Below are 230686 nucleotides of genomic sequence, written 5' to 3' on the forward strand. Positions count from 1 at the left end.
TGTTCTGCCGCACCGACATGCTCGGAAAGAGCGCGTAGTTCTGGAACACCATGCCGACGCGGCGCTTCTCGCTGGGCAGCCTGGTCGCGACCTGCCCGTCGATGACGATGTCGCCACGGCTCGGGTCCACGAATCCGGCGAGCGTGCGGAGCGCGGTGGTCTTGCCGCAGCCGGAGGGCCCGAGGAGCGTGAAGAACTCGCCCTCGTGGATCTCCAGGTCGAGGCCCGGGATCGCCACCTGGTCGCCGAAGCGCACCTCGACGTCGTCGAAGCGGATCATCAGGGCAGGTACTCCAGCTCGGTCTTCTCGACCCAGTCGGCGATGTGCTCGCGCACGAAGCCGTAGTCGACGTCCTGCTTGTCGAGCGACTCGATGAGCTCCTTCACGGCCGGCAGCGCCTTCTCGCGCGCGGTCGTGTTGACGGGGTAGCTGGAGAACCGCTCGGCGAACGCGCCCTGGACGTCGGCGCTGCCGAACCAGTCGATGAAGGCGCGGGCGCGCTCCTCCTTCTTCGTGCCCGCGATCTCGGCGATCTGCTCGGTGACGAACGGGACGCCGGCCTTCGCGGGGACGATCTCGGTGGTCGTGCCGTACTGCGCGTCGCGGGCCGCGATCCCGCTCGACGGGAGCGTGCCGAAGGAGACCTCGCCGCGGGAGAGGCGGGCGTAGAGGTCCGTGCCCTCGACCGCGGGGGATCCGTTCGCGAAGTAGTCGTGCACGACCTGCCATCCGGCGTCGCTGATGCCGAGGTCGCCGTCGGGGTCCGCGTACGGCGCGAGGAGGCCCGCGAGGATGAGCTGCGGGGTCGCCTCGCCGAGCCGCGTGTTCACCTCGTACTTCCCCTCGTACTCCGACGTGGGGAGGTCCGTGACGTCCTCCGGCACGTCGCCGCCGGAGGTCTGCTTCGCGTCGTGCACGGTGACGATCGCCTGCTCCACGAGCGGCCAGTAGGCGCCGTCCGCCGGGTCGCCGGCGGCCCGGTCGACCTCGCCGGACCACGCGGGCGTGTACGCGGTGATGGCGTCCTCGGCCTTGAGGTCCTCGAAGTACATGGTGTTGAGGCCGAACACCACGTCCCCGACGGGGTTGTTCCTCTCGGCGACGATGCGGTTCGCGAGGTCGGCGCCGCCGAGGCCCACGATCTGGATGTCGAAGCCCGCCTTCGCGGCCTCCGCCGTGACCCAGTCGCCGCGGCCGTCCCCGTTCGAGTTCGTGTAGACGATGAGCGTGTCGCCCGAGGCGGGGGAGGCCGCGGGATCCGCGGTGCCGCCGCCCGCCGACCCGCATCCGGTGAGCGCGAGCCCGGCCGCCACGGCGGCGGCGAGGGAGGCGGTGAGACGGCGGGCGCGGTTCTTCATGGTGTCCTCTCGGAGGGAGCACGTCGGCGTGCTCGCGGGCGGCCGCGCCGGATCGGCACGGAAGTCCCCACCCTATGAGCGGGGTCCCCGGCCTCCCGATCGGGCGGTCGCTGTTGGCCCGCTGTTCAGCACGGGGACACCCGCGACGTTTCCCCAGGTGAGGAGCAAACTGGAGGCGGGCACGTCGCCCGCGCCCACGGGGGCGGGAATGCATAGCCCGTGTATGGGATTCGATACCTCATGACCGAACGCACCACGACGGGCACGACCCCGACCGCCGACCAGGAGCGCACGCGATGGCAGGCCTTCTGGGTCTGCGTCGGCGTCGCGGCCCTCACCATCCTCGACCTCTCCAAGGTGAACGTCGGCCTGCCGTCGATCGAGGAGTCCCTCGGCGCCGGGTCCACCGACCTGCAGCTGATCGTCGCGGGCTACGCGCTCGCGTTCGGCCTGGCCCTCGTGCCCGCCGGGCGCCTTGGGGACATCCGCAGCCGCCGCCTCATGTTCGTCATCGGCCTCAGCTCCTTCACCGTCGCGAGCCTCCTCTGCGCCATCGCGCCGGACGTGAAGACCCTCGTGGTCGCGCGGATCCTGCAGGGCGTGGCCGCCGGCATCCAGATGCCGCAGGTGCTCGGCCTCATCCAGCAGCTGTTCCAGGGGGAGGAGCGGGCGCGCGCGTTCGGCCTGTTCGGCGCCGTGGTCGGCATCTCGACGGCGTTCGGGCCGACGCTCGGCGGCCTCCTCATCCAGCTCGGCGGCCCCGAGGACGGCTGGCGGCTGCTGTTCTGGATGAACATCCCGCTCGGCATCGTCGCCATCGCCTTCGCGCTCAAGCTGCTGCCGCGGAGGCAGGCGAGGCCCACGGGGAAGGTGGGGCTCGACCCGGTCGGCGTGCTGCTGCTCGCCGTCGCGACCTTCTCGCTCATGCTGCCGTTCGTGCTCACCACCGGCGGCCCCGACGACGACGCGCGCCGCTGGATCTGGCTGGCCGGCGCCGTCGTGGCGGCCGCGCTCTTCGTCGCGTGGGAGCGGCGCTACGAGCGATCGGGCAAGTCGCCCGTCGTGCACTTCGCCCTCTTCCGGCTCTCCTCGTACCGCAACGGGATCCTGATCGCCACGGCCTACTTCGCCGCCATCCCCGCCGTGTTCCTGCTCACGACGCTGTACCTCCAGCAGGGGCTCGGCCTCGCGCCCGTCTTCGCCGGGATGGTCAGCATCCCGTTCGCGCTGTCGTCGGCGGTCACGGCCTGGATCGGGGGACGGCTGGTGTCCCGCCTCGGCCGGCAGCTCGTGGTGATCGGCCTCGCGGTCGTCGCAGGCGGGATCACCCTGCTTCTCCTCGCCGCCGTCCTGACGCCCGCGGAGGTGACGCCGTGGGCGATGGCCGCGGCCATGCTGGTGGCGGGCGTCGGCGCGGGCTTCGTCATCTCGCCGAACCAGACGCTCACGCTCGCCGAGATCCCCGTCACGGAGGGCGGCGTGGCCGGGTCCATGGCGCAGGTCGGCCAGCGCGTGGGCACGGCGGTGGGAGTCGCGGCCGCGTCGGCCACGTTCTTCAGCACCCTCTACGCGGAGGCCACCGGCGGCGGCGACGCGAGCCTCGCGGTGTACCACGACGGGTTCCGGAACGGCTTCCTCGTGACCATCGGGCTGCTGGCGGTGGCGCTCGCGCTCGGCCTCGTGGACCTCGGCCAGCGGCGGCGTCGGCGCCAGCGCGCCGCGACGGCCTGAGCGGTCGGTCCCCCGGGCGGGCTCAGCGCGCGACGACCGCCAGCACCGCGTCGTGGAGGCGCCCGTTGGTGGCGAGCGCGGATCCGTGCCAGGGGCCGGCCTCGCCGTCGATCGACGTGAAGCGCCCGCCTGCCTCCTCGATCACCGGGATGAGCGCGGCCATGTCGTAGGGCTTCAGGTCGTGCTCGCCCGCGATGTCGAGGAGTCCCTCGGCGAGGAGCATGTAGGCCCACATGTCGCCGAAGTCGCGGGAGCGCTTCACCCGGCCGGAGAGGTCGAGGAGCTCGTCCAGGCGGTCGGCATCGCGCCAGCGCTGCACGCCCGCGACGCTCATCGAGGCGTCCTCGAGCCGGGCGACGTCGGAGACCCGGATCCGCCGCTCCTGCGACGTGGTGGCCTGGCCCAGCGTGTCGTCGACGTAGGCGCCGAGGCCCGTCGCGCCCCACCAGCGGCGGCCGAGCGCGGGCGCGCTCACGACGCCGACCACGGGCACGCCGTCCACCGCCAGCGCGATGAGGGTGCCCCACACGGGCACGCCGCGCGCGTAGTTCGAGGTGCCGTCGATCGGGTCGACGATCCACTGCCGTGACGACGACCCGCTCGTGCCGTACTCCTCGCCCAGCACGCTGTCGTGCGGGCGGCTCTCGGCGATGCCCGCGCGGATCGCCCGCTCGACCGACGTGTCGGCGTCGGTGACCCAGCTGGAGTCGGCCTTCGTCTCCACGGCGAGGTCGGCGGAGCGGAAGCGGTCGAGCGAGATCGCGTCGGCCATGTCGGCCAGCTCCCGCGCGAGCCGCAGGTCGGACGACAGGGAGTGCAGGGGTTCGGAGGCCACGGGGACGAGCCTAGCGATCGGCCTGGTCGCCCTTCGCCGCGTCGGAGCGGTTCGCGACCAGGTGCTGGAGCGAGTGCAGCCGCTCGCGCCCGGCGTCGCCCAGCTCGCCCGCCTCGACCCGGTCGACGATCTCCCAGTCGTGCGCCTCGGTCAGCGGGATCCCGCCGGGCGGCTCGCCCTCCGGCAGGTGCGCGTAGCTGGCGAACGAGCGGAGGATGTTGGCCGGATCCACGTGCCCGAGGCCGAACGAGCGGACGCCCGGGGTGTCGATGATCCAGCCGTGCCCGCCGTCGCCCGTCTCGACGCGCATCGAGACCGTGGAGCTCGAGGTGTGGCGTCCGCGACCGGTGACCTGGTTGACGACGCCGGTGGCGCGCTTGGCGTCCGGCACGAGCGCGTTGACGAGCGTGGACTTGCCGACGCCCGAGTGCCCGACGGCGACGGTCGTCCGGTCGGCCAGCAGCGCGCGCAGCTCCTCGAGCGGCACGTCGTCCGAGCGGCTGAGCACGATCGGCACGTCGAGCACCCGGAAGTGCGCCGCGAAGGGCGCGGGGTCCGCGACGTCGGACTTCGTGATGCAGAGGATCGGCTGGATCCCCGCGTCGAACGCGGCGACCAGGTAGCGGTCCACGAGGCGCGCCCGGGGCTCGGGCTCCGCGGCCGCGACCACGATGAGCATCTGGTCGGCGTTCGCCACGATGACGCGCTCGACGGCGTCGGAGTCGTCCGCGCTCCGGCGCAGCAGCGTGCGACGCGGGGCGATGCGGACGATGCGCGACAGGCTGCCCTCGTCGCCCGAGGTGTCGCCCACGATGTCGACGCGGTCGTTCGTGACCACGGCCTTCTTGCCGAGCTCGCGCGCGCGGGTGGCGGTGAGCGTGTGCTCGTCCGGGGTGTCCTCGCCGACGAGCACGCCGAAGCGGCCGCGGTCGACCGTGAGCACGCGGCCCTCGACGGCGTCGGTGTGCCCGGGTCGCTGCTTGCTGCGCGGCTTGTTGCCCTTGGGGTTCGGCCGCACCCGCACGGACGACTCGTCGTAGGCGTCCCAGACGCCGTCGTCCTCCTCGGGATCCGCGAGCCAGCTCACAGGAGCCCGCCGACGCCGCCCGGCGCGCCCGGCCCGGTGATGCCGCCGAGGGCGAGCGGGTCGACCGCGGCGCGGGGCGCGCGTCCGAGGAGCGCGCCGATCCACAGCTCCGGGAACTCGGGCAGCGTCTTGGCGGTGGTGCCGATGTCGTCGATCTCGACGCCGGGGACCGCGAGGCCGATGATCGCGCCCGCCGTGGCCATCCGGTGGTCCTCGTAGGCCCGCCAGGGGCCGCCGTGCAGCGGCGCGGGCTCGATCGCGAGCCCGTCCTCGAGCTCGGTGACGGATCCGCCGAGGCCGGTGATCTCCGCCGCCAGCGCGGCGAGGCGGTCGGTCTCGTGCCCGCGCAGGTGCCCGATGCCCGTGATGCGGCTGGGCCCGTCGGCGAGGGCCGCCAGGGCCACGAGAGCGGGCGCGAGCTCGCCGCCGGTGCTGAGGTCGAGGTCGACTCCCGGGATCCGGCCGCCCGCGGCGAGCCCCGGCCCGCCGTCCACGACGAGCGCGTCGCCCTCGCGGGTGACCGTGGCGCCGAAGCGCGGGAGGAGGTGCGCGAGGTCGGCGCCGACCTGGGTGGTCTCCTCCGGCCAGCCGGGCACGGCGACGCGCCCGCCCGCGACGATCGCGGCGCAGAGGAACGGCGCCGCGTTGGAGAGGTCCGGCTCGACGGCGACCTCGCGGCCGGCGATGGGGGAGGAGGGCACGATCCAGAGGCCGGGCTCCGGGCTCTCGACGACGACGCCGCGCTCCGCGAGCGTGCGGATCGTCATCTCGATGTGCGGCATGCTCGGCAGAGTGGCGCCCGTGTGCCGGAGCCGGAGCCCCTGGACGAAGCGCGGCGCCGCGAGCAGCAGGCCCGAGACGAACTGGCTGGAGGCGGACGCGTCGATGGCGATCTCGCCGCCCGGCACCTCGCCCGTGCCGTAGAGGCTGAACGGGAGGGCGCGACGGCCGTCGTCGTTGACGTCCACGCCGAGCGCGCGGAGGGCCTCGATCGTGCCGGACATGGGACGGCGGCGGGCGCTCGGGTCGCCGTCGAAGGAGACCGGGCCGAGGGCGAGCGCGGCGACCGGCGGCAGGAAGCGCATGACCGTGCCGGCGAGGCCGCACTCGACGGTGACGCCGCCTGCGAGCTCCGCCGGGGTGATCCGCAGGTCGGGACCGAAGGCGCCGTCGCCGTCGACCTCCTCGATCACCGTGCCGAGGGAGCGCAGCGCCTCGACCATGAGCCGCGTGTCCCGCGAGCGGAGCGGGGAGCGCAGCGTCGAGGGGGAGTCGGCGAGGGCGGACAGCACCAGCTCGCGGTTGGTCAGGCTCTTGGATCCCGGCAGCGGCACGCTCGCGTCGAGCGGCCCCTCGGCGACCGGCGCGGCCCACGGCCCGTCGTCGTCGGGCACCGGCGCATGGGTCCGGTCGTCGTCGTACGGGCTGAAGGTCGGACCGGAATACCTGAAGATCTCCATGGGTTCACCAGAGTACCGGGCACGCGTCCGGCAGGCCCGGATCCCGGGCCGGGAAGGAAGACCCGTGATCACGAGGACAGCACCGGCGGCCCCGTCCGCCGAGCTCGTGCGCGCCGTAGAATCTGCCTTGATGGCCAATTCGAGGAACACCAGTCACGACGCGCCGGCCGACACCACCGGGGGAGACGCGAAGCCCGCGTCGGAGGCGCCCGCGGAGCTCGTGGAGGCCGTCGTGCAGTCCACGGAGGACGCCGCGGACCAGCAGGAGGCCGAGCGGGCCGAGGTCGAGGAGTCGCGCGCGGCCCAGCCCGGCGACAACCGCGAGCTCTTCGAGGAGCAGGCGCTCCCCTTCATCGACCAGCTCTACGCCGCGGGCCTGCGCATGACGCGCAACCCCGCCGACGCGCAGGACCTGGTGCAGGAGACGTTCGTGAAGGCCTACACGGCCTTCCACCAGTTCAAGCAGGGCACGAACCTCAAGGCCTGGCTGTACCGGATCCTCACGAACACCTTCATCAACAACTACCGCAAGAAGCAGCGGGACCCGTACAACGGCACCATCGACGAGCTCGAGGACTGGCAGCTCGGCGGAGCCACCTCCGCCACCGCCACCACCACGCGCTCCGCCGAGGCGGAGGCCATCGACCACCTGCCGGACAGCACCGTCAAGGACGCGCTGCAGTCCATCCCGGAGGACTTCCGGATGGCCGTCTACTTCGCGGACGTCGAGGGCTTCTCCTACCAGGAGATCGCCGACATCATGAAGACCCCCGTGGGCACCGTCATGAGCCGCCTGCACCGCGGCCGCCGGATGCTGCGGGGCCTCCTTTCCGACTACGCGCGCGAGCGGGGCATCTCCACCGCGCACCTCACTGGAGCGACCAAATGAGCGACTGCGGCTGCGACAAGGCCAAGAAGGATCTCGAGGAGTACCTGCACCACGAGCTCGACAAGGCGGACGCCGCCGACATCCGCGAGCACATGGCGAACTGCCCGGACTGCGCGCGCGAGCACCGCGTCGGCGTGGTCCTCCGCGACACCGTGCGCCGCGCCTGCACGGAGGCGGCTCCCGAGGACCTGCGCACGCAGGTGATGGAGAAGCTGCGCGCCATCCAGGCCACCCACTGAGCCGAGGGGCCGCGGGCTCCCGGTAATCTCGGGACGTGACCAACGCCATCGAGTCCCTCGGGACGCCGTCCGGATCCGATCTGACCGTCATCGTCGAGCTGCTCCGCCTGCTCGACTACGAGGTGGACGAGGGGCGCGTCGCCGCGCGTCTCTCCCGCATGACGGCCGCGGCCGGCCACGAGACGTGGGTGGTCCGCGACGACGCGGGCGAGATCGCCGGGCTCGCGGGCGGGCACCTCATGTGGGGCCTCGCCGACGACGAGCCGATCGCGCAGCTCATCATCCTGGTCGTCCGCGAGGGACGGCAGGCCGGGGGCATCGGCTCCGACCTCATCCGCCACTACGAGGCGTGGGCGCGCGAGCACGGCGCCACGCGGTTCCTCGCCACCTCGGCGGCGGCACGCGACAACGTCACACGCTTCTACGCCCGCCGCGGCTACCACGCGTCCGGCATCCGCTACTCGAAGCTCGGCTGACCCGCAGCATGACGAGAGGCCCGGTCCTAGGGGACCGGGCCTCTCGTCGTGCCGGGCGGGTGCGCCCTACCGCATCACTCCGCGGTGGCGCGCGCGATCAGGTCGGTCTGCTCCGTGGCGTGGCGCTTGCTGGATCCCGCGGCGGGCGACGCCGCCGCCGGACGCGAGACGACGCGCACCGGGCGGTCGGGCAGGACCCGGCCGAGCTCCACGTGCACGAACGGCCAGGCGCCCTGGTTCTCGGGCTCGTCCTGCACCCAGACCACCTCGGCGTCCGGGTACGACTCGACGACGCGGCGCACCTGCTCCTCCGGGAACGGGTAGAACTGCTCGACCCGCACGAGGGCGATGGACGTGTCCTGGCGCTTCTCCAGCTCGCCGAGCAGGTCGTAGTGCACCTTGCCCGAGTGGAGGAGCACGCGGCGGACGGCGCCGCGGTCCTGGATGCGGACGTCGTCGATCACCGGCTCGAAGCGGCCCGAGGTGAAGGCCTCGATGTCGCTCGTCGCGCCGCGCAGCCGCAGCATGGCCTTCGGCGTGAAGACCACGAGCGGGCGGCGGGGCCGCGAGTACGCCTGGCGGCGCAGCAGGTGGAAGTACGACGCGGGCGTCGAGGGCCGCGCGACCGTCATGTTCTGCTCCGCGCACAGCTGCAGGAAGCGCTCGATGCGCGCCGACGAGTGGTCGGGGCCCTGGCCCTCGTAGCCGTGCGGCAGCAGCAGCACGACGCTCGAGCGCTGGCCCCACTTCTGCTCGGCCGAGGAGATGAACTCGTCGATGATGGTCTGCGCGCCGTTGGCGAAGTCGCCGAACTGGGCCTCCCAGAGGACCAGCGCGTCGGGCCGCTCCACGGAGTAGCCGTACTCGAAGCCCATCGCGGCGTACTCGCTCAGCAGCGTGTCGTAGATCCAGAACCGCGCCTGGCGGTCGCTGAGGTTCGCGAGGGGCAGCCACTCCTGGCCGTTGTCGCGGTCGTGCAGCACCGCGTGGCGCTGGACGAACGTGCCGCGGCGCGAGTCCTGGCCGGCGAGGCGGACGGGCGTGTTCTCCAGCAGCAGCGAGCCGATGGCGAGGAGCTCGCCGAAGGCCCAGTCGATGGATCCGCTCCGGCTCATCTCGAGCCGCTTGCGCATGAGCGCCTGCAGCTTCGGGTGCACGGAGAAGCCCTGCGGCGGGTTGTCGTGCGCGTCGCCGACCGCCTGGATGACGGACTCGGACACGCCCGTGGTCTCGGGCTCCCCGTGGCCGTCGTCCTGCTGGGAGTCGGGGCGCTCGAGGTCGGACACCGCGCCCGCGTCGTCCGTCTGGACGGGGATGGACGAGGTCTGCGCCGCGTGCGTCTCGGCGAAGGCGCGCTCCAGGCGGTCCTGGAAGTCCTTCTGCGCCGCGTCGTACTCCTCCTGCGTGATGTCGCCGCGGCCGACCAGCGCCTCCGTGTACAGCTTCCGCACCGAGCGCTTGGCCTCGATGAGGTTGTACATGAGCGGCTGCGTCATCGACGGGTCGTCGCCCTCGTTGTGGCCGCGTCGGCGGTAGCAGACGAGGTCGATGACGACGTCCTTCTTGAACTGCTGGCGGAACTCGAAGGCGAGGTGCGCCACGCGGGCCACGGCCTCCGGGTCGTCGCCGTTCACGTGGAAGATCGGCGCCTGGATGCTCTTCGCGACGTCGGTCGAGTAGACCGACGAGCGGGACTCCGACGGCGGCGTGGTGAAGCCGACCTGGTTGTTGATCACGATGTGCACCGTGCCGCCCGTGCGGTACGCGCGCAGCTGCGAGAGCTGGAGGGTCTCGAAGACCACGCCCTGGCCGGCCATCGAGGCGTCGCCGTGGACGAGGATCGGCAGCACCGAGAACGAGCCGATGGGCTTCCGGTCCTGCTTCGCGCGGACGATGCCCTCGAGCACGCCGTTGACGGCCTCGAGGTGCGACGGGTTGGCCGCGAGGTACACGGGCATCTCCTCGCCGTGGACGCCCCGGAAGGTGCCCTCGGTGCCGAGGTGGTACTTCACGTCGCCGGATCCCTGGACCGTGCGGGGGTCCTGCGTGCCCTCGAACTCGCGGAAGATCTGGCCGTAGCTCTTCCCCGCGATGTTGGTGAGGACGTTGAGGCGGCCGCGGTGCGCCATGCCGATGGCGACCTCGTCGAGGCCGTGGTCGGCCGCCCCCTGGAGGAGCGTGTCCAGCAGGGAGATGGTGGACTCGCCGCCCTCGAGGCTGAAGCGCTTCTGCCCGACGTACTTCGTCTGCAGGAACGTCTCGAAGGCCTCCGACTCGTTGAGCTTCGAGAGGATGCGCATCTGCTCGTCGTGCGTGGGCTTCGCGTAGGGCTGCTCGACCTTGCCCTGGATCCACTCGCGCTCGTCCGGCTGCTGGATGTGCATGTACTCGATGCCGATGGTGCGGCAGTAGGAGTCGCGCAGGATCCCGAGCACGTCGCGGAGGAGCGCCTGGCGGCGGCCGCCGAAGCCGCCGGTGACGAACTCGCGGTCGAGGTCCCAGAAGGTGAGCCCGTGGTTCGTGATCTCGAGGTCCGGGTGCGTGCGCTGCTGGTACTCGAGCGGGTCGATGTCCGCCATGAGGTGCCCGCGGACGCGGTACGCGTTGATGAGCTCCTGCACGCGGCTGGTCTTGGAGACCCGCTCCGAGAGGTCGACGTTGATGTCGGTGGCCCACTGGATGGGGTCGTACGGGATGCGCAGCGCCGCGAAGATGTCCTCGTAGAAGCCGTGCTGGCCGATGAGGCGCTCGTGCACGATCTTGAGGAACTCGCCGGAGCCCGCGCCCTGGATGACGCGGTGGTCGTACGTGCTCGTGAGCGTGATGGTCTTGCCGATGCCGAGCTCGACGAGCGTCTTGGGGGAGGAGCCCTGGAACTCGGCCGGGTACTCGAGGGCGCCGGCGCCGATGATGGCGCCCTGGCCCTTCATGAGGCGCGGCACCGAGTGCACGGTGCCGATGCCGCCGGGGTTCGTGAGCGAGATGGTGGTGCCGGCGAAGTCGCCCGCGGCGAGCTTGTTGGATCGCGCCTTCTTCACCAGGTCCTCGTACGCGGAGAGGAACTCGCCGAAGGTCATGGCCTCGGCGCCCTTGATGCTCGGGACGAGGAGGGCGCGCGTGCCGTCCGGCTTCGGCATGTCGATGGCGATGCCGAGGTTGATGTGCGCGGGGGAGACGACGCTGGGCTTGCCGTCCACCTCGTCGTAGTGCACGTTCTGGCTCGGGAACTCCTTGAGCGCCTGGATGAGCGCCCAGCCGATGAGGTGCGTGAACGAGACCTTGCCGCCGCGGGCGCGCTTCAGGTGGTTGTTGATGACGATGCGGTTGTCGATCATCAGCTTCGCCGGGATCGTGCGGACGCTCGTCGCGGTGGGGATGGTGAGCGAGGCGTCCATGTTGGTCGCGAGGCTCTTGGCCATGCCGCGGAGCGGGGTCACGTCGTCCTCGCCGGGCGGGGTGGGCTCCGCGCCCTTCTTGGCGGGCGCCTTCGCGGGGGCCTGCGCGGGGATCGGCTGCTGCTTGGGGGCGATGCTCGTCGTGCGCGCCGCCGGCTGCGAGCCGGTCGCGGGCTGCTGCGCCTGCGCGTCGGGCTGTCCGGGGGCGTCGGGCGCGGGGGTCGCGGCCGGGGCGCCGGTGTTCGTCGCGGCGGGGGCGGAGGTGCTCCCCGCATCCGGGATCTGCGCCTCGGCGGTCTCGTCGCCGGTGGCCGGCGTCGCCTCGCGGCCCTCGATCACGGTCGTGTGGTAGTTCTCCAGGATCGGCCACCAGCTGCGGTCGACGGAGTCCTTGTCGACCACGAACCTCTCGTACATCTCGTCGACGAGCCACTCGTTGGCTCCGAAGTCGCCCGTGGAACCGTCATCGGTCCCCGTACCAGTCACCTGGCTCGACACAGTTGATCGCCCGCTCTCTTGCTGTTGGTCGTCTGCCTCGCGCGGCCCGTTCGCGTGCCGCGCGTCCACGATCACCCAGCCTAAACCTTCCCCCGGTCGGGCCGACGGGAGCGGCGCGCGGAGGGGCGCGCCGACCGCGCCCTGGCGCGGGCCGGGACGCCGGGGATACCGTCGGGGCATGAGGTTCACCGGAGAGGCTCCCGCCCACGACCTGACCTACTCGGACGTGTTCCTGAGCCCGGGCCGGTCGGACGTCGCCAGCCGCATGGACGTCGACCTCGCCCCGGGCGACGGCACGCCGTGCACGGTGCCCGTGGTCGCGAGCAACATGGGGTCCGTCACCGGGCCCCGGCTCGCCGCGGTGCTCGCCCGGCGCGGCGGCATCGGGATCCTCCCGCAGGACCTCCGCCCGCAGGAGCTGGACGCCGCGATCCACCGGGTGAAGGACCAGCCGGTCGCCTACGACTCCCCGCTCGAGCTGCCGCCGGACGCGACCGCGGGCCAGGCGCGCGAGCTGCTCCCGCCGATCGCCGGGCACGGCATCGTGCTGCGCGACGCCGACGGGGAGATGGTCGGCTGCCTCGAGGGCACGCAGCTCGCCGGGGTGCCCGACGGCACCCGCCTCGGCGACCTGCCGCACGGCGCCCTCGCCTCCCTCGACGCCGACGACGTCCCCACCGGCCGCGCGGCCTTCGACCTGATGCACGCCGCGGGCATCGACTTCGCGCCCGTGCTCGCGCACGGCCGGCTCGTCGGCACGCTCAGCCGCCGCAGCGCGCTGCGCTCCACCGTCTACGCGCCCGCCCTGGACGGGCACGGGCGCCTCGCGGTCGGCGCCGCCGTCGGGGTGAACGGCGATCCCGTCGGACGCGCCCGCGCGCTGCTGGCCGCGGGCGTCGACGTGCTGGTCCTCGACACGGCGCACGGGCACCAGGAGGCGATGCTCCGGGCGATCCGCGACGTCCGCGCGCTCGACCCGCGCGTGCCGCTCGTCGCCGGCAACGTCGTGACCGCCGAGGGCGCGCGGGACCTCGTGGAGGCGGGCGCCGACATCGTCAAGGTCGGCGTCGGACCCGGTGCCATGTGCACCACGCGCATGATGACCGCCGTCGGGCGCCCGCAGTTCTCCGCCGTGCTCGACACGGCCGGGGCCGCCCGCGCCGCCGGCGCCCACGTCTGGGCGGACGGGGGAGTGCGCTACCCGCGGGACGTCGCGCTCGCGCTGGCGGCGGGCGCGGCGAGCGTCATGATCGGATCCTGGTTCGCGGGCACCGTCGAGTCGCCCGGCCGGCTGCTCGTCGACGACGACGGCGGGCTCGCCAAGGAGAGCTGGGGCATGGCGTCCACGCGCGCGGTGCAGGAGCGCTTCGGCCGGCGCGAGGCCTTCGAGCTCGCGCGCCGGACCCTCTTCGCCGAGGGGATCTCGACGAGCCGGATCCGGATCGACCCGCTGCGTCCCGGCATCGAGGACCTGCTCGACACCATCACGTCCGGCGTCCGCAGCGCCTTCACGTACGCCGGGGCGCGCACCCGTGCCGAGTTCGCCGAGCGCGCCGCGGTCGGGATCCAGTCCGCGGCCGGCTACGAGGAGGGCAAGCCCCTGCCGGTCGGCTGGTGAGCCCCGGTATGCTCGACGGACGATGGACGACCCCCCTCCTGCTCATAGACCCCCGCCCCGCGCCGCCCTCGACCTGAAGCCGGCCGCGCGCCCGGCGCCCGGGAGCCGCTCCGGTGAGTGAATGGCTCCTCCTCGCCGTCGGCCTCGTCCTGACCCTCGGCACCGGCCTCTTCGTGGCCAGCGAGTTCGCCCTCGTCAACCTCGACCGCTCCGACCTCGAGAAGCGCCAGGAGCGCGGCGAGAAGCGGCTCGGCCCGCCCATCCGCGCCCTGCGCATCACCTCGACGCACCTCTCGAGCGCCCAGCTCGGCATCACGCTGACGACGCTCCTCACCGGCTACACGATGGAGCCGGCGATCAGCCTCCTGCTCGAGGGCCCCGTCACGTCCACGGGCCTGCCCGAGGGGCTCGTGTCGCCGGTGTCGACCGTGGTGGCGCTCGTCGTCGCGACGCTCCTGTCGATGATCGTCGGCGAGCTCGTGCCGAAGAACTTCGCGCTGGCCCTGCCCCGCGAGACGGCCAAGCTCGTGATCCCCTTCCAGGCGCTGTTCACGACCGTGTTCAAGCCCGCGGTGCTGCTGCTGAACAACAGCGCCAACGGGATCCTCCGGCTCGTCGGCATCGAGCCGAAGGAGGAGCTGTCGGGCGCCCGCTCCGCGGAGGAGCTGTCCTCGCTGGTGCGGCGCTCCGCGCTCGCCGGCCTCCTCGAGGACGACACGGCGATGCTCCTCAGCCGCACGCTCCGCTTCGCCGACCTCACCGCGTCCGACGTGATGACGCCGCGCCTCCGGGTGAAGTCCGTCGAGCGCACAGACAGCGCGCAGACGGTGATCGAGCTGGCCATGACCACCGGCTACTCGCGCTTCCCCGTCACGGACGACGGCGTCGACGACGTGATCGGTCTCGTGCACGTGAAGCAGGCCGTCGCCGTGCCGCGCGAGAAGCGGGCGCAGGTGCCGGTCACCGCGCTCCAGTCCGAGGCCATCAGCGTGCCCGAGACGATGAAGCTCGACGACCTGCTCGGCGAGCTCCGGGGCCGCGGCTTCCAGATGGCCGTCGTGGTCGACGAGTACGGCGGCACCGCCGGCGTCGCGACCCTCGAGGACCTCGTGGAGGAGCTGGTCGGCGAGCTCGCCGACGAGCACGACCGCACGCGTGCCGGCGTCGTCCGATCGCGCGACTCCCTCACCTTCCCCGGCATGCTGCGGCCCGACGAGCTCCTCGAGCGCACGGGCCTCAAGATCCCCGAGGAGGGCCCGTACGAGACGGCCGCCGGCTTCGTCATGAGCGAGCTCGGCCGCCTGCCCGTCGTGGGCGACGAGCTGGAGCTCGAGACGGGCACGCTGCGGGTCGAGCGGCTCGACGGCCGGCGCATCGACCGGATCCGGTTCACGCCGTTCCCCGAGCCCGTCGCCACCGCCGTGGGCACCACGCGCGCCGAGCGGCAGGCCGACCGGCAGGCGGAGCGCCAGGCCGGCCGCGAGGCCGGGAGGCAGGCGGACGCGGACCGCGCCGCGAGCAGGAAGGAGCCGTCCCGTGGGTGAGTACGCCGGGGGGATCATCGCGCTCGTCGTGCTGCTCGCCGTCAACGCCTTCTTCGTCGGCGCCGAGTTCGCGGTCATCTCCGCGAAGCGGTCGCAGATCGAGCCGCGTGCGGAGGAGGGCAGCCGCGCCGCGCGCGTCACGCTCTACGCCATGGAGCACGCGACGCTCATGCTCGCGACCACGCAGCTCGGCATCACGGTGTGCTCGCTGCTGATCCTCAACGTGTCCGAGCCGGCGATCCACCACCTGCTGGAGATCCCGCTGCACGCCACCGGACTGCCCGAGGAGGCGATCTCCACGATCGCGTTCGTCATCGCGCTGCTCCTGGTGTCGTTCCTGCACGTCGTGCTCGGCGAGATGGTGCCGAAGAACATCTCGTTCTCCGTGCCTGACCGCGCGGCGCTGCTGCTGGCGCCGCCCCTCGTGGGCATCGCCCGGGTGGTGAAGCCGCTCATCGTGGCGCTGAACGCGATCTCGAACGCCGTGCTGCGCCTCGCCAAGGTGGAGCCGAAGGACGAGGCCGCGAGCGCGTTCACCCTCGACGAGGTGCAGGGCATCGTCGACCAGTCGACGCGCGAGGGCGTCCTCGAGGACCGGACGGGCGCCCTGACGGCCGCGTTCGAGTTCACGGGCAAGAAGGTGCAGGACATCGCGATCCCGCTCCGCGCCCTCGTCAGCCTGCCCGAGACCGCGTCGCCCTCCGACGTCGAGCGCGCCGTCGCCCGGCACGGGTTCTCGCGCTACGTGCTGGTGGACGAGGCGGGGGAGCCGTCGGGCTACCTCCACCTCAAGGACGTCATCGACCTCGACGAGGCCGACGAGTTCGTGCGGCCCGTGCCGGCCAAGCGGATCCGCCAGCTCGTCTCGGTCTTCGAGGGCACCGAGCTCGAGGACGCCCTCGCGATGATGCGCCGCTCGGGCGCCCACCTCGCGCGCGCCTTCACGGAGGCGGGCGAGACGACGGGCGTGCTGTTCCTCGAGGACATCATCGAGGAGCTCGTCGGCGAGGTGCAGGACGCCACCCGGCGCATCTGACCCGTACGCGACGACGGCCCGGCACCCGCGCGGGGTGGGGGGCCGTCGTGGGCCGTGCGGGGTGGTCAGGCCGCCCAGCGCGCCCGGTCGTACTGCTTGGGCCAGTAGTCGATCTCGACGCTCAGCTCGTGCGCGGCCCGGAGCGCGAAGTGCGGGTCCCGCAGCATCTCGCGACCGAGCATCACGGCGTCAGCCCGGCCCTCGGCGACGACGGCCTCGGCCTGCGCGGGCTCGGTGATGAGGCCGACGGCGTTGAGCGCCACCTTCGCGTGCTCCTTCACGTACTCGGCGAAGGGCACCTGGTAGCCGGGTGCGACGGGGATCGTGACGCCCGTCGTGTTGCCGCCCGTGGAGATGTCGAAGAAGTCGGCGCCGTGCTCGGCCGCCCAGCCGGCCACGGTCGCGGTCTGCTGCTCGTCCCAACCGGCGTCGCCGGCCCAGTCGGTCGCGGAGAAGCGCACGAGGAGCGGCACGTCGGGGACCTCGGCGCGCACCGCGTCGATCACCTGGAGCAGGAGGCGCGCCCGGTCCTCCAGGCTGCCGCCGAACTCGTCGTCGCGGTGGTTGCTGAGCGGCGAGAGGAACTGGTGCAGGAGGTAGCCGTGCGCGGCGTGGAGCTCGAGCACGTCGAAGCCGGCGTCCACCGAGCGGCGGGCGGCCCGGGCGAAGTCGTCGACGACCTTCCGGATCCCGTCGGCGTCGAGCGCGGTGGGCGTGCCGTAGCCGGGGAACGGCTCGGCCGACGGGGCGACGGTCTCCCAGCCGCCCTCCTCGGCGGGCATGGTGCCGCGGCCGGAGAACGAGTAGGTGGAGGCCTTGCGGCCGGCGTGCGCCAGCTGGATCGCGGCGACCGCGCCCATCTCGTGGATGAAGTCGACGATCGGCTTCCACGCGTCCCGCTGCGCGTCGTCCCAGATGCCGGTGTCCTCGGGCGTGATGCGCGCCTCGGGGCTGACGCCCGTGGCCTCCGCCATCACGAGGCCGGCGCCGCCGCGCGCGAACGAGCCGAGGTGCGCGAGGTGCCAGGCGCCGGGGACGCCGTCGCGCGCGTCGATGCTGTACTGGCACATGGGCGCGACCCAGATGCGGTTGCGCGCGGTGACGCCGCGGACGGTGATCGGCTCGAAGAGCGGGGACGTGGTCATGGGGATCCTTCCAGGCGGGCGGCGGCGCGGATCCGGGTGGGAGGCGCGGCGCACGGGGACGGGCGGAGGGCGACGGCGGCCTCATGGTCCCAAGGCCCGGCGCGGCCGTCGCATTCCCTCCCGCCTATCGTGAGGGGATGAGCGACGCGCGCGACGACCAGGTGCCCGAGGGCTGGATCCGGCAGGACGAGGAGCGGACGCGGCAGGCGATCCGGCTCCCGCGCGACGACGACGACAAGTACACGCGCGGCGTGCTCGGCGTCCGCACGGGCTCCGACCGCTACCCGGGCGCGGCCGTGCTCGGCGTGGAGGCCGCGGCGCGCACGGGCGTCGGCATGATCCGCTACCTCGGCCCCGCGGGCGCCTCCGCGTCGGTGCTCGCGCGGCGGCCGGAGGCGGTCACGGCCGACGGGCGCGTGCAGGCGTGGCTCGTCGGATCCGGCATGGACCAGGCGCACCGCGACGACGCCGCGACCGACGCGATCGCGGACGCGCTGGGGCAGGGCCTGCCGTCGGTCGTCGACGCGGGCGCGCTCGACCTCGTGGGACGCGCGACCGGGCCGGTCGTCGTCACGCCGCACTTCCGCGAGCTGTCGCGGCTGCTGGACGGCGCGGGGATCCACGTCCCGGCGGAGGGCATCGCCGCGGATGCGCCGGAGTGGGCGGAGCGCGCGGCACGGGAGCTCGGCGTGTGCGTGCTGCTCAAGGGCGCGACGACGCTGGTCGTCGGCGGCGGGACGCGCATCGCGGTGCGCGCCGGGACGCCGTGGCTCGCGACGGCGGGGTCGGGCGACGTGCTGGGCGGCGTGCTCGGCGCGCTGCTCGCCGGGGCGTCCGCCCGGGTGGCCGACGCGGCGGATCCGCTCGCCGAGGTCGCGCGCGTCGCGGCCGCCGCGGCCTGGCTGCACGGCCGCGCGGGCGGCCTCGCGTCCGGCGGCGGACCGATCACGGCCCTCGACGTCGCTGAGGCGATGCCGAGGGCCGTGCGGGAGACGCTGGAAGGTGGCCTGGAAGGCTAGGCCTTCGCCACGTCGAGCGAGAACTCGACCGAGCCGTGGTCCTCCACGGTCACGAAGCCGAGGCTCGGCGCCTGCACGCCGAAGTCCTGGAACGTGATCGGGATGGAGCCCACGATCTGGCCGCCGTCGGACGTGAAGGACGCCTGCATCGTCGCGGTCACGCTCTTCGTCACGCCGTGCAGCGTGAGGTCGCCGGTCACCTCGTAGGTCGCCGGCACACCGGCCTCGACGCCGTCGGCCGCGATCGGCTGCGTGAGCGTGAAGGTCGCGGTCGGGAAGTCGGCCGTCTTCATCGCCTCGCCCTGGAAGTAGGCGTCGCGGGGCGGCTGGTCGGTGTGGATCTTCGTCACGTCGACCGTCATCGTGCCCTTCGTGACCTGCGACCCCTCGACCGTGATGCCGCCCGTGACGGCGTCCGTGCGACCGTCCACCGTGACGGGCGTGCCGTTCAGGACCTCGTCGACGCGGTAGCCCGCGTACGAGGACCCGCCGACCGTCCAGTCGCCGGACAGGTCGCCGAGCGAGCCGCCCGCCGCGGCCGCCGCGAGGGTGGGCGCCGCGTCCGGCGTGCCGGCCAGCTGCTTGTAGATCGGGCCGCCGAACACGGCGAACGCGCCCACGAGCACGACCACGCCGGTCGCGATCCCGATGGTGATCTTGGTCTTCTTGTCCATGGTGCTGCTCCTCCGATGCGCTGGATGCGGTGGGCGGCCGCGCCACGGCCCGCCCGTCCTTTGAACTCTCAAGTACCCGAGGAGTCTCGCCGCATCGCGGAGCCGGCGAGGGCGGCCGTCCACAGGGTCGGTGCCGTGGGTACCCTGGTCGCACAGCCGGCACCGGCCGGGCACCCGCCCGGAGCACCGCCGCCGTCGATCCCCGGGGGTCCCCATGCTCGTCGCCTTCTCCGTCGCCCCCAGCGGGGGCGACGCGCCCGACGCCTCCGTGCACGACGCCGTCGCGGCGGCCGTCGCCGTCGTCCGCGCGTCCGGCCTGCCGAACCGCACGGACGCGATGTTCACCACGATCGAGGGCGACTGGGACGAGGTCTTCGACGTCGTCCGGCGGGCGACCGAGGCGGTCGCGCCCTTCGGCACGCGCGTCTCGCTGGTGCTCAAGGCCGACATCCGCCCGGGCTACCAGGGCGAGCTGACGGGCAAGCTCGAGCGCCTCGAGTCCGCGCTCGAGGCGCGCGACGCGGGGGAGTGACGCCGGGGGATCCCGACCCGGCCCCGTTCCCGACCGCCGGTAGGCTCGTCGGGTGAATCCCCCCTCCTCCGGGCGGGCGACCCTGTCGCCGGCCCGCGTCCGCATCGCCCTGCTCGCCCTCGCGATGGGCGGGTTCGCCATCGGCACGACCGAGTTCGTCGCCATGGGCCTGCTCCCGCAGCTCGCGGCCGACCTCCTGCCCGAGGTCGCCGCGCGGTCGACGGAGGCCGCCAACGCGCAGGCGGGCACGCTGATCAGCGCCTACGCCCTCGGGGTCGTGGTCGGCGCGCCGACCATCGCGGCCGCGTCCGCCCGCGCGCCCCGCCGGAAGCTCCTCCTCTGGCTGCTGCTCGCCTTCACGCTCGGCACCGTGCTCAGCGCGATCCTGCCGAGCTTCGGCCTCGTGGTGGTCGCGCGCTTCGTCGCGGGCCTGCCGCACGGCGCCTACTTCGGCATCGCGTCGCTGGTCGCCGCGCAGCTCATGGGGGAGGGCAAGCGCGCCCGCGGCGTGGCGTTCGTCCTCGCCGGGCTCACGATCGCCAACGTCATCGGCGTGCCCATCGTCACGTGGATCGGCCAGAACGCCGGCTGGCGCGTCGCGTACCTCGTGGTCGCCGCGATCTTCGCCGCCACCTTCGTGGCCGTGGCCCTCGCGGTGCCCGCCCAGGACGGGAACCCCGAGGCGACCCTCCGGCGGGAGCTCCGGGCGTTCACGCGGGTGCAGGTGTGGCTCGCGCTCCTCATCGGCGCGATCGGGTTCGGCGGCTTCTTCGCGGTCTACACGTACGTCGCCCCCATGGTCACGGACGTGACGGGTCTGCCCGAGTGGTCGGTGCCGCTCGCGCTCGTCGTCGTGGGGCTCGGCATGACCGTCGGCAACCTCGCGGGCGGCTGGTGGGCGGACCGGGACGTCAGGACCGCGCTCCTGTCGCTCTTCGTGCTCCTCATCGCCTCGCTCGTGGGCCTCGTGCTCACGGCGTCGAACCCGGTGGGGCTCTTCGGGTTCCTGTTCCTCATCGGCGGGTCGGCGGCCGCGCTGTCGCCCGGGATCCAGATCCGCCTCATGGACGTCGCGCACGACTCGCAGTCGATCGCCGCGGCGCTCAACCACTCCGCGCTCAACACCGGGAACGCGGTCGGCGCGGCGCTCGGCGGCGTCACCGTCGCCGCGGGCCTCGGCTACACGTCGCCCGCTCTCGTCGGGGTCGGGCTGAGCATCGCCGGCCTGCTGATCGCGCTGGCGAGCTTCGGGCTCGACCGGCACCGGCGTGGAACCCGCCGACCGGTCGACGGCACGCGGCCCACCACCCAGCCCATCGGCATCGGCGGCTGAGGCGGGCCGAGTCCTGGACGGACGGCCTGCGCCCGGGCTACTCGCCCTGGAGCAGGATGCCGTCCTGGATCGCGCGCTTGCGCAGCGCCACCTTGGTGCCCACGTCGAAGCCCGCGACGCGGTACTTCTCCCGGATCCGCTTGAGGTACGACTTCGCCGTCTCCTCCGAGATGCCGAGGCTGTAGGCGACCGACTTCACGGGCTCGCCGCCGCCGTACAGCGCCATGACCCGGCGCTCCTGCGCGCTGAGCTTCGGCACGCCGCCGACGTCGGTGCTGTTGATGGCGAGGTCGAGCTCGCTCGAGATGTACGACTGGCCGTCGGCCGCGAGGCGGATGGCGTCGACGATCATGCTCGCGTCCTCGCTCTTCACCAGGTAGCCGAGCGCGCCGGACGCGAGCGCCTCGCGCACCACGTTCGGCTCCGAGTAGGTGCTCATCAGCACGGTCTTCACGCCCGTGGTCTTGAGCGTGGCGATCTTGAGCGAGATCGGGAGGTTGTCCTTGAGGTCGAGGTCGAGGAGCACCACGTCGACGGGGAAGCGCGGGTGCGTCAGGAGCTCGGGCCAGGTCGACACGGCGGCGACCATCTCGATGTCGGACGCGGCGTTGCGGATCCACTCGGTCAGGGCCCCGAGCAGCATCCGGTGGTCGTCCACGATGGCGAGGGTGATCGGTCGGTTCTCAGCTGACACGTGCTCTCCGGTCCTAGTGCGGGCCCTCACCGGTCGGCGAGGTTGTCCACGACGCAGTCGATGGTGATGAGGAGGGTGGCGCCCCGGGTGCTCTCCGTGTGCGTGCCGACCTTGTCGATAGCATCCCACGTCGAGGGATCCAGGCGCGTGCGGGGCAGGCCCGACGTCGTGATCGCGATGGGCACGATGGCGCGGCGCAGGGGCACGGGCTGCTCCCCGGCGCCGCGGCCGCGGAGGGGCCCGAGGGAGACCTGCACCGAGACCCCGGGCACGCCGTTGCGCCGCTCCGCGGAGGTGAGCAGGAGCCAGACCGCGGAGAGCAGGCCGTCGCGCTGCCGGCGGTCGAGCAGGCCCGCGAGGGCGGCGGGATCGCTGAGCGTCACGTCGGGGCCGAGGAACTCGGACTCCGTGACGGCGTGGTGCAGCCAGGTCTCGCGGCGGCCCTCGATGAGGTGCAGGCGCAGCTCCGTGGCGAGCGAGGCCGCCGTGGACGCCGCCAGGGGCGACAGCGGCAGCGGCTCCCGGCCGCTCGCCACGTCGTCGAGGAGCTGCTCCGCCGCGAGGTCGAGGCGGGCGAGCTCCTCGGAGGCGAGCATGCCGACCGCGTAGCGCGGCGCGGAGACGGTGCTCTGCACGAGGACGCGGTCCAGCTCCATCTCCGTCACGCGTCGGAAGCCGCGGACGACGGCGACGCCGAAGGCCGCGGGTACGACGGCGCGCGCGATCGCGGAGATCTCGGGGGCGAGGTCGGCGGGACGCACCGGATCCGAGAGGAGGAACACCAGCAGGAGCACGACGCCCAGCGCCGCGTCCACGGCGAGGACCTCCCTCGCCGGTCGGTAGGTGACCGTCGTCAGGAGCGCGGCGCCGGCGGCCACGCCCGCGGTCGAGTGCTGCATGACGTCGCCGAGGGGCCACACGGCGACGAGGTCGAGGGCGACGACGACGCCGAGGCCCGCGACGAACACGGCCATGAGCGGTCCCGGCATGCGGTCGCGCAGCGCCCGGACCGCGACGACCGTGACGACGAGGAGGGCGAGCAGGAGGATCCACGCGGTCACGATCAGGCCGGGCGACGGCATGGTCCGGTGGTCGAGCGCGAAGCGGACGAGTCCGTAGCCCATGGCGATGGCGCAGACGACCGCCGATCCGGCCCCGAGGTAGCCGAGGCCGATGGAGGTGGGCTGCGCGGGCGTGCCCTCGGGGAGCCGGACGCGTCGGCTGGTGCGGGGCGGCGCGTCGACGTCGCGGCGGATCACCGCGGCACCTCGAGGACGACCGTCGTGCCGGACCCGGGGGAGGAGAACAGGCGCGCGTTGCCGCCCACGTCCGCCAGGCGAGCGACCACCGACTCCTTGAAGCCGAGCTTGGCCTGGTCGACGTGAGCGAGGTCGAAGCCGACGCCGGCGTCGGTGACCATGGCGCGCACCGTGGTGTCGTCGTCGGTGATGGTGACGTGCGCCTCCGTGACGCCCGCGTGCCGCCGCACGTTCTCCAGGCACTCCGCGAGGGAGAGGAGGAACGCGTCGAGGATGTCGCTCGGCAGGAGCACCTGACCGGTGCCGTGCCAGCTGACCTCGAGCCCCATCCGCCCGAAGCGCTGCTTCACCGACTCGAGCGTGTTGCCCAGCACCGACTGCTCGACGGGCTCGAGCGTGTAGCCGCCGGACGCCTGGGGCGTCGGGTTCGCGCCGAGGCGCAGCTGCCGGAGGAGGCGCGCGTCGTCGGTCGCCTGCTCCCGCATGGCCTCGGGCGTGACGCCGACGCCGGAGTGGGCGAGGAGGGTGAGGGTCGCGAGCACGGTGTCGTGCAGCAGCCGCGCGCCCTGACGGCGCTGGGCCTCGAGCTCGCTCGCCATGCGCTCGGCCCGGTGGGCCCGCCCGATGTCGGTGATGCGGCGGCCGACGCGGCGCACGGCCACGCTCAGCCAGTAGCCGAGGATCACGGCGAGCAGCCAGCCGAACACGTGCACGAGCACGACGTAGGGGAACGCCGCGGTGCCCCACGACGCGCCGACGGCGACGACGCTCGTGAGGAGGAAGGCGGCCACGACGATGCGGAGCCGGCCGGGCCGCACCGTCTCGAGCAGCGCCAGCGACCCGACGGCGCCCGCCGAGAGGTGCGTGAGCGCCGTGAGCGACGACGCGCTGCGACCGCCGAGCTGGGCGAGGACCATCGCGGCGATGCCGGTGACGACCACCACGACCATCCAGGCCAGGCGCGCGTCGGTGCCGATGCGCCACTGCGCGACGGCGAGCACCACCAGCAGCAGGACGCTCCCCGCGGCGAAGGGCAGCGGGACCTCGCCCGGCAGCAGGAGGCAGGCGGCCGCCACGGCCGTGAAGCTCAGGCCGTAGACGCGGGCCGTGCGCTGCAGCAGGCGCTCGCGCTCGCGCTTCATGCGATCCATCGGGTCCCCGCTCGGAGTGCGCCGACGCCGGTGGCGTGCGCTCGGTGTGCTTCCGATCCTAGGCGCGCCGTCGACGGACGATGCACGTCGGCGCGTCCGCCGCTGCGATCATCCACATGCGCTAGGGGAGCCGACCGCGGGCGGACGGCGGGACCTCCTACTCGGGCGCGATCCAGCCGTGGCGGATGGCGTGGCGGCGGAGCAGGAGCTTGGTGCCGAGGTCCGTCCCGGCGTGCAGGTACTTCCGACGCGCGCGCTTGATGTAGGACTTCACCGTCTCCTCGGTGGTGCTCATGGCCTCGGCCACGTCGCGGATCGAGCGGCCGCCCGCGTACAGCACGAGCGCGCGCTGCTCCTGCTGGCCGAGCCGCGGGTCCTCCTCCGCGTGGAAGCCCTGCATGGCCTGCTGCACGAGCGCCGTCTGCCGCGGCGTGCCGTCGGCCGCGGCGTGGATGGTCGCGATCAGCTCCTCCGACGACTCCGCCTTCGGCACGACGGCGGCCGCGCCCGCGCGCATGACGCCGTGGATGGTGGAGGCGTCCGCGTGCGTGCTCAGCAGGACGGAGGTGAGGCCGGCGCCCGCGAGGGTCCGGATCTTCTGCGCGACGGGCACGTCGTCGCGGAGCGCCAGGTCGAGGACCACCACGTCGAACGCGTCCGGGAAGCGGTCGTCGCGCACGAGCCCGCTCCAGGTGGGCGAGGTCGCCACGACCTCGACGCCCGTGCGGGGACGCGACAGACGGGCGCTCAGCCCGTCGAGGAGGAGGACGTGGTCGTCGACGAGGGCCACGCGGACCCGTTGGCCCTGGCCCGTCGCGTGCAGCGGACGTCGGCTCATCGGTGCTCCCCTCGTACGCCGGTGCCCGGAGGCGGCGGCGTGCTCCCAGGGGAAGCATAGGAACGCATGATGACGCGGGGCGATGCCGCGCGCCGAACTCACCCCCGGACTGGGGCGCTCCTCCTACGCGTCGACGTCGAGCAGCCGCGCGAGCTCGCGTCCGACCGCCTCGCCCTCGATGAGGAAGCCGTCATGGCCGTAGTCGGAGGAGATCACGACGACCTCGCCGCCGTCGATCGACCCGGGCACGGCCCTGGCGATGCGGCGCTGGTCGGCGACGGGGAAGAGCCGGTCGCTGTCGATCCCGACCACGAGCGTGGCGGCCCGCACCCGGCCGAGCGCCGCCTCCACGCCCCCGCGGTCACGGCCCACGTCGTGCGAGCTCATCGCGTCGATGAGGCGGATGTAGCTGGTCGCGTCGAACCGGCGCGTGAACTTGTTGCCGTGGAAGTCGAGGTACGACTCCACGGCGTACCGTCCCTCGTCGCCCATGGGGCTGATGCCGCTCTGCCACGAGCGGGAGAACCTGTGGTTGAGCTCGTCGGGGCTGCGGTAGTTGAGGAGGGCCATGCGGCGCGCCAGGGCGAGGCCGCGGTGGGGGCCGTCGCCGTCGGCCGCGTCGAAGTAGTCGCCGTCGCGGTACGCGGGATCCATGCGGATCGCCTCCGCCTGTACGGAGTTGAGGGCGATCTGGTCGGCGCTGGAGATGGCGGGGGCCGCCAGGATCGCGAGCCGGCGCATCCGGGCGGGGTGGCCGACGCCCCACTCGAGCGCCTGCATGCCGCCCATCGAGCCGCCCACGACGGCCGCCCACTCGTCGATCCCGAGCGCGTCGGCGAGGGCGACCTGCACGGCGACCTGGTCGCGGATGGTGATGTACGGGAAGCGCGCCGCCCACTCCGCGCCGTCGGGGGCGAGGGACGCGGGGCCCGTCGTGCCCTGGCAGCCGCCGAGCATGTTCGGCGCCACCACGAACCACCTGTCGGTGTCGATCGCGAGGCCGGGACCCACGATCCCCGACCACCAGCCGCCCGTCGGCTGGCCGGGGCCGGCAGGACCGCGGAGGTGGCTGTCGCCCGTGAGCGCGTGCAGCACGAGCACGGCGTTCCGGCCGTCGGCGGCGCGCTCGCCGAAGGTCTCGTACGCGACGCGCACGGACGGGATCCGCCCGCCCGCCTCCAGGTCGACGCCGCCGACCTGCGCGAAGAGCCGGGCGGCGACGGGGTCGCCCTCGCGCCACGCCCCGGACGCCGGGGGGCGCCCGATCAGGGAGCGGATCTGCGCGTCCGTCACGAGGCTCGACGGGACGGTGTCCTCGGGTGTCTGCCAGTCCATCGCGATCAGTGAAGCACCCGTGACGGACGCGCGCCCGAGTGTTACGCCCCGCCCGCCAGCGCGCCCTGCGGTGACGCGTCGTTCGCGGCGTCCTTCACGGCCCGCGCGGCACGGAGCCCCACCTCGAGGTCCTCGATGATGTCGTCGATGCTCTCGAGGCCGACCGACAGGCGCACGAGCCCGGGCGTGACGCCCGCCGTCAGCTGCTGCTCGGGCGTGAGCTGCGCGTGCGTGGTCGACGCCGGGTGGATCACGAGGCTCCGCACGTCGCCGATGTTCGCCAGGTGGCTGAACAGCTGGAGCGAGTCGACGAGCGCGCGTCCGGCGTCCACGCCGCCCTTCAGCTCGAAGGAGAGCACGGCGCCCACCCCGCGCGGGGCGTACCGGTTCGCGGCGGCGTACGAGGGGCTCGTCGGCAGGCCCGCGTAGTGGACGTTCGCGATGTCCTCGTGGGAGTCGAGCCACTCGGCGACCGCCTGCGCGTTCTGCACGTGGCGCTCGATCCGGAGGCTCAGCGTCTCGATGCCCTGGATGAGCTGCCAGGCGCTCGCCGGGGCGATGGACGCGCCGAGGTCGCGCAGCAGCTGCACGCGCGCCTTGGTGATGTACGCGACGCCGTCGCCGAGCGCCTCGGTGAAGGTGACGCCGTGGTACGACGGGTCGGGGGTGGTGAGGCCCGGGAAGCGGTCGCCGTGCTCGGACCACGGGAACCGGCCCCCGTCGACGACCAGGCCGCCGATGACCGTGCCGTGGCCGCCGAGGAACTTGGTGGCGGAGTGCACGACGACGTCGGCGCCGTGCTCGAACGGGCGGATGAGGTACGGCGTCGCGATCGTGTTGTCCACGATCAGCGGGACGCCCGCCGCGTGCGCCCGGTCGGCGACGGCGCGGATGTCGAGGATGTTGATGCGCGGGTTGCCGATCGTCTCCGCGAAGAAGAGCTTCGTGTTCGGCCGCACGGCCCGGGCCCACGCCTCGGGGTCGTCCTGGTCCTCGACGAAGGTCGTCTCGATGCCGAGCTTCGCGAGCGTGTACTTGAAGAGGTTGTAGGTGCCGCCGTAGATCGACGAGCTGGAGACGATGTGGTCGCCGGCCTCGGCGATGTTGAGCACGGCGAACGTCGACGCCGACTGGCCGGACGCCACCAGGAGCGCCGCCGTGCCGCCCTCGAGCGCCGCGATGCGCTCCTCGACCACGGCCTGCGTCGGGTTCATGATGCGCGTGTAGATGTTGCCCGGCTGCGCCAGCGCGAAGAGGTCCTGCGCGTGCTGGGAGTCGTCGAACACGTACGACGTGGTCTGGTAGATGGGGGTGGCGCGCGCGTGCGTGACCGGATCCGGCGCCGCTCCCGCGTGGATCTGCTGCGTCTCGAAGCGCCAGCCGGCCGTTCGGTCCTCGTCGTGGTCGCTCATGTCGCGCCCTTCCTTCCGCTGTCGGTGCGCGCCGCCGTCGGGCGCACGCCGACACTAGGAAGCGCGCCGCGAGCCGGTCAACGCGACCCGTCTCGGGACGTAACCCGCGGGCGTCCGGCTTCCCTACGCTGGGGTCATGTCCACCACCAAGAGGGTCGTCGTCACGGGTGCGAGCTCGGGGATCGGCGCCGCCACCGTCCGCCTGTTCCGGAGCCGAGGATGGGACGTCGTCGCCGTCGCCCGTCGTGAGGAGCGCCTGCGGGCGCTCGCCGAGGAGACCGGCGCGACCTACGCGGTCGCCGACCTCACGGTGCAGGCCGACGTCGACGCGCTCCGCGACCGGCTCCGCGAGACGGGCCACGTGCACGCGCTCGTGAACAACGCCGGGGGAGCGGTCGGCACCGACACGGTCGAGGGCGGATCCGCCGCCGACTGGGCCTGGATGTACGAGATCAACGTGCTCGCCGTGCAGCGCGTGACGAGCGCGCTGCTCCCGCTCCTGCGCGCCGGCGTCCCCGCGGGCGGCAGCGCCGACGTCGTCACCGTCAGCTCCATCGCCGCGCACGTGCCCTACGAGGGCGGCGGCGGGTACAACGCGGCGAAGGCGGCCGTGCACGCGATGCTCGGCGTGCTGCGCCTGGAGCTCGCGGGGGAGCCGATCCGCGTCATCGAGATCGCCCCCGGCCAGGTGCGGACCGACGAGTTCTCGCTCGTGCGCTTCGGCGGCGACCGTGCGAAGGCCGACGCCGTCTACGCCGGGGTGCCCGGCCCGCTGACGGCGGAGGACGTGGCCGAGGCGATCGTGCACGCGGTGGAGCTGCCGCCGCACGTGAACGTCGACCTGCTGACCCTCAAGCCCGTGGCGCAGGCCGCGCCGCACAAGCTGATCCGCCAGCCGCTCGCGGTGCGCGAGGAGCTCACCGACCGGGGCTGAGCGCCGACGGCCGCCCGGCCCGGCGGGACCCGTCAGGCCGCGGGGGCCGCCGCGACGGCGGGGGCGTCGGGCAGGGGCCCGGTGAGGAAGCCCTGGACGACGGGCCCGTGCAGGGCGACGACCGCCTCGCGCGACATGCTCGCGATGGGCTCCATCCGCCAGATGTACCGCGTGATGGCGATGCCGCCGAGGGCGGCGCCGACGAGCGAGTTGCGGATGTCGACCTCGTCGGCCGGGGTGCCCTCGGGCAGCGCGCCCATCCAGTGCTGCGGGGCCGCCTCCGCGAAGCGCTTGTACGCGCCGCTGTCGTGGTCCGAGGTGACGGTGACCCAGCGCATGATGGTCGACCCGACCGGGTGCTCCCAGGTGTGGAGGGCCGCGTCGACGAGGGCGGCGCCGCGCTCCTCGACGGGCAGCTCGCGCATCCGGACGTAGGGGGCGATGAGGTCCTCGGAGGGCCGCAGCGCCTCCTCGAGCAGGGCCTCGAGCGAGCCGAAGTAGTAGCGCACGAGGCTGGGGTCCACGCCCGCGGCGGCGGCGATGCGCCGGGCGCTCACGCGGTCGGCGCCGGACTCGATGAACAGCATGCGCGCCGCCTCGATGATGCTGGCGCGCGCGTCGCCCGAGGTGCGGGGCCCGCGACGCCTCGGGGAGGAGTCGGCGCCGTCACGGTCGGATGCATCGAGCTCGTTCGCCAGTACGGCCATGGGGCGTCCCTCTCGTGTCATGAGCGACCACCGTAATGGCGGGCCGCGGCGCGGATGCCCCGGATGGGGGAATTGTGAACAACCCGTCGGGCGCCATGTAGTTTCGTCGAGGCATGTCCGTGCCGCTCCCGTGCTGCAGAAAGCCTCCGCGTGCCCTTGGTCCTCCCCCTCCCGTTCGAGATCGTCTCCCTGACGGTCCTCGTCCTCGTCCTCGTCGCCGACCTGCTGATCGTGTACCGGCGCCCGCACGTCCCCTCGACGAAGGAGTCGGCCCTCTGGGTCGCCTTCTACGTGGGGCTGGCGCTGGTGTTCGCGGTCATCATGCTGTTCGTCGCGGGCGGCGAGCACGCCGGCCAGTTCCTGGCGGGGTGGTTGACGGAGTACAGCCTCAGCATCGACAACCTGTTCGTGTTCGTCATCATCATGAGCCGGTTCAGCGTGCCCCGGAAGTACCAGCAGGAGGTGCTCATGGTGGGCATCATCATCGCGCTGGTGCTGCGCGGCATCTTCATCCTGCTGGGCGCCGAGCTCATCGAGAGCTACAGCTGGATCTTCTACATCTTCGGCGCGTTCCTGCTCTACACGGCGATCAAGCAGGCCGTGGGAGACGAGGACGAGGAGAGCGAGGACTCGCTCTTCATCAAGTTCCTCCGCCGGCGCCTGAAGATCGCGCCGGACTTCGACGGCTCCAAGGTGCGCACCGTCATCGACGGCCGCAAGGTGCTGACGCCCATGGTCATCGTGTTCGTCTCGATCGGCACGACCGACCTGATCTTCGCCCTCGACTCGATCCCCGCGATCTTCGGCATCACGCAGTCGCCGTTCATCGTCTTCACCGCGAACATCTTCGCCCTGATGGGCCTCCGCCAGCTCTACTTCCTGCTCGGCGGGCTGCTGGACCGGCTCGTGTACCTCAAGTACGGGATCGCGTTCATCCTCTTCTTCATCGGCGTGAAGCTGGTCCTGCACGCGATGCACGAGAACACGCTGCCCTTCGTCAACGGCGGCGAGGGCATCGAGTGGGCGCCCGAGATCCCGACGATCGTGAGCCTCGTGGTGATCCTCGCCTCGATGCTGGTCGCCACGGTCGCGAGCCTCATCAAGATGAAGGCGGACGGCACGCCCGTCACGGGTGCGGCCGCCGAGCCCACGCCGGTCGAGCGCGGCGACGACGACCGGACCGGCCGGTGACCGAGGCTCGCACCATCTCGCTCGGCGGGCGCCGGATCCACGTCACCTGGTCGGCCCGCACGGACGTCGGCAGCGTGCGCGCCGTCAACGAGGACGGGCTCCTCGCGGACCCGCCGGTGTGGCTCGTGGCCGACGGCATGGGCGGGCACGCGTTCGGCGACCGCGCCAGCGCGACGCTCGTCGAGACCTTCGGCGGGCTGTCCGGCGACGCGCCCGTCACGCGCGACCTCATCGTCGAGGCCGTCGACGCGTCGAACGACGCCATCGGCGACCTCATCACGGGCGACGACCCTCCCGGGACGGTGGCGGGGACCACGCTCGCGGGCGTCGCGCTCGTGCTCGCCGACGACGGCGATCCGCTCTGGATGGTCTTCAACGTCGGCGACTCCCGCGTCTACGCGTGGGCCGACGGACGGATGCAGCAGGTGACGGTCGACCACTCGGCCGTCCAGGAGCTCGTCGACCAGGGCCGCATGACGCGCGCGGAGGCCGAGCGGAGCCCGGTGCGGAACCTCATCACGCGCGCCGTCGGATCCCACGACGAGGTCGCGGCCGACGAGTGGCTCCTGCCCGTGACCGAGCACCAGGTCTTCCTCATCTGCTCGGACGGGCTCACCAAGGAGCTCGACGACGACGCGATCTCCGCCGTGCTGCAGCTCGCGCACGCGGACGGCGGCGGCGTGGACCGCGCCGCCGACGCGCTCGTCGCGCAGGCGCTGGCGTCGGGCGGGCGCGACAACGTGACCGTCGTGGTGATCGAGGCGCGGGCCGAGCACGCGGGCGCGCCCACCACCTGAGGAATAGCGGCGGGCGCCCGGCGTTAGACTCCCATGATGCGCGAGGGGTCCCTCGCGCCACTGCCATGAGGAGAGCCGCGTGCACCCTGCGAAGACCCTGGCCGAGAAGGTGTGGGCCGACCACCTGGTCGCCGAGGGGGAGGACGGCACCCCCGACCTCCTCTACATCGACCTCCACCTCGTGCACGAGGTCACCAGCCCGCAGGCGTTCGACGGCCTCCGGCTCGCCGGCCGCCCCGTGCGTCGCCCAGACCTCACCATCGCCACCGAGGACCACAACACGCCGACCGTCGGCATCGACCGGCCCATCGCGGACCTGACCAGCCGCACCCAGATCCACACCCTCCGCAGGAACGCCGAGGAGTTCGGGATCCGCCTGCACTCGCTCGGCGACATCGAGCAGGGCATCGTGCACGTCGTCGGGCCGCAGCTCGGCCTCACGATGCCGGGCATCACGGTCGTCTGCGGCGACTCGCACACCTCCACGCACGGCGCGTTCGGGGCCATGGCCTTCGGCATCGGCACGAGCGAGGTCGAGCACGTCATGGCGACGCAGACGCTGCCGCTCCAGCCGTTCAAGACCATGGCGGTCACGGTCGAGGGCACGCTGCGCCCCGGCGTCACGGCGAAGGACATCATCCTCGCGGTCATCGCGCAGATCGGCACGGGCGGCGGGCAGGGCTACGTGCTCGAGTACCGCGGCAGCGCCATCCGCTCGCTCTCCATGGAGGGCCGCATGACCATCTGCAACATGTCGATCGAGGCGGGCGCGCGCGCCGGCATGGTCGCCCCCGACCAGACCACGTACGACTACCTGAAGGGGCGCCCGCACGCCCCGTCCGGCGCCGACTGGGACGAGGCCGTGGCCTACTGGGACACCCTCGCGTCCGACGACGACGCGGTCTTCGACGCCGAGGTGCTCCTCGACGCCGACACCCTGGAGCCCTTCGTCACCTGGGGCACCAACCCGGGTCAGGGCGTCTCGCTCAGCGACCCCGTGCCGGATCCCGCCGCCGTCGCCGACCCGAACGAGCGCGCCGCCGCCGAGCGCGCGCTCGCCTACATGGACCTCGCCCCCGGCACGCCCATGAAGGAGATCGCGGTCGACACGGTCTTCATCGGCTCCTGCACCAACAGCCGGGTCGAGGACCTGCGGGCCGCCGCCGAGATCGTGCGCGGCCGCACCAAGGCCGAGGGCGTCCGCGTCATGGTCGTCCCCGGCAGCGCGCGCGTGCGGCTCGAGGCGGAGGCCGAGGGGATCGACAAGGTCTTCACCGACTTCGGCGCCGAGTGGCGCTTCGCCGGCTGCTCCATGTGCCTCGGCATGAACCCCGACCAGCTCGCGCCGGGGGAGCGCTGCGCCTCCACCAGCAACCGCAACTTCGAGGGCCGGCAGGGCAAGGGCGGGCGCACGCACCTCGTGTCGCCGCTCGTGGCCGCGGCGACCGCGATCCGCGGCACGCTCTCGAGCCCGTGGGACCTGCAGGAGGACGGCGTGGTGGATGCCGACGTCATCCGGCAGGCCGCCGCCGTCGGACAGGAGGCCTGATCGTGGAGCCCATCAGCCGGGTGACCGGGACCGCCGTGCCGCTCAAGCGGTCGAACGTCGACACCGACCAGATCATCCCCGCGCAGTTCCTCAAGCGCGTCACCAAGACCGGGTTCGAGGACGCGCTGTTCTTCCAGTGGCGCCAGGACCCCGCGTTCTTCATCAACCAGCCGGTCTACGAGGGCGCGACCGTCCTCGTCGCCGGTCCGGACTTCGGCACGGGCTCGTCCCGCGAGCACGCCGTGTGGGCGCTGCGCGACTACGGCTTCCGGGCCGTGCTCAGCCCGAGGTTCGGCGACATCTTCCGGGGCAACTCCGGGAAGCAGGGCCTCCTCACGGGCATCGTGACGGAGGACGACGTCGAGAGGCTGTGGTCCGCGATGGACGCGGAGCCCGGCCTCGACCTCACCGTCGACCTCGTCGAGCGGGTCGCCACGGCACCCGGCCTGACGGTCCCGTTCGAGATCGACGAATACACTCGGTGGCGGCTCCTCGAGGGGCTCGACGACATCGCCCTCACCCTCCGGGACGAGGACGCCATCACCACCTTCGAACACAACCGGGCCTCATGGCGCCCGCGCACATTGCCGGCCCGGCCGGCAGCTCTGGAGAACTGAATGAACTCACTAGTCAGCGACGCCAAGAACGCGGGGGAGCGGGTGGGCCTCATGTCCGACTCCATCGTCATCAACGGCGGCATCCCGCTGCGCGGCCGCATCGAGGTCCGCGGGGCCAAGAACCTGGCGACGAAGGCCATGGTCGCCTCCCTGCTCGGTGAGACCCCCAGCCTCCTGCGCTCGGTGCCCGACATCAGCGACGTGCGCGTCGTGTCCGGCCTCCTCGAGGTGCACGGCGTCACCCTCCGCAAGGGCGAGCAGGAGGGCGACCTCATCCTCGACCCGAAGGACGTCGAGAGTGCCCACATGGCGGACATCGACGCCCACGCGGGCAGCTCGCGCATCCCGATACTCTTCTGCGGCCCGCTGCTCCACCGCCTCGGCGAGGCGTTCATACCCGACCTCGGCGGCTGCCGCATCGGCGACCGCCCCATCGACTTCCACCTCGACGCGCTGCGGGCCTTCGGCGCGGTCGTCGAGAAGCTCCCGAGCGGCATCCGCCTCACGGCGCCGAACGGCCTGAAGGGCGCGAACGTCGAGCTGCCCTACCCGAGCGTCGGCGCGACCGAGCAGGTGCTGCTCACGGGCGTCCGCGCGAAGGGCATCACGGAGCTGAAGAACGCGGCCATCGAGCCGGAGATCATGGACCTCATCGCGATCCTGCAGAAGATGGGCGCGATCATCTCCGTGGAGCCCAACCGCGTGATCCTCATCGAGGGCGTCGACCGCCTCGAGGGCTACACGCACCGCGCGCTCTTCGACCGCAACGAGGCCGCGAGCTGGGCCTCCGCGGCCCTCGCCACGCACGGCGACATCTTCGTCGGCGGCGTGCGCCAGGCCGAGATGATGACGTTCCTCAACGTGTTCCGGAAGGTCGGCGGCGCGTTCGACATCGAGGAGGACGGCATCCGGTTCTACCACCCGGGCGGCGACCTCAAGCCCGTGGTCATCGAGACCGACGTGCACCCCGGCTTCATGACGGACTGGCAGCAGCCGCTCGTCGTGGCGCTCACGCAGGCGCCCGGCGTCTCGATCATCCACGAGACCGTGTACGAGAACCGCTTCGGCTTCACCGACGCGCTCAACGAGATGGGCGCCGACATCGTCGTGCACAAGGAGGGCCTCGAGGGCCACGAGCGCCGCGTGGCGCGTCGCGACTTCGAGCAGGCCGCGGTCATCACCGGGCCGACGCACCTGCACGGCGCCGACATCACCGTGCCCGACCTCCGCGGCGGGTTCAGCCACCTCATCGCCGCGCTCACGGCCGAGGGCCGGTCCACCGTCAGCAACGTCGGGATCATCTCCCGCGGCTACGAGGACTTCATCGGGAAGCTGCGCCAGCTGGGCGCGGACTTCTCCTACGAGGGATAGCCTCGCCGGCGGCGCCCGCGCCGCCCACGCCGACCGGGCGCGTCCGTCGAGGACGCGCCCGGTCCTCCGCCGGGTGGTCCCCGCACGGCGGGCGACCGACGACGACCGCGACCCGACCGGAGGATCCATGGCGAACGAGAAGGCCCGACCGTCGATCTTCTGGGTGCTGGCCGCGCTCGTGCTGCCGGTGCTGAACACGGCCGTGCGGTTCGAGATCCACCACCCCGAGCGGATGCCCCGCACGGGGTCCTATGTGCTCGCGCCGAACCACCACAGCGAGATCGACCCCGTGGTCATGGGCGCCGTGGCGTGGAAGCTCGGGCGCCTGCCCCGCTTCCTCGCGAAGGCGTCGCTGTTCGACGTTCCCGTCGTGGGCTGGTTCCTCCGCCGCTCCGGCCAGATCCCCGTGCAGCGCGACGGCGGGGTGCGCGGCGGCCAGGCGCTCACCGCGGCATCCGACCTGGCGCGCGACGGCCGCATCGTCGTCGTCTACCCCGAGGGGACCCTCACGCGCGACCCCGACCTCTGGCCCATGCGCGGCAAGACCGGCGCCGTGCGGCTCGCCCTGCAGGCCGGCATCCCCGTGATCCCGGCCGCGCACTGGGGGACGCAGAAGCTGATGGGCCGGTACTCGAAGCGCGTGCGGCTCTTCCCGCGCACCACCATCCACGTCGCCATCGGCGAGCCCGTCGACCTCTCGCGCTTCCGCGACCGCAGCCTCGACTCCGCCACCCTGACCGAGGCGACCGCCGTCGTCATGGCCGCCATCACGGAGCTCGTGGAGGAGCTGCGCGGCGAGACCGCCCCGACCGAGCGGTGGGATCCCCGCTCCCAGAACCAGAAGGAGACCGGCCGCTTTGAGTGACGCGAGCGCGAGCCCCGCACCCGACCCCCGCCCCGCGACCGGCGACGCCGCCGACGGGGAGCGGCGCCGCGTCGTCGTCCTCGGCGCCGGCAGCTGGGGCACCACCTTCGCCAAGGTCATGGCCGACGGCGGGAACGACGTCGTCATGTGGGCCCGTCGCCCGGAGCTCGCCCGGGAGATCACCGAGGCCAAGCGCAACAGCGACTACCTGCCCGGGGTGAACCTGCCGCGGCGGCTCACCGCCGACTTCTCGCTCGAGCGCGTGCTCGCGGGCGCCACCGACGTGTTCGTCGGCGTGCCCAGCCAGTCGCTCCGGGCGAACCTCGAGGCCGCGCGCGACCTCGTCCCCTCCGACGCCGTGGTCGTCAGCCTCATGAAGGGCGTGGAGAAGGGCACGGGCCTCCGGATGAGCGAGGTGATGCAGGAGGTGCTCCGCATCGCGCCGGAGCGCATCGCCGTCGCGTCCGGCCCGAACCTGGCGCTCGAGATCGCGCGGGAGCAGCCGACCGCCGTCGTGGTGTCGTCGTCCGACCAGGCCACCGCGGAGCGCGTGGCGAAGATCGCCCGCAGCCCCTACTTCCGCTCGTTCGTGAACACCGACGTGATCGGCACCGAGTTCGGCGGCGTGCTCAAGAACCTCATCGCGGTCGCGGTCGGCATCGTCGACGGCGTGGGCTACGGCGAGAACACGAAGGCCTCGATCATCACGCGCGGCCTCGCGGAGATGACCGCCTTCTCCGTCGCGTACGGCGCCCGCGCCGAGACGCTCGCGGGGCTCGCGGGCCTCGGCGACCTCATCGCCACGTGCGAGTCGTCGCTGTCCCGCAACAACACGGCCGGGCGGCTGCTCGGCCAGGGCTACAGCTTCACCGACGTGGTCACGAGCATGCAGCAGACGGCCGAGGGACTCTCCTCCGTCGCGCCCGTGCTCGAGCTCGCCCGCCAGCGCGGCGTCGACATGCCCATCGTGGAGCAGGTGTCGCAGGTGCTCGCGGGCACGCTGTCGCCGCGGGACATCGCGCCGCACCTCACCACCGACGACGACACGCCCCAGGGGGAATGAGCATGACCGAACGCATCCGGGTCGTCCTCCTCTTCGGCGGCACCTCCAGCGAGCACTCCATCAGCTGCGCCACGGCGAGCGGCGTCCTCGGCGCCATCGACCGCGAGCGCTTCGAGGTGATCCCCGTGGGGATCACGCCGCGCGGCGCCTTCACGCTCCAGGACGACGACGCGGCGGCCTTCGCGCTCGACGCGGACGCCCTGCCCGAGGTGGCGGACAACGGCACGCGCGTGCGCTGGCCGGAGGACGCGTCCTCCCGCGAGCTCCGGGTCCGGGACGCGGACGGCTCCGAGCGCTCGCTCGGCCGCGTCGACCTCGTCTTCCCGATCCTGCACGGCACCCAGGGCGAGGACGGCACCGTGCAGGGCATGCTCGAGCTCGCCGGGCTGCCGTACGTCGGCTCGGGCGTGCTCGCCTCGGCGCTCGGCATGGACAAGCACTACGCGAAGACCGTGCTGCGCGCGGCGGGCATCCAGGTGGCGCCGTGGATCACGGTGTCCCGGCACGAGTGGGCGGCCGACCCCGCGGGCGTCCGCGCCCGGGCGGCCGAGCTCGCGCTCCCGGCGTTCGTGAAGCCCGCGCGCGCCGGATCCAGCGTGGGCGTCAGCCGCGTGGCGGAGGCCGCCGCGCTCGACGCCGCCCTCGAGACCGCGTTCCGCGAGGACGACCGCGTGCTCGTCGAGGCGGGCCTCGTCGGCCGCGAGGTCGAGTGCGCCATCCTCGACGACGGGCCGGGCCGGGAGCCGCGCGCGTCCGTCGCGGGCGAGATCGTCGTCTCGGGCCGCGACTTCTACGACTTCGAGGCCAAGTACCTGGGCGCGGACGGCATCGACCTGGTCTGCCCGGCCGACGTCACCGACGCGGAGCTCGCCGAGATGCGCGAGCTCTCGATCCGGGCGTTCCGCGCGGTCGACGGCCGCGGCCTCGCGCGCGTCGACTTCTTCCTCACGGCGGACGGCTTCGTGCTCAACGAGGTCAACACGATGCCGGGCTTCACGCCCATCTCCATGTTCCCGGCCTGCTGGCAGGCGTCCGGCATCGCGTACCCGGAGCTCATCTCGCGGCTCCTCGACGTGGCGCTCGCGTGGGAGGCGGATGGCGCCCGGGGCTGAGGCCGGTCGCCGGGCGGCGACGAGCCTAGGCTCGAGCGCATGCTCGTAGGACGATCCGTCGCCCGGCCCCGTCTCCATCCGGACGGCCGTCCCGTGCCCCTCGTCCGCGGCGGCGGCGGTCGCGGCGGGCTCGCGGCGCCGCGACCGACCGTCTCCGTCGTGATCCCCGTGCGCGACGACGCCGGGCACCTGCGCGCGTGCCTCCGGGCGCTCGCGGGCCAGACGGTCGCGCCCGACGAGGTCGTCGTGGTCGACAACGCCTCGACCGATGACAGCGCCGAGGTCGCCCGGGCCGCCGGCGCGCGCGTCGTGCGCGAGCCGGTCGTCGGGATCCCCGCGGCCGCGTGCACGGGCTACGACGCCGCGCGCTCCGAGGTCATCGCGCGGCTCGACGCCGACTGCGTGCCGCCCGCCGACTGGATCGAGCGGCTCGGCGACGTGCTCGCCGCGCGCCCCGACGTCGCGGCGGTGACGGGCGCGGCGCGCTTCCTCGACGGCCCGCGGGCGCTCCGCGGGGTCGCGGCGGTCGCCTACCTCGGCGCGTACTTCGCCTCGGTCACGCTCGCGCTCGGACACCCGCCGCTGTTCGGATCCAACCTCGCCCTGCGCCGCGACGCCTGGCGCGAGGTGCGCATGGAGGTGCACCGCGAGGGCACGCACCTGCACGACGACATCGACCTGTCGGTGCACCTGGGCCCCGAGCGCCGCATCGTGCTCGACCCGCACCTCGGCATGGGCATCAGCATGCGGCCGCTCACCCGGCCCTCGACCCTGCCGCTGCGCATGAGCCGCGGCATGACCTCGCTGACGATGCACTGGCCGCACGAGCTGCCGTGGCTGCGCTGGCGGCGGGCGGCGCAGCTCGCGCGCGACGCCCGGCGCTCACCCGAGGGGATCACGACGGGACGGCCGCCGGTCAGCTCCCCGGAGGAGGCGCGTCGCCCAGGTCCTGCGCGCTGACGCACTTCGCGGTCTGCGGGATGACGGCGACGACGCCGCTGAGGTCGGTGAGCGCCGTGTAGCTCGCCTGCGTGGAGTCGATGACGACCTCGACGGCGGGCGTGCGCCCGTAGGTCGTGTAGCGGATGTCGGGGGAGCGCGAGTCGTCCTCGACCCAGTCGACGTCGTCGTAGCTGATGCACGCGTCCGTGGTGGGGCCGGGGGTCGCGACGCCGCAGCGGAGGATGACGGTGCTCTGGGGATCGCCCCACGCGCCCGTGCCCTGCGCGTCGGTCTCCCGCAGCGGCGCGGTGCCGAGCTGGGCGGGGAGGTGCACGACCACGTCGGCGCAGAGCGGATCCGTGGCGCCCGGGGCCGCCTCCAGCGAGACGGTGGGGGCGCATCCGGCGACGGCGAGGGCGATGCCGCACGCGGCGGCGGCGACGGCGGCGGTGCGCGCGATCGCGCGGGCGGGGCGGCGGGGAGTCATCGCGGTCAGGCTACCGTGGCAGTCGTGACGACTCCTGGGACGCCCTCCGCCGCGGATCCGACCGACGGGGGCGCGGCCGACGCGGCGACCCTCGGGAGCGCGGGCGAGCTCGCGACGCTGGCCCGGATCCTGCCGCACCTGCCCGCCGCCGACGCCGCGGACGTGGGCCCGGGCGACGACAGCGCGGTCGTGCGGGCGCCCGACGGCCGCTTCGTGATCACGACCGACATGATGATCGAGGGGCCGGACTTCCGCCTCGCCTGGTCGTCGTTCCACGACCTCGGGCGCCGCGCCGCGACGTCGAACCTGGCCGACGTGGCCGCCATGGGCGCGCGGCCCTCGGCGCTCCTCGTGGCCATCGCGGCGCCCGCCGCCACGCGCGTGGCCGACCTCGAGGCCCTCGCGGACGGCCTGCGCGAGGGCTGCGCACTGCAGGCGCCCGGCTGCGGCGTCGTGGGCGGCGACCTGTCCGTCTCGGACGCGCTGGCGATCACCGTCACGGCGACGGGCGACCTCGAGGGGCGCGACCCCGTGCTGCGCTCGGGCGCCCGTCCCGGCGACGTGATCGCGGTGGCCGGCACCCTCGGGATGGCCGCCGCGGGCGTCGCCCTCCTGTTCGCCCATGCGCGCAGCGGCGCGGCGGGCCAGGGTCCCGTCCCCGACGCCGACCTCGCGCGAGCCCTCCGCGCCGCCCACCCCGTCGCCGTGGAGGCGCAGCTGTCGCCCGTCGCCCCGCTCGGGGCGGGCGCCGACGCCGCCCGGGCCGGCGCGACGGCCATGCTCGACGTCTCCGACGGACTGCTCCTCGACCTCGCCCGGATGGCGCGCGCGAGCGGGGCCGGGATCGACCTGCGGTCCGCGGCACTCGCGGACGACGCGCGGCGGGTCGCCGCCGCCCACCCGTCGCTCCCGCCGCGCGCGCTCGACCTCGTGCTCACCGGGGGAGAGGACCACGCGCTGGTCGCGGCGTTCCCGCCCGACGCGGCGCTGCCGGCGCCCTTCCGCGCGATCGGCGCGGTCGTCGCCGCCGGCGCCGACGGTCCCGCCGTCACGGTCGACGGCGCGCCGTACGCCGGCCCGCGCACCGCGCTCGGCGGCTGGGACCCGTACTCCGACTGGGACGGCGCGCGCTAGGGGGCGGGGGTCGTCGCGTCGTCGTCGGCGTCAGCGGCCTCGGCGGACGCCCACCACACGACCGTGTCGCCGTACGACTTGCGGCGGTCGAGCACGAGCCCCGCGGGCCACGCGGGCTCCGCCGAGCGGGAGCTGCGCTCCACCATCACGACGGCGCCGTCGACGAGCCGCGGGACGAGCGCGGCCAGCTCCTCGGCGAGCTCCGCGTCGCCCACCTCGTAGGGCGGGTCGAGGAACGCCACGTCGTAGGAGCCGCGGTCGCCCGCGAGGAAGGCGCGCACGCTCTGCGCGGCCACGCGGATCCGCGGCGCGGCACCTCGGGCGCCGCCCGCTCGACGAGGGCCGCGTTCGACCGGCACACGGCGGCGGCGGGCACGGCGCGCTCCACGAGCACCACCTCGCGCGCGCCGCGGCTGGCGGCCTCGAGGCCGAGGGCGCCGGATCCCGCGTAGAGGTCGAGCACGCGCGCGCCGTCGAGCGCGTCCCGGGCCTCGAGCCCGGAGAAGAGGGCCTCGCGCACGCGGTCGCTCGTGGGTCTCGTGCCGCTCTTCGGCACGCGGAGGACGAGGGACCCGGCGTACCCGGCGACGATGCGGGTCATGCGGGGTACCCGGCCGCGCGCGGGCCGGCGATGATCGGAGCGGGGTGCACGACCGACCACGCTACCCGCCCTGTCCATCGCGGGCGGCGCGCCGGACGCTCCCGGATCCCTGACGTATGCTGCGACGACGCCCACGACGCTGGAGGACCTCCGTGACGAGCCCCGAGTCCGAGTCCGTTCCCCTGCACGCCGGATCGGGCCCGCACCCCGCCCGCGTCCGCTCCGCCACGCGCCAGGCGGCCCACGCGCCCGCCGGGCACGTCGCCCCCGCGATGCCGCTGGAGGAGGTGCGCCGGCTCGCCGACCTCATCCTCGGCAACGTCGACGCGGTCCTCTCCGGCAAGCACGAGGCCACGCGCATGGCGCTCACGGTCTTCCTCTCCGGCGGCCACCTCCTCATCGAGGACGTGCCGGGCGTCGGCAAGACGATGCTCGCCAAGGCGCTCGCCCGGAGCGTCGACTGCACGGTGAACCGGATCCAGTTCACCCCCGACCTCCTGCCCTCCGACGTCACGGGCGTCTCCGTCTACAGCCAGGCCGACCACCGGTTCGAGTTCCAGCCGGGCGCGGTCTTCGCGAACATCGTCATCGGCGACGAGATCAACCGCGCGAGCCCCAAGACCCAGTCGGCGCTCCTGGAGTGCATGGAGGAGGGCCAGGTCACGGTCGACGGCGTCACCCACGGCCTCCAGCAGCCGTTCACGGTGGTCGCGACGCAGAACCCGGTCGAGATGGAGGGCACCTACTCCCTGCCCGAGGCGCAGCGCGACCGCTTCATGGCGCGGATCTCCATGGGCTACCCGGACGCGTCCGCCGAGCTCGCGATGCTCCGCGACCGGGACACCGTCAGCCCGCTCGACGAGCTGCGGCCCGTGGTCGACGCCGACGAGCTCGACGCGATGATGCGCGCGGCCCGCGGCGTCTACGTCTCCGACCCCGTATCGCGCTACACGGTGGCCATCGTGCAGGCCACTCGCGGTCACGAGGACATCCGCCTCGGCGCGAGCCCGCGCGCCACCCTCCAGCTCATCCGCGCCGCGAAGACCCGCGCGGCCCTCGACGGGCGCGACTTCGTGCTCCCGGACGACGTCGACGCCCTCGCGGCGCCGGTGCTCGCCCACCGGCTCGTGGCCACCGGCCGCGCGCTCGGCCAGGGCGGACGCGGCCAGGCCGCGGTCGTCGAGATCCTCGAGCGCATCGTCGCCTCGACCTCCGTGCCGCTGAGCGCCGCGGGGCGGACGCGCTGAGCCCGTGCCGCCCCTCGCGCGCCTGATGCGCCGGATCGGCATCGAGGCCGTCCCGCATCCGACCCTCCGCGGCATCGCCCTGCTCGCCGCCGGGGTCGCCGCCTTCGCGGGCGCCTTCATCGCGGGTCGGCGGGAGTTCGTCTTCATCGGCGTGGCCGTCCTCGCCCTGCCGCTCCTGGCGGCGGCCTGGCTCGTGATCGCGCGGGTGCGGCTGCACGTCGAGCGGGCCTTCACGACGACCGTGGTCGAGGCCGGCACGCAGACGACCGTGACGGTGGCGGTCGCCAACGCCGGGCCCCTGCCCACGCCGCGCTCGTGGGCGCTCGACCTGGTGCCGGGCGCCGAGGGGGCGACGCCGCCCGCGGAGCTGCCGTCGATGCGGGGCCTCGCGCGCGGATCCCGCCGCGCGTCCGCCCGACCCGTCCTCCGCTACGACCTCACGCCCGAGCGCCGCGGGATCCACGAGGTGGGCCCGCTGGCCGTCGAGGAGCACGACCCCTTCCGCCTGATGGGCCTGCGGCACGTCGCGGGCGGCACCTCGCGCCTCGTCGTCACGCCGCGCCTGGCCGACCTCGCGGCCGAGTCCGGCGGGCCGGTCACCTCCGAGGGCGAGTCCGAGCGCGTGCAGCGCCGGGCCGACGGCGGCGAGGACGACCTCGGCACGCGCGAGTACCGCGCGGGCGACCCGCTGCGCCGCGTGCACTGGCGCGCGACCGCCCGCCACGGCGAGCTCATGGTGCGGCAGGAGGAGCAGCGCTCCAGCCCCCGCTCCCTCGTCCTGCTCGACACGCGCGCGGAGGGCTTCCCCCTCCACGCGGACGACGACGGCGACTCCGACCGCGCGTTCGAGCGCGCGGTGGCGTTCGCGGCGTCGATCGGCGTCCACCTGCAGCGCGGCGGATACGCGGTGCAGCTCGTCGAGACGGCGGGCGCGTCCGACGCCCCGGCCGCTCGACCGGGCGACGGCGCCGCGGCCGAGGCCGAGCTGCTCCTGCACCTCGCCGAGGTGCGCCCGACCGCGCCCGACCCCGACCGCGACGCCGTGCAGGAGGCCCTCGCGGATCTCCGGCGGAGCCGTCGCGCCGTCCCGGTCCACGCCGTCCTCGGCCACCTCGACGCGCGCGAGGCGCACCGTCTCGCGGGCTTCGGCGCCGCCTGCCGGCCGGCGGTCGCGTTCCTCGCGCACCCGGGCCGGGTCGAGGGCCGCGACGACCGCGAGGCCGTGCGGATCCTCCGCGAGGCGGGCTGGCACACGGTCGCCTTCGACGACGGCACGGCGCCCGCCGACGCCTGGCGCGCCGCCCGCGCCGAGGAGATGGCCCGATGAGCGACCTGGACGCCGTCGGCCTCGGCGGCCGCGACCACTGGACCGTGGAGCCGCGCTCCCTGCCCGGGGAGCGGACCGGCGGCCCGGGCGGCCGGTCGCGGGACGGCGGCGCCGGGCCGGGCCGCAGCGGTCGCCGACCGGGATCCAGCCGCGCCGCCGCCCGCTGGCCGCTCACCGCCGCGCTCGGGGTCGCCCTGCTCGCGGGCACGGCGAGCCTGCACCTCCTCGTCGAGCCCGGCGCCTGGTACGCCCTCTGCGTCCTCGTGGTCGCCGCGGTGCTCGGCTCCGCCGCGCTCCTCCGAGCGGCGGGCGCCCCGCGCCTCCTGGCGTCGCTCGGCGGCCTCGTCGTGCTCGTGCTCCTCGTGACGCTCGTCTTCGCGGCGCGCACCGCGGTGCTCGGCGTGATCCCCACCCCCGAGACCCTGCGCACGCTCGTCGCGGTCGGGGAGCAGGCAGGCGAGGAGATCTACCGCAGGTCCGCCCCCGTGCCGCCGCTCGCGTCCATCGTCTTCGTGATCGTCGCCTCGGTCGGCGCCCTCGCCGTCGTGCTCGACGTGCTCGCGAACGCGCTCCGGATGCCCGCGGTCACGGGCCTGCCGCTCCTCGTCCTGGTGTCCGTCCCCGGCGCGGTCCTGGTGGGGGAGTTCTCGGTGGCGTCCTTCGCCGTCACGGTCCTCGCGTGGTTCGCGGTGCTCGCGGCCGACGCCCGGGACGCGGACGGGGAGGGCGGCTGGCGGGGATCCGGCCTCCTCGGCGGACCGCGTGCCGACCCGGGCCGCTCCCCGTCGGGCGGCCGCTCGCCGGGATCGGCCCGCACGGCGCTCGTCTCCGCGGGCGCGCTCGCGGGCGGCGCGGTCGTCATCTCGCTGGTCGCGCCCGCGATCGTCCCCGGGCTCACGACGGCCACGTTCCCCTCGGCCTCCGGCTCCGGGCAGGGCGGGTCGCGCGTCGTGAACCCCATCCTCGACCTCGGCGACGACCTCCGCCGCCCCGTCGACGTCGAGGCGCTGCGGTACTCGACGGCGTCCCCGACGCCCCTCTACTTCAAGGTCACGACCCTCTCGCGCTTCGAGGGCGACGAGTGGGCGCCGTCGTCCCTGCGCCCGCCGGACGGCAACACGGTCGACGCCATCGGGCCCGACCTCGGCGCCGGATCCGACGTGCCGGTCGAGGAGGTCGAGTCGCGCGTCGAGGTCGAGGGCTCCTCCAGCGCCTGGCTCCCGGCGCCCTACGCACCGCGGAGCGTCGACGGGCTGGAGGGCACCTGGCGCTGGTCCGAGCAGGGCCTCGCGATCCGGTCGACCGACTCCGACAGCCGCGAGCAGAGCTACACGGTGCGCTCCGAGCTGCCGCGGCCCACGCGCGAGCAGCTGGAGGCCGTGGCGCCCGCGACCGACGACGACCTGCGGCCGTTCCTCCAGATCCCCTCCGGCACCCCGGACATCGTCGCCTCGACGACGGCCGACGTCCTCGCGGGCATCGACTCGCCGTACGACCGGGCGCTCGCGCTCCAGGAGTTCTTCACCGGGGGCGCGTTCCGCTACTCCGAGGACGCGCCCGTCCAGCAGGGCTACGACGGCAGCGGCGTGGACGTCGTGGGGGAGTTCCTGCGGGTGCGCTCGGGCTATTGCGTGCACTTCGCCTCGGCCATGGCGATCATGGCGCGCGAGGCGGGCATCCCGTCGCGCGTCGCGGTCGGCTACCTGCCGGGGGACCAGGTGGGGCGCGACGGCGACCTCATCACCTACCGCGTCGGATCCCACGACCTGCACTCGTGGCCGGAGCTGTACTTCGCGGGCGTGGGCTGGATCGCGTTCGAGCCGACCCCGGGACGCGGCCAGGCCGCACCGTACGCGCAGCCGTCGGCCGCGCCGACCACCGCGCCCACGCCGTCCGCGTCGCCCACGCCCACGGCGGCGCCGACCGCGACCGCCACGCCGGCGCCCACCGCGTCGACCGCGCCCGGCGCGGACGGCGCGTCCGCCGTCCGGATCCCGTGGGCCGCCCTCGGCACCGCGGCCCTCGCCCTCCTCGTGCTCGCGCTCCTCGCGGCCCCCGCCCTCCTCCGCCGCGCCCGGCGCCGCGGCCGCCTCCTGGCCCTCGAGGCCGGGGACGCGCCCGCGGGCACGGCCTGGCGCGAGGCGGAGGACCAGGCGGTGGACCTCGGCATGCGCGTCCCCGACACCGAGTCGCCGCGCGAGCTGGGCCGCCGCCTCGCCGGCGACGACCCGGCGCTCGCGGATCCCGTCGCGCTGCTGGTCGGCGTCCGGGAGCGGGAGCGGTTCGCCCGCGCCGACGTGCCCGTCGACGCCGCGGCGGGCGCCGCCCAGGCCGCCGCGCTCGTCGCGCTGCGGGACGGCCTGGCGGCCCGCGCCGGACGGCTCGACCGCGCCCTGGCGCTCGTCGCCCCGCGCTCGCTCGTCCGTCGCCGGCCCCGCGACGACGACGGGACGGCGGCCGGCCCGGACGACGGGCGGCCGGCGTCGGACGCCCCTCGTAGACTCGGAGGATGACCGGATCCGACGCCGCGCTCGCGGGCGTCGTGGGCGGCCGCACCGCGGGCGTGCTGCAGAAGGCCTTCGGGCTGCGCACGGTCGCCGACCTCCTCGAGCACCTGCCGCGCCGCTACGCCCGCCGCGGCGAGCTCACCGCCCTCGCCGAGCTGCCGGTCGACCAGCAGGCCACCATCGTCGCCGAGGTGCGCGAGGTGCGGGAGCGGCCCATGCGGGCCCGGCGCGGCAGCATCCTCGAGGTGCGGATCACCGACGGCCGCGGCTTCCTCACCCTCACCTTCTTCAACCAGGCGTGGCGAGCCAAGGACCTCGTGCCGGGCGTCCGCGGGATCTTCGCGGGCAAGGTCAGCGACTACCGCGGCGCGCTCCAGCTCGCGCACCCCGACTACGAGCTGTTCGACGCGCACGAGGGTCCGGCGCTCTCCGGCGGTGAGCCCGACGCGGCCGCCCGCCGCTGGGCCGAGATGCCCATCCCCATCTACCCGGCCACCGCGTCCATGGCGAGCTGGCAGGTCGCGAAGGCCGTGGAGCTCGCGCTCGACGCGGTCGACGACCTGGAGGATCCCGTCCCCGCCGACGTGCGCGCCGAGCGCGGCCTCCTCCCGTACCGCGAGGCGCTCGAGGGCGTGCACCGCCCCGAGAAGGACGTCGACTGGCGCCGCGGCCGCGACGCCCTCCGCTTCCAGGAGGCGTTCGTCCTCCAGACCGCGCTGCTGCAGCGGCGGCAGGCGGCCCGCGCGCTGCCCGCCACCCCGCGGATCCCGACCCCGGGAGGCCACCTCGACCGCCTCGACGCGCAGCTGCCCTTCGAGCGCACGGGCGACCAGCGGCTCGTCGGCCAGGAGATCGCCGCGGACATGGCGCGCACCTGGCCCATGAACCGGCTCGTGCAGGGCGAGGTCGGCTCCGGCAAGACCCTCGTCGCGCTCCGGGCGATGCTCGCGGTCGCCGACTCCGGCGGCCAGTCCGCGCTGCTCGCGCCCACCGAGGTGCTCGCCAGCCAGCACCTGCGCTCCCTCACCGCGTCGCTCGGACCGGACCTCGCGGCGGAGCTCATGCCCACCCTGCTCACCGGCCAGCTGTCGACCGCCGAGCGCAAGCGCGCGCTCCTGCGCATCGTGAGCGGCCAGGCGCGCATCGTCGTCGGCACGCACGCGCTCCTCGGCGACCGCGTCGAGTTCCTCGACCTCGGCCTCGTGGTGGTCGACGAGCAGCACCGCTTCGGCGTCGACCAGCGCGAGGCGCTCCGGCGGAAGGGCGGCACGCCGCCGCACGTGCTCGTGCTCACGGCCACGCCCATCCCGCGCACGGTCGCCATGACGGTGTTCGGCGACCTCGACGTGTCGACCATCGCCGAGCTGCCGAGCGGCCGCCAGCCCATCGAGTCGTTCGTCGTCCCGCTGCACGAGCACCCGGGCTGGATCGAGCGGGTCTGGGCGCGCACGGCCGAGGAGATCGAGAAGGGGCGCCAGGCGTTCGTGGTGTGCCCGGCGATCGACCCGCAGGATCCCGAGGCGGAGGACGAGGACGCCGCCGACGGCGCCGAGGACGCGACCGCCCGCCCCGCTCTCGCGACCGTCACCGACATCGACGCGCTGCTCGCCGCCCACCCGCGCCTCGGATCCGTCCGCCGCGCCGTGCTGCACGGCCGCATGACGGGGGAGGAGAAGGACCGCGTGATGCGCGCGTTCTCCGCGGGCGACATCGACCTCATCGTCGCGACCACCGTCATCGAGGTCGGCGTCGACGTGCCGAACGCCTCGACCATGGTGATCCTCGACGCCGACCGCTTCGGCGTCTCCCAGCTGCACCAGCTGCGCGGCCGGGTCGGCCGCGGCGGCGTGCCCGGCCTCTGCCTCATGGTCACGCACGCGGAGCCCGAGACCGTCGCCCGCGAGCGCGTGGACGCCGTCGCCGCGACCCTCGACGGGTTCGAGCTCGCCCGCGTCGACCTGGAGCTCCGCCGCGAGGGCGACGTGCTCGGCACGAACCAGTCGGGCGGCCGCTCCTCGCTCCGGCTGCTCCGGGTCGCGCAGGACGGCGACCTCATCGAGTCCGCGCGCGAGCACGCCCACGACGTGCTCGAGGCGTCGCCCGACCTCGCCGGGCACCCCGCGCTCGCCCGCGCGCTCGCCCGCCGGCTCGACGACGAGGAGCGCGCCTTCCTCGACAAGAACTAGGGGAGCGTCCGCCCTAGGCTGGCGGGATGCAGCGGATCGCCGTCGTCCCCGGATCGTTCGACCCCGTCACGCTCGGGCACCTCGACGTGATCCGCCGCGCCGCCCGCCTCTACGACGAGCTCGTGGTGCTGGTCGTGCACAACCCGGGCAAGACGCCCATGCTGCCGCTCGAGGAGCGCGTGCGCCTCATCGAGCGCGTGATCCGCGACGCCGGCCTCCCCGCCTCCGTCCGCGTCGACGCGTGGGGCGCCGGCCTCCTCGTCGACTACTGCCGGCAGGTCGGCGCGTCCGTGCTCGTCAAGGGCGTGCGGTCGCAGCTCGACGTCGCGTACGAGACGCCCATGGCGCTCGTCAACCGCGACCTCGCCGACGTCGAGACCGTCATGCTCCTGCCGGATCCCGCGCACGCCCACGTCTCCAGCTCACTCGTCCGCCAGGTCGAGGCGCTCGGGGGCGACGTGACGCCCTACGTGCCGGCGGCCGTCGCGGAGTCGCTGGCCGTCCGGCGCGACGGGTGACGCCCCGTAAGATCTACGGGTGTCCAGGTTCCAGAAGACCCCATTCACGGTGCACGTCCACGACATCGTCCATCGCCCCGGGGAGATGCGCGAGCTCGACCTGACCATCGCGCTGCCGGAGCGCATGGGGGAGGGCCTCATCGCCGTCCCCGCCGGCCGGGAGATGCAGGTGCACGTGCGCCTGGAGTCCCTCCACGACGGGATCCTGGCCACCGGCGAGGTCGACACGGTGGCCGACGGGCAGTCCGCGCGCACCCTCGCCGACATGCAGGAGCGTGTCCAGGTCGATTTCGCGGAGATGTTCGCGTACTCTCTTGATGAAGCTTTCGACTACCAGGTCCAGGACGAGCACGTGGACCTGGAGCCGGTCATCCGGGATGCGGTGGTCCTTTCACTTCCGTTCCAGCCCGAACTGCCGGGCGAGGACCTCGATCTCGATCTGGGTCCCGGCATCAGCCTGGTCCTGGCGGACTCCGACCCGGAGCCCGTGATCGATCAGCGCTGGGCGGCCCTGTCCGGCTTCCGAGCTTCCGAAGACAGCGGTGCGGCGCGTGAAGACGCCGACACCGAAACGCAGAGAGATGAGAGTTAGCCATGGCTGTACCCAAGAGGAAGATGTCCCGATCCAACACGCGCGCGCGTCGCTCGCAGTGGAAGGCCGAGGCTCCCACGCTCGTCAAGACCGTCGAGAACGGCAAGGTCGTCTACTCCATGCCCCACCGCGCGCGCGTGGTCGAGGACGCCGCCGGCACGCCCCTGTACATGGAGTACAAGGGCCGCAAGGTCGCCGACGTCTAGTCGTCGCCCGCACGGTACGTCGGACATGACCGACACCCCGGGATCCCACGTCCACGGCGACCGTGACGCGCTCCGGCGCCTCCTCGCCGTGGACGTGAGCCCCGAGCTCCTCGAGCTCGCGCTCACCCACCGCTCGTACGCGTACGAGCACGGCGGCATCCCGCACAACGAGCGCCTCGAGTTCCTCGGCGACTCCATCCTCGGGCAGGCCGTCACGGTCATGCTCTACCTCGAGAACCCCGACCTCGACGAGGGCGAGCTCGCCAAGCGGCGCGCCAGCCTCGTCTCGAGCGTCGCCCTCGCGGAGGTCGCCACCGGCATCGGGCTGGGCGAGCACCTGCTGCTCGGCCGCGGCGAGGAGCTCACGGGCGGCCGCGCCAAGTCCTCGATCCTCGCCGACACGGTCGAGGCCATCATCGGCGCCTGCTACCTCGACGCCGGGGGAGAGGCCGCGACCGGCCTCGTCCTGCGCCTCATCGCCCCGCTCCTCGAGGACCCCGCGCGCTTCGGCGCCGCCATGGACCCGAAGACGGCCCTCCAGGAGAGCGCCGCGCGCCAGGGCCTGCCCGCGCCCGCCTACGTCGTGAGCGACAGCGGCCCGGACCACAGCAAGCGCTTCCACGCCGTCGTCACGGTCGGCGACGCCGTGCGCACCACGGGCGAGGGATCCAGCAAGAAGCAGGCCGAGATGACGGCCGCGCTCGAGGCGTGGACCCGCCTCGAGGCGCGCCCCACGGCCTGACCCGCGGTGCCCGAGCTCCCCGAGGTCGAGGTCGTCCGCGCCGGGCTCGAGCCCGCCGTGACGGGCGCCCGCATCACGGGCGTGGAGATCCTCGACGCGCGCTCCCTCAAGCGGCACGACCCGCTCGAGGGCGCCTTCGTCGACCTGCTCGTCGGCCGCGTGATCACGCACGCCGTCCGCCGCGGCAAGTTCCTCTGGCTGCCGCTCGCGCCCGACGCCGCCCGCGACGTCACCGGCCCGCGCGCGCTCGTCACGCACCTCGGCATGAGCGGGCAGGTGCTCCTGCGCGAGCCCGGCTCCGACCCGGACGGCCTGCTGCGGATCCGGATGGGCATCGAGCACCCGGTTCACGGCGAGCTCGTGGTCGCCTTCGTCGACCAGCGCATCTTCGGGTCGATGGCCGTCGACCGCCTCGTGGCGACCCCGGACGGGCACGCGGCCGGACGCGGATCCGACGCCGCCCTCGTGCCGACGCAGGTCGCCCACATCGCGCGCGACCCGCTCGACCCGGCGTTCGACGACGAGCTGCTCCTCGACCGCCTGGCCAGGCGGCGCACCGGCGTCAAGCGCGCGCTGCTCGACCAGACGCTCGTGAGCGGCATCGGCAACATCTACGCGGACGAGGCGCTGTGGGCCGCGCGGATCCACTACGCGCACCCGACGGACCGGCTCGGTCGCGGGCGCGCGCTCCGCCTCCTCGCCGAGGTGCGGCACGTGCTCGCGCGGGCGCTGGCGGAGGGCGGCACGAGCTTCGACGCGCAGTACGTGAACGTCAACGGCGCATCCGGCTACTTCTCGCACTCGCTGAACGCCTACGGTCAGCAGGGGAAGCCATGCCCGCGCTGCGGGAACGCGATCGTGCGGGAGGCCTTCATGAACCGGTCGAGCCACTACTGCCCGCACTGCCAGGTGCTGCCGGATCCGGGGGACGCCGCCGCCTGAGCCGCGCCGTCCCGGATCAGCGCGCGTCCCCCATCAGCGCGTCGGGCCCGTGTCGCGCAGCCAGCTCCCGCTCGTCGCCACGTGACGGAAGCCGAGCGCCTCGTTCACCCGGAGCATGGGCCGGTTCTCGTCGGCGTTCCAGGTGACGACGCGGTCCGCGCCCGGGGCCTCGCGGGCGAGGAGCCGCAGGTTCTCGACCTTGAGGAGCATGCCGAGGCGGTGGCCGCGGTGCTCCGCGAGCACGAGCGTGTCCTGCTGGTAGGCGTACTCGTGGCCGTCGGAGCGGCGGCCGCTGGGGGAGACGGCGATCTCGGTGAAGCCGACGAGCCGGCCCGTCGCGACGTGCTCGACCGCCGTGACGATGCCCGTGCGGCCGGCGGACGCGCGCCGGGCCTCCGCCCCTCGGATCCGGTCGGCGTCCCAGGCGTCCTCCGCCTGCGGGAGGTCGCCGGCCGGGGTGTCGGTCGACATGCGCGTGTGCAGGAGGGCGAGGTCGTCGAGGCGCTCCTCGGGCGTCGCGTCCACCCAGGAGACGACCCGGTATGCGTCGCCCGCGGCGCGGCGCGCGTCGGCGAGGTGGGTGTCGAGCGTCGGGGCCGCGGCGACCGTGTCCAGGGAGCTCGTGCGCGCGGTCTGGCCGAGCCGGTAGCCCGCATCGACGGCGAAGCGGGACGCCGGGTCGTCGGCCCCGACCGCGCCGATCCCCGTGGGCGAGGCGATGGGGGATCCGTTCGCCTCCGCGCGGTGCATAGTGGCGCCCAGGAGGGTCCGGCAGCCCTCGTCGAGCGCGATCCGCTCCAGGCGCTCGCGCAGCGCCCGGCCGATCCCGCGGCGCCGGTGCTCGGGGAGCACGGACACCGCGACGTCGGAGGTCGTGGGGTCGGCGAGCGACGTGGTGAGGAGCCCGCGACCGACGACCCGCCCGTCCACCCGGGCGGCGAAGAGGCGCTTCCGCACGTGCGCGACGTCGGCGTAGTCGGGGATCAGCTCCTGCGGCAGCCAGACGAATGCGTCGTGCCCGAGGTCGTGCGACTGCGCCCGGTTGACGACGTCGGTGAGCGCCACGAGGTCGTCCCAGCCCGCGGCCCCGACGGCGGCGGGCGGACGGACCTCCTCCACGACCGCGGCCCGGTCGTCGTCGGCGTGCGGCATGGTCGGCTCCCTCGTCGGCGGACGCGGCCGTCCTCGGCTCCGCGCCCCACCACGCTAGCGGCGGCCGGGCCGGCGGCTCCCGGCCGCGCGCGGCTCCCGGTCGAGCGCGCCGCGTCCGGTACCGTGATCCCGACCACGAGGTGAGGAGGGCGGCGGGCGTGCACCTGAAGAGCCTGACCCTCAAGGGGTTCAAGTCGTTCGCGCAGCCGACCACGTTCCAGTTCGAGACCGGGGTGACCTGCGTCGTCGGCCCGAACGGATCCGGCAAGTCGAACGTCGTCGACGCCCTCGCCTGGGTCATGGGCGAGCAGGGCGCCAAGACCCTCCGCGGCGGCAAGATGGAGGACGTCATCTTCGCCGGCACCTCGACGCGCGGGCCGCTCGGCCGCGCGGAGGTCACGCTCACGATCGACAACGCCGACGGCGCGCTGCCCATCGACTACACCGAGGTCGCGATCCGCCGCACGCTCTTCCGCAACGGCGGCAGCGAGTACGCGATCAACGGCACGTCCTGCCGCCTCCTCGACGTGCAGGAGCTCCTCAGCGACTCCGGGCTCGGCCGCGAGATGCACGTCATCGTCGGCCAGGGCCGGCTCGACAACGTGCTGCGCGCGACCCCCGAGGAGCGGCGCGGCTTCATCGAGGAGGCCGCGGGGATCCTCAAGCACCGCCGCCGCAAGGAGCGCACGCTCCGCAAGCTCGAGGGGATGCAGGCGAACCTCACCCGGCTGAACGACCTGGCGGGGGAGATCCGGCGGCAGCTGAAGCCGCTCGGCCGGCAGGCGGAGGTCGCGCGGCAGGCGCAGACCGTCGCGGCCGTCGTGCGCGACGCACGTGCCCGCCTCGTGGCCGACGAGGTCGTGACCCTCCGACGCGCGCTCGCGGAGCACACGCGCACCGAGGAGGAGCGCACGACCGAGCGGATGGTGCTGCAGGAGAAGCTCGACCGGGCGGTCCTCCGCTCCGAGCGCATCGTCGAGGAGCAGGAGGGCGACGAGGTCGACGGCGCCCGCCGCACGGCCTTCGCGCTCGAGCAGGTGCAGGAGCGGCTGCGGAACCTGCTGTCGCTCGCGCAGCAGCGGCTCGCGCTCCTCGGATCCGCGGACGACGCCCCCGAGGCCGCGTCCGGCACCACGCCCGCGCAGGTGCAGGAGTCCCGGGACGAGGCCGAGCGCCTCACCGGGCTCATCGGCGAGGCCGAGGCGGGCTGGGTGTCCGCGCGCCAGGCGACGGCCGCGGCCCGGCAGGCGCTCGACGCGCTCGACGAGGAGATCCAGGCCCAGAGCGCGCTCGTCTCGCGGCACGACCTCGAGATCGCGGGGCTCACCGGGCGCGCCGAGACCGCGGGCTCGCGGCTCGCGGCCGTGCGCGGCGAGGTGCTCCGGCAGCAGAACGCGCTCGATGCGGCGCGCGCCCGGCTCGCCGCGGCCGAGGCGGAGCGGGAGCGCGGCGAGGCCGAGGGCGAGGCCGACGAGCAGGGCGGATCCGAGCTGACGCGCGCCTACGAGGACGCCCAGGCCGACGTCGCGACGGAGGAGTCCGCCATCGAGGCCGTGCGCGAGGAGCTGCACGCCAAGGAGCGCGAGCGGGACGCCCTGGCCGCGCGCGAGCAGGCGCTCGCGAGCGCGCTCGACCAGCGCGACGGATCCAGCGACCTCGTCGCCGCGGGCCTCCCCGGCGTCCGGGGCCTCCTCGCCGAGCACGTGCACGTGCACCCGGGCTTCGAGCAGGCGGTCGCGGCGGCCCTCGGCACGCTCGCCGACGCCGTGCTCGCCGAGACGCGCGACGACGCGGTCGCGGCGCTGCGCCGCGCGGTCGACGACGACCTGGGGCGCGTCGAGGTGGTGGTCGCGGGATCCGGCGGGACGGCCGTGGAGGCACCCGGCACCGACGGCCCGGTGCCCGCGTCCGCCGTGGTCGACGCGCCCGACGGCGTCCGCCGGACCCTCGCCGGCGTCGTGATCGTCGACGACCTCGCGCAGGCCGTCGCGCTCCTCGACGGACCCGACGCGCCCGTCACCGCGATCACCCGCGCGGGCGAGGTCGTCTCCGCGCACGTGCTGCGCGGCGGATCCGGCGCCACCCGCTCCAAGCTCGAGCTCGTCGCCGCGCGCGAGGCCGCCGCGGCGACCCTGACCGACGTCCGCGCCCGCATCGACGACCTCCAGGTGGACCTCGCCGCCGGCCGGGAGCGCCTCCGCGCCGCCCGGGAGCGCGCGTCCGCGGCGCTCGGCGGGCTGCGCGAGGCGGACGCGCGCCTCGCCGCGCACGCCGAGCGCCTCAGCCGGTCGCGCGCGCAGGCCGAGTCCGCCGCCGCCGAGCTCGCGCGCGTGCAGCGCGGCCTCGACCTCGCGAGCGCCTCCGTCGACGAGGCCGTCGCCGCGTCCGACGCCGCCCGCCGCGCGCTCGACGAGGCCCGGTCCCGCCCGCGCCCCGTGCTCGACGCGAGCGGCCGGGACGCGCTGGTCGCCGAGTGGGAGGCCGCTCGCGAGGCCGAGATCGAGGCCCGCCTGCAGGTCGAGACCGCGCGCGAGCGCGTGCGGGCCGAGCAGGAGCGCACGGTCGCGCTCGAGCGCCGCCTCGCCGCGGAGCGCGCCGCCGCCGAGGAGGCCGCCCGCCGCCAGGTGATCCGCCGCCGCCAGATCGCCCGCGCCGCCTCCGTCGCCGATGCCCTGCCCGCCGTCGTCCGCGCCGCCGACCGCAGCACGGCCGAGGCGCGTCTCGTGCTCGCCCGCGCCGAGGAGGCCCGGGCCGGCCGCAACGCCGAGCTCTCCGCCCTCCGCCGCGAGGAGGCCGACCTGCGGCAGCGCCTGCACGGGATCACCGAGGACGTGCACGGCCTCGAGCTGCAGATCTACGAGAAGCGCCTCCAGGTCTCCCAGCTGCTCGAGCGCGCCGCGAGCGAGCTGGGCCTCGGGGAGGAGGTGCTCGTCGCCGAGTACGGGCCGGACGTTCCCGTGCCCGAGGAGGCACCGCTGCCGCCGCGCCAGCGTGCGCGCGCGGCCGCGGATCCCGACGGGGAGGACGAGGCCGGCGAGGACGCCGCGACGGAGACGACGCCCGCCGAGGGCGCGGAGCCGACCGACCACGACGCGGACGACGACACCCCGCCCGTCCCCACCCGCCCCTTCGACCGCGAGGAGCAGCGCGCCCGCCTCCAGGTCGCCGAGCGGAAGCTCGCCCAGCTCGGCCGGGTCAACCCGCTCGCGCTCGAGGAGTTCGCCGCGCTCGAGCAGCGCCACCTCTTCCTCACCGAGCAGCTCGCCGACCTCACGGCGACGCGCGCCGACCTCCTCACGATCATCGAGGACATCGACCGCACCATGCAGGGCGTCTTCGCCGCCGCCTTCGAGGACACCCGGGCCGCCTTCGACCGCGTGTTCCCGATCCTCTTCCCGGGCGGCACGGGCAGCATCCACCTCACCGATCCCGAGCAGCTGCTCACGACGGGCATCGAGGTGAGCGTGCGCCCCGCGGGCAAGCGCATCGAGCGGCTGTCGCTGCTCTCCGGCGGGGAGCGCTCGCTCGCGGCCGTGGCCCTGCTCATCGCGATCTTCACCGCGCGGCCGAGCCCGTTCTACATCATGGACGAGGTGGAGGCGGCCCTCGACGACGCCAACCTCGGCCGCCTGCTGACGATCCTCGAGCAGCTCCGCGACACCTCGCAGCTCATCGTGATCACGCACCAGAAGCGCACGATGGAGATCGCCGACGCGCTCTACGGCGTCTCGATGCGGCAGGACGGCGTGAGCGCGGTCGTCGGCCAGCGCGTGAGCCGCGAGCCGCGCGCGGGATCCCCGGCCGCGGAAGCCGACGGGCCCGCCGCCGCGGACGCCGCCGCCGGGTGCGAGCCCGCCGACCCCGAGGAGCGGGCCGCCTCCTGACGCGCGGCTACGCTGGGCACATGGCACGCACCCCCTGGTCCCTCTCCGGCGCGCTGCGCGGCATGTTCGCGAAGCCCACGATCGACGAGACCACGTGGGACGACCTCGAGACCGCCCTCATCACCGCGGACTTCGGCCCCGACGTCACCGAGGCCACCATCGACGACCTCCGGGAGAAGGTCGACCGCTACCGCACGACCGACCCGCGCGACCTCCAGCGCATGCTCCGCGAGAGCATCGAGGAGCGCCTCGCGAAGCACGACCCGACGCTCAAGCTCAGCGCCCGCCCCGCGGTGATCCTCGTGGTCGGCGTCAACGGCGTCGGCAAGACCACCACCATCGGCAAGTTCGCCAAGTTCCTCCGCAACTACGGCCGCACGGTCGTCGTCGGCGCGGCGGACACGTTCCGCGCCGCCGCCGTCGACCAGCTCGCCACGTGGGCCGAGCGCGCCGGCGCCGAGATCGTCCGCCCGCAGCAGCCGGGCCAGGATCCGGCGAGCGTCGCCTTCCAGACCGTCGAGCACGCGCAGCGCCACGGCACCGAGATGGTGATCATCGACACGGCCGGCCGCCTGCACACCAAGGGCGGCCTCATGGACGAGCTGTCGAAGATCCGCCGCGTCGTGGAGAAGCAGACCCCCATCGCCGAGGTGCTGCTGGTGCTCGACGCGACGACCGGGCAGAACGGCCTCGCGCAGGCGCAGGCGTTCATCGAGCACGGCGGCGTCACGGGCCTCGTCATCACGAAGCTCGACGGATCCGCCAAGGGCGGCTTCATCCTCAACGTGCAGGAGCGCACGGGCATCCCGATCAAGCTCATCGGCCAGGGCGAGGGCATCGGCGACCTCACGGGCTTCACCCCCCACGTCTTCGCGCAGAACCTGGTCGGCTGATCCGGGCGCTGGCCCTGACCGTGCCCCACGTGTCCGCGCAGGACCTGGTCGGCTGATCCGGGCGCTGGCCCCGACCGGGCCCCGCGTCTTCGCGCAGGACCTGGTCGGCTGACGCGGGCACCGGCTCGGGGGACCTCCCGCGCCGGTTAAGCTGGACCCACCATGGCTACCTTCGGAACACTCTCGGACCGCCTCGCCGAGACCTTCAAGAACCTGCGCGGCAAGGGCAAGCTCAGCGCCGCGGACGTCGACGGCACCGTCCGCGAGATCCGCCGCGCGCTGCTCGAGGCCGACGTCGCGCTCGACGTCGTCAAGGCGTTCACCGCCTCCGTCCGCGAGCGCGCCCTGGGCGGCGAGGTCAGCCAGGCGCTGAACCCGGCCCAGCAGGTCGTCCAGATCGTCAACGAGGAGCTCGTCGGGATCCTCGGCGGCCAGCAGCGCCGCATCACCTTCGCGAAGCGCCCGCCGACGGTCATCATGCTCGCCGGCCTCCAGGGCGCGGGCAAGACGACCCTCGCGGGCAAGCTCGGCAAGTGGCTGGCCAAGGACGGCCACACGCCCATGCTCGTCGCGGCCGACCTCCAGCGCCCCAACGCCGTGCAGCAGCTGCAGGTCGTGGGCGAGCAGGCGGGCGTCCCCGTGTTCGCGCCCGAGCCCGGCAACGGACGCGGCAACCCCGTCCGCGTCGCCAAGGACGCGATGAAGCACGCGGTCGACAAGCAGTACAGCGTCGTCATCATCGACACGGCCGGCCGCCTCGGCGTCGACCAGGAGCTCATGAGGCAGGCCGCGGACATCCGCAAGGCCACCGACCCCGACGAGGTCCTCTTCGTCATCGACGCCATGATCGGCCAGGACGCGGTCGCGACCGCGAAGGCCTTCCAGGACGGCGTCGACTTCACGGGCGTCGTGCTCTCCAAGCTCGACGGCGACGCGCGCGGCGGCGCGGCCCTCTCGGTCGCCTCCGTCACGGGCCGCCCCATCATGTTCGCCTCCACGGGCGAGGGCCTCGACGACTTCGAGCCCTTCCACCCCGACCGCATGGCGAGCCGCATCCTCGACCTCGGCGACATCCTCACCCTCATCGAGCAGGCCCAGCAGGCCTTCGACGAGGAGGAGGCGATGGAGGTCGCCCAGAAGCTCGCGAGCGACAGCTTCACGCTCGACGACTTCCTCAAGCAGATGCAGCAGCTGCGCGGCAAGGGCTCGCTGAAGAAGATGATGGGCATGCTCCCGGGCATGGGCGCCATGAAGGAGCAGCTCGAGAACTTCGACGAGAAGGAGATCGTCCGCACCGAGGCGATCATCCAGTCGATGACGAAGGCCGAGCGCCAGAACCCGAAGCTCCTCAACGGCTCGCGCCGCCTCCGCATCGCCCGCGGATCCGGCATGACGGTCACCGACGTCAACGGCCTCGTGCAGCGCTTCGAGCAGGCCTCGAAGATGATGCGCACGGTCGCGCGCGGCGGCATGCCGCAGATCCCCGGCATGGGCCCCATGCCCGGCGCGCACTCGAGCCGCAAGCCCGCGCAGCAGAAGAAGAAGGGCTCGAAGTCGGGCAACCCGGCCAAGCGCGCGCAGGAGAACGCGGCGCTCGCGTCCGGCCAGCGCATCGGCGGGCCCGCGGCTCCCGCGGGATCCGGCTTCGGCCTCGCCGGCTCGGGCAAGGGCGGCGCGAACGGCGGCCCGAGCGAGGAGGAGCTCGCCTCGCTGCAGAAGTTCCTCGGGCGCTGACCGGCCCCACCGCTCGACGCTCGACGGCGTCCTCCCCACCGGGAGGGCGCCGTCGTCGCATCCGGGCCGGCACGGGGCCGGGCGGGTCAGACCCCGCAGCGCCCCGAGTCCACCGGCGCGCTGGCGCCGGCCTCCTGCAGCACGGGCGCGATCTCGTCGAGCGTCATCGCGTAGCCGGTCTGGGAGTCGACCGTCGAGGTGGCGAACACGAGGCCGACCACGCGGCCCTGCGCGTCGAACAGCGCGCCGCCGGAGTCGCCCGGCCGCACGGTCCCGCGCACGGAGTAGACCTCGCGCGTCACCGGCTGCTCGTGCTGGATGTCGGTGCCGAGCGCGTCGACGACCTCGCGGATCCGCGCCCCCGTGGCCTGGTACGGCCCGCCGCCCGGGTACCCGGCGACGACGGCCTCGTCGGACGCGGCGAGCTCGTCGCCGAGGGGCAGGGGCGCGGCCGCGAGGCCCGGCACGGCGAGGATCGCCACGTCCCGGGCGGGGTCGAACACCACGAGGTCCGCCCGCAGCAGGTCGCCGGTGCCGCCCTGCTGCACGTAGACCTCGTCGGAACCGGTCACCACGTGAGCGTTGGTCACGACGCGGTCGCCCTGCACGACCCAGCCGCTGCCGGATGACGACGTGCCGCAAGCCGGTGCGGACGAGAGGACCTTCACCACGCTCGACGCGGAGCGCCGCACGGCCTCGGGCACGTCGGCGTCGGGCGCCGCGGTGTCGGCGATCGCCTCCTCGCCGTTCGCGAAGACCCGCGGATACCCGACGTCGTGGAGGGCGTCGTCGAGCGCGGACAGCGCCGTCGAGCTGGAGACGGGGCTCACGCGGTCGAGGGTCGCGAGGATGCGCGACGAGGACGCGAGCTGCACCGCGGGGATCACGCCGCTGGATCCGAGGAAGCCGCCGATGAACCACACCGACACGGCCCACGCGGCGAGGCCGGCCACGGCGCCGATCCCGCGATCGAGGCCCTGCGCGGCGCCCCGGGGACGCAGGAGGCGCGTGAGGACGCTGGCGACCTGGGCGAGGATGCCGCTCACGAGCGAGGTGGTGACGAGCATCAGCAGGGCGGCGGCCACGGTGCGCATGATCCCCGTGGCCACCCCGAACTGGTCGAGCAGGGCGAGGAACGCCGGCGTGATGGCGAGGGCCAGCAGCACGCCGAGCACGATGCCGGCGAGCCCGGCGACCGTCACGATGGCCCCGCGGCGCCAGCCGGCGAGGGCGGCGAGGACCGCGACGACGAGGATGACGATGTCGACGGCGGGGCTCACCCCCTCATCCTCTCCCGGGTCACCGACCGAGACCTGAGCGGAGCTCCTCCACGAGGTGGGTGACCACGGGCGCGAGCGCGCCGCCCGCCTCCTCCGCGACCCGGAGCTGCCGCTGGTAGCTCGCACCGCCGTCGACGATGTCGAGGATCCCCCGCAGCTCCGCCTCGCAGCCGAGCGCGTCGGCGACGGGGGAGAGGCGCTCCACGAGCGCCCGGGTGTCGTCGCCCACGAGCGCCTCCTCGCCCGCGGCGTCCTGGATGATGATCGCGTCCATGCCGTACCGGGCCGCGCGCCACTTGTTCTCCCGGACGAACCAGGGCTGCATCCGGGGCAGCTCCTCGCCGCGGTCGAGAGCGGCGGACATGTCGTGCACCAGGCACTGCACGAGCGCGGCGAGCGACGCGATCTCCCGGAGCGTCGAGACCCCGTCGAACACGCGCGTCTCGAGGGTGCCCCACCTGGGCGCGGGCCGGATGTCCCAGCGCAGCTCGCTGTGGTGGTCGATGACGCCGACGTGCGTCATGTCGCCGACGAGCCGCTCGTAGTCGGCCCACGTGGTGAGGTCCGGCGGCAGCCCGGCGGTCGGCAGCTGCTGGAACATGAGCGCGCGGTTGGACGCGTAGCCCGTCTCCTCACCCGACCAGTACGGGCTCGACGCGCTGAGCGCCTGGAACCGGGGGAGGTGCACGAGGAGCGCGTTGAGGATGGGCAGCGCCTTCGAGGCGTCGTCGATGCCGACGTGCACGTGCACGCCCCAGATCATCATCTGCCGGCCCCACCACCTCGTGCGGTCGACGAGGGTGGCGTACCGCTCGTTGTCGGGCGTCACGTCCTGGTCGGGCCAGGAGCTGAACGGGTGCGTGCCCGCGCACATGAGGTCGATGCCGAGCGGATCCGCGACCGTCACCACCCGCTCGATCAGCCGGGCGAGGTCGTCCACGGCGTCGCCCACGCGGCCGTGCGGCGCGCTGACGACCTCCACCGTGTTGGTGAGGAACTCCCCGGTCACGTGCGGGTGCGCGTCGTCGTGCGGGAACGAGCGGAGGATCTCGGGAGCCGCGCCCGCGAGCTCCCCGGAGCCGCGCTCGACGCACGCGAGCTCCCACTCGATCCCCACGCGGGAGGGCGGCTGGCGGGCGAAGTCGATCTGCATGCGGGTCCTGCCGTCCACGGGTCTCGGGGCGCATGCGCCCGGTGTCGTCCGATCATGCCACGCACCCGGCGGGACGGCCGGGCGGTGACGCCGTGCGGCGCGCCGACAGGAGGGGTCCCGTCCCCGCCCGGCGTCTGCCATAATGATCTGTCGAGTCCGCGATCGTCCGACCCTCTAATCAGGCGCCGCGAGACCCCATCGAACCAATGCCGAGTGTGCCCCCACGCTCACGGCCGTCAGTTCACCCCACACAAAAGAAATTCAGGAGAATTGTGGCTGTCAAGATCCGTCTGAAGCGCCTGGGCAAGATCCGCGCGCCGTACTACCGCATCGTCGTCGCCGACTCGCGCACCAAGCGCGACGGCCGCGTCATCGAGGAGATCGGCAAGTACCACCCCACCGAGGAGCCCTCGTTCATCGAGGTCCAGTCGGAGCGGGCGCAGTACTGGCTCTCCGTGGGCGCCCAGCCCACCGAGCAGGTCGAGGCCCTCCTCAAGCTCACGGGCGACTGGGGTCGCTTCAAGGGCGACAAGGACGCCGTGTCCACCGTCCGCACGCGCGAGGCGAAGCCCGCCTACGTCGCGGACGAGAAGAAGAAGCCGGTCCTGAAGCCCAAGACCGAGAAGGCCGCCCCCGCGCCCGAGGCCGCCGAGGCCCCGGCCGAGGCGACCGAGGAGCAGGCCTAGCCCATGCTCGCTCCCGCGCTCGCGCACCTGGTCAAGGGCATCGTCGAGCACCCGGATGATGTCTCCGTGACGAGCAAGGGATCCCCCCGCGGCGAGGTCCTCGAGGTGCGCGTGCACCCCGAGGACCTCGGCCGGGTCATCGGCCGCGCGGGTCGCACCGCGAAGGCCCTCCGGACCCTGGTGTCGGCCCTCGCCGACGGCCAGCGCGTCCGCGTCGATGTGGTGGACACCGATTCCTGAGGACATCGCCCGTGACCCCGCGGCGTTCCGCGTCGGCCGGCTGACCAAGGCGCACGGGCTCAAGGGAGCCGTCAAGCTCGAGCTCTTCACGGACGACCCCGCCAAGCGGTTCGTCCCCGGCGCCGAGTTCTCGTTGCAGGTCCCGGAGTCGTCCCCCTGGCACGGCCGCACCCTCACGCTCGTGGAGCTGCGCTGGTACAACAGCCACCCCGTCGGCTTCTTCGAGGGCGTCGCCGACCGCACGGCCGCCGAGTCGCTCGCCAAGGCCATCCTCTGGATGACGCCGCCGGCCGACGAGCCGACCGAGCCCGACGCCTGGTACGACCACCAGCTCGTGGGCCTGAAGGTCCTCCGCGACGGCGTCGAGGTCGGCACGGTCTCCCTGGTCGACCACTTCCCGGCCCAGGACCTGCTGCACGTCGACACCCCGTCGGGCACCGTGCTGGTCCCGTTCGTGCAGGCCATCGTCCCCTCCGTGGACGTCGAGGCCGGCACGCTCGTCGTGACCCCGCCGCTCGGCCTCTTCGAGGACGTCCCGGAGGCGGAGGCCCCGGCGCCCGCCGCGGAGGCCGCCGATCCCGCCCCCGAGGGCGACGACGCGCGCTGACATGCGGATCGACATCGTCTCGATCTTCCCGGAGTTCTTCGGGGTGCTCGACATCTCCCTGCTCGGTCGCGCGCGCCAGTCCGGCCTCATCGACCTGCGCGTGCACGACCTGCGCTCCTACGCGCACGACCGGCACCGCACCGTCGACGACACGCCCTACGGCGGCGGCGCCGGCATGGTCATGAAGCCCGAGCCGTGGGGCGAGGCGATGGACGAGGTCCTCGCCGACGACACGGACCCCGTCATCGTCTTCCCGTCGCCCGCCGGCGACGTCTTCACGCAGGCCATGGCCCAGGAGCTCTCCCTGGAGCCGCACCTGGCCTTCGGCTGCGGCCGCTACGAGGGCATCGACCAGCGCGTCGTCGACCACACGGCGACGCGCGCGCGCGTGCGCCTCGTCAGCCTCGGCGACTACGTGCTGAACGGGGGCGAGGTCGCCGTGATGGCGATGATCGAGGCCATCGGCCGGCTCGTGCCCGGCGTGGTCGGCAACCCCGCGAGCCTCGTGGAGGAGAGCCACTCCGACGGGCTCCTCGAGCATCCCAGCTACACCAAGCCGCAGGAGTGGCGCGGGCTCGCCGTGCCGGACGTGCTCCGGAGCGGCAACCACGGCGCCATCGCGGCCTGGCGGCGCGAGCAGCAGATCGAGCGCACGCGCCGCGTCCGGCCCGACCTCCTGCCCGACTAGCGCCGTCGGACCAGCCGGCAGCGTCCCTCCGGTGGAGCGCGCCTAGGAGCGCGCGGTGAGGATCAGCGGGCCGTCCTCGGTGATCGCGACCGTGTGCTCCATGTGCGCGCCGCGCGAGCCGTCCGCGCTGCGGAGGGTCCAGCCGTCCTTGTCCGTGTAGATCTCGTCGGTGCTCTGCAGGAACCACGGCTCGATCGCGATGACGAGGCCGGGTCGCAGCGGCACGCCGCGGTTCGGCCGGCCCTGGTTCGCGATGTGCGGGTCGCCGTGCATGGTGCGTCCCACGCCGTGGCCGCCGAAGTCGGTGTTGACCGAGTAGCCGGCCTCGGTCGCGACGGCGCCGATGGCCGCAGAGATGTCGCCCGTGCGCCCGCCGGGCTGCGCCGCGCGGATCCCCGCCTCGAGGGCCGCGGTCGTGACCTCGATGAGGCGCACGTCCTCCGCGCGCGGCGTGCCGACGACGACGCTCAGGGCGGAGTCGCTGACCCAGCCGTCGACGGACGCGGCGAAGTCGAGGCTCAGGAGGTCGCCGTCCTGCAGCCGGTAGTCGTGGGGGAGGCCGTGCAGCACGCCGTCGTTCACCGACGTGCAGAGGACCTTGCCGAACGGCATCGCGCCGAACGAGGGGTGGTAGTCGATGTAGCAGGACTCGGCGCCGCGCTCGCGGATCATGCGGTGCGCCTGGCGGTCGAGGTCGAGGAGGTTGACCCCGACGTCGGCCTGCGCGGCGAGCGCCGTCAGCACGGAGGCCACGAACTCCCCGGCGGGTCGCATCTGGTCCATCTCGGCGGGCGTTCGCAGTTCCATCACGCATCGGATCCTACGGGAGCATCCCGCAGTAGGCCCTCCCGCGCCGTCCAGGATGCGCTCGTACCATGGGCGCATGCAGCAGTCCCCGGCCCTCGGCCTCCGCCGCGCGCTCTACCGCTGGCAGTTCGCCGCGGTCGTCGTGCTCCCCGCCTGGCTCCTCGTCGGATGGGCCGCCTTCGGCTCCGGGGGATGGGAGCTCCTCCTCGTCATGATCTCCGCGGGAGCCCTCGGGATCGCCCTGATCGCGGCCCTCGGCCTGGTGCTCGCGCGCCGCTCGGTGCGGACGCGGCGCGCCGTGTCCCCGACGGACGCGGTCGCCATGGGGGTCCTCGCCCTCGCGGTGATCGGGGCCGGCACCTACTCCGCGATCAGCACGTGGTGCGCGGTCGTCGCCGTGCTGGCCGCCGCCGCGTTGGTCGGTCTGGCGGTCCGCCAGCTGCTCGCCGAGACCCGGCAGCGCATGCAGGAGGTCATCTCCGTCATCGAGCGCGACGCCCAGCCGCGACCGCCCGAGTGGAAGGCCGCCGAGGGGCCGGACGCCGGGCGCACCATCCGCCTGGACTGAACCGTCGCGCGCCCCGGCCCGGCGCTTTGCGCTCGACGCGCCCGAGGTGACAGAATGGGCGATCGTGCCTGCCGCCGACCCTGCCACGGGGGAGTCGGCCATCCATGCGGGCCGTTCCCCATCCAGACATTGATGCGCAGTCGACCCGTGGCGGTTGCAGAGAGCGGTACACCATGCACATCCTCGATTCCGTCGACAAGGCGTCGCTGCGGTCGGACATCCCCGACTTCCGCGCCGGCGACACGGTCAAGGTCCACGTCAACATCGTCGAGGGCAGCCGCTCGCGCATCCAGGTGTTCCAGGGCATCGTCATCGGCCGCCAGGGCGAGGGCGTCCGCGAGACGTTCTGCGTCCGCAAGGTCAGCTTCCAGGTCGGCGTCGAGCGCACCTTCCCGGTGCACTCCCCGGTCATCGACCACATCGAGGTCGTGACGCGCGGCGACGTGCGCCGGGCCAAGCTGTACTTCCTGCGCGACCTGCGCGGCAAGAAGGCGAAGATCAAGGAGAAGCGCTCCTAGCGCATCCCCACCTGTCATCCGACCGAGCTCCCGGCATCTACACTTGCCGGGAGCTCAGGCGGTTAAATGACAGATGGCACGACGCCCGTGGAGACGAGATCCTCGGGCAGGCACAGCGGCAGCACGTCCCGAGGATGGAAGACGTTCCTCCGGGACGTCCTCGTGATATTCGTGGTCGCCCTCCTCGTATCGGTCCTGATCAAGGCGTTCCTGATCCGGTCGTTCTACATCCCCTCCGCGTCGATGGAGGACACGCTGCAGATCGACGACCGCATCGTGGTCAACCAGCTCACGCCCCGCTTCGTGCCCCTGCAGCACGGGGACGTCGTGGTGTTCCGCGATCCGGGCGGTTGGCTCCTCCCGTCGCCCGAGGTCGACAAGCCGCCGCTGGCCGCCGCGGTCGACTGGGCGCTCACCACCGTCGGGCTGTCCGCGTCGGACAGCAACGACCACCTCATCAAGCGCCTCATCGGGCTGCCGGGCGACCACGTCGTCTGCTGCAACTCGCTGGGCCAGATGAGCGTGAACGACGTGCCGCTCGACGAGCCGTACATCAAGCTGCAGCCGGGCGAGAGCCGTGCCTCGCAGATCGACTTCGACGTCACCGTCCCCGCGGACTCGCTCTGGGTCATGGGCGACAACCGCGACAACTCCCAGGACTCCCGCTACAACGTCGACGGCCCCACCAAGGGCTTCGTGCCGATCGACAACGTCGTCGGCCGGGCGTTCGTGATCACGTGGCCGGTCGACCGCTGGACGCTCCTCGACGACTACCCGCAGACCTTCGGCGACGTGCCGGATCCCGCTCCCGCCGGCTGATGCCCGTCGCCGACCCGACCCTCGAGGTCGAGCGCGAGCTGCTGGGTGCCGGCGCCGCGCTCGTCATCGGCTGCGACGAGGTGGGCCGCGGCGCCCTGGCCGGGCCCGTCGCGGTCGGCATGGCGGCGATCGGACCCGACACCGGGGCCTTCCCGGAGGGTCTGCGCGACTCCAAGATGCTGAGCGAGAAGCGTCGCGAGGCGCTGCACCCCGTCGTCGCGGGCTGGGTGCGCCACTCGGCCGTCGGCATGGCCTCCGCGGCGGAGGTCGACGCGCTCGGGATCACCGCCTGCCTCGGCCTCGCCGGGCGCCGCGCGCTCGTCGAGCTGCATCACGCGGGCGTGCCGCTGCTCGCGAGCGTCGTCCTGCTCGACGGGGCGCACGACTGGCTCACGCCGCACCTCGCCCATCCGGTGCCGGTGCGCCTGCGCATCAAGGCCGACCGCGACTGCGCCTCCGTCGCCGCCGCGTCCGTGCTCGCCAAGGTCGACCGCGACCGGATGATGGCGGCCTGGCACGAGGACCACCCGGAGTACGGCTGGGCCGGCAACAAGGGCTACGGCAGCGCGGCCCACCTCGACGCCATCCGCGAGCGCGGCGCGTCCGACCTGCACAGGCGCAGCTGGCTGGGCGGCGTCCTCGCGGGCTCGTCCGCCTGATCCCGGGCCGCGCCGACCCGAGCCCGGGCGACCTCGCCTGCCGCCGGTGCGGAGGGGGACCTCCCCACGGGCGGATAGGATCGACGGACCATGGATGACGACGAGTTCGAGGACTACGACCGCGAGGTGGAGCTCGCGCTCTACCGCGAGTACCGGGACATCGTGTCCCAGTTCAAGTACGTGGTCGAGACCGAGCGGCGCTTCTACCTCGCCAACGAGGTCGAGCTGGTGCGCCGCGACACGGAGCACGACTTCTACTTCGAGCTGAGCATGACCGACGTGTGGGTGTGGGACGTGTACCGCTCCGACCGGTTCGTGAAGTCCGTGCGGGTCCTCACCTTCAAGGACGTGAACGTCGAGGAGCTGTCGGCCAAGGAGTTCGAGCTCCCCAAGGAGCTCGCCATCGACGAGTAGGGCGCCTCCGGGCTCCCTCCCCAGCCGCCCCGGCGTCGCGCAGCGCACGGTCTCCATGCGCTCCGTGGTCCGCGGGTCCGCTCCGTCGCATCCTCCTCGTGGAGGTGCGCATGACACGCGAGCAGGACCTGGGACGACGCGGCGAGGATCTCGCCGCACGGCATCTGGCCGAGCGGGGCTACGCGCTCGTGGAGCGCAACTGGCGGTGCCGCGAGGGCGAGATCGACCTCGTGATGACGCACGCGGGCACGACCGTGCTCGTGGAGGTGAAGACGCGGGCGGGCCTCGCCTACGGGCATCCGCTGGAGGCGGTCACGCGCGCGAAGGCGGCGCGACTGCGGGTGCTCGCGGGGCTGTGGTGCGAGGCCCATCCCGAACGCCGCGGCCCCGTGCGGATCGACGTGGTCGGCGTGGTGTGGCCGCGCGGCGGCGTGCCCACGGTCGACGTCGTCCGGAGCGCCTGCTGATGGCCGTGGGACGCACCCTCGCCGTCGCGCTCTCCGGCCTCGACGGCGCCCTCGTCGACGTCGAGGCCGACATCACGAGCCAGCTCCCCGGCTTCGTGCTCATCGGCCTGCCGGACGCCGCGCTCAGCCAGGCCCGCGAGCGGGTCCGCGCCGCCACGGGCAATGCCGGATGCGACTTCCCCGTGCGACGGGTCACCGTCAACCTCTCGCCGGCCGTGCTGCCCAAGCACGGCTCCGGCTTCGACCTCGCGATCGCCCTCGCGGTGCTCGCCGCGGGCGGCTCCGTCTCGGCCGAGTCGGTCGCCGGCACGGTGCACCTCGGTGAGCTCGGCCTCGACGGGCGGCTTCGGCCGACGCACGGCATCCTGCCCGCGGTGCTCGCGGCGCGGCGGGCGGGCGTCCGCCGCGTCATGGTGCCGAGATGCCACGAGGACGAGGCGTCCCTGGTGCCGGACATGACCGTGATCGCGGTCGCCGGCCTCTGCGACGCGGCGATCCACCACGGCGCCGAGCTCGATCCGGAGCCCGAGGAGGAGCTCGCCGCGATCCCCGCGGTCGCGAGAGGCGATGCCGGTCGGGTGCTCCGGGGGGAGCGGACGGCGGATCCCTGCCTCGGGGACGTCGTCGGCAACGAGGAGGCCGTGGAGGCGCTGATCGTCGCGGCGGCGGGCGGGCACCACATGTTCCTGCTCGGCCCTCCGGGCGCGGGCAAGACCATGCTCGCCCAGCGACTCCCGGGGCTCCTGCCCGACCTCGACGAGGAGGCAGCGCTGGAGGTCGGGTGCATCCGATCGCTCTGCGGGGAGCGACTGGGACCCGAGCTCCCCGTTCGGCCGCCCCTGGAGGCCCCGCACCACACGGCGAGCGCCGCGGGGATCGTCGGGGGCGGCAGCGGGCGGATCCGTCCCGGCGCCGCGGTGCGTGCCAGCGGGGGAGTGCTCTTCCTCGACGAGGCACCCGAGTTCGCGGGGGCGGTGCTCGACTGCCTGCGGCAGCCGCTCGAGTCGGGCGTCGTCAGCATCCACCGGGCGAACGGCGTCGCGCACTTCCCGGGGCGGTTCCAGCTGGTCATGGCCGCCAACCCCTGCCCGTGCGGAGCGTACGGCGTGGTCGGTGCCGACTGCTCCTGCCCGCCCCAGGCCCGCCGGCGCTACCTCGCTCGTCTCTCCGGCCCGCTCATGGACCGGATGGACATCCGGCTGGGCGTCCGCCGCGTGACCAGTGCGGTGCACCGCGCCGCCGGGGATGCTCCGCGGGTCACGACCGCATCAGCCCGAGCCCGCGTCGCCGCCGCTCGTGCGGCCGCCGCCGAGCGGTGGGCGCCGACGCCCTGGCGCACCAACGCCCAGGCTGCGGGCACATGGCTCCGTCGCGAGGCGCGCGTCGCCCGCGGCGCGACGGCCGCCCTCGACCGGGCCCTCGACCGCGGCCTCCTCACCATGCGGGGCTACGACCGCGTCCTGCGGATCGGGTGGACGCTCGCGGACCTCGACGGGGCGGCGTGCCCCGATCAGGACCACCTGGGGCGTGCGCTGCTGCTGCGGGGTGCCGCGTGACCGGCAAGGACGCCGGGTCGCCGGGAGGGGGACCGGCCTTCCGACCGTCGGATGCCGTCCTCGATGGCCTGGGGGATCGAGCGGCTCATTCGGCGCCGCGCTCGCCAGGGCGGCATGCCCGGACGGCGTCCGGCGCGGTGCAGGCGGCGGATTCGGCGCGGGCGCGTCGGATCGCGCGGCTCGGACTGCCCGCCGACGAGTTCCGCGAGCTCGTGGAGTGCCTCCGACCGGAGCCCGCGGACCGCGGAGCCGACGCTGCGGACGCGGATCCCGAGGACGCCGCGGCGCGCTGCACGTGGTCGGGCATCGCCGAGCCCGGGGACCGTGTGGCGGGGGCGGTCGTCGGCGTCCTCGGTGCCACTGCGGCGCTCGCGGCCGTGGTCGAGGACGCGCCCGCCGACGCCGTCGTGGGCGCGATGACGGCGGCAGGGCTCGACCTCGAGGAGGACGGACGGGCCGCCCTCGTCGCCGAGATCCAGGGCGCCCTGGAGCGCTGGCGGCCGAGGCTCGTCCGCGCCGAGGCGCTGGCGCGGCTCCGTGCCGCTCGCTCGGTGGGCGCTCGCATCCTCGTGCCCGGGGATCCGCTCTGGCCGGCGGGTGCCGACGACCTGGGTCCGCATGCGCCGCTCGTGCTCTGGTGCACGGGATCCTCGGAGGCTCTGGCGGCGCTGCCCCGCTCCGTGGCCGTCGTCGGCGCGCGGGCCGCGACCGGGTACGGCGAGCACGTCACGGCGGAGCTGTCCGCGGGCCTGGTGGACCGCGGGGTGGCGATCGTGTCGGGCGGCGCGTACGGGGTCGACGGCGTGGCGCACCGGGCGGCCATGGGGTCGGGCGGCCGGACGGTGGCGTTCCTGGCCGGCGGGGTCGACCGCCTCTACCCCTCCGGCCACGCGGACCTCTTCGCGCGGATGCGTCGCGATGGGGCGGTGGTCTCGGAGTTGCCGTGCGGTGCGTCGCCGACCCGTTGGCGCTTCCTCCTGCGCAACCGGCTCATCGCGGCGGTGAGCGCGGCGACCGTGGTGGTCGAGGCGGGAGCGCGCAGCGGATCGCTCAACACGGCCAACCACGCGCTCGCGCTCGAACGGCCGCTCGGCGCTGTGCCCGGACCCGTGACGAGCGTCTCGTCGTCCGGCTGCCACCGCCTCCTGCGGGAATCGGGGGCGGTCTGCGTCACGTCGGCGGACGACGTCATGGAGCTGCTGCCGGGATGGGATGCCGTCGCCCGTCGGCCCCGCGTCGAGGGCACCGACGGAGGCGCGCGCCCGCGCTCCCGCGTCGGGGCCGACGCCGACGAGCCCGCGGCGACCTCGCCTTCCCGCGCAGATGCCCGCGCCGATCCCCGCGCCATGCGCGTGCTGGACGCGCTGGCCGTCCGGCGACCGCGGGACACCGCCGACGTCGCGGCACGTGCCGGGCTGGGCGTCGCGGAGACGTCGTCGGTGCTCGGCCTGCTCGAGCTCGAGGGGGCGGTGACCCGACCGGACGGGGGGTGGGTCCGCCGAGCGGGATCCGGTTGACGCGGATCCGCCCGAGGGATGCTCGTCGGCGAGCGGGCCGCCCGGCGGCGGTGACCGGCGCCGCGCCGCGCCGCCTCCTGGCGGACCGCGGTCGATCGTGCCGAGCCACGCCGCCGAGGTGGAGGCCCCGCCCGTCACGGTCGCCGTAGCCTTCCGGGATGGAGACGGAGCGGACGGACGGCGCGCGGTCGGCGAGCCGCCCCGGCCTCGTCCGCGGTACCCCGGCATCCGCCGCGACCCCCCTCGAGGCCGACATCGGGGAATTCGCGACGGCGATGCACCGGGAGCGCGGGAGCGCGGCTCACACGGTGCGCGCCTACTCCTCGGATCTGCGCGACCTCGCGGCCCATGCGTCCCGCCTGGGCGTCCTGGCGTCCACCGACCTCGACCTCGAGGTGCTGCGCGACTGGCTGTGGCGCGGATCCCAGGCCCGGCTCGCGCCCGCGACGCTGGCGCGACGGTCGGCCGCGGTGCGGGGCTTCGGAGCCTGGCTCCTCCGATCGGGCCGGGTGGAGGCGGATCCGGCCATGCGGCTGAAGGCCCCGCGCGCCGGCGCCCACCTCCCGCGGGTCCTCGCGCGCGAGCAGATGTCGACGCTGCTGGCCGGCCTCGCGGCGCGGGCTGCGGAGGACGACGCGGCCGCTCTCCGGGATCTCGCCGTGATCGAGCTCCTGTACGCGTCGGCGCTCCGCGTGTCCGAGCTCACGGGGCTCGACCTCGGCGACGTCGACGCGTCCCGCCTCACCGTCCGCGTGATCGGGAAGGGCGACCGCGAGCGCGTCGTCCCGTTCGGGGTGCCCGCCTCGGAGGCGCTGGACGCGTACGCCACGCGCGGCCGTCCTGCGCTCGTGTCCGCGCGGACCGGGACCGCGCTGTTCCTGGGCGCACGCGGCGGCCGGCTGGGCGCGCGCGCGGTCTACGGGCTCGTCGCGTCCCTCCTCGCGGACATCCCCGGATCCGGACCGCAGGGTCCCCACGCGCTCCGGCACACCGCGGCCACCCACCTCCTCGACGGGGGAGCGGACCTCCGCACGGTGCAGGAGATGCTCGGCCACGCGAGCCTCGGGACCACGCAGATCTACACCCACGTCTCCATCGACCGGCTGCGCCGCAGCTACGAGGGCGCGCACCCGCGCGCGTGAGCGCTCTCCGCCCACCGGGGCCGCCGCCGGGCGACCCGCCACAGCCGGGCGACCCGCCGCAGCCGGGCGGGCCGGCGCGGGGCGCGGCGGGGTCACGGGTCCAGCGGCAGCAGCACCGCATGCCGCAGCGCGGCGAGCAGGAGGGCCGGATCCACGTACTCCCCGTGCAGACGCGCTCCGAGGTGCAGGCCGCCGTCGGGCTCGTGGCGCGGCTCGCCGGCGAGGGCGCCGACGACCTGCCCGGCCACCACGGCGTCGCCCGCGGACACGCACGGCACCACCGGCTCGACCGACGAGACCAGGCCGTCCGCGTGCCGGATGCTCACGACCGGCCGGTCGACGACGACGCCGGCGAACGAGACCGTCCCGTCCGCGGGAGCCCGCACCGCGGCACCGGGCTCCGCGGCGATGTCGATCCCGCGGTGCCCGGGCCCGTACGCGGTGGTCGGCGCCTCGAAGGGGCGGGTGACGACGTGCGGGGGATCGACCGGCCAGGCCCATCGTGCCGCGACCGGAGAGGACGCGGCGGCAACCCGACCGCCCGCCGCCCACGCGTCCGCGGCCGGTCCGGCGCCTCCGGCCAGCAGCCCCGCCGTCAGCACGACCGCGCAGGTCCTCCGCATCGCCGCACCACCGCGCATCCGCTTCTCCAGCTCCCGGCGCGCACGTCCGTCGCGCCGTCGGCGGCATCATGCGCACCGGCGCGGCTCCGTCCGGCGCGGTCCCCCGCCCGGCGGAGAAGTGGCAGAGTGGTCCGTTGTGAACGAGACGACGACCCCCCGGGATGAGAAGAAGCTCCAGCGACGCGCGATCGGGTTGGCCGTCTCGGCCGCGGTGGGGGGCTTCCTCTTCGGGTTCGACTCCTCGGTCATCAACGGCGCGGTCTCCGCGATCCAGGGCCGGTTCTCGCTCAGCGAGACGCTCATCGGCTTCGCCGTCGCCAGCGCCCTCCTCGGCTGCGCGCTCGGCGCCTACCTCGCCGGCCGCATCGCGGACCGCTTCGGACGGCGCTGGACCATGATCGCCGGCGCGTTCTTCTTCTTCATCAGCGCATTCGGATCCGGCTTCGCGTTCAGCGTCTGGGACCTCACCATCTGGCGCGTGGTCGGCGGCCTCGGCATCGGCATCGCCTCGGTCGTGGCCCCCGCCTACATCGCGGAGATCTCGCCGAAGCTCCTCCGCGGGCGCCTCGCGTCGCTCCAGCAGCTCGCCATCACCCTCGGCATCTTCACCGCCCTGCTCTCGGACGCCGTCTTCGCCGGTGCCGCGGGCGGCGCGTCCGAGGGCTTCTGGTTCGGCCTCGAGGCCTGGCGCTGGATGCTCCTCGTCTGCGCGGTCCCGGCGATCGTCTACGGCTTCCTCGCCTTCCGCCTCCCCGAGTCCCCGCGCTACCTGGTGGAGAAGGGGCGCAAGGACGAGGCGCAGGAGATCCTCGCGAGCGTCTGGAAGCAGGAGGACATCGACCGCGCCAGCCGCGACCTCGAGCGCCAGATCGAGGAGGACCGCGTCGCCAAGCGCACCGGGACGCTCCGCGGCAACAAGCTGGGCCTCCAGGGCATCGTCTGGATCGGCATCATCCTGTCCGTGTTCCAGCAGTTCGTCGGCATCAACGTGATCTTCTACTACTCCACGACGCTCTGGCAGGCCGTGGGCTTCGACGAGTCCCAGTCGCTCACGACCTCCGTCATCACGGCCGTCACGAACGTCGCCGTCACCTTCATCGCCATCGCGCTCGTCGACCGCATCGGCCGCCGCCCGATCCTCCTGACCGGCTCGCTCGCGATGGCCGTGTCCCTCGCCGTCATGGCCATCTGCTTCAGCCAGTCGTCGACCGACGCCGGCGAGGTCTCCCTCCCGCAGCCCTTCGGCGTCATCGCGATCATCGCGGCCAACGTGTTCGTGATCGGCTTCGGCGCCTCGTGGGGACCGCTCGTCTGGGTGCTGCTCGGCGAGATCTTCCCGAACCGGATCCGCGCCAAGGCCCTCGGCGTCGCCGCCATGGCCCAGTGGATCGCCAACTTCGCCATCACGGTCTCGTTCCCGGCGCTCTCCGCGTTCTCGCTGCCGTTCACCTACGGCATGTACGCGGCCTTCGCGGCGCTCTCGTTCGTGTTCGTGCTCACCAAGATCCCGGAGACCAACGGCATGTCCCTCGAGGAGGCCGAGACCCTCTTCGTCGACAAGCCGAAGAAGCGCAAGGACTCCGCGCGCGCCTGATCCGGCGGGCCGCCCGGCGGGTGGTAGCATCGACCAGCACCCGATCCAGGTCGGGTGACTACGCGTGCCCATCAGGCCTCCGCATCCACTCGGTCTCCTCCCGGCGATGAACCACGTCGCCACCAGGAGCGGATGCGCGCCGGGCACCAGGATCAGCGGTCGTCCCGACCGCCGAGCGAACCGACGAGGCGCGCCGCGCGAGCGCGCGCCGGAACAGGAGTACGGCCATGGCCGTCGTCACCATCCGCCAGCTGCTCGACTGCGGCGTCCACTTCGGTCACCCGAAGACGCGCTGGAACCCGAAGATGAAGCGCTTCATCTTCACCGAGCGCTCCGGCATCTACATCATCGACCTGCAGCAGTCGCTGGCCCTCATCGACAAGGCCTACGACTTCGTCAAGGAGACCGTCGCCCACGGCGGCACGATCCTCTTCGTCGGCACGAAGAAGCAGGCGCAGGAGTCCATCGCCGAGCAGGCGCAGCGCGTCGGCCAGCCCTACGTGAACCAGCGCTGGCTGGGCGGTCTGCTGACCAACTTCCAGACCGTGCACAAGCGCCTCAACCGCCTCAAGGAGCTCGACCTCGTCGACTTCGACGACACGACGCGCGGCTTCACCAAGAAGGAGCTGCTCATCCAGCGTCGCGAGCGCGACAAGCTGGAGAAGAGCCTCGGCGGCATCCGGAACCTCACCAAGACGCCGTCGGCGATGTGGGTCGTGGACACCAAGAAGGAGCACCTCGCGATCGACGAGGCGCGCAAGCTCGGCATCCCCGTCATCGGCATCCTCGACACCAACTGCGACCCCGACGAGGTCCAGTACCCGATCCCGGGCAACGACGACGCGATCCGCTCCGTCGCGCTGCTGACGCGCATCATCGCCGACGCCGCCGCCGAGGGCCTCATCCAGCGCCACCAGAAGCCCGACGCCGAGGGCTCCGCGCCCGCCGAGCCGCTGGCCGACTGGGAGCGCGAGCTCCTCGAGCAGGGCGACGCCGCCACGGCCGCGCTCCCCGTCGAGGAGAACGACGTCGACGCCGAGGTCTCCGCCAAGAACGAGGCGAAGTCCGAGGACGAGGTCCCCGCCCCCGTGCACGCCCCCGAGTCCGACGACGCCACCGAGGCGAAGATCGAGGCCGAGGCGACCGAGGCCGAGAAGGCTCCTGTCTCCGAGTAGTCCGAGCACACGCACCATCCCGACGGGCGGGCGCGGGGAACCGCGTCCGCCCGTCGGGCTCTCACCTCCGGGAGACCCCCGGATCACCACCTACAGAAGGAGTCCACGAGCATGGCGAACTTCACTGCCGCTGACGTCAAGGAGCTGCGCGACCGCCTCGGCGCCGGCATGATGGACAGCAAGAACGCGCTGGTCGAGGCCGACGGCGACATCGAGAAGGCCATCGAGATCCTGCGTCTCAAGGGCCAGAAGGGCAACGCCAAGCGCGGCGACCGCTCCACGGCCGAGGGCCTCGTCGCCGCCAGCGAGAAGGACGGCGCCGCCACCCTCATCGAGCTCGCGTGCGAGACCGACTTCGTGGCCAAGAACGACAAGTTCATCGCGCTGTCCGAGTCCGTCCTCGCCGCCGTCGTCGCGGCCGGTGCGTCCTCCGTCGAGGAGGCCCTCCAGGCCCCCGCCGGCGAGCAGACCGTCGACCAGCTGATCAGCGACCAGGCCGCGATCCTCGGCGAGAAGATCGCGCTCCGCCGCGTCGCCCGCCTCACCGGCGAGCACCAGGAGATCTACCTCCACCGCACGTCGAAGGACCTCCCGCCCCAGGTCGGCGTCGTCGTCGACTACTCGGGCTCCGACGCGGAGACCGCGCGCAGCATCGCCCAGCACATCGCGTTCGCCAACCCGGAGTACCTCGCCCGCGAGGACGTCCCGGCGGACAAGGTCGAGGCCGAGCGCGCGATCGTCACCGAGATCTCGCGCAACGAGGGCAAGCCCGAGGCCGCCCTGCCGAAGATCATCGAGGGTCGCCTCACCGGCTACTTCAAGCAGGTCGCGCTCCTCGAGCAGGACTACGCGAAGGACAACAAGCAGTCGGTCAAGAAGGTCGTCGAGGCCGCGGGCCTCACGGTCACGGGCTTCGCCCGCTTCAAGGTCGGCGCCTAGCACCACCACGGGGAGCCCGGGTCGTCTCGACCCGGGCTCCCTTCTCCATGCCCGGGCGAGGACGGCGACGCGATCCGCCGTCGTCCCCGGCCGGGCGCCACAGTAGATTGGACCGGGGCCGGATCCGGCGACCGGAACGCGAGGACGGGAACAGCACCATGACCGATCAGACCACCACCCGCCGCGTCCTGCTCAAGCTCTCCGGGGAGTCCTTCGGCGGCGGTCAGATGGGCGTGGACCCGGACGTCGTCAGCGCGCTGGCCCGCGAGATCGCGGAGGCCGCGAAGACCGTCGAGGTCGCGATCGTGGTCGGCGGCGGCAACTTCTTCCGCGGCGCACAGCTCTCGCAGCGCGGCATGGACCGCGGCCGCGCCGACTACATGGGCATGCTGGGGACCGTCATGAACGCCCTCGCCCTGCAGGACTTCCTCGAGCAGGCCGGCGCCGCCACGCGCGTCCAGTCGGCCATCTCCATGACCCAGGTCGCCGAGCCCTACATCCCGCGTCGCGCCGTGCGCCACCTGGAGAAGGGCCGCATCGTCATCTTCGGCGCCGGAGCCGGTCTCCCGTACTTCTCGACCGACACGGTCGCCGCCCAGCGCGCCCTCGAGATCTCGGCCACCGAGGTGCTCGTCGCGAAGAACGGCGTCGACGGCGTCTACACGGGTGATCCGCGCACCGACTCCTCCGCCACGCTGCTCGACACGGTCACCTACCAGGACGCCCTGCAGCGCGGCCTCAAGGTCGTCGACTCGACGGCCTTCAGCCTCTGCATGGACAACGACATGAAGATGGTCGTCTTCGGCATGGAGCCGGGTGGCAACGTCACCCGCGCGATCCGGGGCGAGCGCATCGGCACCATCGTCTCCAACTGACGACCGGCGCGCAGGTGCCGCGCGGCCGGACGGCCGCTCGGCACCGGTGCGCCTCCCCATCCGCGTTAAGATCGACCGGGCGCCCACCGCGCCCGCGCTACCGAAGGAGATCCCGTGACCGTCGCCGAAGTCCTCGCAGATGCCCGAGACCGGATGGGCAAGGCCGTCGAGTCGGTGAAGGAGGACTTCGGCACCGTGCGCACGGGCCGTGCCAACCCCGCCCTCTTCCAGAAGGTCATGGTCGAGTACTACGGCAGCCCCACGCCGCTCGGCCAGCTCGCGAGCATGAACAACCCCGAGGCGCGCACGCTCATCGTCACGCCCTACGACAAGACGGCCCTCAAGGAGATCGAGAAGGCCCTCGTCAACGTGCCGAACCTCAGCGCCACCGTCGGCAACGACGGCGAGATGGTGCGTCTCACGCTCCCCGAGCTGACGGAGGACCGTCGCAAGGAGTTCGTGAAGATCGTGCGCGGCAAGGCGGAGGAGGGGCGCGTCAGCGTCCGCAACGTCCGTCGCCGCTCGAAGGACGAGCTGGACGCGCTCAAGGGCGAGGTCGGCGACGACGAGGTCGCGCGCGGCGAGAAGGAGCTCGAGGCCCTCACCAAGACGCACACCGACCAGGTCGACGACGCGCTGAAGCGCAAAGAGACCGAACTCCTCGAGGTCTAGGTGCCACGCCCCGAGGATCCCGCCGAGCGGGCGCCCGTCGTCCCGCCCGCCGCGGGACCCGACGGCGCCCCTCGGATCCGCCGGCACCGCGGCCGCGTGACGCGCGCCGAGTTCGAGGCGCAGGTGCAGGCGACCCGTGCCGACCTCACCGCGCAGGTCCGCGCGACCCGCGCCTCCCTCGAGGCGACGAACGACCGCATCAACGCCCGCACGGGACGCAACCTGCTGTTCGCGGTGTCCGTCGGCCTCCTGCTCGGCGGCGTCGTGCTCGTCAGCCTCGTCGTGGTCAAGGAGCTGTTCCTGCTCATCGCCGCGGCGCTCATCGCGTTCACGGCGTACGAGCTGGCCACGGCGCTCCGCCAGGCCGGCCGTCGGGTCCCGCGCGTCGGCTCGGTCATCGCGTGCGTCGCGCTGCTGCCGATCACGTACTTCGGCCGTCCGGACGGCCAGTGGCTGGGGCTCCTCGGCGCCATGGCCTTCCTCGCCGCATGGAGGGTCGTCGAGCAGGCCGTGCCCGCGCGTCGGACGTCGGCGCGCGCGCTCGTCGGCGACATCGGATCGAGCCTCTTCCTGCTCGCCTACGTCGGGCTCCTCGGCTCGTTCGCGGTGCTGCTCACGGCGGGCGACGGCGGGGAGTGGTGGACGCTCGCGTTCCTCATCCTCGTGATCTGCTGCGACACCGGTGCCTACGTCGCCGGCCTCAACTTCGGCAAGCACCCGATGGCGCCCACCATCAGCCCGAAGAAGACGTGGGAGGGCTTCGCCGGCGCGGTGGTCGCGGCGGTGGTCGCCGGCGTCCTGCTCTCGCTGTTCATGATCCATCAGGACTGGTGGTTCGGGATCGTGCTCGGGCTCGTCATCGTCGTGACGGCGACGCTGGGCGACCTCGCCGAGTCGCTCATGAAGCGCGACCTCGGCGTGAAGGACATCAGCTCCTGGCTGCCCGGCCACGGAGGCTTCCTCGACCGGCTCGACTCGGTCCTGCCGTCCGCCGCGGTGGCCTATGCGCTGTTCCTCATCGTCACGGGCGGCACCTCGTAGGATGTCCCGGATGACCACCACCTTCCCGAGCGCGGGACGCCGCGAGCGCGGCTACGACCCGGACCAGGTCGACGCCTTCCTGCGCGACGCGCGCCGCTGCTACGACGACGAGGCCGACCGGTCGCTGACCTCCGAGACCATCCGCCGGGTCTCCTTCGACATGCGCCGCGGGGGCTACTCCGCCGCCGCGGTGGACCGCGTGCTGGAGCGCCTCGAGGACGCCTTCGCCGTGCGCGAGCGCGACCGCACCGTGGCGCGCGTGGGCGAGGACGCGTGGAACGCCGAGGCCCGACGTGCCGCCCAGGAGATCCTCGACCGGGTCAGCCGGCCCGCGGGGGAGCGGTTCGACCGGGCCGGCCTCCTGACCACCGGCTACGACCGCCGCGAGGTGGACCGCTTCGCCGACCGCGTCGCCAAGTACTTCCGGGGGACCAAGCCCATGAGCGTCGACGACGTGCGCACGGTGGCCTTCCACCCGCGCCGCGGCGGATACCGCGAGGCGCAGGTCGACCTGCTGCTGGACGCGGTCATCGACGTCATGAACGCCGTCCGCTGAGCCGGGACCGCGCCTCCTCCCCGCCGTCCCTGCCTGGCAGGACGCCCCCGAAACCGGCCAGGAGTCGCCATCCGGGTAACGGTTGGGTAAAGTCGTCCGAAGCCATGGGTAGACACACGAACGTCCTCGCTCCTCGCCAGCCGCTCACCGCCGCTGCGAGGCCCGCTCCTCGTCGCCGCTCCGCGTTCTCGCGCGTGGCCGCCCCCACCGTCGCGTTCGGTGCCGCTGCCGCCTTCATGCTCGTGAACGTCGTGGATCCCACGTCGGGCGCGGTCGCGAACCCGCAGTACCAGGAGTACCAGGCCACCGTCGCGCAGCTCGCCCGAGCCGACGCGCAGAGCCTGTCGGTGGCCACCGCGGACACCGCCGTCGAGATCGAGCCCGGGTTCGAGTCGGTCGCGCCGCCGCCGCCCCCGCCGCCGCCCGTCGTCCCGAGCGCCCCGTCCGCCGGCTCGGGCGCCAAGTCGTCCGGCGGTGCCGGAGGGGGAGGCGGAGCCATCGCCGTCCCCGACCCGGGCAGCGCGAAGGGCATCGCCCGCAGCATCCTCGCGTCGCAGGGCATGGGTGACGACCAGTACGCCTGCCTCGACTACCTGTGGACCAAGGAGTCCGGCTGGCGGGTGAACGCCTACAACCCGAGCGGCGCCTACGGCATCCCGCAGGCCCTCCCCGGCAGCAAGATGGCGTCCGTCGGGGCCGACTGGCAGACCAACCCGGCCACGCAGATCACCTGGGGCCTGCAGTACATCGACTCGCGCTACGGCTCCCCCTGCGGAGCGAAGGCGCACAGCGTCCTGAAGAACTGGTACTGACCACGGCGGAGCCCGCCGGGTCGTCGGCGCCCCCGGGCGTCGGCGCGGCCGCGTGCGGGGCTAGCCTCTGAGCATGGACTACGCGGCTCTCGGCGTCGCCGGGATCGCGACCCTCGTGGCCGTCACGCTCCTCGCGCGCCGGATCCGCGTCGCCACCCCGCTCGTGCTGGTCCTGGTCGGCGTCGGGGTGTCGTTCCTGCCCGGCGTGCCGCCCGTCGAGGTGCCGCCCGAGCTGATCCTGTCGGGGGTCCTGCCGCCGCTCCTCTACGGGGCGGCCGTGACGGTGCCGCTCGTCGACCTCCGGCGCAACCTCCGCACGATCGTCAGCCTGTCGGTGGTGCTGGTCCTCGTCTCGGCCTTCGGCATCGGCCTTTTGATCTACGCGCTGTTCCCGGACCTGTCCTTCGCGGGGGCCCTCGCCCTCGGCGCGGTCGTCAGCCCGCCCGACGCCGTGGCGGCCACGAGCATCGCCCGCCGTCTCGGCCTGCCGCCGCGGCTCGTCACGGTCCTCGAGGGGGAGGGCCTGGTGAACGACGCCACCGCGCTCGTCCTGCTGCGCACCTCCATCGCCGCGGTCGGCGCGACCGTCGACCTCTGGCAGGCGGCCGGCGGCTTCGTCCTGTCCGCGGTCTGCGCGCTCGCGATCGGCATCGTCGTCGGCGTGATCACCACCGAGGTGCGGCGCCGGCTCGACGACCCCGTGCTCGACACCGCGATCTCCTTCGCCGTGCCGTTCGTCGCGTTCATCCCGGCGGAGGAGGTCGGCGCGTCCGGCGTGCTCGCCGTGGTCGCCGCGGGCATCTGGTCGGGGCACCGCAGCGCATCGACGCTGTCGGCGCAGTCGCGCATCAACGAGCGGCTGAACTGGCGCACGGTGCTCTTCCTGCTGGAGAACGGCGTCTTCCTCGTGATGGGCCTCGAGCTCCGCGACATCGTCGACGAGGTGCACGAGGCCGACCTCGGCGTCGGGACGGCGGTCGCGTACGGGGTGCTCACGCTCGTGGTGCTGACGCTGATCCGCTTCGGGTTCCTCGTGCCGCTGCTCCTCGGCCTGCGCCGTCACGAGGAGCACGCGGCGGAGCGCACGCGCCGCGTGCGCCGCGGGCTCGAGCGCCTGCGCCGGGCCCGTGGGGGCGACCGACCGTCGCGCCGGGAGCGGGCGGCCGCGCGGATCCTCCGGCGCCGACGCGCGGACCACCAGGCGCTGCGCTCCCAGGGCCTCGGCTGGCGCGGCGGCCTCGTCCTCGGCTGGGCGGGCATGCGCGGCGTGGTGACGCTCGCGGCGGCGCAGTCGCTCCCGTCGGGGACCCCCTACCGGGCGCAGCTCGTGCTCATCGCGTTCACGGTCGCGATCGTGTCGCTCCTCGTCAACGGCGGCACGCTGCCAGCGGTCATCCGCGTGAGCGGGATCCGCGGCAGCGACGCCGTCGAGGACCAGCGGCAGCTCGCGGAGCTGGTCGCGGAGCTCGCGGACGCCGGGATCCGCGCCGTGGACGAGGGCGTGCGGCAGCTGCCCGAGGGGACCGTCGTGGACGACGAGGTCGTCGAGCGCGTCCGCCGCGACACGGCGATGAAGGCCGAGTGGGTGAGCGAGCGCGCCGAGGCCATGGCGGCCGACGACGGCGCCCCGATCACGCCGCGCGCCGCGTACCTGCTGCTCCGGCGCCACGTCCTCGACGCCGAGCGCGCGGCCCTCCTCGAGGCGCGCGGCACGGGGGAGCACCCGTCGCGGGTGCTGGCCCGGGCGCAGCGCATGCTCGACCAGGAGGAGGCGCGGCTGGGCCGTCAGGCCGATGCCGGCTGACGGGGCGGCGCGCGACGCGGCCTAGGATCGGATCATGCCGCGCAGCAACCGACCCCGGGGGAGACGCCGCCCGGTGGACGACGACGAGGACGTGCTGACGCGCCTCCTCAGCGGCTCGCAGCAGACGGAGACCCGGCGCGGCCGCGTCTGGAACGTGCAGCCCGTCTCGGCCGCACGAGCGCTCAAGGTCTACCGCTGCCCCGGCTGCGCGCTCGACATCGAACCCGGCCACGCGCACGTCGTGGCGTGGCGCGCCGACGGCATGATGGGCGAGCAGAGCGACCTCGCCGCACGCCGCCACTGGCACACCCACTGCTGGAAGGTCTCATGACGGACACCGCCCCCCGCCCCATCACCAGCTCGACGGAGCTCCCCGCGCGTCGCGAGGACGTCGAGCTCATGACCGCCGACGGCCTGCGCCTGGTGGGGGAGCTCGCGCTGCCGGCGGAGCGGGATCCCGTGGCCACGCTCGTGACGCTGCACCCGCTGCCCACCGCGGGCGGCTTCATGGACTCGCACGTGCTCCGGAAGGCGGCGCTGCGGCTGCCCGCGCTGGCCGACCTCGCCGTGCTGCGCTTCAACACGCGCGGCACCGCGTCCGCGCGCGGCACGAGCGAGGGCGCGTTCGACGGCGGCGACGGCGAGCGGCACGACCTGGCGGCCGCCATGGACCTCGTCGCGGCCCGCGGCCTCCCGGCGCCGTGGATCGTGGGTTGGTCGTTCGGCACCGAGGTCGCGCTGAGGCACGGACGGGGCCACCCGGTGGAGGGCGCGATCCTGCTGTCCCCGCCGCTGCACCGGGCGACGGCCGACGAGGTGGCCGCCTGGCACGGGGATCCGCGCCGGCTCGTGATCCTCGTCCCGGAGCACGACGACTTCCTGCGGCCCGCGGAGGCGCGCGAGCGCTTCGCGTCGGTGCCGGAGGCCGAGCTGATCGCCGTCGACGGCGCCAAGCACCTGTGGGTGGGGGAGACGCAGGTCTCGCGCGTGCTCACCGAGATCGTGCGCACGGTCAATCCGTCGGCGCTCCCGCTCCCGACCGAGTGGCCCGTCGCGGCCTGACCCCGCCCGCCCGCGGGCGCCCTCCGGGGACGTCCCGGCGGATCAGCGCTCGTTCTGGAGCGGCATCGCCACCTGGCGGATGATGAGCAGCACCGCGGCGGCGACCGGCACCGCGATGAGCGCCCCGAGCACGCCGAGCAGCGTGCCTCCGGTGAGCGCGGCGATGACCACGACCACGCCGGGCACCTTGACGGCCCGGTTCATGATGTTCGGGCTCAGCACGTACGCCTCGATCTGCATGTAGACGAGGTAGTAGATCGCCACCGCGATCCACGTGTTCGTCGACTCGGGGAGCAGGACGACCTGGCCGAGCACGATGAGCGCCGAGCCGGTGATCGTGCCCACGAGCGGGAGCAGCGAGAACAGGAACGCGATGAACGCCCAGACCGCCGGCAGCGCCGCCCCGACGATGCTGAGGTAGATGAAGCTGAGGACGCCGTTGCAGAGCGCGAGGCCGACCTGGCCCATCACGTAGCGGCCCACCGACTGCGTGATCTGCTCGGAGATGTCAGCGAAGCGCGCGCGGCGCGTGGCCGGCACCAGCTTGTAGATCCCGCTCTTGAAGGAGTTGAGCGACGCCGTGAAGTACATGGTGAGGATCACGATGATCACCATGCCGAAGAGGAAGTTGCCGATCGTGAAGGCGACCGTGAGGACGTTGCCCGTGATGGTGGCCACGTTCGCGGCGTTGGACAGGTACTGGACGAGCTGGTCCGCACCGGTCTGCACGTCGAACACCTCGCGCGGCACGAACGACTGCAGGTTCTCGATGAACTGGTCGCCGCTGACGCTCTGCGCGTACTGCACGATCTGCGTGACGAGCGCGCTGGCCTGGTTGACGACGACGGGGATGACCGCGAGCAGGACGCCGGCCAGCGAGCCGAGCAGCACCAGGAAGATCACGAGGATGGCGACCGGGCGCGGGACGCCCTTGCGCTCGAGGAAGGTCACGAGCGGGTCGATGCCGAGCGCCAGGAAGATGGCGGTGCCGACGTAGGTGAGCACGGTGCCGAGCGAGACCAGCGCGCCGCCGATGACGAGCGCGGTGAGGACGCCGAGCCCCGCGAGGAGGCCGAGCCGGTAGGGGTTCTGGATCTTCACGTCAGGCCTCCGAGTGGGCACGCGCTCAGGGCGCGGTGCGGGGTTCGTCGTCGTCGGAGGAGGCGTCGTCCGCCTGGGTCAGCACGCCGCGGACGTTCTCGAGGTACGCGGCCACCGCCTCGCGCTCGATCCTAATGCGGTCGAGCCGCTCCTCCGCGTCCGCGACGGTCTCGCGGGCGCGGCGCTCGGCGTCGGCCACGGTCTCGCGGGCGCGGCGCTCGGCGTCGGCGATGGCGGCGCGGGCATCGTGGTCGGCGTCCTCGCGGGTCGTGCGCGCCGCGTCGCGGCTCTCCACCGCGAGCGTCTCCGCTTCTTCGCGCGTGGACGCCAGGAGCGCGGTGACCTCCTGCAGCCGCGCCTCCGCCTCGCCGAGGTAGGCGGCGGTGCGCTCGGCCGCCTCCCGCTGGCGCTCCGCGGCGTCGCGCGCGTCGTGGTCGCGGCGGGCGGTGATCTCGGCGTCGAGGTCGAGGTGGCCCTGCTCGATCTCGCGGCTGAGCGTCAGGCGCGCCTCCTCGGCCTCGGCCGCGAGCTCGAGGCGGGTCTCCGCGGCCTCCCGCTCGAGGCGCAGGCGCTCGGCCTCGCGGCGGTCGGCCTCCAGGGCCTCGGCCTCCGCGATCTCGCGCTCGAGAGCCGCGCGGGCCGTGACGGCCTCGAGCTCGAGCTGCGCGCGCGTGGCCCGCGTCTCGCGCTCGAGCCGTTCGGTGCCCTCGGCGACGTCGCGCGCGAGGTCGGTCCGCGCCTCCTCGACCTCGCGGGCGAGCTCGGCCCGTGCGGTCGCCACCTCGAGCTCGAGCGCCTCGCGCGTCTCGGCGATCTCGCGCTCGAGGGCGGCGCGGGTCTCCTCCACGTCGCGGTCGAACGCGGTGCGCTCGGCGTGGATCCGGCGGTCGAAGTCGTCGCGGGACGCCTGCACCTCGCGGTCCCAGTCGGTGCGCGCCTGCTCGATCTCGCGGTCGAGGTCGGCGCGGGTCCGCTCGTCGAGCTCGGCGAGGGCGATGCGCTGCGTCTCCTCGTCGAGGCGCATCCGCTCCTCCGCCTCGCGCACGTCGCGGTCGAGGTCGGCGCGCTCCTCGGCGACGGACTCGTCGTGCCGGGCGCGGGCGTCGGCGAGCTCCCGCTCGAGGGCGCCGCGCGCGAGCACGGTCTCGCGGGCGAGGTCGGCGGCGTCGCGGCGGGCCTCGTCCGTCTCGCGGTCGACTCGGGCCCGCAGCTCGGCGACCTCGCGGGCGGCCTCGGCGCGGAGGCTCGCGGTCTCGCTCTCGGCGGTGCCGCGGAGGTCGGCGACCTCGGTGCGGGTGCGGAGGAGGAGGGCGGCCGCCTCGCGCTCGGCGTCGCTGCGGAGACCCTCGGCGCGGTCGTCGGCGCGCTCGCGCAGGTCGTCGGCCTCGCGGCGGGCGGCGTCGAGGATCTGCGCGGCCTGCGCACGCGCGGAGTCCACGAGGTGGCGGGCGGTCGCCTCGGCCTCGGCGCGCTGGGCGTCCGTCTCCTCCTGGGTGGCGCGGCGGAGGCGGGAGGCGTCCGCGTCGGCCTGGGCGACCAGCCGCGTCGACTGCTCCTCGGCGACGCGGAGGGTGGCCTCGAGGCGGGATCCGAGGCCGGCGAAGGTGGGGCTTCCGACCTCCTCGAGCTCGTCGCGCAGCTCCTGCTCGCTGCGGCGGAGGCGCTCGAGCTCGGACCGCAGCTCGGCGCCCTGCTGGTTGGAGCGGATGAGCTCCCGACGCAGGTCGCCGACGGCCCGGTCGACCTCGTCCCTGTTGTAGCCGCGCATGGCGGGGCTGAACGGCGTGTCGTCGTGGGGCACGGGGACTCCTTCGCGGGGCTCGCCTGCGCCGGGCCGGGCGCGGCAGGTGCCGATCCTACCGAGTCGCGGGTCCCCGCCCCCGTGGCCCTCCTCGGTCGGCGGGCGACCGCCCGAGGAGGCGCTCCCAGCGTCGTCCGGTATCCTTCGATGTCGTCGTCCGTCGCCGGCCCCTCCGCAGCTGGGCGGGTACGACGCGAGAGCACCCGTGCTCGTCGGCCGCCGCGGTCGGCACCCCGACCGCCGCCCATGCGGCCGCCGCCCGCGACGACACGAGAGGAGACATCCGTGCGATTCGTCCTGGCGATCGCGACCTTCGTGGTCGCGGCCCTCATGATCGGCCTGGGCATCGCCCAGCACACCTTCCTGGCCGGACCCGACCGCATCACGGCGGCCACGTCCTCCGCCGGCGGCGCTGCCTACACGGTCATCAGCGGGAAGACGCTCAACGCGCACCCCGGCCTGCAGGACACCGTGGCCCGCGGCGACGGCGAGGTCTTCGCCGCGTACGGTCCCACGACGGACGTCGAGGCGTGGGTGGGCAGCAGCCCGTACACGCGCGTCGAGACGGACGAGACCGGGGCGCTGACCGCCGAGGTGGTCGAGCCCGAGGCGACGACGCCGACTCCCGCGCCGAGCCCCTCCGCCGGCGCCGAGGGATCCCCGCAGGGCGAGTCCGGCACGTCCGCCACCGCCACCTCCTCCATCACCGACCCCCGCGGATCCGACCTCTGGCTCTCCGAGCAGACGGGCGAGGGACAGCTGTCGCTCAGCACGCGCCTGCCGGACGACGTCAGCATCCTGCTCGCCACCGACGGCACGGCCGCCGCGCCCGCCGAGGTCACGCTGTCGTGGCCGTCCGAGGGCGAGTCCCCGTGGGTCCTCCCGCTCGTGATCGGCGGCATCGTCCTGCTGGTGGTCGGCCTCGTGCTCTACCTGCTCGCCCTCCGCCACCTCCGGCGCAGCCGCGGGCCGCGACGCAACCTGCCGCCGCGCGGCGGTCCCCGCATCCCGCGCATCGGGCCGGCCGCCCGCCGTGCCGCGCTCACCGCCGGCTCGGGATCCGCGCCGCCCGCGCCGCGCCGCGGACGCCGGGGCATGATCGCCCTGCCCGTGCTCGTCGTCACCGGCCTCGCCCTCAGCGGCTGCACGGCCCAGGGCGCGCCCGCCGCCCTCACCGCGGGATCCGCCGAGACGCCCACCCCGACGCCCACCTCCTCCCTCGACGCCGCCCGCCAGGCGGAGGACGCGGACCCGCCCGTCGTCACCGAGGACCAGGCCGCGCGCATCGTCTCCCGCGTCTCCGAGGTCGCTACCGCGGCCGACCAGGCGCTCGACGCCGCCCAGCTCACCCCGCGGTTCGCGGGCCCCGCGCTCCAGGAGCGCACGTCCGACTACCAGGTCCGGAAGGCCAAGCCCGACATCGCCGCCGTCCCCGCCATCCCGGCGGGCGACCTGCAGCTCACGCTCCCGCAGGCGACCGTCGCGTGGCCGCGCACCATCGCCGCGGTCGTCAAGGACCCGGACGCGGACGACGCGCCCACGCTCTCCCTCACGCTGGTGCAGACGAGCCCGCGCGAGAACTACCACGTGCTCTACGCCATGCCGATCTCCACGACGGCGGCGCTCCCGGACGTGGCGCCCGCCGCGATCGGCGCCGCCCGCCTCGCGCCCGACGTGAAGCTCCTGGCCGTCCAGCCGGATCAGCTCTCCGCGGCCTACGCCGACCTGCTGAACAAGGGCGACCAGAGCGAGTTCGCGGGCCTGTTCGACGCGACCGACGACGGGGTGCGCGCGCAGGACGCCAAGCGCAAGACCGACTTCCCGGCGTCGATCGGCGAGACGGGCTCGGTCGAGTTCTCCGCCACGGCCGACTCCGCGACGCCCGTCGCCATGTCGACCGTCGAGTCCGGCGCGCTCGTGAGCGTCACCGTGAAGCTCGGCATCGTCGCGAAGCCCACCGCCGAGGGCGCCAAGGTCAACGCGAACCCGGAGGTGCAGGCGATCACCGGGCTCACGGACTCGGCCAAGGGGTTCGACACCGTCCGCACGGCGCAGATGCTCATGTACGTGCCGCCCGTGAACTCGGGCGAGAAGATCCGCCTCTACGCCTCCAGCACCCACATCACCTCGGCCAAGGAGCTCCCATGACGAACGTGCCCCCCTCCGCCGCGAGCCTCCGCGGCGCCGTCGACCTGTCCTCGCTCGTGAACCGCGCGCAGGCCCCGGCCGCGCCCGCGGGCGGTGCGGGCGGTGCTCCCGGAGCGGCCGCGCCCGGCGCCCGGCCGGCGCTCCCGGCGCCCCGGCCGGCGCTCCCGGCGCGCCGCAGACCGTCGATGTCCCCGGCCTCGTGCTGGCGGCCGACGACACGTCGTTCACGCAGTTCCTCGACATCTCCGGGATCGTGCCGGTCGTCGTGGAGCTCGTGTCGACGGGCCTCGCCTCCAGCCGCGAGCTGTCGCCCGTGCTCGAGCGCGTCGTCACCGAGCACGCCGGGCGCGTGCTCCTCGTCCGCATCGACGTCGACCAGAGCCCGCAGCTCGGCCAGGCGTTCCAGGCGCAGACCGTGCCCACCGTCGCGGCGCTCATCGGCGGACGCCCGGTCGGCCTCTTCGCGGGCGTGATCCCCGAGGACCAGGTGCGCGACGTCGTCCAGCAGGTGCTGGAGCTCGCGCAGCAGAACGGGGTGACCGGCAAGGCCGTCCCGCCCGCCGGATCCGCCGAGCCCGCCGCCCCCGCCGAGGAGCCGCTGCCGCCGCACCACGCGGAGGCCTACGCCTTCATCGAGCAGGGCGACTACGCGTCGGCCGCGGCCGAGTACCGCACCGCCATCGCGCAGAACCCGCGGGACGCCCTCGCGGTCGCCGGGCTCGCGCAGGTCAGCCTCCTGCACCGGCTCGACGGGAAGGCCGCGGACCAGATCCGCGCGGCCGCGGCCTCGGCGCCCGGCGACGTGGACGCCCAGCTGCTCGTCGCCGACCTCGACCTCTCCGGCGGGCACGTGGAGGACGCGTTCACCCGCCTGCTGGAGCTCTTCCCGTCGGCCGACGCCGCCGGACGCGAGGCCATCCGCCAGCGGCTCCTCGAGCACTTCGAGGTCGTCGGCCTCGAGGACCCGCGGGTCGCCGTCGCGCGCCGCCAGCTCACGCGCCTGCTCTACTGACGCCCGTCCGCACGGACGACGACGGCGCCGCATCCCGGAGGATGCGGCGCCGTCGTCGTGTCGGGCGGGATCAGACGGTGGGCACCCGCGGGGTGCCGTCGTCCGCGCCCGGCGCGTCGTCGGTCGCGGACAGGCCCTCGACGGGAGGCTGCGCGTCGGGCGACTGCGGGAGGACGGGCGCGGCGGCCGCGTCCGCGTCCCCGAACGGCGTGCCGTCGACGCGCGACTCGTCCGCGTCCGGCGCGTGGTGCGCGGGCGCCTCGACGGGCGTCAGCTCCGCCGGGTCCTGCCGGAGCCGCAGCCAGAGGCCGGCCAGCGGCGGCAGCGTGAGCTCCGCGGAGGCCGGGCGACCGTGCCAGCCGTCGTCGCCCGCGTGCACGGCGCCGAGGTTGCCCACGCCGGATCCGCCGAACTGCTCGGCGTCCGTGTTGAGGATCTCCTCCCACACGCCCGCCTGCGGCAGCCCCAGCCGGTAGCCCGAGATGGGCGCGCCCGAGAAGTTGTGCACGACGGCGACCTGGTTGCCCTCGCGGTCGCGGCGGAGGAACGCGAGCACGTTGCGCCCGGCGTCGCCCGCGTCGATCCACTCGAAGCCGGCCGGGTCGTTGTCGAGCGCCCAGAGCGCGGGCGTGTCCACGTACGTGCGGTTGAGCGACCCGACGAGGTCGAACAGGGCGCGGTGCACGGGCTGGTCGAGGATCCACCAGTCGAGCCCGCGCTCCTCGCTCCACTCGGACGGCTGGCCGAACTCCTGGCCCATGAAGAGCAGCTGCTTGCCGGGGTGGGACCACATGAACGACAGGTACGCGCGGACGTTCGCGAGCTTCTGCCAGTGGTCGCCCGGCATCTTGCCGACGAGCGATCCCTTCCCGTGCACGACCTCGTCGTGGCTGATGGGGAGGAGGAAGTTCTCCGTGTACGCGTAGACCATCGAGAACGTGATCTGGCCGTGGTGGTACGCCCGGTACATCGGGTCGACGGCGGCGTAGTCGAGCGAGTCGTGCATCCAGCCCATGTTCCACTTGAGACCGAAGCCGAGGCCGCCGTCGCTCGTGGGGCGCGTGACGCCGGGGAAGCTCGTGGACTCCTCCGCGATCATCACGATGCCGGGGTGGGTGCGGTACGCGGTGGCGTTGACCTCCTGGAGGAACGAGATCGCCTCCAGGTTCTCGCGACCGCCGTGGACGTTCGGCAGCCACTGGCCCTCCTCGCGGGAGTAGTCGAGGTAGAGCATCGAGGCCACGGCGTCGACCCGGAGGCCGTCGACGTGGAACTCCTCGAACCAGTACAGCGCGTTCGCGACGAGGAAGTTGCGCACCTGCGAGTGGCCGAAGTCGAAGACGAGGGTGCCCCAGTCCTGCTGCTCGCCGCGGCGCGGGTCCGTGTGCTCGTAGAGCGGCTGGCCGTCGAACTGCGCGAGCGCGAAGGCGTCCTTCGGGAAGTGGGCGGGGACCCAGTCCACGATGACGCCGATGCCGGCCTGGTGCAGCGTGTCGATGAGGTACTTGAGGTCGTCCGGGGATCCGAAGCGCGAGGTGGGCGCGTAGTAGCCGGAGACCTGGTAGCCCCAGGATCCGCCGAACGGGTGCTCGGCCAGCGGCAGGAACTCGACGTGCGTGTAGGCGAGCTCCTGGAGGTAGGCGACGAGCTCGCGGGCGACCTCGCGGTAGCCGAGGCCCGGGCGCCAGGATCCGAGGTGCATCTCGTACACGCTCATGGGGGAGTCGTGCGGGTCGCGCGCGGCGCGCGCGTCCATCCACGCGGCGTCGTCCCACCGGTGGTCGCTCGTCTCGACGCGCGAGGCGGTGGCCGGCGGGACCTCGGTCATGCGGGCCATGGGATCCGCCTTCTCGATCCACCGCCCCGCCTGCGTGAGGATCTCGAACTTGTACGAGACGCCCGGCTCCACGCCCGGGACGAAGAGCTCCCAGACGCCGTTGCCGTCGAGGCGGCGCATGGCGTGCTGCACGCCGTCCCAGCCGTTGAAGCCGCCGATGACGCGGACGGCGCGGGCGTGCGGCGCCCAGACGGCGAAGGAGACGCCCCAGTACGTCTGCGCGACGCCCCAGTGCTCGCGGTGCTGCGCGCCGAGGACGTCCCAGAGGCGCTCATGGCGGCCCTCGCCGAAGAGGTACAGGTCGAGGTCGCCGACGGTGGGGAGGAAGCGGTACGGGTCGTCGCTCGTCCAGGTTCCGCCGTCGGAGTAGCGGGCCTCGACCCGGTAGTCCTGCAGGCCCAGCACGTGCGCGCCCTGCCAGACGCCGTGGCCGACGTGCGCGAGCGCGACGCGGGCGCCGGTGGAGAGGATCACGGAGACGCCCTCGGCGAGCGGGCGGAGCGCCCGGACGACGACGAGGTCGTCGGAGACGCCGTCGATCGCGACGGGGTGCTGGCCGAGGACCGAGTGCGGGCCGGAGTGGACGCCCTCGGCGACGGCGCGCAGGTCGTGGTCGGCGACCTCGGGGAGGCGGATGGGGTCGGAGTCGCTCGCGGGGGATCCCGCGTCCGTCGATGCGGTGCCCGCGGGGGTCGCGTCGTCGGCGGCCGGGGGGACGACCACGTCGGCCCCCGTCTCGGGGTGCGGTTCGGAGGCGGGCGGCACGACGACGTCGGCGCCGTCCCTCGGGTCGTGCTGGGGGGTGGTGTCGGTCATGTCCGTCATCCCTTCGATGCGGTCGGGTGGACCCGGAACACGTGCACGGGGTGCGTGAACGCGTCGAGCCGGACGAAGTTGGAGGTCGACCACGTGTAGACGTCGCCCGTGAGGAGGTCCTCGACGTCGAACACGGCGTCCTCGGCGAGGCCGAAGCGGGTCGGGTCGAGGTACACCTGGGTCTCGCGCGCCGAGTGCGGGTCGACGTTGGCGACCACGAGGACCGTGTCCGCCTCGCCCGTGCCGGTGTGCTCGGCCGCGAGGTGCTTGGAGTAGACGAGGATCGAGTCGTCGTCGCTCCAGTGCACGTCGAGGTTCCGCAGCTGGCGGAGCGCGGGGTGGGCGCGGCGGATCTCGTTGAGGCGCGTGATCTCCGGCGCGATGGATCCGCCGAGCTCCTCCTGGCGCGCCCAGTCGCGCGGCTTGTACTCGTACTTCTCGTTGTCGATGTTCTCCTCGGCGCCGGGGCGCGCGACGTTCTCGATCAGCTCGTACCCGGAGTAGATGCCCCACGACGGCGACGCGGTCGCGGCGATGGCCGCGCGGATCCGGTACGCGGCCCGCCCGCCGAACTGCAGGTAGGGCGTGAGGATGTCGTGCGTGTTCGCGAAGAAGTTCGGGCGCAGGTAGTCGCTCGTCTCGTGGCTGACCTCGGTGAGGTACTCCTCGAGCTCCTTCTTCGTGTTGCGCCAGGTGAAGTACGTGTACGACTGCTGGAAGCCGATCTTGGCGAGCGTGCGCATCATCGCGGGGCGCGTGAACGCCTCGCTGAGGAAGATCGCGTCGGGCTCGTCGCGCATCACCTGGTGGATGAGGCGCTCCCAGAACACGAGCGGCTTGGTGTGCGGGTTGTCGACGCGGAAGATCTTGACGCCGAGGCCGAGCCACACGCGCATGACCCGGAGCATCTCGCGGTACGACCCCTCGGGGTCGTTGTCGAAGTTCAGCGGGTAGATGTCCTGGTACTTCTTCGGCGGGTTCTCCGCGTACGCGATCGAGCCGTCGGGGAGCGTCGTGAAGAGCTCCGGGTGCGTCGTGACCCACGGGTGGTCGGGCGAGGCCTGCAGCGCGATGTCGATCGCCAGCTCCATGCCGTGGTCGGCGACGGCAGCCACGAACGCGCGGAAGTCGTCGACCGTGCCGAGCTCGGGGTGGATGGAGTCGTGCCCGCCGTCCTCGGAGCCGATGCCGTACGGGGATCCCGGGTCGTGGGGCCCCGCGGTCAGCGTGTTGTTCGGGCCCTTGCGGTTGGTGCGGCCGATGGGGTGCACCGGCGGGATGTAGACCACGTCGAAGCCCATGTCGCGGATCGCGGGGAGGCGGCGCGCGGCGGTGGCGAACGTGCCGCTCGTCCAGGATCCGTCCTCGTGCAGGGCGGCGCCCTCGGAGCGCGGGAAGAACTCGTACCAGGACCCGACGGCGGCGCGCTCGCGCTCGACGACGATCGTGCGCTCGGGGGAGAGCGTGACGAGGCTGCGGACGGGCACGCGGTCGATCGCGGCGTGCACCTGGGCGGCGGTCGCGGCGGCGAGGCGCTCCTCCGGGGTGCGGTCGGCGTCGGCGATGCCGGCGAGGGCGTCGCGGAGGACGGCGCGATCGGCGTCGTCCCGGGCGTCGTCGGCGGCGGCCCGCTCGAGGAGCTCGGCGCCGAGGGCGAGCATCACGTCGACGTCGAGGCCGGCGGGGACCTTGATCTCGGCGTTGTGGAGCCAGGTGCCGAAGTCGTCGGACCACGCGCTCACGCGCCACGTCCAGGCGCCCTGCGTCTCCAGCTGGGCCGACGTGGTCCACCGGTCGAGGCCCGGCTTCGTGGCGTCGAGCGACATGCGGTGCGACGTGACGGCACCCGACGGGTCGGTGAGCTCGACGTCGGCGCCGATGAGGTCGTGGCCCTCGCGGAAGATCGTGGCGCCGAAGGGCACGACGTCGTGGACGAAGCTCTTGGCGGGCCAGAGGTCGTCCTCGATCTGCGGGGTGAGCGACAGGATCGGGATGCGGCCGATGACGGGGGCGTAGTCGTCCTCGGCGGCGTCCGCGGAGGCGGGCGCTGCGGGCGCGTCGAGCGTCGGCACGGGCGCCTCGGAGGCGGACGGCGCGGCGTGCGCGGGCGCGGCGTGCTCCGGGGCGGCGGGAGCGTCGTCGGCCGGGACGGGCGCCGCGTGGCGGGGAGCGGATGCCGGCTCGGCGACGGGCGCGGCGAGGGGCTCGGCGGCGGGCTCGGCCTCGGGGGTCGCGAGGGGCCAGGCCGCGGTCGCGGGGGCCGGTGCGGGCTCGGGCTCGGGCGCCGCGGGCACCTGCTGCACGGGCGCCTCGGGGATCAGCGGGGGCCGCGGCTCGGGCGGCTTCTGGGCGTCCTGGAGCTTCTGGGCCTTGGCGAGCTTGCGGGCTGCACGGCCGCGCACCGGGCGGGGGAGGGGATCGGGTCCGTCCTGGGGTGTGGTCACTGTTCGACCGTAGCCCGTGCGCCGTCCGGCTGTCGCTCGCCGCGGCGGGGTCGCACGCCGTTCGGATGCGCGCCGTCCGGCCGTCACCGGCCGTCCCGCCGGTCGTGGCCGGGCGGCGGGACCCTGGTGCCCTGCCCCCCGCGCCCCTAGGCTCGGGGCCATCCGCGCGGGTCCGCCCGCCGCCGTCCGGTCCGAGGGAGTCCCGTGAAGGCCATCCGCCGATTCACCGTCCGCGCCGTCCTCCCGGAGGAGCTGTCCGCGCTGGACGAGCTCGCCGGGAACCTCCGGTGGTCCTGGTACGAGCCGACGCGGCGCCTCTTCGCGCACGTCAGCCCCGAGCTCTGGGAGGGGACGGGCCACGACCCGGTCGCGCTGCTCGGCGCCGTCGACCAGGAGCGGCTCCGCGAGCTCGCGGCCGACGGGGGCTTCGTCGCCTGGGCGGAGGAGCAGCGGGAGGACCTGCGCGCGTACGTGCGGGAGCCGCGCTGGTACCAGTCGCTCGAGGGGGACGTGCCCGAGGCGATCGGCTACTTCTCGCCCGAGTTCGGGATCGCCGCCGCGCTGCCGCAGTACTCCGGCGGCCTCGGGATCCTCGCGGGCGACCACCTGAAGAGCGCCTCCGACCTCGGCGTGCCGCTCGTGGGCGTCGGCCTCTTCTACCGCTCCGGCTACTTCCGCCAGGGGATCTCCTCCGACGGCTGGCAGCAGGAGACGTACCCCGTCTTCGACCCCGACGGCCTGCCGCTCCAGGTGCTGCGCGACGCGGACGGCCAGCCCGTGCAGGTCACGCTCGCGCTGCCCGCCGACCGCACTCTGCACGCGCGCGTCTGGCAGGCGCGCGTCGGCCGCATCCCGCTGCTGCTCCTCGACACCGACGTGCCCCAGAACGACGACGACCTCCGCGGCGTCACCGACCGGCTCTACGGCGGCGGCGGCGAGCACCGGCTGCACCAGGAGCTGCTGCTCGGGATCGGCGGCGTGCGGGCCATCGCCGCGCACGCGCGCGTCACCGGATCGCCCGTGCCGCGCGTCTTCCACACCAACGAGGGCCACGCGGGCTTCCTCGGCCTCGAGCGGATCTCCGCGCTCATGGCCGAGGGGCTGGACTTCGACGAGGCCCTGCAGGTCGTGCGCGCGGGCACGGTGTTCACGACGCACACGCCCGTCCCCGCCGGCATCGACCGGTTCGACGTCCAGCTCGTGCGCGCGCACGTGACCGACGCGCTCCTGCCCGCTGTGTCCCGCGACCGCGTGCTGGAGCTCGGCGCCGAGGCGCACGGCGGCGGCGACCCGGGCGTGTTCAACATGGCGCTGATGGGGCTCCGCCTCGCGCAACGCGCGAACGGCGTCTCGCAGCTGCACGGCCAGGTCAGCCGGGGCATGTTCGCCGGGCTCTGGCCGGGGTTCGACACCGAGGAGGTGCCGATCACGAGCGTCACGAACGGCGTGCACGCGCCGACGTGGACGGATCCGCTGCTCATGTCGCTCGCGAGCGAGCGCCTCGGCACGACGGACACCGCATCCGCGGACTGGTCGTCGCCCGCCGTGACCGACGGCGACCTGTGGGACGTGCGCGGCCGGATGCGCCGCCAGCTCGTCGCCGACGCCCGCCGCCGCGTCACCCGCGCCTGGCGCGAGCAGAACCCGGGCGGCGTGGAGCCCGCCTGGCTCGACGACGTGCTCGACCCCGAGGTGCTCACGATCGGCTTCGCGCGGCGCGTGCCCACCTACAAGCGGCTGACGCTCATGCTCCACGACCGCGAGCGCCTCCGCCGCATCCTCACCGACCCGGACCGGCCCGTGCAGATCGTGGTGGCGGGCAAGTCCCACCCGGCGGACGACGAGGGCAAGCGCCTCATCCAGGAGCTCGTGCGGTTCGCGGCGGAGCCCGAGATCCGCGGGCGGCTCGTCTTCCTGCCCGACTACGACATCGGCATGGCGCAGCTGCTCTACCCGGGCACCGACGTGTGGCTCAACAACCCGCTGCGCCCGCTCGAGGCCTGCGGCACCTCCGGCATGAAGGCCGCGCTCAACGGCGCGCTCAACCTGTCGATCCTCGACGGCTGGTGGGACGAGTACTCCGACGGCGGCAACGGCTGGGCGATCCCGTCGGCCGACCGGGCGCACGACGGCGCCGAGCGCGACGCGCTGGAGGCGACCGCGCTCTACGACCTCATCGAGAACCGCATCGCGCCGCGGTTCTACGAGCGCGACGCGGACGGCGTGCCGGCGGGCTGGGTGCACGACATCCGGCACACGCTCGCCACGCTCTCGCCCGAGCTCAGCGCCGACCGCATGGTGCGGCAGTACGTCGAGCGTCTGTACGTGCCGGCGGGGCGGGCGCAGCGGGTCGTCGCGGCCGACGACCACGCCCGCGCCCGGGAGCTGGCGGCCTGGCGCCGCCGGGTGTCCGCGGCCTGGCCGTCGGTGCAGGTCGCGCACGTCGAGTCGGAGGGCGTGGGACAGCAGGCGCAGGTCGGCGACGAGCTGCGCGTGCGCGCGTGGGTGGCGCTCGGCGGGCTCGACGCGGAGGACGTGACGGTCGAGGTCGTGCACGGGCGGACGGGCGAGGGCGACGTGCTCCTCGACGTCGTGCGGCATGGCCTCGCGCCCGTGGGCGGGTCCGGCGGGCAGCAGGAGTACGCCGGGACCGTGCCGCTCGCGACCGCGGGGCCCTTCGGGTACACCGTGCGGGTGGTGCCGCGGCACGAGCTGCTGGCGTCGAGCGCGGAGCCGGGGCTCGTCGCGGTCGCGGGCTGACGGCGGCGGCGGCGCGCCCTCGGCATCCGAGGCCGAGCCGCGCGCACGTCAGGCCGGCGTCGCGGTGAGCTTCGCGGCGAGCACCTCGGCGAACCGCGCGTAGCCCCTGTCGTTCGGGTGGTTGTCCGGGCCCATCCAGCCGTACGGGTCGGGCGCGCCCGCGCCGACCATGCGCGGGATGTGGGCGCCGATCTCGAAGACGTCGGCGAGCGGATCCGCGGACGCCGCGTCCCGCAGGGCGCCGATGTAGTCCGCCCACGTCGTGCCGCGGATCGGCAGCGTCGTCCGCTCGTAGGGCGGCGTGAAGAGGATGGGCGCCTCGCTCGTGGTGCGGATCAGCTCGATCAGCACGGCGGCGTCGGAGCGCACCTGCTCGGGCGTGCGGACGACCACGTCGTTGATGAGGTGCTCCGGCATCCAGAGGTCGAGCTCGAAGCGCGGGGCCGAGCGGATCCACGTGCTCACGCCGTCCGGCCGCGCCCTCTCCGAGAGCTGCCAGAGCTGCGAGCCGGAGTTGCCGCCCTCGATGACGTGGATCCCGCGCTCCTCGTCGCCGTCGAACAGCCACGCGCCCTCGAGCTCGGGCTTGCCGCCCGCCCACGCCACGGTGATCGCGTGCTCGGCGGAGTCCATGACGGGGCTCGTCCAGGTGAGCGAGCCGCCGGCCTCCGCGCGGACGGTCTCGGGCGCGCCCTCGTCGACCTGCACGGTGATGGCCGCGTCGAGCCCGGGCGCCCACCAGCAGACCTTCGCCGAGGTCATGCGCGCGCGGTAGGTGCCGGGTCCCGACGCCTCGGTGAGCGGGACGACCCGGCGGCCCCAGCCGTGGCGGCCGCCCGCGGTCGGCGTCCCGGAGAACGCGAAGCCCTGGTCGGCGGGCACGGTGATCTGGTGCCGCGACGCGATGTAGTCGAGGCCGCCGCGCGCTCCGGACGGGTGGGCGCCGCGCAGGCGGTCGCGGAGCTGCGCGGGGTACGCGTGCTGGAGGCTCGTGGCGCCCTGCCCCTCGGCGATGCTGTCGCCGAGCACGCCGATGGTCAGGCGGCGCTCGCGCACGCGCTCCCGGAGCGCGTGGAAGCCCGCGAGGGCGTCGTCGGGGGCGTAGGTCATGGGCTCGATCGGCGGGCCGCCGGACGCCGTGACGGCAGGGGCGGGCGGATCGCCGGGATCCGGCGCGGGGGAGCCCGGGGCGCTCGCCGTGGGGTCCGTCGGGCGCGGGGTCGTGGTGCAGCCCGCGACGCCGGCGACGACCGAGAGCGCCGCGAGGCTCCCGCCCGCGACGAGCGCGCGGCGGGTGAGGGTGCGGCGCCGGGCGCCCCGACCCGGGGAATCGGTGGGTGGGGCGGGGTGCTCGTCGGTCATGGGCGGCGTCCTCGTTCCTCGGGCGCGGCGGCGCGGCGGATGTGCGGGTCCGTCCAGGAGAGCACACGGGCACGCGGCGGCGCGAACCCTCCGCGGCCCCCGTCCGGGCCGCGGCGGCGGCAGCGCGTCCGGGGCGGCGCGGCCCTCCTCAGCCCGCGCGGTAGATGCGCACGGCCGGCCCGTCGACCTCGACCCCGTCGCCGGGCGCGTCGTCCGTCGTCACGACCTCGGGCCGCTCCCACTCGCTGGTCCAGAGCAGGCGCCAGGCCGTCACGCCGTCGTGCTCCGGCAGCGTGACCCGCTGCCGGGTCTCCAGGCCGTGCACGACGACGAGCACGCAGCTCGGCTCCTCGGTCTCGGGGGTGGACGTGGTGATCCACTGCAGGGTGCGCGTCTGCGTCGACCCCCACGCGGCGTCCGTCATGGGGGCGCCGTCGGCGTCCCGCCAGGAGAGGACCGACGCGCTCGGCACGCGGGAGTCCGGCGACGCGTAGCGCACGGGCCGCAGCGCCGGCTCCTCCCGGCGGATGCGGAGGAGGTGCCGTGTCGTCGCCTCGAGGTCGAGCCGCCACGCGTCCTCGTCCCAGTGCATCCAGGTCGCCGCGTTGTCGAGGCAGTACCCGTTGTTGTTCCCGCGCTGGGTGCGGCCGCGCTCGTCGCCCATGGTGAGCATGGGGATCCCCGCCGAGACCAGCAGCGTGCCGAGCACGTTCCGCGAGGTGCGGCGGCGGGCGGCGAGGACCGCGGCGTCGCGCGTCGGCCCCTCCACGCCGTGGTTCCACGAGCGGTTCGTGTCCGTGCCGTCGCGGTTGGACTCGCCGTTGCCGCTGTTGTGCTTGCGGTCGTAGGACGTGAGGTCGGCGAGGGTGAAGCCGTCGTGCGCCGTGACGAAGGAGACGGAGGCGAGCGGGCCGCGGTCGGCGGCGAAGGTGTCCGAGGACCCGGCGAGGCTCGAGGCGAGCGCCCCCACGCCGTTCGGCGCGCGGCCCGTGCGGCGGGCCTCCGCGACGTCGGTCAGCCAGAAGTCGCGCACGCGGTCGCGGTAGCCGTCGTTCCACTCGCTCCAGCCGGATCCGAACCCGCCCGTCCGCCAGCCGCCCATGCCCACGTCCCACGGCTCGGCGATCATCAGGAGGCCCTGGAGCGCGTCGTCCTCGACGATGGCGCGGAGCAGCGGGTGCGCGGGGTCGAAGTCGACGCGCTCGTCGCGGCCGAGGGTCACGGCCAGGTCGAAGCGGAAGCCGTCGACGCCCATCACGTCGGACCAGTGCTCGAGCGAGTCGAGCACGAGGCGCTGCGCGTCGGGCCGGGACAGGTCGACCGTGTTGCCGCATCCCGTCACGTCGATGGGCGTGCCGTCGGGCGCGTGCCGGTAGTAGCGCGACCCGTCGATCCCGCGGAGGCTCGTGATCGGGCCGTCGGCGCCCTCCTCGGCCGTGTGGTTGTAGACGACGTCGAGCACGACCTGGATCCCCGCGGCGTGCAGCGCGTCGACCATGGCGCGGAACTCCGCGGCCACCGCGTCGGCGCCGGCCTCCCGCGCGGCGCGCGTGGCGTAGGGCGCGTGCGGCGCGAGGTAGGCGAGCGTGTTGTAGCCCCAGTGGTTGATCCGGCCCTGCGCGCGGAGCCGCTCCTCGCTCGTCGAGGCGTGCACCGGCAGGAGCTCCACCGTGGTGATCCCGAGGTCGACGAGGCGCTCCACGGTGACCGGGTGGCCGAGCCCCGCGTACGTGCCGCGGACCTCCTCCGGGAGCCGCTCGTCGAGCTTGGTGAAGCCGCGGACGTGCAGCTCGTAGAGCACCTGCCGGTCGCGCGGCACCACCGGGCGGGCGGCGCGGCGGGCGGCGCGCTCGTCGGCCGGCACCTCGCTCGTGACGACCGAGCGCCACGCGGCGGGACCGACCTGCACGAGGCCGCGGGAGTGCGGATCCAGCAGGTGCCGCGTCGGGTCGAAGGAGTCGCCGGGCGCGGGCTCGCCGTCGACGCGCACGGAGTAGGCGGTGCCGGGGACCAGGAGCTCGCTCGACCCCGTCCAGACGCCCGCGTCGCCCCGCTCCATCGCGACCGCCTGCACGACCCGGCGCGGGTCCTCGACGGACGAGACCGTGAGCTCCACGGCGGAGGCGCCGTGGCTCACGAGGCGCAGCGTGCCGCCCTGGTCGGAGAGCGTCAGCCCCAGGGGCACGGGCGGTCCGGGGCGCGGCATGCGACCTAGGCTAGGGGGCATGACGGTCTACCTCGACCACGCCGCGACGACCCCGATGCGGCCCGAGGCGATCGCCGCGCTCGCCGGGGCGCTCACCCTCGTGGGGAACCCGTCCTCCATCCACTCGCACGGCCAGGAGGCGCGGCGCGTGCTCGAGGAGGCGCGCGAGCGGATCGCCGGGGCGCTCGACGCGGACCCGGTCGAGGTCGTCCTCACCTCCGGCGGCACCGAGTCGGTGAACCTCGGGATCAAGGGGCTGCACGGCGCGCGCGTGGCGGCCGATGCGCGGCGGACGCGCATCCTCGTGCCCGACGGCGAGCACCACGCCACGGTCGACACGGTCGAGTGGCTCGAGCGGCGCGGCGCCGTCGTCGAGCGGCTCCCGATCGACGCCCTCGGGCGCATCCGGGTCGACGCGGTCGCCGCCGCGCTCGCCGCGGACCCGGGATCCGTCTCCCTCCTCACCTTCCTCGCCGCGAGCAACGAGGTCGGCACGATCCAGCCCGTCGAGGAGCTCGCCGCCCTCGCCCGCGCGCACGGGGTGCCCGTGCACGTCGACGCGGTCGCGGCCCTCGGGCACATGCCGGTCCCGTTCCGGCGCTGGCGCGACGCCGGCGTCGCGGCCGTGAGCGTCTCGGCGCACAAGGTCGGCGGTCCCGTCGGCAGCGGCGCGCTCGTGCTCGCGCGGCAGGCGACGGTCGATCCGCAGATCCACGGCGGCGGCCAGCAGCGGCAGGTGCGCTCGGGCACGCAGGACGCCGCCTCCGCCGTCGCGTTCGCCACGGCCGTGACGCTCGCGGTCGCCGAGCTCGACGCCGAGCGGGTCCGCCTGGCGGCCCTCCGCGACCGCCTCGTCGAGACGGTGCTGCGCGAGGTGCCCGGGGCGGTCCTCCGCGGCGACCCGGATCCCGCGGGCCGCCTCCCCGGCAACGCCCACCTCACCTTCGCGGGCTGCCAGGGCGACTCGCTCCTGCTCCTCCTCGACATGGCCGGCGTCTCGGTGAGCACCGGATCCGCGTGCCAGGCCGGCGTGCCCGAGGTCTCGCACGTGCTCCTCGGCATGGGCGTGCCCGAGGACGAGGCCCGCGGGGCGCTCCGGTTCACGCTCGGCCGCACCACCACCGAGGCCGACGTCGACGCGCTCCTCGCGGCGCTGCCCGACGCCGTCGCGCGCGCCTCCCGGGCGGGTCTCGCGGGGCGCGCGGCGCGTAGGCTCAGCGGGTGAAGATCCTCGCAGCGATGAGTGGCGGAGTCGACTCCGCCGTGGCCGCCGCCCGCGCCGTCGACGCCGGGCACGACGTGACGGGCGTCCACCTCGCGCTCAGCCGCATGCCGGGGACGCTGCGCACCGGATCCCGCGGCTGCTGCACGATCGAGGACTCGATGGACGCGCGCCGCACCGCCGACCTCCTCGGCATCCCGTTCTACGTGTGGGACTTCTCGGAGCGCTTCGCCGCCGACGTCGTCGACGACTTCGTGGCCGAGTACCAGGCCGGCCGCACGCCCAACCCCTGCATGCGCTGCAACGAGCGGATCAAGTTCGCCGCGCTCCTGGAGAAGGCCCTCGACCTCGGCTTCGACGCCGTGTGCACCGGCCACTACGCCGACGTGATCGCGGGACCCGACGGGCAGCCCGAGCTGCACCGCGCGGCCGCGTGGGCCAAGGACCAGTCGTACGTGCTGGGCGTGCTCACGGCCGAGCAGATCGCGCACTCCTACTTCCCGCTCGGATCCACGCCCTCGAAGGCCGAGGTGCGCGCCGAGGCCGAGGCCCGCGGGATCCAGGTGGCGCGGAAGCCCGACAGCCACGACATCTGCTTCATCCCCGACGGCGACACCCGCGGTTGGCTCGCCGACCGCGTCGGAGCCGCGCCGGGCGAGATCCTCGACGGCGAGGGCAATGCGATCGGCACGCACCAGGGCGCCGCGGCCTTCACGGTCGGGCAGCGCAGGGGCCTCGCGATCGGCACGCCCGCCCCCGACGGCCGGCCGCGGTTCGTGCTGGAGATCCGGCCCAAGGACAACACGGTCGTGGTCGGCCCGCAGGAGGCGCTCGCGATCCGCGAGATCGCCGGGTCCTCGTTCACCTGGGCCGGCACCCCGCCCACCCGGCCCGACCAGCCCTTCGACTGCGACGTGCAGATCCGCGCCCACGCCGAGCCCGTCCCCGCGCGTGCGGCGGTGTCGGTGGTCGACGGCATCATCGAGCTCGTGATCACCCCTCGCGAGCACCTCCACGGCGTCGCCCCCGGGCAGACCGCCGTCGTCTACGCCGGCACGCGCGTGCTCGGCCAGGTCACCATCGACCGCACCGTGAGCGCCGTCGCCGACGCCAGGCCGCCGATGCGAGCCGACCTCGTCGGCGCTGCCGCGGGGGAGCGACGCGCGTGAGCGACACCGTCACCGCCTCGCCCGCCGCGGACGACGCCGTCCCCGCCACCACGCCCGCCGACCTGGAGGCCGCGTCCGCGCGCGTCGATGAGCTGCGCGCGGTGATCGAGCGCCACCGCGACGAGTACTACGCCTCGAACGCGAGCACGGTCAGCGACGCCGAGTACGACGCGCTCGTGCACGAGCTCGACGCCCTGGAGCGCGCGCACCCCCGGCTCCGCAAGCAGGACAGCCCCACCCAGACGGTCGGCGGCCGGGCGGAGACCACGCTCTTCGCGCCCGTCACGCACGCCGAGCGCATGCTCAGCCTCGACAACGTCTTCAGCGAGGAGGAGCTCGCCGAGTGGGCGGCCAAGGTCGAGCGCGACGCCGGCAGCGGCCGCGTCCGCTACCTCTCGGAGCTCAAGATCGACGGGCTCGCCATCAACCTCCGCTACGAGCACGGCGTGCTCGTCACGGCGGCCACGCGCGGCGACGGCGTCGTCGGCGAGGACGTCACGCGGAACGTCCTCACCATGGGCACCGTCCCCGAGCGCCTCTCCGGCACCGGGCATCCGGCGCTCGTCGAGGTGCGCGGCGAGATCTTCTTCCCCGTGGCCGAGTTCGACGAGCTCAACGCCCGGCAGCTGGAGGTGGGGGAGCGCGTCTTCGCGAACCCGCGCAACGCCGCCGCCGGATCCCTGCGGCAGAAGGAGGAGGGCAAGAGCCCCGCGCGCCTTGAGCTCATGCACGCGCGCATCCGCCGCCTCCGCATGCTCGTCCACGGCATCGGCGCGTGGCCCGTCCGCGAGCTGGAGCGCGACGCGCACGTCTCCGCGCAGTCCGAGGTCTACGAGCTGCTCGCGGGGTGGGGCCTGCCCATCTCGACGCACTTCCGGGTGTTCGACGACATCGCCGAGGTCGCCGGGTTCGTGCGTCGCCACGGCGCGCACCGCGCGGAGGTGGAGCACCAGATCGACGGCATCGTCGTCAAGGTCGACGACCTCGGCCTCCACGAGGAGCTCGGCGCCACCAGCCGCGCACCGCGCTGGGCGACCGCCTACAAGTACCCGCCCGAGGAGGTCAACACGACGCTCCTCGACATCGTCGTGAGCGTCGGCCGCACGGGCCGCGCCACGCCGTTCGCCGTCATGGAGAAGGTCGAGGTCGCCGGATCCGAGGTGCGCCAGGCCACGCTCCACAACCAGCAGGTCGTGAAGGCGAAGGGCGTGCTCATCGGCGACACGGTCGTGCTGCGCAAGGCCGGCGACGTCATCCCCGAGGTGCTCGGCCCGGTCGTCGAGCTGCGCACCGGCGAGGAGCGCGAGTTCGTCATGCCCACGCTCTGCCCCGAGTGCCGGACGCCGCTGAGGCCGGCCAAGGAGGGCGACATCGACCTCCGCTGCCCGAACGCGCGCAGCTGCCCCGCCCAGGTCCGCGGACGCGTCGAGCACGTGGCCTCGCGCGGCGCGCTCGACATCGAGGGCCTCGGCGAGGTCGCCGCGGCGGCGCTCACCCAGCCGCTCGAGCCCGAGGACCCGCCGCTCGAGACCGAGGCGGGCCTGTTCGAGCTGACGATGGCCGACCTCGTGCCCATCACGGTCGTCGTCCGCGACGCCGAGACCGGCATGGTCAAGGTGGACGAGAGGACCGGCGAGGCCAAGCGCGTCACGCCGTTCCGGCGCAAGCGCGTCCCGAAGCGCGACGGCGCCTTCGACCCCGCCGAGCCGTGGGGCGACGCGGACAGCGTGCCGTCGAAGTCCGCCGAGGTGCTCCTCGAGAACCTCGAGAAGGCGAAGACCCAGGACCTCTGGCGCATCCTCGTCGCCCTCAGCATCCGCCACGTGGGTCCGGTCGCGGCGCGCGCGCTTGCCGGCTGGTTCGGCTCGCTCGACGCCATCCGCGCCGCCAGCCGCGAGGAGCTCGCGGCCGTCGACGGCGTGGGCGGCATCATCGCCGACGCCCTGCTCGACTGGTTCGAGGTCGACTGGCATCGCGAGATCGTCGACCGCTGGGAGCGCGCGGGCGTCGTCACGGCCGTGCCCGGCCACCCGGGTCCCGGCGCCGCGGCGGCCGCGGGCGGCGTGCTCGCCGGCCTCACGGTCGTCGCCACGGGATCGCTCGAGGGGTACACCCGCGAGGGCGCGCTCGAGGCGATCATGGCGGCGGGCGGCAAGGCCGGATCCAGCGTCAGCAAGAAGACGCACTACGTCGCGGCCGGCCCCGGCGCGGGCTCCAAGCTCGGCAAGGCCGAGGCGCTGGGCGTCCGCATCATCGACGCGGCCGAGTTCCGGCTGCTCGTGGAGCAGGGGCCGGACGCCATCGCCCTGCCGGACGCGGATCCGGCGCCCGACGCGGACGCCACGCCGGACGCGGGATCGACGGCCGACGCCGCCACGGAGGCTCCGGTCGCCGAGCCGAAGCCGAAGCCGAAGCGGACCCGGAAGCGGGCCGCGGCGGCCGACGCCGCACCCGAGGCAGGCGGGAACCCGGCCTGATCAGGCCTGCCGCCCGGCGCACCGCCCCGATAGCATGGCAGGGCGCGTCGGCGGGCCCGCCTCCCTCCGGCGCCGGCTCTCCCACGCCGGCTCACTGGGGGTCCCGATCGTGCTGTCCCGCGCCCGCGTGGTGCTGATCGCCTCGGCCATCGTCTGCGGACTGGTCGGGGTCGTCATCGCACCCGCCGACGACGCCCGAGCCGCCACGCGGCCGCCCGCGGTGCTCGCGGGGCCGGACGCCGCGGATCCCGCGACCGTCGCGCACCTGCCGAGCCCCGCCCGCGTGGTGACGCAGCTCCGCGACGCCCGCGTCTCCGACGCCGCGCTCCGCGGGACCTCGCCCGTCGCCCTCCTGGCCGCCCTGCCCGAGCTCGACGTCCCGGAGCTGCGGCGCCTGGCGGACGCCATCCCGGGCACCGTCCGCGAGCTCATCCGCCGGCCGCCGGCGGCCTCGGGCGTCCTCGCGTGGTGGACGGGCCTCGCGTCGGATGCGCGCCGGGACCTCGCGGAGGGCATGCCCGAGCTCGTCGGCAACCTCGAGGGGATCCCCTTCGACGACCGCGACGCGGCGAACCGCCGGTTCCTCGACCAGCGGGAGCGGGAGCTGCACGCGTCGGCCGCGCGCACGCCGGGGCGCGGCGCGCAGCAGGCGCTCGGCCGCGACCTGCGGATGCTCGCCGAGGTGCGCGACGCGCTCGAACCCGAGCCGGGCGGCCCCACCCGCTCCCTGCTCACGCTCGACGCCGTCTGGCCCGGCCGCGCGGGCGTCGTGGTGGGCGACCTCGCCACCGCCGCCTACGTCGACATCGTGGTGCCCGGCATGTACTACCCGGTGACCGAGCGGCTGGTGGACTGGACGGAGGTCACCGCGCGCCTGCAGAGGCAGCAGACCACGCTGCTCGGCACGGGGGCGCGGACCTCCGGCGGCGTGGCCGCGGTCGCCTGGATCGGCTACCGGACCCCCGACCTGACGGGCATCGCGACCCTCGCCCTCGCCGAGGAGGGGGCCGAGCGCCTGCAGAACGCGATCCAGGGGCTCCAGGGCATGCGCCGCGACGATCCGCCGTACCTCACCGTCATCGCGCACTCGTACGGCTCGACGGCGGCCATGCTCGCGCTCTCCAGCGGGCGCGCGTCCGTCGACGCCCTCGCCGTCGTCGGCTCGCCGGGCGGCGCGGTGCGGGAGGCGTCCCAGCTCGACGTGCCCGCCGGGCGCGTGTTCGTGGGCGAGGCGCCGTGGGATCCCGTGGTCGGCTCCTCGCTCTTCGGCCAGGACCCGGGCAGCGCGTCGTTCGGGGCGCGGCTCTTCGGCGTCGGGGGCACGGGCGGCCGTGCGGGGGTCTCCGCCGACGGCGGCCTCGCGGGCGCCGTGGGCCACAACAGCTACTTCGACCGCGGCACGGAGTCGTTCCGGAACCTCGCGCTGATCGGCATCGACCGGCCGGTCGCCTCCGCGGGCGACCCGGACGCGAGCGGGCGCTAGCGGGCGGCGGCGGGCATCGGGATGGGTCCCGCGCCGCCGGTCAGCCGCGGCTGCGCTCGGCGTACTCCAGCCGCACGTCGTCGGGACCGGCGGCGACGAGGTGCCCGTCGTGCACCTCGAGCGACGACACCCGCGCGAGGTCCTGGAGGTAGCGCGCCTCGAGGCCGCCGTCCTCGCAGGGCAGGGTGCCGGGGACGACCGCGCGGAGCATCCCCTCGCCGGCGTCGCCGATGGGTCCGCGGTAGTCGTTGCACGGGCCGCGTCCGCTGACGGCGCCGCCGCCGACGCGCATGGTGATGAGCGCGTCGCCCACGCCGAGGTCGCCGCCGGAGTCGGACGCCGCCACGAGGTGCCAGTTGCCGCGCACGTCGTGCACGGGCGCGCACCCCGCGAGGGCCGCGAGCGCCAGCGCGGCGACCGCCCGGCGCGCGCGACGCCGCCCGGTCCGGATCGGCGTCGGGCGGGGATCCGGGAGGCGGTGGGCATGGGGGTCACGCTAATAGAATCTCCCGGTACCCCCGCACACAGTCCTTTGGAGACGCATGTCCGACACCCGGCCCGAGCCCGCCGACGCGACCAGCGGGGACGTGACCCCCCAGGCGCCGACCCCCACGGAGCAGATCAGCCGGGAGCAGGTGCAGCACCTCGCCGGCCTCGCGCGCATCCGCCTGGACGACGAGGAGATCGACACGCTCACGGCCGAGCTCGGCCTGATCGTGGAGTCGGTCGCGAAGGTCACCGCGGTCGCGACGCCCGACGTCCCCGCCACGAGCCACCCCATCCCGCTGGTCAACGTCTTCCGGCCCGACGTGCCGGGGGAGACCCTGACCACCGCGCAGGCCCTCGCCGGCGCGCCCGAGCACGACGGCAGCCGCTTCAAGGTGTCGGCCATCCTCGGCGAAGAGCAGTAGGAGCACCATGACCGACGACCTCACGCGCCTCAGCGCCTCCGCCCTCGCCGACCGCCTCGCCGCGGGCGACGTGTCGAGCGTCGACGCCGTGCGCGCGCACCTCGACCGCATCGACCACGTCGACGGCGACGTCCACGCGTTCCTCCACGTCTCCGGGGAACGGGCGCTCGGGCGCGCCGCCGAGATCGACGCCCAGCGCGCCGACGGCGCCGACCTCGGCCCGCTCGCGGGCGTGCCCATCGCCATCAAGGACGTGCTCTGCACCATCGACATGCCGTCCACCGCGGGCTCGCGCATGCTCGAGGGCTGGACCCCGCCCTACGACGCCACCGTCGTGCAGCGACTCCGCGCCGCGGGCCTGGTGCCGCTCGGCAAGACCAACATGGACGAGTTCGCGATGGGCTCCTCCACCGAGCACTCCGCCTTCGGCGCCACGCACAACCCGTGGGACCTCGACCGCATCCCCGGCGGCTCGGGCGGCGGATCCGCGGCCGCGGTCGCCGCGTTCGAGGCGCCCGTCGCGCTCGGCTCCGACACCGGCGGATCCATCCGCCAGCCCGCGGCCGTCACCGGCTCGGTCGGCGTCAAGCCCACCTACGGCGGCGTGAGCCGCTACGGCGCCATCGCGCTCGCCTCCAGCCTCGACCAGGTCGGCCCCGTCTCCCGCACGGTGCTCGACTCGGCGCTCGTGCACGACGTCATCGGCGGGCACGACCCGCGCGACTCCACGTCGCTCACCGACGCGTGGCCGTCCTTCGCGGACGCCGCGCGGGCCGGGCAGCGCGAGGGATCGCTGAAGGGCGTCCGCGTCGGCGTCGTCAAGCAGCTCGACGGCGAGGGCTTCCAGGCCGGCGTCACGCAGCGCTTCCGCGAGGCGCTCGCGCTCCTCGCCGAGGCCGGCGCCGAGATCGTGGAGGTGAGCGCGCCGAACTTCGAGCACGCCATCGCCGCGTACTACCTGATCCTCCCCGCGGAGGCGTCGAGCAACCTCGCCAAGTTCGACTCGGTGCGCTTCGGCCTCCGGGTCAACCCGCCCGGCGGCGGCACCGTCGAGGACGTCATGGCCGCGACCCGCGAGGCCGGCTTCGGCCCCGAGGTCAAGCGCCGCATCATCCTCGGCACCTACGCCCTGAGCGCCGGCTACTACGACGCGTACTACGGCAGCGCGCAGAAGGTGCGCACGCTGATCCAGCGCGACTTCGACGCCGCGTTCCAGCAGGTCGACGTGCTCGTCACGCCGAGCGCGCCCACCACGGCGTTCAAGCTCGGCGAGAAGCTCGACGACCCGCTGGCCATGTACCTCAACGACCTGACGACGATCCCCGCGAACCTCGCGGGCGTGCCCGGCATCGGCCTCCCCATCGGGCTCGCGCCCGAGGACGGCCTGCCCGTCGGGATCCAGTTCATGGCGCCCGCCCGCGAGGACGCGCGCCTCTACACGGTCGGCGCCGCGCTCGAGGGCATCCTCGAGCGGCAGTGGGGCGGGCCGCTGCTCGCCCAGGCACCCGAGCTCGCGCGCGCCGCGACGCGCACCACGGACGGAGACACGCACTGATGGCCAAGGCAGAGCTGATGGACTACGACAAGGCCATCGAGATGTTCGAGCCCGTGCTCGGGTTCGAGGTGCACGTGGAGCTGAACACGCGCACGAAGATGTTCTCCGACGCCCCGAACTTCTTCGGCGGCGAGCCGAACACCAACATCACGCCGGTGGACCTCGGCCTCCCGGGCTCGCTGCCCGTGGTGAACGAGCAGGCCGTGCGCTACTCGATCAGCCTGGGCCTCGCGCTCGGCTGCTCGATCGCGGAGAGCTCGCGCTTCGCCCGGAAGAACTACTTCTACCCGGACCTCGCGAAGAACTACCAGATCAGCCAGTTCGACGAGCCCATCGCGTACCGCGGCTCCGTCGAGGTGGAGATGCCCGACGGCCGCATCGTGACGGTGCCCATCGAGCGCGCGCACATGGAGGAGGACGCCGGGAAGCTCACGCACGTGGGCGGCGCGACGGGCCGGATCCAGGGCGCCGACCACTCGCTGGTCGACTACAACCGCGCGGGCGTGCCGCTCGTGGAGATCGTCACGGACATCATCTACGGCGCGGAAGCCGAGGCGCCCGAGCTCGCGAAGGCGTACGTGTCGACCATCCGCGACATCGTCGTGGCGCTCGGCATCTCCGACGCGAAGATGGAGCGCGGCAACCTCCGCTGCGACGCGAACATCTCGCTGAGCCCGCGCGGATCCGGCGAGCTCGGCACCCGCACGGAGACGAAGAACGTCAACTCGCTCCGCAGCGTCGAGCGCGCCATCCGCTACGAGATCCAGCGCCAGGCCGCGATCCTCGCCGCGGGCGGGACGATCACGCAGGAGACGCGGCACTGGCACGAGGACACCGGCCGCACGTCCGCCGGCCGCCCGAAGAGCGACGCCGACGACTACCGCTACTTCCCGGAGCCCGACCTTCTGCCCGTGCAGCCGAGCGCCGAGCTGATCGAGGAGCTGCGGGCGGCCCTCCCCGAGGCGCCCGCGATCCGCCGCCGCCGGCTCAAGGCCGAGTGGGGCTTCACCGACCTCGAGTTCCAGGACGTCGTGAACTCCGGGCTCCTCACCGAGCTCGTCGACACGGTCGAGGCCGGGGCAGCGCCGCAGGCGGCGCGCAAGTGGTGGACGGGCGAGATCGCCCGCATCGCGAACGCGCGCGGCGTGGACGCGGCGACGCTCATCACCGCCGAGCAGGTCGCGTCCGTCATCGAGCTGGTCGAGGCCGGCACGCTGACGAACCGCCTCGCGCGCGATGTGATCGAGGGCGTCATCGACGGCGAGGGCACGGCGCAGGAGGTCGTGGACGCCCGCGGCCTCGCGGTCGTGTCCGACGACGGACCGCTCATCGCCGCCATCGACGAGGCGCTCCAGGCCCAGCCCGACGTGCTCGCGAAGATCCGCGACGGCAAGGTGCAGGCCGCCGGCGCCGTCATCGGCGCGGTGATGAAGGCCATGCGCGGCCAGGCGGACGCGGCGCGCGTCCGCGAGCTCGTGCTGGAGCGCGCGCAGGCCTCGTGACCGCCACCCTCGTCGCCCGGGGCCTCGCCGGAGGCCACGGGCACCGCACGCTGTTCTCCGGGCTCGACCTCACGGTCGCGCCCGGGGACGTCGTGGGCCTCGTCGGCGCGAACGGCGCCGGCAAGAGCACGCTGCTGCGGCTCCTCGCCGGCGTCGACGCGCCGCAGGACGGCCGCGTGCTGCTCTCGCCCGCCGACGCGTTCATCGGCTGGCTGCCGCAGGAGCACGAGCGGATCCCGGGCGAGACCGTCGCGGGCTACGTCGCCCGCCGCACGGGCTGCGCCGAGGCGTCCGCGGAGCTCGACCGCACGGCCGTCGCGCTCGGCGAGGGCCTGCCCGGCGCCGACGACGCGTACGGCACCGCGCTCGACCGCTGGATGGCGAGCGGCGCGGCCGACCTCGACGAGCGCCTGCCCGTGACGCTCGCGGAGCTCGGCCTCGACCTCGATCCGCAGCTCCCCACCGCGGGGCTCTCGGGCGGACAGGCGGCCCGCGTGGCCCTCGCCGCGCTCCTCCTCAGCCGCTTCGACGTCGTGCTCCTCGACGAGCCCACCAACGACCTCGACCTCGACGGCCTCGCGCGCCTCGAGTCCTTCGTGCGCGGCCTCCGCGGCGGCGTCGTGCTCGTCTCGCACGACCGCGAGTTCCTCGCCCGCTGCGTCACCACCGTCGTCGAGCTCGACCTCGCCCAGGACAGCGTCCGCGTCTACGAGGGCGGCTACGACGCGTTCCTCGAGGAGCGCCAGGTCGCGCGCCGCCACGCGCGCGAGGCCTACGAGCAGTACGCCGACACCAAGGCCGACCTCGTCTCCCGCGCTCGCACGCAGCGCGAGTGGTCGTCGCAGGGGGTGCGCAACGCGATGCGCAAGGCGCCCGACAACGACAAGATCCGCCGGAAGGCGTCGGCCGAGTCCAGCGAGAAGCAGGGGCAGAAGGTCCGCCAGATGGAGAGCCGCATCGCCCGCCTCGAGGAGGTCGAGGAGCCGCGCAAGGAGTGGGAGCTCGCCTTCACCATCGGGCAGGCGCCGCGCTCCAGCGCCGTGGTCGCGACGCTGCGGGAGGCGACCGTCACGCGCGGCGGCTTCACGCTCGGCCCCGTCTCCCTCCAGGTCGACGGCGGCGATCGCATCGGGATCACCGGCCCGAACGGCGCCGGCAAGTCGACGCTCCTCGGACTGATCCTCGGCCGCATCCCGCCCGACGCCGGTGACGCCTCACCCGGCCGCAGCGTGCAGGTGGGCGAGATCGACCAGGCGCGCGCGTCGCTCCGCGGCGAGCTGCCGCTCGCGGAGTCCTTCGCGGAGCAGGTGCCGGACATGTCGCCCGCGGAGGTCCGCACGCTCCTCGCGAAGTTCGGCCTGCGCGCCGACCACGTCACGCGGCACGTCGACGGCCTCTCGCCCGGGGAGCGCACGCGTGCCGGGCTCGCGCTGCTGCAGGCGCGCGGGGTCAACCTGCTCGTGCTCGACGAGCCGACGAACCACCTCGACCTGCCCGCCATCGAGCAGCTCGAGCAGGCGCTCGACTCCTACGACGGCACCCTGCTCCTCGTCACGCACGACCGGCGGATGCTCGACGCCGTGCGGCTCGACCGGCACTGGCACGTGGACCAGGGCGTCGTCACCGAGTCCTGACCGCGGAGCCCGGCCCGGCCTCGCCGCCTACTGGTAGGTGACGAGGTCCGGCACGGGGGAGACGTCGCGCATGGTCTGCTCGGGCGTGAGCATCGGCGCGTCCTCGTCGATGAAGTTCTTCCAGCCCCACGCGAGGCCCGCGGGCGCGTCGGCGTGCAGCGCCCGCCAGGTGGCCTGCTTGTCGGGCTGGCCGCCCTGCCCGTCGGCGTGCACGAGCATCGCGAGCTCGGGGTGCGACATGTCGAGGGACGCGCGGTCCTGGATCATGCTCAGCCGGAACTGGTGCAGCACCAGCATCTTCTGCGGGAGTCCGCGGTCGCGCACGACGCCGGCGAGCCAGTCGGTCGTCGCGTCCACCTCGGCGGCGGACACGCTGCCGATCTGCTTCAGCGGCACCTGGTCCGGGCCGAGCCGCCACTCGGGGTCGAGCGCGAGGCCCACGCCCGGCTGGGCGAGCACGGACTCGTAGCGCTTCGCCTGCGTGAGGAAGTCGGTGCGGCCGGGCTGGAGGTCGATGACGACGTAGACGCCGGCGTCGCGGGCCGCGTCGATCCACGGCTGCAGCGTCTCGACGGGCACCTCGGAGGAGTAGTCGCCGTCGGGACCTGCCGAGCCCGCGGCGACCGTCGCGATGAGCTCGAACATGGGGATCACGGGCTCGTCGGAGAACGGCTGGTACTCGGCGGCCTGCGCCTTCGCGCGCGCGACGGCCTCCGTGGGGCCCTGCTCGCCGAGCACGCCGAGCGCGCCCGTGCCGGCCGCGCCGTACAGGGCGACGTAGCGCTTGCCCGGCAGGACGAGCTGGCCGCCGCCCGGGAGCTGGTCGCCCGTGGCGGCGGTGCGGATCCGGCCCTCGAGGGTCGGGTCGTCGGCGTACGCGGTGCCGACGGCGATGGTGCTGGTCGCGCCCGCCTCGTGCAGCGCGGCGACGGCGTCGGCGGAGGCGCGCGGATCCGGGTTCGCCTCGGGCACGACCGTGACGCCCACGCCGGCAGCGCGCGCCGTGGCGACCGCCGCGAGGGACGACCCCGCGTCGGTGGCGAGCGCGTGCGCACCGGGGACGGCGGCGGCGGGCGCGGTGGACGGCAGCGCGTCGTCCGAGGACCCGGCGGACGGCGTGGGGCTCGCGCCGGCGTCGGGCGCCGCGAGGCCGGCGACGCGCGCCACGGCGGCGGCGGGATCCGCGTCCGCGGCGTCCGCCACGTCCGCGCCCGTCACGCGCGCCACGTCGGCGGCGTGGTCGGCGCGGACCACCGTCGTCGCGTCGGGGAGGCCGGAGGTCGCGTCCTCCGCGAGATCGCCCACCGCCAGCACGCCCGAGGAGCCCAGGCGCTCGATCTCGGGCTGCGCCCCGGAGCCCGCGACGATGAGGGGCGCGCCGAGCGCGACGGCCGCCTCGGCGCCGAGCTCCTGCGCCGCGACGTCGCCCGACGGCGCCAGGACCGCGACGGGGGAGGAGCGGAAGAGGCTGCCGCTCATCGCGACGGACGCGCCCGAGTCGTCGGCGTCGCCCACCACGGTGAGCGGCGCGTCCGGCGCGGCGGTCACGGGCCGCAGCACCTCGGGAGCGGGATCCTCGGCGGTGCACGCGCCGAGCCCGACGACCACGCCGGCGGCGGCGATCAGGGCGACGGAGGCGCGGAGGGACCGGGGGAGGCGGAGCGGGGAGGACACCGGACCACGGTACGGGACCTCGGCGGACGGCGGGCGGATCGGACGACGACGGCGGGACGCCCGGGCGTGGCGCCGGCGGACGTCATCCGGGTCCCCGCCGCCGGCGATGACCCGGCCATCCGCGCCGCGACGGGGTCCGGGCGCGCGGCGACCGGCCGGGTACCGTGGTCGGGTGACCGCCCTGATGCCGCCGACCCTCCTGCCGACGACGACGATCGCCGGCGTCCGCCCCGCCGCGACGGGCGAGGACCCGCTCCAGGGCCTCGACGGTCTCGTGGGCGCCGCCGCGCGCGTGATCGAGGCGCTCGGCGAGGCGGGCGTCGGCGCGATGACCTTCATCGAGACGGTCTTCCCGCCCATCCCCAGCGAGGTCGTGCTCCCGCTCGCGGGCTTCGTCGCGGCCACCGGGCGCATGAACCTGGTCCTCGTCATCGTCGCGAGCACGCTCGGCGCCTACCTCGGCGCCCTGCTGCTCTACTGGCTCGGCCGGAAGGCGGGGGAGGAGCGGACCATCCGCGTGCTCTCCAAGCTCCCGCTCGTGGAGCGCCACGACTTCGAGGTGGCCGCCTCATGGTTCCACCGGCACGGCCGCTCGGCGGTGTTCTTCGGGCGGCTCGTGCCCGGCGTCCGCAGCCTCATCTCGCTCCCCGCGGGCGCGGCGGGCATGCACCTCGGCACCTTCAGCTTCTACACGATCGCCGGCAGCGGGCTCTGGAACGGCGCCCTCATCGGGCTCGGCGCCGCGCTCGGCAGCCAGTACGAGCTCATCGACCGGTACGCGCAGTACCTCGACTACGCCGTGTACGCGGTGCTCGGGATCCTGCTGCTCCTGCTGGTGGGGCGCGCGGTGCGCCGCCGCCTCGCGCAGCGCCGCGCGGACCGCTGAGGCCCGCGCCCGGGTGATGCGCACGCGCCTCCCACGGCTCTCCCTGCCGCGCCGGATAGCGTGACGCGCGGCCGATGCGGTCGGCGACCCGCGCCGATCCGGCCCTCTGCGAGAGGCACCACCATGGGATTCCTGGACAGGCTCCTGGGCCGCGACGAGCAGCCCGACGACCGGCGCGGATCCGCGTCCGCCCCGCGGGAGCGCAGCGCCGACGAGGTCGCGGTGGAGCGCTACCGCTACCTCCTCCGTACGGCGCCGCCGGAGAGGATCGAGGAGGTGCACGTCGAGGCCTTCCAGAAGCTCACCCCGGAGCAGCGCGAGATCCTCTTCCGACAGCTGAGCGCGGACGCCGCCGAGGGCGACGCGCCCGTCGACGACCGTCCGGAGTCGCTCGCCCGCTCGGCCACCCGGTCCGAGATGCGGGCGCCCGGCACGCTCGAGCGCACCCTCGGCCCGCGCGGCGGGCTGGCCGGCGGCGGGGGCGGCATGGGCATGGGCGGCATGATCGCCGGATCCATGCTCGGCACCATCGCGGGCGTGGTGGTCGGCTCGGCCATCGCGCAGGCGCTGATCCCCGACGCGGTCGGCCAGGACCAGGCGGGCGACGCGGGTGCGGACGCCGGGACCGACGGCGGTGACGCGGGCGCCGACGCCGGCGCGACCGACGCCGGGGCCGCGGACGCGAACGCCGGCGACCTCGGTGCGGGCGACTTCGGTGCGGGCGACTTCGGCGGCGGCGCGGACCTCGGCGGCGGCGACTTCGGCGGCGGCGACTTCTTCTGAGCCGGGGCGGGTCAGCCCGCCTCGAGGATCCCCTCGCGCACCTTGCGCCGCAGCACCTTGCCGAGGAGCGAGGTCGGCAGCTCGTCGAGCACCACGATCCGGCGCGGCACCTTGTAGGGGGTGAGCTCGGCGCGCAGCGTCGCCCGGGCGGCCTGCTCGTCGAGCGTCGCGCCCTCCTCGAGCACCACGGCCGCGACGACCTCCTCGTCGCCCCCGTCGCGCGGGATCCTGACGACGGCCGCGTCCTTCACGCCGTCGAGCTCGCGCACCGCGTCCTCCACCTCGGACGGCGAGACGTTGAAGCCGCCCGTGATGATGAGCTCCTTGATCCGGTCGGCGATGCGGACGAAGCCGTCGGCGTCGATCGTCACGACGTCGCCCGTGCGGAACCAGCCGCCCTCGAGCAGCGCGGCTGCCGTCTCGTCGGGCCGGCCGTGGTAGCCGCGGAACACCTGCGGTCCGCGCACGAGCAGCTCGCCGGCCTCGCCCGCGGGCCGGTCGACCGACGGGTCGTCCGGGTCCACGACGCGCACCTCGGTGTTCGGCAGCGGCAGGCCGACCGTCCCGGCGCGCCGCGTGTCGCCGACGGGGTTGGCCATGAGCACGGGCGAGCACTCGGAGAGGCCGTAGCCCTCCACGAGCCAGCCGCCCGTCTGCTCCTCCCACGGCACGACGACCGTCTCGGGCAGGGCCATCGCCCCGGAGATGGAGATGGAGATGCCCTCGAGGGACACGCCCGCGTCCTCCGCGGCCTGGCGGAGGCGCGCGTAGATGGGCGGCACGGCCGGCAGGAACGTCGGCGGGTGGCGGCGGATCGCCTGCAGCACGAGGTCGGGCTCGAAGCGCGGGAAGAGCACGAGGCGCGACCCCATGCTCATCGCGAAGGTGAGGCAGAGGGTCAGCCCGTAGGCGTGGAACATGGGCAGCACGGCGTAGACGACGCTCGTGCCCCGCGGGACGGTGGGCACCCACGCCCGGGACTGCGCGGCGTTGGCGCTCAGGTTGAGGTGCGTGAGCTCGGCGCCCTTCGGCGCGCCCGTGGTGCCGCTCGTGTACTGGATCACCGCCAGGTCCTCCGCCGCCGGCCGCCGGTGGTCGGCGGGCAGGGGCGCCGCGGCCACGATCCGCTCCCAGGTCGTGGTGCCGGTCACCTTCGCCGCGATGGCGGCGCGCGCCGCGCGGGCCTTCGGGACCGGCAGGCGGAGGAGGAGCCGCGTCCTCCGCGGCATCGCGCGCGTGACGTCGACGGACACGATGCGCTCGGGCCGCACGCCCTCCGGCAGCGCCTGCACGGTGGCGACCGACCGGTCCCACGCGATCACGGTGCGCGCCCGGTGGTCCTCGAACTGGTGCTGCAGCTCGCGCGGCGTGTAGAGCGGGTTGTGCTCCACGACCACGGCCCCGAGGCGGAGCACGGCGTAGAAGGCCACGACGTGCTGGGGGCAGTTCGGCAGCACGATCGCGACGGGGTCCCCGGCGCGGACCCCGGCGTCGTGGAGGCCCTGGGCGGCGCGGGCGATCTGCTCGCCGAGCTCCCGGTAGCTCGTCTCCGCGCCGAGGAAGTCGAGCGCGGTGCCGCCGGGGAAGCGGAGCACGGACTGGTCGACGATGTCGACGAGCGATCCCTGCGGCAGGTCGATCTCGTGCGGGACGTCCGGGGCGTAGCTGGCCAGCCAGGGCCGGTCGGTGGGGGTGCTCACCCCTCCCACCCTAGGCCTGGGCGGTCCGCCGACCGGTGACGCGGAGGCGACGGCGCGGGGGCGCGGATCACGACCGGCCGGCGTGCCGCCCCTCGGCGAGGTAGGCGAGCCGGTGGAGCGTCTCGACGTTCCGGGCGTGCAGGAGGAGGTCCAGCAGCGGTGCGGGGACGAGCCGCCCGGGGCCGCGCACGGCCTCCTCGGTCATGCGGACCTCGCAGCCGTCGGGCAGGGTCCGCACCTCGACCGTCACCCGGGCCTCGCCGAGGGGCCAGCCCTTGGGCTGCATGACCATGCGGCGCGGGGCGTCCCACTCGAGCACGGTGGTGGCGTCGTCGATGAGGATCGGCCAGGAGCCGAAGGAGTGGTGGAGCTTCGCGCCGACGGCGGGCCACGCGTCGTCCACCGCCCGCATCCGGGAGGCGCCGACCACCCACGCGGGGAACAGCCAGCCGTCGGCGATCACCTCGGCGACGTCGGAGGGCGAGCACTTCATGCGGCGGCGGGTGACGGACATGGGTCCAGTCTGGTCCGCGCGTCCAGGCTCCGGTAATCGGGACACCGGGGCTCGACGGCCGCGACCCGCCCTGCTACAGCGAGAGGTCGGGCCCGCGCTCGATCCCGAACTCGTGCCGCAGCGCGCTCCGGGCGGCCTGATAGCCGGCCATGCCGTGCACCCCGGGACCGGGCGTGGCCGAGCTCGACGCGAGGTAGACGCCCGCGGCCGGGGTGCGCCACGGATCCGGCGAGAGCACCGGGCGGGCGAGCAGCTGCCACACGCTCGCGGCGCCCGCCGCGATGTCGCCGCCGATGTAGTTGGGGTCGTGCTCCTCCATCCCGACGGCGTCGATGCTGGACGAGGCGAGGATCAGGTCGCGGAAGCCCGGCGCGAAGCGCTCGATCTGCCGCGTGATCGCCTCGGTCTGGTCGACGGTGGATCCCGCCGGCACGTGCGTGTACGCCCACAGCACGTGGCCGTCACCGGGGGCGCGGCCCGGGTCGTCGATCGAGGGCTGGGCGACGAGCACGTACGGGTCCTCGCTGTGGCGTCCGGCGGCCACGTCGCGCTCGGCGCGCTGGATCTCGGCCCGCGTACCGCCGACGTGCAGCGTGCCCGCGCGGCGCAGCTCGGGATCCGTCCACGGCACGGGACCGGACAGCGCGAAGTCGACCTTGGAGGCGGCGTTGCCGTAGCGGAAGCGGCGGATCGCGCGCAGGTAGCGCTCGGGCAGGCGGTCGCCGGCGATGCGGGCGAGGGCGCGGGCGCTCGTGTCGAGGAGCACGGCGCGGGCGCGCGGCAGCTCGTCCAGCGAGGTGACCTCGGATCCGGTGACGATGTCGCCGCCGTGCGCGCGGAGGTCGTCGACCATCGCGTCGATGATGACCTGGCTGCCGCCGATCGGCACGGGCCAGCCGCGCGCGTGCGCGTACGCGCCGAGGGAGAGGGCCGCCGCGGCCGTCGACACGCTCGGCATGGTCTGGATCGCGTGGGCCGCGACGCCCGTGAACATGGCCGGCGCGACGTCGCCGCGGAAGCGCGCGTTCCACAGGGGCGACCCCTGCTCGAGCGCCCGGAGGCCGAGGGCGATGGCGGTGGGCGGGTGGCGCGGCACCTGGAGCAGCGGGCCGTTCGTGAACTGGGCGACGCGATCGGCCTGCGCGGCGAGCGGGCCCATCAGCTGCCGCCATGCCCGCCCGTCGACGCCGAGCGCGTCGGCGGTGCGGTCGATGTCGCGGTAGGCGATCCCCGAGACGCCGCCGTCGAGCGGATGGCCGTAGGAGATCTCGGGGACGACGAGATCGATCCGCCGCTCGAGCTGGAAGGCCCGGAAGAACCCGGACGCGAGCGCCATCGGGTGCACCGCCGAGCAGATGTCGTGGTGGAAGCCCGGGAGCGTGAGCTCGGCCGTGCGGCTGCCGCCGCCGATCGTGTCCGCCCGCTCGTGCACCTGGACCCGCAGGCCCGCGCGGGCCATCGTCACGGCCGCGGCCAGGCCGTTCGGTCCGGATCCGACCACGACCGCGTCGATGTCACCCATCCGTCGAGGCTATCGGCGACGGAGCGCGGCGGCCCCGGCGACGACGCCGGAGAGCAGGGCGCCCGCGCCGATCGCGACGGTCTTCGCGCGGTTGCGGACGATCCAGATCTGCGGGCTCATGGTGCGGGCCTGGTCGCTGAAGATGCCGCGCGCGCCGTGGTCGCCCGCGGTCGGCGCGTAGAGGTTGGTCGGCAGCATGATCTGCGTCTTCTCGGCGGCCTGCTGGCCCGAGTAGCCGACCTTGGCGAGGTAGCCGTCGAGCCAGTTCGCGACGAAGCGGTTGCCGAGGACGGTCTTCACCGTCGGCTCGCCCACCCAGTTGCGGCGCTTCGGCTTCTCGGCGACGGCCGCGATGGCCTGCGCGCCCACCTCCGGCTCGAAGATCGGCGGGACGGGCTGCGGGTGGTGCGGCAGCTGCGACTTGACCCAGTTGAACTGGATCGTGTTGAGCGCGGGCATGTCGACGGTGGAGATCGTGACCTTGCTCTCGTTGTGGATCAGCTCGGTCGTCACCGACTCGGTGAAGCCCTGCACGGCGTGCTTGGCGGCGCAGTAGGCGGCCTGCAGCGGGATCCCGCGGTGGGCGAGCGCCGAGCCGACCTGGATCACGTGGCCCCGGTCGCGCGGCACCATGCGGCTGAGGGCGGCGCGCGTGCCGTTGACGAAGCCGAAGTAGTTGACGGCCGTGGCGCGCTCGAAGTCGGCCGGGTCGGTCGTGAGGAACTCGCCGAAGACGCCGACCATGGCGTCGTTGACCCACAGGTCGATGGGGCCGAGCTCGTCCTCGACGCGGTCGGCCGCGGCCTCGACGGCCAGGCGGTCGGCGACGTCGGTGGAGATGCCGAGGCCGCGGCGCCCGCGCGCCTCGATGTCGGCGACGGCGCCCGCGAGCCCGTCCTCGCCGCGCGCGAGGACGGCGACGTCCCAGCCGCGGTCCGCGAGCTCCCGGACGGTGGCCCGTCCCAGCCCCGCGGTTCCTCCGGTGACGACGGCGATGCCTCTGGTCATTGCGCTCCTTCGATGGTTGGTGCACGAAACGTGCCCTTCCACCGTAGGACCGTCGCGGTCCGCCGACACCGGCCTGAGCCCGTCCTGCCAGGCGGCGGTCAGCCTTCGCGCTGGAGGTCCTCGCGCACCTGCCGGCGGAGCACCTTGCCGATGAGCGACGTCGGCAGCGCGTCCACGCGCACGACGCGGCGCGGGACCTTGTACGCGGTGAGGTGCGCGCGGCAGTACGCGCGGATGGCCGCCTCGTCGAGGGTCGCGCCCGGGTCCAGCACGACCGCGGCGGTGACGTCCTCGCCGCCGTCCGCGGACGGGAGGCCGACGACGGCGACGCCCTGGACGCCCGGCGCGCCGCGCACGACGTCCTCGACCTCGCTGGGGGAGACGTTGAAGCCGCCCGTGATGATGAGCTCCTTCATCCGGTCGACGATGGTCGTGAAGCCGTCGGCGTCGACGCGGACGATGTCGCCCGTGCGGAACCAGCCGCCGTCGAGGAGCGCCGCGCGCGTCTCGTCGGGGCGGCGCCAGTAGCCCTGGAACACCTGCGGGCCCCGGATGAGCAGCTCGCCCTCCTCGCCGGGGGCGCGGTCGGCGGTGGGGTCCTCGGGATCCACGACGCGCACCTCGGTGCTCGGGAACGGGACGCCGACGGTGCCGGGCCGCCGGGACGGGCCGATGGGGTTGCCGAGCGCGACGGGCGACGTCTCGGTGAGGCCGTATCCCTCCACGAGGTACCCGCCCGTGAGGCCCTCCCACAGCTCGACGGTGGACACGGGCAGGTTCATGGCGCCGGAGATCGCGAAGCGGACGCCCGTGAGGTCCACGCGCTTCTCCTTCGCCCCGCGCGCCAGGCGCTCGTAGATGGGCGGCACGGCGGGCAGGAACGTCGGCGGGTGCTTCCGGGCGGCGGCGAGCACGAGGTCCACGTCGAACTTCGGGAAGAGCACGAGGCGCGCGCCGATCGCCATGGCGAACGTGAGGCAGAGCGTGAGGCCGTAGGCGTGGAACATGGGCAGCACTCCGTAGACGGTCTCGCCGCCGTCCGCCAGGCCGGGCACCCACGCGCGGCCCTGCATCGCGTTCGCGTGCAGGTTGCGATGGGTGAGGATCGCGCCCTTGGGGCTCGCGGTCGTCCCGCTCGTGTACTGGAGGATGGCCGTGTCGTCGAGCTCGGGTCTCGGACGGGAGGCCGCGATGCGGCGGTGGTCGACGAGATCCTCCCAGGTGACGGTGCCCGTCACGGGCGCGGTGATCGCGGCCCGCGCGCGACGGGCGGCGGGCACCGGCAGGCGGAGCTTCAGGCGCGTGGCGAACGGCATGGCGGCGGGCAGGTCGACCGAGACGATGGTGTCGACGGGCACGTCGCGCGGCATGTCCTGGATGGTGCCGACGACGGTGTTCCACGCGATGGCGACGCGCGCCCCGTGGTCCTCGAACTGGTGGCGGAGCTCGCGCGGCGTGTAGAGCGGGTTGTGCTCCACGACGATCGCGCCGAGCCGCAGCACCGCGTAGAACGCGACGACGTGCTGCGGGCAGTTCGGCAGGACGAGCGCGACGCGGTCGCCCTTCCGCACGCCCAGACGGCGCAGTCCCTCCGCGGCGCGGGCGATCTGGTCGCCCAGCTCGCGGTAGGTCGTCTCGCGTCCGAAGAACTCGAGGGCCACGGCCTTGGCGTGCCGCTGGATCGAGCGCTCGACCATGTCGACCAGGGAGCCGATGACGGGAGGGATGTCGGCCGACACCCCGTCCGCGTAGCTGCGTACCCAGGGGCGGTCGGCGTCGATGCTCATGTCCCCACCATAGGGAATGCGCCCGGGCGGGACCCGGGCGCATCCGTCGTGCATCGGTCGCGGGCTACGCGGGGTAGGCGACGCCGGTGAGCTGCTCCGACGCGTCCCACAGACGGCGGGCGAGCTCCGGGTCCTTGGACCACGGGCTCGAGGCGGCGAGGTGCGGCATGCCGCTCATCCCGCCGGGGCCCGCCGGACCGTAGTAGTCGCCGGGGTGCACGCCGAGCCCGGTGGCGGCCTGGATCTGCGGCAGCGCGCCCACGCGCACGTCCTGGCCCATGGCGGCCGGCCCGAACTTCGCGGCGAGGTCGCTCATGACGCCCTGGGGCCCGGATCCCGGACCGTTCTTCGCGAGGTTCGTGGACGTGACGCCGGGGTGCGCGGACACGGCCGTGAGCCCCCAGCCGCGGTCGTCGGACAGCGCCTGCAGGCGGCGCATGAAGAGGAGGTTCGCGAGCTTGGCCTGCCCGTACGCCGCCCAGGGGCTGTAGCGCCGCTCGGACTGGAGGTCGCCGAACGCGATGCGGCCCATCCAGTGCGCGAGGCTCGAGACGACCACCACGCGCGGCGCGTCCGCTGCCTGGAGCGCGGGGAGCAGGAGGCCGGTGAGCGCGAAGTGCCCGAGGTGGTTGGTGCCGAGCTGGAGCTCGAATCCGTCGCGCGTCTCGCGCCGGTCCGGCGGGGCCATGATGCCCGCGTTGTCGACCAGGATGTCGATCGGCCCGCGCTCGATCTCCGCGTCCGCGAAGGCGCGCACCGAGGCGAGGTCGGCGAGGTCGAGGGACCCGACCTCGACGTGCACGCCCGGGTGGCGGTCGCGGATGGTGCCCGCGGCGTCCTCGCCGCGCTCGGGGTCGCGCGACGTGAGGACGACGGAGGCGCCGGCCGCGGCGAGGCGGCGCGCGGTCTCGAGGCCGAGGCCGCTGTTGCCGCCGGTGACGACGGCGCGCTTCCCGTCGAGCGGGCTGATGATGATGTCGGTGGGACGGGGCACGCGGACTCCTTGTCGGTGGGATCCCCACGCTAGCCGCCGTGGCCGGGCGCCGCCCGTGGGCCGCGCGGCGCCCGGCGTCCGCGGGCGCCCGATGCGAGGATCGGGGCATGTGGATGAGACGCGGCCGGGACGGATCCGAGGACGAGCGCGAGGGCACCGGGTCGCACGCGATCGGGGTCGGGGCGGTGGTCGTCATCCTCGACGGCGCGGCCGCCACGGGCGACCCCGCGCTCGACGGCGAGCCCGTGGGCCTCGTGGTCGCGTCCGCCTCGGACGGGCTCCGCAGCGTGAGCCCCGTGCCCACCGCGCGCGGCCGCGCCTGGGTCGTCGAGCTGGGCTCGGACGAGGACGGCGACGCCTCCGGCCGCCGCGTCGTCGTGCCGCAGAGCGCGCTGCGCCTGGTCGACGACGCCGACCAGGGCGTCTCCCCGCTGCCCGCCGACGACCTCCCGCCGCGCGCGTGACCGGCCACGCCGAGCCGGGCGCGGGCGACGTGGATCCCGTCGACCTCGCCGCCGACCTCATCCGCATCGACTCGACCAACCCCGACCTCGTGCCGGGCGCCGCGGGGGAGCCCGCCGTCGCCGCGCACGTCGCCGCGTGGCTCCGCGCCCGCGGCTTCGCGGTGCGCGTGCTCGAGGGGACGCCGGGACGGCCCACCGTGCTCGCGACCGCGCACGGCGCGGGCGGCGGACGCACGATCCTCCTCGACGGCCACCTCGACACCGTCCCGCCGGGCGACGCGGAGCGCGGCGGCCTGTCGCCGCGGATCGAGGACGGCCGGCTCCTCGGCCGCGGCGCGTTCGACATGAAGGCCGGCGTCGCCGCCATGATGGTCGCCGCCGACCGGGCCCGCCGGATCGGCACGCGCGGCGACGTCGTGCTCGCGCTCGTGGCCGACGAGGAGTTCGGCAGCATCGGCACCGAGGAGGCGCTGCGTGCGCTGGCCGCCGCCGGCACGCGCGTCGACGGCGCCGTGATCTCGGAGCCCAGCCAGTCCGAGGCGATCGTCGCCCACCGCGGCTTCGGCTGGTACGAGATCCGGCTGCGCGGGCGCGCGGCGCACGGGTCGATGCCGGAGCAGGGCGTGGACGCGATCGCGCACGCCGGCCTCGTCCTCCGCGAGCTCGACGCGCTGGCCGAGCGCCTAACCGCGGGAGCCCGCCACCCGCTGCTCGGGCCGGGCGCGGTGCGCGTGTCGCGGATCCACGGCGGCACGGACGCGGCCACGGTCGCCGACTCCTGCGTGCTCACGGTCGAGCGGCGCTTCCTCCCGGGCGAGACGACCGCGGACGTCGAGGCCGGCCTCCGCGCAACGCTCGACGGGGTCGTCGCGCGGACCCCGGGCATGGACGCCGAGCTCGTGCCGCTGGTCGCGCGCGCGGCCTTCGAGGCCGACGTCGACGGCCCGCTCGCCCGCGCGGTGCTCGACAGCGGTGCGCGCGTCACGGGCGCCCCGGTCCCGCACCGCGGCGAGCCGTTCTGGACGGACGCCGGGCTGATGCAGGAGGCCGGCATCCCGTGCATCCTCCTCGGGGTGACGGGCGGCGGCGCGCACGCGGACGAGGAGTGGGCCGAGGTCGACTCCGTCCGGACCCTCGCGGACGTGCTCGAGGGCGCGATCCTCGACTTCTGCGGCCGGGACGGCGCCTAGGCCTCAGTCGCGCGTCGGCGACCGGTGCAGCTCCACGTCGAGCCGGCCCCGGTCGGCGGTCGCGGTCATCCAGGTGAAGTCGGGCTGGCGCCGCCGGTCGGTGGGGGAGCCCGGGTTGAGGAGCCGCAGCCCCGAAGGCGTCACGGTGTCCCACGGGATGTGGCTGTGGCCGAACACCAGCACGTCGGTCTCGGGGAAGGCGGCGTCCATCCGCCGCTCGCGCCCCGTGGAGGCGCCGGTCTCGTGCGTCACCGCGAACCGGATCCCCTCGATCACCGCCCGCGCCGTCTCCGGCAGCCGCGCCCGGAGCCCGGCCGGGTCGTTGTTGCCCCAGCAGGCGACGAGCCGGGCGGCGCGGGCCTCGAGCGCGTCGAGCGCGGGCTCGTCGACCCAGTCGCCCGCGTGGATCACGACGTCGGCCGCGTCGACCGCGCGCCAGAGCGCCCGCGGCAGGTCCTTCGCGCGCTTCGGGAGGTGGGTGTCGCTGAGGAGGACGAGCGATGCGGTCACCCGTCCCACGGTACGCGGACCCGGCTCCCGTACCCTCGACCCGTGACCCCGACCACCCGCGACCTCGTGCCCGCCGACCTCGCCTGGATGGTGCCGCTCAACAACGCGGCCGTCCCCGCGGTCCCGCCCATGGACGCCGCGTCCCTCGGCGACGTGCTCGCGCACGCGGACCTCGCGATCGCCGTGGTCGACGGCGAGGCCCCCGACGCGGCGCCGCTCGGCATGCTCCTCGCGATGCAGCCCGGCGGCGCGTACGACAGCCCGAACTACCGCTGGTTCGGGGAGCACGGCGTCGACGGCCTGTACGTCGACCGCATCGTCGTCGCCGACGGACAGCGCGGGCGGCGGCTCGGGCAGGTGCTCTACGCCCGCGTCTTCGCGGAGGCCCGACGGACCGGCCGCTCCGCGGTGACCTGCGAGGTCAACACCCTCCCGCCGAACCCCGGCTCGCTGGCCTTCCACGGGAGGCTCGGCTTCGTCCGGGTCGGCGAGCTCGTCGACGACGACGGCCTGCACGCCGTCGCGATGCTCGCCGCTCCCGTGGATCCGCACGCCCCCGACCCCGCCGCCCGCTGATCCGCGCGGCATGATGGACGGGACCCGACCACCCACCCGCCCCTCGAGGAGGCGCCCATGACCGGCATCACCCGCGGCTTCGTCGGCCGCCCCCGGAAGGGCCCGGCCGACCGCCTCCCGCCCGGCCAGTACGACACGCAGGGCGGCTGGCCCGTGCTCACCGCGGAGGCGGTGCCGAACCTGCCCGAGTCGCGCTGGTCGATCGCCGTGGACGGCCTCGTCGAGCGCCCCACCTCGTGGGACTGGGACGCGGCGCACGCGCTGCCCCGCTCCGAGTACGCGGGCGACATCCACTGCGTCACGACGTGGACGCGCCTCGACACGCGCTTCGCGGGCGTCAGCGTCGACACCCTGCTCGACGCGGCGGGTCCGCTGCCCGAGGCGCGGTTCGTGCTCGCGACCTCGCACTCCGGCTACACGACGAACCTCCCGCTCGACGACCTCCGCGGCGGACGCGCGTGGATCGCGTTCGAGGCCGACGGACGGCCGCTCACCGCGGACCACGGCGGGCCGGCGCGGCTCCTCGTCCCGCACCTCTACTTCTGGAAGAGCGCGAAGTGGATCGCCCGGCTGACGCTCCTCGACCGCGACCAGCAGGGCTTCTGGGAGCGCAACGGGTACCACGACCGCGGCGACCCGTGGCGCGAGCAGCGCTACCAGGGGGACCGCTGAGCGCGGCCCCGGGCGGGATCCCGCCCGCGCGCGTCCCGTCGGTCCCCGCGTCCGTCGGGGGCGAGTGGCGCACGGCGACCATCACGGCGCTCGAGCACCCGACGCCCGGGACGGTCCTGCTGCGCTTCGACGTGCCCGACCGGATCCCGCACCTCCCCGGCCAGCACTGCGTCGTGCGGCTGCGCGCCGAGGACGGCTACACGGCCCAGCGCTCGTACTCGATCCTCTCGGCGCCGCACGAGGACGGCATCGAGCTGCTGATGGAGCGCTACGAGGACGGCGAGGTGAGCGGCTTCTTCGCCGACGTGGCGGAGGTCGGCGACGAGATCGAGATGCGGCTGCCGATCGGCGGCTTCTTCCTCTGGGACGGCGCGACGCCCGCGGTGGGCCTCGGCGGCGGGACGGGCGCGGTGCCGCTCGTGGCGATGCTCCGCCACGCGCGGCACCTCGGCGTGCCCGACCTCGTCCGCGTCGCCGTCTCGGCGCGCACCGCGGCCGACGTCCCGTGCCGGGCGGAGCTGGAGGCCGCGGGCGCGCTCGTGGCGGCCACGCGCGAGCGGCACGGCGCGCGGGGGTACGGGCGGCTGCGGGCCGAGGAGGTCGCGTCGCTCGCGGGAGGCGCCGGGGTGGCGTTCGTGTGCGGATCCACCGCGTTCGCGGGCGGGGCCACGCGCCTCCTCCTCGACGCCGGGGTCGGGCGCGACGTGATCCGCATCGAGCAGTTCGGCCCGTCCGGGGAGTGACGCGGCCGTTCCCCTCGCGCCCGGTCGCGGCCACACTGGACCGGACGGCGACGGAGCCGCGGGGAGCGGGTGGTCGATGCGATCGGTGGTGCTGCTGCGGGGGATCAACGTCGGGCGCGCGAAGCAGGTCCCCATGGCGGACCTCGTGTCCGCGCTCGAGGGCCTCGGATACCGGCACGTGCGCACGCACCTGCGGAGCGGCAACGCGGTCGTGGACCACGACCGGCCGAGCGGGATCGGCGCGGCCGTCGCCATCGAGGACGCCGTCCGCCAGGCGACGGGCGTCACCGCCGACGTGCACGTGGTCGACGAGGGGGACTTCCGGAGGATCGCGGCGGGCATGCCGTTCGGTCCGGTCGCCGACGACCCGTCGCGGCTCCTCGTCTCCTTCGTCGACCGGCCCCTCGACCCGTCGCCCGAGCCGCCGCCCGCCGCGTCGATCGCGCCCGACCTCCTTGCCGTCACCCGTGACGCCGTCTACTCGTGGCACCCCGACGGGGTCTCGGCGTCGCGCGTGCCGCCCGCGTTCTGGCGCGGCCTCGGGGTGTCCGTCACGGCGCGGAACGCGCGCACGGCGGCCGCGATCGTCGCGCTCCTCGATGCCTGACGGGCCGCCGGAGCGCACGTGCCCCCGGGCGTGTCCCCCGCACGGGGGTGGACTCGGCCGCCCGTCATGCCCCCGTTCCGCATCGGGGGCGCGGCAGCCTCCTCACCGCCCGGACGGGGGGATAGGTTCGTGATCGTGAGCAGATTCGCCGACCGCTGGAAGTCCCACATCCTGGAGACGTTCTCCGCGGACGCGGAGGGCCGGCCGCAGTGGATCCAGGACCTGGAGAAGGGTGAGGACGAGGGCTGGTTCGGCCCCGGCTCCGCGGTCTGGGCGGTGCACGGCGGCATGCCGACGCTCGTGGCGGGGATCCGCGCCCTCCTCATGCAGACGCTGCACCCGGGCGCCATGGCGGGCGTCCACGACTGGTCGCGCTACCGCGAGGACCCGCTGGGCCGCCTGGCCGGCACCGTGCGCTGGGTCATCACCACCTCGTTCGGCGACCGCGACACCGCGGTCGACGTGAGCCGCCGCGTGCGCGGCTACCACCGCAAGGTGCAGGGCACGTTCGTCGACGGCCTCGGCGTCGAGCGGCCCTACAGCGCCAACGACCCCGACCTCCTCTCCTGGGTCCACATCGTCTTCACCGACGCGTTCCTCAGCACGCACATGCAGTGGGGGCCGCCGATCCCCGGCGGGCCCGACCGGTACGTGGCGGAGTGGGCGAAGGCCGGCGAGCTCATGGGGGTCGAGGCGCCGCCGCGCTCGCACGCCGAGCTGCACGCCCAGATCGACGCCTTCCACGACCAGGGCCTCCTCCGCGCCGACGAGCGCACGCGCGAGACGATCTCCTTCCTCCGGGAGCCGCCGCTGCGGCCCTCGATGCTCCCGGCGTACCGCGTGCTCTTCGCGGGTGCCGTGGCCTCGCTCGAGCCGCGCTACCGCGAGCTGCTCGGCCTCGACAAGGCGTCCTTCGGCCCGTTCCCGCTGCCGGCGCTCGCGTCGACGCGCGTGATGCTGGGCGTCGCGGGGCGCGTGATGGGCGAGCAGTCCACGAGCCACGAGGCGGCCCTCAAGCGCATCGCGCGGCTGCGCGACGAGTCCGCCCGGGGAGGCGCGTCCACGGCGGACCGTCTCGACGGCGGCGCAGGCCACCGCGAGCAGCCCGCGGCCTGAGCGGTCCCGCTCCGTGCGGATCCCGACGCAGGCGGGCGATGTCGGCGGCCCGGGCTAGCGTGGACACGACATGAGCAGGCAGGACGGATCCACCCGGCGCACGTCCGACGCGAGCGCGGACGACTCCGAGGCGACCATCCTCCACATCGACATGGACGCGTTCTTCGCGGCCGTCGAGCTGCTCGAGCGGCCGGAGCTGCGTGGGACCCCCGTCATCGTCGGCGGCTCGTCCGGCCGCGGCGTCGTCACGAGCGCGACCTACGAGGCCCGGCGCTTCGGCGTGCGCTCGGCCATGCCCATGGGGCAGGCGCTGCGGCTCTGCCCGCAGGCCACGGTCATCGGCGGGCACATGGAGAAGTACGCGCACTGGTCGAAGGTCGTCATGGGCATCTTCCGCGACGTCACGCCGCTCGTCGAGCCGCTCAGCATCGACGAGGCGTTCCTCGACGTGGCGGGCGCCCGGGGTCTCTTCGGGTCGCCCGCGGAGATCGGCGCGATGATCCGGCGCCGCGTGCACGCCGAGACGGGCCTCACGTGCTCGGTGGGCGCCGCGTCCACCAAGTTCGTGGCGAAGCTCGCGAGCACGCGCTGCAAGCCGGACGGCCTGCTGGTGATCCCCGCGGCCGAGACGCTGCCGTTCCTGCACGGCCTTCCCGTGGGCGCGCTCTGGGGGGTCGGCAGGACGACCGAGGAGTCGCTCCTCCGCCGCGGCCTCCGCACCGTCGCCGACATCGCGGACACGCCCCTCGCCACCCTCCAGTCGATGCTCGGCGAGTCCGCCGGCGCCCGGCTGCACGACCTCTCCTGGGGGCGCGACCCGCGCCGCGTCAGCACCCACCGGGAGGAGAAGAGCATGGGGCACGAGAACACGTTCCACGACGACGTGACGGATCCCGCCCTCGTCCGCCGCGAGCTCCTCGGCCAGGCCACCCGCGTCGCCGAGCGGCTGCGGCGCGCCGGGCTGACCGCCCGCACGGTGTCGCTCAAGCTCCGCTACTCCGACTTCCGCACCATCACGCGCTCGCGCACGCTGTCCGAGCCCACGGACGTGGCGCGCCGCATCTACGACGAGATCCGCGACGTCTACGAGCAGGTCGCCCGGCCGGGCGACCGCATCCGCCTCGTGGGCGTGCGCGCCGAGCAGCTCGACGACGCCGACAACCGCGCGGTCGCCCTCTGGGACGCCGACGAGGGCTGGCGGGAGGCCGAGCGCACGGTCGACCAGGCGGCCGAGCGCTTCGGCCGGGGCGCCATCGGACCGGCGTCGCTGCTGCGGCGCCCGGGCGAGCGGCGGGCCACCGTGTCGGATCCGCGCACCGAGGCGGCGTCGCGCGGTACCCTGCCCGGACACCCGCCCGACTGACGAGGACCACCATGACCGATCCCGCCGCGCCCGCACCCGACGACCAGTCCCCGGCTCCCGCAGCTCCCACGCCTCCCGCGCCGGCGGCGCCGCCCGTGCAGCCGCACCCGTCGGCATCCGCTCCCGCCGCCGCCCCCTACGGCCTCGCGGCCGCGCCCGTGCCGCCCGCCCCGGCCGCCGTCGCGTGGGGTCAGCCCGTCTACGCGGCCGCGCCGCCCAAGGGCATGAGCCTCACGTCGATGATCCTGGGGCTCGTCTCGGTCTTCTTCTTCTGGACGTTCCTGTGCCCGCTCATCGGGCTCGTGTTCGGCATCGTCGGCTTCCGCAAGGAGCCCGCCGGCCGCGGGTTCGCCATCACGGGCCTCGTCCTCAACGGCCTGCTGCTGCTCATCCCGGTCGCCTTCGTGCTCTCCATCGTCGTGGCCGGCGGCACGCTCTTCGGCATCGCGGCGACCACCCCGCGCTGATCCCGCGGGCCCCGCTGTCCCGGGTCCGGCGTCGCCGTGAGCGGGGTCGGGGCGACCCGACCCGCGCGGGCTAGGGCCGGCCCATGCCCCGGTAGCGCCAGCCGGCCGCGCGCCACGCGACCGGGTCGAGGCAGTTGCGTCCGTCCACGATCACGGGCGTGGCCACGATGGCCTTGAGCTCGGCGGGATCGATGGCGCGGTACTGCTTCCACTCCGTGAGCAGCATGACCGCGTCGGCGTCGCGCGCGGCCTCCTGCCAGGTGTCCACGTAGGTGAGCTCCGGGAAGCGGCGTCGCGAGTTCTCGTTCGCGTACGGATCCGTCGCGAGCACGCGCGCGCCCTGCAGCTGCAGCTGGGCGGAGATGCTGAGGGCGGGGGAGTCGCGCACGTCGTCGGACTCGGGCTTGAAGGCCAGGCCGAGCACCGCGATGTTGCGGCCGAGCAGGGACCCGCCGCACACCTCGCGCGCCACGTCGACGGCGCGCACGCGGCGGCGCATGTTGATGGAGTCGACCTCGCGCAGGAAGGTGAGCGCCTGGTCGGCGCCCAGCTCGCCGGCGCGCGCCATGAAGGCCCGGATGTCCTTGGGCAGGCAGCCCCCGCCGAAGCCGATGCCGGCGTTGAGGAAGCGGCGGCCGATGCGGTCGTCGTAGCCGATGGCGTCCGCGAGCTGCGTGACGTCGGCGCCCGTGGCCTCGCACACCTCCGCCATGGCGTTGATGAAGGAGATCTTGGTGGCGAGGAACGCGTTGGCCGAGACCTTCACGAGCTCGGCGGTCTCGTAGTCGGTCGTGACGCGCGCGGTGCCGGATCCGATGGCGGTGGCGTACACCTCGTCGAGCGTCGCGCGGGCGGTCTCGCCGGCGTCGCCCGCGGGCAGGCCGTAGACGAAGCGGTCGGGCGCCAGCGTGTCCTCGACCGCGAAGCCCTCGCGGAGGAACTCCGGGTTCCACATGAGGGTCGCCTCCGGCGCGCGCGCGGCGATGCGCTCGGCGAGCCGCCGCGCGGTGCCGACGGGGACGGTCGACTTCCCCGCCACGAGGTCGCCGGGCGAGAGGTGGGGGATGAGGGCGTCGACCGCGGCGTCGACGTAGGTCATGTCGGCGGCGTTCTCGCCGCGCTTCTGCGGGGTGCCCACGGCGATGAAGTGCACGCGGGATCCCGCCGCCTCGGCCGTGTCCGTCGTGAAGCGGAGGCGTCCGGTGGCGAGCTGCTCGGTGAGGAGCTCGGGGAGGCCCGGCTCGAAGAAGGGCGCCTCGCCCGTCTGGAGGGAGGCGATCTTCGCGGCGTCCACGTCGATCGCGACGACGTCGTGTCCGAGCCGGCTCATGCAGGCCGCGTGGACGGTGCCGAGGTAGCCGCAGCCGATGACAGAGATGCGCACAGGTGTCCATTCGTCGAGGAGGTCTCCGCGAGCTGACATGCGGGAACGTCTTCGGCGTGCCCCCCAGCCCCGGCCACCTCGAACGTAGCACGCGCCCGTGACGCGTTCGGGCGGGGCCCGACGTGCGCTCGCGCGCCGCGTCGGACCCCGCCCCGATGGGTGGGCCGAGCCGGATCAGGCCAGCAGCGCCTCCGCGGCGTCGGCCACCGGGCCGAGGATCGCGGCGGTGCGCGCGGGCAGCACGACCTCGTCGTCGCCGAGCGCGACGCCCGACGCGGTCGCGAGCAGCAGCGCGGGACGCTCGCCCACGACGGGCACGCGGCGCTCCTCGTCGGAGAGGTTCACCACGATGGACAGCTCGCCGCGGTCCAGGACGAGCAGGCGCGCCTCCTCGTGCACCTCGACCTCGACCTCGGCGAACCGGGGGTCGGTGAGGTCGGGGTGGGCGCGACGCAGGCGGATCAGCTCGCTGTAGAGCGCGAACAGGCGCGCGTGCTGCGAGTCGGCCGCCTCGGCGCCGTACAGCTCCGACCAGTCGAGCTTCGAGTCCTGGAACGTGGAGAGGTCCTGCGGGTTCGGCACGACGGACTCGTCCCAGCCCATCTTCGCGAACTCCTCGATGCGGCCCTTCGCGGTCGCCTCGCCGAGGTCGTGCTCCGGGTGCGACGTGAAGAACTGCCACGGCGTGGTCGCGCCCCACTCCTCGCCCATGAAGAGCATCGGGGTGAAGGGCGAGGTGAGGGTGAGCACCGCGGCCAGCGCCAGGCCGCCCTCGTCGAGCGTCGCGGTGAGGCGGTCGCCCGTGGCGCGGTTGCCGATCTGGTCGTGGTTCTGGTTCGCGACCACGAGGCGGTGCGCGGGGATCCGCTCGAGGTCGATCGGACGCCCGTGCACGCGACCGCGGAACGACGACCACGTGCCGTCGTGGAAGAAGCCGCGCGTCATGACCTTCGCCAGCGCGGAGAGCGGCGCGAAGTCCTCGTAGTACCCGGTCGTCTCGCCCGTGAGCGCGACGTGGACCGCGTGGTGGAAGTCGTCGCTCCACTGCGCGTCGAGTCCGTAGCCGTGCGCCTCGCGCGAGGTGATGAGCTCCGGGTCGTTGAGGTCGGACTCCGCGATGAGCGTGAGCGGGCGCCCGACGTGGGCCGAGAGCACGTCCACCTGCACCGCGAGCTCCTCGAGGAGGTGCGTCGCGGTGTGGTCGACGAGCGCGTGCACGGCGTCGAGGCGCAGCGCGTCCACGTGGTAGTCGCCGAGCCACATGAGGGCGTTGTCGATGATGTACTCGCGGACGGGACCGGAGTCCTCGCCGTCGAGGTTGAGGCTGGATCCCCACGTGTTCGCCGAGGCCTCGTGCAGGTACGGGCCGTAGACGGGCAGGTAGTTGCCCGACGGGCCGAGGTGGTTGTAGACGACGTCCTGCACGACGCCCAGGCCGCGCGCGTGGCACGCGTCGACGAAGCGCTGGTACGCCTCGGGCCCGCCGTAGGTCTCCTGCACGGCGTACCAGAGGACGCCGTCGTAGCCCCAGTTGTGCGTGCCGTTGAACCCGTTGACCGGCAGCACCTCCACGAGGTCGACGCCGAGCGCGACGAGGTGGTCGAGCCGGTCGATCGCCGAGTCGAGCGTGCCCTCGGGCGTGAAGGTGCCGACGTGCATCTCGTAGATGACCGCGCCGGCCAGCTGGCGGCCCGTCCAGGCCTGGTCCGTCCAGGCGAACGACGACGGGTCGTACGTGCGCGAGCGACCGTGGACGCCGTCGGGCTGGCGGCGCGAGCGGGGATCCGGCAGCGGGGTGTCGGAGTCGTCCACGAGGTAGCCGTAGTCGAGGTCGCCGGAGGGGAGGGCCTCGGCGCGCTCGGCGTCGAGGGTCCACCAGCCGTCGCCCACGGGCGCGAGCGGCAGGCGCTCGTCGCCGACGGACAGGGCGAGGGTGCGGGCCTTCGGGGCCCAGATGTCGAAGCGGTCGTCGGTCATGCTCAGCTCCCGGGGGTGATGTCGGCGGCGGTGGAGGCGGGCGCGAGGATCGCGACCGGGTAGTCGGCGAGGAGCGCCGCGACGGACACGCGTCCGCCGTCGAGCCGTCGGCCGCTGACGTGGTCGACGAGCTCGCCCTCGGGCAGCGTGATCGAGGTGGATCCCCACCCGCCGCCGGACTCCAGCCCGACGGGGAGGCGGGTGGCGACGGTGATCGCGCCGCCCCGGTCGAACGCGATCACGTGGGCCGCGGCGTCGCCGGTGGCGCGCACGGGCTCGTAGCCCGTGAACAGCTCCGGGTGCTCGCGGCGGAGGCGCAGCGCGCGCGCCGTGACGAGGAGCTTGGCGGCCCCCGTCTCGTCGATCGCGGGCTCCGCGCCCTGGAGCACGGCGTCGAGGGCGGCGCGCCGCATGCCGAAGTCGACCTTCCGGCGGTTGTCGGGATCCACGAGGCTCGTCTCCCACAGCTCGCTGCCCTGGTAGACGTCGGGCATGCCGGGGGCCGTGAGCTGGATCGCCTTGGCCGCCAGGGAGTTCGACCACCCGGGGCCGGACAGCCGGTCGTAGAGCCCGGCGACGATGGTGCGGGCGCGCGGGTCGTCGAAGGCGGCATCGACGAGCGCGTGCATGCGCTCCTCGAAGGCCTCGTCGGGCGCGGTCCACGTGGTCGAGTCGCCGGCCTCGCGCGACGCCTTCTCGGCGTACGCGTGCAGCCGCTCGCGCGACGCCGGCCACGTGCCGACGAGCGTCTGCCAGAGCAGGTTCTCGAACGGGCCGTCGCCGGTGGGGGCGACCTCGCGCAGCTGCTCGAGCGCCTCGCGCCAGGCCTCCGGGGCCTCGGAGAGCACGTCGATGCGGGCGCGCACGTCCTCGCCGCGCTTCGTGTCGTGCGTGGAGAGCGTGGTCATCGCGTGCGGGGCGACGCGGTGCCGCTCCTGCTGGCGCGCGTGGAAGTCGTCGACGTCGATCGCGAAGATCGACGGGTCGGCGCCGACCTCGTTGAGCGAGACGAGGCGCGAGTAGCGGTAGAACGCGGTGTCCTCGACGCCCTTGGCCATGACCATGCCGCTCGTCTGCTGGAAGCGCTGCGCGACGAGCGTCGTCGGGTCGGAGAGCTGCGGCATGAGCGCGTCGATGGTGGCGACGAGGTCGGGGCGGCTCCGGCGCGCGGCGTCCGCGGCCTCCTCGAGGTGCTGGATCCCGCCGGGCAGGTAGCTGCGGTAGACCGGGAAGGTCGCGAGCAGCTCGGCGAGCGCGTCGGCGGCGTCCGCGGGCGCGTCCTCCACGAGGCGCTCGAGGCGGAGCACCTCGCTGCGGAGGATCCCGTCGGCGATGCCGCGCTTCGTGCCGCGGATCATGTCGGCCCAGCTCGTGAGCTCGCCCTGCGGCAGGCCGCGCAGCGACGCGTCGAGGTGGTCGAGCTCGACCTGGCCGTCGGGGTCGACCAGCACGCGGTCGATCTCGGCGAGCGCGTCGTACCCGGTGGTGCCGGCGGTCGCCCAGTCGGTCGGCAGCGTCTCGCCGGGCTCGAGGATCTTCTCCACGAGCACGTACGCCCCGCCCGTGATGCGCGCGAGGTCGTCGAGGTAGCCCTTCGGGTCGAGCAGGCCGTCCGGGTGGTCGACCCGCAGGCCGTCGGCGAGGCCCTCGCGGAACCAGCGGGAGATCTCCGCGTGCGACTCCTCGAAGACCCGCGGCAGCTCGACGCGGATGCCCGCGAGCGTGTTGACCGCGAAGAAGCGGCGGTAGTTGAGCTCGGCGTCGGCGCGACGCCAGTTCATCAGCTCGTAGGACTGGCGCTCGTGCACCGTGCGGGCGTCCGCGTCGTCCTCGGCCGTGCCGGGCGCGACGGGGAAGCGCTGGTCGGAGTAGCGGAGCTCGACGGTGCCGTCGTCGCCGCGCACGAGCTGGAGCTCGTCGAGCTCCGACTCGCCGTCGCCGAGCACGGGGATGCGCACCTTGCCGCGCCCGAAGTCCCAGTCGACGTCGAAGGCGTCGGCGTAGCGGCTCGCGGTGCCGTGCGTGAGGAGGTCCCACCACCAGAGGCTCTCCACGGGCGTCGCGACGCCGACGTGGTTCGGGACGATGTCCACCAGCACGCCGAGGCCGAGCTCGTGGGCGCGGTCCGCGACCGCCTTCATGCCCGCCGCGCCGCCGCGCGCCGGGTCGACCTGCGAGTGGTCGACGACGTCATAGCCGTGGTCGGATCCGGGCTCGGCCGCGAGGATCGGGCTGAGGTACACCCAGTCCGCGCCGAGGTCCTTGACGTACGCCAGCTGCTCGGCCACGGCGGCGAGGTCGAAGGACTCCCGCACCTGGAACCGGTAGGTGGAGATGGGGGTTCTCAACTGATGTCGCTCCTTGGGTCTGCGGCCGGCCGGTCTGCCTGCGCGTGGGTGAGGACGGCGAGGCTCGCCGCGACCGAGTGGTCGGGCTCCACCTCGGGCTCCGTGTAGGCACGCAGCACCACGAGGGCCTTGGCCGCCACGTCCACGACGCTACTCGCGCGGAGGGCCGTCGAGTCGGCTCCGACGCCCGCGGTGTCGATCACGGTCTCCCAGGCGTCCGCGTACTCGTCCGACGGGAGCGTGAACGAGACCGGCTCGTCGTGCGCGTTGAAGTAGAGGAGGAAGTGGGTGTCGTAGATGTCCTCGCCACGGCGGTCGCGCCCGCGGATCCCGTTGCCGTTGAGGAACATGCCGATCGCCCGGAGGCCGGACTCCCAGTCGTCGTCGACCATCGGGGTCGCGTCGGCGTCGAGCCACACGATGTCGGGCAGCGGCTCGCCCTCGCCGCGGCGCACGGGCCGGCCGTCGAAGAAGCGCCCGCGGCGGAAGGTCGGGTGCTCCTTGCGCAGGCGCACCACCGACGCGGTGAACTCCGCGAGCGGCTGGTCGGCCTGGTCCCAGTGCACCCAGCTGATCTCGTTGTCCTGCGCGTAGGTGTTGTTGTTGCCCAGCTGGGTGCGGCCGAGCTCGTCGCCGTGCAGGATCATCGGCACGCCCTGCGACAGGATCATCGTCGCGAGCATGTTGCGCTGCTGGCGGCCGCGCATCGTGAGGATCCCCGGGTCGTCCGTCGGCCCCTCCACGCCCATGTTCCAGGAGCGGTTGTGGCTCTCGCCGTCGGCGTTGCCCTCGCCGTTGGCCTCGTTGTGCTTCTCGTTGTACGAGACGAGGTCGGCGATCGTGAAGCCGTCGTGCGCCGTGATGAAGTTGATCGAGGCCACCGGGCGCCGGCCCGAGTGCTCGTAGAGGTCGGCGGATCCCGTGATCCGCGCCGCGAACTCCCCGAGCGAGGAGGCCTCGCCGCGCCAGAAGTCGCGCACGGTGTCGCGGTACTTCCCGTTCCACTCGGTCCACTGGGGCGGGAAGTTGCCCACCTGGTAGCCGCCGGGGCCCACGTCCCAGGGCTCGGCGATGAGCTTGACCTGCGAGACCACGGGGTCCTGCTGCACGAGCTCGAAGAAGGTGGCGAGCTTGTCGACGTCGTAGAACTCGCGCGCGAGCGCGGACGCGAGGTCGAAGCGGAAGCCGTCCACGTGCATCTCGGTGACCCAGTAGCGCAGCGAGTCCATGATCAGCTGCAGCGAGTGCGGGTGCCGGACGTTGAGCGAGTTGCCCGTGCCCGTGTAGTCCATGTAGTAGGTGGGGTCGTCCTCCATGAGCCGGTAGTAGGCCTGGTTGTCGATGCCCTTGAACGAGAGCGTCGGCCCGAGGTGGTTGCCCTCGGCCGTGTGGTTGTAGACCACGTCGAGGATGACCTCGATGCCGGCCGCGTGCAGCGCCCGCACCATCGACTTGAACTCCTGCACCTGCTGGCCGAGCTCGCCCGTGGACGAGTACGCGTTGTGCGGGGCGAAGAACCCGATGGTGTTGTAGCCCCAGTAGTTGCGGAGGCCCTTCTCGAGCAGCGTGTTGTCCTGCACGAACTGGTGCACCGGCATCAGCTCGATCGCCGTGACGCCGAGGTGCTGCAGGTGGTCGATCACGGCGGGGTGCGCGATGCCCGCGTACGTGCCGCGCAGCTCCTCGGGGATCCGCGGGTGCAGCTGGGTGAGGCCCTTCACGTGCGCCTCGTAGACGACGGTCTCGCTGTAGGGCGTGCGGGGGAGCCGGTCGCCGTCCCAGTCGAAGAACGGGTTGACCACGACGCCGAGCATCATGTGCGGGCCCGAGTCCTCGTCGTTGCGGCTCGACGGGTCGCCGAAGTCGTAGGCGAACAGCGACGGGTGCCAGTCGAACTCGCCGCAGGTGGCCTTGGCGTAGGGATCCAGCAGGAGCTTCGCGGGGTTCGACCGGTGGCCGTTCTCCGGCTCGTAGGGACCGGTCACGCGGTAGCCGTAGCGCTGGCCCGGCTGCACGTGCGGGAGGTAGCAGTGCCAGACGTGCGCGTCGACCTCGGTCACGTCCACGCGGGTCTCGGTGCCGTCCTCCTCGAAGAGGCACAGCTGCACCTGCTCGGCGACCTCGCTGAAGAGGGCGAAGTTCGTCCCGCTCCCGTCGAACGTCGCGCCGAGCGGGTAGGGGTTTCCGGGCCAGGTGTGCAAGTGGTCCTCCAGTTGGGTCGACTCGTCCCTCGGGCGGCGCGCGCGAGCGCGGGGTCCGTCGGGGGCGGGGCAGGCGGTGGATCCGCAGCTGCCGCAGCGGCGGGGGAGGCCGGATGCGACGCGGCGACGCACCAGGGGCGAGGCTACCGCGAGCGCGCGGATCGCCCCGCATCCGCGGGTCGCCGCGGGGTACGGTGGGACGCATGACCAACCTCGTCGCACAGCTCGCAGAGAACGTGAAGAACGCCGGAGTGGGGACGGTCTACGGCGACCCCCTCGACATCGACGGCTCGACCATCGTGCCGGTGGCATTCGCCTGGTACGGCTTCGGCGGGGGCAGCGACCTCCCCGACTCCGACGGCAACGTCGCGGGCGGCGGCGGGGGCGGCGGCGCCACCTGGCCGATCGGCGCCTACATCGCCACCGACGGCGAGGTGCGGTTCCAGCCGAACGTCATCGCGCTGCTCGCGGTCGCCACTCCCGTCATCTGGATCTCCGGCAAGGTCCTCGTCAAGCTCATCAAGACGCTCAAGTAGCGCCCTCTCTCACGACCACCGCGGAGCGCGGGTGCCCTCGGGCGCCCGCGCTCCCGTGCGTCCGGGGTCGTGCGTCCCGGGCGCGTCGTCCCCGCGCTAGGATCACCGTGAACACGGGAGTCCGGTGAGCCGGGCTGAGAGGAAGATCCCCAATCTTCGACCGTCGAACCTGATCTGGATCATGCCAGCGCAGGGAGGCTTTCATCTCGTACCCGTGCCCTCTTCCACGAACCAGAAGGGCACGACCAGTGACCGCATCACCCTCGTCCACCGCACCCGCCGCCTCCGTCGCCGCCGACGCCCGGACCCCCCGGTCCGGCCTGCGCGCGCGGTGGCGCGTCATCGACATCGTCGTCGCGAGCGTCCTCGGCGTCGCGTCCGGCGTCGTCTTCGTCATCTGGAACACCGCGTCGGTGCCGGTCGGCGGCTTCTTCGAGCCGCTCCTGCCGGGCCTGCAGGCCCTCGCGGGCGGCGGCTGGCTGTTCGCCGGCGTCCTCACGGGCATCGTGATCAGGAAGCCCGGCGCCGCGCTGTACGGCGAGCTGCTCGCCGCGTTCGTCTCGATGCTCGTCGGCAACGTCTGGGGCGTCGGCACGCTGCTCTCGGGCCTCACGCAGGGCCTCGGCGCGGAGCTCGTGCTGCTCGTGTTCCTCTACGCGAACTGGCGCGCCTACGTCGCCGTCCTCGCGGGGATGGGCGCGGGGCTCGGCATGGCCATCACCGACCTCATCACCTACTACCCGGGCTCCACGCCGCTGTTCGCCACGATCTACACCGTCGCCGCGCTCGTGTCGGGTGCCGTCATCGCCGGGCTGCTGTCGTGGCTCGTCGCGCGGGCGCTCGCCCGCACCGGCGCCCTGTCGCGCTTCGCCTCGGGCCGCGACACCGCGGCCCGCGTCTGACCGTGCGGCGGCCCGGGCGCCGTCCGACCGCTCCGCGCGCGGCCCTCGCCGGCCCGGACGCGTCCGTCGACGCGGCGGGCGGCGCATCCGTCCGGGCGTCCGGCTGGGGCTGGCGGCACGCCGGCCGGAGCGCCTGGGCCGTGCGCGACGTCGACCTCGTGATCGAGCCGGGGGAGCGCGTGCTCCTGCTCGGAGCTTCGGGAGCGGGCAAGACCACGCTCATGCACGCGCTGGCCGGCGTCCTCGGCGGCGACGACGAGGGCGAGACCCGCGGATCGCTGCTCGTCGACGGGCACGATCCGGCCGCGCGGCGCGGTCGGGCCGGGCTCGTGCTGCAGGATCCGGACGCGCAGGTGATCCTCTCCCGCGTCGGCGACGACGTGGCCTTCGGCTGCGAGAACCTCGGCGTGCCGCGCGAGGAGATCTGGGTCCGCGTCCGCCACGCCCTGGACGCCGTGGGGCTCGACGTGGCCCTCGACCGTTCGACCACCGCGCTCTCCGGCGGGCAGAAGCAGCGTCTCGCCCTCGCCGGCGTGCTCGCCATGCGGCCCGGACTCCTCCTGCTCGACGAGCCGACCGCGAACCTCGATCCCGGGGGCGTCGCCGAGGTGCGGCGCGCGGTCGAGTCGGTCGTCGCCACCACGGGCGCGACGCTCGTCGTGATCGAGCACCGCGTGGCGGTGTGGCGGGACCTGGTCGACCGCGTCGTCGTCCTCGCGGCCGACGGCGGGGTCCTCGCCGACGGCGCGCCCGACGACGTCCTCCGCGACCAGGGCGCGTCGCTCGCCGCGTCCGGCGTGTGGGTGCCGGGCAGGGAACCGCTGGCGCCCCCGCGCGCGTCCGCCGCGCCCGTGCCCCTCGTGCGCGCCGACGACCTGGCCGTCGGCCGCGCGCGCGGCACGGTCGTGGCGGAGGCGACGGGCATCGGCCTCCGCGCCGGTCGGGTGACCGCCCTCACGGGCCCGAACGGCGGGGGCAAGAGCACCCTCGCGCTCACCCTCGGCGGCCTCCTGCCCCCGCTCGCCGGACAGGTCGTCGCCGAGGCGCGCCTGGCGGGCGGCCTCGGCCCGGATCCCGCGGCCTGGCGCTCCCGGGAGCTCGCGGCCCGCATCGGCACGGTCTTCCAGGACCCCGAGCACCAGTTCCTCGCGGGCACCGTGCGCCAGGAGCTCGAGGTCGGCCCGCGCGCCGTCGGCATGGATCCGACGGGGTCCGCGCGCCGCGTGGACGAGCTGCTCGTCCGCCTCCGCCTGGACGGGCTGGCGCGCGCCAACCCCTTCACCCTCTCCGGCGGCGAGAAGCGGCGCCTCTCGGTGGCGACCGCGCTCGCGACCGCGCCGCGCCTCCTCGTCCTCGACGAGCCGACCTTCGGGCAGGACGCGCGCACCTGGGCCGAGCTCGTCGCGCTCCTCGCCGAGCTGGTCGACCGCGACGGCGTCGGCGTCCTCGCCGTCACGCACGACGCGGACCTGGTGGAGGCCCTCGCGGACGACGTGCTGCGGCTGGACCCGGTCGCCGGCGGGCCCGCGCGCGTGGAGGTCGTCCGATGAGCGCCGCGCCCGCCGACGTGCTCCCCGCGTCGCGTGCCTCGGGCCTCGCCGCCGTCAACCCGGTCGCGCGCCTCGCGGCCGCCCTCGTGCTGACGCTCGCCCTGGTCCTCAGCCTCGACGTGGTCTCGGCGGGCGTCGCGCTCGCGCTGGAGCTGCTGCTCCTGCCCCTCACGGGCATCCGGCCGCGCGCGTTCCTCCTCCGCGGCATCCCGATCTGGATCGCGGCGCCCGGAGCCGGGCTCACGATCCTGCTGTACGGCCGCACCTCGGGCGACGTGTACGCCCAGTTCCTGCTCGTGGTGGTGAGCGAGGGATCCGTCCTCCTCGCGGTCGCGACGACGCTGCGGGTGCTCGCCATCGGGGTCGCCTCGCTCATCCTCTTCTCCGACGTGGATCCCACCGACCTCGCCGACGGCCTCGCCCAGGTGGCGCGGCTCCCGTCGCGCTTCGTGCTCGGCGCCCTCGCGGGCGTCCGCCTCGTCGGCCTGCTGCTCGACGACTGGCGCTCGCTCGAGCTGGCGCGCCGGGCCCGCGGGGTGGCCGACCGCGGCCGGATCCGCCGCTTCGCCGGCCAGGCGTTCGCGCTGCTCGTGCTGTCCATCCGCCGCGGCAGCAAGCTGGCGACCGCGATGGAGGCGCGCGGCTTCGGCGGCGCGGGCGCGCGGACGTGGGCGAGGCCCAGCGTGGTCGGTCGCCGCGAGGCCGGGGTCCTGGCCGTGGCGGTCCTGGTCGCCATCGTCGCGGTGATCGCCGCCGTCATCGCCGGGACGTGGGACTTCGTTGCGGCCTGACGCGGGGGAGCGGCGTCCGGCGCTGGTCCTCGTCGACGGTCCGTCCGGATCCGGGAAGTCGACCCTCGCCGACGCGCTCGTCCGTGACGGCGACGCCGCCGCGCTCCTCCCGCCGGGGGCGCAGCTCCTCCGCCTCGACGACGTGTACCCGGGGTGGGACGGCCTCGAGGCCGCGTCCCGGCACCTGGAGGCCGTGCTCCCGCAGATGCGGCCCGGCGGCCGCCCGCGCTGGCGTCGCTGGGACTGGGGCGCCGACGCGCCCGCCGAGTGGCACGACCTGGATCCCGCGCGCCCGCTCGTGGTGGAGGGCTGCGGATCCCTCACCCCGGTCACGGCCCGCCTGGCCACGCACCGCATCTGGGTCGAGGCCGACGACCGCGTCCGCCGCGCCCGCGCCATCGCGCGCGACGGCGAGTCCTTCGCCGTCGAGTGGGAGCGCTGGGACGCGCAGTGGCGCACGCACGTGGCCCGTGAGGATCCGCGCGGCCTGGCCGACGTCGTCGTCCGCACGGACGCCGTCGCGGCGGCCGGGTAGCCTGGGCCCATGACCGATTCCGCACCCTCCGACGTCCGCTACCTCGCCGTCTTCGCCGACGGCCCCCTCGAAGGCACCACCGAGACCCGCGTCCTCGTGGACGGCCAGCACGACGAGACCATCAGCACGATGTCGGCCGTCGAGGGCAAGGAGTCGCTGTTCCAGTACCGCGCGGGCGAGGTGTCCGAGGTCGCCGGCGAGCAGCGCGTCACCTACGCGTTCGTGGCCGACGGCAGCGACGACGTGCTCGGCGAGGGCGACGACGAGTCCCTCGAGCTCTGATCCCACCACGCGCGGCGCCTGAGCGCCGACCCGACGACCCCGGCCCGCCACGCGGCTGCCGGGGTCGTCGTGCGTCCGGGCGGTGTCCCGACGCCGCTCCCGTCGCGGTACGTCGCATGGACCGATCGGGTCAGGCCCAGCCGAGCTCGTGGAGCCGCTCGTCGTCGATCCCGTGGAAGTGGGCGATCTCGTGCACGAGCGTCACGTGCACCAGGTCACGCAGGTCGTCCATGTCCTCGGCCTCGTGCAGGTGCGGCTCCCGGTAGACGACGATGCGGTCGGGCATCTCGCCGAAGCCGTATTGGCCGCGCTCGGTCATGGCGACGCCGTCGTAGAGGCCGAGCAGGTCGAGGGATCCGTCCTCGGGCCGGTCCTCCACCACGAAGACGACGTTATCGAGCCCGCCGACCATCTCGTCCGGCAGCTCGTCGAGCTCGTCGACGACCAGGCGCTCGAAGTCGTCGGGGTCGCAGTGCAGCACGCATCCAGCCTCGCACACGCGCCCGGGGCCGCCGGCCCGAGACGTCGTGCTCGAGGAGGGCGGGCCCGAAGACGACGGCCCCGCAGAGGATGGAAGAGCCCGGAGACGACGGAAGGGCCGGGACCCTCTCGGATCCCGGCCCTTCCCGGTGGGGTGGACGACGGGGCTCGAACCCGCGACTTCCGGCTCCACAAGCCAGCGCTCTGCCAACTGAGCTACGCCCACCATGCGGCCGATCCCGCTCTCGCGGACGGCCGTGTACGAGGATACTACAGCCGCGGGGCCCACGCGGACGTCACGTCCGCGGAGATGGCCTGCACGTCCTCGGTCGCCGGGCCGGGCGCCGGCACGAAGGCCGCACGGCGGTAGTACTCCAGCTCGCGGATGGACTCGAGGATGTCGGCGAGGGCGCGATGGCCGCCGTTCTTCGCGGGGGAGTTGAAGTAGACCCGGGGGAACCACTCCTTGGCGAGCACCTTGATGGAGGACACGTCCACGCTGCGGTAGTGCAGGTGGGCGTCCACGCGCGGCATGTACTTCGCCAGGAAGGCGCGGTCGGTGCCGATGGTGTTGCCCGCGATGGGCGCCTTGCCGCCGTTGGGCACGTGCTGCAGCAGGTACTCGAGCACCGCGAACTCGGCGTCGGCGAGGCTGACGCCCGCGGGGATCTCGTCGAGCAGGCCCGAGGAGCGGTGCATGTCGGTGACGAACTCGCCCATGTTGGCGAGGGCGGCCGGATCCGGGTTGATCACGATGCTGAAGCCGGCGTCGACGGGCACGAGGTCGAAGTCGGTGACGACCACCGCGACCTCCACCAGCTCGTCGATCGCGAGGTCGAGCCCCGTCATCTCGCAGTCGATCCACACCAGCCGGTCCGCGTTGTTGCCCATCCCCCGATCCTATCGGCGGGCCCGGACGCCCCATCGCCGCCGCCTACCATGGGGGAGTGATCACCCTCCTCGCCGTCCTCCTGATCGTCAACGGCGTCTGGAACGTCGTCGTCTGGCCGCAGTTCCTCACGCGCGTCGCCAAGGACCCGCGCGCCCGCGCCGCCGACGGGTCGCGCACCCCCTTCTTCACGGTGCACCTCGTGCTGGTGTCGGTCTCCCTGCTGCTCGCGCTCGTGTCGATCCTCGCCGCCGTCGCGGCCTTCGTCTCCTGATCCCCGGGGAGCCCTCCGCCAGCGCGCCGACGCCGGGCGGCGTGCGCGTCGTCATGTTCTCCTCCCTCTTCTGCGTGCCGTGCCAGGCCACCCGGCGGGTGCTCGCCGAGGTCCAGCGGCTCCTGCCGTGGCTCCCCGTCGACGAGCTCGACGTCGCCGCGCATCCCGACCGGGCCGAGGAGGAGGGCATCCGCTCCACGCCGACGATCCTGGTGCTCGCCGGCGAGCGGGAGGTGCTGCGCGCCGAGGGGGTGCCCACCGCGCCGCAGGTCCTGCAGGCGGTCGCCCGCGCGATGGACGCGACGCCGCGGGCGGCCGCTGATGCTCCCGGCCCGGCGGACCCCGCGTAGTACCCTCGTCACGACCCCCTGTAGCTCAATGGATAGAGCATCGGCCTTCTAATCCGACGGTTGCGCGTTCGAGTCGCGCCGGGGGGACCAGCTGTCGGATGCGCTTGATCAGCCGTAGATTCGACGCATGCGCGACATCCAGTCACAGATCATCGACGCCCTCGAGGTGCGTCCGACCATCGATCCCGCCGACGAGGTCCGGAAGCGCGTCGACTTCCTCAAGGCCTACCTGCGGTCCACGGGTGCGGAGGGCTTCGTCCTCGGCGTGAGCGGCGGGCAGGACTCGTCCCTCGCCGGGCGCCTCGCCCAGCTCGCCGTCGAGGAGCTCGCCGCCGAGGGGCTCCTCGCCGAGTTCGTCGCCGTCCGCCTGCCCTACGGCGTGCAGGCCGACGAGGAGGACGCGCAGCTCGCCCTCCGCTTCATCCAGCCGAAGTCGAGCGTCGTCTTCGACATCAAGCGCGCCGTGGACGGCTTCCAGGCGGAGTACGCCGACGCGGCCGGGCACGCGATGACCGACTTCACGAAGGGCAACGTCAAGGCGCGCTCGCGCATGATCGCCCAGTACGCGCTGGCGGGGCAGGCCCGCCTGCTCGTGATCGGCACCGACCACGCGGCCGAGGCGGTGACGGGCTTCTTCACGAAGTACGGCGACGGCGGCGCCGACGTGCTCCCGCTCACGGGCCTCACCAAGCGCCAGGGACGCGCGCTGCTCGAGCACCTGGACGCCCCCGAGCGCCTGTACCTCAAGGCGCCGACCGCCGACCTCCTCGACGAGACACCCGGCCAGACCGACGAGGCGAACCTCGGCCTCACCTACGCCGACATCGACGACTTCCTCGAGGGACGCGACGTCGACGACGAGGTCGCCGAGGCGATCGAGGCCCGGTACCGCAGCACCGAGCACAAGCGCCGCGTGCCCGCGTCGATGTTCGACGACTGGTGGCGCTGAGCCTCCCCGTCCGACATGACGACGCCCCGCACCTCGATGAGGTGCGGGGCGTCGTCACGAGCAGGGGTGGATCAGCGGCGTTCGCCCTCCGCCGTGCGCGAGTTGGCGGCCGAGGAGTAGGGGACGGGCGGGCTGTACTGCTCGTCGGGCGACTCGACGCGGCGCTCCGCGGCCGGCTGGTCGTCGGTGCCCGGACGCCACGGGACCGGGACGGGGGCGACGGCCGTGGTCTCCGCGGGTCGCGCGTCGGACCTCGCCGGCGTCGCGGAGTCGGCGGGCTGGTCGTCCTCGAACTGCCAGCGGGCGATGTCGCCCTGGAAGATCTTGCGGGCGCGGCCCGGGTGGTGCTGCCACTCGACGATGCGGTCCCGGAACTCGGCGAGCTGCGCGTCGAACTGGAAGCCGAAGCTGCCGCTGCCGCGCTTGAACTCGGTGATCTCGTGCGCGGCCCAGGTGGCGGCCGTGGCGGCGCCCTTGACGGGGAGCAGGCGGATGCGGATGTCGGCCTCGCCCGCGGCGCGGTCGGCGAGCACGCGCTCCTGTGGGGTGAGCCCGTCCCAGACCGACGCCTGGCGGGCGGCGTCGACCAGCATGCCGATGGCGGCGGCCTTCACCTCGCGGTCGTGCCGCGTGAGGATCCGCTGCGTGGCCCCGCGCGCGATGATCGCGGCGAGGACGCCGGCCACCACGATGGCGACGAAGGGGACGACGACGCCGGAGAGGAGCTGCGTGCCCCGCTCGGACGCGAGGGCATCGAGGAGATCATTCCACCACTGCATGCGGCGACCGTACCCCGGCCTCGCGCTGCCGTCGGGGAGGCGGGACGGGCGCGTCGCGGCCCGTGCCGCAGCGGGCCGCTCACCTCAGAAGCGCAGGCAGTCGACCGCGTCCTGGAAGTCCCAGAAGTCGCCGAGCGGCACAAATCCCTGCGCATCCCGGCGGAGGCGCTTCGCGCGGAAGCGCTCGCCCTGCGGCTCGTGCATGCGCTCGACGTAGCCGAGCACCGCGCCGTCCGGCCGGGTGACCCGCAGGAGCCCGTCGTGGAGCTCGCGCACCTGCACGGCCGCGCGCGACAGGGGGGTGTAGGTGATGCTGGGCATGGTGTCCTCCGTCCGCGTGCCGCCGGCCCGGCGGTGTCTCGATGTCCCCGAAGCTACGGGCGACCACCGACATCGGACCGGCGTGGAATGGGCGACGGTGCATGACGGTTCCCTCCCATGTCGACCGCCGCGGACCTCGCGCGCATCGACGGGAAGTAGGTTCATCTCTCATGCAGACATTCATCCTCGCCGGCGGCTGCTTCTGGTGCCTCGATGCGGTGTACCGCACCCTCGACGGCGTCCAGGACGTCATCTCCGGATACATCGGCGGCCACACCGCCCACCCCTCCTACGACGCCGTGTGCACGGGCGCGACCGGGCACGCCGAGGCGGTGAAGGTGGTCTTCGACGAGGAGGTCATCCCCGCCGACGTCATCCTCGACGTGTTCTTCACGCTGCACGACCCGCGCCAGCTCAACCGCCAGGGCGCCGACGTCGGCACCCAGTACCGCTCGGCCATGTTCCCCGCGGACGCGGAGCAGGAGCAGCTGTTCCGCGACGCGATCTCCCGTGCCGGCGAGCTGTGGGACGGCGCCCCCGTCACCACGATCGAGCCGGTCGGCACCTGGTACGACGCGGAGGACTACCACCAGGACTTCTTCGCGAAGAACCCGGGGCAGGGGTACTGCAACGCGGTCGCCGTGCCCAAGGTGAACAAGGTGCGGAAGTCGTTCGCGCAGTACGTGCGCGCCGCCTGATCCACCGCCCCTCGACGCCCCGCGGCCTTCACGGCCGCGGGGCGTCGGCGTACCATCGGCACGTCCGGGCGACGGAGCCCGGGGAGGAGAGGCGACGACGATGTCGATGACCACCAGCACGACCACGAGCGGCATCCCGCGCACCGCGGGCAAGACCTGGGTGGCCTTCGGGGCCACGGGGGCACTCGCCTCCATCCACTCGCACGAGGACGGCTACGAGGTGCGCGCGCTGCACCGCGGCGTCGTCGCGGGCACCTACCCCACCCTCGAGATCGCGAAGTCGGCCCTGCGCGCGAGCCAGCACGACGACATCCGCTTCCAGGAGCACTGAGCCCGCGGCTCCTCCCCAGCCGGGCGCGGCGGCGGTACCACCCGGGCGACCCCGCGTCGCCACGTCCTCGGCGGCCGACGGGGCACGCTGCACCCGCGGTCGCGATCCTGCGCGGCCGCGGGAAGGACGGCATGGCGGAGGCGGACCGAGGGGGCGCGGGCGCGGGGCCCGACGGATCCGAGGGGCGCCTCGCGCCCGTCGCCCTGCGCGGGCGACTCCTGCGACCGGTCGCTGGCATCCGGACCGCCGAGGGGTGGGAGGTCGCGAGCCTCCTCGTCGGCGGGCACGACGGGGACGGGCTCCCGGACCCGCCCCTCGTGCCGGGCGTGCTCGCGACGTGCACGGGCGCCGCCGCGTCCGTGGGCCTGGCGGGGCTATCGGTCGGCGACGAGGTGATCGTCGCCGGGGTCCTGCGCGCGCGCCGGGCGGGACGCCCCGAGGACGACGCGGTGGAGCTCGAGGCGGACGCCGTGCTGGCCCGCCCTCGGACGGGTGCCGCCGTCACCGCGACCGCGGCCCGTAGGATCGCACCATGAGCGGATCCCCCCGGTGGCTCGAGCCGGATCAGCAGCGCGCCTGGCGGACCGTCATCGTCGCGCTGAACCACGTCACCGAGCGCATCGAGCGCGAGCTGCTCCGGGATGCCGGCATGCCGCACGCCTACTACATGATCCTCGTCCGGCTCTCGGAGGCGGAGTCCGGGGCCCTGCCGATGAGCGTGCTCGCGCGGGCGCTCCAGGCCTCGGCGAGCCGCACCTCGCACGCCGTCACGCGGCTCGAGCAGCTCGGGTGGGTGCGCCGCACGAAGTCCCCGCGCGACGGGCGGAGCCTCCTCGCCGAGCTCACCGACGAGGCCGTGCGACCCTGGAGGCGGCAGCCCCCGGGCACGCGGAGGAGGTCCTCCGCACCGTGTTCGACCCCCTGACCGCCGAGCAGACCTCCCAGCTCGAGACCATCGCCCGGGATATCCTCGCCAACATGAGCCCCTCCTCCCTCGGAGCCGGCCGGGGGAGCGCCGGCGGCGACGACCTGGCCATCCCCTCCGCCCCCGAGCCCGCCCGCGTCGGCGCGGACGAGTCCGCCGCGTGATCCGCGCCCCCCGCGCCCTCGCGGCGCCCGTGCTCCTCGCCGCGCTCCTGCTGTCGGCGTGCACGCAGGCGCCTGCTCCCCTCGAGCCGACGACGTCCGCCGCGGCGCCCACCCCCGACGCGGAGCCCACCCCCTCCGCCGCGCCCACGGTCGACCCCGCCGGCACGGCCGAGGCGAACCTCCCCGCCTTCCAGGCGGCCGCGGCCGCGGTGGTCGCTGCCGACCCGAACGCCCAGGGACGCGACCTCGTCGACGCGCTCGTCGCCGCGGGCTTCCCGAAGGAGCGCATGGAGGTGACGGCCGACCGCACGCCGCTCGGCAACTCCGTCGACTCGATCCTCGTGTCCGTGCACATGGCGGACGCCTGCCTCATCGGGCAGCGCGCCCAGGACGGCCTCAGCGCCCACGCGGAGCCGGCGCTCTCGTCGGGCCGCTGCCTGGTGGGCCAGACCCGCCCCATCGACTGGTGACGCGGGTCCCGGGCGGCCGTCGGACGGCATCCGGGGACCGGCGGCACTGAATAGACTCGCTGGCATGGCTGAATACATCTACTCGATGGTCCGCGCCCGGAAGGCGGTCGGCGACAAGCTGATCCTCGACGACGTCACCATGTCGTTCATCCCCGGCGCCAAGATCGGCGTCGTCGGACCGAACGGCGCGGGCAAGTCGACGATCCTGAAGATCATGGCGGGGCTCGACACCCCCAGCAACGGCGAGGCCAAGCTCTCGCCCGGCTACTCCGTCGGCATCCTCATGCAGGAGCCCGAGCTGGACGAGTCGAAGACGGTCCTCGAGAACGTGCAGGAGGGCGTCGGCCCCATCAAGGCGCAGATCGACCGCTTCAACGAGATCTCGGCGGCCATGGCCGAGCCCGACGCGGACTTCGACACGCTGCTCGCCGAGATGGGCACGCTGCAGGAGGCCATCGACGCCGCCGACGCGTGGGACCTCGACTCGCAGCTCGAGCAGGCCATGGACGCGCTGCGCACCCCGCCGGGCGACGCCTCGGTCGCGAACCTGTCGGGCGGTGAGAAGCGCCGCGTCGCGCTCTGCAAGCTGCTGCTGCAGAAGCCCGACCTGCTGCTCCTCGACGAGCCCACCAACCACCTCGACGCCGAGAGCGTGCTCTGGCTCGAGCAGCACCTCTCCAAGTACCCCGGCGCCGTCCTCGCCGTGACCCACGACCGGTACTTCCTCGACCACGTGGCCGAGTGGATCGCCGAGGTCGACCGCGGGCGCCTCTACCCGTACGAGGGCAACTACTCCACCTACCTCGAGAAGAAGCAGGAGCGCCTCAGCGTCCAGGGCAAGAAGGACGCGAAGCTCTCCAAGCGCCTCGCCGAGGAGCTCGACTGGGTGCGCAGCAACGCGAAGGGGCGCCAGGCGAAGTCCAAGGCGCGCCTCGCCCGCTACGAGGAGATGGTGACCGAGGCGGAGCGCACGAGGAAGCTGGACTTCGAGGAGATCCAGATCCCCGTCGGCCCGCGCCTCGGCTCGCAGGTCATCGACGCCCGCAAGCTGCACAAGCAGTTCGGCGAGCGGGTCCTCATCGACGACCTCTCCTTCACGCTCCCGCGCAACGGCATCGTCGGCGTCATCGGCCCGAACGGCGTCGGCAAGACCACGCTCTTCAAGACCATCGTCGGCTTCGAGCCGCTCGACGGCGGCGACCTCAAGGTCGGCGACACGGTCGACATCTCCTACGTCGACCAGAGCCGCGGCGGCATCGACCCGGAGAAGTCGCTGTTCGAGGTCGTCTCCGACGGCCAGGACTACATCCAGGTCGGCAAGCAGGAGGTGCCGGCCCGTGCCTACGTGTCCACCTTCGGCTTCAAGGGACCGGACCAGCAGAAGAAGGCCGGGATCCTCTCCGGCGGCGAGCGCAACCGCCTGAACCTCGCGCTGACGCTCAAGCAGGGCGGCAACCTGCTGCTCCTCGACGAGCCCACCAACGACCTGGACGTCGAGACCCTCGGCAGCCTGGAGAACGCGCTGCTCGAGTTCCCCGGCTGCGCCGTGGTCATCACCCACGACCGGTGGTTCCTCGACCGGATCGCGACGCACATCCTGGCCTACGAGGGCACGGAGGAGGACCCGGCGAACTGGTACTGGTTCGAGGGCAACTTCGAGTCCTACGAGCAGAACAAGATCGAGCGCATGGGCCCGGACGCCGCGAAGCCGCACCGCTCCGCGTACCGCAAGCTCACCCGCGACTGATCCCGTGACCCGGGTCCACGTCCCCGTCCACCTCCGGTGGGCCGACCTCGACGCCTACGACCACGTCAACAACGTGGAGGTGCTCCGGCTCCTGGAGGAGGCGCGCGTCCGCGCCTTCTGGCGGGGCGACGACGACGGCGACGGCGTGGACCCGGGGATGGCGCTCATCGACGCGTCCGCCGGCGCGAGCACCATGACGATGATCGCCCGGCAGGAGGTCGAGTACCTCCTGCCCATCTCCTACGGGCGCCGGCCGCTCGACGTGCAGGTGTGGCTGGGGCGCCTCGGCGGATCCAGCCTGGAGGCCTGCTACGAGCTGTGGACGCCCGTGGGCGTCGAGCCGGCGGCCCTGTACGCGCGCGCGTCGTCGACGATCGTGCTCGTCGACTCGGACACCGGGCGTCCGCGCCGGATCACGGACGACGAGCGCGCCGCGTGGGCCGCCTACGTCGAGGAGCCCGTTACCTTCAGCCGCCGCGGCTGATCCAGGTCAGGCGCGGGGCCCGGCGGGCACGCGGACCATGCCCTCCTGCGCGACGCTCGCGAGCAGCACGCCGTCGCGCGAGTAGATCCGGCCGAGGGAGAGGCCGCGGCCGCCCTGCGCGCTGGTGGACTCCTGCACGTAGAGCATCCACTCGTCGGCGCGGCCGAAGCGGTGGAACCACATGGCGTGGTCGAGGCTCGCGGCCTTGATGCCGGGCGTCGCCCAGGAGAGGCCGTGGCGCCGGTAGATGGACTCGAGGATCGAGTAGTCGCTCGCGTAGGCGAGGGACGCGAGGTGCACGGCCGGGTCGTCGGGCAGGCGGCCGATGGCGCGGATCCACACGGCCTGGTGCGCGACGCGCTCCTCGGCGGCGCCGAAGTAGACGGGCTGCTCGACGTGGCGCATGTCGAAGGGGCGGTCGTTCGCCCAGTGCGCCGCGACCGGGTGGTCGATGCGGGAGAGCACGTCGCGCGCGCTCGGCAGCGACTCCGGCTCCGGGATGCCCTCGGGCATCGGGGCCTGGTGCTCGAGGCCGTCGTCGGCGTCCTGGAACGACGCGATCATCGAGAGGATGGGTCGGCCGTCCTGGTAGGCCTGCGTGCGGCGCGTGGAGAACGAGCGGCCGTCGTGGATCCGGTCGACCGAGAACGTGATGGGCTTCGTGACGTCGCCGGGCCGGAGGAAGTAGCCGTGCATGCTGTGCGGACGGCGGTCGGGCTCGGTGGTGCGCATGGCCGCGACGAGCGACTGCGCGAGCACCTGCCCGCCGAAGACGCGGCCCATGGGCATCCACTGCGAGGGGCCGGTGGAGATGTCCTCGCTCGTGCGGGCGCCGGTGTCGGTGAGGTCGAGGGCCGTGAGGAGGCCGGCGAGCGGGCCGTCGTCCGGGATGTCGGATGCGTGGTCAGTCATGGGTCCTCCGCCTGGCGGGCCGGCCTCGGGTGGCCGGGCGCCCGGCGGATCGCGCAGGCGCATCCAGTAGCTTAGACAGGCCATGACGCCCTCCTTCGCCCTCCGCGACGCCCTCGCCCTCGGCGACCTGCAGACCTTCCTCGGCCGCTCCGCGCGCGTCGACGACGGGGCCGTGCGGCTCATCGGATCCGGGGGAGTGCTCGCCGTCTACACCTCGGTGCTGCAGCCGGCCGGACTCCTCGACCGGTCGCCCACCGTGCTCGGCCTCCGCACCTTCGCCGCCGAGACGCAGGCGCCCGTGGACAGCGTGGTGTCGATCCGCGCGCTGCTCGACCGCCTGGCGCGCCTCGAGGGGCCCGCCACCGGGTCCCCGGCCGAGCCGGTCGGCGTGCTCGTGCCGCCGGACACCGCGACCGCGCCGTGGGCGGGCATCTCCCCGCCGCGCGCCGGATGGGAGCGCGTCGCCGACGTGCCCGCCGGGGTCCTGCGCGAGGCGGCGCGGGCGGGCATCGACGAGGTGGCGGCCGCCGTGCCCTCGGGGATCGGCGAGCAGATCGTCGCGCGCGTGCGCGGAGAGGTGTGGGGGCGCCCCGTGGACGGCGCGCCCGACGTGGTCGCCGGCGGTGCGTTCGCGGCCCTCAGCCTCGGGTTCCTCGGACCTGATCCGGCGCCCGACGCGGAGGTCGACGACGGGGAGGCGCCCGTCGCCGTGTTCCGCGCGGGGCCGTGGACGCGGCTCACCACGACCCGCGGGCACGTGCTGATCCGGCGGCTCTAGCCCGCGCGACGCCCCGGCATCCGCCGCGAGCGCGCTCCGGAGCGCACGACGCCCGTCAGGACTCGTCGAACGTGTTGACCATGGCGTGGGCGGCGCGCTCGAGGTAGTCCCACAGCTGCTCCTCGTGCAGGGGCGAGAGGTCGAGCGAGTCGACGGCGACGCGCATGTGCGCGAGCCAGCGGTCGCGCGCGTCGGGGTTGACGCGGAACGGCATGTGCCGCATCCGCAGGCGCGGGTGGCCGCGCTCGTCGCTGTAGGTCGTCGGCCCGCCCCAGTACTGCTCGAGGAACCCGGTGAGGCGCTGGATGGCTCCCTCGAGGTCCTCCTCCGGGTACATGGCGACGAGGACCGGATCCTCGGCCACCCCGCGGTAGAACTCGCGGACCAGCTTCTCGAAGGTGGGTCGTCCGCCGACGTCGTCGTAGAACGAGTTCGCGAGCAGGTCGGCCATCAGGACCCCTCGGGCGGCGTGGTGGGCTTCCGTGGCGGGCGCGGCGCGCGCGGCGGCTTCGCGGGCGCGGCGTCGGGCTGGCCGGCGGCGGTGCCCGACGTGGATCCGTCGGCGGGGGCGTCCGGCGTCTCCTCGGCCGGGACGGTCCAGGTCGCGGTGACCTCGTCCTCGTCGACCGGGTCGGCGGCGCGGCCGTCCTGCGCGGGGATCATCTGCGTGGCGCGGGGGTCGGGCCGGGTGCCCGCGGCACCGCGGACGACGGGGGAGGCGGCCGCGTCGGTCGTCGGCGCGGGCGGGCGCTGCGCGGCCTTGCGCGCGGCGCGCTTCCGCGGCGCGGGGGCCTCGGCCTGCTGCACCGGCGTCGGGACCGTGCGCGGAGGGTGCGCGCCGCCGACGCTGGCCGCGCTGTCGAAGCCCGTGAGGACGACGGCGGTGAGCGACGGGAGCGTGACGCCCATCGCGTCGAGGGCGGCCTTGAGGCGCCCGCGCAGCTCGCGGGAGACGTCGTCGCGCGCGTTGCTCCGGGTCTTCACGACGATGCGGATCACCACGGCCGACTCGGAGATGGACTCGATGCCCCACAGCTCCGGCTTCTCGACGATGCGCGAGCGCCACTTGGGCGTCGTGGCGAGCTCGGTGGCGGTCGCGAGCATGCGCTCCTGCACGGCCTGCACGTCGGTGTCGTAGGGCACCGCGAGGTCGATGACGACGCGCGCCCAGCCCTGCGACATGTTGCCGACGCGGAGGATCTCGCCGTTGCGGACGAACCAGAGCGTGCCGTTGACGTCGCGGAGGGTCGTGATGCGGATGCCCACGGTCTCGACGACGCCCGTCGCCGGTCCCACGTCGACCACGTCGCCGACGCCGAGCTGGTCCTCCACGACCATGAACAGGCCGTTGAGGATGTCCTTGACGATGTTCTGCGCGCCGAAGCCGAGGCCGGCACCGAGGGCGGCGGTGAGGAGGGCGAGGGAGCTGAGCGCTCCGGGAAGCGCGATGTTGATGACGAGGGAGAGCACGATCACGACGATGACGACGGTCGTGATGTTGCTGAGGACGCTGCCCAAGGTGCGCGTGCGTTGCACGACGCGCACGGCGGTGAGGGGGGACGCCTGGATGGACTGCGTGTCGTCGACGTTCTGACGCTTCTTGACGCCCGAGACGATCTGGTCGACCGTGTTGCGGATGACGACGAGCAGGATCCAGCGGGCGATGACGCCGCCGACGAGGACCACCACCACCTGGATCAGCGTGCCCCAGGTGGAGAAGAACGACCCGTCGCCGCAGCACACCATGCTCAGGTCCATCGCGACGCGCTTCCGAGGGGGAGGAGGAGAGGGGAGGTCATCCGCACGAGTGTAGCGGCGGCCCCCTCGACCGGTCCTGGGTCCCCACGTCGGAGCCGGACGGCCCGACGAGCGGGACGCCGAGGGGGACGGCCGCGTGCGCGACCGTCCCCCTCGGGTGATGCGGGTGATGCGGGTGGCGCTACTCGGCGTCCTTCGCCTGCGCCCGGAGCGCGCGCTCCACGCCCGACAGCAGCTCGCTGACGAGGCGACGGAGCGCCGGCGGCTCGGGGTTGGCGTCGAGCCAGGCGACGGTCGCGTCGCGGAGCTCCTCGTCCGCGAGCGGCGAGGGGTAGAAGCCGCCGATGAGCGCCGCCGCGATGGCGTAGCTGCGCGACTCCCACACGCCCTGGAGCGCGTCGAAGTACGCCCCGACGTACGGGCGCAGCAGCTCGGTGTCGGCCGCACGGCGGAAGCCGAGGCCCGTGGTGCGGACGATGGTGTTCGGCTCGGTGTCGGCCTCCCACACGGACGCCCACGCGGCCTGCTTGCCCTCGGCCGTCGGCAGCGCGGCACGGGCCTGGGCGGCGGACTGCGCGCCCGTCGCCGTGCGGTCGGCCGCGAGGGCCCGGTCGATCTCCGCGGTGCCGGCGCGACCGCCCGCGACGAGCGCGGTCAGCAGCTCCCAGCGGAGGTCCGCGTCGACCTCGACGCCCTCGAGCGTCTCGGTGCCGTCGAGGAGCGCCTGCACGTGGTCGAGCTGCGCGGGCTCCTGGGCGACCTGCGCGAAGGTGCGCAGGAACTGGAACTGGTTGTCGGATCCGGGCGCCGCCTGCGCCGTGAGCGCCCACAGCTCGGACGCGACGGTCGCGAGCAGCTCGTCCCGGTGGTCGGGGGCCGAGTACGTGGTCGCCGCGACCGTGAGCTGCGCGAGCGCGTAGCGGAGGGCCGTGGACTCGTCCTCGGTGGCGACGTTGTCGAGCACGAGGCGCGCGTAGTCGCGGGCGCGGATCTCGCCGTCGCGCGTCGCGTCCCACACCGAGGCGAAGACCAGCGAGCGGGCGAGCGAGTCCTCGAACGCGGCCAGGTGGCGCATCGCGACCTCGAGCGAGGCGGGATCCAGCCGGACCTTCGCGTAGGTGAGGTCGTCGTCGTTGAGCAGCACGAGCGCGGGGCGCTGGCGGCCGACGAGCTCGGCGACCTGGGTGCGGTCGCCGTCGACGTCGAGCTCGAAGCGCTCGGTGCGCACGAGGTGGGCGTCGCGCAGCTCGTAGAAGCCGATCGCGAGGCGGTGCGGGCGGAGCGTCGGGTAGTCCTCCGCGGCCTCCTGCAGCACGGCGAACGACGTGATCACGCCGTCCTCGTCCGTCTCGATCTCGGGGCGCAGCGTGTTGACGCCCGAGGTCTTCAGCCACAGGTCGGTCCAGCGCTCCAGGTCGCGGCCGCTCGTGCCCTCGAGCTCGGAGGTGAAGTCGCGGAGGGTCGAGTTGCCGAACGCGTGACGCTGGAAGTACGCGGCGACGCCCGCGAGGAACTCGTCCTGGCCGACGTAGGCGACGAGCTGGCGGAGCACGGACGCGCCCTTGGCGTACGTGATGCCGTCGAAGTTGACCTGCACGTCCTCCAGGTCGTTGATGGTCGCGTACACGGGGTGCGTGCTCGGGAGCTGGTCCTGGTTGTAGGCCCAGGACTTCTCGCCCGCGTTGAACGTGGTCCAGGCGCCGGTCCACTCGGTGCCCTCGGCGGTGGCCAGGGTCGAGATGTAGGTCGCGAAGGACTCGTTGAGCCACAGGTCGTCCCACCACTTCATGGTGACGAGGTCGCCGAACCACATGTGCGCGAGCTCGTGCAGGATCGTCGTGACCCGGCGCTCCTTCACCGCGTCCGTGACCTTGGAGCGGAAGACGTAGCTCTCGACGAACGTGACCGCGCCCGCGTTCTCCATCGCGCCGGCGTTGAACTCGGGGACGAAGAGCTGGTCGTACTTGGGGAACGGGTACGGGTACTCGAAGCGCTCCTCGTAGAACGCGAAGCCCTCGCGGGTCTTCTCGAAGACGTAGTCGGCGTCGAGGTGCTCCATGAGCGACTTGCGGGCGAAGACGCCCAGCGGGATCGTGCGGCCGTCGCTCGAGGTGAGCTCGCTGCGGACGACGCCGTAGGGGCCCGCGATGAGCGCCGTGATGTAGCTCGACATGCGCAGCGTCGGCTCGAAGGTCCAGGTGGAGGCGCCGTCGGCGGCGGCCGTGGGCTCGGGCGTGGGGGAGTTCGAGACGACCTCCCAGTGCGACGGCGCGGTCACCGTGAAGCGGAAGACGGCCTTGAGGTCGGGCTGCTCGAACACCGCGAACATGCGGCGGGAGTCCGGCACCTCGAACTGCGAGTAGAGGTAGACCTCGTCGTCGACGGGATCCAGGAAGCGGTGCAGGCCCTCGCCCGTGTTCGTGTACACGGCGTCGGCGACGACCGTCAGCTCGTTCTCCTGCGCGAGGTCGTCGAGGCGGATGCGGACGCCGTCGCTGACGTCGGCCGGGTCGAGCTCGTGGCCGTTCAGGGTGACGGCGTGCACCGTGCGCGTGATCGCGTCGATGAAGGTGGACGCGCCCGCCGTGGCCGTGAAGCGCACGGTGGTGGTGGATCCGAACACCTCGGCTCCCCGGGTGAGGTCGAGCGTCACGGCGTACTCGGACACGTCGAGGAGCGCGGCGCGCTCCTCGGCCTCGACGCGGGTGAGGTTCTCTCCTGGCATGGTGCTCCTGCTCGTCCGTGAGGTGGGTGGGCCGTGCGTGCGGACCGCGCCTCGCGTGACGGGGATCGGGCGGTCGGGGACCGGGGATGCCGGGGCGGGAGCGGGGCCGCTTCAGGGCCGATCCTATTGCGTCGGCTGACCTAGGCTTGCGGCATGTCCGACGTTCAGAGCACCTCCCGCACCACCGCCGTCGAGTTCTGGTTCGACCCCTCCTGCCCCTGGGCGTGGATGACCTCCCGCTGGGTCGACGAGGTCGCCCGCCACCGCGACCTCGACATCACCTGGCGGGTCATGAGCCTCGCCGTCCTCAACGAGGACAAGGCCGACGACCCGAAGTTCGCGGAGTTCCTCCCGCGCGCGCTCCGCTTCACCCGGCTCGTCGCCGCCGTCGAGGCCGAGCACGGCGCCGAGCACGTCAAGCCGCTGTACGACGCGCTCGGGACGCGGATCCACCTCCGCGACCAGAAGGACGCCGACGTCGTCATCCCCGAGGTCCTCGCCGAGCTCGGCCTCCCCGCGGAGCTCGCCGAGACGAGCTGCACCGACCGCTACGACGAGCCCATGCGCGCCAGCCACTTCGACGGCATCGAGCGCGTCGGCCAGGACGTCGGCACCCCCGTCATCGCGGTCGACGGCGTCGCGTTCTTCGGGCCCGTCATCTCGCCCGCGCCGAAGGGCGAGGAGGCCGTGCGGCTGTGGGACGGCGTCGTCGCCGTCGCCGGCTACCCCGGCTTCTTCGAGATCAAGCGCTCGCGCACCGTGGGCCCGATCTTCGACTGACCCGTCCCCGTCGCGCACGCGGCGGCCGGGCGCCATGGGTGCCCGGCCGCCTCGCGCGCGGCTCGCCCGCGCCGCGGGCACGACGCCGCGACGCGCGGCAGGAGGAGTGCACCGATGCGCATCCACATCGCGACCGACCACGCGGGCCTCGACTTCTCGAGGTACCTCACCGACCACCTGACCGACGCCGGGCACGACGTCGTCGACCACGGACCGACCGCCTACGACGCGCTCGACGACTACCCGTCGTTCTGCATCCGCGCGGCCCGGGCCGTCGTCGCGGACCAGCGCGACGGCGCCACGGCGCTCGGCGTGGTGTTCGGCGGATCGGGCAACGGCGAGCAGATCGCGGCCAACAAGGTCGAGGGCGTGCGCGCGGCGCTCGTCTGGAACCTCTCGACCGCCGTGCTCGCGCGCCAGCACAACGACGCCAACGTGATCTCCATCGGCGCGCGCCAGCACACGGTCGAGGAGGCGACGGCCTTCATCGACGCCTTCATCGCCGAGCCGTTCTCCGGCGAGGAGCGGCATGCGCGCCGCATCGCGCAGCTCGCCGAGTACGAGACGACGGGGGCCATCGCCGGTCACCCCGTCACCGACTAGGCCGCCGTGCCCGAGGGGCATTCGATCCACCGGATCGCGAAGCAGTTCGAGGCGCACTTCGTGGGCGACGTCGTGCAGGCGTCGTCCCCGCAGGGCCGCTTCGCGGAGGGCGCCGCCGTGCTCGACGGCCGGCGGCTGGTCGCGGCGAAGGCCGTCGGCAAGCAGATGTTCCTCGAGTTCGACGGCGACGTCTGGCTCCGCGTGCACCTCGGCCTCTACGGCGCGTGGGACTTCGCCGGAGACGTCACGACGCTCAACCGGATGGGCCAGAACGGCATGCGCGGCGACGTCCCCGTCGACGACAGGGTCGACGACGCGCCCGTGGACTCCGACGCGGAGGACTCGCTCGCCAGCATCGGCGCGCCCCGTCGCGCGCGACTGCGGATGGCGGAGCAGGAGAAGGTGCACGACCCGTTCTCCGCCGAGGCGTGGCCGCCCGAGCCGGTGGGCCAGGTGCGCGTGCGCCTGCTCACCGAGCGCGCCGTGGCGGATCTCCGCGGTCCCACCGCGTGCGTCGTGGCGAGCCCCGAGGAGGTGCAGCAGGCCGTCGACAAGCTCGGCCCGGATCCCCTCGTCGACGGGGGCAGGCGCTCGGAGGACCGCTTCACGGCCACGGTGCGCAAGAAGCCGACGGCCATCGGCCTGCTCCTCATGGACCAGTCCGTGGTCAGCGGCATCGGCAACGTGTACCGGGCCGAGCTGCTGTTCCGCGCACGGCAGAACCCGCACACGCCGGGGCGCGCCGTGCCCGAGGACGTCGTGCGCGGCCTGTGGAGGGACTGGTCGAAGCTCCTGCGGAAGGGCGTTGAGGTGGGCCAGATGATGACCATGGACGGCCTCCGCGGCAAGAAGCTCGAGGCCGCGCTCCGCAACCGCGCGGACCGGCACTGGGTCTACCACCGCGAGGGGCTGCCGTGCCGCGTGTGCGGCACGAACATCGTGATGGAGGAGGCGGCGGGCCGGAAGCTGTACTGGTGCCCGTACTGCCAGGCGTGATGCTCCGGTGAACCGCGGAGGGGCACGGATCCGATCGGATCCGGGCCCCTCGACCGTCGCGGCGGATGCTGCGGCCGGTGCTACTCGCTGATGTGGGCGAAGAGGAACCAGCGGTCCTTCTCGAGCCCGCGGGCGATCTCGATGGCGACGTCCTGGCTGTTGACGTCGATCTCGCCGAGCTCCTGCACGGCGCGGTTCACGAGCTCCATCGTCGCGTCGATCTGCGCGATGACCTCGGCGATCGTCGCGCTCGACTGGCGGAAGCCGGGGGTGAGGGGCGCCGTGGTGGTCGAGGCGGCGACCGTCTCGATGCGGGCGTCGACGGGCAGGCCGAGGGCGACGACGCGCTCGGCGGCGGTGTCGGCCCAGTCCTGCGCGTGGGAGACCAGGACGTCGAGGAACTCGTGGACGCCGATGAAGTTGGCGCCGCGGACGTGCCAGTGCGCCTGCTTGCCGTTGACGGCGAGGGCCTGGAGGTTGACGGCGACGGGGCTGAGGAACTGCGCGACGCCGGCGGCGACGTCGGCGGATGCGGAGCTGGTGGGGACGTGGACGGTGTCGGTCATGGGTTCTCTCCTCGAGCGTCGGATGACGGTCTGCGGGCTGCGGACGATGCCGTCAATCTCGCGCATCCCGCCGCCGCCCGCAAGCAAGCTGAGGCATGGCTTACCGGTCGGCGGCGCGGATCCACGGGCATCGGCGGAGCGCGCTCACCGGAGCGCCGAGACGCGGGCCGCCACCTCCTTGACGTCGCGGATCCGCCGCTCGTACCGCGCCGCCACGGCGATGAGCACGACGCCGCCGACTCCCGCCCATGCCCACCAGGGGACGGTGGCGGAGGCCTCCCGGATCCACGGCCACAGCTGCGCGACCGCGTGCACCAGCAGGACGCCTGCGCCGATGAGGAAGGGCGCGCGGAGCCTCAGCCGCGCACCGGCGAGCAGGGTCGCGAGCGCGAGGATCCCGAGGCCCACGATGCGCCAGGCGGGGCTGGGGCCGAGGTCGGCGAGGAGCGGCGGGACGAGCAGGACGAGGAGTCCCGGGCCCAGGTGCCGCATGCTGCCGGCCGATGCATCGCGGACCAGGCGCCGCGAGCCGACGACGAGGAGCGCCGCGGCGATCGGCACCGTGACCGTCTCGACCGGGTCCGCCGAGCCCGTGAGGACGAGGACGGCGGCGACCAGCCCGCCGACGACGAGCGCCGCGAGGGCGAGGACGCGGTCCTGCAGCGGGGGAGCGGCGCCGGGCCCATCGGTCGGGCGTGCGTCCACCGTGCTCGCCGTCGCGGGCGCCGCTGCCGACGCGTCCGCCGCGGCCGTCACGAGCGGGGGCGAGCAGGCGACGTGGAGCGCGGCGATCAGGGTGACCAGGAGGGCCGAGCGCAGGCCGACCCCGTCCATCGACTCGGCGTGGGCGCGGAGGATCCCGGCTGTCCCCACCGCGCCCGCGCCCACGAGCGCGACGAGCGCGACGATGCGGGGCGCGGCGTGGAGCAGGGCGTCGGCGGATCCGCGGATCCCGTTCGCCGCGCTCCCCCCTGCGTCCGACTTCCCGGCGGTGCCGGTCGATGCGACCGGCGAGGCGCCTGCGGCCCCGCTGCTGCCGGTGCGGCCCGACGGGCGGGCGGGCATCAGGGCGACGGCGAGCACGAGGACGACAGCCGCGGTGAGCGTCCAGAGGTCCGTGCGTCCGAACGTCGCCGGCTCGTATGCGTCGAGCTGGGCGACTGCGCGCCCGAAGCCGACGACAGGGACGGCGATACCGGCCGCCGCTCCCGTCGCGAGGAGGAGCCACCCCGTCGGGGATGCGGCGTCCGAGCGACGCAGAGCGGCCGCGGCGAGGAGCAGGACGGCGCCGGCGGCGGCGCCGAGCACCAGGGCGCGGACGGGCGTCCCGGTCCAGGACGCGACGGCCGTGGGCAGGGACGCGAGGAGCAGGGCGCCGAGGAGGACGGGCGCCGCGCCGGATGCCCGAGGCGCGACAGGACGCCGTCGACCGGGCAGTCCGCGGTGGAGGAGCGCGGCCACGATGAGCAGCACCCCCGCTGGCGGGAGGACGTACGGCTCGACCGCGTCGACGCGGCCTCGGCCGAGCGCGACCCACAGGGCGGCGGAGCCGAGAGCGAGGGCGACCCAGCCGACGTGGCGCCGCATGCGCGACCCCGGGCCCGAGGACACGAGGAGCGCGGTCACGCCCGACAGGAGGAGGGCGACGGGGAGCCCGGCCGCGTCGGAGGCCGCGCCGACCACGACGGTGCCGACCACGAGCACGCCCGCCCCGGCATCGGCGGCGTGCCGCAGGATGCGGTCGGCCGGACTCGACGCGGATGCCGGGACGGGGTCCGGAGCCCGGTTCCGGAGCCGGTCGGCGGCACCGACCGCGGCGGCGAGCACGGCGACGATCGCCGGTACGGCGAGCGCGGCGGGCTCCAGGGCCGTGTAGCCGCCGCGCCAGGCGAGCAGCGCCACCACCACGGCACCGAGCAGGGCGACCGCTGCGCATGCGGCGAGCACTCGCCGGTGCACGGACCGGAGCACGAGGAGCACCCCGGCTCCCGCGACGAGCGACACGCTCCCGACGAGAGGCCGGACGACGCCGTCGCCGACGCCCACCGACGCGAGCATCACGACGCTCACGAGCGCGGTGGTCGCCATCCAGGCGGATGCGGCGACGCGGGCGTCCTCCGGGCCGCGGGAGCCGCGGAGGACGAGGGCCCCGATCCCGATGAGGAGGACCGCCGTGATCGTCAGCTGCAGGTCGACGACCGGCGTCCGGTCGACGAGGCCGCCCGCGAGGCGGAGCGCTCGGACGCCGCCCACGGCCAGGATCCCGCTGCCGCCGCCGATCACGACCGCCCGCACCAGCGGGCGCACGGGGACGCCACGCGACGCAGGGCGGCGGCCGCCGTGAGCGCGAGGGCCGCGCAGATGTCGATGAGGAGGGTTGGCCGGAGCACGTCGTCGGGGCGACCCACGGCGGCGAGCGGCAGCACTACCGTCAGCATGCCCGCGAGGGTGAGCGCCGTGACACCACGCCGGACGCGCGGCCCGGCCGGTGACGTCGTCCCTTCGTCGTCGACCCGGACCGCCGCGCGATGCATGAGCGCCGCCACCAGGAGCAGGGTGCCCGCGACGGGCAGCCAGTAGGCCTCGGGCGTGGTCGCGCCGACCGCGAGCAGCCGTGACCACAGCGCCGCGATCCCCGCACCGAGCGCCGTCCAGCCCCACGCGCGGCGGGCGCTGCGGGACACGAGCAGCCCGTCGTGGGCGTACGAGAGGACGAGGGCCGTGGCGGCCAGGACGAGCAGCGGGATCCACAGGAGCTCGCGCCCCGCGCGCGACGGGTCGAAGGTGACGGCCGCGAGCAGCGCCCCGCCCGCCACGACGACCGCACCGACGTCGAGGGCGACGCGCAGCGCGGGGGAGACCTGCCGGTACGCGAGCAGGGCGGCCGTGACGACGAGGAGCGCGACCCCGGCGGGGACCGCCCCGTGGGGCGTGGCGCCGCGCTCGACGAGGGCGCCGGCGGTGAGGACCGCGAGCAGCAGCGCCGGGGCGACGAGGCCCGCGGTCGTGAGCCGCCATCGGCGGAGCGCCGTGCTCCCGGCGGGTCGCGGGGCGCCGGACTGCTCGTCCGGGCGGGGCGCACGCGCAGGGAGGGCGACGCGCCGGACGCCGCCGACGGTCCACGCGACGAGGCCGGCGACGAGCGCGACCTGCGCGGCGATGGACCAGACGGGCGGTCCCGTGAGGACGCCGCCCACGCGATCCGCCCCGACGATCGCGACGACGAGCGACATGGCGCCTGCCGGAAGCAGGACGGTCGCGAGCAGGGCGCGTCGTCGCACCCCTGGATGCCGAGGGAGGACGCCGGAGACGAGGACGGTCAGCGCGGAGCTCAGCAGGAGGAGCACGACGGGATCCGCGGCACCGTCGAGGGTGCTCGACGAGGGCGTGGCCCCGATGACGCGCGCGTCGACGAGGGACGGGGCGAGGCCCCCCGCGGCGACGAGGCCCGCCAGCGCGGCTCCCGCCGTGGCGAGGCGTGCGGTGTCGTCGGTCCGCGCGGTCCGGGATGCGACGACGAGGAGCAGGACGACGAGCGGGGTGATCGCCCACCAGGTGCCCGTGCTCGCCCAGGAGGCGGCCCAGGCCAGCGCACCGGCCGCGAGCGACAGCGCCACGAGCGGGGCCGCCGGGACGAGCGACGTGCGGGCGGGCGGGGCGGGGACGACGGCGGGGGACTCGGACCCCGTGGGCACCGGTGCGGACGGAGCGCCCGGCGTGCCCTCGTCGAGGCGCGTTTCGGCCTGCGCGTCCGCATCGCCCGGAACGAGGAGCGCATCGTCGCCGTCTTGCGGGACGAGCGCTCGACCCCGCGGGGAGAGCCGCCAGGCGAGCGCACCCGCGGAGACGAGGAGGTACGCACCCGCCACCATGGCGATGGGTCCGAGCGCGGGGATCGCGGCGACCAGCGTCGCGGCCCCGGCCCACGCGAGGAGCGCTCGGCGCTCCCGCAGTCGGCGTGCGGCGTGGGCGGCGGCGATCGCGAGGATCCAGACCGCGACGAGACCGAGCGCCGCCGCTCGGACGTCGCCGGGGAGATCGGCGATGTCGCTCGTCCGACCCAGGACGACGGCATCGTCGAGCGGACCCCGCCCCCATGGCGGCAGGCCGACGACGAGCGCGGCCGTGATGCCACCGAGGGCCGCGACCGCGGCGGGCAGGCCGGCGATGATCGCCACGACGAGGGCGGACACGGCCGCGACCCGGGCCGTGCCGGCGACGAGGGGCTCGTGCAGGCGGCGCGCGGCCACGTCGAGGGCGGCCGCGACGAGGGCGGCGGCCACGAGCTGCGCGCAGAACGTGAGGAGCGCGGGTCCGCCCGCGAGGGCCGTCACCGGGAGGGCGGCGGCCGCCCCGACGCCGGCGACCGCGGCGGCGAGCACCCGCAGCGGATCCGAGGCGGACGCGACCGCGTCGGTCATCGCGGGTCCCGCGTCGGTCACGATCCCCGGGGTCTCGTCGACCGGCCGGGGCAGGTCGGCCTCGGACGTCGGCCATGCCGCATGGGCGTCGTCGTGTCCGCGGTCGGCGCGGGACGCCGGTCGCGCGAGCGCCCAGGCGTGCGCGCCGCTGGCGACGGCCGCGACCAGGAGCGGGAGCGCAGGGACGGCGTCGGGGTCGACGGCGCTGGCGGCGCCGGCCACGACCGCCGCCGTGGCGCTCACGACGCCGACCGCGCGGAGGATCCGACGCTCGAGGGCGTCGGGCAGCGCTGTGGCACCCGAGCGCGGAGCCGCGTGCACGAGGGCCACGGCGGACGCGGCGGCCAGGGCGAGCGCGGTGCGGGTCCCGGCATCGGCCGAGGGGATGGCGCCCACCAGCAGACCGGCGGCGACGCTCAGCCCGGCCCAGCCCGCGATGCCCGCCACGCGGATCCGCAGCAGGGGTCGGAGGGCGAGGAGCCCGGCCGACACCACGAGCGTGCCGAGGCCGAAGTGGAGGAACGGGTCGTTCGAGGCGGCGCCCGCCAGGTCGTAGGAGCGCACGGCCCAGACATCCAGGTGCAGCAGCACGATGCCGACCACGCCGACGGCCTCGGCCGTGCCGGGCAGTCGGCGCCGGGCCAGGATGCCCGCCGCCGCGAGCGCGGCGAGGGTGACGGACGCCGTGATGGCCGCGCGCACGACGAGCCCGTAGGTGACGAACGCGTAGACCACGTAGAAGACCGCGGCGACGGAGAGCAGCACCACGCCGATGGCGAGCAGCACGGCGGGGACGCTGATCCGGCGCCGAGGCGCCGCGGGCACCTCGGGCGCAGCGGGCACGGGCGGGTGGACCTCGACAGGCGGCTCCGGCCTGGCGGAGGGCACCGGCGCCGCCTCGACCGGCGCCGCCAGGTCGACGTCCGCGCCGGGATCCGCTGCCCGCGCGAGGACGGCCGCGTGCTCCTCGGCGGCGGCCGTGGACCACATCCGCATCGACGCGAGCAGCCGCTCGCGTTCCGCGATCGCCTCCACCACGCGCCGGGACGCGTCGAGGACGTCAGCCGCGTCGGGAGCGCGGACGTCGAGCCCGCAGCGCCCGCAGACGAGCGCGTCGAGGACGGCGAGGCAGGACGGGCACAGGTCGGTGCGGAGGAGGTCGTCCGGCCGCCCGGCCCAGGGCTGCGCGCCGATCCGTGATCCCCGTGCGTCGTCCTCGACCATGCAGCCCCCCGAGCTCGCCCATGCGGAAGCTCCCAGGCTATCCACGGAGAGGGACGCTACCGGTGCCGACGCTCACGACACGACGGGATGCCCCGATCGGGGGATGCCCGCGCTGCGCCGGAGGTGTGGAGGACGGGCGGCGAGAAGCGACGACCACGATGGAGGGGATGACGGGAATCGAACCCGCGTGATCAGTTTGGAAGACTGAGGCTCTACCATTGAGCTACATCCCCGCGACGCCGGCACCACCGCCCCCGAGGGGCCGTGCGCCGGATGCGCGGGATCCAGCGTAGCGCAGCCTCCCGCCGCCGGTGACCAGCGGCGGGCATGAGTCGGATAGGCTGTGCCACGGTCGGATCGGCTCCCGCGCGCCTGCACGTCAGGGGCGCACGGTGCCCGCCTCGACCGAGGGAATGCGTGGCAGCCGGGGCGTAGCGTAGTGGCTAGCGCGTCCGCTTTGGGAGCGGAAGACCGCAGGTTCGAGTCCTGTCGCCCCGACCACATCCCCGACGACGAAATGCCGTCTCAGCCGAGGCGCGTACCGCGATTACAGGAGAACTCCACACGTGAAGACCACGGTCGAAAAGCTGAGCCCCACGCGCGTCAAGCTCGCGATCTCTGCCACCCCCGAAGACCTGAAGCCGCACATCGACCACGCCTACGGCCACATCGCCGAGCAGGTCAACATCCCCGGCTTCCGCAAGGGCAAGGTGCCGCCCGCCATCATCGACCAGCGCGTCGGCCGCGAGGCCGTGCTGGAGCACGCGGTGAACGACGGCATGGACGGCTTCTACCAGGCCGCCGTCAAGGAGACGGACATCCGTCCCCTCGGCCGCCCCGAGGCCGACGTCAAGGAGTGGCCCGGCAAGGACCTCACCGGCGAGCTGCTCCTCGAGATCGAGGTCGACGTCCGCCCCGAGTTCGACCTCCCGTCCTACGAGGGCCTCGAGCTCACGGTGGACTCCGTCGAGGTCACCGACGACGAGGTCGGCACCGAGCTCGACTCCCTCCGCAGCCGCTTCGGCACGCTGATCACGGTGGACCGCCCCGCGAAGACGGGCGACTTCGTCCAGATCGACCTCACCGCCACGATCGCCGGCAACGCCGTCGACACCGCGAGCGGCATCTCCTACGAGCTCGGCTCCGGCGACCTCATCGACGGCATCGACGAGGCCCTCGAGTCCCTCACCGCCGGCGAGAGCACCACCTTCGAGTCGAAGCTGCTCGGCGGCGACAACGAGGGCGAGACGGCCGAGATCGCCGTCACCGTCCAGTCCGTCAAGGAGCGCGAGCTGCCCGAGGCCGACGACGACTTCGCGCAGATCGCCAGCGAGTTCGACACCATCGACGAGCTGCGCGCGGACCTCAAGGTCCAGGTCGGCAAGTCCAAGGTCTTCGGCCAGGTCACCCAGGCCCGCGACCAGATCGTCGACAAGCTCCTCGAGACCGTCGAGATCCCCGTGCCCGAGAAGCTCGTCGAGGACGAGGTGCACCGCCACCTCGAGAACGAGAACCGCCTCGAGGACGACGTGCACCGCGCCGAGGTCAAGGAGTCCAGCGAGAAGGCATTCCGCCAGCAGCTGCTCCTCGACGTCATCGCCGAGAAGGAGGAGCTGAAGGTCAGCCAGGACGAGCTGACCCAGTACCTCATCCAGGGCGCGCAGCAGTACAACATGGAGCCGAACGAGTTCGTCCAGGTGCTGCAGCAGAACAACCAGATCCCCGCCATGGTCGGCGAGGTCGCGCGCAACAAGGCCCTCGCGGTCGTGCTCGACAAGGCGCGCGTCGTCGACGCCGACGGCAAGGTCGTCGACGTGACCGAGTTCACGCAGCCGGTCGTGCGCGACGCGGACGCGGTGGACGCGGAGCCCGCCGCGGACGCGGACGCGGACGCCGTCGCCGCCGACGCCCCCGCGGAGGAGGCCGCCGAGGCGCCCGTCGCCGAGGAGAAGCCGAAGAAGAAGGCGGCGCCCAAGAAGAAGGCCGCCGAGAAGGCCGCCGACTCCGAGTAGTCGACACCCGTCGACCGCGCACCGCGGTCGGCACCACGAGGGCCCGGGGAGCTGATGCTCCCCGGGCCCTCGTGCGCGCGGCGGCTGCGCTCTCCGCCCGCGACGGCTCGGCTCTCCGCCCGCGGCGAACACGGGCATCGGCGCGGATCCGCTCCGATAGATTCATGACTCGAAGCGACGAATGAATGGGAGCTCGAACAATGGCCGAACCGACACTGGTACCCGGTGTTTTTGACCGACTGCTGAAGGACCGCATCATCTGGCTCGGATCCGAGGTCCGCGACGACAACGCGAACGAGATCTGCGCGAAGATCCTGCTGCTGGCGGCGGAGGATTCCGAGAAGGACATCTTCCTCTACATCAACTCGCCCGGCGGTTCCATCACCGCGGGGATGGCCATCTACGACACCATGCAGTTCGTCCCCAACGACATCGTCACCGTCGGGATCGGCATGGCCGCCTCGATGGGCCAGCTCCTCCTCACGAGCGGCACCAAGGGCAAGCGCTACATCACGCCGAACGCGCGCGTGCTGCTGCACCAGCCCCACGGCGGCTTCGGCGGCACGTCGAGCGACATCCAGACGCAGGCCCAGCTCATCCTCTCGATGAAGCAGCGCCTCGCCGAGATCACCGCGGGCCAGACCGGCAAGACGGCGGAGCAGATCAACGAGGACGGCGACCGCGACCGCTGGTTCACCGCGCAGGAGGCCCTCGAGTACGGCTTCGTCGACCACATCCGCGAGTCGGCGACCGACGTCGTCGGCGGCGGCGGCACCGAGACCTCCTAGAGCCCGCGACATTCGAGACAGGTAAGAGAAGAGAACATGGAACTCCCCACCTTCGGCGGCGCCCGCGGCGCCGGCTCCACCGCCACGAGCCCGTCGTCGCGGTACATCCTCCCCAGCTTCGAGGAGCGCACGGCCTACGGCTACAAGCGCCAGGACCCCTACGCCAAGCTCTTCGAGGACCGCATCATCTTCCTCGGCGTGCAGGTCGACGACGCGTCGGCCGACGACGTCATGGCGCAGCTGCTCGTGCTCGAGTCGATGGACCCCGACCGCGACATCGTCATGTACATCAACTCGCCCGGCGGCTCGTTCACGGCCATGACGGCGATCTACGACACCATGCAGTACGTGTCGCCGCAGATCCAGACGGTGTGCCTCGGCCAGGCGGCCTCGGCCGCGGCCGTGCTGCTCGCGGGCGGCGCGCCCGGCAAGCGCCTCGCGCTGCCGAACGCCCGCGTGCTGATCCACCAGCCCGCCACGGGCGAGTCGAGCGGCGGCCAGGCCTCCGACATCGAGATCCAGGCGGCGGAGATCATGCGCATGCGCTCCTGGCTCGAGGACACGCTCGCGAAGCACACCAACCGCGACCGCGACCAGATCAACCGCGACATCGAGCGCGACAAGATCCTCGGCGCGGACGAGGCCCTCGAGTACGGCCTCATCGACCAGGTGCTCACCTCGCGCAAGAACCTGACGGCGGCGATCCCCGCCCGCTAGGCCCGCACGGACGAGGAGGGGCGGTCGGCATCAGCCGACCGCCCCTCCGTCGTCCCCGCGGTGGATCAGGCCGCGGGCTCCTCCAGCTCGCCGCGCTCGATCGCCTCCCGCTCGAGCTCCCGCACGATGGGCAGCACCTCGGTGCCGAACCGCTCGATGTCCTCGAGGTAGTGCAGGAAGCCGAGGAGCAGCAGGTCCACCCCGCGCTTGCGGTACTCCACCATGCGGCGCGCGATCTGCTCCGGCGTGCCGATGAGGCCCGTGCGGAACCCGTCGTTGTACTGCACGAGGTCGCGGAAGGTGGAGTCGGACCACATGCCCTTGCCGTCGCCGGTGGAGGCCCCCGCCTGCTTCACCGCCTGCCGGAAGCCCTCGACGGCGTCGGGGTTCGCCTTCGCGATGATCTCCTCGAGGACGTCCTGGGCCTCCTGCTCCGTGTCGCGCGCGATGACGAAGCCGTTGAGGCCGAACCGGACGCGCTCGGTGCGGCCGGCCGCCCGGGCGGAGGCGAGGACGTCGCGTCGCTGCTCCTCGAAGCCCGCGAAGTCCTTGCCGTTGGAGAAGTACCAGTCGGTGACGCGCCCGCCCATCTCGCGGGCGTCCGTGCTGTTGCCGCCCATGAAGATCTCGGGGTGGGCGCGGCCGGGGACGGCGACGGGCGGCGGCTTGAGCGTGAAGTCGTGGATCCGGTAGAAGTCGCCCAGGTGCGTGAAGTCCTTCTCCGTCCAGAGGCCGCGGAGCACGCGGATGAACTCCTCGGTGCGGCGGTAGCGCTCCCCGTGCTCGAGCCACGGCTCGCCGAAGCCGACGAACTCGTCCTTGAGCCAGCCGGAGACGACGTTCACGGCGGCGCGGCCGTGCGACATGTGGTCGGCCGTGATGATCCACTTCGCCAGCACGCCCGGGTGCCAGAGGCCCGGGTGCACGGCGGCGATCACCTTGAGGCGCTCGGTGGCGAGCAGGAGGCCCAGCGAGAACGACGTCGACTCGTGCTGCTGGTCGGCGCCGTAGGAGGCGGCGTAGCGGACCTGGCTCAGCGCGTAGTCGAAGCCGTTCCGCTCGGCGAGCTGGGCGACGCGGACGTTGAAGTCGAAGTCGAAGTGGGTGCGCTGCTCGATGTCGCTCGTCACGAGGCCGCCCGAGACGTTCGGGACCCAGTAGGCGAAGGACAGCGCGTCGGGGGATGCGGTGGCGGTGTTCTCGGTCATGCGGACATGGTGGGGGCGGCCGCTGGGGCGCACCCCGAGTGTTGCGTCGTGTGACGGATGCCACGCGACGGGCCGTGCTCCCAGGCGTCCGGGCTATGTCCGACGCACGGGTTAGGCTCGTGGCACACCGCACGACTTCCGGGGAGGCATTCATGGCACGCATCGGCGAGAGCGCGGATCTGCTCAAGTGCTCCTTCTGCGGGAAGAGCCAGAAGCAGGTCCAGCAGCTGATCGCGGGACCGGGCGTCTACATCTGCGACGAGTGCGTGGAGCTCTGCAACGAGATCATCGAGGAGCGCCTGGCCGAGGCCAGCGAGGAGACGACCGGCGAGTTCGACCTCCCCAAGCCGAAGGAGATCTTCGGCTTCCTCGACGAGTACGTCATCGGGCAGGAGGCCGCGAAGCGCGCGCTGTCCGTCGCCGTGTACAACCACTACAAGCGCGTGCGCGCCGTCGGCACCATCGGCCCGGCCGAGACCGTGGGCGACGAGATCGAGATCGCGAAGAGCAACATCCTCCTCATCGGCCCCACCGGCTGCGGCAAGACCTACCTCGCGCAGACCCTCGCCAAGCGCCTCAACGTGCCGTTCGCCGTCGCCGACGCGACGGCGCTCACGGAGGCGGGCTACGTCGGCGAGGACGTGGAGAACATCCTCCTGAAGCTCATCCAGGCGGCCGACTACGACGTGAAGCGCGCCGAGACCGGCATCATCTACATCGACGAGGTCGACAAGATCGCGCGCAAGGCCGAGAACCCGAGCATCACGCGCGACGTGTCGGGTGAGGGCGTGCAGCAGGCGCTGCTGAAGATCCTCGAGGGCACGGTCGCCTCGGTGCCGCCGCAGGGCGGGCGCAAGCACCCGCACCAGGAGTTCATCCAGGTCGACACCACCAACGTGCTCTTCATCGTGGCCGGCGCGTTCGCCGGGCTCGAGGACATCATCAGCAGCCGCGCCGGCAAGAAGGGCATCGGCTTCGGCGCCCCGCTGCACCGCAAGGACGTGAACGCCGACGTGTTCGGCGAGGTGCTCCCGGAGGACCTGCACAAGTTCGGCCTGATCCCCGAGTTCATCGGCCGCCTGCCCGTGGTCACCACCGTCACGCAGCTCGACCAGCGGGCGCTCATGGAGATCCTCACGAAGCCCCGCAACGCGCTCGTGCGCCAGTACCAGCGCATGTTCGAGCTCGACGGCGTGGAGCTGGAGTTCGAGCAGGGAGCCCTGGAGGCCATCGCCGACCTCGCCGTGCTCCGGCAGACGGGTGCCCGCGGGCTCCGCGCCATCCTCGAGGAGGTGCTCGGGCCGATCATGTTCGACATCCCCTCGGACGACGAGGTGGGACGCGTGGTCATCACGCGCGAGTCGGTCGTGCAGAACGCGGCGCCCACCATCGTGCCCCGCGCCTCGATGCTCCGCGCGGAGAAGTCCGCCTGATCCCCGCCGGCACGACGCCGGTCCACGACGAGAGCGCCGCACCCCGGAAGGGGCGCGGCGCTCTCGTCGTGCGGGGGCCGGATCAGTCGGCGAGGCCCCGGCGCTCGAGGAGCGGCTCGATCACGGCGTCGCGCCCGCGGAAGTCCCGGTACGCCTCCAGGGGGTCCTTCGACCCGCCCACGCCGAGGAGCCGCGACCGGAACCGGTCGCCGTTCGCTCGCGTGAGGCCGCCGTTCTCGTGGAACCACTCCACGGTGTCGGCGTCGAGCACCTCGCTCCAGATGTACGAGTAGTAGCCCGCGTCGTAGCCGCCCGCGAACGTGTGCTGGAAGTAGCTCGACGCGTAGCGGGGGAGGACGCCCGGCACGTCGAGGCCGACGGCGGCGAGGGCGTCGGCCTGGAACGCGTCCACGTCCTCGACCACGTCGTCGACGCCGATGCGGTGCCACGCCTGGTCGAGGAGGGCCGCGCCCAGGTACTCGGAGGTGAGGAAGCCCTCGTTGAAGGCGCTCGACGCCTGGACCGCGGCGACGAGCTCGTCGGGCATGCGCTCGCCCGTCTCGTGGTGCACGGCGTAGGACGCGAGGACCTCCGGCCACAGCATCCACATCTCGTTCACCTGGCTGGGGAACTCGACGAAGTCGCGGAAGACGTTCGTGCCGGCGAAGCGCGGGTAGGTCACGCGGGCGAAGAGGCCGTGCAGGGCGTGGCCGAACTCGTGGAACAGCGTGTTCGTCTCGTCGTAGCTGAGGAGCGTGGGCTGACCCGCGGGCGGCTTCGGCACGTTGAGGTTGTTGAGCACGACCGTGGGCGTGTCGAGGAGGGCGCTCTGCGAGATGAGCGGGTTCATCCACGCGCCGCCGCGCTTCGAGTCGCGCGTGTGGAGGTCGAGCACGTAGAGGCCGACGGGGGAGCCGTCCTCGTCGCGGACCTCGAAGACGCGCGCGTCGGGGTGGTAGGCGACGATGTCGTCGCGCTCGGTGAAGGTGACGCCGTAGAGCGCGGTGGCGGCGCGGAAGACGCCGTCGCGGAGCACGCGGTCGGCCTCGAGGTAGGGGCGCATGCGCTCCGTGTCGACCGCGTAGCGCTCGGTGCGCACCTTCTCGCTGTAGAACGCCCAGTCCCAGGCGGCCAGCTCGAACGTGGGCTCGCCCTTCTCCTCCTGCGTCCGGTCGATCACGCGCTGCAGCTCGACGGCCTCGGCGCGCGCGTTGCGGGCGGCGGCCGGCGCGAGGCGGCCGAGCATGTCCGCGACGGCCTCCGGGGTCCGGGCCGTCTGGTCGGCGGTGACCGCGGCGGCGTGGCTCGGGAAGCCGAGGAGGGCCGCGCGCTCCGCGCGGAGCCGGGTGATCTCGAGCACCAGCGGGCGGTTGTCGTGCGCGTTCCCGCGGGCGCCGCGGGCGAGGGACGCCTCCATGATGCGCTGGCGGAGGCCCCGGTCCGTCAGCTGCGAGAGGTAGGGGTGCCCGGTGGGGAGCACCAGCGTGATGAGGTGCTTGCCGACGAGCCCGCGGTCGGCGGCGGCCTGCGCGGCGGCGGCGATCGCGCCGTCGCCCAGCCCGTCGAGCTCCGCGGCGTCGTCGACGACCACGGCGAGGTCGTTGGTGTCCTCGAGCAGGTTCGACTCGAATCGCGTGGTGAGGACGGAGAGGCGGCGGTTCAGGTCGCGCAGCCGGTCCTTCGCCGCGTCGTCGAGGCCGGCGCCGGCGATGGTGAACTCGGCGAGGTACCGTTCGACGAGGTAGACGGACTCGGCGTCGAGGCCCGACTCGTGTCGGGCGTCGTGCACGGCGCGGATCCGGGCGTACAGCCTGGCGTCGAGGCGGATCGCGTCCTCGTGGGCGGCGAGCTCCGGGGCGATCTCCGCGTCGAGGTCGCGCGTGAAGGGCGAGCTGTCGGCGGAGGAGAGGGTGAAGAAGACGTGGCTGACCCGGTCGAGCGTGCGGCCGGCGCGTTCGAGCGCGACCAGGGTGTTCTCGAACGTCGGCGGCTCGGTCTGCTCCGCGATGGCCGTCACCTCCGCGAGGTGCTCGGCGATGCCGGCCTCGAACGCGGGGCGGAAGTGCTCCTCGCGGATCTCGGCGAAGGGCGGCATGCCGTAGGGGAGGGTGCTCGGTTCGAGGAAGGGATTCGGGGGCGTCGTCATACTCCGAGCCTAGGCCGGGCGCCGACCTAGGCTCGGGGGGTGAACAGCGAGCGATACACCCACGGCCACCACGAGAGCGTCCTCCGCGTGCACAGCGCGCGGACCGTCCGGAACTCCGCCGCCTACCTCGAACCGCACCTGCGGGCGGGGCTCGACGTGCTCGACGTCGGGAGCGGCCCGGGCACCATCACGGTCGAGCTCGCCGACCTCGTCGCGCCCGGCCGCGTGGTCGGCCTCGACATGTCGGAGGACGTCGTGCGGCAGGCCGCGGAGCTGGCCGCGTCGCGCGGCACGGCGAACGTCGAGTTCGTCACCGGATCCGTGTACGAGCTGCCCTACGCCGACGCCTCCTTCGACGTCGTGCACGCGCACCAGGTGCTGCAGCACGTTTCGGATCCCGTCCGCGCCCTCGCCGAGATGCGGCGCGTGACGCGCCCCGGCGGGCTCGTGGCGGCGCGCGACGTCATCTACTCGAAGGTCGCGCTGCACCCGGAGACGGACGGCCTCCGGCTCTGGGCCGACGTGTACCTGCCCGTGCACCGGGCGAACGGCGGCGAGCCCGACGCGGGATCCCGCCTCAAGGCGTGGGCGCGCCAGGCCGGCTTCACGGAGATCACGTCGAGCGCGTCGGTGTGGTGCTTCTCCTCCGACGACGAGCGCGCCTGGTGGGGCGGCGCGTGGGCCGACCGCGCGGTCGCGTCGTCGTTCGCGGGCCAGGCCCTCGAGGGCGGGTTCGCGACCGACGACGACCTGCAGGTCATCCGCGCCGGATGGCAGGGCTGGGCCGCCGACGAGGACGGGTTCCTCGCGATGCCGCACGGGGAGATCCTCGCGCGACGCTGACCCGGTACCCGCACCGCACGGACGCGCCGACCCGAGGGCCGGCGCGTCCGTCATGCGGTCAGGCGGGGGAGCCCGTCAGTCGTCGAACGGGTCGTCGGTGCTCTCGCCCGGGATGGTGATGGTGGCGGCGTCCTCGATCGGGTCGTACCGGATCACCGTGCCGTCGTCGAGCTCGACCACGGGCTTGCGCTCGAGCCAGGTGAGCGTCCACCGCCACGCGGACGTGTCGGTCGCGAGCGCGACCACGTCCTTCTCGACGGTCTTCACCGCGAGGAGGACGACCTCGGGGAGCTCCGCCGGGGCGTCGCCGCCGACGGGCCAGCGCGTGCCGAGCTGCATCAGACGTCCTGCTCGTAGGTGACCCAGGTGGTGCGGCGGGCGACCCGGTCGTAGAGGCGCTGCGCGTCGGCGTTGTCCTCCGCGGTGATCCAGCGGAGCAGGCTCGCGCCGTCGCGGCGGGCGACGTCGGCCACCGCGGCGAGGAGCTGCTCGCCCACGCCCTGGCGGCGCGAGACCTCACGCACGTACAGGTCGTCGACCAGGAGGCCGTCGGTGCCGCGCGCGAGGCGGGAGAAGCGGTGGAAGTGGGCGAGGCCGACGAGGGCGCCCTCGTGGGCGTCGTCGACCGCGACGAGCGCGGAGCTGGCGTGGGAGTCGTCGATGAGGTGGCTCCAGGCGAGGACCGCGCTCTCGTCCGTCAGCTCGGTGCCGTAGAACTCGGCGTAGCCCGCGAACAGGTCGAACCAGGGGAAGAAGTCGCCGTCGCGGACGGGGCGGATCGAGATGGTCATGCGTCGGTCTCCTCGTGCTGCTCGGCGGTCGCGAGCGTGATGCGGGTGACGGCGGGGCCGTCCCCCTCGGTGAAGGTCAGGTCGGTGATGCGGCCCACGGCGCGGAGGTCCCGCGCCACGAGCTCGAGCGAGCGGATGTCCTCGGCGGACGCGGAGACGACGGCCTCGGCGACGGGCGTCTTCTGCGAGGCCTTGGCGTCCGTCTTCGCGCGGCGGATGCCGACGAGCGCGCGTCCGGCGAGGGCGAGCAGCCGCGGATCCGCCGTGCCGCCGGTGGCCGGCGCGTCCGGGGTCGGGGCGGTCGGCCAGGCGGCGGTGTGGATCGAGCCGTCGTGCGACCAGCTCCACGCCTCCTCGGCCGCGAACGGCACGAAGGGCGCGAACAGGCGCAGCAGCACGTCGAGGGCCTCGCGGAGCGCGGCGACCGCGGATCCCCGGTCGGCCGGGTCGGCGTCGGCCGAGTACGCGCGGTCCTTGACGAGCTCCAGGTAGTCGTCGCAGAAGGTCCAGAAGAAGCTCTCCGTGACCTCGAGGGCGCGCGCGTGGTCGTACTCCTCGAGCGCCGTGGTCGCGGTCTCGACGACCTCGGCGAGGGCGGCGAGCATGCCGACGTCGATGGCGTGCGTGGCCCGGGCGCCCTCCGGCGCCTCGAAGGACAGGATGAACTTCGCGGCGTTGAGGACCTTGATCGCGAGCCGGCGGCCGATCTTGATCTGCGTCGGGTTCTGCGGGTCCATCGCGGCGTCGACGCCGAGGCGGGCGGACGCGGCCCAGTAGCGCACCGCGTCGGAGCCGAACTGCTCGAGAGTGGCCGCCGGGGTCACGACGTTGCCCTTCGACTTCGACATCTTCTTGCGGTCGGGGTCGAGGATCCAGCCGGAGATCGCGGCCGTCCTCCACGGGGCGGCGCCGTGCTCGAGCTCGGCGCGCAGCACCGTGGAGAAGAGCCACGTGCGGATGATGTCCTGGCCCTGCGGGCGCATGGAGAACGGGAAGACGAGGTCGAACAGCTCCGGGTCGCGCTCCCAGCCGCCCGCGAGCTGCGGGGTGAGGGACGAGGTGGCCCAGGTGTCCATGACGTCGAGCTCGCCCTGGAAGCCGCCGGGGACGCCGCGCTGGTCCTCGGTGTAGCCGGGGGCGGGATCCGACGACGGGTCGACCGGCAGCTGGTCCTCGGTGGGCGTGATGGCCTTCTCGAACTCCGGGTTGCCGTCGGCGTCGAGCGGGTACCAGACGGGCAGCGGCACGCCGAAGAAGCGCTGGCGGGAGACGAGCCAGTCGCCGTTGAGGCCGCCGACCCAGTTCTCGTAGCGCACGCGCATGAAGTCGGGCACGAAGCCGATCTCGCGGCCGCGGGAGAGGAGGCCCTGGCGCAGCTCCTCGTCGCGCCCGCCGTTGCGGATGTACCACTGGCGGGTCGAGACGATCTCGAGGGGCTTGTCGCCCTTCTCGTAGAACTTGACGGGGTGGGTGATCTTGCGCGGCTCGCCGATCAGGTCGCCGGACTCCGTGAGGAGCTCGACCATGGCGGCCTTCGCGGAGAAGACGGTCTTGCCGGCGAGGGCGGCGTACGCCTCGCGGCCCGCCGCCGACGTGATGGCGGCGGGCGCCTCGGAGACGATGCGGCCGTCGAAGCCGACGATCGCGCGGTTCTCCAGCTGCAGCTCGCGCCACCAGACGACGTCGTTGAGGTCGCCGAAGGTGGAGACCATGGCGATGCCGGATCCCTTGTCGGGCTGCGCGAGGTGGTGCGCGAGCACGGGGACCTCGACGCCGAAGACGGGGGTCGTGACGGTGGTGCCGAACAGGCCCTGGTAGCGCTCGTCGTCGGGGTGCGCGACGAGGGCGACGCACGCGGCGAGGAGCTCGGGGCGCGTGGTGTCGATGATGACGTCGTCGCCGCCCGCGCGGTGGAAGGCGAGCCGGTGGTAGGCGCTCGGCTGCTCGCGGTCCTCGAGCTCGGCCTGCGCGACCGCGGTGCGGAAGGTCACGTCCCAGAGCGTGGGCGCGTCGGCCTGGTACGCCTCCCCGCGGGCGAGGTTGCGGAGGAAGGCGCGCTGCGACGCGACCTGCGCCTCGGCGCCGATGGTGCGGTAGCTCTGGCGCCAGTCGACGCTGAGGCCGAGGGTGCGGAAGAGGTCCTCGAACTGCTTCTCGTCCTCCTCGGTGAGGCGCTCGCACATCTCGATGAAGTTGCGGCGGGAGATGGGCTGCTGGTCGCCGGGCTTCGACGTGCCGCCGGTCTCCGCGGGCTGGTAGGCGGGGTCGTAGGGGAGCGTCGGGTCGCAGCGGACGCCGTAGAAGTTCTGCACGCGGCGCTCGGTGGGGAGCCCGTTGTCGTCCCAGCCGAGCGGGTAGAAGACGCTCTCGCCGCGCATCCGGCGGTAGCGGGCGATCACGTCGGTGTGCGTGTAGCTGAAGACGTGGCCGATGTGGAGGGATCCGCTCGCCGTGGGCGGCGGGGTGTCGATGGAGAAGACGGTGCCGGCGGCGGCCTCGTCGCGGCGGAAGTCGTACGTGCCGTCGGCCTGCCAGCGGCCGCCCCACTTGGCCTCGAGGCCCTCGAGGGCCGGCTTGTCGGGGACCCGGGCCACCTGGCCGGTCGCCTCCTGCGCGGTGTCCGGACGTCGATCGTCAGCCATGCGTGCTCCGGTTCCCTCGATGTGGACGGCACCGTGTCGATGGTGAGGTGCCTTCTGTGCGGGATCCAGGCTAGCGGATGGGGGCGCGGCGACCGGATGCGGGGGCGGGCGGCCCCGCGCATCCGGCCGGCGCGGCTAGGCGTGCACGCCGCGGTCGGCCTCGCGGAACGCCCGCCGCATCGCGTGGAGGCGGGCCGTGAGCTCCGCGGGGACGCGTCCGCCGAAGCGGGCGAAGTGCGCGTCCACCGCGTCGAGCTCCTCGAGCCAGAGCGCGGGATCCAGCGCCAGCAGCTCCTCGAGCGCGCCGTCCGCGAGGTCGAGACCGGCCACGTCGAGGTCCTCGGGCCGCGGCAGGCCGCCGACCGGGGACGGGCGGACGTCGACGCGGTCCTCCACGCGGCGCACGATCCACTCCAGCACGCGCGCGTTCTCGCCGAAGCCCGGCCAGAGGAAGGAGCCGTCCTCGCCCCGGCGGAACCAGTTGACCTGGAAGATCCGCGGGGCCCCGTCGCCGAGGCCGCGCCCGACCTCGAGCCAGTGCCGCCAGTGGTCCGCCATGTCGTAGCCGACGAAGGGCTGCATCGCGAACGGGTCGTGGCGGAGCTCGCCGACCCGGCCCTCGGCGGCGGCGGTGCGCTCGGAGGCCATGGTCGCGCCGACGAACACGCCGTGCTCCCAGTCGTCCGCCTCGGCCACGAGCGGCACGTTGGTGGCGCGTCGGCCGCCGAGGAGGATCGCGTCGACCACCACGCCGTCGGGGTCGTCCCAGCCGTCCGCGAGGGTCGGGCACTGCTCGATCCCCACGGTGAAGCGCGCGTTGGGGTGCGCGGCGGGCGTCCCGGACGCGGGCGACCACGGCTTCCCCTGCCAGTCGACGAGGCCCGCGGGCGGCGTGGGCGTCATGCCCTCCCACCACACGTCGCCGTCGGGGCGCAGCGCGACGTTCGTGTAGATCGCGTTGCCCCAGATGGTCGACATCGCGACGGGGTTCGTGGCCTCGCCCGTGCCGGGCGCGACGCCGAAGAGGCCGCGCTCGGGGTTCACGGCGCGGAGCCGTCCCTGCACGTCGGGGCGCAGCCAGGCGATGTCGTCGCCGAGCGTCTCGACCGTCCAGCCGGGGATGGTCGGCGTCAGCATGGCGAGGTTCGTCTTGCCGCACGCCGAGGGGAACGCCGCCGCGACGTGGAAGCGGCGGCCCTCGGGGCTCGTGACCCGGATGAGGAGCATGTGCTCGGCGAGCCAGCCCTCGTCGCGCGCCATGGCGGAGGCGATGCGGAGCGAGAAGCACTTCTTGCCGAGGAGCGCGTTGCCGCCGTAGCCCGAGCCGAACGAGATGATCTCGCGGTCCTCCGGGAAGTGGCAGATGCGCTTGTCGGGGTTGTGCGGCCACGGCACGTCGGCGGATCGGCGTCCCGCGTCGTCGACGAGCGGGGCGCCCAGGCCGTGGAGCGCGCGGACCCACGTCGTGTCCGGGCCGATGAGGCGGAGCGCGTCGTCGCCCATGCGGGTCATCAGCGCCATGCTCGCCACCACGTAGGGGCTGTCCGTGATCTGCACGCCGAGCTGCGAGATCGCGCCGCCGAGCGGTCCCATGGAGAAGGGGACGACGTAGAGGGTGCGGCCGCGCATGGATCCGGCGAAGAGGCCCCGGAGCTCGGCGCGCGTCTCGACGGGGTCGCGCCAGTTGTTCGTGGGGCCGGCGTCCGCCTCGTCCGCGGAGCAGATGAAGGTGCGGTCCTCGACGCGGGCGACGTCGTCCGGGTCGCTGCGGGCGAGGAAGCTGTGCGGTCGCCATTCCGGGTTGAGGCGGATGAGCGTGCCGGCGTCGACCATCTGCCGGGTGATGCGGTCGTACTCGGCGACGCTGCCCGTGCACCACACCACCCGGTCGGGGAGGGTGAGACGCGCGACGTCGGCGACCCAGCGGGCGATGCGCGGGTCCCGGCAGGCGTCGGGCGCCTCGGCGCCGGGCGGGAGGGGGACGGCGTCCGGCGCGGCGCCCCGGGGTGCGGTGGCGTCGGCGCGGCGGATCGGGCCTGCGGCGGTGAGCGGGGGTGCGTCCTGGATGGTGGTCATGTCGGTCCGTCCTCGTCAATCGGTCTGTTGTTCCAGCCTGAGACGCGTCAGGATGGGCTTCGAGGATCCGTCTCCGTGAAGAAGCGGGGATGTTCACGGAGAGGTGAAGGAATGGACCAGCTCGTCATCGGCCGTCGCATCCGGCACGCGCGGAAGGGCGCCGGGCTCACGCTCCAGGCGCTGGGGGAGCGGGCGGGGATCCTGCCGAGCCAGCTGAGCATGATCGAGAACGGCCGGCGCGAGACGCGGCTGTCGACCCTCGGCCGGATCGCCGCCGCGCTGGGCGTGGACGTCACGCACCTGCTCGCGGCCGACGCGCCGGACGCCCGCTCGGCCCTGGAGATCGAGCTCGACCGGGCGCAGCGCTCCTCGCTCTACGGGTCGCTCGGGCTGCCAGCCGTCCCCGCGAGCCGGGCGCTGCCCCAGGAGACGCTCGAGGCGCTCGTCGGGCTGCACCGGGAGCTGGCGCGGCGTGCCCGCGAGTCCATCGCGACGCCCGAGGAGGCCCGGCGCGCGAACACCGAGCAGCGGCTCATGATGCGCGAGCGCGACAACCACATCCCCGCGATCGAGGAGCTGGCCGAGCGGATGCTCGCCGACGTCGGCCATCGCAGCGGCGCGCTCTCGCACCGCAGCGTCAGCCGGATGGCGGAGGGCCTCGGCTTCGAGCTCATCTACGTCGACGACCTGCCGCGCTCGACGCGGTCGGTCACCGACCTCGGCGAGGGGCGGATCTACCTGCCGCCCGCGTCGATCCCCGGCGGCCACGGCCTCCGCTCGATGGCCCTGCAGGCGATGGCGCACCGCGTGCTCGGGCACGAGGAGCCCGCGAGCTACGCCGACTTCCTGCGGCAGCGGCTGGAGATCAACTACTTCGCGGCCGCGTGCCTCATGCCGCTCACGCAGTCGGTCGAGTTCCTCGCGGAGGCGAAGGCGCGCCGCGACCTCGCGGTGGAGGACTTCCGCGACGCGTTCGGCGTGACGCACGAGGCGGCGGCGCTCCGGCTCACGAACATCAGCACGACGCACCTCGACCTCCGCGTGCACTTCCTCCGCGTCGGCGGCGACGGCGCGGTCTACAAGGCGTACGAGAACGACGGCCTGCCGCTGCCGGTGGACGTCACGGGCGCCGTCGAGGGGCAGCCGGTCTGCCGCGAGTGGGCGGCGCGCGGCGCGTTCGACCGCACGAACCGCACGACCGAGTTCCACCAGTACACGGACACGCCCGCGGGGACGTTCTGGTGCTCGACGCAGACGGGATCCACGACCGAGGGCGAGTACTCGATCTCGTTCGGCGTGCCGTTCGCGCACGCGAAGTGGTTCCGGGGACGCGAGACGACGGCGCGCAGCGTGTCGCGGTGCCCGGACGAGTCGTGCTGCCGGCGCGCGGATCCCGAGGACGCGGGCCGGTGGCGCGACCGGGCCTGGCCGAGCGCCCGGCTGCACGCGCACATCCTCGCGCCCCTGCCGCGCGGGTCGTTCCCCGGGGTGGACGACCGCGAGCTGTACGCGTTCCTCGACCGGCACGCCGGGGTCTGACGCGCGGGCCGGACGGGTCAGCGGGGGGCGGCGCCCGGATCCAGCCGGGGCACGGCGGCGAGGAGCGCGCGGGTGACGGGATGCGCCGGGCGGGCGAGCACGTCGGCGGCGGATCCGCGCTCGACGATCCGCCCGTCGGACATGACGGCGACCTCGTCGCTCATGTGCCCGACGACGCCGAGGTCGTGCGAGATGAGCAGGAGGCCGAGGCCGAGCCGCCGCTGCAGCTCGTCGAGGAGGTCGAGCACCTGGGCCTGGACCGCGATGTCGAGCGCGGAGACGGGCTCGTCGCAGATCAGCACGTCGGGGCGGGCCGCGAGGGCGCGCGCGATGGCGACCCGCTGGCGCTGCCCGCCCGAGAGCCGCGCGGGGCGGCGGGGCAGCAGCGCGGGGTCGAGGCCCACCTGCGCGAGGAGCGTGGCGGGGGAGTCGACGGCCTCCGCACCGGAGCGGCCCGCGACCGCGAGGGCGTCGCGCAGGATCCGGTCGACGGTCCAGCGCGGGTCGAAGGACGCGAGCGGGTCCTGGTAGACGGCGCCGACGCGGGGGCGCCGGGATCGGCGCGCCCGCTCGGGGATCCCGCTCCAGGCCTCGCCGTCGAGCGTCACCTCGCCTGCGTCGGGCTGCTCCAGCGCGAGCAGCAGGCGGGCGACCGTCGTCTTGCCCGAGCCGGACCCGCCGACGAGGCCGAGGGTGCGGCCGCGGCGCACCTCGAGGGACACGTCGTCGACGGCCGTGCGGAGGGATCCGCCGGGGCCCGGAAAGGCGCGGCGGAGCCCCGTGGCGCGGAGGACGACGGGGTGGACGGTTGGCGACGGGGACGCCGCGGCCGGCTCGACCGGCGTGCGCGCAGCCTCGAGGCGTGCCGCCGAGAGCGGCACGCCGCGCGGCACACCCGTGGGCACGGCGGCCACGAGGGCGCGTGTGCGCCGATGGGCGGGCGAACGGAGGACGTCCGCGACCGGGCCCTCCTCCACGACGCGGCCGTCGTGCATCACGGCGACGCGGTCGGCGAGGCGCGCGACGACCGCGAGGTCGTGGCTGACGAGCAGCGTGGCCTGGCCGCGCGTGCGCAGGTCGGCGAGGAGGTCGATGATGCGGGCCTGCACGGTGGCGTCGAGCGCGGTCGTGGGCTCGTCGGCGACGAGGAGCGGCGGATCCAGCGCGAGCGCCGCCGCGAGGAGCGCGCGCTGGCGGAGCCCGCCGGACAGCTCGCCCGAACGCTGGCGGACGCGGATCGCCGGATCCGGCATCCCGACGCGCTCGAGCAGCTCGAGGACGCGCGCCTGCCGGGCCCGCGCGTCGCGCATCCCGTGCAGGCGGAGGGCGTCGCCGATCTCGCGGCCGATCGGACGCAGGGGGTCGAGCGACGACAGCGCGTCCTGCAGGACGAGCCCGACGCCGGATCCGCGGACGCGGCGCCACTCGCGCGGGCCCGCGGTGCGCAGGTCGCGGCCGGCCACCTCCAGGACGTCGGCGCGCACGTCGGCACCGGATCCGGCGAGGCCCAGCAGGCTCCGCGCGGTGACGCTCTTGCCGGACCCGGACGTGCCCACGAGCGCCAGGCACTCGCCCGGCGCGATCCGCAGGGAGACGCCGTGCACGACGCGGACGCCGCCGAAGGAGACGCGGAGGTCCTCCACGCGGAGGGCGAGGGGCGCGGGTGCCGCGTCGGGCACGCGGGGCGCGGATCCGCCGCTCACGACGCGCGCACCCGTCGCTCGAGCGCCCGGCCCAGCACGGTGGAGGCGGTCGCGGTGAGCACGATCATGAGCCCCGGCACCACCGTGAGCCACGGCGCCGAGCCGATGTACGTGCGTCCCGCGGCGAGCATGGCGCCCCACTCGGGATCCGGCGGCACCGTCCCGAGCCCGAGGTAGCTGAGCGAGGACGCCCACACGATGGCCTGGCCGACGCCGAGCGTGCCGAGCACGAAGAGCGGAGCCGCGGTGTTCGGCAGGATGTGCCGCGCGAGCACCACGAGCGGCGGGCGGCCGAGCACGGTGGCCGCCTCGACGTACGGCGAGCGCCGCACCGACATGACGCGGCCGCGGATGATGCGCGCGTAGCCGGGCGCCGCCGAGATCCCGACGGCGAGGGTGGCGCTGCCGATGCCGGGCCCGAGGATCACGATGAGGAACAGCGCGAGCAGGAGGCCCGGGAACGCGAAGACGACCTCGATGACGCGGTTGACGGCGAAGTCGGCGAGCCGGCCGAGGAGCGCGGCGGCGAGGCCGAGGACCGCGCCGAGCCCGAGGCCGATCGCGGTCGCGCTCACGCCGATGACGAGGCTGGGGCCGGCGCCGTGCACGACGCGCGTGAGCACGTCGCGACCGGACTCGTCCGTGCCGAGGAGGTGGCCGGCGCCGGGCGGACGGAAGGCCTCCGCGGGCGCGATGGCGAGCGGGTCGCCGGGCGCGAGGAGGCCGGGCGCGAGGGCGGCGGCGAGCAGCAGGGCCACCGCGAGGGCGGCACCCGCGGTGCCGGCGGCCGCGAGGATCCGGACGGGCGGCCGGGCGGGCGCGGCGGCGAGCAGCGTCTCGGCGCGGGGGTCGCTCATCGCGCGGCCGCCGCGGGGATTGCGGGGGAGGAGGGCGCGGCGGAGGGCACCGGGCCGGTGCGCGCGTCGACGAGCCGCGGATCCACCAGGCGCGCCACGAGGTCCGTCACGGCCGTGAGCACGATGTAGACCACCGCGACCACGAGCACCACGCCGACGATCACCGGCACGTCCCGGCTCGTCACCGCCGACAGCGCCGTGCGGCCGAGCCCGGGGCGCGCGAAGATCTGCTCGACCACCACGGCGCCCGAGATGAGGAAGCCGAACGCCCAGCCCGAAAGCGCGATGCCGGGGGCCGCCGCGTGCCGGAGCGCGTGTCGCAGCCGGACGCCCGCCTCGGACTCGCCGCGCGCCCGGGCGGCGAGCGCGAAGGGCGAGTCGAGCGCGTCGAGCAGGGCCTCGCGCATGATCTGGCCGAGGAAGCCGGCCAGCGGGATGGCGAGCGTGAGCACCGGCAGCACGAGGCCCGCGGGCGACGAGCCGCTGACGGCCGGAAGCCAGCCGAGGCCGGTGGAGAACACGAGGATCAGCACCACGCCGATCCAGAAGTGCGGGAGGGACGCCGCGACGATCTCGACGCCCGCCTCGATCGCTGCCGCGATGCGCCCGGCGCCCGTGGAGACGAGCGCGAGGCCGAGCGCCAGGATCCACGCGACCGCGAGCGCGAGCACCGCGAGGAGCAGCGTGCCCGGCAGCTGCCGCGCGAGGACCGCGACGACGTCCTCGCGGAGCGCGTACGAGCGGCCGAGGTCGCCCTGCGCGAGGCGGCCGAGCTGCGCGAGGTACTGCACGAGGAGCGGCTGGTCGAGCCCGTACTCGGCGCGCACCGCGGCCACCGCCTCGGGCGGCGCCTGCGAGCCGGGGCCGCCGAGGATCGCCTGGGCGGGGTCGCCCGGGATCAGCCGCACGGCGAGGAAGGTCACGGTCGCGACCGCCCAGAGGACGAGCACCGCGCCGCCGATCCGCGCCCCGACGGCCCGCAGGAGCGCGGATCGTCGGGACGGGGACGCGGACCGGGCGCGGGCCCGCGTCACCGGGCGAGCCAGGTGTCGTACAGCGTCGGGGTCGCGACCGACGGCAGGGCCCGGAGCCCCTGGACGCCGGTGCCATGCAGGAAGTGGTTCTGCTGGTCGTAGAGCGGCAGGATCCAGTACCCGGCCATCACGCGCTGCTGCACGTCGGCGTAGAGCGCCTTCCGCCGCTCCGGGTCGGTCGTGGAGCGCGCCTCGGCCAGCGCGGCGTCGATCTCCGGCACGGAGACCTTGGCGTGGTTGGCGAAGTAGCCGCTCGGCGCGGGGGTGATGCCGGACGTGTCGTAGAGGATCCGCAGCACGTCGGGCCCGGCCTTCGTGTACGGCGCGCTCACGAGCTCGTACGCGTCGTCGCCGAGCGCCTCGTACCAGGAGCCGAGGTCCATGGGCTCCAGCTGCACGTCGAAGCCCACGGCCTTGGTCGTGGCCTGGATCTGCTCGAAGAGCGACTGCTCGGCGGGGATCGACTGGTTGGTGCTCACGGGGAAGCGGAGCGTGAGGCGCTTGCCGTCCCTCGTGCGGATCCCGTCGGCGTCCTTCGCCGACCAGCCCGCCTCGTCGAGGAGGGCGGCGGCGCGGTCCGCGTCGATCGCGAAGAGGTCGGGGTCGGAGACGGCGGCAGGCTCCGTGCTCGCGAGCGGCGAGTGCGAGCGCTCGGCGGTGCCCTGGAAGAGCGCGGTGATCCCCGCGTCGACGTCGGCCGAGCGGATGAAGGCCTCCCGCACGCGCTCGTCGTCGAACGGCGCCTGGCCGGAGTTCAGCTCGATGCGGTTGGAGGCGCCCGGCCGCGGCGCGTCGAGCTCGCCGAGGGTGCCGCCGGAGGCCGCGGACGCGATCGCATCGGGCTGCGCGTTGTCGATCACGTCGACCTCGCCGCTCTGCAGCGCCGCGTAGCGGGACGCCGCGTCGGGCAGGAACCGCCAGTCGATCCGCTCGAGGTAGGCGGGGCCGCTGTGCGCGGCGTCGGCCGGCGGCGACGAGTAGGCGTCGTTGCGCACCAGCGAGATCGACTGCTGGCGGTCCCAGCGCTCGACGCTGAAGGGTCCCGTGCCGATGGGCTGGGCGCAGTTCGCGTCCGTGCCGCGGGCGATCCCGGCGGGCGACTCCATCGCGAGCCACGGCTGCGAGAGCGACTCGAGCAGCGCGCTGTCGGGCGTCGAGAGCGTGAGCTGCACGGTGTCGGCGTCGACGGCGGTCGCGTCCGTGACCGCCTGGAGCGCGAGGTACCCGGTGGAGGAGAGCGTGGCGGGATCCTGCACGTGGCGGATGTTCGCGACCACGGCGTCCGCGTCGAACGGCGTCCCGTCGGTGAAGGAGACGCCCTGCCGCAGCTCCAGCGTGAGGCCGAGGCCGTCGTCGCTCCAGGTCCAGCTGTCGGCGAGCCACGGGGTGATCCCGCCCTTCCCGTCGAGCGACACGAGCGGCTCGAGGAACTGCGACGACACGAGCGCCTGCGGGTAGTTGCCGCCGACGTGCGGGTCGAGGCACTCGGGCTCCGCGTCGCCGGACGCGTAGACGAGGGTGCCGCCGGAGACCGGCGTGGTCGACGCCTCGGGGGTGGCCTGGGTGCAGCCGGAGAGGACGAGGGCGGTCGCGGCGAGGGCGCCGAGGCCCGCGAGGGCGCGGGCGCGCGGGGTGGGGATCATGGGTGCTTCCGATGGGGGCGCCGCTCGGGCGCGGGAGCGGGTGGTTTCTGTACCGAGTCCAACAATACGCGAGGCGCGGGGCTCCGGTGCGCCAGGATGGGCCCATGACCTCCGCCCGTCCCGCCGGCCGCCCGCGCCGCTCGTCGCGCGCGACCCTGGAGGAGGCCGCGGCCGAGCTGTTCCTCGAGAACACGTACGCGGCGACCACCGTGGAGCAGATCGCGCAGCGCGCCGGGGTCAGCCGGGCCACGTTCTTCAACTACTTCGCCTCCAAGGCCGACCTCCTGTGGGCGGGCCTCGACGACGCGCTGCGCGCGTTCGGGGAGGCGCTCGCGTCGGCCGACCCGGCGCACCCCTCGGTCGACGCCGTCGTCGAGGCGCTCGTCCAGGCGGCCCGCAGCCGCGGGGAGGGCTGGCTGCCGCTCGCCCTCACCCAGCACGAGGTCATGGGCCTCGGCGCCGACGTGGCGGGGGAGGGCGTCACGCGCGCGGCGCCGCTCGTGGATCCCGTCGCCCAGGCCCTGGCGCGCGCGACCGGCCGACGCGCCTCGGCGGGTCCGGTGCGCGTCGCCGCCGCCGTCCTCGCCGCCGCCACGGCCGCGGCCGTCATGGCGTGGGCCGCCGACGGGGTCGGTCGGGGACCGCTGGAGGACGCGGTGCGCCGCGCGCTGGATCCGCTCCGGCCGGCGCTCGCGGCCATCGCCGCCGGCTGAACGTCGAGCGTCCCCGCGGCGAACGGGCGAGGGCCGTCCTCCGCGGACCTTCCGCGGCCGGCGGGAGCGGTCCTACCCTTGCCGCGCGGCCGGACCGCGCCGCGCCCTCGACCTGGGAAGAGACGCATGGAACTCGCCGCCGCACCCTCCGACCGACCCCGACCGGAAGGCAGCCGGACGCGCCCGGGCCGTGCTCGCCGCCCGCGCGTGCTCGCCGCCCTGTCCGCCCTCCTCCTCGGGACCGCGGCCCTCGCCGCGCTCGCCCCCGCCGGATCCGCGTCCGCCGTCGCCCCCGGCTCCGGCCGCGCGACCCACTACTCGCTCGGGCCGGACGGGAGCGCCACCAACGGCAACTGCTCGCTCCCCGCGATCCCTGCGGACCGCCTGTACGTCGCGGTCGGCCCCGACGACTACGCCGGCAGCGCCGCGTGCGGCACCTACCTCGACGTCACCGGCCCGCGCGGCACCGTCCGGGTCGAGGTCGCCGACCTCTGCTCCGAGTGCGCGAAGGGCCACCTCGACCTCAGCGAGGAGGCGTTCCGCGCCATCGGCGACTTCGACGCCGGCATCATCCCCGTCTCGTACGCGCCCGTCGCGGCGCCCGTCGTCCCGCCGCTCGCGTTCCGCCTCAAGGAGGGCTCGTCGGCGTACTGGGCCGCGATCCAGGTGGTCGACGCCGGGACGGAGCTGCGCTCTGTGGAGGTGCGCCTCGGCACGGCATGGGTCCCGCTGTCGCGCACGGTCTACGGCTACTGGCTCGCGTCGTCCGGCCTCGGTGCCGGTCCCTACACGGTGCGCGTGACGGACGTCACGGGTCGCACGGCGACGGTCCCGGGCATCGTCCTCGACCCGATGCGGTTGCAGCGCACCTCCGCGCGCCTCGGCTGACGGGGCCGCGCGGCGGATCCCGTCGCGGTGCGGCGCGCGGTGCGGGCGGCCCTGGGGAGCGAGGATGACCGCATGACCTCCGACGCCCCGGGCCCGCCCGACCACGCCGCCCTCGCGTCCTCCTTCGGCGCCGTCTCCGCCCAGTACGACCGCGTGCGACCCGGCTACCCGGAGGAGGCGGTGATGTGGATGCTGCCGGCCGGCGCCCGCCGCGTCGTCGACCTGGGTGCCGGCACCGGCAAGCTCACCCGCCTCCTCGCCGGCCGCGGCCTCGCCGTCACGGCCGTGGAGCCCGACTACCGGATGCGCGCCGTGCTCGCCGCGGCCCGTCCCGACGTGACGGCCCGCGCGGGCTCGGGCGAGGCGATCCCCGTGGGCGACGGCGAGGAGGACGCGGTCCTCGTCGCCCAGGCCTGGCACTGGATGGACGAGGGCGACGCGGCCCGCGAGTGCGCCCGCGTGCTGCGACCGGGCGGGCGCCTCGGCATCGTGTGGAACGTCATGGACACGGAGGTCGACTGGGTCCGCGAGCTCGACGCGCTCCTCCAGCCCGGCAGCCGGACCGCCGCCCGCGCCGTGGAGCCGGGCCCGTTCCCCGGCTTCGGCCCGGTCGAGCACGCGTCCTTCGCCCACGTCCACCGCCTCGCACCCGAGGACGTGGTCGCGCTCGCGGGATCCATCAGCCGCGTCCTCGTGCTCCCCGACGCCGAGCGCGCCCGCCTCCTGGACGACGTCCGCACGCTCCTCGCCGCGCACCCCGACACCGCGGGCCGCGACGCGCTCGACCTCCCGTACCGCGCGGACGCCTACCGCGCCCAGCTCGGCGGCTAGGCGCTGCCGGCAGCCGCCTCCCGCGCGCTAGGATCGTCAGCACAGGCGCCGATCCGGCCATCACCGGGGAGCCTTCGGAAGAAAGCCGCGGAATGCGCGGCGAGTAGAACCGAACGGGTCGGGCCCGTCATCGCCTTCGCAGAGAGTGGCCGCGCGTCGCGTGGCAAGCGGGGTGGTACCGCGCTCGGGGATCCGCACCAGGGATCCGGGCGTCCTCGCAGAGCCGACGCCCGAGGAGCCGCCATGACCTACCCCCGTCCCGTCCCCGACGACCCGAGCGCGCCCGACCAGGTCGCCGCGAGCCCGCGCTTCCCCGACGTCGAGAAGGGGATCCTCGCGTTCTGGAAGCGCGACGACACCTTCCGCGCCTCCGTCGAGCAGCGCGAGGGATGCGACGAGTGGGTCTTCTACGACGGCCCGCCCTTCGCCAACGGCCTCCCGCACTACGGGCACCTCCTCACGGGCTACGCGAAGGACGCCTTCCCGCGCTTCCAGACCATGCGCGGCAAGCAGGTCCACCGCCGCTTCGGCTGGGACACGCACGGCCTGCCCGCCGAGCTCGAGGCGATGCGCCAGCTCGGGATCACCGAGAAGAGCGAGATCGAGGAGATGGGCGTCGAGGCGTTCAACGCCGTCGCCCGCCGCTCGGTGCTCGAGTACACGGGCGAGTGGGAGGAGTACGTCACCCGCTCCGCGCGCTGGGTCGACTTCGAGGACGACTACAAGACGCTCGACGTCGACTTCATGGAGTCGGTCATCTGGGCCTTCAAGCAGCTGCACGACAAGGGCCTCGCCTACGAGGGCTTCCGCGTGCTGCCGTACTGCTGGCACGACCAGACGCCGCTGAGCAACCACGAGCTGCGGATGGACGACGACGTCTACCGCATGCGCCAGGACCAGTCGGTCACCGTCACCTTCCCGCTCGTCGGCGCGAAAGCGGAGTCGCTCGGCCTCACCGCCGTGCGCGCGCTCGCCTGGACGACCACGCCCTGGACCCTGCCCACGAACATGGCGCTCGCGGTCGGGCCGGACATCACCTACGCCGTGGTGCCCGCCGGCCCTGCGGGCACGCCCGACTCCGAGGCGCCCGACTCGCTGCCCCGGGAGTCGTCCGTGCAGCTCGCGGCCGAGGTGCTGGGATCCGAGTACCTCATCGCCCAGGACCTCGTGGGCAACTACGCCAAGGACCTCGGCTACGCGTCCGCCGACGAGGCCCGCGCCGCCGTCTCCCGCACCGTGCTCGGCCGCGAGCTCGAGGGCGTCGCCTACGACCGGCTCTGGGACTTCTACGCCGACGTCGAGCGCTTCGGCACCGAGAACGCGTGGCAGGTGCTCGTCGCGGACTACGTGACGACCACCGACGGCACCGGCATCGTCCACCAGGCCCCGGCCTACGGCGAGGAGGACCAGCAGGTCTGCGCCGCCGCGGGCATCCCGGTGATCCTCTCGCTCGACGAGGGAGGCCGCTTCGTCGACTCCGTTCCCGAGGTCGCGGGCGAGCTCTGGTCCGATGCGGGCAGGACCCTCACGCGCATGCTCAAGGCGCAGGGCCGGCTCATCCGGCAGGCGAGCTACGAGCACTCCTACCCGCACTGCTGGCGCTGCAAGAACCCGCTCATCTACAAGGCCGTCTCCAGCTGGTTCGTGCGCGTCACGGACTTCCGCGACGACATGGTGCGCCTCAACCAGGACATCACGTGGACGCCCGAGAACGTGAAGGACGGCCAGTTCGGGAAGTGGATCGCGGGCGCCCGCGACTGGTCCATCAGCCGCAACCGGTTCTGGGGCAGCCCCATCCCGGTCTGGAAGAGCGACGACCCGGCCTACCCGCGCGTCGACGTGTACGGCAGCCTCGACGAGCTCGAGGCCGACTTCGGCGTGCGCCCGACGGACCTCCACCGCCCCTTCATCGACGAGCTCACGCGCCCGAACCCCGACGACCCGACGGGGAGGAGCACCATGCGCCGCATCGAGGACGTGCTCGACGTCTGGTTCGACTCCGGATCCATGCCCTTCGCGCAGGTGCACTACCCGTTCGAGAACCGCGAGTGGTTCGACGAGCACAGCCCGGCGGACTTCATCGTCGAGTACATCGGCCAGACCCGCGGGTGGTTCTACACGCTGCACGCGCTGTCGACCGCGCTGTTCGAGCGGCCCGCGTTCTCGAGCGTCGTCAGCCACGGCATCGTCCTCGGCAACGACGGCCAGAAGATGTCGAAGTCGCTGCGCAACTACCCGGACGTCAACGAGGTCTTCGACCGCGACGGATCCGACGCCATGCGCTGGTTCCTCCTCGCGAGTCCCGTGCTGCGCGGCGGCAACCTCGTGGTCACCGAGGAGGGGATCCGCGAGGGCGTCCGCCAGGTGCTGCTCCCGCTCTGGAGCACGTGGTACTTCTTCTCGCTCTACGCCAACTCGGCCGCGCCCGGCGGCTACGAGGCGAGGCGCGACACGACGAGCGACGACGTGCTGGACCGATACGTCCTCGCCCGCACCCGCCGCCTCGTGACCGAGGTCACGGAGCACATGACGGCCCTCGACTCCACGCTCGCCGCGGCGTCCCTCCGCGACTTCGCGGACGTGCTCACCAACTGGTACGTGCGCCGCAGCCGCGACCGGTTCTGGGCGGGCGTCGACGCGCAGGCCGACGGCACGGTGCGCGGCACGCAGGCCTTCGACACGCTCTACACGGTCCTCGAGACCGTGACGCGCGTCGCGGCGCCGCTCCTGCCGCTCGTCTCGGAGCGCATCTGGAAGGACCTCACCGGCGGGCGCAGCGTCCACCTGGAGGACTGGCCGGAGCCCGACGACCTGCCCGCCGACGACCGCCTCGTCGAGGTGATGGACCGGGTCCGCCAGGTCGCCTCGACCGCGCTCTCGCTCCGCAAGCAGTCGGGCCTCCGCGTCCGTCAGCCGCTCGCGCGCCTCACGGTCGTGAGCGACGACGCCGACGGGCTCGCGCGGTTCGAGGACATCCTCCGCGACGAGCTCAACGTCAAGGACGTCTCCGTCGAGGAGCTGACCCCGTCGAGCGCGACGGATGCCGGGATCACCCGCCGCCTCACCGTCAACGCGCGCGTCGCGGGACCCCGCCTCGGCAAGGGCGTGCAGCAGGTCATCCAGGCCGCCCGCGCGGGCGACTGGACGGAGGCGGACGGCGAGGTCGTCGCGGGCGGCGTGCCGCTCGTGGCCGGCGAGTACGAGCTCGTGCTGGAGGTGGCGGGCGACCGCGCCGACCAGGCGCTCGCGCTCCTGCCGGGCGGCGGGTTCCTCCTGCTCGACACGGCCCTCACCCCCGAGCTCGAGGCCGAGGGCCTCGCGCGCGACGTCGTGCGCAACGTGCAGGACGCGCGGAAGGGCGCGGGGCTCGACGTGAGCGACCGCATCGCCCTCGTGATCCGGCTGGACGCCGCGGGCGCCGAGCAGGCCGAGCGGTTCCGGGACCTCATCGCCCGTGAGACCCTGGCGGTGGCGCTGCGGATCGACGCGGACGCCGAGGCGTCGGCGTCCGGCATCACCGTGGGCGGCGGATCCCCCCTGGAGATCGAGGTGGAGCGAGCATGAGCGACCAGCAGGGCGGACGCCCCTTCGACGACGACGAGGCGGACGACGTCCGCCGCGACGACGACTTCGAGCCGGAGACGGACGAGGGCGTGGACGCCGCGGCGCGCGCCCTCGACCCCGACGTCGACGGCCTGAGCGACGACCAGCTCTTCGCCGACGACGCCGCCGAGCTCCGCCGCGAGGCCGAGCAGTCGATCGTCGCCGGCCGCGAGGTCGACGACGAGAACTACTTCGAACGCGAGGGCGACGCCGTGTACCAGGCGCTGCTGGCCCGCGTGGGGGAGCAGGCGCCGCAGCCGCGGCTGTCCGCGACCCGCCGCGTCGTCGAGCTGCTCGGCGACCCGCAGCGCGCGTACAAGATCGTGCACGTCACCGGCACCAACGGGAAGACCTCGACGAGCCGGATGACGGAGAGCATCCTCCGCGCCGCCGGCCTCCGCACGGGCCTCTTCACGAGCCCGCACCTCGTGCGCTTCAACGAGCGCATCGTCGTCGACGGCCTGCCCATCACCGACGAGGCGCTCAGCCGCAACTGGGCCGACGTCGAGCCGTTCATCGACCTCGTGGACCAGGAGCTGGTCGCGGCGGGCGAGGCGCCCGTCACGTTCTTCGAGGCGCTCACGGTGCTCGCGTTCGCGTCGTTCGCCGACGCGCCCGTCGACGTGGCGGTGATCGAGGTGGGCATGGGCGGCGAGTGGGACTCCACCAACGTGGGCGACGGCGAGGTGGCGGTCTTCACGCCCGTCTCGCTCGACCACACGCAGCGGCTCGGATCCACCGTGGCGGAGATCGCGCGCACCAAGTCCGGCATCGTGAAGCCGGCGGCCGACGTCGTCTCCAGCGCCCAGGTGCCCGAGGTCGTCGCCGAGCTCACCCGCGCCGCCGAGCTCACCGAGTCCACGTGGTCGATGGAGGGGGAGCGGTTCCGCCTCCTCGACACCACCCTCGCGGTCGGCGGCCAGGTCATCAGCGTGCAGGGCCTCGCCGGCACCTACCGCGACGTGTTCCTGCCGCTCTTCGGCGCCCACCAGGCCCAGAACGCGGCGGTCGCGATCGCCGCGGTCGAGTCGTTCCTCGGCGGCGGCGACCACGCCATCCACGACGACGTGCTCGCGGAGGGCCTCGCCACCGCGACGAGCCCCGGCCGCCTGCAGGTCGTCGGCACCGAGCCGACCGTGCTGGTCGACGCGGCGCACAACCCGGCCGGCGCCGCGTCGCTGGCCGCCGCGCTCCCCGTCTACTTCACCTTCGACCGCGTGACCGCCGTCATCGGCGTGCTCGAGGACAAGGACGCGGAGGGCATCGTGCGCGAGCTGGAGGGCGTCGTCGACCACTTCATCGTCACGCGCTCCACGTCGGAGCGCTCGGTGGATCCCGACGAGCTGGCGCGCATCGTGGTCGGCGTCGTCGGCCGGGACCGCGTCACGGTCGAGCCCGACCTCCGCACGGCCCTCGACGACGCGCGCGACTCCGCGGGCGAGACCGAGAAGGGCGCGGCGCTCGTCACCGGCTCGATCCTCCTCGTCGGCGAGGCCATCGCGCACGCCGCCGACGAGGGCTGGAAGACCGCGTGAGCACCGACGGCAGGCCGGCCCGCACCCGGCGCCCGCGCCCGCCCCGCACCACGGTCGAGATCCTGGGATCCATCGTCATGGGCTTCCAGGTCATCGTCGTGTTCCTCGCGAGCCTCGTGGCGTTCGGCCTGGAGGCCCTGCCGCCGCTCCTCGCGCTCGGGGGCGGCGCCCTGCTCGTCGTCGCGATGCTCGCGGTCGTGGGGACGCTGCGCACGCCGCTCGGGATCCGCGCCGGCTGGGTCGTGCAGGTCCTCGTCGTCCTCACGGGCCTCGTGCTGCCCGCCATGTTCGCGGTCGGCGGGTTCTTCCTGCTGCTCTGGGTCTACGCCATGGTGCAGGGCGCCCGCATCGACCGCGAGAAGGCCGCCGCCCGCGGCGCCTGGGAGCAGGCCATGCTCGACGAGCAGCAGTCCGCGCACCCCGACGGCGCCGACGAGCGCCCCACCGACCACCGACCGACCACCGAGCCGCCGGCTCCCACCCCGTAGGAGACACCCATGACCGCTCCCGTCCAGGAGACCCTCGTCCTCGTCAAGCCCGACGGCGTCGCCCGCGGCCTCACCGGCGAGATCCTCCGCCGCATCGAGGCCAAGGGCTACCAGATCGTCGACCTGCGCATGGTGCAGGCCGAGCGCGCGCTGCTCGAGCAGCACTACGAGGAGCACCAGGGCAAGCCGTTCTACCAGCCGCTCGTCGAGTTCATGGAGTCGGGCCCGATCGTCGCCGTGCGCGTCGCCGGCAACCGCGTCATCGAGGGCTTCCGCTCGCTCGCCGGCACGACCGACCCGACCGGCGCCGCCCCCGGCACGATCCGCGGCGACCTCGGCCGCGACTGGGGCCTGGCCGTCGCGCAGAACCTCGTCCACGGCAGCGACTCGCCCGAGTCCGCCGCGCGCGAGCTCGCGCTCTGGTTCTAGGGATCGACATGGAGAGGGGCCGACCGGCGATCCGGTCGGCCCCTCTCGTCGTCCCGGCTCCTCAGCCGAGGAGCGTGGGGACGAGCGCGGGGAACGTCGCGATGATCGCCACGACGATCACGGCGTAGTTCAGCACGACGACGGCCCAGGTGTACGGCGCGACCGCGTCGGCGGCCCGGCGGACCCCGGACGGCAGCGGCAGCAGACCCGAGCGCGCCGTGGCGGACAGCGTGCCCCACCACAGCGGGATCATCGCGCTCCACACCAGCAGGCAGTACGGGCACAGCGCGCCGATGACGAAGACGCTCTGCGTGAAGAGCCACGTCACGAACACCCAGCCGCCCAGCGTGCCCAGCGCGAACAGCGTCCAGAACCAGCGCGCGAACCGCGCTCCGGCGAACAGCGCCATGCCGATCACGATCGGCACCACGAACGCGGCGACGCCGATGAGCGGGTTGGGGAAGCCGAACAGCGATCCCTGCGGCGACTCGATCACGGTCGCGCAGGAGATGAAGGGGTTCACGTCGCACGAGAGCGACGCGCCCGGGTTCTCCAGCAGGTGCAGCCGGTCGAGCACGAGCACGAACGCCCCGGACCAGCCGACGGCCCCCGTCACGACCAGCAGGACGGCCAGGGAACGGGGATGCGTGGGGGCCGGGGTCGCGGTCATGCGGTGATCATGGCAGACGGGGGAGCCCGGACCCTGACGGCCGGGTGGGCGTCGGCGTGCGATACTGGCAGGCAGGTCGACCCGCCGCGCGGGACGACCGCCATGAAGAGTCTTTCCCGGGGCAGACCCGGGCCGCACGGCACGTCCGGCGGCGGATAGCCAGTTCCGTACCAGTGCGCACGACCGAAGCCTCGGGCCGGCCGTCGCAGACCAGGATCGACGGAGAACCGCGTACGCGGGGATCCACTCGGAGAGCTACCGGGGTACGGCGCGGCCGTACCGACCGGTTGAGGAGTGCACCAGAGATGGTGGAGAGAGACGAGAACCACGGCAGGAGGCGTCCCAGCCTCTTCGAGCGGCTGACAGGCCGCCGCGCCGAGCCGACCGCGGCACCGGAGACCGACGGCACGCCCGTCCTCCCCGCGTCCGCGAACCCCGAGGCGAGCGGCACGCCCGCCGCCTCCGAAGCGAAGGGCCCCACCCTGAACGAGAACGACGACACCCAGTCCACCCCCGAGCAGCCCGAGACGCCGGTCGCCCGACGCTCGCGCCGCGCCGGGACCGCCGCGTCCGCGCCCGCCGCATCCGGAGCGGACGGATCCCCGACGGACGGCGCCAGCGTCGACGCGTCCGCCGAGGCGCCGGCCCCCGAGACGGATCCCGCCGCGGCCCCGCCGAGGAGACGGCGCCGCCCGCCGTCCGCGCACCGCGCAAGCGCGCGCCCCGCAAGGCCGCCGCCGCGCCGGCCGAGGAGGCGCCCGCCGCCGACCTCCCCGCGGACGCCGCACCCGCGGACGAGCCCGCGCCGACCCCGTCCGCCGCGGAGCCCGTCGCCGAGACCGAGGCCCCCGCTACCCCGGCGCGCACGCTCCCGTCCCTCTCCGTCTTCTTCCAGGCACCGGACATCGCGCCGCTCCCGCCCCGCCGCGAGCGGGACGACCGCCGCGATGACCGCCGCCAGGACGACGACGACCTCGACCGCGACGACCGCCCCTCGCGCTCCTCGCGTCGCGGCGGCCGCGGCCAGGACCGCAGCACCGGCCGCGACGGACGCGACCGCGACCGTGACGACGACCGCGACGACGAGGACGACGCCCCGTCGGTCCGCCGCCGCGCGCGCCGCCGCTCCGGCGAGGAGGGCCGCGACGGCGACGACGCGCCCGGCACCGTCGTCAAGGTCCGCACGCCGCGCGAGCCCGAGCTCATCACCGAGCCGCAGCGCATCAAGGGGTCCACGCGCCTCGAGGCCAAGAAGCAGCGCCGCCGGGACGGCCGCGACGCCGGCCGCCGCCGCCCCGTGCTCACGGAGTCGGAGTACCTGGCCCGCCGCGAGTCGGTGGACCGCAGCATGATCGTGCGCTCGCGCGACGGCAAGATCCAGATCGGCGTGCTCGAGGACCACGTGCTCGTGGAGCACTACGTCGCCCGCGCCGACGAGGCGTCGCTCATCGGCAACGTCTACCTCGGCCGCGTCCAGAACGTGCTGCCCAGCATGGAGGCCGCCTTCATCGACATCGGCCGCGGCCGCAACGCCGTGCTGTACTCCGGCGAGGTCGATTGGGAGGCCGCCAACGCGGACAAGGGCGGCGGGAGCCACGCGCGCCGCATCGAGGTCGCGCTCAAGCCCGGCGACCGCGTGCTCGTCCAGGTCACCAAGGACCCGGTCGGCCACAAGGGCGCCCGCCTCACGAGCCAGGTCAGCCTGCCGGGCCGGTACCTCGTGTACGTGCCCAACGGGTCCATGAACGGCATCAGCCGCAAGCTCCCCGACACCGAGCGCGCGCGTCTGAAGAAGACGCTCAAGGAGGTGCTGCCCGAGAACGTGGGCGTCATCGTCCGCACGGCCGCCGAGGGCGCGACCGAGGAGCAGCTGAAGCTCGACGTGGAGCGCCTCACCTCGCAGTGGGCGGAGATCAGCCGCCAGGTCGAGAAGGCGCAGGCGCCCGCGCTCCTGCACTCGGAGCCCGACCTGCTGCTGAAGATCATCCGCGACGTCTTCAACGAGGACTTCCGCGAGCTCGTCATCGACGGCGGCGACGCCCAGGAGATCATCGAGGGCTACCTCCGCGGGGTCGCGCCCGACCTCATCGACCGGGTCCAGGCGTACTCGGGCGAGAAGGACTCGTTCGACCACTACCGCGTCAGCGAGCAGATCGAGAAGGCGCTCGACCGCAAGGTCTGGCTGCCCTCCGGCGGATCCCTCGTCATCGACCGCACCGAGGCCATGACCGTGGTCGACGTCAACACGGGCAAGTTCGTCGGATCCGGCGGCAACCTCGAGGAGACCGTCACCAAGAACAACCTCGAGGCCGCGGAGGAGATCGTCCGCCAGATGCGCCTGCGCGACATCGGCGGCATCATCGTCGTCGACTTCATCGACATGGTGCTCGAGACCAACCGCGACCTCGTGCTGCGCCGCCTGGTGGAGTGCCTCAGCCGCGACCGCACCAAGCACCAGGTGGCCGAGGTCACCTCGCTCGGCCTCGTGCAGATGACCCGCAAGAAGCTCGGCCTCGGGCTCCTCGAGTCGTTCTCCGAGAACTGCGAGACGTGCGCCGGCCGGGGGATCATCATCCACCACGACCCGCTCATGGCCCACAAGCAGACCCCCCAGGAGCCTGTGCAGGGCCAGGGCCGCCGTCGCGGCGGCAAGGGCCAGCAGGACCACGGCAGCGGGAACGGCGGAGGCGCCAACGGGAACGGCGGCGGTCGCGGGAACGGCGGCGGCCAGGCCCCGCAGCAGCGCACGCCCGCGGCGAGCACGCACAGCATCACCGACGACGCGCGCTCGGCGCTCGCGAAGATCGCGACGAGCACCATCCAGACGGTGAACGACGCCATCGACCGCGTCGAGGACGTCGTGCGCACGCCGGACGAGGCCGAGGCGGACGCCGCCGCGCGTCCCGCGTCGGAGGCCCAGCCCGCCGAGGAGCAGCCGCGCGGCGACCGCCCGCGTCGCAGCCGCGGCGGCCGGGGACGTGCGTCGTCCGCGCCGACCGAGGCGCCGGAGCAGACGCCGGCCCCGGAGCCCGCCGTCGAGGAGCCCGTCGCCCACGCGGAGGACCCGACCCCGGCGGACGCCGCCGTGGAGGAGCCCGCGCTGTCGACGCTCGAGCCCCGCGAGGCCATCCGCCTGGAGCCCGTGCAGATCCTCGACATCCCGGTGGCGAGCGCCCGCACGGCCCCGCGCCGCGTGAGCTCGGCCGACGCCGAGCAGCTCCTCGGCTCCGTGCTCGACGCGCTGCCGCAGCCGAAGGAGCCGGGTCAGGGGCGCTCGCGCAGCCGCCGCGTCTCCACGGCCACGCTCACGACGCCGACCCCGACGCCCGCGGACGACGCGAGCTGATCGCGCGGCCGTCCCGCGACGGCCGCACGGCGGAGGGCCCGGAGCGCATGCTCCGGGCCCTCCGTCGTCCCCGCCTCGGGGACGACGTGCGCGGAGGCGTCAGCCGCCGAGTCCGCGCCGCTCCCGCTGGGTCACCCGCAGGCCGCTCGCCTGCAGGCGCCGCACCAGGTCGCGGTTGGACACGGGCACCGCACCGCGCGCCACCAGCTCCTCGTAGCGCGCCGCCGGCACGTCGTAGTGGTCCCGGTCGAAGCCCCGCTCGGGGATCCCGGCAGCCCGGGCGAACGCGTGCAGCTCCTCGAGCGAGGCGTCGCTCACGAGGTGCGACCACAGGGTGCCGTGCGCGGGCCACGCGGGTCGGTCGAGGAGGACGGTCATCCTGCGAGCATAGGCAGAGGCCCCCGCACCTGACGACGGAGGACGCCGCGACGCGCCCGGCGCGGTTGCGGCCCGACGCGCGCACCCTCGCGTATGATCGTCCGAGGACGCCCGAGGTCCGGGGTTTGACCCCTGTCCGGCGTTCCGGTAACGTGAGTCGCTGGCATGCGCCGATCCCCGAGGGGTCGTGCGCCTGCGGCAGACTTCCTCCAATGATTCGGGCCACAGGGCGTCAAGTCCCCAGTGAGTCAAGCCCGCGAGAGAAAACAGGTACGGAAAAGTGGTTTACGCAGTTGTGCGCGCCGGCGGTCGGCAGGAGAAGGTCGAGGTCGGGACCATCGTCACGATGGACCGGGTCAAGAACCAGCAGAGCGGCAAGGTCGTGCTCCCCGCGGTCCTGCTCGTCGACGGCGACACCATCACCACGGACGCCGCGAAGCTCGCCGACGTCACCGTCAGCGCCGAGATCCTGAACGACCTCCGCGGTCCCAAGATCGTCATCCAGAAGTTCAAGAACAAGACCGGGTACAAGAAGCGCCAGGGGCACCGCCAGGACCTCACGCGCGTCCAGGTCACCGAGATCAACTAGCACCCAAGACCGCAGGAGAAACAGATGGCACACAAGAAGGGCGCGAGCTCTACCCGCAACGGCCGTGACTCGAACGCCCAGCGCCTCGGCGTGAAGCGCTTCGGCGGCCAGGTCGTCGGCGCCGGCGAGATCATCGTCCGCCAGCGCGGCACGCACTTCCACCCCGGCGTGAACGTCGGCCGTGGCGGCGACGACACGCTGTTCGCCCTCTCCGCCGGCTCGGTGGAGTTCGGCGTCAAGGGCGGCCGCAAGGTCGTCAACATCGTCGTCCCGGCCTAGCGCAGGCCGACAGCACGGACCCTGCAGCGGCTCGGCCGCGCAGCACATCAAGGGCGGGCCTCCTCGGCCCGCCCTTGCGTGCGTTCCGCAGGGCAACACCTCCAAGAAGAAACGAGCGACAGCCATGGCGACATTCGTCGACACCGTCACCCTCCACCTGCGGGCGGGAAACGGCGGCAACGGCTGCGTCTCGGTGCGCCGCGAGAAGTTCAAGCCCCTCGCGGGCCCCGACGGCGGCAACGGCGGCAACGGCGGGGACATCGTCCTCGTCGCCGACCCGCAGGTGACCACGCTGCTGCCGTACCACCGCGGCCCGCACCGCTCCTCCCGCAACGGCGGCCCCGGCATGGGCGACCACCGCCACGGCACCCTCGGCGAGACCCTCGAGCTCCCCGTGCCCGTCGGCACCGTCGTCAAGGACGCCGACGGCGACGAGCTCGCGGACATGGCCACGCCCGGCATGCGCTTCGTCGCCGCCGAGGCCGGACAGGGCGGACTGGGCAACGCGTCGCTCGCCACCACCAAGCGCAAGGCCCCGGGCTTCGCGCTCCTCGGCACGCGCGGCTACGAGGGCGACGTCGTCCTCGAGCTCAAGGTCGTCGCCGACGTCGCGCTCGTCGGCTACCCGTCGGCGGGCAAGTCGAGCCTCGTCGCCGCCATCTCGGCCGCGAAGCCGAAGATCGCCGACTACCCCTTCACGACGCTGCACCCGAACCTCGGCGTCGTCGAGGTCGCGGACTCCCGCTACACCGTCGCCGACGTGCCGGGCCTCATCGAGGGCGCGAGCGAGGGCAAGGGCCTCGGCCTCGAGTTCCTGCGCCACGTCGAGCGCTGCTCGGCGCTCCTGCACGTGCTCGACTGCGCCACGCTCGACCCCGGCCGCGACCCGATCTCCGACCTCGACATCATCCTCACCGAGCTCGCCGCCTACCCCGTCCCCGACGGACAGGTCCCGCTGCTCGAGCGCCCGCAGCTCGTGGCGCTGAACAAGATCGACGTGCCGGAGGCGCAGGAGCTCGCCGACCTCGTGCGCCCGGAGCTCGAGGCCCGCGGCTACCGCGTGTTCGACATCTCCACCGTGAGCCACGAGGGCCTGCGCCAGCTGTCCTTCGCCCTGGCGGAGCTCGTGGAGGACGCGCGCACCCGGGCCGCCGAGGAGCCCGAGGCACCCCGGATCGTGCTGCGCCCCCGCGCCGTGGACGAGAAGCCCTTCACCATCCGCGTGGACGGCGGCAGCTACGGCGACGTCTACCGGGTGCTCGGCACCAAGCCCGAGCGCTGGGTGCAGCAGACCGACTTCACCAACGACGAGGCCGTCGGCTACCTGGCCGACCGGCTCGCCAAGCTCGGCGTCGAGGACGGCCTGTTCAAGGCCGGCGCGGTCGCGGGATCCAGCGTCGTCATCGGCGAGGGCAGCGGCGTCGTCTTCGACTGGGAGCCCACGCTCACGTCCACCGCGGAGCTCATCACGAGCCCCCGCGGCGCCGACGCGCGCGTCGACCCGATTAACCGCCGCACCAACCAGTCCCGGCGCGAGGACTACTTCGCCCGGATGGACGCGAAGGCCGAGGCCCGCGCGCAGCTCGTGCGCGAGGGCGAGGCCGGCCTGTGGGCCGACGACGACGCGACGGACGAGGACGCCGTCTCGGACGACAGGGCCTAGCGGGTGGGCACGACCTCGCGCGCGGGCATCGCGTCGGCGCGACGCATCGTCGTGAAGGTCGGCTCGTCGTCCATCAGCGGGGAGAACGCCGGCCAGATCGCGCCGCTCGTGGACGCGATCGCCTCCGTGCACGCGCGGGGCGCGGAGGTCGTCCTCGTGTCGTCCGGCGCCATCGCGACCGGGATGCCGTTCCTCCGCCTCGACGACCGTCCGGCCGACCTCGCCACGCAGCAGGCCGCCGCCGCCGTCGGGCAGAGCGTGCTGGTCTTCCGCTACCAGGAGAGCCTCGACCGCTACGGCATCGTCGCCGGCCAGGTGCTCCTCACCGCGGGCGACCTCGCCGCACCGGACCACCGCGAGAACGCGCAGCGGGCCATGGAGCGCCTGCTGGGCCTGCGCCTGCTGCCCATCGTCAACGAGAACGACACCGTGGCGACCCATGAGATCCGCTTCGGCGACAACGACCGGCTCGCGGCGCTCGTCGCCCGGCTCGTGGACGCCGACCTGCTGCTCCTCCTCTCGGACGTCGACGCGCTCTACACGCGGCCGCCGCAGGAGCCGGGCGCCCGCCGCATCGAGCACGTGGCGTACGGCGACGAGCTGGAGGGCGTCGAGATCGGCAGCACGGGCACGGGCGTCGGCACGGGGGGAGCGGTGACGAAGGTCGCGGCCGCGCGCCTGGCCGCCGAGGCGGGCGCCGGGGTCCTGCTCACGTCGACCGCGCAGGTCGCCGAGGCCCTCGCCGGAGCGCACGTCGGCACCTGGTTCGCGCCCCGCGCCTGACGGACCGCCCGACCTGCAGCGTCACCGAGCGCCGCCGCCCGACCCCGGCTGGCTAGGCTGCCGTGCATGCCCGCCACCGCCTCCGGCGCCCCCGTCGTCGCGTCCGCCCTTGCCGCATCCCCGTCCGAGGGAGCCCCGTCGAGCGTCGCCCCGTCGGATGCCACCCCGTCGGAGGCCGCCCTCGAGGGGATCCTCGCGGGTGCCCGTTCCGCGGCCACCGTCCTCGCGACCGCCACGTCCGTGCAGCGTGAGTCCGCGCTCGACGGGATCGCGGCCGCGCTCCTGGATGCGCGCGACCGCATCGTCGCCGCCAACGCGGCGGACCTCGCCGCCGGTCGCGCCTCCGGACTCGCGGCCGGGCTGCTCGACCGCCTGGCCCTCGACGCCGCCCGCGTCGCATCCCTCGCGGACGCCGTCACGGGCATCCGCGGCCTCGACGACCCGCTCGGCCAGGTCGTCCGCGGCCGCACCCTCCCCAACGGCCTCCTCCTCTCGCAGGTGCGCGTCCCCTTCGGCGTCGTGGGGGCGATCTACGAGGCCCGGCCCAACGTCACCGTCGACATCGCCGCGCTCGCCCTCCGGAGCGGCAACGCGGTGGTGCTCCGCGGCGGATCCGCGGCCCTCCGCACGAACGCCGTGCTGGTCGAGGTGATGCGCGGCGCCCTCGAGCGCGCGGGCCTCCCGGCCGACGCCGTGCAGACCGTGGACGCGCACGGGCGCGCCGGCGCGGCCCGCCTCATGCGCGCACGCGGTCTCGTCGACGTCCTCGTGCCGCGCGGATCGGCGGACCTCATCCGCACCGTGGTGGAGGAGTCGACCGTCCCCGTCATCGAGACCGGGGCGGGCGTGGTCCACGTCTACCTGGACGCCTCGGCGGACGCGCGGATGGCGGTCGACATCGCCCTCGACGCCAAGGTCAGCCGTCCGAGCGTGTGCAACGCCATGGAGACGCTCCTCGTGCACCGGGACGCGGCGCCCCGGATCCTGCCCGGCGTCCTCGACGCGCTCCGCGACCGCGGGGTGACCGTGCACGGCGACGCGGCGGTCCGCGACCTGTGGCCCGCGGCCGTCCCCGCCGACGACGGCGACTGGGCGGCGGAGTACCTCTCCCTCGACCTCGCCGTCCGGGTCGTCGACTCCGTGGAGGACGCGGTGGCGCACATCGCCCGCTGGTCCACGCACCACACGGAGTCCATCGTCACGTCCGACCTCGCCGTCGCCGAGCGCTTCCTCCAGGCCGTGGACTCGGCCGTCGTCATGGTGAACGCATCGACGCGCTTCACGGACGGATCCGCGTTCGGCTTCGGCGCCGAGGTCGGCATCTCGACCCAGAAGCTGCACGCGCGCGGGCCGATGGGCCTGCAGGAGCTCACCAGCACGAAGTGGGTCGTGCGGGGGAGCGGGCAGGTGCGCGGCTGAGCCGCACCCGTCAGGCAGGGCCGCCATCCGGGCGCCCGCGGCACGCCCGACCGCGGTGCACGCCCCGCACGGGGGCCCGCCGATAGGATGGCAGGCGCCGCCTCCGCGCCACGAGGCGTGCCACGAACGGAGATCCCATGCACGCGCTGACCACCACCATCCTCGCCGAGACCGAGCACGCCATGGAGCTCGCCGCTCCGCTGTGGGTGTTCCCGGCCGTCGCGGCGGTCGCGTTCGTCGCGCTCGGAGTGGTGATGTACAGCTTCCGCGACGTGAGCAACCGCCACTCCGAGAAGTGGGGCAAGCCCCCCGTCGCCGAGCAGGGCCACGGCACCGCCGACCAGGCCCACTGAGCGCGAGCATCCGCCAGATGACGACACCCGCGACCCCGCGCCTCCGCATCGGGGTCATGGGCGGCACGTTCGACCCCATCCACAACGGCCACCTCGTCGCCGCGAGCGAGGTCCAGCAGCACCTGCAGCTGGACGAGGTCATCTTCGTCCCCACCGGGCAGCCGTGGCAGAAGCAGACCGTCACCGACGGCGAGCACCGCTACCTGATGAGCGTGATCGCCACCGCGGCCAACCCCCGCTTCACCGTCAGCCGCGTCGACATCGACCGGGCGGGCACCACCTACACGATCGACACGCTCCGCGACATCCGGCGCACGCACCCGGACGCGGAGCTGTTCTTCATCACGGGCGCGGACGCGATCCAGCAGATCCTCGGGTGGAAGGACGTCGGGGAGCTCTGGGACCTGGCGCACTTCGTGGCCGTCACGCGCCCCGGCCACGACCTCACCGAGAGCGGCCTCCCGCACGCCGACGTAAGATTGCTCGAGGTGCCGGCGTTGGCGATCTCCTCCACCGACTGCCGGAGCCGAGTCGGGCGGGGCTTCCCCGTCTGGTACCTCGTCCCCGACGGAGTCGTCCAGTACATCTCCAAGCACCACCTGTATCGGAGCCCGCAATGACCCCCTCCCACGACGCGCCCGACACCGGGCCGACCTCGTTCGACGACGGTCCCGCTCCCGCGACCCTCGGGCTCAGCCGCCGCGAGATGCGCGCTGCCGAGCGCGCCCGCGCTCTGGCCCTCGGCATCGACGAGGCGGACGACGCGCCGGTCGAGGAGCGCGCTGCCGCCTCGGTGGACGCATCCGACCGACCTGCGGCCGAGGACGCGCCGCAGGGGACGACGGTCGAGCCGTCCGGCTCGTCGGAGGACGACGGATCCGGGACGGCGACCGACGCGGCGACGACGCCCGCGGCCGCCCCGATCACCGCTCCCGGCGTGGGCCCCGACACCTCCGCCATCCTCCTGTCGGGCGGCGTCCTCACCCGACGCCAGCTCCGCGCCATCCGCGAGGCCGAGGAGGCCGCCCGCCAGCAGCGCGGGTCCGAGCACGGCGACGACGCCCCGGCCGACGCCCGCACGTCCGGCGCCGAGGTGCCGTCGGTCCCGGAGGCCGATGCGGTCGCCACGACCCCGGACGAGGAGTCCGGCGCTCCCGTCGTCGACGACGCACCTCCCGCGACGTCCGCCGAGCCGGCCGTACCGCCGTACGTGCGCTACGGCCGCGGCTCCCGCGCCACCCCGCGTCCCCGCGCCCCGTACGGGAGCGCGTACCGGCGCACGCCGGCGGCGGACGCGACGGAGGCACCCGAGACCGCGACGTCCGACGTCGCACCGGCCGCCTCGTCAGTGCCCGATGCCCCGGCCGTCATCGACGCTCCCGCTGTCGCCGACCGCACGTCCGACGGATCGACCCCCGCCGACGACCGCTCCTCCGGGACGCCGTCCGCCTGGCCGTTCGCCCCCATCGTCCCGTCGGGCGCCGACGGCGACCGCGACGTCGACGCGTCCGGCGAGCAGCCGACCGTGCCGCCCCTGGCGCCGCACACGCCGAGCCGCGACGAGGATCCGCGCCCCGCGCCCTCGCTCGAGCCCGTGCCGTGGGTGACCGGGTCCGCCGCGCCCACGATCGAGCCCGCCTTCGGCACCCGCGCGTCCGCCGCGGCCGAGGACGTCGACTCCGCCGACATCGCCGCCCCCGCGTCGGAGAGCGGCGTCGGCGCCCCGAGCGCGACCCAGGAGGCGGCAGCCGACGTCCGGACGCCGTTCACCCCGCCGACCGGGCACTGGTCGGTGCAGGACCAGGTCGACGAGGACCAGCCGCACACCGGCAACCACTTCATCCTCCCCACGGTGCCGCACGCCAACGACATGCAGCAGGCGCTCAACAGCACGGGCGAGATCATCATCACGGGATCCATCGACCTGCCGCGCAGCCTCGGCTCCATGGGCACGCACCCGGACCGGTTCGACACGGCGGACATGGACCGGATCCTGGAGCAGGCCGACGACCAGGATCACGCGCCCGGCCGCTCCGACTCGGAGCCCGTCCGCGCCAGCCGCGCGGTCAGCACCCACACCTCCACGCGCGCCGTCGTGCAGCCGCCGCCCCGCAAGCGCTTCACCGCGCCCGTCGTGGCGGCCGTCACGGCCGGGGGAGTCGCCGTCATCGGCGCGGGCCTCGTCATCGTCGCGTTCATGACGAATGTATTCTGATCGTCTGATGCACCACCCCACCCGTCCCGGAAGGACTCTGTGACCGCTTCTCCCCGCGCCCTCGACCTGCTCAAGGTCGCCGCCCTCGCCGCCGACTCCAAGCAGGCCATCGACCTGGTCGCGCTCGACGTCTCCGGGCCCCTGCCCCTCACCGACGTCTTCCTCATCGCCTCCGCTCGCAACGAGCGGAACGCGCAGGCGGTCGCCGACGAGATCGAGGACAAGATGATCGAGGCCGGCGCCAAGCCGCTGCGCCGCGAGGGGAAGAGCGAGGGCCGCTGGATCCTCCTCGACTTCGGCGACGTCGTCGCCCACGTCTTCACCGAGGAGGACCGCATGTACTACTCGCTGGAGCGCCTCTGGAAGGACTGCCCCGTCGTCGCCCTCGAGATCGAGCCGACGGCCTCCGCTTCCTGATCCTGCTGCGTGCCGTGCACGGGGCGCTCGCCCGTCGAGGCGTGGCCTCGACGTCGGTCACGACCGTGGGTCGCTCCCACGATCGCTGTCCGGAGGACGGGATCCTGTGGCGACCGCAGGCGCGGTCCCGAGTCGTCCGTCGGGTGCGGTGGTCCGCGTCGGCAGGGAAGGCGAGCCCGCTGGTCGCGCCGTCCGACCGCGGCGACGCCGCCGGCCGTCGCCGACGAGGATGCCCTGGTCATGAGGCGGTCGGAATGTGTAGTAATGTAGACGAGTCGCTTCCGCAGGGAAGCGGAGAACGGGTCTGTGGCGCAGTTGGTAGCGCACCTGCATGGCATGCAGGGGGTCAGGGGTTCGAATCCCCTCAGATCCACCCTCGAGCCCCGCTCCTCCTCACGGAGGTGCGGGGCTCTTCCGCTCTCCGGGGTCGTCCCTCGGTGGACGGGGTCGGCGCGACCAGGACCCGCGCTCAGCTCCGTCCGGAGAGGCCGAGGGGCTCCACGTGCGCGCCACCTGCCCGGAACAGCGCCGCCAGCGGCTCGACGAGATCCCGCTCGGCTCCCGTGCCGGCGGAGAGGGCCATCTCCCGGACGTACGCATCCAGGGCCGTGCGGCCCGCGAGGATCCGCGTCACGGCTCCGCCGTCGGTCCTGTCCTCGGGGCGTACGAAGAGCGAGGCGCCATCGTGCGAGTAAGAGGACCGCCGTCTCGCACCAGACGCGGAGGCCCAACCGCTCCTCGAGCAGCTCGCGCAGGCCGACAGCCTGCCCGCGCACCTGGGTGGCCGGCGACTCCCGGCCGACGTGCGAGCGGACGATCCGCTCCTGCGATGACGCGCTGTTCGACAGACGCGCGATCTGCACGGCGAAGGTCCGTCCCAACGAGGACTCGTCCACGAGCTGCGCGAACGCCGCATGCTCGGAGCTGGGGACGACGCCGTCGAAGACGATGCCACGCCACCGCTTGTTCTCGATGATCAGCACCGTGCGGGCGGTCACGACCACATGGTCGATCTGCTGCACGAAGCGGGCGCCGTCGTCGCTCGTCCGCGAGAAGACGACGTTCGTCGCCAGGATCCCGGGGAGCCCGGCAGCGGCGAACGCCGCGACGATGTGCGCGTGGGAGGAGGCCTCGTGGCCCCAGGTGGCCGATACGAGCTCACGGGCTGCCTGCTCGTCCACGCGGGCGATCCGCGTCCGCTCCTCCGCGGCGGCCAGCTCCGCGGCGTGCATCGCCGTCAGCTCCGCGACCGTCCTCACGCGGTGCTCCTCGGCGAGGGAGAGGGACCGCGTCCGCTCGGTCGCGTCGACGATGCGCCGCCTCTCCGCATCGGCCGCGGCCGCGTCGAGCGCATGTCGGGCGGACGCGTCCCGCCGACGACGGTCACGGACGAGCAGGGCCAGGACGAGGACGAGGAGGGCGACGAGGATCCAGGGGAGCGCGTTCTGCATGGCCCAGGGAAGCACGCACCACGGGTCGCGCGCGGGATCCGCTCCCCGATCGGGGGACTGTCCTCCACTTGGGGGACCCGGGTACCGTGGCTGAGGTCATCGACCCCTGGAGCTCCACAATGTCGCACGCCACCCTGCACCGGACGCACACCACCGACCCGCACCGCACGTCGGTGGTCGGTTCCGCGGTGCTGGGCTTCCTGGCCGCGTTCGTGGTGGGCGCGGCGGTCATCGTGACCCTCCTCATCACGTCGTTCGCGCAGGGGACCGAGGGGTACCCGGGGCTCGACGTGCCCGGCGTCGTCGACACCCGGATCGACCACGGCAGCGTGGTGACGCAGATCGGCCCGGGCGGCTTCCTCTTCCCGTTGGCCGCGGGGCTCATCGTCGGGCTGATAGTGGCCGTCGTCGTCTACGCACGACAGCGCGCCGCCGAGGACTGAGCGCATCCGATCCCGCGCGTAGGGTCGAGGGGATGCCTCCCGCTCCCGCACTCCCGTCCTCCCGCACGCGCGGTGACGCGACCCCCGGCTCGCGCCCTCGACCGGCGCGCCTCCTGACCGCCGCGGTCGCCACGCTGGTCCTGCTCAGCGGGTGCACGACGTCGTCGCCGGATCCCACGCCGGAGACGCCGCGTCCCCTCCGCGTCGTCTCGCTCGGCGACTCGTACTCCACCGGCACGGGCCCGGCGACGCCCCTGCCGGGCGACCCCGTGGTGTGCGGGCGCACGGTGTCCGCCTCCGTCCGCGTCGCCGCCGACACCGTCGGCGCGGAGCTCGTCGACGCGGCCTGCGACGGCGCGACCACGGCCGACATCCTCGGCCCGAGCGAACGCGGCGGGCAGGCCGTGCCCGCGCAGATCGACGCGCTGACCGACGGCGCCGACGTGGTGCTCGTCCGCATCGGCGGCAACGACCTCGGCTTCCCCGCGCTCGTCGGCGGCTGCCTGGCTCGGTACCCGGACGGCCCCGTCGCGGCGGGACCCGCCACGTGCGTGGACGCGCTCGCGCCCGCCGGGGGGACGGACGCCGTCCGCGCGCGCATCGACGGCGAGGTGACGCCGAGGCTGACGGAGGCGTTCGGCCGGATCCGCGCCGCGGCACCGGACGCCCGCATCGTCGCGCTCGGCTACCTCACCGTGATCGGCGACCCCGAGGGGCTGCCCGAGGAGGGCTGCCTGCGCGCCACCGCCACGTCGAGCGTGAACGGGCAGGTGCTCCTCACCGACCGCGACGCCGCATGGCTCGCCGGCGTCCAGAGCGCCCTCGACGCGGCGGTCGCGCAGGCGGCGGCCGGGGTCGGGGCGCGGTTCGTCGACCAGGAGGCCCCGACCGCGGACCACGGGGCGTGCGCGGGCGACGCGGGGGATCCGTACGTCGCGGGCGTGGGCGGCAGCGCCGGGGACGTCCCCCTCCACCCGAACGCCGCGGGGCTCGCCTGGGAGGCGGGCGCGATCGCCAGTGTCCTGCGCGAGGAGGCGGCGGCGCTCGGACGCTGAGGACGTCCTCGGGCACGACCGCACGAGTCCGCAGCATCCGCTCGACAGGTTGCGGGGTCGCGGCGCTGCCTGTCGCCGGGTGACGACGTCGTCCTTCATCGGCCTGTCCAGGCCGCCGCCTCGCCGCGCCGGAGCACCGCGGCCATGTGGGATTCTGTGGCTTCGTGTTGCTTCTCCTGCGTAGGAGGGCTACAGTGCGAGGACGCGGGGCGCCAGTGCCCCACGGAGTCGAAGGAGACCGCCCATGTACGCCGAAGAGCGCCAGGACAGGGTGGTCGCCCTCCTCGAGCGCACCGGTCGCGTGGCCGTCGTGGGCCTCGCCCGCGAGTTCGACGTGACCACGGAGACCGTCCGGCGCGACCTCGCCCAGCTCGAGGCGCGCGGCGTCCTCCGACGCGTCCACGGCGGCGCCGTCCGGGCGGGCCGCTCCACGCGCGCCGAGGAGAGCCTCGACACCCGCGGCACGCGCAACACCGCGGCCAAGGCCCGCATCGCCGACGCCGCGATGGCGCTGCTGCCCGCGAGCTTCCAGGGGTCCGTCGCGATCGACGCCGGCACCACCACGGGGCTCGTGGCCGACCGCATCGCCGCCTGGGTGCCCGACGTGGCGGGCCGCACGCTCGTCGTCGTCACGCACTCCATGGTCGTGGCGCAGACGGTCAGCCGGAACCCCGCCGTGGAGGTGCAGCTGCTCGGCGGCCGCCTCCGCGGGATCACGAGCGCCGCGGTGGGGCCCGCCACCCTCGGCCAGCTCGCGCGGCTGCGGCCCGACATCGCCTTCATCGGCGCGAACGGGATCCACGCGGAGTTCGGCCTCAGCACCCCCGACGAAGAGGAGGCGGCCGTGAAGACCGCGTTGACCCGAGGATCCCGACGCGCCGTGGCGCTCGTCGACGCGTCGAAGGCGGGGGAGGAGGCGCTCGTGGGCTTCGCCGCCCTCGACGACCTCGACACGCTCGTGACCGATGCGGAGCCCGAGGGGCCGCTGGCCGACGCGCTGGCCGCCGCCGAGGTGGAGGTGATGGTCGCGTGATCCTCACCCTCACCGCCAACCCGAGCCTCGACCGCACCATCGACCTCGCCGGCGCGCTCGCGCGCGGCGCCGTGCAGCGCGCCCGGGGCGTGGCCGAGCAGCCGGGCGGCAAGGGCGTCAACGTCTCCCGCGCGCTCATCGCCTCGGGGCTCGACACGGTCGCGCTGCTGCCCGGCCGCCTCGACGACCCGATGCTCGTGGCGCTGGCCGCCGAGCGGATCCCGCACGACCCGCTGGAGATCGCCGGCCGCGTGCGCCAGAACGTCACGCTCACCGAGCCGGACGGCACGACCACCAAGGTCAACGAGCCGGGCCCCGTGCTGTCGTCGGCGGAGGCGGACGAGCTCGTCGCGCTCGTCATCCGCCACGCGCGCCGGGCCACCTGGCTCGTGCTCGCCGGATCCCTGCCGCCCGGCCTCGACGACGACTTCCACGCCCGCGTGGTGCAGGCCGTGCGCGCCGAGCTCGGCGACGCGGCGCCGCGGATCGCCGTCGACTCCTCGGGCGCCCCCATGGCCGCGCTCGTCGCGTCCGGCGCGGTCGTCGACCTCGTCAAGCCCAACGCCGAGGAGCTCGCCGAGCTCGTCGGCCTCCCCGATCCGGATGCGCTCGAGGCCGACCCCCGGCTGGCCCACGACGCATCCCGCTCCCTCGTCTCGCGCGGCTGCCGGGCGGTCCTCGCGACCCTCGGCGCCCGCGGAGCCGTCCTCACCACGGCCGACGGCGGGTGGCACGCCACCATGCCGCCGATCGTGCCGGTGAGCACCGTGGGCGCGGGCGACTCGTCGCTCGCGGGCTACCTGCTCGCCGACCACCGCGGGGCCGGACCCGAGGGGCGGCTGGCGCAGGCCGTCGCCCACGGATCCGCCGCCGCGTCCCTCCCCGGCAGCACCATGCCGGCCCCCGACGAGACCCGGCCGGACAGCGTCACCGTCCAGCCGCTCCTCCCGATCGCCGCCGATCGCTGACCCGTCCCACCTGGAGAAGAACATGCCATCGCTCATCACGAACCGCCTCGTGCTCCTCGACGCCGACCTCGGCGCCGACCGCGAGCACGCCGTCCGCACGCTCGCCGAGCGCGTGGTCGCCGAGGGCCGCGCCACCGACGCCGACGCCCTCTTCGCCGACGCGTGGGAGCGCGAGTCGAAGACCGCGACCGGCATGGGCGGCGGGCTCGCGATCCCGCACTGCCGCTCCGCCGCGGTGACGGAGGCCACGCTCGTCATGGCGCGCCCCGCGCCGACCGTCGACTTCGGCGCGCCGGACGGCCCCGCCGACCTCGTGTTCTTCATCGCGGCGCCCGACGGCGCCGACCAGGAGCACCTCGTGCTGCTGTCGCGCCTCGCCCGCTCGCTCATCAAGCCGGAGTTCGTCGAGGCGCTGCGCACCGCCACCGACGAGGACCAGGTCGTCTCCCTCGTCGAGGGCGCGCTCGTGGACGAGCCCGCCTCCTCGACGGGCGCCCCGGCCGCCGCGGCTCCCGCGGCGTCGGCGTCCGCGCCGGCCGCCGCGCCCGCGGACGCGCCCGTGCTCATCGCCGTCACGGCGTGCCCCACCGGCATCGCGCACACCTACATGGCGGCGGACTCGCTCGTCGCCGCCGCGAAGCGCGCGGGCGTGGAGCTGCACGTCGAGACCCAGGGATCCTCCTCGGTCACGCCGGTGGACCCCGCGATCATCGCGCGGGCGACCGCCGTGATCTTCGCGGTCGACGTGGACGTGCGCGACCGCGCGCGCTTCGCCGGCAAGCCCGTGATCCAGTCGCCCGTCAAGCGCGGCATCGACCAGCCCGACCAGATGGTGGCCGAGGCCGTGGCCGCCGCGAAGGACCCCTCGGCCCCGCGCGTGCCGGGCGGCGCGTCGTCGGCGGCCGGATCCGAGCAGGCCTCCCCGCAGGCGTCCCAGTCGGTGGGCGCGCGCCTCAAGCGCTGGCTGCTCACGGGCGTCAGCTACATGATCCCGTTCGTCGCGGGCGGCGGGCTGCTCATGGCGCTCGGCTTCCTGCTCGGCGGGTACCGGATCTCCGACGTCGCCTCCGACATCGTGGTCCAGAACTCGATCGCCAACCTGCCCGACGGCGGGATCATGAGCTACCTCGGCGCCGTCGCGTTCGTCATCGGGAACGCGTCGATGAAGTTCCTCGTGCCCGTGCTCGCCGGCTACATCGCCTATGCCATCGCCGACCGCCCGGGCATCGCGCCCGGCTTCGTGGCCGGAGCCGTGTCGCTCATCATGGGCGCCGGATTCCTCGGCGGCCTGGTGGGCGGCCTCCTCGCCGGAGGCATCGCCTACGCGATCGGACGCATCGACGTGCCGCGCTGGCTCCGGGGGCTCATGCCCGTCGTGATCATCCCGCTGCTCGCGTCCATCGTCGCCTCCGGGCTCATGGTCATGGTGCTCGGCGGCCCGATCGCGGCGCTCACCGTCGGCCTCAACGACTTCCTGTCCGGCCTCACGGGCGCGTCCGCGATCCTGCTCGGCGTGATCCTCGGCGTGATGATGTGCGTCGACCTGGGCGGCCCCATCAACAAGGTGGCCTACTCGTTCGCGGTGGCGGGCCTCGGCGCCGGATCCATCACCGACCAGGCCCCCTGGGCGATCATGGCCGCGGTCATGGCTGCCGGCATGGTGCCGCCGCTCGCCCTCGCGCTGGCCTCCACCGTGATCGACCGCCGCCTGTTCAGCCCGGCCGAGCGGGAGAACGGCAAGGCCGCGTGGCTCCTCGGCGCCGCTTTCATCTCCGAGGGCGCCATCCCGTTCGCCGCGGTCGACCCGCTGCGCGTGATCCCCGCGAGCATCGTCGGCGGCGCGGTCACGGGCGCCATGGTCATGGGGCTCGGCGTCGTCTCGCAGGCCCCGCACGGCGGCGTGTTCGTGCTCTTCGCCATGAACGGCACGTTCCTCGGATTCCTCGCCTCGGTCGCCGTCGGCACCGTCGTCTCCGCGTTCCTGGTCGTGCTGCTCAAGCGCTTCACGACCAAGCGCCCCGACGCTGCCGCCGCGGCGGTGTCCGTCGACCAGGGCGTGCCCGTCGCCGCCTGATCCCCCCGTCCCCGACCCGACCCCCTCACGAAGGAGAGCACCATGACCGAGCGCACCGCCACCATCGGCAGCCGCGTGGGCCTGCACGCCCGACCCGCATCCCTGTTCATCGAGGCGGTGCGCCGCACGGGCGTCGCCGTGAAGATCAGCAAGCCGGGCGGCACGCCGCTCGACGCCACGAGCATCCTCTCGCTGATGAGCCTGGGCGCCGCGAACGGCGACCAGGTCGTCCTCACGGCCGAGGGCGACGGCGCGGACGCCGCGCTCGACGAGCTCGCGGCGCTGCTCGAGTCGGACCTCGACGCCGTCGAGTAGCCGCCCGCACGAGGAGAGGGCCCGGTCACCGCGATGCGGCGGCCGGGCCCTCTCGTCGTGTCAGGACCTGCGGATCACCACTCGGCGACGCGGTAGTCCTTGAGGAAGACGCCCGAGATGTCCTCGCCGGCCTGGCCCATGACGATGGGGTCGTAGACGCGGGCGGCGCCGTCGACGAGGTCGAGCGGGGCGTGGAAGCCCTCCTCGGCGAGCCGGACCTTCGTGGGGTGCGGCCGCTCGTCCGTGATCCAGCCGGTGTCGACGCTCGTCATGAGGATCCCGTCGGTCTCGCGCATCTCGCGCGCCGACGTGCGGGTCATCATGTTGAGCGCGGCCTTCGCCATGTTCGTGTGCGGGTGGCCAGGGCCCTTGTACGCGCGGGCGAACTGGCCCTCCATCGCGCTGACGTTGACGACGTACTTGCGGCGCGACTCCGACGCGGCCATCGCGGGACGCAGCCGGCTGACCAGGAGGAACGGCGCCGTGACGTTGGCGAGCTGCACCTCGAGCATCTCGAGCGGATCCACCTCGTGCACCACCTGGGTCCAGCTGTTCGCGTCGTGCAGGTCGGGCACGAGGCCGCCGGCGTCGATGGCCGTGCCGGCCGCGAGGCGCGCGAGCGAGGACGACCCGGCGGTCATCGCGAGCTCGGTGACCTCCGCGGCCGTGATGCCCGTCGCCGTCGAGAGGATCGGGTGCGCGGCCACGCTGGCCGCGAGGGCCGCCGGGTGCGCGTCGTTGGTGTGCCCGAACGTCAGCAGCTCGGGGATGGGCCCGTCCGGCAGCGGCGCCGACTCCGCCTCGGACAGGGGCGCGTAGGAGCCGGGGGAGCGGCGCACGGTCTGCGCGGCGTTGTTGATGAGGATGTCGAGCGGCCCGGCTGCCGCGACGGCGTCGGCGAGGCCGATGACCTGCGCCGGGTCGCGGAGGTCGAGGCCGACCACGCGGAGGCGGTGGACCCACTCGTGCGCGTCGGGCAGGCCGGCGAAGCGGCGCACGGCGTCGCGCGGGAAGCGCGTGGTGATGGTGGTGTGCGCGCCGTCCCGGAGGAGGCGCAGCGCGATGTGCATGCCGATCTTCGCGCGGCCGCCCGTGAGCAGCGCGCGCATGCCGGTGAGGTCGGTGCGGGCCTCGCGCTTGGCGTGGTTGATGCGCGCGCAGTCCGGGCAGAGCTGGTGGTAGAACGCGTCGACCTGCGTGTAGTGCTGCTTGCAGATGTAGCAGGGGCGCGAGCGGAGGAGCGTGCCGGCCGTGGGCGCGGCCGTGGTGATGGCGAGCGGGATCCCGCGGGTCTCGTCGTCGATGCGGTCGGGCGCGCCCGTGGCGGTGGCGGCGACCACCGCGCGGTCGGCGCTGGCGACGGCCTCGCGCTTCTCGAGGCGGCGGGCCTTCTTCACCGACTTGAACATGGAGGCGGTGGCGCGGCGGACGGCGACGAAGTCGGGGTGCTCCTCGTCGATGTCGGCGAGCGAGCCGAGGACGCGCAGCGTGACGGCGAGGTCGGCGGGATCGATGGCCGCGTCGGGGGCGGGGTCGACGGGATCCGTGGGAGCGGCGGGGTCGTCGGGCAGGGCGTCGGAGGGCACAGGAGATGATACCCGGGCACAGCGGCCCGGTCGGGCGGCCCCGGCGGCGGCCGCAGCGCGCTACATCGTGGTCGCGAACCCGATCGCGGCGGCGATGACGGCCCAGAGCGCGATGGTGACCACGACGAGCGCGATGAGCCCGGTGCGGCGGTCGCGCCAGCGGGCGCGCTCCGCCTCGACGTCGACCGGGGCGGCATCCGGCGTGGGCAGCCCGGACGCGGCGGCATCCGGGGCGGACGCCTCCCGGGTGCTCGCCGCGGCCTCGACGGACGGCACGGCGGTCGGGTCGAGCGGGGCGCGATCGGGTCGGGGGTCGAGCGGGGTGGAGGGCATCCGGTGAACGTACGCGTCGCGGCCCGTCGTTCCCTGCCACCTGTGGACAACTCCGCGCGCAGTCCCGCCGACCGGTGCCGCCAACCGGTGCGCCCGGGCGGGATCCGTGGGGGAGGATGGACGCATCATGCCCGACACCGCGCTCGCCCCCACGCTCACCGAGGAGGCGGCCCGCCTGGCCGTGGACGGGGCGACCGACGACGCCATCTACGACGCGTTCGCCGAGTGGGCGCTCGGGCAGGGCATCGAGCTGTACCCGGCGCAGGACGAGGCGGCGCTCGAGATCGCGTCGGGCGCGCACCTCATCCTCTCGACGCCGACGGGCACGGGGAAGTCGCTCGTCGCGGTCGCGGCGCACTTCGCGGCCCTCGCGCGGGGACGCCGCTCCTACTACACGGCGCCGATCAAGGCGCTCGTCTCCGAGAAGTTCTTCGCGCTCGTGGAGCTGTTCGGCGCCGCGCAGGTGGGCATGGTCACGGGCGACTCCTCCGTGAACCCGGACGCGCCGATCATCTGCTGCACCGCCGAGATCCTCGCCAACCGGTCGCTCCGGGGCGGTGCGGACACGCCCGTCGACCAGGTGGTCATGGACGAGTTCCACTTCTACGCGGATCCGCAGCGCGGGTGGGCGTGGCAGGTCCCGCTCCTGCTCCTGCCGCACGCGCAGTTCGTGCTCATGTCGGCCACGCTCGGCGACGTCACCGACCTCGCGGAGGACCTCACGCGCCGCACCGGCCGGCCGACGGCCAGGATCACGGGCATCGAGCGTCCCGTGCCCCTCTTCTTCCACTACGCCGTGACGCCCGTGCAGGAGACCGTGGAGGAGCTGCTCGACACGAGGCAGGCCCCCGTCTACATCGTGCACTTCGCGCAGGCCGCCGCCCTCGAGCGGGCCCAGGCGCTCTCGAGCATCAAGATCGTGACGCGGGAGCAGCGGGACGAGATCGCGGAGATCATCGGCGGCTTCCGGTTCAGCACCGCGTTCGGCAAGACGCTGTCGCGACTGGTGCGCTCGGGGATCGGCGTGCACCACGCGGGCATGCTGCCGAAGTACCGGCGGCTCGTCGAGCAGCTCGCGCAGCAGGGCCTCCTCCGGGTGATCTGCGGCACCGACACGCTCGGCGTCGGGATCAACGTCCCCATCCGCACCGTGCTCTTCACGGGCCTCACCAAGTACGACGGCACCCGGATGCGGCAGCTCAACGCCCGCGAGTTCCACCAGATCGCCGGACGCGCGGGCCGGGCCGGGTATGACACCGCGGGCACCGTGGTCGCGCAGGCGCCCGAGCACGAGACCGAGAACCTGAAGATGCTCGAGCGCGCCGGGGACGACGTGAAGAAGCGTCGGAAGCTCGTGCGCAAGAAGGCGCCCGAGGGCTTCGTCTCGTGGGGCGAGCCGAGCTTCCGCAAGCTCATCGACGCGGAGCCCGAGCGGCTGACCTCGAGCATGCAGGTGAGCCACGCGATGATGCTCAACGTCATCGCGCGCGGCGGCGACGTCTTCCAGAACATGCGCGCCCTCGTCGAGGACAACCACGAGCCCCGGATCCGCCAGCTGGCCCTCGCGCGCCGCGCCCTCGCGATCTACCGCACGCTGCGCACCGCGGGCATCGTCAGCCAGGAGGCGGACCCGGACGGCGGGCCCACGCGGATCACGCTGACGGTCGACCTGCAGGCCGACTTCGCGCTCAACCAGCCGCTGTCGCCGTTCGCGGTCGCCGTCTTCGAGCTGCTCGACCGCGAGTCGCCGACCTACGCGCTCGACATGGTGAGCGTGGTCGAGGCCACGCTCGACGACCCGCGGCCGATCCTCGCCCAGCAGCAGTTCAAGGCCCGCGGCGAGGCCGTGCAGGCGATGAAGGCCGAGGGCATCGAGTACGACCAGCGCATGGAGCTGCTCGAGGAGGTCACCCACCCGAAGCCGCTCGAGGAGCTGCTCGACCAGGCGTTCACGACGTACGCCGCGAGCCAGCCGTGGATCGGCGACTTCGCGCTCAGCCCGAAGTCGGTCGTCCGCGACATGTACGAGCGGGCGATGTCCTTCAGCGAGCTCGTCTCCTTCTACGGGCTCATGCGCTCCGAGGGGCTCGTGCTGCGCTACCTCTCCGACGCGTTCCGCGCGATGCGCCAGACGATCCCCGACGAGGCCAAGACCGAGGAGCTGCTCGACGTGATCGAGTGGCTCGGCGAGCTCGTGCGCCAGGTCGACTCGAGCCTGCTCGACGAGTGGGAGGAGCTGTCGCACCCGACGGCCGCCCCCGGCGACGCGCCCGTGCTGCCGCCCGCGCCGAAGCTGCTCACCTCGAACACGCGCGCGTTCCGGATCCTCGTGCGCAACGAGATGTTCCGCCGCGTCCAGCTCGCCGCGCGCGAGGACCTGCAGGCCCTCGGCGAGCTCGATGCCGCCGCCGGCTTCGACGCGGACGCCTGGGGCGACGCGCTCGACGGCTACTTCGGCGAGTACGACCGGATCCTCACCGACGGCGACGCCCGCAGCCAGGCGCTCATCACGATCGAGGAGCGGCCGACGGAGTGGATCGTGCGGCAGGCGCTGCACGACCCCGAGGGCGACCACGACTGGGGGATCGAGGCGACGGTCGACCTCGACGCGTCGAACGAGGCGGGCGAGGCCGTGGTGCACGTGACCCGCGTCGGCACCCTCTCGTGAGCGCCGCGCCGCGCCTGCCCGATCTGGCCGGCCGGACGATCCTCGTCACCGGCGCGAACGGCGGCATCGGCTTCTGGACCTCGGCGCAGCTCGCCGGCGCGGGCGCCCGGGTGCTGCTCGCCTGCCGCTCCGCGGAGCGCGGGGACGCCGCCGCCCGCGCGATCACGGCGCGCGTGCCGCGGGCCGACGTCGACGTCGTGCCGCTCGACCTGGCGAGCCTCGCGAGCGTGGACGCGTGCGTCGCGGCCATCCGCGAGGACTTCGACGCGATCGTCGCCAACGCCGGCCTCACGCCCGCCGGCGGCCGCGCACGCCGCCGGCGCACGACGATCGACGGGTTCGAGGAGCTCATGGGGACCAACGCGCTCGGGCACTTCGCGCTCGTCGCCGGGCTCGCCCCGCGGCTGCGCGCGGGCGGCCGGGTCGTCATGCTCGGATCCCTCGCCCACCGCTTCTCGCCGCTCGACCTCGGCGACCTGGCGGGGGAGCGGCGCATGCCCTCGCTCGTGCGCTACGGACGGTCGAAGACGGCGTGCATGATGATCGCCGCCGAGCTGGACCGGCGCTGGCGGGCGAGCGGATCCGACCGCATGGCGCTCTCCGCGCACCCCGGCTTCTCGGTGGACGCGCTGACGCCGCCGCAGGATCCGGCCGTCCGCGCGCGGGGTCTCGCGGCCGCGCGTCGCCGGGTCGCCCTGACCGGACACGTGCTCGTGCAGGGCAAGGACGCCGGAGCCCGGCCGGTCGCGCACGCGGCGGCGGCCGACGGCGTCACCGGCGGGGACTTCTGGGGACCAGCCGGGCCGCTCGAGCTGAAGGGCCCGCCGGCGCCCGCGTACGTCGCCGAGCACGCCCGCTCGGAGGCGGTCGCCGCGCAGCTGTGGGCCGCGGCCGAGGACGCGACGGGGATCCGCTTCCGTCCCTGACGACGCCCCGCGGCGCCGGCTCAGCCCCGCGCGGTCCCGAGCACGTCGTCGAGCGCGTCGCGGAACGCGGCCGTCTCCTCGGGGGTGCCGACGGAGACGCGCAGCCAGCCCTCGGGGCCCGTCTCGCGGATCAGGACGCCCCGGTCGAGGAGGCCCTGCCACACCGCGTGCCGGTCGGGGAAGCGGCCGAAGAGCACGAAGTTCGCGTCGGACGGCGCCACCTCGAAGCCCCGGCCGCGGAGCCACTCGACGAGGGCGTCCCGCTCCTCGCGGAGCGACGCGACCTGCGCGAGCAGCACCCGGCTGTGCCGGAGGGCGGCGGTCGCGCTCACCTGCGTGATCCGCGACAGGTGGTACGGCAGGCGCACGATGCGGAGCGCGTCCACCACCGCGGGCGACGCCGCGAGGTAGCCGAGCCGGCCGCCCGCGAACGCGAACGCCTTGCTCATGGTGCGCGAGACGATCAGACGCGGGTGCTCCGGCAGCAGCGAGATGGCGGTCGGCACGCCCTCGCGGCGGAACTCCGCGTACGCCTCGTCGATCACCACGACGCCGGGCGCGACGGAGAGCACGTGCTCGATCTCGGGGATCGTGAGCGCGGTGCCCGTGGGGTTGTTCGGGGAGGTGAGGAACACGACGCTCGGCCGGTGCTCCTCGATGAGGCGGGTGACGTTGTCGAGGTCGAGCGTGAAGTCCTCCTGGCGCCGGCCGGAGACCCACCTGGTGAGCGTGTTCCGCGCGTACTCGGGGTACATCGCGTAGTGCGGCGCGAAGGAGAGCGCGACGCGGTCGGTGCCGCCGAAGGCCTGGAGCACCTGCTGCAGCACCTCGTTGGACCCGTTCGCCGCCCAGACGTTCTCCGGACCGAGCGGGAGGCCGCTGTCGGCGGTGAGGTAGTCGGCGAGCTCGGTGCGGAGCTCGAGGAACTCGCGGTCCGGGTAGCGGTTGAGCCCGCGCGCGGCCTCGAGCACGGCCTCGCTCACCGCGACCGCGACCTCCTCGGGCAGCGGGTACGGGTTCTCGTTCACGTTGAGGAGCACGGGCACGTCGAGCTGCGGGGCGCCGTAGGGCTCCTCGCCGCGGATCCCGTCGCGCAGGGGCAGGTCGGCGAGGGTCGTCTCGGACCAGTCGGGGCTCATCGGGTCTCCTCGGGGGTCGGCGGGTGTCCATCCTCCCATCGACCGCGGAGCAGGGCGCCCGGGGCCGGACGGCTAGGGTCGCAGGATGCGCTCCCCCCTCGCCCGGCTCGCCCGCGTCCGGCGACCGGGGGACGTGCACCGCACCGAGACCCCGCCGCCGCGGTGGCTCCTGCTCTCCCGCCGCTACGGCTCCCGGGCGATCCCCGTCGACCACGACCTGGAGCGCCGCACGGTGCTCGGGCACCGGATCGCGATCAAGGTGTTCCGCTCGCCGGGCGCGAACGCCGGCCGGTCGCTGTCCGCCGCCCCCGCGGGCATCGGCGTCACCGGTCCCACGGGCCGGCCGTCCTTCGTGCTGGTGCACGGCATCGGCGTCTCGTCGCGCTACTTCCACCCGGTGGCCGCGTTCCTCGCCGAGCACGGCACGGTGCTCGCCATCGACCTGCCCGGCTACGGCGAGTCGCCGCGCGTGCGGCAGGACGTGACGCTCGCCGACCACGCGGACGTCGTGGCCGAGGTGATCCGCATGCACGGGCTCGTCGACCCGGTCGTCGTCGGCCACTCGATGGGCACGCAGATCGTCGCGCAGCTGGCGGTCGACCACCCGGAGGTCGCCGACCGCCTCGTGCTCATCGCGCCGACGCTCCCGCCGCGCACCCGCGGCCTGCTGCGGGCGGCCCTCGCGCTCGGCATCGACACCCTCCGCGAGCCGCTACTCGCGAACGCCGTGGTGCTCGGCGACTACTTCCTGCGCTGCGGGATCCCGTACTACGTCCGCCAGCTGCCGCACCTCATCGACGACGCGATCGAGGAGCGGGCGCCGCGGATCCGCGCCCGGACGCTCGTGCTGGTCGGCGACCGGGACGCGGTCGTCGACCGCGGGTTCGCGCGCGACCTCGCCGACCGGATCCCGCGCGGCGCGTTCCGGCTGGGCCGCGGCCCGCACGTGGTCATGTTCACGGACCCGCTGGGCGTCGCGCGCGCGATCGTCGAGCACGCGCGGGCCTCCTGACGCGTCCGCGCCCGGCGCACGCGGGCAGGATGGACGCGTGACCGACGACGCCCCCGACCCCCTCCCGCCGCTCACGCTCCTCGGGAAGGCGGTCGCCTGGGCCCTCGACTACGCGTACGTCCTCCGCTGGCAGCTCGCCGCCACGCTCTCCCGCGACGACGCCCGCTCGTTCGAGGACGGACGCGACGACCGGCCGACGATCCTCGTCCTCCCCGGGGTCTACGAGCGCTGGCAGTTCATGCTGCCGATCATCCGGCGCCTGCACGCGCGCGGCCACGGCGTGCACGTGGTCGGGTCGCTCGGCGCCAACGTCGGCCGCGTCGCCGAGATGTCGCGCCGGGCCCGCGCCTACCTGGAGGCCGAGGACCTGCGCGACGTGATCGTCGTCGCGCACAGCAAGGGCGGCCTCATCGGCAAGCACCTCATGGCGTTCGGCGACCCCGACCGGCGGATCCGCGCCATGGTCGCGATCAACGCGCCCTTCGGCGGATCCTCGTACGCGCGCCTCATCCCGGTCCGCAGCATCCGCGACTTCTCCCCGCGGAACGCCGCCCTCCTCGAGCTCGGGCGCTCGCTCGACGCCAACGCGCGGATCACGAGCGTCTTCGCGCGGTTCGACCCGCACATCCCCGGCGGCAGCTCGCTCGCGGGCGCGACCGACGAGCGGGTCGCCGCCTCGGGCCACTTCCGGATCATGGGCGACGAGGACGTGCTCCGCCGCGTGGAGGCCGCGATCGACCGGGCCGGGAGCGCCGCGAGCCCGCCCGCCTGACCCCATGCGATCCGGGCGTGCGGACGGGACCTGACCCCATGCGATCCGGGCGCGCGGACGGGCCCCGACCGCGGCGCATACTGGGCACATGCCCGACCCCGCCGCACCCGCCCGCGCGGACGGCGCGCTCGACGGCCGCGGCCGCACGGTGCTCGTCGTCGCGATCCTCGCCTCCTTCGTCGCGTTCCTCGACGGCACCGTCGTCAACGTCGCGCTGCCCGCCATCGGCGCGGACCTCGGCGGCGGCCTCGTCGTGCAGCAGTGGGTGGTGGACGCGTACCTCATCACGCTCGGCGCGCTGATCCTCCTCGCCGGATCGCTCTCCGACGCCTTCGGCCGGGTGCGCGTGCTGCGCTGGGGGCTCGTGGGCTTCGGCGTCACCTCGCTCGTGTGCGCCGTGGCGCCCGGCGCCGGGATCCTCATCGCGGCGCGCGCGGCCCAGGGCGCCGCCGGTGCCCTCCTCGTGCCGAGCTCGCTCGCCCTCATCGCGCAGGCGTTCCGCGGTCCCGCGCAGTCGCGCGCCATCGGCTCGTGGACGGCGTGGACCGGCACCGCGATGCTCGTCGGCCCGGTCCTCGGCGGCGTGCTCGTGGACGCGCTCGACTGGCGGCTCGTGTTCGGGATCAACGTGCTGCCCATCGTCGTCACGCTCGTGCTGCTCGCCCGGCTGCCGCACGACGCCCCCGCCGCCGAGGGCACGCGCGTCGACGTGCCCGGCGCGGTGCTCGGCGCGCTCGGGATCGGCGGGCCCGTGTTCGCGCTCATCGAGCAGTCGCGGCTCGGGCTCGGCCACCCGCTCGTGGTCGGCAGCCTCGTCGTGGGCGTCGTCTGCCTCGTGCTCTTCGTGGTGCGCGAGCGCCGCACGCCGCATCCCATGCTGCCGCTGTCGCTCTTCCGCGAGCGGGACTTCCTCGTCGGCAACATCGCGACCGTGGGGATCTACGGCGCGCTCTCGCTGGGCGGCTTCGTCATCGCGGTGTTCCTGCAGCAGACCGGCGGGCTCTCCGCGACGGCGGCGGGCTTCGCGCTCGTGCCGACCACGGTGATCATGCTGCTGCTGTCGACGCGCTTCGGCGCGCTGGCCGGGCGCATCGGGCCGCGGCTGCTGATGGGCGTCGGGCCGATCGTCGCGGGCGCCGGCTACCTGCTCATGCTCCGCGTCGCCGAGCCCGTGGACTACGGGGGGCAGCTGCTGCCCGGGATCCTCGTCTTCGGCCTGGGCCTCTCGATGACGGTGGCGCCGCTCACCGCCACGATCCTCGAGGCGGTGCCGTCCTCGCAGGCGGGCATCGCGTCGGCGGTCAACAACGCGGTGTCGCGCGTCGCCGGGCTCGTCGCGATCGCGGCCATCGGCCTCGTGGCGGGCCCCGACCTCGACGTCGCCGCGTTCCACCGCGTGGTGCTGGTGACGGCGGCGCTGCTCGTCGCGGGCGGGGTGGTCTCGCTCGTCGGGATCCGCTCCCGGCGCGCCGTGCCCGCGGCGTCCGAGGCGGGCTAGACCGCCAGCAGGACCTTGCCCACGTGCTGCGACGACGCCACGTGCGCATGCGCCGCGGCGGCCTCCGCGAGCGGGAACACGCGGTCGACGACCGGGCGCACGGATCCGTCGGCGACGGCCGGCCACACGTCCGCGCGGACCGCGGCGACGATGCGCGCCTTGTCGTCGGCGTCGCGCGCGCGGAGCGTCGTGCCCCAGATGCGCCCGCGACGCGCCATGAGCTGCCCGATCGCGATGCTCGTGGGCGCCCCGCTCTGCGCGCCGATGACCATGATCCGGCCGTCGCGGGCGAGGGCGCGGATGTCGCGGTCGATGTAGTCGCCGGCGATCGCGTCGAGGATCACGTCGGCCCCGTGGCCGTCGGTCGCGTCGCGGAGCGCCTCGACGAAGTCCTGCTGCCGGTAGTCGATGAGGACGTCCGCGCCGAGCGCGCGGCACGCCTCGAGCTTCGACGGGCTGCCGGCGGTGACGGCGACGCGGGCGCCCAAGCGCGTCGCGAGCTGGATCGCCATGGTGCCGATCCCGCTCGACCCGCCGTGCACGAGCAGCGTCTCGCCGGGCTCGAGGCCCGCGTCGAGCACGACGTTCGACCACACGGTCGCGACGACCTCGGGCAGTCCCGCCGCCTCCACGAGGTCGAGGCCGTCGGGCACGGGGAGGACGTGGCGCTCGTCCACCGCGACGAGCTCGGCGTAGCCGCCGCCCGCCAGCAGCGCGCACACGCGGTCGCCGACGCTCCACCGGGTGGCGCCCTCGCCGAGCGCCTCGATCGTGCCGGAGACCTCCAGGCCGAGGTGCGTCGGCGCGCCCGCGGGCGGCGGGTACGCGCCCTCGCGCTGGCTGAGGTCGGCGCGGTTGACGCCCGCCGCCGTCACGCGGATGAGCACCTCGCCGGGCCCGGCCACCGGATCCGGCAGCTCGGTGAGGGAGAGGACGTCGGGGCCGCCGGGGGAGGGGAAGGTGATCGCGCGCATCCCGCCACGGTACGCCCGCCCCGGGTGACGGACGACCGCCACGAGAAGTACATGAACTCGCAAGCAGAATCGGGAATGGATGACGGATCCATGCGCTTGCATACCTCTGAGGCCGTCGGCCCGCACCCATGACCCCGCACGAGAGGCACGCACATGAGCGACACCACCACCGTCCCCGGCTACATCGCCGGCACCTGGACCATCGACAAGACCCACAGCTCCATCGGCTTCAGCATCCGCCACATCATGATCAGCAAGGTCAAGGGCACGTTCAAGGACTTCGACGCCGAGATCGTCACGGGCGCCACCCCCGAGCAGAGCTCCGTGAAGGCCCACGCGACCATCGCCTCGATCGACACGAACGAGCCGAACCGCGACCAGCACCTCCGCACGAACGACTTCTTCGACGCCGAGAACCACCCCACCATCGACTTCGTCTCCACCGCGGTGCGCGTGGAGGAGGACGGCGACGCGAAGGTCGACGGCGAGCTCACCGTCCGCGGCGTCACCAAGCCCGTCACGTTCGACGTCGAGTTCGGCGGCTTCGGCGGCGACCCCTACGGCAACACCAAGTTCGGCGCGACGGCCACCACGGTCATCAACCGCGAGGACTTCGGCCTCACCTACAACGCGGCCCTCGAGACCGGCGGCGTGCTGCTCGGCGACAAGGTCACCATCACGCTCGACATCCAGGCGGTCCTCGCGACCCCCGCGGCCTAGCGCCCGTCGGCCGGGCATCCGTCCGGCCGCCTCCGCCCCGCGCGGATCCGACGCCCCCGTTCCCGTCAGGGACCGGGGGCGTCGTCGTGCGCGGGGCCCCTCAGGGGACGAGGCCGAGCGCGCGCAGCGTCTCCGCCGGGCGCTCGACGTGCGCGAAGTGGCCGGCGTCGCGGATCACCGCGGAGCGGAGCGTCGACACCGTGCCGGCCAGCAGCTCGAGGTCGTCGGGCGAGACGAAGACGTCGTCGTCGCCGCGCACCGCGACCACCGGGCACGCGATGCGCGCCCACAGCCCGTCGGCGTCGTAGCCGCGCGTGACCTCGGCGGCGAGCGAGAACGCGCGCGGCCGGGCCTCGGTCGCGATGGCGGCGACGATCGAGCGGCGCACGCGCCAGCCGTGCGCGAAGAGCGGGAGGGCGACGGCGCGCATGAGGCGGATCCGGCCGACGCCGCGGATGAGGGCGGTGCCCGGGCGGCCGAGCCGGCGCATGGTGCGCATCACCCCGAGCATCATCGTGAAGCCGGGGATGAGGCGGAAGTCGCGCACCGGATGGGCCACGCTCCGGATGACCGAGTACGTGGTGGGGGACACGAGCGCGACGGACACGGCCCGCGCGGGATCCCCGGCCGCGAGGTGCAGCGCGATGAAGCCGCCCATCGAGTGGCCGACCAGCCGCCAGCGCGTGTAGCCGAGGCCGTCGACCACGCGCGTGACGGCGTCGGCGATGGCGTCGACGGTGGCCTCGTCGTCGGTCGCGTCGAGCGGCGAGCCGCCCCAGCCGGGGAGGTCGATCGCGACGACGTCGGCGAACGGGACCCCTGCCTCGCGCGCCGCGCGGATCAGCGGCGTCCAGGTCGTCCACGACCCGGCGGCGCCGTGCAGCAGGACGGTCGCGGTGTCGGAGCCGCGGCGCTCCGCGCGGTGGTGCCGTACCGGGCCGAGCGCGGTGGGCGTGGTGCCCGGCATGAGGCCCGAGGCGCGCGGGTCCGGCTCGAGCTCGAGCGGGCTGTAGCCGGGGAGCGGACGCGTCACTCGGCGCCGCCGATGATCTCCGAGCGGATGCGGCGGATGTCCTCCAGCAGCGAGCCGATGAGGATCCAGTGCTCCTCGCTCGGCTGCAGCACCACGAGCGGCGCCGTGAGCGCGGGCTCCTCGTGCGGCCCGGCCGCCTGCCCGTCGCCGCGGACGCCGCCCGGGAGCGCGTGCTCCGCGAGGAGGCGCACGTCGTGGGCGGCGCGCGTCAGCTCGGTCGCGATGCCGCGCACGACCGGCTCCTCGGCGAGCGACGGGTCGTAGCGGTCGTGCACCGCGCGCGTCATGCCGACCACGCGGTTGACGAGCACGGTCAGCGTGGCGAGCAGCTCCCGATCGGCCTCGAGCAGCGCCCGGTGGCGCCGTCGGAGCGGGTTGAGGGTGAGGCTCTCGAGGCCCCTGTCGACCTCGGCGACCGCCTTCGTGTGCCGCGGCCGGAGCTCGCGGGCGCGCGTGAGCATGCGGTCGAGCTCCTCGCGGTCGACGGGCTCGGCCAGCGCGCCGGCCAGCCGGTCGAGCGCGGCCGCGCAGTCGCCCGCGAGGCCGACCACCGCGCGGCGGCTGGCCTCGTGCAGCACGGGCGGGGCGATCGCGATGTTGACGACCACGCCGATGGCCGCGCCGATGATCGTCTCCACGATGCGGTCGAACGCGTACACGGGGGAGAGCTGGCCGATGGCGAGCACGAGCATCGCGCTGATGGGGATCTGCGTGCTCGACCCGGGCGTGAGCCGGAACACCCAGCCGACGAGCACCGCCACCACGACCGCGGTGAGCACCACCCAGCTCGACGTGCCGAGCGCGAGGCCGAGGACGAGCGCGAGCAGCACCCCGGTGATCACGCCGAGGCTGCGCTCCACCGCCTTGCCGAAGGTCTGGTTGATGCTCGGCTGCACGACGAGGAGCGCGGCGATGGTCGCGAAGATGGGCAGCTGCGCGGGCAGCAGGGCGATGCAGGTGAACCAGGCGATGATCGCGGCCACGCTGGTCTTGACCACCTGCACGAACGGGATGCGCGTGGTGGTGCGGACGGTCGTGGTGATGCGCACGTGCGGCCTCCGGCGGCTCTCGGGTGCCTCCATCATCCCGCGACCCGCGCGCTCAGGCGACCTGGGCCGCGTCGTCCATCCCGTCGGCGCCGCCCGCGCCGCCCTGCCGCCTGGCGTCCTGCCAGCGCGCCCACATCTCCTTGAGGTCCCAGGCGTCCTCCGCCTGAATGGAGACGCCGCGCTCGCCCGTGCGCCTCGTGCGCCCGCGGATGACGAGCAGCCGCGTGCCGAAGAGCATGGGCCCCGCCTTCTGCTGCGCCTCGTCGAAGAAGGTGGAGTCGGAGCAGCCCGTGCCGTCGTCGAGGCTGATGAACACGACGCGCTTGC

At 74.1% G+C, this 230686-nt stretch carries 206 protein-coding genes, 5 tRNA genes, 2 pseudogenes and 1 riboswitch (2 of these 214 only partly in view); of the genes and pseudogenes, 138 read left to right on the forward strand and 75 right to left on the reverse strand.

Translation table 11 applies throughout. From position 1 onward, the window contains the following. Together AES38_RS06170 and AES38_RS06175 are read right to left on the reverse strand one after the other, a co-directional pair. On the reverse strand, positions 1-280 hold the start of the coding sequence (locus AES38_RS06170; protein WP_053774232.1) for an ABC transporter ATP-binding protein. It extends 749 nt beyond the left edge of the window; 280 of the gene's 1029 nt are visible here — the first part of the coding sequence; its start codon is at positions 278-280; the stop codon falls past the left edge of the window. Further along, entirely contained in the window at positions 280-1359 is a 1080-nt protein-coding gene (locus AES38_RS06175; RefSeq protein WP_053774233.1) for an extracellular solute-binding protein, read from the reverse strand. The genes AES38_RS06170 and AES38_RS06175 overlap by 1 nt, the downstream gene beginning before the upstream one ends. A 240-nt stretch (positions 1360-1599) precedes the next feature. Here AES38_RS06175 and AES38_RS06180 point away from each other — a divergent pair, with 240 nt between their 5' ends. Beyond that, entirely contained in the window at positions 1600-3090 is a 1491-nt protein-coding gene (locus tag AES38_RS06180) for an MFS transporter (RefSeq protein WP_053774234.1), read from the forward strand. A 22-nt stretch (positions 3091-3112) separates the two neighbouring features. Here AES38_RS06180 and AES38_RS06185 read toward each other — a convergent pair whose 3' ends face one another. Genes AES38_RS06185 through aroA form a run of 3 tightly spaced genes read right to left on the reverse strand, consistent with a single transcriptional unit; the run spans position 3113 to position 6472 of the window. Continuing rightward, positions 3113-3925, reverse strand: coding sequence for an inositol monophosphatase family protein (locus tag AES38_RS06185; RefSeq protein WP_053774235.1), 813 nt, complete (start codon positions 3923-3925; stop codon positions 3113-3115). Positions 3926-3935: 10 nt separating this feature from the next. After that, positions 3936-5012 (reverse strand): ribosome small subunit-dependent GTPase A, encoded by a 1077-nt coding sequence (rsgA, locus tag AES38_RS06190; RefSeq protein ID WP_053774236.1) that lies wholly within the window; start codon positions 5010-5012, stop codon positions 3936-3938. Next, positions 5009-6472, reverse strand: a complete 1464-nt coding sequence (aroA, locus tag AES38_RS06195) for a 3-phosphoshikimate 1-carboxyvinyltransferase (RefSeq protein WP_053774237.1) — start codon at positions 6470-6472, stop codon at positions 5009-5011. Before aroA ends, rsgA begins: the two co-directional genes overlap by 4 nt. 232 nt (positions 6473-6704) lie before the next feature. On the opposite strand from aroA, the gene AES38_RS06200 reads away from it, so the two are divergent. Genes AES38_RS06200 through AES38_RS06210 form a run of 3 tightly spaced genes read left to right on the forward strand, consistent with a single transcriptional unit; the run spans position 6705 to position 8076 of the window. Further along, positions 6705-7361: a sigma-70 family RNA polymerase sigma factor gene (locus tag AES38_RS06200; protein WP_053775700.1), complete on the forward strand. Its 657-nt coding sequence runs from the start codon at positions 6705-6707 to the stop codon at positions 7359-7361. Beyond that, positions 7358-7600 (forward strand): mycothiol system anti-sigma-R factor, encoded by a 243-nt coding sequence (rsrA, locus tag AES38_RS06205; protein WP_015490009.1) that lies wholly within the window; start codon positions 7358-7360, stop codon positions 7598-7600. The genes AES38_RS06200 and rsrA overlap by 4 nt, the downstream gene beginning before the upstream one ends. A gap of 35 nt (positions 7601-7635) precedes the next feature. Beyond that, positions 7636-8076, forward strand: a complete 441-nt coding sequence (locus tag AES38_RS06210; protein WP_053774238.1) for a GNAT family N-acetyltransferase — start codon at positions 7636-7638, stop codon at positions 8074-8076. Positions 8077-8150: 74 nt separating this feature from the next. On the opposite strand, the gene AES38_RS06215 is transcribed toward AES38_RS06210, so the two are convergent. Beyond that, positions 8151-11969, reverse strand: coding sequence for a multifunctional oxoglutarate decarboxylase/oxoglutarate dehydrogenase thiamine pyrophosphate-binding subunit/dihydrolipoyllysine-residue succinyltransferase subunit (locus tag AES38_RS06215; RefSeq protein ID WP_053774239.1), 3819 nt, complete (start codon positions 11967-11969; stop codon positions 8151-8153). 178 nt (positions 11970-12147) lie between these two features. Between AES38_RS06215 and guaB1 the strand changes: the two genes are divergently transcribed. From guaB1 to AES38_RS06230, 3 genes are all read left to right on the forward strand, one after another. Then, positions 12148-13587 (forward strand): GMP reductase, encoded by a 1440-nt coding sequence (gene guaB1 / locus AES38_RS06220; protein ID WP_053774240.1) that lies wholly within the window; start codon positions 12148-12150, stop codon positions 13585-13587. Between the two features lie 113 nt (positions 13588-13700). Then, positions 13701-15131: a hemolysin family protein gene (locus tag AES38_RS06225; RefSeq protein ID WP_053774241.1), complete on the forward strand. Its 1431-nt coding sequence runs from the start codon at positions 13701-13703 to the stop codon at positions 15129-15131. Further along, the gene (locus AES38_RS06230; RefSeq protein ID WP_053774242.1) at positions 15124-16167 is read left to right on the forward strand and encodes a hemolysin family protein; all 1044 of its coding nucleotides are present in this window, start codon (positions 15124-15126) and stop codon (positions 16165-16167) included. The genes AES38_RS06225 and AES38_RS06230 overlap by 8 nt, the downstream gene beginning before the upstream one ends. 65 nt (positions 16168-16232) lie before the next feature. Here the strand turns inward: AES38_RS06230 and AES38_RS06235 are convergent, their stop codons facing one another. After that, a complete protein-coding gene (locus AES38_RS06235) occupies positions 16233-17312 on the reverse strand; it encodes an NADH:flavin oxidoreductase/NADH oxidase (protein WP_053774243.1) in 1080 nt (359 codons plus the stop codon). Positions 17313-17449: 137 nt separating this feature from the next. On the opposite strand from AES38_RS06235, the gene AES38_RS06240 reads away from it, so the two are divergent. Next, a complete protein-coding gene (locus AES38_RS06240) occupies positions 17450-18331 on the forward strand; it encodes an ADP-dependent NAD(P)H-hydrate dehydratase (RefSeq protein ID WP_371259392.1) in 882 nt (293 codons plus the stop codon). Here AES38_RS06240 and AES38_RS06245 read toward each other — a convergent pair. Then, the gene (locus AES38_RS06245; RefSeq protein WP_053774245.1) at positions 18328-19005 is read right to left on the reverse strand and encodes a YceI family protein; all 678 of its coding nucleotides are present in this window, start codon (positions 19003-19005) and stop codon (positions 18328-18330) included. The two genes, AES38_RS06240 and AES38_RS06245, sit on opposite strands and share 4 nt — an antisense overlap. A 214-nt stretch (positions 19006-19219) precedes the next feature. On the opposite strand from AES38_RS06245, the gene AES38_RS06250 reads away from it, so the two are divergent. Beyond that, a complete protein-coding gene (locus tag AES38_RS06250; RefSeq protein ID WP_053774246.1) occupies positions 19220-19537 on the forward strand; it encodes a thiamine-binding protein in 318 nt (105 codons plus the stop codon). Positions 19538-19589: 52 nt separating this feature from the next. Beyond that, complete coding sequence (locus AES38_RS06255) at positions 19590-20870, forward strand: MFS transporter (RefSeq protein ID WP_053774247.1); 1281 nt, start codon at positions 19590-19592, stop codon at positions 20868-20870. Positions 20871-20907: 37 nt separating this feature from the next. Here the strand turns inward: AES38_RS06255 and AES38_RS06260 are convergent, their stop codons facing one another. The 6 genes from AES38_RS06260 to AES38_RS06285 form a co-directional block, all read right to left on the reverse strand. Then, positions 20908-21564 (reverse strand): response regulator transcription factor, encoded by a 657-nt coding sequence (locus tag AES38_RS06260; protein ID WP_053774248.1) that lies wholly within the window; start codon positions 21562-21564, stop codon positions 20908-20910. A gap of 26 nt (positions 21565-21590) precedes the next feature. After that, a complete protein-coding gene (locus tag AES38_RS06265; RefSeq protein WP_053774249.1) occupies positions 21591-22823 on the reverse strand; it encodes a hypothetical protein in 1233 nt (410 codons plus the stop codon). Further along, entirely contained in the window at positions 22820-23974 is a 1155-nt protein-coding gene (locus AES38_RS06270) for a sensor histidine kinase (RefSeq protein ID WP_053774250.1), read from the reverse strand. Before AES38_RS06270 ends, AES38_RS06265 begins: the two co-directional genes overlap by 4 nt. Positions 23975-24131: 157 nt before the next feature. Next, positions 24132-24812 (reverse strand): response regulator transcription factor, encoded by a 681-nt coding sequence (locus AES38_RS06275; RefSeq protein ID WP_053774251.1) that lies wholly within the window; start codon positions 24810-24812, stop codon positions 24132-24134. A 123-nt stretch (positions 24813-24935) separates the two neighbouring features. Next, positions 24936-26147 (reverse strand): homoserine O-acetyltransferase MetX, encoded by a 1212-nt coding sequence (gene metX, locus AES38_RS06280; protein ID WP_053774252.1) that lies wholly within the window; start codon positions 26145-26147, stop codon positions 24936-24938. Positions 26148-26188: 41 nt separating this feature from the next. Beyond that, positions 26189-27559 (reverse strand): bifunctional o-acetylhomoserine/o-acetylserine sulfhydrylase, encoded by a 1371-nt coding sequence (locus tag AES38_RS06285; RefSeq protein ID WP_053774253.1) that lies wholly within the window; start codon positions 27557-27559, stop codon positions 26189-26191. Positions 27560-27695: 136 nt separating this feature from the next. Between AES38_RS06285 and AES38_RS06290 the strand changes: the two genes are divergently transcribed. Continuing rightward, on the forward strand, positions 27696-28493 hold the full coding sequence (locus AES38_RS06290; RefSeq protein WP_053774254.1) for an SDR family oxidoreductase: 798 nt from the start codon (positions 27696-27698) through the stop codon (positions 28491-28493). A gap of 32 nt (positions 28494-28525) precedes the next feature. Here the strand turns inward: AES38_RS06290 and AES38_RS06295 are convergent, their stop codons facing one another. Further along, positions 28526-29200 (reverse strand): TetR/AcrR family transcriptional regulator, encoded by a 675-nt coding sequence (locus AES38_RS06295; protein WP_053774255.1) that lies wholly within the window; start codon positions 29198-29200, stop codon positions 28526-28528. 150 nt (positions 29201-29350) lie between these two features. Here AES38_RS06295 and AES38_RS06300 point away from each other — a divergent pair, with 150 nt between their 5' ends. From AES38_RS06300 to AES38_RS06340, 9 genes are all read left to right on the forward strand, one after another. Then, entirely contained in the window at positions 29351-30391 is a 1041-nt protein-coding gene (locus AES38_RS06300; RefSeq protein ID WP_081001854.1) for a TerC family protein, read from the forward strand. After that, positions 30388-31188: a PP2C family protein-serine/threonine phosphatase gene (locus AES38_RS06305; protein WP_053774257.1), complete on the forward strand. Its 801-nt coding sequence runs from the start codon at positions 30388-30390 to the stop codon at positions 31186-31188. Before AES38_RS06300 ends, AES38_RS06305 begins: the two co-directional genes overlap by 4 nt. 79 nt (positions 31189-31267) lie before the next feature. Continuing rightward, positions 31268-32737, forward strand: coding sequence for a 3-isopropylmalate dehydratase large subunit (leuC, locus tag AES38_RS06310; RefSeq protein WP_053774258.1), 1470 nt, complete (start codon positions 31268-31270; stop codon positions 32735-32737). Positions 32738-32739: 2 nt separating this feature from the next. After that, positions 32740-33354, forward strand: a complete 615-nt coding sequence (leuD, locus tag AES38_RS06315) for a 3-isopropylmalate dehydratase small subunit (protein ID WP_053774259.1) — start codon at positions 32740-32742, stop codon at positions 33352-33354. Then, positions 33355-34725, forward strand: a complete 1371-nt coding sequence (gene murA / locus AES38_RS06320; protein WP_053774260.1) for a UDP-N-acetylglucosamine 1-carboxyvinyltransferase — start codon at positions 33355-33357, stop codon at positions 34723-34725. 127 nt (positions 34726-34852) lie between these two features. After that, entirely contained in the window at positions 34853-35590 is a 738-nt protein-coding gene (locus AES38_RS06325; protein WP_053775701.1) for a lysophospholipid acyltransferase family protein, read from the forward strand. Further along, the gene (locus AES38_RS06330; protein WP_053774261.1) at positions 35583-36653 is read left to right on the forward strand and encodes an NAD(P)H-dependent glycerol-3-phosphate dehydrogenase; all 1071 of its coding nucleotides are present in this window, start codon (positions 35583-35585) and stop codon (positions 36651-36653) included. Before AES38_RS06325 ends, AES38_RS06330 begins: the two co-directional genes overlap by 8 nt. 2 nt (positions 36654-36655) lie before the next feature. Beyond that, complete coding sequence (locus AES38_RS06335; protein ID WP_053774262.1) at positions 36656-37765, forward strand: D-alanine--D-alanine ligase family protein; 1110 nt, start codon at positions 36656-36658, stop codon at positions 37763-37765. Between the two features lie 93 nt (positions 37766-37858). Then, on the forward strand, positions 37859-38725 hold the full coding sequence (locus tag AES38_RS06340; protein ID WP_053775702.1) for a glycosyltransferase family 2 protein: 867 nt from the start codon (positions 37859-37861) through the stop codon (positions 38723-38725). Here the strand turns inward: AES38_RS06340 and AES38_RS06345 are convergent. Next, entirely contained in the window at positions 38682-39194 is a 513-nt protein-coding gene (locus AES38_RS06345) for a DUF3515 domain-containing protein (RefSeq protein WP_053774263.1), read from the reverse strand. The genes AES38_RS06340 and AES38_RS06345 overlap by 44 nt on opposite strands. A 24-nt stretch (positions 39195-39218) precedes the next feature. Here AES38_RS06345 and AES38_RS06350 point away from each other — a divergent pair, with 24 nt between their 5' ends. Further along, entirely contained in the window at positions 39219-40328 is a 1110-nt protein-coding gene (locus AES38_RS06350; protein WP_053774264.1) for a thiamine-phosphate kinase, read from the forward strand. On the opposite strand, the pseudogene rsmD reads toward AES38_RS06350, so the two are convergent. Beyond that, positions 40325-40929: pseudogene (gene rsmD, locus AES38_RS06355) on the reverse strand (16S rRNA (guanine(966)-N(2))-methyltransferase RsmD). The gene AES38_RS06350 and the pseudogene rsmD overlap by 4 nt on opposite strands. A 272-nt stretch (positions 40930-41201) precedes the next feature. Here rsmD and AES38_RS06360 point away from each other — a divergent pair. From AES38_RS06360 to mutM, 9 genes are read left to right on the forward strand one after another with little or no spacing between them, the layout of a single operon-like run. After that, on the forward strand, positions 41202-42176 hold the full coding sequence (locus AES38_RS06360; protein ID WP_053775703.1) for an AAA family ATPase: 975 nt from the start codon (positions 41202-41204) through the stop codon (positions 42174-42176). 4 nt (positions 42177-42180) lie between these two features. Then, a complete protein-coding gene (locus tag AES38_RS06365; protein ID WP_256998879.1) occupies positions 42181-43503 on the forward strand; it encodes a DUF58 domain-containing protein in 1323 nt (440 codons plus the stop codon). Beyond that, a complete protein-coding gene (locus tag AES38_RS06370; RefSeq protein WP_053774265.1) occupies positions 43500-46016 on the forward strand; it encodes a transglutaminase TgpA family protein in 2517 nt (838 codons plus the stop codon). Before AES38_RS06365 ends, AES38_RS06370 begins: the two co-directional genes overlap by 4 nt. Continuing rightward, the gene (locus AES38_RS06375) at positions 46013-48196 is read left to right on the forward strand and encodes an ATP-dependent DNA helicase RecG (RefSeq protein WP_053774266.1); all 2184 of its coding nucleotides are present in this window, start codon (positions 46013-46015) and stop codon (positions 48194-48196) included. Before AES38_RS06370 ends, AES38_RS06375 begins: the two co-directional genes overlap by 4 nt. Before the next feature lie 26 nt (positions 48197-48222). Continuing rightward, the gene (gene coaD, locus AES38_RS06380) at positions 48223-48714 is read left to right on the forward strand and encodes a pantetheine-phosphate adenylyltransferase (protein WP_053774267.1); all 492 of its coding nucleotides are present in this window, start codon (positions 48223-48225) and stop codon (positions 48712-48714) included. Positions 48715-48733: 19 nt separating this feature from the next. Continuing rightward, positions 48734-49306, forward strand: a complete 573-nt coding sequence (locus AES38_RS06385; RefSeq protein ID WP_053774268.1) for a YceD family protein — start codon at positions 48734-48736, stop codon at positions 49304-49306. Positions 49307-49308: 2 nt separating this feature from the next. Beyond that, on the forward strand, positions 49309-49512 hold the full coding sequence (gene rpmF, locus AES38_RS06390; protein WP_053774269.1) for a 50S ribosomal protein L32: 204 nt from the start codon (positions 49309-49311) through the stop codon (positions 49510-49512). 25 nt (positions 49513-49537) lie between these two features. Continuing rightward, positions 49538-50254 carry a ribonuclease III gene (gene rnc / locus AES38_RS06395; RefSeq protein WP_053774270.1) on the forward strand — a complete coding sequence of 239 codons (717 nt, stop codon included), beginning with the start codon at positions 49538-49540 and terminating at the stop codon, positions 50252-50254. Between the two features lie 6 nt (positions 50255-50260). Further along, on the forward strand, positions 50261-51196 hold the full coding sequence (gene mutM / locus AES38_RS06400; RefSeq protein ID WP_053774271.1) for a bifunctional DNA-formamidopyrimidine glycosylase/DNA-(apurinic or apyrimidinic site) lyase: 936 nt from the start codon (positions 50261-50263) through the stop codon (positions 51194-51196). A 33-nt stretch (positions 51197-51229) separates the two neighbouring features. Here the strand turns inward: mutM and AES38_RS06405 are convergent, their stop codons facing one another. Beyond that, positions 51230-52348, reverse strand: a complete 1119-nt coding sequence (locus tag AES38_RS06405; protein WP_053774272.1) for a GNAT family N-acetyltransferase — start codon at positions 52346-52348, stop codon at positions 51230-51232. Between the two features lie 158 nt (positions 52349-52506). Between AES38_RS06405 and smc the strand changes: the two genes are divergently transcribed. From smc to ffh, 3 genes are all read left to right on the forward strand, one after another. After that, positions 52507-56232, forward strand: a complete 3726-nt coding sequence (gene smc / locus AES38_RS06410; RefSeq protein ID WP_053774273.1) for a chromosome segregation protein SMC — start codon at positions 52507-52509, stop codon at positions 56230-56232. A gap of 20 nt (positions 56233-56252) precedes the next feature. After that, positions 56253-57125, forward strand: a complete 873-nt coding sequence (ftsY, locus tag AES38_RS06415) for a signal recognition particle-docking protein FtsY (protein ID WP_053774274.1) — start codon at positions 56253-56255, stop codon at positions 57123-57125. A 162-nt stretch (positions 57126-57287) separates the two neighbouring features. Then, the gene (gene ffh / locus AES38_RS06420) at positions 57288-58859 is read left to right on the forward strand and encodes a signal recognition particle protein (RefSeq protein ID WP_053774275.1); all 1572 of its coding nucleotides are present in this window, start codon (positions 57288-57290) and stop codon (positions 58857-58859) included. A gap of 86 nt (positions 58860-58945) precedes the next feature. Here ffh and AES38_RS06425 read toward each other — a convergent pair whose 3' ends face one another. Further along, entirely contained in the window at positions 58946-60139 is a 1194-nt protein-coding gene (locus tag AES38_RS06425; protein WP_053774276.1) for a MarP family serine protease, read from the reverse strand. 19 nt (positions 60140-60158) lie between these two features. Next, positions 60159-61292, reverse strand: coding sequence for a glutamate--cysteine ligase (locus AES38_RS06430; protein WP_053774277.1), 1134 nt, complete (start codon positions 61290-61292; stop codon positions 60159-60161). 272 nt (positions 61293-61564) lie between these two features. Here AES38_RS06430 and rpsP point away from each other — a divergent pair, with 272 nt between their 5' ends. Genes rpsP through trmD form a run of 4 tightly spaced genes read left to right on the forward strand, consistent with a single transcriptional unit; the run spans position 61565 to position 63513 of the window. Continuing rightward, positions 61565-61978 (forward strand): 30S ribosomal protein S16, encoded by a 414-nt coding sequence (rpsP, locus tag AES38_RS06435; protein WP_043672585.1) that lies wholly within the window; start codon positions 61565-61567, stop codon positions 61976-61978. A 3-nt stretch (positions 61979-61981) separates the two neighbouring features. After that, on the forward strand, positions 61982-62218 hold the full coding sequence (locus AES38_RS06440; RefSeq protein WP_012038054.1) for an RNA-binding protein: 237 nt from the start codon (positions 61982-61984) through the stop codon (positions 62216-62218). Beyond that, on the forward strand, positions 62196-62825 hold the full coding sequence (rimM, locus tag AES38_RS06445; protein ID WP_053774278.1) for a ribosome maturation factor RimM: 630 nt from the start codon (positions 62196-62198) through the stop codon (positions 62823-62825). Before AES38_RS06440 ends, rimM begins: the two co-directional genes overlap by 23 nt. Before the next feature lies 1 nt (position 62826). Then, positions 62827-63513, forward strand: a complete 687-nt coding sequence (gene trmD, locus AES38_RS06450; RefSeq protein WP_053774279.1) for a tRNA (guanosine(37)-N1)-methyltransferase TrmD — start codon at positions 62827-62829, stop codon at positions 63511-63513. A 42-nt stretch (positions 63514-63555) separates the two neighbouring features. On the opposite strand, the gene map is transcribed toward trmD, so the two are convergent. Further along, a complete protein-coding gene (gene map, locus AES38_RS06455; protein WP_053774280.1) occupies positions 63556-64323 on the reverse strand; it encodes a type I methionyl aminopeptidase in 768 nt (255 codons plus the stop codon). Positions 64324-64396: 73 nt separating this feature from the next. Here map and AES38_RS06460 point away from each other — a divergent pair, with 73 nt between their 5' ends. The 9 genes from AES38_RS06460 to AES38_RS06500 all read left to right on the forward strand — a co-directional run bounded on the left by AES38_RS06460 (position 64397) and on the right by AES38_RS06500 (position 71980). Continuing rightward, entirely contained in the window at positions 64397-64888 is a 492-nt protein-coding gene (locus tag AES38_RS06460) for a hypothetical protein (protein ID WP_053774281.1), read from the forward strand. A 173-nt stretch (positions 64889-65061) separates the two neighbouring features. After that, positions 65062-65406: a 50S ribosomal protein L19 gene (rplS, locus tag AES38_RS06465; RefSeq protein WP_012298189.1), complete on the forward strand. Its 345-nt coding sequence runs from the start codon at positions 65062-65064 to the stop codon at positions 65404-65406. A gap of 66 nt (positions 65407-65472) precedes the next feature. Further along, entirely contained in the window at positions 65473-66225 is a 753-nt protein-coding gene (lepB, locus tag AES38_RS06470; RefSeq protein ID WP_053774282.1) for a signal peptidase I, read from the forward strand. Beyond that, the gene (gene rnhB / locus AES38_RS06475) at positions 66225-66884 is read left to right on the forward strand and encodes a ribonuclease HII (protein ID WP_053774283.1); all 660 of its coding nucleotides are present in this window, start codon (positions 66225-66227) and stop codon (positions 66882-66884) included. The genes lepB and rnhB overlap by 1 nt, the downstream gene beginning before the upstream one ends. 90 nt (positions 66885-66974) lie before the next feature. Next, a complete protein-coding gene (locus AES38_RS06480; RefSeq protein ID WP_012298192.1) occupies positions 66975-67298 on the forward strand; it encodes a DUF2469 family protein in 324 nt (107 codons plus the stop codon). A 110-nt stretch (positions 67299-67408) separates the two neighbouring features. After that, positions 67409-67765 (forward strand): YraN family protein, encoded by a 357-nt coding sequence (locus AES38_RS06485; protein WP_053774284.1) that lies wholly within the window; start codon positions 67409-67411, stop codon positions 67763-67765. Next, positions 67765-69321, forward strand: coding sequence for a YifB family Mg chelatase-like AAA ATPase (locus AES38_RS06490; RefSeq protein WP_053774285.1), 1557 nt, complete (start codon positions 67765-67767; stop codon positions 69319-69321). Before AES38_RS06485 ends, AES38_RS06490 begins: the two co-directional genes overlap by 1 nt. A gap of 212 nt (positions 69322-69533) precedes the next feature. Further along, the gene (dprA, locus tag AES38_RS06495; protein WP_053775705.1) at positions 69534-70838 is read left to right on the forward strand and encodes a DNA-processing protein DprA; all 1305 of its coding nucleotides are present in this window, start codon (positions 69534-69536) and stop codon (positions 70836-70838) included. Positions 70839-70996: 158 nt separating this feature from the next. Then, on the forward strand, positions 70997-71980 hold the full coding sequence (locus AES38_RS06500; protein WP_256998880.1) for a tyrosine-type recombinase/integrase: 984 nt from the start codon (positions 70997-70999) through the stop codon (positions 71978-71980). A 92-nt stretch (positions 71981-72072) separates the two neighbouring features. Here the strand turns inward: AES38_RS06500 and AES38_RS06505 are convergent, their stop codons facing one another. After that, on the reverse strand, positions 72073-72603 hold the full coding sequence (locus AES38_RS06505) for a murein hydrolase activator EnvC family protein (RefSeq protein ID WP_244629249.1): 531 nt from the start codon (positions 72601-72603) through the stop codon (positions 72073-72075). Positions 72604-72739: 136 nt separating this feature from the next. Here AES38_RS06505 and AES38_RS06510 point away from each other — a divergent pair, with 136 nt between their 5' ends. From AES38_RS06510 to AES38_RS06560, 11 genes are all read left to right on the forward strand, one after another. Beyond that, positions 72740-74197 (forward strand): sugar porter family MFS transporter, encoded by a 1458-nt coding sequence (locus AES38_RS06510; protein ID WP_053774287.1) that lies wholly within the window; start codon positions 72740-72742, stop codon positions 74195-74197. Between the two features lie 227 nt (positions 74198-74424). Beyond that, on the forward strand, positions 74425-75372 hold the full coding sequence (gene rpsB, locus AES38_RS06515; protein WP_053774288.1) for a 30S ribosomal protein S2: 948 nt from the start codon (positions 74425-74427) through the stop codon (positions 75370-75372). 111 nt (positions 75373-75483) lie between these two features. Continuing rightward, positions 75484-76311, forward strand: coding sequence for a translation elongation factor Ts (gene tsf, locus AES38_RS06520; protein ID WP_053774289.1), 828 nt, complete (start codon positions 75484-75486; stop codon positions 76309-76311). A gap of 158 nt (positions 76312-76469) precedes the next feature. Continuing rightward, positions 76470-77186, forward strand: coding sequence for a UMP kinase (pyrH, locus tag AES38_RS06525; protein ID WP_043672556.1), 717 nt, complete (start codon positions 76470-76472; stop codon positions 77184-77186). A gap of 153 nt (positions 77187-77339) precedes the next feature. Then, positions 77340-77858 (forward strand): ribosome recycling factor, encoded by a 519-nt coding sequence (gene frr / locus AES38_RS06530; protein WP_052129175.1) that lies wholly within the window; start codon positions 77340-77342, stop codon positions 77856-77858. Continuing rightward, entirely contained in the window at positions 77859-78899 is a 1041-nt protein-coding gene (locus AES38_RS06535) for a phosphatidate cytidylyltransferase (protein WP_081001857.1), read from the forward strand. Between the two features lie 10 nt (positions 78900-78909). Beyond that, positions 78910-79455, forward strand: coding sequence for a DivIVA domain-containing protein (locus AES38_RS06540; protein WP_053774290.1), 546 nt, complete (start codon positions 78910-78912; stop codon positions 79453-79455). A 194-nt stretch (positions 79456-79649) separates the two neighbouring features. Beyond that, on the forward strand, positions 79650-80267 hold the full coding sequence (locus tag AES38_RS06545) for an aggregation-promoting factor C-terminal-like domain-containing protein (protein WP_244629250.1): 618 nt from the start codon (positions 79650-79652) through the stop codon (positions 80265-80267). 73 nt (positions 80268-80340) lie between these two features. Then, positions 80341-82071 (forward strand): cation:proton antiporter, encoded by a 1731-nt coding sequence (locus AES38_RS06550; RefSeq protein ID WP_053774292.1) that lies wholly within the window; start codon positions 80341-80343, stop codon positions 82069-82071. 34 nt (positions 82072-82105) lie between these two features. Next, the gene (locus AES38_RS06555; RefSeq protein WP_043672539.1) at positions 82106-82402 is read left to right on the forward strand and encodes an Rv1322 family protein; all 297 of its coding nucleotides are present in this window, start codon (positions 82106-82108) and stop codon (positions 82400-82402) included. Beyond that, positions 82399-83133, forward strand: a complete 735-nt coding sequence (locus AES38_RS06560; protein ID WP_053774293.1) for an alpha/beta hydrolase — start codon at positions 82399-82401, stop codon at positions 83131-83133. Before AES38_RS06555 ends, AES38_RS06560 begins: the two co-directional genes overlap by 4 nt. Before the next feature lie 42 nt (positions 83134-83175). On the opposite strand, the gene AES38_RS06565 is transcribed toward AES38_RS06560, so the two are convergent. Together AES38_RS06565 and AES38_RS06570 are read right to left on the reverse strand one after the other, a co-directional pair. Then, positions 83176-84234, reverse strand: a complete 1059-nt coding sequence (locus AES38_RS06565; protein WP_053774294.1) for an AI-2E family transporter — start codon at positions 84232-84234, stop codon at positions 83176-83178. 25 nt (positions 84235-84259) lie between these two features. After that, on the reverse strand, positions 84260-86035 hold the full coding sequence (locus tag AES38_RS06570) for a coiled-coil domain-containing protein (protein WP_053774295.1): 1776 nt from the start codon (positions 86033-86035) through the stop codon (positions 84260-84262). Between the two features lie 285 nt (positions 86036-86320). Between AES38_RS06570 and AES38_RS16075 the strand changes: the two genes are divergently transcribed. Continuing rightward, positions 86321-88183, forward strand: coding sequence for a DUF8094 domain-containing protein (locus AES38_RS16075; protein ID WP_053774296.1), 1863 nt, complete (start codon positions 86321-86323; stop codon positions 88181-88183). Positions 88184-88382: 199 nt separating this feature from the next. Next, a complete protein-coding gene (locus tag AES38_RS06580; protein WP_306453494.1) occupies positions 88383-89195 on the forward strand; it encodes a tetratricopeptide repeat protein in 813 nt (270 codons plus the stop codon). Between the two features lie 70 nt (positions 89196-89265). Here AES38_RS06580 and glgB read toward each other — a convergent pair whose 3' ends face one another. Then, positions 89266-91857, reverse strand: coding sequence for a 1,4-alpha-glucan branching protein GlgB (gene glgB / locus AES38_RS06585; RefSeq protein WP_053774297.1), 2592 nt, complete (start codon positions 91855-91857; stop codon positions 89266-89268). Then, positions 91854-93815, reverse strand: coding sequence for an alpha-1,4-glucan--maltose-1-phosphate maltosyltransferase (locus AES38_RS06590; protein WP_053775708.1), 1962 nt, complete (start codon positions 93813-93815; stop codon positions 91854-91856). The genes glgB and AES38_RS06590 overlap by 4 nt, the downstream gene beginning before the upstream one ends. 681 nt (positions 93816-94496) lie before the next feature. On the opposite strand from AES38_RS06590, the gene glgP reads away from it, so the two are divergent. Continuing rightward, complete coding sequence (gene glgP, locus AES38_RS06595; protein ID WP_053774298.1) at positions 94497-97052, forward strand: alpha-glucan family phosphorylase; 2556 nt, start codon at positions 94497-94499, stop codon at positions 97050-97052. 48 nt (positions 97053-97100) lie between these two features. Here the strand turns inward: glgP and AES38_RS06600 are convergent, their stop codons facing one another. Together AES38_RS06600 and glgX (AES38_RS06605) are read right to left on the reverse strand one after the other, a co-directional pair. After that, positions 97101-98414: an SGNH/GDSL hydrolase family protein gene (locus AES38_RS06600; protein WP_053774299.1), complete on the reverse strand. Its 1314-nt coding sequence runs from the start codon at positions 98412-98414 to the stop codon at positions 97101-97103. 148 nt (positions 98415-98562) lie between these two features. Then, on the reverse strand, positions 98563-100620 hold the full coding sequence (gene glgX, locus AES38_RS06605) for a glycogen debranching protein GlgX (RefSeq protein WP_244629251.1): 2058 nt from the start codon (positions 100618-100620) through the stop codon (positions 98563-98565). A 19-nt stretch (positions 100621-100639) separates the two neighbouring features. Here glgX (AES38_RS06605) and AES38_RS06610 point away from each other — a divergent pair, with 19 nt between their 5' ends. The 4 genes from AES38_RS06610 to AES38_RS06625 all read left to right on the forward strand — a co-directional run bounded on the left by AES38_RS06610 (position 100640) and on the right by AES38_RS06625 (position 106971). After that, positions 100640-101845: a cysteine desulfurase family protein gene (locus AES38_RS06610; protein ID WP_053774301.1), complete on the forward strand. Its 1206-nt coding sequence runs from the start codon at positions 100640-100642 to the stop codon at positions 101843-101845. Beyond that, positions 101842-103011 carry a tRNA 2-thiouridine(34) synthase MnmA gene (gene mnmA / locus AES38_RS06615; protein ID WP_072174621.1) on the forward strand — a complete coding sequence of 390 codons (1170 nt, stop codon included), beginning with the start codon at positions 101842-101844 and terminating at the stop codon, positions 103009-103011. Before AES38_RS06610 ends, mnmA begins: the two co-directional genes overlap by 4 nt. Then, positions 103008-105488, forward strand: a complete 2481-nt coding sequence (ligA, locus tag AES38_RS06620; RefSeq protein ID WP_053774302.1) for an NAD-dependent DNA ligase LigA — start codon at positions 103008-103010, stop codon at positions 105486-105488. Before mnmA ends, ligA begins: the two co-directional genes overlap by 4 nt. 109 nt (positions 105489-105597) lie before the next feature. Then, complete coding sequence (locus AES38_RS06625) at positions 105598-106971, forward strand: alpha/beta hydrolase (RefSeq protein ID WP_053775710.1); 1374 nt, start codon at positions 105598-105600, stop codon at positions 106969-106971. Between the two features lie 40 nt (positions 106972-107011). On the opposite strand, the gene AES38_RS06630 is transcribed toward AES38_RS06625, so the two are convergent. Next, positions 107012-107347, reverse strand: a complete 336-nt coding sequence (locus tag AES38_RS06630) for an META domain-containing protein (protein WP_256998881.1) — start codon at positions 107345-107347, stop codon at positions 107012-107014. 166 nt (positions 107348-107513) lie between these two features. On the opposite strand from AES38_RS06630, the gene gatC reads away from it, so the two are divergent. Genes gatC through AES38_RS06650 form a run of 4 tightly spaced genes read left to right on the forward strand, consistent with a single transcriptional unit; the run spans position 107514 to position 112573 of the window. Continuing rightward, the gene (gene gatC, locus AES38_RS06635; protein WP_081001858.1) at positions 107514-107882 is read left to right on the forward strand and encodes an Asp-tRNA(Asn)/Glu-tRNA(Gln) amidotransferase subunit GatC; all 369 of its coding nucleotides are present in this window, start codon (positions 107514-107516) and stop codon (positions 107880-107882) included. 7 nt (positions 107883-107889) lie between these two features. Beyond that, positions 107890-109437: an Asp-tRNA(Asn)/Glu-tRNA(Gln) amidotransferase subunit GatA gene (gene gatA / locus AES38_RS06640; protein ID WP_053774303.1), complete on the forward strand. Its 1548-nt coding sequence runs from the start codon at positions 107890-107892 to the stop codon at positions 109435-109437. Further along, positions 109437-110939 (forward strand): Asp-tRNA(Asn)/Glu-tRNA(Gln) amidotransferase subunit GatB, encoded by a 1503-nt coding sequence (gene gatB / locus AES38_RS06645; RefSeq protein WP_053774304.1) that lies wholly within the window; start codon positions 109437-109439, stop codon positions 110937-110939. The genes gatA and gatB overlap by 1 nt, the downstream gene beginning before the upstream one ends. Further along, positions 110936-112573, forward strand: a complete 1638-nt coding sequence (locus tag AES38_RS06650; RefSeq protein ID WP_053774305.1) for an ABC-F family ATP-binding cassette domain-containing protein — start codon at positions 110936-110938, stop codon at positions 112571-112573. The genes gatB and AES38_RS06650 overlap by 4 nt, the downstream gene beginning before the upstream one ends. Positions 112574-112600: 27 nt before the next feature. Here the strand turns inward: AES38_RS06650 and AES38_RS06655 are convergent, their stop codons facing one another. Beyond that, positions 112601-114247, reverse strand: a complete 1647-nt coding sequence (locus AES38_RS06655) for a hypothetical protein (protein WP_053774306.1) — start codon at positions 114245-114247, stop codon at positions 112601-112603. A gap of 184 nt (positions 114248-114431) precedes the next feature. Between AES38_RS06655 and AES38_RS06660 the strand changes: the two genes are divergently transcribed. Continuing rightward, positions 114432-115133: a DedA family protein gene (locus AES38_RS06660; protein WP_081001929.1), complete on the forward strand. Its 702-nt coding sequence runs from the start codon at positions 114432-114434 to the stop codon at positions 115131-115133. 123 nt (positions 115134-115256) lie between these two features. Continuing rightward, entirely contained in the window at positions 115257-115916 is a 660-nt protein-coding gene (locus tag AES38_RS06665; protein WP_053774307.1) for a hypothetical protein, read from the forward strand. 11 nt (positions 115917-115927) lie between these two features. Here the strand turns inward: AES38_RS06665 and AES38_RS06670 are convergent, their stop codons facing one another. The 6 genes from AES38_RS06670 to AES38_RS06695 all read right to left on the reverse strand — a co-directional run bounded on the left by AES38_RS06670 (position 115928) and on the right by AES38_RS06695 (position 123441). Continuing rightward, positions 115928-117616 carry a long-chain-fatty-acid--CoA ligase gene (locus AES38_RS06670; protein ID WP_053774308.1) on the reverse strand — a complete coding sequence of 563 codons (1689 nt, stop codon included), beginning with the start codon at positions 117614-117616 and terminating at the stop codon, positions 115928-115930. Positions 117617-117683: 67 nt separating this feature from the next. Further along, on the reverse strand, positions 117684-118130 hold the full coding sequence (locus AES38_RS06675) for an SRPBCC family protein (protein WP_053774309.1): 447 nt from the start codon (positions 118128-118130) through the stop codon (positions 117684-117686). 73 nt (positions 118131-118203) lie between these two features. After that, entirely contained in the window at positions 118204-119652 is a 1449-nt protein-coding gene (locus AES38_RS06680) for a phytoene desaturase family protein (protein WP_053774310.1), read from the reverse strand. Positions 119653-119661: 9 nt separating this feature from the next. Then, a complete protein-coding gene (locus tag AES38_RS06685; protein WP_053774311.1) occupies positions 119662-120660 on the reverse strand; it encodes an SDR family oxidoreductase in 999 nt (332 codons plus the stop codon). A gap of 98 nt (positions 120661-120758) precedes the next feature. Further along, positions 120759-122447 (reverse strand): long-chain-fatty-acid--CoA ligase, encoded by a 1689-nt coding sequence (locus AES38_RS06690; RefSeq protein WP_053774312.1) that lies wholly within the window; start codon positions 122445-122447, stop codon positions 120759-120761. Positions 122448-122511: 64 nt separating this feature from the next. Next, the gene (locus AES38_RS06695) at positions 122512-123441 is read right to left on the reverse strand and encodes an oxidoreductase (RefSeq protein ID WP_053774313.1); all 930 of its coding nucleotides are present in this window, start codon (positions 123439-123441) and stop codon (positions 122512-122514) included. 107 nt (positions 123442-123548) lie between these two features. Between AES38_RS06695 and AES38_RS06700 the strand changes: the two genes are divergently transcribed. Continuing rightward, positions 123549-123905 carry a hypothetical protein gene (locus tag AES38_RS06700; protein ID WP_053774314.1) on the forward strand — a complete coding sequence of 119 codons (357 nt, stop codon included), beginning with the start codon at positions 123549-123551 and terminating at the stop codon, positions 123903-123905. Continuing rightward, on the forward strand, positions 123902-125095 hold the full coding sequence (locus AES38_RS06705; protein ID WP_053774315.1) for a M20/M25/M40 family metallo-hydrolase: 1194 nt from the start codon (positions 123902-123904) through the stop codon (positions 125093-125095). The genes AES38_RS06700 and AES38_RS06705 overlap by 4 nt, the downstream gene beginning before the upstream one ends. A 3-nt stretch (positions 125096-125098) precedes the next feature. On the opposite strand, the gene AES38_RS06710 is transcribed toward AES38_RS06705, so the two are convergent. Then, positions 125099-125605: a metallophosphoesterase family protein gene (locus AES38_RS06710; RefSeq protein ID WP_053774316.1), complete on the reverse strand. Its 507-nt coding sequence runs from the start codon at positions 125603-125605 to the stop codon at positions 125099-125101. 42 nt (positions 125606-125647) lie between these two features. Here AES38_RS06710 and AES38_RS06715 point away from each other — a divergent pair, with 42 nt between their 5' ends. The 7 genes from AES38_RS06715 (at position 125648) to AES38_RS06745 (ending at position 131149) form a co-directional block, all read left to right on the forward strand. Beyond that, on the forward strand, positions 125648-126181 hold the full coding sequence (locus tag AES38_RS06715) for a GNAT family N-acetyltransferase (protein WP_053774317.1): 534 nt from the start codon (positions 125648-125650) through the stop codon (positions 126179-126181). 57 nt (positions 126182-126238) lie between these two features. Further along, positions 126239-126853, forward strand: a complete 615-nt coding sequence (locus tag AES38_RS06720; RefSeq protein ID WP_053774318.1) for a sulfite oxidase-like oxidoreductase — start codon at positions 126239-126241, stop codon at positions 126851-126853. Further along, a complete protein-coding gene (locus AES38_RS06725; protein WP_244629254.1) occupies positions 126820-127596 on the forward strand; it encodes an FAD-binding oxidoreductase in 777 nt (258 codons plus the stop codon). The genes AES38_RS06720 and AES38_RS06725 overlap by 34 nt, the downstream gene beginning before the upstream one ends. Before the next feature lie 76 nt (positions 127597-127672). Then, complete coding sequence (locus AES38_RS06730; RefSeq protein WP_053774319.1) at positions 127673-128203, forward strand: DUF1697 domain-containing protein; 531 nt, start codon at positions 127673-127675, stop codon at positions 128201-128203. Between the two features lie 129 nt (positions 128204-128332). Continuing rightward, on the forward strand, positions 128333-129319 hold the full coding sequence (locus AES38_RS06735) for an oxygenase MpaB family protein (protein ID WP_244629255.1): 987 nt from the start codon (positions 128333-128335) through the stop codon (positions 129317-129319). A 70-nt stretch (positions 129320-129389) separates the two neighbouring features. After that, a complete protein-coding gene (locus AES38_RS06740) occupies positions 129390-130682 on the forward strand; it encodes a DNA polymerase IV (protein WP_053774320.1) in 1293 nt (430 codons plus the stop codon). An 11-nt stretch (positions 130683-130693) separates the two neighbouring features. Then, a complete protein-coding gene (locus tag AES38_RS06745) occupies positions 130694-131149 on the forward strand; it encodes a DUF4190 domain-containing protein (RefSeq protein ID WP_053774321.1) in 456 nt (151 codons plus the stop codon). A gap of 70 nt (positions 131150-131219) precedes the next feature. Here the strand turns inward: AES38_RS06745 and AES38_RS06750 are convergent, their stop codons facing one another. From AES38_RS06750 to glgX (AES38_RS06765), 4 genes are all read right to left on the reverse strand, one after another. Further along, entirely contained in the window at positions 131220-132533 is a 1314-nt protein-coding gene (locus tag AES38_RS06750) for a UDP-glucose dehydrogenase family protein (RefSeq protein ID WP_053774322.1), read from the reverse strand. A 174-nt stretch (positions 132534-132707) separates the two neighbouring features. Then, positions 132708-134510, reverse strand: a complete 1803-nt coding sequence (gene treZ / locus AES38_RS06755; RefSeq protein WP_053774323.1) for a malto-oligosyltrehalose trehalohydrolase — start codon at positions 134508-134510, stop codon at positions 132708-132710. A gap of 2 nt (positions 134511-134512) precedes the next feature. Next, positions 134513-136858, reverse strand: a complete 2346-nt coding sequence (gene treY, locus AES38_RS06760; RefSeq protein ID WP_053774324.1) for a malto-oligosyltrehalose synthase — start codon at positions 136856-136858, stop codon at positions 134513-134515. Then, on the reverse strand, positions 136855-139059 hold the full coding sequence (gene glgX / locus AES38_RS06765) for a glycogen debranching protein GlgX (protein ID WP_053774325.1): 2205 nt from the start codon (positions 139057-139059) through the stop codon (positions 136855-136857). The genes treY and glgX (AES38_RS06765) overlap by 4 nt, the downstream gene beginning before the upstream one ends. Positions 139060-139262: 203 nt before the next feature. On the opposite strand from glgX (AES38_RS06765), the gene AES38_RS06770 reads away from it, so the two are divergent. From AES38_RS06770 to AES38_RS06795, 6 genes are all read left to right on the forward strand, one after another. Then, positions 139263-139595: a hypothetical protein gene (locus tag AES38_RS06770; protein ID WP_012038119.1), complete on the forward strand. Its 333-nt coding sequence runs from the start codon at positions 139263-139265 to the stop codon at positions 139593-139595. Positions 139596-139707: 112 nt separating this feature from the next. Further along, positions 139708-139808, forward strand: a riboswitch (TPP riboswitch). 35 nt (positions 139809-139843) lie between these two features. Continuing rightward, positions 139844-140497 (forward strand): ECF transporter S component, encoded by a 654-nt coding sequence (locus AES38_RS06775; RefSeq protein WP_053774326.1) that lies wholly within the window; start codon positions 139844-139846, stop codon positions 140495-140497. 2 nt (positions 140498-140499) lie between these two features. Further along, positions 140500-142047 (forward strand): ABC transporter ATP-binding protein, encoded by a 1548-nt coding sequence (locus tag AES38_RS06780; protein WP_053774327.1) that lies wholly within the window; start codon positions 140500-140502, stop codon positions 142045-142047. Continuing rightward, positions 142044-142838 carry an energy-coupling factor transporter transmembrane component T family protein gene (locus tag AES38_RS06785; RefSeq protein ID WP_053774328.1) on the forward strand — a complete coding sequence of 265 codons (795 nt, stop codon included), beginning with the start codon at positions 142044-142046 and terminating at the stop codon, positions 142836-142838. Before AES38_RS06780 ends, AES38_RS06785 begins: the two co-directional genes overlap by 4 nt. Next, positions 142828-143373 (forward strand): nucleoside/nucleotide kinase family protein, encoded by a 546-nt coding sequence (locus AES38_RS06790; protein ID WP_053774329.1) that lies wholly within the window; start codon positions 142828-142830, stop codon positions 143371-143373. The genes AES38_RS06785 and AES38_RS06790 overlap by 11 nt, the downstream gene beginning before the upstream one ends. A gap of 9 nt (positions 143374-143382) precedes the next feature. After that, positions 143383-143655: a hypothetical protein gene (locus AES38_RS06795; RefSeq protein ID WP_053774330.1), complete on the forward strand. Its 273-nt coding sequence runs from the start codon at positions 143383-143385 to the stop codon at positions 143653-143655. Between the two features lie 130 nt (positions 143656-143785). On the opposite strand, the gene AES38_RS06800 is transcribed toward AES38_RS06795, so the two are convergent. The 3 genes from AES38_RS06800 to orn all read right to left on the reverse strand — a co-directional run bounded on the left by AES38_RS06800 (position 143786) and on the right by orn (position 145026). After that, a complete protein-coding gene (locus AES38_RS06800) occupies positions 143786-144136 on the reverse strand; it encodes a metallopeptidase family protein (protein ID WP_053774331.1) in 351 nt (116 codons plus the stop codon). A gap of 149 nt (positions 144137-144285) precedes the next feature. After that, positions 144286-144361, reverse strand: a tRNA-His gene (locus tag AES38_RS06805). A 44-nt stretch (positions 144362-144405) separates the two neighbouring features. Continuing rightward, entirely contained in the window at positions 144406-145026 is a 621-nt protein-coding gene (gene orn, locus AES38_RS06810; RefSeq protein ID WP_053774332.1) for an oligoribonuclease, read from the reverse strand. Between the two features lie 56 nt (positions 145027-145082). Between orn and AES38_RS06815 the strand changes: the two genes are divergently transcribed. The 4 genes from AES38_RS06815 to nadE all read left to right on the forward strand — a co-directional run bounded on the left by AES38_RS06815 (position 145083) and on the right by nadE (position 146597). Continuing rightward, positions 145083-145298 carry an SCO4848 family membrane protein gene (locus AES38_RS06815; protein ID WP_053774333.1) on the forward strand — a complete coding sequence of 72 codons (216 nt, stop codon included), beginning with the start codon at positions 145083-145085 and terminating at the stop codon, positions 145296-145298. 41 nt (positions 145299-145339) lie between these two features. Next, positions 145340-145648 (forward strand): thioredoxin family protein, encoded by a 309-nt coding sequence (locus tag AES38_RS06820; RefSeq protein ID WP_244629256.1) that lies wholly within the window; start codon positions 145340-145342, stop codon positions 145646-145648. A 14-nt stretch (positions 145649-145662) separates the two neighbouring features. After that, a tRNA-Arg gene (locus AES38_RS06825) sits at positions 145663-145738 on the forward strand. Between the two features lie 37 nt (positions 145739-145775). Continuing rightward, entirely contained in the window at positions 145776-146597 is an 822-nt protein-coding gene (gene nadE / locus AES38_RS06830) for an NAD(+) synthase (RefSeq protein ID WP_053774334.1), read from the forward strand. 71 nt (positions 146598-146668) lie between these two features. Here the strand turns inward: nadE and AES38_RS06835 are convergent, their stop codons facing one another. Together AES38_RS06835 and AES38_RS06840 are read right to left on the reverse strand one after the other, a co-directional pair. Continuing rightward, on the reverse strand, positions 146669-147376 hold the full coding sequence (locus tag AES38_RS06835) for a hypothetical protein (RefSeq protein ID WP_053774335.1): 708 nt from the start codon (positions 147374-147376) through the stop codon (positions 146669-146671). Positions 147377-147460: 84 nt separating this feature from the next. Then, a complete protein-coding gene (locus AES38_RS06840; RefSeq protein ID WP_053774336.1) occupies positions 147461-147697 on the reverse strand; it encodes a hypothetical protein in 237 nt (78 codons plus the stop codon). Between the two features lie 170 nt (positions 147698-147867). Between AES38_RS06840 and msrA the strand changes: the two genes are divergently transcribed. The 8 genes from msrA (at position 147868) to AES38_RS06875 (ending at position 152516) form a co-directional block, all read left to right on the forward strand. Then, positions 147868-148395, forward strand: coding sequence for a peptide-methionine (S)-S-oxide reductase MsrA (gene msrA / locus AES38_RS06845; protein WP_053774337.1), 528 nt, complete (start codon positions 147868-147870; stop codon positions 148393-148395). A 106-nt stretch (positions 148396-148501) separates the two neighbouring features. Beyond that, entirely contained in the window at positions 148502-148726 is a 225-nt protein-coding gene (locus AES38_RS06850; RefSeq protein WP_242430956.1) for a hypothetical protein, read from the forward strand. A 131-nt stretch (positions 148727-148857) separates the two neighbouring features. Continuing rightward, positions 148858-149262 (forward strand): hypothetical protein, encoded by a 405-nt coding sequence (locus AES38_RS06855; RefSeq protein WP_157883513.1) that lies wholly within the window; start codon positions 148858-148860, stop codon positions 149260-149262. Next, complete coding sequence (locus AES38_RS06860; protein ID WP_256998882.1) at positions 149259-149651, forward strand: MarR family winged helix-turn-helix transcriptional regulator; 393 nt, start codon at positions 149259-149261, stop codon at positions 149649-149651. Before AES38_RS06855 ends, AES38_RS06860 begins: the two co-directional genes overlap by 4 nt. After that, positions 149636-149815 carry a hypothetical protein gene (locus AES38_RS16290; RefSeq protein ID WP_256998883.1) on the forward strand — a complete coding sequence of 60 codons (180 nt, stop codon included), beginning with the start codon at positions 149636-149638 and terminating at the stop codon, positions 149813-149815. Before AES38_RS06860 ends, AES38_RS16290 begins: the two co-directional genes overlap by 16 nt. Continuing rightward, positions 149812-150285 carry a DUF6993 domain-containing protein gene (locus AES38_RS06865; protein ID WP_053774339.1) on the forward strand — a complete coding sequence of 158 codons (474 nt, stop codon included), beginning with the start codon at positions 149812-149814 and terminating at the stop codon, positions 150283-150285. The genes AES38_RS16290 and AES38_RS06865 overlap by 4 nt, the downstream gene beginning before the upstream one ends. Positions 150286-150349: 64 nt before the next feature. Further along, a complete protein-coding gene (gene ettA, locus AES38_RS06870; protein ID WP_053774340.1) occupies positions 150350-152032 on the forward strand; it encodes an energy-dependent translational throttle protein EttA in 1683 nt (560 codons plus the stop codon). A 4-nt stretch (positions 152033-152036) separates the two neighbouring features. After that, positions 152037-152516, forward strand: a complete 480-nt coding sequence (locus AES38_RS06875) for an acyl-CoA thioesterase (RefSeq protein ID WP_053774341.1) — start codon at positions 152037-152039, stop codon at positions 152514-152516. A 6-nt stretch (positions 152517-152522) separates the two neighbouring features. On the opposite strand, the gene AES38_RS06880 is transcribed toward AES38_RS06875, so the two are convergent. Next, positions 152523-153428 carry an acyl-CoA thioesterase gene (locus tag AES38_RS06880; RefSeq protein WP_053774342.1) on the reverse strand — a complete coding sequence of 302 codons (906 nt, stop codon included), beginning with the start codon at positions 153426-153428 and terminating at the stop codon, positions 152523-152525. Positions 153429-153510: 82 nt separating this feature from the next. Here AES38_RS06880 and AES38_RS06885 point away from each other — a divergent pair, with 82 nt between their 5' ends. Further along, positions 153511-154206, forward strand: a complete 696-nt coding sequence (locus tag AES38_RS06885) for a DUF8185 domain-containing protein (RefSeq protein ID WP_053774343.1) — start codon at positions 153511-153513, stop codon at positions 154204-154206. A gap of 55 nt (positions 154207-154261) precedes the next feature. Here the strand turns inward: AES38_RS06885 and AES38_RS06890 are convergent, their stop codons facing one another. The 3 genes from AES38_RS06890 to pepN form a co-directional block, all read right to left on the reverse strand. Beyond that, positions 154262-154657, reverse strand: a complete 396-nt coding sequence (locus tag AES38_RS06890) for a globin (protein ID WP_053774344.1) — start codon at positions 154655-154657, stop codon at positions 154262-154264. Beyond that, positions 154657-155964: a mechanosensitive ion channel family protein gene (locus AES38_RS06895; protein WP_053774345.1), complete on the reverse strand. Its 1308-nt coding sequence runs from the start codon at positions 155962-155964 to the stop codon at positions 154657-154659. The genes AES38_RS06890 and AES38_RS06895 overlap by 1 nt, the downstream gene beginning before the upstream one ends. 181 nt (positions 155965-156145) lie before the next feature. Beyond that, positions 156146-158689 carry an aminopeptidase N gene (gene pepN / locus AES38_RS06900; RefSeq protein WP_053774346.1) on the reverse strand — a complete coding sequence of 848 codons (2544 nt, stop codon included), beginning with the start codon at positions 158687-158689 and terminating at the stop codon, positions 156146-156148. A gap of 153 nt (positions 158690-158842) precedes the next feature. Here pepN and AES38_RS06905 point away from each other — a divergent pair, with 153 nt between their 5' ends. The 3 genes from AES38_RS06905 (at position 158843) to AES38_RS06915 (ending at position 161068) form a co-directional block, all read left to right on the forward strand. Beyond that, entirely contained in the window at positions 158843-159469 is a 627-nt protein-coding gene (locus tag AES38_RS06905; RefSeq protein ID WP_053774347.1) for a mycothiol-dependent nitroreductase Rv2466c family protein, read from the forward strand. A 114-nt stretch (positions 159470-159583) separates the two neighbouring features. Continuing rightward, complete coding sequence (locus AES38_RS06910) at positions 159584-160072, forward strand: ribose-5-phosphate isomerase (RefSeq protein ID WP_053774348.1); 489 nt, start codon at positions 159584-159586, stop codon at positions 160070-160072. A gap of 6 nt (positions 160073-160078) precedes the next feature. Further along, entirely contained in the window at positions 160079-161068 is a 990-nt protein-coding gene (locus tag AES38_RS06915) for an Fpg/Nei family DNA glycosylase (protein ID WP_053774349.1), read from the forward strand. An 80-nt stretch (positions 161069-161148) separates the two neighbouring features. On the opposite strand, the gene AES38_RS06920 is transcribed toward AES38_RS06915, so the two are convergent. From AES38_RS06920 to AES38_RS06930, 4 genes are all read right to left on the reverse strand, one after another. Beyond that, positions 161149-161634: a Dps family protein gene (locus tag AES38_RS06920; RefSeq protein WP_053774350.1), complete on the reverse strand. Its 486-nt coding sequence runs from the start codon at positions 161632-161634 to the stop codon at positions 161149-161151. A 144-nt stretch (positions 161635-161778) separates the two neighbouring features. After that, positions 161779-163941, reverse strand: coding sequence for an SCO7613 C-terminal domain-containing membrane protein (locus AES38_RS16295; RefSeq protein ID WP_081001859.1), 2163 nt, complete (start codon positions 163939-163941; stop codon positions 161779-161781). After that, complete coding sequence (locus AES38_RS16300; protein WP_081001860.1) at positions 163914-167279, reverse strand: hypothetical protein; 3366 nt, start codon at positions 167277-167279, stop codon at positions 163914-163916. The genes AES38_RS16295 and AES38_RS16300 overlap by 28 nt, the downstream gene beginning before the upstream one ends. 159 nt (positions 167280-167438) lie before the next feature. Continuing rightward, positions 167439-167512, reverse strand: a tRNA-Gly gene (locus AES38_RS06930). 192 nt (positions 167513-167704) lie between these two features. Between AES38_RS06930 and AES38_RS06935 the strand changes: the two genes are divergently transcribed. From AES38_RS06935 to AES38_RS06950, 4 genes are all read left to right on the forward strand, one after another. Next, positions 167705-167780, forward strand: a tRNA-Pro gene (locus tag AES38_RS06935). Between the two features lie 65 nt (positions 167781-167845). After that, positions 167846-169291, forward strand: coding sequence for a trigger factor (gene tig, locus AES38_RS06940; protein WP_053774351.1), 1446 nt, complete (start codon positions 167846-167848; stop codon positions 169289-169291). A gap of 200 nt (positions 169292-169491) precedes the next feature. Continuing rightward, entirely contained in the window at positions 169492-170079 is a 588-nt protein-coding gene (locus AES38_RS06945) for an ATP-dependent Clp protease proteolytic subunit (RefSeq protein ID WP_012038150.1), read from the forward strand. A 36-nt stretch (positions 170080-170115) separates the two neighbouring features. Then, on the forward strand, positions 170116-170796 hold the full coding sequence (locus AES38_RS06950) for an ATP-dependent Clp protease proteolytic subunit (RefSeq protein WP_012038151.1): 681 nt from the start codon (positions 170116-170118) through the stop codon (positions 170794-170796). Positions 170797-170861: 65 nt separating this feature from the next. Here the strand turns inward: AES38_RS06950 and sfnG are convergent, their stop codons facing one another. Continuing rightward, positions 170862-172004 (reverse strand): dimethylsulfone monooxygenase SfnG, encoded by a 1143-nt coding sequence (sfnG, locus tag AES38_RS06955; RefSeq protein WP_053774352.1) that lies wholly within the window; start codon positions 172002-172004, stop codon positions 170862-170864. 152 nt (positions 172005-172156) lie between these two features. Here sfnG and clpX point away from each other — a divergent pair, with 152 nt between their 5' ends. Further along, positions 172157-173437, forward strand: a complete 1281-nt coding sequence (gene clpX, locus AES38_RS06960) for an ATP-dependent Clp protease ATP-binding subunit ClpX (RefSeq protein ID WP_053774353.1) — start codon at positions 172157-172159, stop codon at positions 173435-173437. 82 nt (positions 173438-173519) lie between these two features. Here clpX and AES38_RS06965 read toward each other — a convergent pair whose 3' ends face one another. Beyond that, positions 173520-175583, reverse strand: coding sequence for a M3 family metallopeptidase (locus tag AES38_RS06965; protein ID WP_053774354.1), 2064 nt, complete (start codon positions 175581-175583; stop codon positions 173520-173522). 39 nt (positions 175584-175622) lie between these two features. Between AES38_RS06965 and AES38_RS06970 the strand changes: the two genes are divergently transcribed. Continuing rightward, positions 175623-176426 carry a methyltransferase domain-containing protein gene (locus tag AES38_RS06970; protein WP_053774355.1) on the forward strand — a complete coding sequence of 268 codons (804 nt, stop codon included), beginning with the start codon at positions 175623-175625 and terminating at the stop codon, positions 176424-176426. Between the two features lie 75 nt (positions 176427-176501). On the opposite strand, the gene AES38_RS06975 is transcribed toward AES38_RS06970, so the two are convergent. The 4 genes from AES38_RS06975 to AES38_RS06990 form a co-directional block, all read right to left on the reverse strand. After that, positions 176502-176765: a hypothetical protein gene (locus AES38_RS06975; RefSeq protein WP_053774356.1), complete on the reverse strand. Its 264-nt coding sequence runs from the start codon at positions 176763-176765 to the stop codon at positions 176502-176504. Next, a complete protein-coding gene (locus tag AES38_RS06980) occupies positions 176765-177217 on the reverse strand; it encodes a GNAT family N-acetyltransferase (protein ID WP_053774357.1) in 453 nt (150 codons plus the stop codon). Before AES38_RS06980 ends, AES38_RS06975 begins: the two co-directional genes overlap by 1 nt. Next, the gene (gene valS, locus AES38_RS06985; RefSeq protein ID WP_053774358.1) at positions 177214-179859 is read right to left on the reverse strand and encodes a valine--tRNA ligase; all 2646 of its coding nucleotides are present in this window, start codon (positions 179857-179859) and stop codon (positions 177214-177216) included. Before valS ends, AES38_RS06980 begins: the two co-directional genes overlap by 4 nt. Positions 179860-179994: 135 nt before the next feature. Next, positions 179995-181935, reverse strand: a complete 1941-nt coding sequence (locus AES38_RS06990) for a phosphoenolpyruvate carboxykinase (GTP) (RefSeq protein WP_053774359.1) — start codon at positions 181933-181935, stop codon at positions 179995-179997. A 111-nt stretch (positions 181936-182046) separates the two neighbouring features. On the opposite strand from AES38_RS06990, the gene AES38_RS06995 reads away from it, so the two are divergent. Next, positions 182047-183474, forward strand: coding sequence for a helix-turn-helix domain-containing protein (locus AES38_RS06995; RefSeq protein WP_053774360.1), 1428 nt, complete (start codon positions 182047-182049; stop codon positions 183472-183474). Positions 183475-183491: 17 nt separating this feature from the next. On the opposite strand, the gene AES38_RS07000 is transcribed toward AES38_RS06995, so the two are convergent. From AES38_RS07000 to AES38_RS07015, 4 genes are read right to left on the reverse strand one after another with little or no spacing between them, the layout of a single operon-like run. After that, on the reverse strand, positions 183492-185177 hold the full coding sequence (locus tag AES38_RS07000) for a dipeptide ABC transporter ATP-binding protein (protein ID WP_053774361.1): 1686 nt from the start codon (positions 185175-185177) through the stop codon (positions 183492-183494). Continuing rightward, positions 185174-186034, reverse strand: coding sequence for an ABC transporter permease (locus tag AES38_RS07005; RefSeq protein ID WP_053774362.1), 861 nt, complete (start codon positions 186032-186034; stop codon positions 185174-185176). The genes AES38_RS07000 and AES38_RS07005 overlap by 4 nt, the downstream gene beginning before the upstream one ends. Then, a complete protein-coding gene (locus AES38_RS07010; protein ID WP_053774363.1) occupies positions 186031-187068 on the reverse strand; it encodes an ABC transporter permease in 1038 nt (345 codons plus the stop codon). Before AES38_RS07010 ends, AES38_RS07005 begins: the two co-directional genes overlap by 4 nt. After that, a complete protein-coding gene (locus AES38_RS07015; RefSeq protein WP_053774364.1) occupies positions 187065-188711 on the reverse strand; it encodes an ABC transporter substrate-binding protein in 1647 nt (548 codons plus the stop codon). Before AES38_RS07015 ends, AES38_RS07010 begins: the two co-directional genes overlap by 4 nt. A gap of 104 nt (positions 188712-188815) precedes the next feature. Between AES38_RS07015 and AES38_RS07020 the strand changes: the two genes are divergently transcribed. From AES38_RS07020 to ndk, 7 genes are all read left to right on the forward strand, one after another. After that, a complete protein-coding gene (locus AES38_RS07020) occupies positions 188816-189424 on the forward strand; it encodes a TetR/AcrR family transcriptional regulator (RefSeq protein ID WP_053774365.1) in 609 nt (202 codons plus the stop codon). Positions 189425-189631: 207 nt separating this feature from the next. Further along, positions 189632-190312: an expansin EXLX1 family cellulose-binding protein gene (locus tag AES38_RS07025; protein WP_053774366.1), complete on the forward strand. Its 681-nt coding sequence runs from the start codon at positions 189632-189634 to the stop codon at positions 190310-190312. A 72-nt stretch (positions 190313-190384) separates the two neighbouring features. Next, positions 190385-191143: a class I SAM-dependent methyltransferase gene (locus AES38_RS07030; protein ID WP_053774367.1), complete on the forward strand. Its 759-nt coding sequence runs from the start codon at positions 190385-190387 to the stop codon at positions 191141-191143. Positions 191144-191386: 243 nt separating this feature from the next. Beyond that, positions 191387-194707, forward strand: a complete 3321-nt coding sequence (ileS, locus tag AES38_RS07035) for an isoleucine--tRNA ligase (RefSeq protein ID WP_053774368.1) — start codon at positions 191387-191389, stop codon at positions 194705-194707. Then, positions 194704-196281, forward strand: coding sequence for a bifunctional folylpolyglutamate synthase/dihydrofolate synthase (locus tag AES38_RS07040; RefSeq protein WP_053774369.1), 1578 nt, complete (start codon positions 194704-194706; stop codon positions 196279-196281). Before ileS ends, AES38_RS07040 begins: the two co-directional genes overlap by 4 nt. Further along, positions 196278-196769, forward strand: a complete 492-nt coding sequence (locus AES38_RS07045) for a DUF4233 domain-containing protein (protein ID WP_053774370.1) — start codon at positions 196278-196280, stop codon at positions 196767-196769. The genes AES38_RS07040 and AES38_RS07045 overlap by 4 nt, the downstream gene beginning before the upstream one ends. A gap of 9 nt (positions 196770-196778) precedes the next feature. Beyond that, positions 196779-197198 (forward strand): nucleoside-diphosphate kinase, encoded by a 420-nt coding sequence (gene ndk, locus AES38_RS07050; protein ID WP_053774371.1) that lies wholly within the window; start codon positions 196779-196781, stop codon positions 197196-197198. Between the two features lie 61 nt (positions 197199-197259). Here the strand turns inward: ndk and AES38_RS07055 are convergent, their stop codons facing one another. Next, a complete protein-coding gene (locus tag AES38_RS07055; protein ID WP_053774372.1) occupies positions 197260-197868 on the reverse strand; it encodes a vitamin K epoxide reductase family protein in 609 nt (202 codons plus the stop codon). Between the two features lie 1297 nt (positions 197869-199165). Here AES38_RS07055 and AES38_RS07060 point away from each other — a divergent pair. Then, complete coding sequence (locus AES38_RS07060) at positions 199166-201214, forward strand: Rne/Rng family ribonuclease (RefSeq protein WP_256998884.1); 2049 nt, start codon at positions 199166-199168, stop codon at positions 201212-201214. A 99-nt stretch (positions 201215-201313) separates the two neighbouring features. Here the strand turns inward: AES38_RS07060 and AES38_RS07065 are convergent, their stop codons facing one another. Continuing rightward, the gene (locus tag AES38_RS07065) at positions 201314-201592 is read right to left on the reverse strand and encodes a DUF4031 domain-containing protein (protein WP_053774373.1); all 279 of its coding nucleotides are present in this window, start codon (positions 201590-201592) and stop codon (positions 201314-201316) included. A gap of 280 nt (positions 201593-201872) precedes the next feature. Between AES38_RS07065 and rplU the strand changes: the two genes are divergently transcribed. The 10 genes from rplU (at position 201873) to AES38_RS07115 (ending at position 209683) form a co-directional block, all read left to right on the forward strand. Continuing rightward, positions 201873-202181, forward strand: a complete 309-nt coding sequence (rplU, locus tag AES38_RS07070; RefSeq protein WP_012038175.1) for a 50S ribosomal protein L21 — start codon at positions 201873-201875, stop codon at positions 202179-202181. Between the two features lie 24 nt (positions 202182-202205). Then, on the forward strand, positions 202206-202460 hold the full coding sequence (gene rpmA / locus AES38_RS07075) for a 50S ribosomal protein L27 (RefSeq protein WP_012299161.1): 255 nt from the start codon (positions 202206-202208) through the stop codon (positions 202458-202460). A gap of 124 nt (positions 202461-202584) precedes the next feature. Further along, a complete protein-coding gene (gene obgE, locus AES38_RS07080) occupies positions 202585-204123 on the forward strand; it encodes a GTPase ObgE (protein WP_053774374.1) in 1539 nt (512 codons plus the stop codon). A 3-nt stretch (positions 204124-204126) separates the two neighbouring features. After that, positions 204127-204906 (forward strand): glutamate 5-kinase, encoded by a 780-nt coding sequence (proB, locus tag AES38_RS07085; RefSeq protein WP_053774375.1) that lies wholly within the window; start codon positions 204127-204129, stop codon positions 204904-204906. Between the two features lie 66 nt (positions 204907-204972). Further along, positions 204973-206325: a glutamate-5-semialdehyde dehydrogenase gene (locus tag AES38_RS07090; RefSeq protein WP_072174622.1), complete on the forward strand. Its 1353-nt coding sequence runs from the start codon at positions 204973-204975 to the stop codon at positions 206323-206325. Between the two features lie 137 nt (positions 206326-206462). Further along, entirely contained in the window at positions 206463-206678 is a 216-nt protein-coding gene (locus tag AES38_RS07095; protein WP_043672338.1) for a hypothetical protein, read from the forward strand. A 17-nt stretch (positions 206679-206695) separates the two neighbouring features. Continuing rightward, complete coding sequence (nadD, locus tag AES38_RS07100) at positions 206696-207298, forward strand: nicotinate-nucleotide adenylyltransferase (protein WP_053774376.1); 603 nt, start codon at positions 206696-206698, stop codon at positions 207296-207298. Then, the gene (locus tag AES38_RS07105) at positions 207295-208893 is read left to right on the forward strand and encodes a hypothetical protein (RefSeq protein ID WP_053774377.1); all 1599 of its coding nucleotides are present in this window, start codon (positions 207295-207297) and stop codon (positions 208891-208893) included. The genes nadD and AES38_RS07105 overlap by 4 nt, the downstream gene beginning before the upstream one ends. Positions 208894-208932: 39 nt before the next feature. Continuing rightward, positions 208933-209310 carry a ribosome silencing factor gene (rsfS, locus tag AES38_RS07110; protein WP_012038183.1) on the forward strand — a complete coding sequence of 126 codons (378 nt, stop codon included), beginning with the start codon at positions 208933-208935 and terminating at the stop codon, positions 209308-209310. 300 nt (positions 209311-209610) lie between these two features. Continuing rightward, a tRNA-Ala gene (locus AES38_RS07115) sits at positions 209611-209683 on the forward strand. A gap of 96 nt (positions 209684-209779) precedes the next feature. Here the strand turns inward: AES38_RS07115 and AES38_RS15820 are convergent. Then, positions 209780-209944: a hypothetical protein gene (locus AES38_RS15820; protein WP_157883514.1), complete on the reverse strand. Its 165-nt coding sequence runs from the start codon at positions 209942-209944 to the stop codon at positions 209780-209782. A 76-nt stretch (positions 209945-210020) separates the two neighbouring features. Next, positions 210021-210761: pseudogene (locus tag AES38_RS16545) on the reverse strand (nuclease-related domain-containing protein); the annotation flags it as partial. A 119-nt stretch (positions 210762-210880) separates the two neighbouring features. On the opposite strand from AES38_RS16545, the gene AES38_RS07125 reads away from it, so the two are divergent. The 6 genes from AES38_RS07125 to AES38_RS07150 all read left to right on the forward strand — a co-directional run bounded on the left by AES38_RS07125 (position 210881) and on the right by AES38_RS07150 (position 216649). Then, a complete protein-coding gene (locus AES38_RS07125; protein WP_053774379.1) occupies positions 210881-211204 on the forward strand; it encodes a hypothetical protein in 324 nt (107 codons plus the stop codon). A 32-nt stretch (positions 211205-211236) separates the two neighbouring features. Next, entirely contained in the window at positions 211237-212259 is a 1023-nt protein-coding gene (locus tag AES38_RS07130) for an SGNH/GDSL hydrolase family protein (RefSeq protein ID WP_053774380.1), read from the forward strand. A 244-nt stretch (positions 212260-212503) separates the two neighbouring features. Then, positions 212504-213292, forward strand: coding sequence for a DeoR/GlpR family DNA-binding transcription regulator (locus tag AES38_RS07135; protein WP_053774381.1), 789 nt, complete (start codon positions 212504-212506; stop codon positions 213290-213292). Beyond that, positions 213289-214260, forward strand: a complete 972-nt coding sequence (locus tag AES38_RS07140) for a 1-phosphofructokinase family hexose kinase (protein ID WP_053774382.1) — start codon at positions 213289-213291, stop codon at positions 214258-214260. The genes AES38_RS07135 and AES38_RS07140 overlap by 4 nt, the downstream gene beginning before the upstream one ends. 22 nt (positions 214261-214282) lie before the next feature. After that, positions 214283-216334, forward strand: coding sequence for a PTS fructose transporter subunit IIABC (locus AES38_RS07145; protein WP_053774383.1), 2052 nt, complete (start codon positions 214283-214285; stop codon positions 216332-216334). Between the two features lie 42 nt (positions 216335-216376). Continuing rightward, positions 216377-216649 (forward strand): HPr family phosphocarrier protein, encoded by a 273-nt coding sequence (locus AES38_RS07150; RefSeq protein WP_012299146.1) that lies wholly within the window; start codon positions 216377-216379, stop codon positions 216647-216649. 74 nt (positions 216650-216723) lie between these two features. Here the strand turns inward: AES38_RS07150 and AES38_RS07155 are convergent, their stop codons facing one another. Together AES38_RS07155 and AES38_RS07160 are read right to left on the reverse strand one after the other, a co-directional pair. Beyond that, positions 216724-218235 carry an SDR family NAD(P)-dependent oxidoreductase gene (locus AES38_RS07155; RefSeq protein ID WP_244629257.1) on the reverse strand — a complete coding sequence of 504 codons (1512 nt, stop codon included), beginning with the start codon at positions 218233-218235 and terminating at the stop codon, positions 216724-216726. Between the two features lie 60 nt (positions 218236-218295). Next, the gene (locus tag AES38_RS07160; protein ID WP_053774384.1) at positions 218296-218568 is read right to left on the reverse strand and encodes a hypothetical protein; all 273 of its coding nucleotides are present in this window, start codon (positions 218566-218568) and stop codon (positions 218296-218298) included. A 127-nt stretch (positions 218569-218695) separates the two neighbouring features. Between AES38_RS07160 and AES38_RS07165 the strand changes: the two genes are divergently transcribed. Together AES38_RS07165 and AES38_RS07170 are read left to right on the forward strand one after the other, a co-directional pair. Beyond that, positions 218696-221236, forward strand: coding sequence for a DEAD/DEAH box helicase (locus AES38_RS07165; protein WP_053774385.1), 2541 nt, complete (start codon positions 218696-218698; stop codon positions 221234-221236). Then, a complete protein-coding gene (locus tag AES38_RS07170; RefSeq protein WP_053774386.1) occupies positions 221233-222162 on the forward strand; it encodes an SDR family NAD(P)-dependent oxidoreductase in 930 nt (309 codons plus the stop codon). Before AES38_RS07165 ends, AES38_RS07170 begins: the two co-directional genes overlap by 4 nt. 20 nt (positions 222163-222182) lie before the next feature. Here AES38_RS07170 and AES38_RS07175 read toward each other — a convergent pair whose 3' ends face one another. Then, a complete protein-coding gene (locus tag AES38_RS07175; RefSeq protein WP_053774387.1) occupies positions 222183-223301 on the reverse strand; it encodes a histidinol-phosphate transaminase in 1119 nt (372 codons plus the stop codon). Between the two features lie 85 nt (positions 223302-223386). On the opposite strand from AES38_RS07175, the gene AES38_RS07180 reads away from it, so the two are divergent. From AES38_RS07180 to AES38_RS07190, 3 genes are all read left to right on the forward strand, one after another. After that, on the forward strand, positions 223387-224313 hold the full coding sequence (locus tag AES38_RS07180; protein ID WP_053774388.1) for an alpha/beta fold hydrolase: 927 nt from the start codon (positions 223387-223389) through the stop codon (positions 224311-224313). A gap of 37 nt (positions 224314-224350) precedes the next feature. Continuing rightward, entirely contained in the window at positions 224351-225085 is a 735-nt protein-coding gene (locus tag AES38_RS07185) for an esterase/lipase family protein (RefSeq protein WP_053774389.1), read from the forward strand. An 88-nt stretch (positions 225086-225173) separates the two neighbouring features. Continuing rightward, positions 225174-226583 carry an MFS transporter gene (locus tag AES38_RS07190; RefSeq protein WP_053774390.1) on the forward strand — a complete coding sequence of 470 codons (1410 nt, stop codon included), beginning with the start codon at positions 225174-225176 and terminating at the stop codon, positions 226581-226583. Here AES38_RS07190 and AES38_RS07195 read toward each other — a convergent pair. Beyond that, the gene (locus AES38_RS07195) at positions 226580-227557 is read right to left on the reverse strand and encodes an NAD(P)H-quinone oxidoreductase (RefSeq protein ID WP_053774391.1); all 978 of its coding nucleotides are present in this window, start codon (positions 227555-227557) and stop codon (positions 226580-226582) included. The two genes, AES38_RS07190 and AES38_RS07195, sit on opposite strands and share 4 nt — an antisense overlap. A gap of 153 nt (positions 227558-227710) precedes the next feature. On the opposite strand from AES38_RS07195, the gene AES38_RS07200 reads away from it, so the two are divergent. After that, positions 227711-228277, forward strand: a complete 567-nt coding sequence (locus AES38_RS07200) for a YceI family protein (protein WP_053774392.1) — start codon at positions 227711-227713, stop codon at positions 228275-228277. Positions 228278-228377: 100 nt separating this feature from the next. On the opposite strand, the gene AES38_RS07205 is transcribed toward AES38_RS07200, so the two are convergent. The 3 genes in view from AES38_RS07205 to AES38_RS07215 are tightly spaced (at most 52 nt apart) and all read right to left on the reverse strand, a layout consistent with a single transcriptional unit that may run on beyond the window. Beyond that, positions 228378-229310: an alpha/beta fold hydrolase gene (locus AES38_RS07205; RefSeq protein WP_053774393.1), complete on the reverse strand. Its 933-nt coding sequence runs from the start codon at positions 229308-229310 to the stop codon at positions 228378-228380. Further along, positions 229307-230359, reverse strand: coding sequence for an FUSC family protein (locus tag AES38_RS07210; RefSeq protein WP_053775718.1), 1053 nt, complete (start codon positions 230357-230359; stop codon positions 229307-229309). Before AES38_RS07210 ends, AES38_RS07205 begins: the two co-directional genes overlap by 4 nt. Positions 230360-230411: 52 nt before the next feature. Continuing rightward, positions 230412-230686 carry the end of a DNA polymerase III subunit alpha gene (locus tag AES38_RS07215; protein WP_053774394.1) on the reverse strand. Its footprint extends 3151 nt past the window's final position, so 275 of the gene's 3426 nt are visible here — the last part of the coding sequence; its start codon lies beyond the right edge, outside the window; the stop codon is at positions 230412-230414.

It is taken from the genome of Clavibacter capsici (assembly GCF_001280205.1).
Taxonomy (GTDB): Bacteria; Actinomycetota; Actinomycetes; order Actinomycetales; family Microbacteriaceae; genus Clavibacter; species Clavibacter capsici.

Coding starts and splice junctions, on each gene's coding strand:
- AES38_RS07190 (WP_053774390.1), top strand. CDS start 225,174: ATGCCCGACCCCGCCGCACCCGCCCGCGCGGACGGCGCGCTCGACGGC.
- AES38_RS07130 (WP_053774380.1), top strand. CDS start 211,237: ATGCCTCCCGCTCCCGCACTCCCGTCCTCCCGCACGCGCGGTGACGCG.
- ileS (WP_053774368.1), top strand. CDS start 191,387: ATGACCTACCCCCGTCCCGTCCCCGACGACCCGAGCGCGCCCGACCAG.
- AES38_RS07200 (WP_053774392.1), top strand. CDS start 227,711: ATGAGCGACACCACCACCGTCCCCGGCTACATCGCCGGCACCTGGACC.
- clpX (WP_053774353.1), top strand. CDS start 172,157: ATGGCACGCATCGGCGAGAGCGCGGATCTGCTCAAGTGCTCCTTCTGC.
- AES38_RS06700 (WP_053774314.1), top strand. CDS start 123,549: ATGTGGATGAGACGCGGCCGGGACGGATCCGAGGACGAGCGCGAGGGC.
- gatA (WP_053774303.1), top strand. CDS start 107,890: ATGACCGACGACCTCACGCGCCTCAGCGCCTCCGCCCTCGCCGACCGC.
- AES38_RS06550 (WP_053774292.1), top strand. CDS start 80,341: ATGGACTACGCGGCTCTCGGCGTCGCCGGGATCGCGACCCTCGTGGCC.
- AES38_RS06980 (WP_053774357.1), bottom strand. CDS start 177,217: ATGACCATCTCGATCCGCCCCGTCCGCGACGGCGACTTCTTCCCCTGG.
- AES38_RS06375 (WP_053774266.1), top strand. CDS start 46,013: ATGACCGGATCCGACGCCGCGCTCGCGGGCGTCGTGGGCGGCCGCACC.
- AES38_RS06680 (WP_053774310.1), bottom strand. CDS start 119,652: ATGGGTGACATCGACGCGGTCGTGGTCGGATCCGGACCGAACGGCCTG.
- AES38_RS06880 (WP_053774342.1), bottom strand. CDS start 153,428: ATGACTGACCACGCATCCGACATCCCGGACGACGGCCCGCTCGCCGGC.
- AES38_RS06325 (WP_053775701.1), top strand. CDS start 34,853: ATGGCGAACGAGAAGGCCCGACCGTCGATCTTCTGGGTGCTGGCCGCG.
- AES38_RS06540 (WP_053774290.1), top strand. CDS start 78,910: ATGACCACCACCTTCCCGAGCGCGGGACGCCGCGAGCGCGGCTACGAC.
- AES38_RS06885 (WP_053774343.1), top strand. CDS start 153,511: ATGACGCCCTCCTTCGCCCTCCGCGACGCCCTCGCCCTCGGCGACCTG.
- AES38_RS07160 (WP_053774384.1), bottom strand. CDS start 218,568: ATGCCCTCCACCCCGCTCGACCCCCGACCCGATCGCGCCCCGCTCGAC.
- AES38_RS07055 (WP_053774372.1), bottom strand. CDS start 197,868: ATGACCGCGACCCCGGCCCCCACGCATCCCCGTTCCCTGGCCGTCCTG.
- AES38_RS06770 (WP_012038119.1), top strand. CDS start 139,263: ATGACCAACCTCGTCGCACAGCTCGCAGAGAACGTGAAGAACGCCGGA.
- AES38_RS06945 (WP_012038150.1), top strand. CDS start 169,492: ATGGCCGAACCGACACTGGTACCCGGTGTTTTTGACCGACTGCTGAAG.
- AES38_RS06660 (WP_081001929.1), top strand. CDS start 114,432: ATGCCGCCGACCCTCCTGCCGACGACGACGATCGCCGGCGTCCGCCCC.
- obgE (WP_053774374.1), top strand. CDS start 202,585: ATGGCGACATTCGTCGACACCGTCACCCTCCACCTGCGGGCGGGAAAC.
- valS (WP_053774358.1), bottom strand. CDS start 179,859: ATGGCTGACGATCGACGTCCGGACACCGCGCAGGAGGCGACCGGCCAG.
- AES38_RS06405 (WP_053774272.1), bottom strand. CDS start 52,348: ATGCCGCACGCCGACGACGACCGGGCCGCGGTCGTGGAGGAGGTCCGT.
- frr (WP_052129175.1), top strand. CDS start 77,340: ATGGGCAAGGCCGTCGAGTCGGTGAAGGAGGACTTCGGCACCGTGCGC.
- AES38_RS06480 (WP_012298192.1), top strand. CDS start 66,975: ATGGATGACGACGAGTTCGAGGACTACGACCGCGAGGTGGAGCTCGCG.
- AES38_RS06270 (WP_053774250.1), bottom strand. CDS start 23,974: ATGGATCGCATGAAGCGCGAGCGCGAGCGCCTGCTGCAGCGCACGGCC.
- guaB1 (WP_053774240.1), top strand. CDS start 12,148: ATGAGGTTCACCGGAGAGGCTCCCGCCCACGACCTGACCTACTCGGAC.
- AES38_RS06730 (WP_053774319.1), top strand. CDS start 127,673: ATGCGATCGGTGGTGCTGCTGCGGGGGATCAACGTCGGGCGCGCGAAG.
- AES38_RS07095 (WP_043672338.1), top strand. CDS start 206,463: ATGCACGCGCTGACCACCACCATCCTCGCCGAGACCGAGCACGCCATG.
- pyrH (WP_043672556.1), top strand. CDS start 76,470: ATGACCGATCAGACCACCACCCGCCGCGTCCTGCTCAAGCTCTCCGGG.
- AES38_RS06235 (WP_053774243.1), bottom strand. CDS start 17,312: ATGACCACGTCCCCGCTCTTCGAGCCGATCACCGTCCGCGGCGTCACC.
- aroA (WP_053774237.1), bottom strand. CDS start 6,472: ATGGAGATCTTCAGGTATTCCGGTCCGACCTTCAGCCCGTACGACGAC.
- AES38_RS06675 (WP_053774309.1), bottom strand. CDS start 118,130: ATGTCCGTCACCCGCCGCCGCATGAAGTGCTCGCCCTCCGACGTCGCC.
- AES38_RS06995 (WP_053774360.1), top strand. CDS start 182,047: ATGGACCAGCTCGTCATCGGCCGTCGCATCCGGCACGCGCGGAAGGGC.
- AES38_RS06835 (WP_053774335.1), bottom strand. CDS start 147,376: ATGCAGTGGTGGAATGATCTCCTCGATGCCCTCGCGTCCGAGCGGGGC.
- gatC (WP_081001858.1), top strand. CDS start 107,514: ATGTCCGACACCCGGCCCGAGCCCGCCGACGCGACCAGCGGGGACGTG.
- AES38_RS06290 (WP_053774254.1), top strand. CDS start 27,696: ATGTCCACCACCAAGAGGGTCGTCGTCACGGGTGCGAGCTCGGGGATC.
- AES38_RS07175 (WP_053774387.1), bottom strand. CDS start 223,301: ATGAGCCCCGACTGGTCCGAGACGACCCTCGCCGACCTGCCCCTGCGC.
- murA (WP_053774260.1), top strand. CDS start 33,355: ATGAACTCACTAGTCAGCGACGCCAAGAACGCGGGGGAGCGGGTGGGC.
- nadD (WP_053774376.1), top strand. CDS start 206,696: ATGACGACACCCGCGACCCCGCGCCTCCGCATCGGGGTCATGGGCGGC.
- AES38_RS06345 (WP_053774263.1), bottom strand. CDS start 39,194: ATGACTCCCCGCCGCCCCGCCCGCGCGATCGCGCGCACCGCCGCCGTC.
- rimM (WP_053774278.1), top strand. CDS start 62,196: ATGTGGTGGACACCGATTCCTGAGGACATCGCCCGTGACCCCGCGGCG.
- trmD (WP_053774279.1), top strand. CDS start 62,827: ATGCGGATCGACATCGTCTCGATCTTCCCGGAGTTCTTCGGGGTGCTC.
- coaD (WP_053774267.1), top strand. CDS start 48,223: ATGCAGCGGATCGCCGTCGTCCCCGGATCGTTCGACCCCGTCACGCTC.
- AES38_RS06840 (WP_053774336.1), bottom strand. CDS start 147,697: ATGCCCAGCATCACCTACACCCCCCTGTCGCGCGCGGCCGTGCAGGTG.
- AES38_RS07180 (WP_053774388.1), top strand. CDS start 223,387: ATGCGCTCCCCCCTCGCCCGGCTCGCCCGCGTCCGGCGACCGGGGGAC.
- AES38_RS06785 (WP_053774328.1), top strand. CDS start 142,044: ATGAGCGCCGCGCCCGCCGACGTGCTCCCCGCGTCGCGTGCCTCGGGC.
- AES38_RS07065 (WP_053774373.1), bottom strand. CDS start 201,592: ATGACCGTCCTCCTCGACCGACCCGCGTGGCCCGCGCACGGCACCCTG.
- AES38_RS06335 (WP_053774262.1), top strand. CDS start 36,656: ATGACCGAACGCATCCGGGTCGTCCTCCTCTTCGGCGGCACCTCCAGC.
- AES38_RS07105 (WP_053774377.1), top strand. CDS start 207,295: ATGACCCCCTCCCACGACGCGCCCGACACCGGGCCGACCTCGTTCGAC.
- AES38_RS07195 (WP_053774391.1), bottom strand. CDS start 227,557: ATGCGCGCGATCACCTTCCCCTCCCCCGGCGGCCCCGACGTCCTCTCC.
- AES38_RS06505 (WP_244629249.1), bottom strand. CDS start 72,603: ATGCGGAGGACCTGCGCGGTCGTGCTGACGGCGGGGCTGCTGGCCGGA.
- AES38_RS06905 (WP_053774347.1), top strand. CDS start 158,843: ATGTCCGACGTTCAGAGCACCTCCCGCACCACCGCCGTCGAGTTCTGG.
- AES38_RS06685 (WP_053774311.1), bottom strand. CDS start 120,660: ATGACCAGAGGCATCGCCGTCGTCACCGGAGGAACCGCGGGGCTGGGA.
- AES38_RS06275 (WP_053774251.1), bottom strand. CDS start 24,812: ATGAGCCGACGTCCGCTGCACGCGACGGGCCAGGGCCAACGGGTCCGC.
- AES38_RS06295 (WP_053774255.1), bottom strand. CDS start 29,200: ATGGCCGTACTGGCGAACGAGCTCGATGCATCCGACCGTGACGGCGCC.
- ndk (WP_053774371.1), top strand. CDS start 196,779: ATGACCGCTCCCGTCCAGGAGACCCTCGTCCTCGTCAAGCCCGACGGC.
- AES38_RS06860 (WP_256998882.1), top strand. CDS start 149,259: ATGAGCGGATCCCCCCGGTGGCTCGAGCCGGATCAGCAGCGCGCCTGG.
- AES38_RS06920 (WP_053774350.1), bottom strand. CDS start 161,634: ATGACCGACACCGTCCACGTCCCCACCAGCTCCGCATCCGCCGACGTC.
- AES38_RS06490 (WP_053774285.1), top strand. CDS start 67,765: ATGGCCGTGGGACGCACCCTCGCCGTCGCGCTCTCCGGCCTCGACGGC.
- AES38_RS06555 (WP_043672539.1), top strand. CDS start 82,106: ATGCCGCGCAGCAACCGACCCCGGGGGAGACGCCGCCCGGTGGACGAC.
- AES38_RS06370 (WP_053774265.1), top strand. CDS start 43,500: ATGAGCGACCTGGACGCCGTCGGCCTCGGCGGCCGCGACCACTGGACC.
- AES38_RS07020 (WP_053774365.1), top strand. CDS start 188,816: ATGACCTCCGCCCGTCCCGCCGGCCGCCCGCGCCGCTCGTCGCGCGCG.
- glgX (WP_244629251.1), bottom strand. CDS start 100,620: ATGCCGCGCCCCGGACCGCCCGTGCCCCTGGGGCTGACGCTCTCCGAC.
- lepB (WP_053774282.1), top strand. CDS start 65,473: ATGACAGATGGCACGACGCCCGTGGAGACGAGATCCTCGGGCAGGCAC.
- AES38_RS07040 (WP_053774369.1), top strand. CDS start 194,704: ATGAGCGACCAGCAGGGCGGACGCCCCTTCGACGACGACGAGGCGGAC.
- AES38_RS06740 (WP_053774320.1), top strand. CDS start 129,390: ATGAGCAGGCAGGACGGATCCACCCGGCGCACGTCCGACGCGAGCGCG.
- AES38_RS06485 (WP_053774284.1), top strand. CDS start 67,409: ATGACACGCGAGCAGGACCTGGGACGACGCGGCGAGGATCTCGCCGCA.
- AES38_RS06360 (WP_053775703.1), top strand. CDS start 41,202: ATGCCGCTGGAGGAGGTGCGCCGGCTCGCCGACCTCATCCTCGGCAAC.
- AES38_RS06245 (WP_053774245.1), bottom strand. CDS start 19,005: ATGGACAAGAAGACCAAGATCACCATCGGGATCGCGACCGGCGTGGTC.
- rplS (WP_012298189.1), top strand. CDS start 65,062: ATGCACATCCTCGATTCCGTCGACAAGGCGTCGCTGCGGTCGGACATC.
- AES38_RS06795 (WP_053774330.1), top strand. CDS start 143,383: ATGACCGATTCCGCACCCTCCGACGTCCGCTACCTCGCCGTCTTCGCC.
- treZ (WP_053774323.1), bottom strand. CDS start 134,510: ATGACCGACGACCGCTTCGACATCTGGGCCCCGAAGGCCCGCACCCTC.
- gatB (WP_053774304.1), top strand. CDS start 109,437: ATGGCCAAGGCAGAGCTGATGGACTACGACAAGGCCATCGAGATGTTC.
- glgB (WP_053774297.1), bottom strand. CDS start 91,857: ATGACGGACATGACCGACACCACCCCCCAGCACGACCCGAGGGACGGC.
- AES38_RS06975 (WP_053774356.1), bottom strand. CDS start 176,765: ATGCAGCTCGGCACGCGCTGGCCCGTCGGCGGCGACGCCCCGGCGGAG.
- rsrA (WP_015490009.1), top strand. CDS start 7,358: ATGAGCGACTGCGGCTGCGACAAGGCCAAGAAGGATCTCGAGGAGTAC.
- AES38_RS07125 (WP_053774379.1), top strand. CDS start 210,881: ATGTCGCACGCCACCCTGCACCGGACGCACACCACCGACCCGCACCGC.
- AES38_RS06460 (WP_053774281.1), top strand. CDS start 64,397: ATGCAGCAGTCCCCGGCCCTCGGCCTCCGCCGCGCGCTCTACCGCTGG.
- msrA (WP_053774337.1), top strand. CDS start 147,868: ATGCAGACATTCATCCTCGCCGGCGGCTGCTTCTGGTGCCTCGATGCG.
- AES38_RS06855 (WP_157883513.1), top strand. CDS start 148,858: ATGGCGGAGGCGGACCGAGGGGGCGCGGGCGCGGGGCCCGACGGATCC.
- AES38_RS06285 (WP_053774253.1), bottom strand. CDS start 27,559: ATGAGCGACCACGACGAGGACCGAACGGCCGGCTGGCGCTTCGAGACG.
- AES38_RS06430 (WP_053774277.1), bottom strand. CDS start 61,292: ATGCAGATCGACTTCGCCCGCCAGCCGCCCTCCCGCGTGGGGATCGAG.
- AES38_RS06895 (WP_053774345.1), bottom strand. CDS start 155,964: ATGGACCTGAGCATGGTGTGCTGCGGCGACGGGTCGTTCTTCTCCACC.
- AES38_RS06965 (WP_053774354.1), bottom strand. CDS start 175,583: ATGACGACGCCCCCGAATCCCTTCCTCGAACCGAGCACCCTCCCCTAC.
- AES38_RS06990 (WP_053774359.1), bottom strand. CDS start 181,935: ATGACCACCATCCAGGACGCACCCCCGCTCACCGCCGCAGGCCCGATC.
- ftsY (WP_053774274.1), top strand. CDS start 56,253: ATGGCACGCACCCCCTGGTCCCTCTCCGGCGCGCTGCGCGGCATGTTC.
- sfnG (WP_053774352.1), bottom strand. CDS start 172,004: ATGACCGAGAACACCGCCACCGCATCCCCCGACGCGCTGTCCTTCGCC.
- rnhB (WP_053774283.1), top strand. CDS start 66,225: ATGCCCGTCGCCGACCCGACCCTCGAGGTCGAGCGCGAGCTGCTGGGT.
- pepN (WP_053774346.1), bottom strand. CDS start 158,689: ATGCCAGGAGAGAACCTCACCCGCGTCGAGGCCGAGGAGCGCGCCGCG.
- AES38_RS06910 (WP_053774348.1), top strand. CDS start 159,584: ATGCGCATCCACATCGCGACCGACCACGCGGGCCTCGACTTCTCGAGG.
- AES38_RS06720 (WP_053774318.1), top strand. CDS start 126,239: ATGACCGGCATCACCCGCGGCTTCGTCGGCCGCCCCCGGAAGGGCCCG.
- AES38_RS07135 (WP_053774381.1), top strand. CDS start 212,504: ATGTACGCCGAAGAGCGCCAGGACAGGGTGGTCGCCCTCCTCGAGCGC.
- AES38_RS06610 (WP_053774301.1), top strand. CDS start 100,640: ATGACGGTCTACCTCGACCACGCCGCGACGACCCCGATGCGGCCCGAG.
- AES38_RS06175 (WP_053774233.1), bottom strand. CDS start 1,359: ATGAAGAACCGCGCCCGCCGTCTCACCGCCTCCCTCGCCGCCGCCGTG.
- AES38_RS06250 (WP_053774246.1), top strand. CDS start 19,220: ATGCTCGTCGCCTTCTCCGTCGCCCCCAGCGGGGGCGACGCGCCCGAC.
- ettA (WP_053774340.1), top strand. CDS start 150,350: ATGGCTGAATACATCTACTCGATGGTCCGCGCCCGGAAGGCGGTCGGC.
- AES38_RS06690 (WP_053774312.1), bottom strand. CDS start 122,447: ATGAGCATCGACGCCGACCGCCCCTGGGTACGCAGCTACGCGGACGGG.
- AES38_RS06180 (WP_053774234.1), top strand. CDS start 1,600: ATGACCGAACGCACCACGACGGGCACGACCCCGACCGCCGACCAGGAG.
- AES38_RS06240 (WP_371259392.1), top strand. CDS start 17,450: ATGAGCGACGCGCGCGACGACCAGGTGCCCGAGGGCTGGATCCGGCAG.
- orn (WP_053774332.1), bottom strand. CDS start 145,026: ATGGGCAACAACGCGGACCGGCTGGTGTGGATCGACTGCGAGATGACG.
- AES38_RS07150 (WP_012299146.1), top strand. CDS start 216,377: ATGACCGAGCGCACCGCCACCATCGGCAGCCGCGTGGGCCTGCACGCC.
- AES38_RS06665 (WP_053774307.1), top strand. CDS start 115,257: ATGGGATTCCTGGACAGGCTCCTGGGCCGCGACGAGCAGCCCGACGAC.
- AES38_RS16300 (WP_081001860.1), bottom strand. CDS start 167,279: ATGGTCGAGGACGACGCACGGGGATCACGGATCGGCGCGCAGCCCTGG.
- AES38_RS07090 (WP_072174622.1), top strand. CDS start 204,973: ATGCCCGCCACCGCCTCCGGCGCCCCCGTCGTCGCGTCCGCCCTTGCC.
- ffh (WP_053774275.1), top strand. CDS start 57,288: ATGGCTACCTTCGGAACACTCTCGGACCGCCTCGCCGAGACCTTCAAG.
- AES38_RS06560 (WP_053774293.1), top strand. CDS start 82,399: ATGACGGACACCGCCCCCCGCCCCATCACCAGCTCGACGGAGCTCCCC.
- metX (WP_053774252.1), bottom strand. CDS start 26,147: ATGGACTGGCAGACACCCGAGGACACCGTCCCGTCGAGCCTCGTGACG.
- rnc (WP_053774270.1), top strand. CDS start 49,538: ATGACCGACACCCCGGGATCCCACGTCCACGGCGACCGTGACGCGCTC.
- AES38_RS07005 (WP_053774362.1), bottom strand. CDS start 186,034: ATGAGCGACCCCCGCGCCGAGACGCTGCTCGCCGCCGCGCCCGCCCGG.
- tsf (WP_053774289.1), top strand. CDS start 75,484: ATGGCGAACTTCACTGCCGCTGACGTCAAGGAGCTGCGCGACCGCCTC.
- AES38_RS06745 (WP_053774321.1), top strand. CDS start 130,694: ATGACCGATCCCGCCGCGCCCGCACCCGACGACCAGTCCCCGGCTCCC.
- AES38_RS06890 (WP_053774344.1), bottom strand. CDS start 154,657: ATGGCCGACCTGCTCGCGAACTCGTTCTACGACGACGTCGGCGGACGA.
- AES38_RS07030 (WP_053774367.1), top strand. CDS start 190,385: ATGACCTCCGACGCCCCGGGCCCGCCCGACCACGCCGCCCTCGCGTCC.
- AES38_RS07015 (WP_053774364.1), bottom strand. CDS start 188,711: ATGATCCCCACCCCGCGCGCCCGCGCCCTCGCGGGCCTCGGCGCCCTC.
- AES38_RS06950 (WP_012038151.1), top strand. CDS start 170,116: ATGGAACTCCCCACCTTCGGCGGCGCCCGCGGCGCCGGCTCCACCGCC.
- rpsB (WP_053774288.1), top strand. CDS start 74,425: ATGGCCGTCGTCACCATCCGCCAGCTGCTCGACTGCGGCGTCCACTTC.
- rpmF (WP_053774269.1), top strand. CDS start 49,309: ATGGCTGTACCCAAGAGGAAGATGTCCCGATCCAACACGCGCGCGCGT.
- nadE (WP_053774334.1), top strand. CDS start 145,776: ATGCGCGACATCCAGTCACAGATCATCGACGCCCTCGAGGTGCGTCCG.
- rpmA (WP_012299161.1), top strand. CDS start 202,206: ATGGCACACAAGAAGGGCGCGAGCTCTACCCGCAACGGCCGTGACTCG.
- AES38_RS06600 (WP_053774299.1), bottom strand. CDS start 98,414: ATGACCGACGAGCACCCCGCCCCACCCACCGATTCCCCGGGTCGGGGC.
- AES38_RS06440 (WP_012038054.1), top strand. CDS start 61,982: ATGCTCGCTCCCGCGCTCGCGCACCTGGTCAAGGGCATCGTCGAGCAC.
- AES38_RS06850 (WP_242430956.1), top strand. CDS start 148,502: ATGACCACCAGCACGACCACGAGCGGCATCCCGCGCACCGCGGGCAAG.
- AES38_RS07145 (WP_053774383.1), top strand. CDS start 214,283: ATGCCATCGCTCATCACGAACCGCCTCGTGCTCCTCGACGCCGACCTC.
- AES38_RS07165 (WP_053774385.1), top strand. CDS start 218,696: ATGCCCGACACCGCGCTCGCCCCCACGCTCACCGAGGAGGCGGCCCGC.
- AES38_RS06500 (WP_256998880.1), top strand. CDS start 70,997: ATGGAGACGGAGCGGACGGACGGCGCGCGGTCGGCGAGCCGCCCCGGC.